The sequence below is a fragment of the Sorangium sp. So ce327 genome (genome assembly GCF_051530205.1).
Classification (GTDB): domain Bacteria; phylum Myxococcota_A; class Polyangia; order Polyangiales; family Polyangiaceae; genus Sorangium; species Sorangium cellulosum_B.
This window is the reverse complement of sequence record NZ_CP150330.1, coordinates 8080639-8311324: the sequence shown is the minus strand read 5'-3', so window position 1 is coordinate 8311324 and position 230686 is coordinate 8080639. Positions and strand designations below refer to the sequence as shown.

At 70.7% G+C, this 230686-nt stretch carries 147 protein-coding genes and 1 pseudogene (1 of these 148 cut by a window edge); 82 read left to right on the top strand and 66 right to left on the bottom strand.

The annotated features are described in order from the left end of the window. Window positions 1-672, top strand: the end of a protein-coding gene (locus WME95_RS30845; protein WP_437902919.1) for a hypothetical protein. The gene continues 1086 nt to the left of window position 1, outside the view; the window shows 672 of its 1758 coding nt (coding positions 1087-1758); the start codon falls outside the window, past its left edge; its stop codon occupies window positions 670-672. A gap of 239 nt (window positions 673-911) precedes the next feature. On the opposite strand, the gene WME95_RS30840 is transcribed toward WME95_RS30845, so the two are convergent. Further along, entirely contained in the window at window positions 912-1478 is a 567-nt protein-coding gene (locus WME95_RS30840) for a hypothetical protein (protein ID WP_437902918.1), read from the bottom strand. A 281-nt stretch (window positions 1479-1759) separates the two neighbouring features. Here WME95_RS30840 and WME95_RS30835 point away from each other — a divergent pair, with 281 nt between their 5' ends. Further along, window positions 1760-2377, top strand: coding sequence for a hypothetical protein (locus WME95_RS30835; RefSeq protein ID WP_437902917.1), 618 nt, complete (start codon window positions 1760-1762; stop codon window positions 2375-2377). 158 nt (window positions 2378-2535) lie between these two features. Here WME95_RS30835 and WME95_RS30830 read toward each other — a convergent pair whose 3' ends face one another. From WME95_RS30830 to WME95_RS30815, 4 genes are all read right to left on the bottom strand, one after another. Further along, window positions 2536-3966, bottom strand: coding sequence for a B12-binding domain-containing radical SAM protein (locus WME95_RS30830; RefSeq protein ID WP_437902916.1), 1431 nt, complete (start codon window positions 3964-3966; stop codon window positions 2536-2538). A 234-nt stretch (window positions 3967-4200) separates the two neighbouring features. Beyond that, the gene (locus tag WME95_RS30825; RefSeq protein ID WP_437902915.1) at window positions 4201-6225 is read right to left on the bottom strand and encodes a CocE/NonD family hydrolase; all 2025 of its coding nucleotides are present in this window, start codon (window positions 6223-6225) and stop codon (window positions 4201-4203) included. 126 nt (window positions 6226-6351) lie between these two features. Then, on the bottom strand, window positions 6352-7674 hold the full coding sequence (locus WME95_RS30820) for a restriction endonuclease subunit S (RefSeq protein WP_437902913.1): 1323 nt from the start codon (window positions 7672-7674) through the stop codon (window positions 6352-6354). Beyond that, window positions 7671-9134 carry an N-6 DNA methylase gene (locus WME95_RS30815; RefSeq protein WP_437902912.1) on the bottom strand — a complete coding sequence of 488 codons (1464 nt, stop codon included), beginning with the start codon at window positions 9132-9134 and terminating at the stop codon, window positions 7671-7673. The genes WME95_RS30820 and WME95_RS30815 overlap by 4 nt, the downstream gene beginning before the upstream one ends. A 143-nt stretch (window positions 9135-9277) precedes the next feature. Here WME95_RS30815 and WME95_RS30810 point away from each other — a divergent pair, with 143 nt between their 5' ends. The 3 genes from WME95_RS30810 to WME95_RS30800 are packed head-to-tail and all read left to right on the top strand — an operon-like array spanning window position 9278 to window position 11322. Next, window positions 9278-9982, top strand: a complete 705-nt coding sequence (locus WME95_RS30810) for a hypothetical protein (protein ID WP_437542432.1) — start codon at window positions 9278-9280, stop codon at window positions 9980-9982. After that, a complete protein-coding gene (locus tag WME95_RS30805) occupies window positions 9979-10893 on the top strand; it encodes a DUF4159 domain-containing protein (protein ID WP_437902911.1) in 915 nt (304 codons plus the stop codon). Before WME95_RS30810 ends, WME95_RS30805 begins: the two co-directional genes overlap by 4 nt. Before the next feature lie 6 nt (window positions 10894-10899). Next, window positions 10900-11322 (top strand): hypothetical protein, encoded by a 423-nt coding sequence (locus WME95_RS30800; protein WP_437902910.1) that lies wholly within the window; start codon window positions 10900-10902, stop codon window positions 11320-11322. 34 nt (window positions 11323-11356) lie between these two features. Here the strand turns inward: WME95_RS30800 and WME95_RS30795 are convergent, their stop codons facing one another. Continuing rightward, window positions 11357-12670, bottom strand: a complete 1314-nt coding sequence (locus WME95_RS30795; RefSeq protein ID WP_437911045.1) for a PAS domain-containing protein — start codon at window positions 12668-12670, stop codon at window positions 11357-11359. Between the two features lie 247 nt (window positions 12671-12917). On the opposite strand from WME95_RS30795, the gene WME95_RS30790 reads away from it, so the two are divergent. Next, complete coding sequence (locus tag WME95_RS30790; RefSeq protein WP_437902909.1) at window positions 12918-15302, top strand: glutamine amidotransferase; 2385 nt, start codon at window positions 12918-12920, stop codon at window positions 15300-15302. 33 nt (window positions 15303-15335) lie between these two features. Here WME95_RS30790 and WME95_RS30785 read toward each other — a convergent pair whose 3' ends face one another. From WME95_RS30785 to WME95_RS30765, 5 genes are all read right to left on the bottom strand, one after another. Further along, window positions 15336-16421: an SMP-30/gluconolactonase/LRE family protein gene (locus WME95_RS30785; RefSeq protein WP_437902908.1), complete on the bottom strand. Its 1086-nt coding sequence runs from the start codon at window positions 16419-16421 to the stop codon at window positions 15336-15338. 562 nt (window positions 16422-16983) lie between these two features. Then, a complete protein-coding gene (locus WME95_RS30780) occupies window positions 16984-18534 on the bottom strand; it encodes a hypothetical protein (protein WP_437902907.1) in 1551 nt (516 codons plus the stop codon). 123 nt (window positions 18535-18657) lie between these two features. Further along, window positions 18658-19740, bottom strand: a complete 1083-nt coding sequence (locus WME95_RS30775; RefSeq protein WP_437902906.1) for an ABC transporter substrate-binding protein — start codon at window positions 19738-19740, stop codon at window positions 18658-18660. After that, a complete protein-coding gene (locus tag WME95_RS30770) occupies window positions 19740-20522 on the bottom strand; it encodes an ABC transporter permease (RefSeq protein ID WP_437542425.1) in 783 nt (260 codons plus the stop codon). The genes WME95_RS30775 and WME95_RS30770 overlap by 1 nt, the downstream gene beginning before the upstream one ends. 173 nt (window positions 20523-20695) lie before the next feature. After that, entirely contained in the window at window positions 20696-20827 is a 132-nt protein-coding gene (locus WME95_RS30765) for a hypothetical protein (RefSeq protein WP_269454198.1), read from the bottom strand. 454 nt (window positions 20828-21281) lie between these two features. Between WME95_RS30765 and WME95_RS30760 the strand changes: the two genes are divergently transcribed. The 6 genes from WME95_RS30760 (at window position 21282) to WME95_RS30735 (ending at window position 27455) form a co-directional block, all read left to right on the top strand. Continuing rightward, complete coding sequence (locus WME95_RS30760; RefSeq protein WP_437542424.1) at window positions 21282-21923, top strand: HAD family hydrolase; 642 nt, start codon at window positions 21282-21284, stop codon at window positions 21921-21923. Window positions 21924-22051: 128 nt separating this feature from the next. Continuing rightward, on the top strand, window positions 22052-23050 hold the full coding sequence (locus WME95_RS30755; RefSeq protein ID WP_437902905.1) for a hypothetical protein: 999 nt from the start codon (window positions 22052-22054) through the stop codon (window positions 23048-23050). 258 nt (window positions 23051-23308) lie between these two features. Further along, a complete protein-coding gene (locus WME95_RS30750; RefSeq protein WP_437708658.1) occupies window positions 23309-23836 on the top strand; it encodes an RNA polymerase sigma factor in 528 nt (175 codons plus the stop codon). After that, window positions 23833-24606, top strand: coding sequence for a hypothetical protein (locus tag WME95_RS30745; RefSeq protein WP_437902904.1), 774 nt, complete (start codon window positions 23833-23835; stop codon window positions 24604-24606). Before WME95_RS30750 ends, WME95_RS30745 begins: the two co-directional genes overlap by 4 nt. A 97-nt stretch (window positions 24607-24703) precedes the next feature. Then, window positions 24704-25888: a glycosyl hydrolase family 8 gene (locus WME95_RS30740; protein ID WP_437902903.1), complete on the top strand. Its 1185-nt coding sequence runs from the start codon at window positions 24704-24706 to the stop codon at window positions 25886-25888. A gap of 424 nt (window positions 25889-26312) precedes the next feature. Next, the gene (locus WME95_RS30735; RefSeq protein ID WP_437902902.1) at window positions 26313-27455 is read left to right on the top strand and encodes a purple acid phosphatase family protein; all 1143 of its coding nucleotides are present in this window, start codon (window positions 26313-26315) and stop codon (window positions 27453-27455) included. 39 nt (window positions 27456-27494) lie between these two features. Here the strand turns inward: WME95_RS30735 and plsY are convergent, their stop codons facing one another. After that, window positions 27495-28142: a glycerol-3-phosphate 1-O-acyltransferase PlsY gene (gene plsY / locus WME95_RS30730; RefSeq protein ID WP_437902901.1), complete on the bottom strand. Its 648-nt coding sequence runs from the start codon at window positions 28140-28142 to the stop codon at window positions 27495-27497. A gap of 146 nt (window positions 28143-28288) precedes the next feature. Here plsY and WME95_RS30725 point away from each other — a divergent pair, with 146 nt between their 5' ends. The 5 genes from WME95_RS30725 to WME95_RS30705 all read left to right on the top strand — a co-directional run bounded on the left by WME95_RS30725 (window position 28289) and on the right by WME95_RS30705 (window position 35093). Beyond that, the gene (locus WME95_RS30725) at window positions 28289-29566 is read left to right on the top strand and encodes a patatin-like phospholipase family protein (RefSeq protein ID WP_437542416.1); all 1278 of its coding nucleotides are present in this window, start codon (window positions 28289-28291) and stop codon (window positions 29564-29566) included. Between the two features lie 141 nt (window positions 29567-29707). Then, window positions 29708-31849: an SUMF1/EgtB/PvdO family nonheme iron enzyme gene (locus tag WME95_RS30720; protein ID WP_437902900.1), complete on the top strand. Its 2142-nt coding sequence runs from the start codon at window positions 29708-29710 to the stop codon at window positions 31847-31849. 283 nt (window positions 31850-32132) lie between these two features. Then, entirely contained in the window at window positions 32133-32798 is a 666-nt protein-coding gene (locus WME95_RS30715; RefSeq protein WP_437542414.1) for an STAS domain-containing protein, read from the top strand. Between the two features lie 77 nt (window positions 32799-32875). Then, window positions 32876-34072, top strand: a complete 1197-nt coding sequence (locus tag WME95_RS30710; protein WP_437902898.1) for an oxygenase MpaB family protein — start codon at window positions 32876-32878, stop codon at window positions 34070-34072. 118 nt (window positions 34073-34190) lie between these two features. After that, window positions 34191-35093 (top strand): hypothetical protein, encoded by a 903-nt coding sequence (locus WME95_RS30705; RefSeq protein ID WP_437902897.1) that lies wholly within the window; start codon window positions 34191-34193, stop codon window positions 35091-35093. Between the two features lie 113 nt (window positions 35094-35206). Here WME95_RS30705 and WME95_RS30700 read toward each other — a convergent pair whose 3' ends face one another. Then, entirely contained in the window at window positions 35207-35332 is a 126-nt protein-coding gene (locus tag WME95_RS30700) for a hypothetical protein (RefSeq protein ID WP_437902896.1), read from the bottom strand. Between the two features lie 90 nt (window positions 35333-35422). On the opposite strand from WME95_RS30700, the gene pgm reads away from it, so the two are divergent. Then, window positions 35423-37069 (top strand): phosphoglucomutase (alpha-D-glucose-1,6-bisphosphate-dependent), encoded by a 1647-nt coding sequence (pgm, locus tag WME95_RS30695; RefSeq protein ID WP_437902895.1) that lies wholly within the window; start codon window positions 35423-35425, stop codon window positions 37067-37069. Window positions 37070-37177: 108 nt separating this feature from the next. Here the strand turns inward: pgm and WME95_RS30690 are convergent, their stop codons facing one another. Beyond that, window positions 37178-39514 carry a DNA polymerase II gene (locus WME95_RS30690; protein WP_437902894.1) on the bottom strand — a complete coding sequence of 779 codons (2337 nt, stop codon included), beginning with the start codon at window positions 39512-39514 and terminating at the stop codon, window positions 37178-37180. Window positions 39515-39985: 471 nt separating this feature from the next. On the opposite strand from WME95_RS30690, the gene WME95_RS30685 reads away from it, so the two are divergent. Next, window positions 39986-40621 carry a DUF4142 domain-containing protein gene (locus WME95_RS30685; RefSeq protein WP_437902893.1) on the top strand — a complete coding sequence of 212 codons (636 nt, stop codon included), beginning with the start codon at window positions 39986-39988 and terminating at the stop codon, window positions 40619-40621. 33 nt (window positions 40622-40654) lie between these two features. On the opposite strand, the gene WME95_RS30680 is transcribed toward WME95_RS30685, so the two are convergent. Both WME95_RS30680 and WME95_RS30675 read right to left on the bottom strand, forming a co-directional pair. Continuing rightward, a complete protein-coding gene (locus WME95_RS30680) occupies window positions 40655-41824 on the bottom strand; it encodes a zinc-dependent alcohol dehydrogenase (RefSeq protein ID WP_437902891.1) in 1170 nt (389 codons plus the stop codon). Between the two features lie 2 nt (window positions 41825-41826). Next, complete coding sequence (locus WME95_RS30675; protein ID WP_437902890.1) at window positions 41827-42564, bottom strand: hypothetical protein; 738 nt, start codon at window positions 42562-42564, stop codon at window positions 41827-41829. 342 nt (window positions 42565-42906) lie between these two features. Between WME95_RS30675 and WME95_RS30670 the strand changes: the two genes are divergently transcribed. The 3 genes from WME95_RS30670 to WME95_RS30660 all read left to right on the top strand — a co-directional run bounded on the left by WME95_RS30670 (window position 42907) and on the right by WME95_RS30660 (window position 46621). Continuing rightward, window positions 42907-43785, top strand: coding sequence for a CIA30 family protein (locus WME95_RS30670; protein WP_437902888.1), 879 nt, complete (start codon window positions 42907-42909; stop codon window positions 43783-43785). A gap of 215 nt (window positions 43786-44000) precedes the next feature. Further along, complete coding sequence (locus WME95_RS30665) at window positions 44001-45524, top strand: sugar ABC transporter ATP-binding protein (protein WP_437902887.1); 1524 nt, start codon at window positions 44001-44003, stop codon at window positions 45522-45524. Beyond that, the gene (locus WME95_RS30660; protein ID WP_437542402.1) at window positions 45521-46621 is read left to right on the top strand and encodes a sugar ABC transporter permease; all 1101 of its coding nucleotides are present in this window, start codon (window positions 45521-45523) and stop codon (window positions 46619-46621) included. Before WME95_RS30665 ends, WME95_RS30660 begins: the two co-directional genes overlap by 4 nt. A gap of 60 nt (window positions 46622-46681) precedes the next feature. On the opposite strand, the gene WME95_RS30655 is transcribed toward WME95_RS30660, so the two are convergent. The 4 genes from WME95_RS30655 to WME95_RS30640 form a co-directional block, all read right to left on the bottom strand. Continuing rightward, window positions 46682-48613 (bottom strand): ABC-F family ATP-binding cassette domain-containing protein, encoded by a 1932-nt coding sequence (locus WME95_RS30655; RefSeq protein ID WP_437902886.1) that lies wholly within the window; start codon window positions 48611-48613, stop codon window positions 46682-46684. Between the two features lie 266 nt (window positions 48614-48879). Further along, window positions 48880-52161 carry a CARDB domain-containing protein gene (locus tag WME95_RS30650; RefSeq protein WP_437902885.1) on the bottom strand — a complete coding sequence of 1094 codons (3282 nt, stop codon included), beginning with the start codon at window positions 52159-52161 and terminating at the stop codon, window positions 48880-48882. 300 nt (window positions 52162-52461) lie between these two features. After that, window positions 52462-53313, bottom strand: coding sequence for an ABC transporter ATP-binding protein (locus WME95_RS30645; protein WP_437902884.1), 852 nt, complete (start codon window positions 53311-53313; stop codon window positions 52462-52464). A 144-nt stretch (window positions 53314-53457) separates the two neighbouring features. After that, on the bottom strand, window positions 53458-55242 hold the full coding sequence (locus tag WME95_RS30640) for an SUMF1/EgtB/PvdO family nonheme iron enzyme (protein ID WP_437902883.1): 1785 nt from the start codon (window positions 55240-55242) through the stop codon (window positions 53458-53460). Window positions 55243-55344: 102 nt separating this feature from the next. Between WME95_RS30640 and WME95_RS30635 the strand changes: the two genes are divergently transcribed. From WME95_RS30635 to WME95_RS30620, 4 genes are all read left to right on the top strand, one after another. Next, on the top strand, window positions 55345-56133 hold the full coding sequence (locus WME95_RS30635) for an aldo/keto reductase (protein WP_437542395.1): 789 nt from the start codon (window positions 55345-55347) through the stop codon (window positions 56131-56133). 14 nt (window positions 56134-56147) lie between these two features. Continuing rightward, window positions 56148-57122 carry an NAD(P)-dependent oxidoreductase gene (locus WME95_RS30630; protein WP_437902882.1) on the top strand — a complete coding sequence of 325 codons (975 nt, stop codon included), beginning with the start codon at window positions 56148-56150 and terminating at the stop codon, window positions 57120-57122. Window positions 57123-57245: 123 nt separating this feature from the next. After that, window positions 57246-59348: a sensor histidine kinase gene (locus WME95_RS30625; protein WP_437902881.1), complete on the top strand. Its 2103-nt coding sequence runs from the start codon at window positions 57246-57248 to the stop codon at window positions 59346-59348. Beyond that, entirely contained in the window at window positions 59345-60316 is a 972-nt protein-coding gene (locus WME95_RS30620; protein WP_437902880.1) for a Shedu anti-phage system protein SduA domain-containing protein, read from the top strand. Before WME95_RS30625 ends, WME95_RS30620 begins: the two co-directional genes overlap by 4 nt. A gap of 357 nt (window positions 60317-60673) precedes the next feature. On the opposite strand, the gene WME95_RS30615 is transcribed toward WME95_RS30620, so the two are convergent. Together WME95_RS30615 and WME95_RS30610 are read right to left on the bottom strand one after the other, a co-directional pair. Continuing rightward, window positions 60674-61417: a hypothetical protein gene (locus WME95_RS30615; RefSeq protein ID WP_437902879.1), complete on the bottom strand. Its 744-nt coding sequence runs from the start codon at window positions 61415-61417 to the stop codon at window positions 60674-60676. Between the two features lie 138 nt (window positions 61418-61555). After that, window positions 61556-62776: an RNA polymerase sigma factor gene (locus WME95_RS30610; protein WP_437902878.1), complete on the bottom strand. Its 1221-nt coding sequence runs from the start codon at window positions 62774-62776 to the stop codon at window positions 61556-61558. Window positions 62777-63107: 331 nt separating this feature from the next. On the opposite strand from WME95_RS30610, the gene WME95_RS30605 reads away from it, so the two are divergent. The 3 genes from WME95_RS30605 (at window position 63108) to WME95_RS30595 (ending at window position 66442) form a co-directional block, all read left to right on the top strand. After that, window positions 63108-64058 (top strand): hypothetical protein, encoded by a 951-nt coding sequence (locus tag WME95_RS30605; RefSeq protein WP_437902877.1) that lies wholly within the window; start codon window positions 63108-63110, stop codon window positions 64056-64058. A 31-nt stretch (window positions 64059-64089) separates the two neighbouring features. Then, window positions 64090-65211 (top strand): hypothetical protein, encoded by a 1122-nt coding sequence (locus tag WME95_RS30600; protein WP_437902876.1) that lies wholly within the window; start codon window positions 64090-64092, stop codon window positions 65209-65211. 115 nt (window positions 65212-65326) lie between these two features. Next, window positions 65327-66442: a hypothetical protein gene (locus WME95_RS30595; protein WP_437902875.1), complete on the top strand. Its 1116-nt coding sequence runs from the start codon at window positions 65327-65329 to the stop codon at window positions 66440-66442. 236 nt (window positions 66443-66678) lie between these two features. Here WME95_RS30595 and WME95_RS30590 read toward each other — a convergent pair whose 3' ends face one another. Continuing rightward, window positions 66679-66975 (bottom strand): hypothetical protein, encoded by a 297-nt coding sequence (locus tag WME95_RS30590; RefSeq protein WP_437902874.1) that lies wholly within the window; start codon window positions 66973-66975, stop codon window positions 66679-66681. 533 nt (window positions 66976-67508) lie between these two features. On the opposite strand from WME95_RS30590, the gene WME95_RS30585 reads away from it, so the two are divergent. The 12 genes from WME95_RS30585 (at window position 67509) to WME95_RS30530 (ending at window position 81491) form a co-directional block, all read left to right on the top strand. Next, window positions 67509-67916 carry a hypothetical protein gene (locus WME95_RS30585; RefSeq protein WP_437902873.1) on the top strand — a complete coding sequence of 136 codons (408 nt, stop codon included), beginning with the start codon at window positions 67509-67511 and terminating at the stop codon, window positions 67914-67916. Window positions 67917-67990: 74 nt separating this feature from the next. Continuing rightward, complete coding sequence (locus WME95_RS30580) at window positions 67991-69001, top strand: hypothetical protein (RefSeq protein ID WP_437902872.1); 1011 nt, start codon at window positions 67991-67993, stop codon at window positions 68999-69001. Between the two features lie 9 nt (window positions 69002-69010). Further along, window positions 69011-70993 carry a tetratricopeptide repeat protein gene (locus tag WME95_RS30575; protein WP_437902871.1) on the top strand — a complete coding sequence of 661 codons (1983 nt, stop codon included), beginning with the start codon at window positions 69011-69013 and terminating at the stop codon, window positions 70991-70993. Next, window positions 70990-72030, top strand: coding sequence for a sialate O-acetylesterase (locus WME95_RS30570; protein WP_437902870.1), 1041 nt, complete (start codon window positions 70990-70992; stop codon window positions 72028-72030). Before WME95_RS30575 ends, WME95_RS30570 begins: the two co-directional genes overlap by 4 nt. A gap of 9 nt (window positions 72031-72039) precedes the next feature. Next, entirely contained in the window at window positions 72040-73497 is a 1458-nt protein-coding gene (locus WME95_RS30565; protein ID WP_437902869.1) for an MBOAT family O-acyltransferase, read from the top strand. Window positions 73498-73518: 21 nt separating this feature from the next. Then, complete coding sequence (locus tag WME95_RS30560) at window positions 73519-74814, top strand: alginate O-acetyltransferase AlgX-related protein (protein WP_437902868.1); 1296 nt, start codon at window positions 73519-73521, stop codon at window positions 74812-74814. Between the two features lies 1 nt (window position 74815). Continuing rightward, a complete protein-coding gene (locus tag WME95_RS30555; protein WP_437902867.1) occupies window positions 74816-75775 on the top strand; it encodes an NAD-dependent epimerase/dehydratase family protein in 960 nt (319 codons plus the stop codon). Next, the gene (locus WME95_RS30550) at window positions 75776-76819 is read left to right on the top strand and encodes a TolB family protein (RefSeq protein ID WP_437902866.1); all 1044 of its coding nucleotides are present in this window, start codon (window positions 75776-75778) and stop codon (window positions 76817-76819) included. After that, window positions 76816-77895 (top strand): NAD-dependent epimerase/dehydratase family protein, encoded by a 1080-nt coding sequence (locus WME95_RS30545; RefSeq protein WP_437902865.1) that lies wholly within the window; start codon window positions 76816-76818, stop codon window positions 77893-77895. Before WME95_RS30550 ends, WME95_RS30545 begins: the two co-directional genes overlap by 4 nt. Further along, window positions 77892-78611: a glycosyltransferase family 2 protein gene (locus tag WME95_RS30540; protein WP_437902864.1), complete on the top strand. Its 720-nt coding sequence runs from the start codon at window positions 77892-77894 to the stop codon at window positions 78609-78611. Before WME95_RS30545 ends, WME95_RS30540 begins: the two co-directional genes overlap by 4 nt. Beyond that, window positions 78598-80640: an alginate O-acetyltransferase AlgX-related protein gene (locus WME95_RS30535; protein WP_437902863.1), complete on the top strand. Its 2043-nt coding sequence runs from the start codon at window positions 78598-78600 to the stop codon at window positions 80638-80640. The genes WME95_RS30540 and WME95_RS30535 overlap by 14 nt, the downstream gene beginning before the upstream one ends. A gap of 20 nt (window positions 80641-80660) precedes the next feature. Then, on the top strand, window positions 80661-81491 hold the full coding sequence (locus WME95_RS30530; RefSeq protein ID WP_437542380.1) for a transglutaminase family protein: 831 nt from the start codon (window positions 80661-80663) through the stop codon (window positions 81489-81491). A gap of 234 nt (window positions 81492-81725) precedes the next feature. On the opposite strand, the gene WME95_RS30525 is transcribed toward WME95_RS30530, so the two are convergent. Further along, a complete protein-coding gene (locus tag WME95_RS30525) occupies window positions 81726-82271 on the bottom strand; it encodes a hypothetical protein (RefSeq protein ID WP_437902862.1) in 546 nt (181 codons plus the stop codon). Between the two features lie 905 nt (window positions 82272-83176). Between WME95_RS30525 and WME95_RS30520 the strand changes: the two genes are divergently transcribed. Next, entirely contained in the window at window positions 83177-85357 is a 2181-nt protein-coding gene (locus WME95_RS30520; protein ID WP_437902861.1) for an FG-GAP-like repeat-containing protein, read from the top strand. Between the two features lie 328 nt (window positions 85358-85685). Continuing rightward, window positions 85686-87776 carry an FG-GAP-like repeat-containing protein gene (locus tag WME95_RS30515; protein ID WP_437902860.1) on the top strand — a complete coding sequence of 697 codons (2091 nt, stop codon included), beginning with the start codon at window positions 85686-85688 and terminating at the stop codon, window positions 87774-87776. 239 nt (window positions 87777-88015) lie between these two features. Here the strand turns inward: WME95_RS30515 and WME95_RS30510 are convergent, their stop codons facing one another. After that, the gene (locus WME95_RS30510; protein ID WP_437902859.1) at window positions 88016-89233 is read right to left on the bottom strand and encodes an RNA polymerase sigma factor; all 1218 of its coding nucleotides are present in this window, start codon (window positions 89231-89233) and stop codon (window positions 88016-88018) included. A gap of 250 nt (window positions 89234-89483) precedes the next feature. Here WME95_RS30510 and WME95_RS30505 point away from each other — a divergent pair, with 250 nt between their 5' ends. From WME95_RS30505 to WME95_RS30460, 10 genes are all read left to right on the top strand, one after another. Then, window positions 89484-90536 (top strand): hypothetical protein, encoded by a 1053-nt coding sequence (locus tag WME95_RS30505; RefSeq protein ID WP_437902858.1) that lies wholly within the window; start codon window positions 89484-89486, stop codon window positions 90534-90536. Window positions 90537-90567: 31 nt separating this feature from the next. After that, window positions 90568-91680 carry a hypothetical protein gene (locus WME95_RS30500; RefSeq protein WP_437902857.1) on the top strand — a complete coding sequence of 371 codons (1113 nt, stop codon included), beginning with the start codon at window positions 90568-90570 and terminating at the stop codon, window positions 91678-91680. 142 nt (window positions 91681-91822) lie between these two features. Further along, window positions 91823-92911 (top strand): hypothetical protein, encoded by a 1089-nt coding sequence (locus WME95_RS30495; RefSeq protein WP_437902856.1) that lies wholly within the window; start codon window positions 91823-91825, stop codon window positions 92909-92911. 642 nt (window positions 92912-93553) lie between these two features. Further along, entirely contained in the window at window positions 93554-93937 is a 384-nt protein-coding gene (locus tag WME95_RS30490) for a hypothetical protein (RefSeq protein ID WP_437902855.1), read from the top strand. A gap of 123 nt (window positions 93938-94060) precedes the next feature. Next, a complete protein-coding gene (locus WME95_RS30485) occupies window positions 94061-94891 on the top strand; it encodes a PP2C family protein-serine/threonine phosphatase (protein ID WP_437902854.1) in 831 nt (276 codons plus the stop codon). Between the two features lie 66 nt (window positions 94892-94957). After that, window positions 94958-95821 carry a helix-turn-helix transcriptional regulator gene (locus WME95_RS30480; protein WP_437902853.1) on the top strand — a complete coding sequence of 288 codons (864 nt, stop codon included), beginning with the start codon at window positions 94958-94960 and terminating at the stop codon, window positions 95819-95821. A 301-nt stretch (window positions 95822-96122) separates the two neighbouring features. After that, window positions 96123-96245, top strand: coding sequence for a hypothetical protein (locus WME95_RS30475; RefSeq protein ID WP_437902852.1), 123 nt, complete (start codon window positions 96123-96125; stop codon window positions 96243-96245). A gap of 356 nt (window positions 96246-96601) precedes the next feature. Next, window positions 96602-97792, top strand: a complete 1191-nt coding sequence (locus WME95_RS30470) for a DUF6544 family protein (RefSeq protein ID WP_437902851.1) — start codon at window positions 96602-96604, stop codon at window positions 97790-97792. 157 nt (window positions 97793-97949) lie between these two features. After that, the gene (locus tag WME95_RS30465; protein WP_437902850.1) at window positions 97950-98741 is read left to right on the top strand and encodes an RNA polymerase sigma factor; all 792 of its coding nucleotides are present in this window, start codon (window positions 97950-97952) and stop codon (window positions 98739-98741) included. A gap of 11 nt (window positions 98742-98752) precedes the next feature. Beyond that, entirely contained in the window at window positions 98753-100870 is a 2118-nt protein-coding gene (locus WME95_RS30460) for a serine/threonine protein kinase (RefSeq protein WP_437902849.1), read from the top strand. Between the two features lie 35 nt (window positions 100871-100905). Here WME95_RS30460 and WME95_RS30455 read toward each other — a convergent pair whose 3' ends face one another. The 7 genes from WME95_RS30455 to WME95_RS30425 form a co-directional block, all read right to left on the bottom strand. Then, window positions 100906-101751, bottom strand: a complete 846-nt coding sequence (locus WME95_RS30455; RefSeq protein WP_437902848.1) for a hypothetical protein — start codon at window positions 101749-101751, stop codon at window positions 100906-100908. A 291-nt stretch (window positions 101752-102042) separates the two neighbouring features. After that, window positions 102043-102933 carry an SDR family NAD(P)-dependent oxidoreductase gene (locus WME95_RS30450; protein ID WP_437902847.1) on the bottom strand — a complete coding sequence of 297 codons (891 nt, stop codon included), beginning with the start codon at window positions 102931-102933 and terminating at the stop codon, window positions 102043-102045. Between the two features lie 49 nt (window positions 102934-102982). Next, window positions 102983-103885, bottom strand: a complete 903-nt coding sequence (locus tag WME95_RS30445) for a helix-turn-helix domain-containing protein (RefSeq protein ID WP_437902846.1) — start codon at window positions 103883-103885, stop codon at window positions 102983-102985. Window positions 103886-103994: 109 nt separating this feature from the next. After that, window positions 103995-105953: a sugar-binding protein gene (locus WME95_RS30440; protein WP_437902845.1), complete on the bottom strand. Its 1959-nt coding sequence runs from the start codon at window positions 105951-105953 to the stop codon at window positions 103995-103997. A gap of 168 nt (window positions 105954-106121) precedes the next feature. Next, the gene (locus WME95_RS30435) at window positions 106122-108944 is read right to left on the bottom strand and encodes a cation-translocating P-type ATPase (protein WP_437902844.1); all 2823 of its coding nucleotides are present in this window, start codon (window positions 108942-108944) and stop codon (window positions 106122-106124) included. A gap of 13 nt (window positions 108945-108957) precedes the next feature. Then, window positions 108958-109794: a PspA/IM30 family protein gene (locus tag WME95_RS30430; protein WP_437542370.1), complete on the bottom strand. Its 837-nt coding sequence runs from the start codon at window positions 109792-109794 to the stop codon at window positions 108958-108960. 53 nt (window positions 109795-109847) lie between these two features. Further along, entirely contained in the window at window positions 109848-110237 is a 390-nt protein-coding gene (locus WME95_RS30425; protein WP_437542369.1) for a hypothetical protein, read from the bottom strand. Between the two features lie 411 nt (window positions 110238-110648). Between WME95_RS30425 and WME95_RS30420 the strand changes: the two genes are divergently transcribed. Together WME95_RS30420 and WME95_RS30415 are read left to right on the top strand one after the other, a co-directional pair. Next, complete coding sequence (locus WME95_RS30420) at window positions 110649-112241, top strand: serine/threonine-protein kinase (protein ID WP_437902843.1); 1593 nt, start codon at window positions 110649-110651, stop codon at window positions 112239-112241. Window position 112242: 1 nt separating this feature from the next. Beyond that, window positions 112243-113634 (top strand): sigma 54-interacting transcriptional regulator, encoded by a 1392-nt coding sequence (locus WME95_RS30415; RefSeq protein ID WP_437542367.1) that lies wholly within the window; start codon window positions 112243-112245, stop codon window positions 113632-113634. Window positions 113635-113672: 38 nt separating this feature from the next. Here WME95_RS30415 and WME95_RS30410 read toward each other — a convergent pair whose 3' ends face one another. Next, a complete protein-coding gene (locus tag WME95_RS30410; RefSeq protein ID WP_437902842.1) occupies window positions 113673-115475 on the bottom strand; it encodes a monovalent cation:proton antiporter-2 (CPA2) family protein in 1803 nt (600 codons plus the stop codon). A gap of 44 nt (window positions 115476-115519) precedes the next feature. On the opposite strand from WME95_RS30410, the gene WME95_RS30405 reads away from it, so the two are divergent. From WME95_RS30405 to WME95_RS30395, 3 genes are all read left to right on the top strand, one after another. After that, window positions 115520-116923 carry a B12-binding domain-containing radical SAM protein gene (locus tag WME95_RS30405; RefSeq protein ID WP_437902841.1) on the top strand — a complete coding sequence of 468 codons (1404 nt, stop codon included), beginning with the start codon at window positions 115520-115522 and terminating at the stop codon, window positions 116921-116923. Window positions 116924-117352: 429 nt separating this feature from the next. Continuing rightward, complete coding sequence (locus WME95_RS30400; RefSeq protein ID WP_437902840.1) at window positions 117353-118858, top strand: hypothetical protein; 1506 nt, start codon at window positions 117353-117355, stop codon at window positions 118856-118858. A gap of 544 nt (window positions 118859-119402) precedes the next feature. Beyond that, window positions 119403-120965, top strand: coding sequence for a hypothetical protein (locus WME95_RS30395; RefSeq protein ID WP_437902839.1), 1563 nt, complete (start codon window positions 119403-119405; stop codon window positions 120963-120965). 33 nt (window positions 120966-120998) lie between these two features. Here the strand turns inward: WME95_RS30395 and WME95_RS30390 are convergent, their stop codons facing one another. Next, window positions 120999-121520 (bottom strand): hypothetical protein, encoded by a 522-nt coding sequence (locus WME95_RS30390; RefSeq protein WP_437902838.1) that lies wholly within the window; start codon window positions 121518-121520, stop codon window positions 120999-121001. A gap of 573 nt (window positions 121521-122093) precedes the next feature. Between WME95_RS30390 and WME95_RS30385 the strand changes: the two genes are divergently transcribed. Continuing rightward, the gene (locus WME95_RS30385) at window positions 122094-126959 is read left to right on the top strand and encodes a hypothetical protein (protein WP_437902837.1); all 4866 of its coding nucleotides are present in this window, start codon (window positions 122094-122096) and stop codon (window positions 126957-126959) included. Between the two features lie 492 nt (window positions 126960-127451). Next, on the top strand, window positions 127452-128582 hold the full coding sequence (locus WME95_RS30380; RefSeq protein ID WP_437902836.1) for a protein kinase domain-containing protein: 1131 nt from the start codon (window positions 127452-127454) through the stop codon (window positions 128580-128582). A gap of 150 nt (window positions 128583-128732) precedes the next feature. Here WME95_RS30380 and WME95_RS30375 read toward each other — a convergent pair whose 3' ends face one another. Next, window positions 128733-129974 carry a glycosyltransferase gene (locus WME95_RS30375; RefSeq protein WP_437902835.1) on the bottom strand — a complete coding sequence of 414 codons (1242 nt, stop codon included), beginning with the start codon at window positions 129972-129974 and terminating at the stop codon, window positions 128733-128735. Between the two features lie 833 nt (window positions 129975-130807). Next, window positions 130808-133204, bottom strand: coding sequence for a collagen-like triple helix repeat-containing protein (locus WME95_RS30370; RefSeq protein ID WP_437902834.1), 2397 nt, complete (start codon window positions 133202-133204; stop codon window positions 130808-130810). Between the two features lie 585 nt (window positions 133205-133789). On the opposite strand from WME95_RS30370, the gene WME95_RS30365 reads away from it, so the two are divergent. The 5 genes from WME95_RS30365 (at window position 133790) to WME95_RS30345 (ending at window position 142073) form a co-directional block, all read left to right on the top strand. Continuing rightward, window positions 133790-134362, top strand: a complete 573-nt coding sequence (locus WME95_RS30365; protein WP_437902833.1) for a GNAT family N-acetyltransferase — start codon at window positions 133790-133792, stop codon at window positions 134360-134362. Window positions 134363-135278: 916 nt separating this feature from the next. Next, window positions 135279-136868, top strand: a complete 1590-nt coding sequence (locus tag WME95_RS30360) for a hypothetical protein (protein WP_437902832.1) — start codon at window positions 135279-135281, stop codon at window positions 136866-136868. A gap of 130 nt (window positions 136869-136998) precedes the next feature. Then, entirely contained in the window at window positions 136999-139257 is a 2259-nt protein-coding gene (locus tag WME95_RS30355) for a hypothetical protein (protein WP_437902831.1), read from the top strand. Window positions 139258-139352: 95 nt separating this feature from the next. Next, on the top strand, window positions 139353-141263 hold the full coding sequence (locus WME95_RS30350; protein WP_437902830.1) for a HEAT repeat domain-containing protein: 1911 nt from the start codon (window positions 139353-139355) through the stop codon (window positions 141261-141263). 375 nt (window positions 141264-141638) lie between these two features. Further along, window positions 141639-142073 carry a hypothetical protein gene (locus tag WME95_RS30345; RefSeq protein WP_437902829.1) on the top strand — a complete coding sequence of 145 codons (435 nt, stop codon included), beginning with the start codon at window positions 141639-141641 and terminating at the stop codon, window positions 142071-142073. Between the two features lie 80 nt (window positions 142074-142153). On the opposite strand, the gene WME95_RS30340 is transcribed toward WME95_RS30345, so the two are convergent. The 6 genes from WME95_RS30340 to WME95_RS30315 form a co-directional block, all read right to left on the bottom strand. Further along, on the bottom strand, window positions 142154-142888 hold the full coding sequence (locus WME95_RS30340; protein WP_437542347.1) for a DUF7873 family protein: 735 nt from the start codon (window positions 142886-142888) through the stop codon (window positions 142154-142156). Window positions 142889-142995: 107 nt separating this feature from the next. Continuing rightward, the gene (locus tag WME95_RS30335; RefSeq protein ID WP_437902828.1) at window positions 142996-149028 is read right to left on the bottom strand and encodes an AAA family ATPase; all 6033 of its coding nucleotides are present in this window, start codon (window positions 149026-149028) and stop codon (window positions 142996-142998) included. Between the two features lie 239 nt (window positions 149029-149267). Then, on the bottom strand, window positions 149268-149855 hold the full coding sequence (locus tag WME95_RS30330) for a hypothetical protein (protein ID WP_437902827.1): 588 nt from the start codon (window positions 149853-149855) through the stop codon (window positions 149268-149270). Between the two features lie 70 nt (window positions 149856-149925). Next, window positions 149926-151002 carry a hypothetical protein gene (locus tag WME95_RS30325; RefSeq protein WP_437902826.1) on the bottom strand — a complete coding sequence of 359 codons (1077 nt, stop codon included), beginning with the start codon at window positions 151000-151002 and terminating at the stop codon, window positions 149926-149928. Then, window positions 150999-152570 carry a FecR domain-containing protein gene (locus WME95_RS30320; RefSeq protein ID WP_437902825.1) on the bottom strand — a complete coding sequence of 524 codons (1572 nt, stop codon included), beginning with the start codon at window positions 152568-152570 and terminating at the stop codon, window positions 150999-151001. The genes WME95_RS30325 and WME95_RS30320 overlap by 4 nt, the downstream gene beginning before the upstream one ends. Then, window positions 152546-153193, bottom strand: a complete 648-nt coding sequence (locus WME95_RS30315) for an RNA polymerase sigma factor (RefSeq protein WP_437902824.1) — start codon at window positions 153191-153193, stop codon at window positions 152546-152548. The genes WME95_RS30320 and WME95_RS30315 overlap by 25 nt, the downstream gene beginning before the upstream one ends. A 172-nt stretch (window positions 153194-153365) precedes the next feature. Between WME95_RS30315 and WME95_RS30310 the strand changes: the two genes are divergently transcribed. Then, window positions 153366-155609, top strand: coding sequence for a DUF3160 domain-containing protein (locus WME95_RS30310; RefSeq protein WP_437902823.1), 2244 nt, complete (start codon window positions 153366-153368; stop codon window positions 155607-155609). Window positions 155610-155799: 190 nt separating this feature from the next. On the opposite strand, the gene WME95_RS30305 is transcribed toward WME95_RS30310, so the two are convergent. The 16 genes and pseudogenes from WME95_RS30305 to WME95_RS30230 form a co-directional block, all read right to left on the bottom strand. Next, window positions 155800-156156, bottom strand: coding sequence for a hypothetical protein (locus WME95_RS30305; RefSeq protein ID WP_437902822.1), 357 nt, complete (start codon window positions 156154-156156; stop codon window positions 155800-155802). A 179-nt stretch (window positions 156157-156335) separates the two neighbouring features. Further along, window positions 156336-157262, bottom strand: a complete 927-nt coding sequence (locus WME95_RS30300) for a hypothetical protein (protein WP_437902821.1) — start codon at window positions 157260-157262, stop codon at window positions 156336-156338. 150 nt (window positions 157263-157412) lie between these two features. Beyond that, complete coding sequence (locus WME95_RS30295; protein ID WP_437902820.1) at window positions 157413-158267, bottom strand: hypothetical protein; 855 nt, start codon at window positions 158265-158267, stop codon at window positions 157413-157415. Continuing rightward, entirely contained in the window at window positions 158264-158896 is a 633-nt protein-coding gene (locus WME95_RS30290; protein ID WP_437902819.1) for an RNA polymerase sigma factor, read from the bottom strand. Before WME95_RS30290 ends, WME95_RS30295 begins: the two co-directional genes overlap by 4 nt. A gap of 40 nt (window positions 158897-158936) precedes the next feature. Then, on the bottom strand, window positions 158937-160001 hold the full coding sequence (locus tag WME95_RS30285) for a hypothetical protein (protein ID WP_437902818.1): 1065 nt from the start codon (window positions 159999-160001) through the stop codon (window positions 158937-158939). A 93-nt stretch (window positions 160002-160094) separates the two neighbouring features. Further along, window positions 160095-166139, bottom strand: a complete 6045-nt coding sequence (locus tag WME95_RS30280) for an AAA family ATPase (RefSeq protein ID WP_437902817.1) — start codon at window positions 166137-166139, stop codon at window positions 160095-160097. 147 nt (window positions 166140-166286) lie between these two features. After that, a complete protein-coding gene (locus WME95_RS30275) occupies window positions 166287-172334 on the bottom strand; it encodes an AAA family ATPase (RefSeq protein WP_437902816.1) in 6048 nt (2015 codons plus the stop codon). A 214-nt stretch (window positions 172335-172548) separates the two neighbouring features. Further along, window positions 172549-178599, bottom strand: a complete 6051-nt coding sequence (locus WME95_RS30270) for an AAA family ATPase (RefSeq protein ID WP_437902815.1) — start codon at window positions 178597-178599, stop codon at window positions 172549-172551. Between the two features lie 155 nt (window positions 178600-178754). Beyond that, window positions 178755-184796 carry an AAA family ATPase gene (locus WME95_RS30265; protein WP_437902814.1) on the bottom strand — a complete coding sequence of 2014 codons (6042 nt, stop codon included), beginning with the start codon at window positions 184794-184796 and terminating at the stop codon, window positions 178755-178757. Between the two features lie 136 nt (window positions 184797-184932). After that, window positions 184933-190986 carry an AAA family ATPase gene (locus WME95_RS30260; RefSeq protein ID WP_437902813.1) on the bottom strand — a complete coding sequence of 2018 codons (6054 nt, stop codon included), beginning with the start codon at window positions 190984-190986 and terminating at the stop codon, window positions 184933-184935. Between the two features lie 134 nt (window positions 190987-191120). After that, entirely contained in the window at window positions 191121-192206 is a 1086-nt protein-coding gene (locus WME95_RS30255) for a P1 family peptidase (RefSeq protein WP_437911044.1), read from the bottom strand. A gap of 398 nt (window positions 192207-192604) precedes the next feature. Further along, complete coding sequence (locus tag WME95_RS30250; RefSeq protein ID WP_437902812.1) at window positions 192605-193591, bottom strand: HTTM domain-containing protein; 987 nt, start codon at window positions 193589-193591, stop codon at window positions 192605-192607. Between the two features lie 4 nt (window positions 193592-193595). After that, on the bottom strand, window positions 193596-194384 hold the full coding sequence (locus WME95_RS30245) for a DUF5819 family protein (RefSeq protein WP_437902811.1): 789 nt from the start codon (window positions 194382-194384) through the stop codon (window positions 193596-193598). Window positions 194385-194619: 235 nt separating this feature from the next. Further along, complete coding sequence (locus WME95_RS30240; protein ID WP_437902810.1) at window positions 194620-195027, bottom strand: hypothetical protein; 408 nt, start codon at window positions 195025-195027, stop codon at window positions 194620-194622. Window positions 195028-196064: 1037 nt separating this feature from the next. Then, window positions 196065-196544, bottom strand: coding sequence for a YbhB/YbcL family Raf kinase inhibitor-like protein (locus WME95_RS30235; RefSeq protein ID WP_437902809.1), 480 nt, complete (start codon window positions 196542-196544; stop codon window positions 196065-196067). 2 nt (window positions 196545-196546) lie between these two features. Next, a pseudogene (locus WME95_RS30230) lies at window positions 196547-196900 on the bottom strand (erythromycin esterase family protein); the annotation flags it as partial. Window positions 196901-198237: 1337 nt separating this feature from the next. Here WME95_RS30230 and WME95_RS30225 point away from each other — a divergent pair. Beyond that, window positions 198238-199326: a glucuronyl esterase domain-containing protein gene (locus tag WME95_RS30225; protein ID WP_437902808.1), complete on the top strand. Its 1089-nt coding sequence runs from the start codon at window positions 198238-198240 to the stop codon at window positions 199324-199326. Window positions 199327-199668: 342 nt separating this feature from the next. Continuing rightward, window positions 199669-201150 carry a glucuronyl esterase domain-containing protein gene (locus tag WME95_RS30220; RefSeq protein WP_437902807.1) on the top strand — a complete coding sequence of 494 codons (1482 nt, stop codon included), beginning with the start codon at window positions 199669-199671 and terminating at the stop codon, window positions 201148-201150. A 90-nt stretch (window positions 201151-201240) separates the two neighbouring features. Here the strand turns inward: WME95_RS30220 and WME95_RS30215 are convergent, their stop codons facing one another. Then, entirely contained in the window at window positions 201241-202293 is a 1053-nt protein-coding gene (locus WME95_RS30215) for a hypothetical protein (RefSeq protein WP_437902806.1), read from the bottom strand. A 267-nt stretch (window positions 202294-202560) separates the two neighbouring features. Here WME95_RS30215 and WME95_RS30210 point away from each other — a divergent pair, with 267 nt between their 5' ends. The 5 genes from WME95_RS30210 to WME95_RS30190 all read left to right on the top strand — a co-directional run bounded on the left by WME95_RS30210 (window position 202561) and on the right by WME95_RS30190 (window position 206902). Beyond that, window positions 202561-202992 (top strand): hypothetical protein, encoded by a 432-nt coding sequence (locus WME95_RS30210; protein WP_437911043.1) that lies wholly within the window; start codon window positions 202561-202563, stop codon window positions 202990-202992. Between the two features lie 183 nt (window positions 202993-203175). After that, window positions 203176-204006, top strand: a complete 831-nt coding sequence (locus WME95_RS30205) for a hypothetical protein (protein WP_437902805.1) — start codon at window positions 203176-203178, stop codon at window positions 204004-204006. Window positions 204007-204229: 223 nt separating this feature from the next. Further along, entirely contained in the window at window positions 204230-205387 is a 1158-nt protein-coding gene (locus tag WME95_RS30200) for a sensor histidine kinase (protein WP_437902804.1), read from the top strand. Beyond that, window positions 205384-206040 (top strand): response regulator, encoded by a 657-nt coding sequence (locus WME95_RS30195; RefSeq protein WP_437902803.1) that lies wholly within the window; start codon window positions 205384-205386, stop codon window positions 206038-206040. Before WME95_RS30200 ends, WME95_RS30195 begins: the two co-directional genes overlap by 4 nt. Before the next feature lie 130 nt (window positions 206041-206170). After that, window positions 206171-206902: a DUF2306 domain-containing protein gene (locus tag WME95_RS30190; RefSeq protein ID WP_437902802.1), complete on the top strand. Its 732-nt coding sequence runs from the start codon at window positions 206171-206173 to the stop codon at window positions 206900-206902. Here the strand turns inward: WME95_RS30190 and xylA are convergent. Then, a complete protein-coding gene (xylA, locus tag WME95_RS30185; protein WP_437902801.1) occupies window positions 206883-208214 on the bottom strand; it encodes a xylose isomerase in 1332 nt (443 codons plus the stop codon). The genes WME95_RS30190 and xylA overlap by 20 nt on opposite strands. A gap of 941 nt (window positions 208215-209155) precedes the next feature. Continuing rightward, a complete protein-coding gene (locus tag WME95_RS30180; protein WP_437902800.1) occupies window positions 209156-209569 on the bottom strand; it encodes a hypothetical protein in 414 nt (137 codons plus the stop codon). 25 nt (window positions 209570-209594) lie between these two features. Between WME95_RS30180 and WME95_RS30175 the strand changes: the two genes are divergently transcribed. Continuing rightward, on the top strand, window positions 209595-210785 hold the full coding sequence (locus WME95_RS30175; protein ID WP_437902799.1) for a hypothetical protein: 1191 nt from the start codon (window positions 209595-209597) through the stop codon (window positions 210783-210785). A gap of 188 nt (window positions 210786-210973) precedes the next feature. After that, complete coding sequence (locus WME95_RS30170; protein ID WP_437902798.1) at window positions 210974-213394, top strand: substrate-binding domain-containing protein; 2421 nt, start codon at window positions 210974-210976, stop codon at window positions 213392-213394. Window positions 213395-213433: 39 nt separating this feature from the next. Here the strand turns inward: WME95_RS30170 and WME95_RS30165 are convergent, their stop codons facing one another. Next, window positions 213434-213877, bottom strand: a complete 444-nt coding sequence (locus WME95_RS30165) for a DoxX family protein (protein WP_437542307.1) — start codon at window positions 213875-213877, stop codon at window positions 213434-213436. A 172-nt stretch (window positions 213878-214049) separates the two neighbouring features. On the opposite strand from WME95_RS30165, the gene WME95_RS30160 reads away from it, so the two are divergent. Next, a complete protein-coding gene (locus WME95_RS30160) occupies window positions 214050-214985 on the top strand; it encodes a LysR substrate-binding domain-containing protein (protein WP_437902797.1) in 936 nt (311 codons plus the stop codon). 55 nt (window positions 214986-215040) lie between these two features. Beyond that, window positions 215041-215466, top strand: a complete 426-nt coding sequence (locus WME95_RS30155; RefSeq protein ID WP_437902796.1) for a hypothetical protein — start codon at window positions 215041-215043, stop codon at window positions 215464-215466. 43 nt (window positions 215467-215509) lie between these two features. Here WME95_RS30155 and WME95_RS30150 read toward each other — a convergent pair whose 3' ends face one another. After that, window positions 215510-217384 (bottom strand): vWA domain-containing protein, encoded by a 1875-nt coding sequence (locus WME95_RS30150; protein WP_437902795.1) that lies wholly within the window; start codon window positions 217382-217384, stop codon window positions 215510-215512. Window positions 217385-217704: 320 nt separating this feature from the next. Here WME95_RS30150 and WME95_RS30145 point away from each other — a divergent pair, with 320 nt between their 5' ends. The 5 genes from WME95_RS30145 (at window position 217705) to WME95_RS30125 (ending at window position 225461) form a co-directional block, all read left to right on the top strand. Continuing rightward, a complete protein-coding gene (locus tag WME95_RS30145; protein ID WP_437902794.1) occupies window positions 217705-218895 on the top strand; it encodes a hypothetical protein in 1191 nt (396 codons plus the stop codon). Between the two features lie 95 nt (window positions 218896-218990). Then, window positions 218991-220688, top strand: a complete 1698-nt coding sequence (locus tag WME95_RS30140; RefSeq protein WP_437902793.1) for a DUF1592 domain-containing protein — start codon at window positions 218991-218993, stop codon at window positions 220686-220688. 170 nt (window positions 220689-220858) lie between these two features. Further along, window positions 220859-222571 carry a DUF1592 domain-containing protein gene (locus tag WME95_RS30135; RefSeq protein ID WP_437902792.1) on the top strand — a complete coding sequence of 571 codons (1713 nt, stop codon included), beginning with the start codon at window positions 220859-220861 and terminating at the stop codon, window positions 222569-222571. 148 nt (window positions 222572-222719) lie between these two features. Then, entirely contained in the window at window positions 222720-224192 is a 1473-nt protein-coding gene (locus WME95_RS30130) for a protein adenylyltransferase SelO (protein WP_437902791.1), read from the top strand. 339 nt (window positions 224193-224531) lie between these two features. After that, window positions 224532-225461, top strand: a complete 930-nt coding sequence (locus WME95_RS30125) for a YkgJ family cysteine cluster protein (protein WP_437902790.1) — start codon at window positions 224532-224534, stop codon at window positions 225459-225461. A gap of 163 nt (window positions 225462-225624) precedes the next feature. Here WME95_RS30125 and WME95_RS30120 read toward each other — a convergent pair whose 3' ends face one another. From WME95_RS30120 to WME95_RS30110, 3 genes are all read right to left on the bottom strand, one after another. Then, window positions 225625-227133, bottom strand: coding sequence for a DUF1552 domain-containing protein (locus WME95_RS30120; RefSeq protein WP_437902789.1), 1509 nt, complete (start codon window positions 227131-227133; stop codon window positions 225625-225627). A 4-nt stretch (window positions 227134-227137) separates the two neighbouring features. Further along, a complete protein-coding gene (locus WME95_RS30115) occupies window positions 227138-228832 on the bottom strand; it encodes a DUF1592 domain-containing protein (protein ID WP_437902788.1) in 1695 nt (564 codons plus the stop codon). Between the two features lie 596 nt (window positions 228833-229428). Continuing rightward, complete coding sequence (locus tag WME95_RS30110) at window positions 229429-230661, bottom strand: hypothetical protein (protein WP_437902787.1); 1233 nt, start codon at window positions 230659-230661, stop codon at window positions 229429-229431. Between the last annotated feature and the right edge of the window lie 25 nt (window positions 230662-230686).

The following is a 230686-nucleotide window of genomic DNA, read 5'->3' as shown; positions in this document are numbered from 1 at the left end:
GAGGATCTCTGGGGGTCGCCGGCCTTGCCGGAGCTCGTGGCGGTCGATGCGACGAGCGTGTACTGGGTCGACCGAGCTCAACGCGCGGCGCTGAAGCTCCCGAAGCGAGGCGGTCCCATCGAAGTGCTCGTGAGGGGCCTGGAGAACCCGGAGAAGCTCGCCATCGACGATCTGTACGTCTACCTGTCCGACGACGGTCGCAGCGGCAGGCGGCTGCTGCGGATCGACAAGCCAGGAGGGCGCCCCGAGGTGCTGGCGCGCGTGCGGGTGCCAGCGTTCCACTTCAGCGCGAGCGGCGAGGCGCTGTTCTGGGCAGCGGACGACGACCTCTTCAGCCTCTCTCGAGAGGATGGTTTCCGCGCCCTGCCTCGCCTGGGGAGCTTGCTCGATAGCTCCCTGTCCCACAACGTCAACTGCAGCTTCGCCGCGCGTGGAGGGGACCTGTTCTATGCGCGGTGCGAGGACGACTGGAGCTCGTCGCTCGTCGTCAGCCGGAGCGGGGAGAAGCGCGCGCTGCGCATCCTCGGCGCCCAGCACAGGCACCCCGCCAGGCTCGCCGTGGACGCGGACGCCGTGTACATCCTCGAGGTGGGCACGAAAGCGGGGCCCAGATCGCGCGTCTCGGGCCGGGAGCGTTTCCATTGCTGCAGCATCTGGGCGGCGCCGCGGTGACGAGCGCGCGCGCCGGGGTCCTTCCTGGCAGGCGCTTGTCCTCTGCCAGGCGACAGTCCCGCCGCCCCGTCCAGGTTTGCAAGGTCTCGTACTGGACCGGCGTCGGCTCGGATACCCAGGTGAACGTGCAGTGCTACGACCATCTCGGCAACCCGGTCGACAGCCAGTTCTCGAGTACGTATCTCGGCGCGGAGATGTTCACGCCCTGCTGAACGAGCTCTGATACAGGGAGGCCGAGATCACTCGCCCGTGTCGAACTCGCACGCGGCGACCTCCGGCGCACACTCGCCCTCCACCTCGGCGGCCGCAGAGGCGAGGCAGTCGTTGCACTCGGCGCTCCGCGCCTCGCCGGCGCCGCACGCGCCGTAACAGGGCAATTCCTCCACCAGGCCGCAGGCAAAGCAGAGACAGCCCATGAGCATCTCGTAAATTTCGGCCGAGGTCTCGCACATGTCCGCCGGATCGTCGGTGTCGTACGGGGGCAACGAGCAGGTCGCGCACTCGGCGCCGCCACCGGCGCCGACCTCGCCGCCCGCGCCAGCGCCCGGCTCGCCTCCCGTCGAGCTGCTGGCCGCGCTGCCGCCGGCCTCGCCACCCGCCGAGCTGCTGGCCGCGCCGCCGCCGGTCCCGCCTCCCGTCGAGCTGCTGGCCGCGCTGCCGCCGGTCCCGCCTCCCGTCGAGCCGCCGCCTCCGCCCACCAGATGGTAGCTTTCGTCCAGCCCCGCCAGCGCGGTACACCCGCCGGCCGCCGCAAGCCCGAACAGCGCCATCGCCAGGGACGCATTCACACGCTTCGAGCCCGCCATGGCGCCGGAGCATCACTCGCTTACGCCTCCGGCGTCAAGTGACCGTACGGCTGGTTCGACCTGGGGCCGTGGTTCGATGCACGCACGACACACGTGCTCTTCAAGTCTGTTACAATCGTAGTAATCGCATGTTCATGGACGCCGGCACGAAGGACCGCCGCGCCCGAACTCGGCCTGATCGCCCTGCCGCGCGCTGCCACGTCGTGGCTCGCCATGGCACAGAAAACCAGCGTGTTTCTCTCGTGCCGGAGCGGGCATGTCCCGTGCTCGACGCGGCGGCCATGACACCCAAGTGCTTTCTCTGGTTGGCTCGTGGTTCCTTCCTCGCGTGGGCGACGCTGGGCGGCGCGGCGTGCGGCGAAGAGGACCATGGACCTGCGAGCGCGGAATCCACCAGCACCAGCGGAGCGGGCGCGAGCGGCAGCGCCGGCGCTGGCGGCTCCGGGGGTGGGGGCGGCAGCGCCGCGAGCGCCGGCGGCTCCGGGGGCGGCGGCGGCAGCGCCGCGAGCGGCGGAGCCGGCGGCTCCGGGGGTGGCGGCGGCAGCGCCGCCAGCGGCGGGGCCGGCGGCTCCGGGGGCGGGAGCAGCCATGGCCTGGCGTGCCGCGAGTCGAGCTTTCCGGCGTTCAGCAAGGCCTGCGAACAGGCGAGCGACTGCGTCGTGCTGCCGCACGTCACGACCTGCTGCGGAGATATCCTGTTCGTGGGCGTGGACGCGGACGACAAGGAAGCGTTCGAGGCCGCCGAGGCGGTGTGCCTCGCAGGCTGGCCGCTGTGCGATTGCGCGCCGCGTCCGCCGCTCGCGGAGGACGGCCGGCGGCTCGAGAGAGAGAGCGAGCAGGCGGTTGCGGCGCGCTGCGACGAGGGCGCCTGCACGTCGGAGATCAGAGATCTGCCCTAACTCGACCTTCGTTTGCGGGGACACGAGGTGGTGGCGTCACTCCAGATCCCGGGTGTCGTGCGGTACATCGCGAACGGCGCGACCGCCGCGGCGTGCCCCTACCTCGCGATGGAGTGGCTCGACGGCGAGACGCTTGGTGAGCGTTCGCCCCCGCGCCGCTACGCCGTGCGTTCCACCGAGCTGTCAGCCGCGCTCGCGGACCGCTTCAGGCCGAGGCGCGAGAGCCGGGCCGGGGCGTCGCCGGGCGCGGGGTGCCGGATCGTCCCCTTCGGCTCGAGCGGCGGCGCGGCCGGCTCGTTGCCGGTGATCTGCTTGAGGCCGTAAAAGCCGTTCATCGCCGCCGACAGCATCATGGCGCCGCGGCTCAGCGACCGCGCGCCGCGCGCGAGGCGCTCGAGCACCGCCGCGGGGCCGAAGGCGCGATTCCACATCTGGCGGTGGGCGGCGAGGAGCTGCTCGGGGGACATGCGCGCCGGCCGGAAGGCGACGCCGTAGCCGCTGTAATGGGGCCAGTCACGCTCTTCCAGGATGCGCCCGTCTCGCCGGTGCTCGTCGTACAGCGGCGTGCCCCGGAACGGCGTGAGGATGCTCAGGAACGGGACGTCGACGCCGATCTCGTTCAGCCGATCGGCCGTGGAGGCGATGACCTCCGGCGTCTGATCGTCGAAGCCCGAGATGAAGCCCGCCATCACGCAGATCCCGCGATCGTGCAGCTTGCGGATGGCCTCGCGGTACTCGCGCGCGCGGTTCTGGCGCTTGTCGACGCTCTTGAGATCGGCCTCGTCGAGGCTCTCGATGCCGAGGAAGATGCCGATACAGCCGGACCGCTCCATCGCGTCGAGGAGCTCCCGGTCCTTGACGATATCGATGGATGCCTGCGTGAGCCACCAGCGATCGAGCCCGGCGAGCTCGCGCAGGAGCTCCTTGGCCCAGCGGCGCTGGACGAGCAGGTTGTCGTCCCAGAACCACGCGACCTTCTCCTGCCAGAAGCGGGGGAAATGCGTGGTGGCGATGTCGCGGATCACCTCGTCGACGGGGCGCACGCGGAAGCCGGGGTTGAGGTCGGGCACCGTGCAGAAGCTGCACGTGAACGGGCAGCCGCGCGTCGCCTGGAGCACGCGGGGGACGAGGAAGCGCTCTTCCAGCAGATCGTAGCGAGGGGTCGGCAGCCCGGCGAGCGACGCCGTTTCGCCGTGATAGACGCGGCGCTGCGTGCCTCGCGCGAGATCCCGCAGGACCGAGGGCCAGACCGCCTCGGCCTCCCCGGTGACCACCACGTCCACGTGCTGGAGCGCCTCCTCGATCCAGTACGAGACATGCGGACCGCCGGCGACGACGCGCACGCCGAGGGCGCGGTAGCGATCGGCGAGCGCGTAGGCGCGGCGCGCGAAGCCCGAGAAGAACGAGAGCGCGACGACGTCCGGCGAGGCGTCGACGGGGACGGGGCGCACCTGCTCGTGGAAGAGCTCGACCTCGTGCTCCGGCGGGGTGATCGCCGCGAGGTGGATCCCGGTGACCGGCGGGACGAAATGGAAGCGGTGGCCCCGGCGATAGCGGGGGACGTAACTCACGACGATCCTCACCTTCATCAGCGCCTCCTCGGGATCATGGGTCTCATCGGATCGGATCCGCGATGACGGCGTGGATCCGAGGGCGGAAGGCGATCCGATGAGAGACGCCGAGAATAACGGAAGGCGGCCGGTGTCGATTCCAGAAGGGAGAGGAGCTACCGTGGAGGGACGGTGGTGGATGCGTGCGGGGGCGGAGGAAGCGAGAGCCTCATGGGGCCCGCTGCCGGCCGCGCCTCCGCTCCCGGTTGAGCCTCAGATCAGATCCCGCTTGATCTTCTCCCTCCATTCACGGCTGGCGAAGCGGATGTCGTCCTCGAAGGCGTCGAGCTCGCCGCTGATATAGAAATGGTCGCGGTCGGCGTGGAGCCTGGTCGTCACCTCGATGCGGATGTCCCAGCCCGGGCGCGACTGCACATACGTCTGCCGGCAGGTGAAGGAAGCGTGGAGCGGATCGTCCGGCGCGATGCGGAGCTCGCGGCGGAGTTGGTGCAGCACCTCGGTGCCGATCTCGTCGAGGCGCTGACGCCCTTCTCCGAAGACGCCCACTGTATCCGTCACGGTCGTGACCGCACCCGAGGTGAGGTCGAAGGTCACCGAGCGCGTGACGCTGCCCGCGTTCACCTGGGTGATCGACGTCGCTCGCGCCGCTTCCGGCTTCAGGAACGGTTCGCCGCCGTCGGCCGCCTGCGGCCTTCGGTGCGGCAGCACGAGGCGGCTGGCGCCGGTGACGATGCCGAGCGTCGCCCGCTCGGGAGCCGGCCAGATCAGAGGCCAGTAGGCGCTGGAGAGCGATATCCGCAGGCGATGACCGGCTGCAAAGCGATGCGCGCAGGCATTCAATACCAGCTTCAGCCTGTAGCGCTTGCCGGGCTCGAGCGGGGTCGGCTCCGCGTGGCTGTCGCGGTGGGTGAGGTTGATGACCTGGAAGCTGACCCGCAGCGCCTCGCCATCGGGCGCCACGTCGCACAGCCTGGCACAGAGCTGCGCCACCGGCTTATCGCTGGTGAACGCCAGCTCGAGCTCCGGGGCACCGACGACCTGCATCGCCTCCTCGAGCGGCGCGGTGTCGAAGGTGAGCGAGCCGAAATCGTCGATCCGCTGGTCGCCCGGCAGCTCCCCGACGCAGCCAACCGCCATCCACTCCCCGCCCTGAAGGCCGACATGCTGGGGCGAGCGCAGCGCCAGGACCTCCTCGGCGCCGCTCACCGGGGCGAGGCCGTCCTTGTTGAGATAGAGAGCACAGGGTTGGATGTCCGGCGACGGCCAGCTCTGCTCGGCCACCCAGCGTCCCGGATGGTGACTTCGTGTCGTCTCCGGCGCCGTGTAGTCCTGCAGCCAGGCGCGCAGCATCGGCTCCTCGTCGGCGCCGTTCTCGATGCCCTTCAGCCAGCGATCCCACCAGGCGATGGCATCCTGCAGAAAGCCGATCGCCGGGCCCGGCGTTCCGTCGTGCGGGTAGACGTGCGCCCACGGCCCGATGATGCCCTTCCGCGGCACCTTGAGGTGCTCCAGCATCCTCGGCACCGTGTTGGTATAGGCATCGACCCAGCCGCCGATCAGGCAGACGGGCACCTGGATAGCGTTCCAATCCTCGCAGATCGACCCGTGCCGCCAGTAGTCGTCGCGCCGCTGATGGGCCATCGCGAGCGCCGGCCAGAACGGCATCCGCTCCAGCCGTTCCCGCCAGTTGTCGCGCCAGCTTTCGCCGAAGAGCTCCGGGTCGGCAGGGCGGGCCTGATAGACCAGCATGATGGTGCCCCACCACAGGTTGTCGTTGAGCAGGCAGCCGCCCATGTAATGGATGTCGTCGACGTAGCGGTCGTCGGTCGAGCAAACCGAGAGCACCGCCTTCAAGGCCGGCGGTCTGAGCGCCGCCACCTGCAGGCAGTTGAACCCGCCCCAGGACTTGCCCATCATGCCGACATGGCCGTTGCACCAGGGTTGTGCCGCCATCCAGGCGATCACCTCGAGGGCGTCGTCCTGCTCCTGCTTCAGGTACTCGTCCCACATCAGCCCGTCGCTCTCGCCGGATCCGCGCATGTCGACCCGCAGCACGGCATAACCGTGGCCGGCGAAATAACCATGCATCGGCTCGTCACGGGCGCGGGTTCCGTCCCGCTTGCGATAGGGGATGTATTCCAGGATGGCCGGCGCCGGCTTTCTTTGCGCTCCTTCTGGCAGCCATAGGCGCGCCGCGAGACGGCAGCCATCCTTCAGGGTGATCCAGAGATGCTCGGTCGTCTCGACCTTCAGGGGCGTTTCAACCGCGGCCGCCATGTGACACTCACTGGTTCGCGACCTTCCTCTTGGCAAGGAGGTTCGTCCGCCAGTCGGGATCCAACGCCGGGACCGACAACAACAGGAGTTCAGTGGAGGCGGGGGTTGGGGGGCGCAGCTAGCCGCTCACCCCATCCCCCGGACGCGGCGCAGCAGCGCCTCCGCCGGCTCGTAGCCCCGCCCCTCCGCGCGAGCCAGCGCCGCCTCGGTGGGGACGAGCTCTCCGGAGAACGCCCTGGCGAGGATCGTGTGCGGGAGCCTGTCGGCCCGGGCCGCGGCGCGGGCCACGCGCTCCTCGACCTCGCTGGCGAGCGCGAAGAGCGCCTGTGCGCGGCGGACGATCTCCGCCTGCTCCTCCGCCGGCGGCACCGGCACGGGGATGCCGTTGAGCGCCGCCTGCGTGAGCTTCGGCTGGGCCGAGCCGGTCACGTGGTGCTGCAGGTCGAGCGAGTTCAGGAGCAGCTCGAGGTACCCGAGGACCACGCCGGCCTTCGGCTGGACCACATGAGCATGGTTGTTCACCCAGAACCTCCCGCTCGCGGCGAACGCCACCCGGGTGTTCCTCGACAGGAGGTTCGCGCCGTCCTCGGCGATCAGCAGGTAATCCCCGTCGAACAGGTAGCCATCGATCGCGTCGATGACCCCCGACGCGCCGTAATACGGATACGGCCCCCGGCGCCTCGCCCGAACCGCGGAGCTCACGGGGACGCGCCGGCCATCGTGGTTGTCCACCAGGGCGCCGAACGGGCAGCGGACCCAGGACGGCGGCAGGGAACGCTCCGGACCGTCGCTGCTCGCCCCGGGCGCGGCCGGCGCCGACGTAGAGCAGCGCGGCGGGGGCTCCGCCGGTCCCGCGGCCGGCGCGGCGGCGCCCGGCGCGCGCAGGTCCTCGGTGAGCCTCCCCGAGCACGCCGCCCCCAGCACGGCCTGCCGGAGCCGCCGGAGGAGCAGCGACGACCTCGCCAGCCGGGCCTTCGCCGCGTCCACCTCGCCGAGCAGGGCCTCGGCCTTCGCGACGATGCGGCGCTGCTCGGGGAGGGGAGGCAGAGCAAAGGGCCGCTCGAGCGTCTCGCGCACCTTCACGAACGGCTGCGCGGAGCCGCCCTTCGCCCAGAATCCCTCGTCGTTGAGGTGGAGGAACAGGTAGCCGACGTCGATGGCCCGCTCATCCGGCCAGACCACATGGGTGTTCGCGATCGCCGACCACCGCCCGCGCGCCTTGAACGCCTTCCCGCACCGCGTCCCCACGGCGGAGACGACGATCGCCTCGCCCTCGTGCTCCCAGCCGTCGCACCACACGTCGGGGCCGGCGGCGCTGAACCCCTGGTAACGCCCTGGCCGCTGCTCGGCGTGGAGCTTCCCCTTGATGAGCTTCGAGCTCCCGCTCCGGTGCGAGCAGATCGACGCGAGCGTCGTCTCGGCCCACCCCTCGGGCAGGGGCCTGCTCACCCCTCCGCCGCCTTCGCCCCGCCCTCGAGCAGCGCGAGCACGCGGTTCAGCGCGGCGACCGCCTCCGTCAGCTCCTGGAGGGCGTCGGTCGCCAGCTCCTCCGGCTCGGGCATCTCGCCGGCCTCGTCGAGCGACTCCTCCCTGAGCCACCTCAGCCCGTCGAGCTTGAACTCTCGCTCCTTCACCTCGCGGAGCTCGAAGCTGCGGAATCGACCCTCGCTGGAGCTCGCCGCCTCGCGCGCGCCGCGCCCGTCGGGGTCGCCGCCGTAGCACCGCTCGAACTCCGCGAAGTGCGCCGGGGAGAGCGGCCGCCCCTTCTTGGTGATCGACGGGACGCCCGTCCGGGCGTCGTAGATCCAGACCCTCTCCGTCGCGCGGCCCTTCGTGAAGAAGACGACGTTGGCCTTCACCCCGGCGCTGTACGGCGTGAAGGTCCCGTGCGGCAGGCGGAGCACCGTGTGCAGGTCGCAGCCCCTGGCGAGGATCTCGAGCACCGCGCCCGCCTGGTCGGCGAACAGGCAATGGTCGGGCAGGACCATCGCCGCCCGGCCGCCCGGCCTCAGGATCGTCAGCACGTGCTGGATGAAGTTGAGCTGCTTGTTCGCGGTCGCGATCGCGAAATCCTCGCGGCGCGGCGTCTCGTAGGCCCCCTTCGTGCCGAACGGCGGGTTCGTCAGGATCACGTCGAACCGATCGTCCGGCGGCGGGGCGTCGAGCGAGTCGCCGAGGGTGATCCTCGGCTCGATCCCGTGGAGGTACAGGTTCATCAGGGCGAGCCGGCGGGGGCGCGCGACGAGCTCCTGGCCGAAGAACGCCCCGGCCTTGATCCGGCGCGCCGCCTCCCGGTCGAGCGCTCCCCGCGCCTCGGCGTCGATCCACTCCCAGGCGGCGACAAGGAAGCCCCCGGTGCCGCACGCGGGGTCGCACAGGGCGAAGCCCGGCTTCCCCTGCGGATCGGGCCTGATGCACCGCACGATCGACTGGATCAGGGCGCGGGGCGTGAAGTACTGCCCCGCGCCCTTCTTGCCCTCGGCGGCGGCCTTCTCCAGGAGGCCCTCGTACGCCGCGGCCTGGATGTCCACGCCGAGGCGCGTCCACGCGATCTCGTCGATGAGGTCGACGAGCTTCCCGAGGCTCGCGGGGCTCTTGAAGCGCGGCTGCGAGCCCGCGTAGATCTCCCCGAGGACGCCGGGGGCCCCGTCGAGGGATCGGAGGACGTCGGCGTAGCGGTCGAGCAGCGCTTGCCCGCTGCGCGCGCGCAGCGCGGGCCAGGAGCAGTCGGTCGCGTCGACCTCGCCGCGGGGCGTCCTGTGCTCGACGCGCGAGAGGTCGATGCCTCGCTCGGCGGCCATCTTCAGGAAGAGCAGGTAGGTGATCTGCTCGATGTAGTCCCCGTGATCGATGCCGTCGTGGCGGAGCGTGTGGCAGAACCCCCAGAGCTTTCCAACAACGTCGATCATGCGGCGGCGGCTTCGTTCGGGTCGTGGCGCGGGAAGGCGAGGCGCGGGAGGAGCCGGCTTACCACGGCCGGGCGCCTCACGGCGGCCGCCGCGCTCGTCCATGGCGCTGGGACGCGCCGCCGCCGATGTACTAGGCTCGTCCCGTGCCGCGCGCCCTCACCTCGCTGCTCGCGCTGTTCTTGCCGCGATCGCTCCGATCGTCGCTGCCGTCGCTGCCGCCGCGGCTGCCGCTGCCGCTCCTGTCGCTCTTGCCGCTGTCGGGCCTCGCCTGCGCGTCGTCCTCGCTGCCCGATCCCAAGGAGGCGGTGCAGGTCTACGCCGACGCGGCGGCGCGCGGTGACGCCGACGCCATCTACGGCATGCTGAGCGACAAGAGCCGCACCGCGATGTCGCGCGACGAGGTGCGGCGGCGCGTCGCCGAGGCGCGCGCCGAGCTCGCGGAGCAGGCGCGGAGCGTCACGGCGCCCGGGGTCGTGGTCAAGACCCGCGCCCGCGTCCGCTACCCGGACGGCGAGATCGCGACGCTCGAGCTCGACGAGCGCGAGCGCGCCTTCCGGATCTCGGCCGCCGACGCGCTTCCCGCGGGCGGCCGCACCCCCGAGCAGGCCCTCGAGCAGCTCCGCCGCGTCCTCGCGCGCCGCAGCTATGCCGGCCTGCTGCGCGTCCTCACGCCGGCCACGCGCGCCGCCATCGAGAGCGACCTCCGCTCGCTCGTCGAGGGGCTCGCTCAGCCCGAGGGGCTCGAGGTCCGGATTGCCGGCGACTCCGCGACGGTGCAGATCCCGGGTGGGCACGAGGTGAAGCTCCGGCGCGAGGCGGGCGTATGGCGGGTCGAGGACTTCGATTGAGACGATGGCTCGGCCGGCTCGGCGCTCGCCGGCCGCGCGGCCGGGGCGGTGAGGCGGCGCCGCCGCCCTCGCGCCCCGCCGCTTCGGCAAAGCCGCCGCGCCTCGCCGCGGCGCGGCCGCGGCGCCTCGCGGTCCTGGCGCTGGTGCTCGTCTCCGCGCTGCTCCTCCTCGCGGTGCCGCGCCCCGTGCGCGCCTTCGGCGAGGAGGGGGCGTGGAACCCGCGGCCGCTGCTGACGGGCGACGCGCGATGGGAGGGGGTGCGCGCCACCGCCCCCGCGCGCTGGTCGTTCGAGCTGGAGCGGCGGACGAGCGCGCCGGCGCGCCGCAACCCGACCACGGTCCGCGCCGACGACCCGGCGCTGCTCGCCGAGCCGTTCGCGCTCTGGGGCGGCGAGGGCGACCTCCCGCCGCTCACCGAGCGCGAGGTCTTCGGCCTGCGCCGCTTCCTCGCCCTCGGCGGCGTGCTCCTCGTCGACGACTTCGCCCCGGGCAGCGGCGCGTTCGGCCGCGCCGCGCGGCGCGAGCTCGCCCGCGTCCTGCCGGAGGGCTCTCCGATCCCGATCGGCACGGAGAACGTCGTCTTCCGCTCCTTCTATCTCCTCCCGCGCGCCGTCGGCCGCGTCGAGGGCCCGCCGAAGCTCTCCGCGATCGTGCGCGGCGGCATGCCGCAGGTGATCTTCTCCGACCACGACCTCGCCGGCGCCCTGGCGCGCTCGGAGGGCGGAGGGCCGAGCGTCGAGGTCACGCCCGGGGGCGAGGCGCAGCGGGAGCGCGCGTTCCGCCTGGCCGTGAACATCGCGATGTACGTGCTCTGCTCGAACTACAAGGACGACCAGGTGCACGCGCCGTTCCTGATGCGCCGCCGCGCCGTCGACGACAACCGACCCCGCTCCGCGCCTGCGCGGCCGTGAGGCGCGATGACCTCGGGTCGCCTCGCCGCTGCGCCGAAGCTGGTCTGGCAGGACGACCACTTCACCGTGCTGTTCGACGCGTCCCTGCGCGTCGTCTGGACCGTCCGCAGCTCCAGGCCGTTCGCGTCGCTGGAGGAGATCGAGGCGGTGATGGGAGAGCTCATCCGCGTCCTCGACCGGCTGGGCCGCGCCCATCACGCCCTCTTCGTCGACGTCCGCGCCGTCCCCGGCAGGAACGACCCGTCGTTCGAGGCGACGATGAAGCGCCTGAGGCCGCACTGGCTGCGGGGCTTCCGGCGGGTCGGCGTGCTCGTGCAGAGCGTCGTCGGCGCGCTCCAGATCCAGCGCTTCGCGCGGGAGGACGGCATCGAGCGGCTGATCTCGAGCGATGAGGCCGCGCTCCTCCAGTACCTCACGCAGGAGGGCTGAGCGGCCAGGAGCTCCGGTGTCTGGCCGCGCGCAGCTACCGCCTGGCGTGGCGGAGGGCGTGCGCGATGCCGCTTTGCAGCGTGCTCAGCGTGGTGATCCCGGACAGATCCACGCCGAGCGTGACGAGCGTCTGCGCCACCTCCGGGCGGACGCCGGTGAGCACCACGCGGGTGCCGAGCAGCTGGGCGGCGCGCGCGGTGCGCGTCAGCGCGTCCGCGACGTGCGTGTCGACGGCGCGCACGCCCGTGATGTCCAGGATCGCCGTGTGGGCGCCCTGGCTGCTGATGCCGGAGAGCAACGTCTCCATGATCTGCTCCGCGCGCCCGCTGTCGATCGTCCCGACGAGCGGCATCGCGACCACCCGGTCGGCGAGCGGGATGAGCGGCGTCGACAGCTCGCGGAGGGCGGTCTGCTGCGCGAAGATGATCTCCTCCTGCAGCGCGGCCCGCTCCGCCTCCGCGCGCTTCAGAGAGGTGATCTCGGTCACGATGCCGCCCATGCCTATCGGCGCGCCGCGCTCGTCGTGGATCGGGAATTTGACCGTGAAGAAATGGTGTTGAGCGCCGCCTATCGGCACCACCTCCTCGAACTGCATGACCTGCCCGCCGGTCATCACCTCGCGCTCCTTCGCCACGATCATCGCGGTGGCCGCGGGGTCCACGGCGGCCAGCTCGAACTCATCCCGGCCGATGACCTCGAGGACGTGCCTCTCCATCAGCTGCGCATGCAACCGGTTGGCGAGGACGTAGCGCCCCGCGGTGTCCTTGACGAAGATGGAGCTGCGCGCGTTGTCCACCAGCTGCAGGAGCAGCTGGTATCGCCCCTGCACCGTCTTCTCCCTCCGCTGCCGGTCGCTGATGTCATCGACGAGCGCCGCGATCTCGTGCGCGTCGCCTCGGCCGTCGCGCAGCACGGCGTAGGTCCACCGGCAGAGGAACGCGTGACCTCCTTTCGTCCTGCACTCGCTCGTGGTCGCGGCGAAGCGGCTCTCCTCCCGGGCGAAGTCGAACGCCCGCGCCGCGGCGGTGGACACGGGGACCGCGCCGACGAGGTCGGCCAGCCGGCGGCCGACGGCCTCGCTCGCGCTCCAGCCGAAGAGGCGCTCGGCGCTGTCGTTCCAGTACGTCACCGCGCCGTCCAGGCGCCACTGGATCACCGCCGGCACCGCCGTGGGCAGCCCCTCGAGCGCGTCGAGGGCCTCCACGTCTGCCGTGCCTTCCGGCGCGGCTGCGCTCTGTGCATGACCGTTGGAGCGCTCCGCCAGCGCCTTCTCCAGCGCCTCGACCCGCGCGCGCAGCGCTGCGTTCTCTGCCCTGAGCCGCCCGGCCTCGTCCAGCTCTTCGCGCATCGTCACGAGGCTTCGAGCCTACGCGCGGCGTACCCGGCGTTTCAAGGTGGCTCAGTGTTGTTCGAGGTCGCCCGAGAGGTCGCAGCAACGGCGCCGGGCTGGGACACTCCGCCCCGATGTACTAGGCTCCGCGCGTGCCACGCGCCCTCGACTCGCTGCCCGCGCTGTCGCTCTCCCACGCCGGCGCAGCGAGCGGGGCTCCCTCTTCTCGCGCGCTTCCCGCGCTCCTCTCGCTCCCGGAGCGGCCGTGACCCGGAGCTTCGCGCCCTCGGGCGACCTCTCGTCGCCGATCGTCGCCGTCGCCTGCGTCGTCGCGGCCCTGAGCTTCGGCCTGCTCGTGCTCGAGCTCGTCCGCGCGCGCGGCCGCGCCGCCGGGGCGGTGGGCGCCGCGCCCGCGCGCGCGGCGCTCGGCACGGCGCTCACGGGCGCGCTCGCCGTGCTCGGCCTGCTCGCCGCCATCCTCCGCCCGGTCGCGGTCACGTCGCGCGGGAGCCTCGTCGGCCCCAAGGTCGTGGTGCTTGTCGACGGCTCCCGATCCATGGACCTGCCGGGCGTCTCGGGGACCCGCCGCGAGAGCGCCGAGCGCGCGGTCGAGGAGCTCGGGAAGCGCGCCGACGTCCGGCTCTCCCGCTACGTGTTCGGCGAAGGGGCGCCGCTGCCGGCCGACGGGCAGGCAGGCGAAGGCGGCGGCGCCGCGCCGGCGCCGGGCGGGAGCGCTGGCGCCGCGACGGCGCCCGACAGGGACGCGGGGGCGCCGGCCGCCGCCTCCGGGTCGGCCGCGGCGCCCGCGTCGCCCGCGCGAGGCCGGCCGCAGCGCCGCTCGGATCTCAGCGCCGCGCTCGAGGCGCTCGCCCGCGCCGCCGACGAGCGGCCGTCGGCGTTCGTCGTCGTCTCCGATGGCCGGCTCGACCGCCCGGGCCCCGACGACACCGCCGCGGCGACGCGGGCCGCGCTGGAGGGGCTCGACGTCCCGGTGCACACGGTCGCGGTGGCGACCGAGTCCGTGCGCGACGCCGGCGTCCGCGCGGTCCGGACCTCCGGCGCCGCGGTCGCCCACCAGCCGCTCTCGCTCCGCATCGACATCGGCTGCAGCGGCGGCCTCGCGTGCGACGCCGTCCCTGTCGTGGCCCGCGAGCTGCGCGAGCAGGGCGCGCCCACGACGCTCGCCACGGGCACGGCGCACGTCGAGGGCGGCGTCGGCACGGTCGAGCTCGGCGTGACGCTCGACCGCGCCGGCACCCGCATCCTGGAGGTGTCGATCAAGGCGCCGGACGGCGACGAGCTCCCCGAGAACGACGTCCGGTACATCACGCTCGACGTCGCGCGCGACCGCATCCGGGTGCTCCACGTCGCGGGCCGGCCGACGTACGACGTGCGCGCGCTCCGGATGTGGCTCAAGGCCGACGCCTCGGTCGACGTCGTGGCCTTCTTCATCCTGCGCACGCCCGGCGACGAGGTGAACGCGTCGTCGGACGAGCTCGCGCTGATCCCGTTCCCGGTCGACGAGCTCTTCAGCGTCCACCTCTCGAGCTTCGATGCGGTCGTCCTGCAGGACTTCGACGCCGCGCCGTACGGCCTGACCAAGCACCTCCCGGCCCTGGCGCAGTATGTCGACAAGGGCGGCGGGCTCATCATGGTGGGCGGCCCGAACGCCTTCGTGTCGGGCAACTATGCGCGCACGCGGCTCGCCCGCGTCCTGCCGGTGGATCTCGACATCGGCCGCGCGCCCAAGGTGGATCTCGGCGCCTTCGTGCCGCGCATCACCGCCGCCGGCCGCGCGGCGCCGGTGCTCGCGCCGCTGCTCGCGCTGATCGGCGACGAGATGCCGGAGATGCCGGGGACCAACGTCGTCGGCGATCCGCTCCCCGGGGCGACGGTGCTGATGACGCACCCGACCCGCACGACGGCCTCGGGCGCGCCGATGCCGGTGCTCTCGCTGGGCGAGCACGAGAGCGGCCGGACGATCGCGCTGACGCTCGACGGCAGCCACCGCCTGCTCTTCAGCGCGTTCGCCTCGAGCTCCGCGGGCCGCGCGCACGGCGCGTTCTGGGACGCCCTGCTCGGCTGGCTCATGCGCGATCCGCGCTTCGAGCCTGCCGCGATCGAGCCGCGCGGCGGATGCCTCGCGGGCGAGGAGACGGCGCTCGTGCTGCGCCCCCTCGCCGGGCAGCGCGGCGAGGCCAGGGTGACCATCGCGCGCCTCGGCAGCGGCGCGGTCGTGAAGACGTTGACCGCGCCGATCGGCGAGGGCGGCGAGCCGGTCGAGCTCGCCGCCGGTCGCCTCGAGCCCGGGGGTTATTCGGCCACGGTGGAGATCGTCCCGGAAGGCGCCGTCGGCGACGGAGGCGACCAGAAGCGGGCGACGACGCGGCGCGACTTCGCGTGCGAGCGCGGCGGCGACGAGTGGGCCGATCCCCGCCCCGACGTCGCCCGCCTGGAGGAGATCGCCCGCGCGACGGGCGGCGCGTCGGTGCTCCCGTCGGGCGCCGGCTCGCTGTCGCTGCCTGCCGCGACGCAGGTGGCGGCCGAGCGCCACGTCGCGCCGCTCCTGCCCCCCTGGGCCTGGACGCTGGCGGCGGCCGCGGCGCTCGGCGCGCACTGGATCGTGCGCCGGCGCGGGGGCCTCGCCTGAGGCGAGGGCGCCGGCCGGAGCCCTGGTCTCGTCTCAGGGGAGCGACGGCTTCTCGAGCGGATCGGCCTTGTCGCCGACCCAGACCCTCAGCACCCCGAAGTGCGCGGGGTTCCTGGTGAAGCTCGCGTGATTCACGATGAGCAGCGTCTGCGCCGGGTCGTTGAAGGCCACGTTGGCGGGGGCGTCGAGGGGGATCTCGTCCCCTGGTGCGCTCTCGATGCGCGATTCCTCGACCCCGTCCTCGTCCAGCACCGAGATCGCGTTGGCCGCCGCGAGCGTGACATAGAGCTTCCCCGACTTGCCGAAGGCGAACCCGTCGGGCGCCTCGCCAGCATCGTAGTCGTGGACGAGCTCCAGATCGGCCTCTTCGGGGGCCTCGACGAGGGGGAGCCGGTAGATGGACCCCAGGCTCGTGTCCGAAGGGGAGAACGACACCGAGAAATAGACGTGCTCCCGCTCCGGATCGAGCCGGATCCCGTTCACGCCGATCGGCACGTCGCCGCTGCCGACGAGGGCGGCGCTCTGGAACCAGATCTCCGGCGCGCCCCCCCCGGGCGGGTAGCGGAAGATCGTCGCCTGCAGCGAGTCGGTCACATACGCGTAACCCTCCTCGTCGAAGGCGATATCGTTCGGCAGCGGCGGCGTCGGGAAGAGCGCCGGCGAGCACGCCTCTCCCGGCGCGGCCATCACGCACGGCGGCAGATCCGGCAGCGGATCGCCGTAGCTCTCCTGGACATATCCGTGTCCAGTCTTCGTGAAGCGCAGAAGGCCGAGCTGCGTGCTGAGCGCGTAGACCCGGCCGTCGTCGTCGACGGCGATGCAGCTCAGCGCATGCTCGTCGGCGAGCGTCTCGCCCGCCAAGACGATCGTGTTTTTCTGGATTTTGGTGTCCCTGTCGAATACGACGATCTTCGACGGGCCTTGACCTGCGGTGCCGAACATCGCTGGGCCGGAGACGTAGACCCGATTCCCATGGACCGCGATGCCTTCGGGGAACCCCGGAGCCGCCGGGACCGTCGCGAACGTCTTGATCTCGCCGTAGCACCCCCCCTGCGCCAGCGCCGGACCCGGGATCAGCGGCGACACCGCGGCGAGGAGCGACAGCGCGCCGCAAGCCAACCATTTTCCGTTGGAGTGCGATGATTTTGACGTGACGGAATGCGGCATGTTCCCTCCATGGGTCCGTGGTTGCGGGACCGGAGTTGTCGGAATAGGCCGCGTCGAGAAGACAAAGTGCAAAGTGCCTGGCTTCGTCAGGCTGACGATGCGGCCATGATAGCTGGAGTATATGCGGTTGAGCTGATTGGCTGTCGAGTCGAAATTCTTCGGTTCATGAAATATCAGGGAGGTCGCTGCCCGGCTGACCTGTGTCGCACCGCTCGCGTCGCCCGCGTCGCCCGCGTCGCCCGCGTCATGTTTCATATGTGTGTCCGCGTAGTTGCGCGCTTGCGCCCTGACTGCACAGCGCGGTCACGTCGGTCCACGTCAGTCCACGTCAATCCACGTCAGTCCACGTCAATCCACGTCAGTCCACGTTAGTCGACGTTAATTACGTGGTGCACGTGGCGACGAATGTATGCAACGGGCGGAGAGCGCGTCCTGGTGGCGTGTTGGTGAGTGCTGCCGAATGCTCCCGAAGGCATCCTGTGGCGCGCGGGGGGCCCGCGCTCGAGGCGTCGCGCTAAGGCTGCGTCGGCCAGGCGACGCGCGTCGGCACCAGCCGGGGCTCGACGGTCCCGTCGCCCAGCTCCCCGTTCCTGTTGTCACCCCAGCAGAGCATCTCGCCCGTGCGCTTGAGCGCGCAGCTGTGGTCATCTCCGAGGGCCAGCTCGACCACGTCGGTCAGCCCGATCGTCTCCGGAAGGAGCCCCGGATCCTGCGTGCCGTTGCCGAGCTGCCCCTTCGCGTTGTCGCCCCACAGGAGCACCTCGCCGCCCGCCAGCACCGCGCCGGAGTGCCTCGCGCCGAGCGAGATCCGGGTCACGTCCACGAGGTCCGGGATCTTCCGCGGAATCGCCTCAGGGTTCACAAGGCCAGTCCCGAGGCGGAACTGCTCTCCCTTGCCCCAGCAGGAGGCCACGCCGCCCGCCGGCGCGGCGCACGTGTGCAAGGCGCCCGCGGCCGTGAGCGCGACGCTGGTGAGGCCCGCCACGGGCTGCGGGGTGTTCTGCTGGTTGAAGTTGCCGAGGCCGAGCTGGCCGCTCTCGTTGTGGCCCCAGCAGTTCATCCTGCGCTCGCCCATCTGCTCGGTCATGCCGGCGCAGGTGTGCGAGAGGCCGGCGCTCACCGAGTCCACGCCGTCCAGCATCACGGTGGGCTCGACCCGATCGACCTCGTCGCCGTAGCCCAGCTGGCCGGAGCTGCCCTCGCCCCAGCAATAGAGCTCGTGCGACGCCGTCACCGCGCAGGTATGGGTCCCGCCGACGGCGACCTGGGTCGCGCCCGCGAGCTCCTTGGCGCGCACGGGGGAAGGGGAGTTCGTCGCCTCGCCGTCGCCGAGCTGACCGCTGTTGCCCGCGCCCCAGCACGCCACAGCGCCGTCGGTCAGCACCGCGCAGGTGTGCGCGCGCCCCGACGAGATGCTCGCCGCGACCCTGGCGGCGCCGCTGAGGCCCGTGACCGGCCTCGGGATCGGTCGATCCTGCTGCAGCGTCCCGTCGCCGAGGTTGCCCCAGGTGTTCCTGCCCCAGCACCAGACCGAGCCGTCGCTGAGCACCGCGCACGTGTAATCCGTGCCGGCCGCGATGTGCGTGGGCACGACGCAGGCGCCCCGCACGCACTGGCCGCCGCAGGGCTTGTCGCACCTGCCGCAGTGCTCGGTGCTCGTGAGCAGGTCCACCTCGCAGGCGTTCTCGGGGTCCTTGTCGCAGTTGCCGCGGTTCTCCTCGCACGCCGGCGACTGGCAGACCCCGTCCTGGCAGGTCGGCTCGCCGCCGATGGTCGGGCAGGCGACGTCGCAGGCGCCGCAGTGCCGCGTGTCCGTCATCGGGTCGACGCATGCGTCGCCGCAGACCATGCCGCCTCCAGGACACCCGCCGCCGCCCCCGCCGCTCCCGCCGCTCCCGCCGCCGGTGCTCGAGCTCGTCGACGCGTCGGGCGGGCGCACCGTGAACTCGTCGCCGCACGCGGCAAAGGCGATGGCGACGGCGACGGCGGCAGGCACGTACGCCGCCGCGAGGGGCAGCGAGGCGAACGGGAGCCGGCTGGCCCGAGGTCGATGCGTGGAAGCCATGGAGGGCGTTCTTCCCTTGCGTTGAGGCGCGGCTGCGCCACGAGGCGCGGCGTGCGACATTCTAGACGAAGTCGCGGGCCGAGATCTCTCGCCGCGCGTCGCGCCGCGCGCCTGTCGCGCCGCTCAGCGCGTCGCGACGAGCACCTCGTCGATCGGCGGCGCCTTCTCGAGCACGCCGAGGTCCACGAGCTGCTTCGCGAGCGTCTCCCAGCGCTCGCTGGTCATCACGCCGAGGCCCTTCTCCTTGGTCTCGGTGGTCTCGATCAGCGGCCGCTGCGCCTCGGCCGCGGCGACGAAGGTCTCCGCGTCCATCGAGGTGTTGAGCTTGGCCATGATCTCGTTGGACCGCGTCGGATCCTGGAGGTATGTGCGCCAGCCCTCGCGCGTCGCGCGGACGAACGCGCGGACGCGCTCCGGGTTCTCCTTCCAGAGGGCTGCGCGCGTGATCACGACCACGACGTACGGGTTGAACCCCTCGCTGGCCACCAGGAACGCGGCGGGATCGCTCCCCTTGCGCTTGGCCGCGATCGGCTCGGCGGTGATGAAGCACTGCTGGGAGAAGTCCTTGTCGGCGACGAAGCGGGCGACGCCGCCGTCGTACGGCACGACCTTCACCTTGTTGAACCCGTACTTCTTCTTGAGGTACGCGGCGTAAGGCAGCCCCGGCTCGATCGCGAGCGTGCCCGACTTGAGGATGTCGGCGATGCTCTTCGCGCCGCGGCTCTCGTGGGTCATGATGGCCTGCGGCGAGGTCTGGAACACGGCGAAGAGGGGGAGCACGTCCGCGCCGCGGGCGCGGGCGGTGAGCACCTCGTCGGCGCCGGAGATGCCGAAATCCACCTGCCCGCCGGCCACCATCTGGACGACCGGCACGCCGGCGCCGCCGCCGAGGATCTCGACATCGAGCCCCTCCTTGGCGAACGCGCCCGACTCGCGCGCGGCGTAGAACCCCCCGAACTCGGGCTCCGGGACCCAGTTGAGGGCGAGCTTCACCTTCGCGGCCGGCGCGTTCTGGGCGGGCGCGGCCGGCGCGCTCTGCGAAGGCGCGGCCGGCGCGCTGCCTTGCGGGGACGCGGACGAGGCGCGCCCGTCGCCCTCCGGCGCCTGCGAGCGCGAGCAGGCGGGGGCGAGGAGGGGGACGGCGGCGAGGGAGGCGAGGCGTGCGAGCTGTCGGAGGAACAACCGGCGGCTGTCGGGGAAGTGCATCAGCGATTGATCTCCGAAGGATGCCAGCGCCGCAAGAGCCGCCTGCCGGCGAGGTCGACGGCGCCGAACAGCGCGAGGCCGAGCCCCGAGGCGAGCAGCACGGCGGCGAAGAGCAGATCCGTGCGCAGCTGGCGGTAGGCGGAGAGGACCAGGATGCCCAGGCCGGCGGCGTCCTCCGAGAAGCCGGCGACGAACTCCCCGACGATCGCGCCGATGACGGCGAGGCCCGCCGCGATCCGGAGCCCCGTCACGAGGTGGGGGAGCGCCGAGGGCAGCTCGAGCTTGCGGAGCGTGGCGAAGCGGCCCGCCCCGTAGAGCCGGAAGAGATCCCGCAGCGCGGGCTCGACGGAGCGCAGGCCCGCGAGCGTGTTCGCGATGACAGGGAACACGGAGACGATGAACGCCGAGACCGCGACCGCGCGCAGGCCGGGGCCGCACCAGAGCACGAGCAGCGGGGCGATGGCGACGATCGGGACGGTCTGCAGGAAGACGGTATAGGGATAGAGCGCCCTCTCGAGCGGGCGCGACGAGGCGAGCGCGATGGCGGCGAGCACGCCGACCGCGGCGCTGAGGAAGAAGCCCGCGAGCGCGGCCTTCGCCGTCGTGACGGCGCCGGCGAGCAGGGTGGCGGCGTTCACCGCGCCCGCCCGCGCCACGTCCGAAGGGGGCGGCAGGAGATACGCAGGGACGCTGAGCGCTCGGGCGAGCGCCTCCCAGAGCGCCAGCAGGATCACGAGCGCGGCGAGCGGCGGCGCGACGGCTTGGAGCGGGGTGGGTCGCACGGCTCGGCCCTCTCTAGCGCGAGGCCGCCGCGCCAGGAAGATGCTGCGGTGGAAGAAATCAGGCTCGTCCGTGGCCCGGCGCCGAGCGACGCGCGCGCCGAGCCACGGGAGAGGTGAGGAGCTCTGTCGAAGCGGGGTGTGAGCCGCGCCGAGCGCGGCCCCGCTCGGTCCGGCTACTTGCCCTTCTTGGCGGGCGCGGCCGGAGCAGGCGACGCCTTGGCGGTCGCGGCTGCCTTCTTCTGGTTCTTCTCCGCCGTGTCCTGCTTCTTCTGTCGCTCTTTGGCCTTCGGAGATTTGTCACCCATGGGAGCACCGCCTCGGTGGATGCGTTGGTGTTATCCGCCTTGACCGAGGCTAGCACCATCCCTGGTGGCGCAGTCACGAACTTTGTCCCTCGCGAGCGCTTATGTCTCCGCTTCTCCGCGTCTGGTCTGGTCTCGCCTCGCCTCGCCTCGCCTCGCCTCGCCTCGCCTCGTCTCGTCTCGCCTCGCCTCGCCTCGTCTCGCCGCCTCGTCGGTTTGTCTCCGGGTTGCCTCTCCCACCGACAGGCAGGGCGGCAGGGAAACCGTCGATGCGCTCGGCTGGGACCCTTGCTGGTTCCGGCGGATGGGTGGCCGTCGCGGGCGTCCACGACGTGAATCGCGCCGGCGTGGCGCTCGCGTGCGCGCGTCCTTCCGATCGGTGAGAGGCCGACGCGTGGCGCCCGCTGCCGCCGGGCTCGCTTGCCGGCATCGAGGGGCGGCGCTACGAAGGCCCGGCGTGTTCAAGGCCATCCTCTGGGACAACGATGGAGTCCTCGTCGACACCGAAGGGCTTTACTTCCAGGCAACGCGCGAGACGATTGCGTCGGTCGGCGTCGATCTCACCATCGACGACTATCGCCAGCTGTTCCTCGTCGAGGCGCGCGGCGCCTGGCACCTCGCCAGCGCTCGCGGGGTCGACGAGGCGGGCGTGCGGCGGCTGGCCGACGAGCGGGATCGCCGGTACCTCGAGCTCGTGGCGGGCGGAGACACGCTGTTGCCGGGCGTGCGAGAGGTCGTCACGGAGCTCGCCGCGCGCTTTCGCATGGCGATCGTCACGAGCAGCAAGCCCGAGCCGTTCCACCGAGCGCACGCGGCGACGGGCCTCCTGCGGTGGTTCGAGTTCGCGCTCACGCGCGATCAGTACGCGCGCGCCAAGCCGGATCCCGAGCCGTACCGGATCGCCTGCGAGCGGCTGGGGCTCGCGGCGCGCGATGTCCTCGTGATCGAGGACTCCGAGCGCGGGCTCCGGTCGGCCAAGGCCGCGGGCCTGACGTGCTGGGTCGTCCCGTCGCCGCTGACGGCGCCGTCGGACTTCACCGGCGCGGACGCGGAGCTCGGATCGCTGCGCGCGGTGCTCGCGCGCCTCCGAGGAGCGTGAGCGCGACCTCGCGTTCGCGCGATGAGGCAGCTCACAGCGCCTGTGTGTGTGCGCGCCGCCACCCCGCCGCGTCGCCCCCTGGATTTTTGCACGCAGCACATCTGCTGGGTGCATGACCATCTGGCGGTTTGCGAACAGTTCGTGGCACCTTCGGGCCCGTGGCTTCCGGTGACGGCATCTCGCTCATCGAGCTCGTCGTCCTCGGTTGGTCCTCGGCCACCGCGGCGCCGGCGCCGATCCCTATTCGCATCGACTTCGATGCCCCGGCGGACTGCTCGACCGCCGACCAGTTCTACGAGGGCCTCCGTGCGCGGTCGGACCGCGTGCGCCTCGCGGCGGACGGAGAGGACGGCTGGGGTGTCCGCGTCCGGCTGAGCCGCGGCGGGGCTGGGGTCCACGGCGAGCTGCGCGTCGTTCACGCGGGCGGCGAGACCGACACGCGCACCGTCGATGCCACGTCGTGCGACGTCGTGGTCCAGGCGCTCTCGCTCACCGCGGCGCTCTCGCTCGACGAGGTGGTCGAGGTGACCGCGCCCCTCGCTCCCCCTGCGCCGCCGCCGCCCGCTGCCCCCCCTGCGCCGCCGGTCGCCCCGCGAGAGGCGCCGCCGCTCAAGTTCGCGCTCGGCGCGCACGCCGTGGTGACCCACGTCGTCGCACCTCATGTGAGCCTGGGCGGCGCCCTCGGCGCCCGGGTGACCCCGCACGTCGAGGGCCCGTTGAGCCCTTCGTTCGGCCTCTCGCTGATGTACGCCCGGAACGACCTGCTGTCGGGCGGCGACAGCGTCCTCATCCAGTGGGCGGCTGCGGCCCTCTCCGCGTGCCCGGTGCGCTGGCAGCTCGGCCCTGTCGTCAGCGCAGAGCCGTGCGTCGTCGCCGCCGGCGGCTGGCTCGCGGCGGCGGGACGAGGTATCTCGAACCCGGAGTCCGTCGTGCGATCGTGGTGGAGCGTGGGAGGCTTCGCGCGCGCCGCTGCGCTCCTCGGCGGGGGGACCGCCCTCGAGCTCGAGGCCGGCGTCCTCGTGCCGCTCGTTCACCGGCGGTTCACGATGGGGTGGTCTGCAGAAACGGTCGGTGAGACGCCGGTGATCTCGCCGCTCGTTGGCGTTGGAATCGTGCACAACTTCTAAGCCAGGATTCTGTGATCACTCCGACTCGCGCTGGGAATTATGACCCATGCACGGCATCCGGAAGCTGGGCCGCAGGCGCGCTGCCCCCCCCGACCCGAGGACAATGTTCCGCTCTGGCTGTCGCCCATTGCTTCCGGGTAGAGTCCGTTCTTCACTGGTCTCATGCCTCGCCTCGCGGTGAGCATGGTTGCCGACGTCATGACATCGCCTGCTTTGCCTGACAGCGAGCCGGCGAGCGTTGCTCCATCGGCGGCAAACGTGAAGCAGCGGGACGCGCGCCTGCGACGGATGGTGGACGCTCATCTTGACTTCATCGGGCGGGTGCTCCGCAACGCGGGGACCCCTGCTGCCGAGATCGACGATGCGGTGCAGCGCACCTTCATCGCCGCCGCGCAGCGGCTGGACGACGTCCGGCCGGGCGCCGAGAAGAGTTTTCTTCTCCAGACCGCGCTTCACGTAGCCGCCCACGCGCGCCGCAGCGCCGCGCGCCGGCGAGAGTTCCCCGCGGCCGAGCCGCCGGAGGTTGTGGACGCTGCGACACCCGAGCAGCTCACCAGCCAGAAACACGCGCGACAGATGCTCGATCAGGTCCTCGACCAGATGGAGTCCGATCTGCGGACCGTGTTCGTGCTGTACGAGTTCGAGGAGATGAGCATGGTGGAGATCGCCGGCGTGCTGGGGATCCCGCAGGGCACCGTGGCCTCTCGGCTGCGAAGGGCCAGGGCCGATTTTCGTGAGCGCGTCCGCGCGCTGGAGCTCGTTTCGACGAGCGAGGTGAGACGATGATGGAACCACGTCGCCTACTGGAGGAGAGCGACAACCCGCTCGAACGCGCGCTGCTGAGCGCAGGCGCGTCGTATCCCACGTCACCGGAGACGCGCGCGAAGACGCTGGCCGCGCTGGGGCTCGCCGGCGCTGCAGCCCTGTCGGCCAGCGTGGCGGCGCCTGCGGCGCTCTCTGCGGCAGGGGTGTCCGCGACGTCCTCGTCGCTCGCCATGAAGCTCGGCTGGACCAAGATCCTCGTCGCGCTCTCGACGGTGGGCATGCTCGCCGGCATCCCGGCGGGCTACCTCGCCTGGCGCGGGCAAGACGCGCCGGACGTCACCGCGGCGCACCGCTTCGGCCCCGCGCTCGCCGACCCGGTCGCGCAGACGGCGGCGCAGCCTGTGCAGGCGCCTGCCTCGGCGCCAGCGCCGGAGGAGGCTCTCGCGGAGGAGACGATGGCCCCGGCGCTCGCGGGTGGCAGCAGCGCTGCGGCCACGAAGCTCGATCCGAAGCCGTCCGGTCCCCGCGCCCTGGAGGCGGAGCTCGGCGCGCTGGACGCGGCGCGCACGATGCTCGCGAGCGGGAACGCGCGAGGCGCGCTCTCGCTCCTGGACGCCTACTCCAGGGCGCATCCGCGCGGGCGGCTGAGCCTCGAGGCCGAGGTCCTGCGGATCGACGCGCTCGCGAAGAGCGGCCGCGCCGATGCTGCCTCGCAGCGCGCCGCGGCATTTCTTCGCCGGCATCCGAACAGCGTGCTTGCTTCCCGGGTACGGCGCTATGTAAACAACTAAACTCTGGGTCATGCGTCGCCCTGCCCTCCTCCGTTCGTTCCGCGCAGCTTCCGGCGTCGCCGGTGCCTGGATGGCGGTGTGTGTGCTGCCTGGGTGTGTGACCACGGTGGATTCGCTCGGCTACGACCGGATGAGCAGCGATGAGCTCGGCCCGCTGACGGGCCCCTCCGAGTACCCCAACGCGTTCCGTGACGTGCTCGGCAAGACGGACGAGGAGATCGCGGCCAAGATCGCGGACAGCTTCGATCAGCTCTTCTACGGCGATCGCGACGAAGAGACCGTCTACTACCAGGTGCCCGGCACCGAACAGGCCTACATCTGGGACGACTACCACAATAACGTGCGCTCCGAGGGCATCGGCCTCGGGATGATCATCACCGTCGAGCTCGACAAGCGAGACGAGTTCGACCGGATCTGGAGATACGCCAAGTCCACACTCCAGCTCAAGTCCGGTCCCGGCCAGGGATATCTCGTGTCATGGTGCGACGTCCCGGGGGGCATGCCGATGGCGTGCTTCGATCCCTTTGGCCTCCAGCAGGTCGCGATGGCGCTGTTCTTCGCCCACGGCCGCTGGGGGAGCGACACCGGGACCATCGACTACGGGCGGGACGCGATCGCCCTGCTCGAGGTGATGCGCCACAAGGAGGCCCTGAACGGGGGGGTCGTCTCGGGGTTTACCAACACGTTCGATTCGACGACGAAGCTCGTCTACGACTACCCGCACGTCTCGGTGGCGGACGTCACCCGTCCCTCCATCGAGATGCCCGCCTATTACGAGCTCTGGGCGCAGGCCATGCGCGACCCCTTCTGGTCCGAGGCCGCCGCCAGCGCGCGCATCCACTGGCAGGGGGCCGCGCACCCGAGCACCGGGCTCATCCCGGTGCGCGCCCACTTCGACGGCACGCCGGTGCTCAACTGGGACTACTTCGGCTCCGAGGCCTACCGCACGCAGCTGAGCCTCGCGCTCGACCACGTCTGGTTCGGCGTCGACCCGTGGCAAGTGGAGGAGGCGGACCGGCTGCTCGGGTTCTTCTCGAAGCTGGGCATCGACAAGTACGGCGCGGTCTTCAAGATCAACGGCGCGATGCTCAGCGCCACGCCCGAGTCGGCGCTCATCTTCATGAACGGGGTCACCGGGCTGATCGCGACGAACGACGATCGCGCCGACTACATCGAGGCGGTGTGGACGACGCCGCCGGCGACCGGGGAGACCCGCTACTTCTCGAGGTTGCTCCACATGCTCTCGCTGCTGGTGCTGAGCGGGCAGTTTCGCGTGTACTGAGCCGGCGCGCGGGATCCCCTCTCGATGGAGCGGGCGGACGACAGCGAGCGGCGTGCGAGAGCTCACGAGGCTTCTCCCTGGCGAACGTCGAACCAGAGGAAAGCGGCGAGCGCTGCGCATCGGTACAGGCTCGGGGCAGGAGGCGTCGCTCGGATCAGGTTGGCTCCGTTGTCAACATTGAAAGTGATATTCAAATTCGGTAGGTGGTCTGTCGGAAGGGGAGGGGGATCCGGGGGGCGGATCGGGGATCAGCGCGCGCGTCGCGGCGATGGCTCCGGCCGGTCCGCGGCGCGGATACCGTGTTGACGCCTGTGTCCGGTCTGGGTGGAAGAGCTGGTGTGCTCTGGGCTGCCGGCGCGCCGGGGCGAACAAAGCTTTGGGCGGGTGATCATCGGAGACCGGCGTTGGTTACAATGAGCGCCAGATGAAGCCTCTCCGCGCAGCTCGTCCTCTCGCGATCTCCACGAAGTCCGTTGTTGCCCTCGTCCTCTCCGCGTCGCCGGCCGTCGCGTTCGGCGCGGGCTGCGGCGTGGCGGACAGCGTGCCGATCCCGATCGCGGGAGCGCACGATGGGACAGGCGATGAGCTGACCAGCACGGGCGCGGCGAGCATCGGCGCCGGGCCGAGCGGCGGGAGCGCCGCGGGCCCCGGAGCGGGCTCGGGCGCGGGCCGCGAAGAGGCCATCGGGGCCGTCGTCTCTCGCCATGATGTCGTCAGGATCCTCGCCATCGGCGACACCGGCGAGGGAAACCTCGCGCAGAACCAGGTCGCCGATCGGATGAGCGAGAAGTGCATCGAGGTCGGGGGCTGTCACGCCGTCATGATGAACGGCGACAATTTCTACGACCACGGCGTGGTCGACACGATCGATACGCAGTGGGGCCCCAAGTTCGAGCAGCCCTACGACAGGCCGGGGCTGAACGGCCTCCCGTTCTACGCGGTGCTGGGGAACCACGACTACGGCCCCAGCAGCAGCGGCGTGCGGCAAGCGCAGATCGACTATTCGCAGCTGCCCGTGGGCGACGGGCCCGGCATGCGGCTGAGCGGTAAGTGGCACATGCCTGCCTCGTATTACGACGTTCGCGTCGGCGATGTCCATCTCTTCGGGATCGATACCGTCGACTTCACCTCCGATGACCAGGCGCGCGACATGAGCGCGCGGGTCGCCGCCTCGGACGCCACGTGGAAGATCGTCTTTGGCCATCACCCCCGCTACACGTCCGGAGTTCACGCCTCGGACAACCCGTCGCTCGGGATGAGCGGGATGTTCGCCCTGCAGCAGGCCATCTACTGCAAGGCCGACATGTACATGGCCGGCCACGACCACAACCTCGAGTTCATCGACAAGGGGCGAGACGAGGGCTGCCCGAACACCTATTTCCCCATCAGCGGCGCCGGCTCGAAGACCCGACCGGTGGTCTCCCCGGTCCCGACCGAGCGGGGGCAGCTCTTCTTCACGGACAAGACCGAGGGCTTCGCCTACCTGCGGTTCGAGGGGAGGAACCTGCTGTTCGAGTTCATCGACAAACAAGGCGCGGTGATCTTCACGAAGACCATGACCAAGTGAGCGAGCGCCGCCCTCGGCGGCCGAGCGACGCCGCGGCCGTCAGCGGCGCTCGCCGTCGCGCGGCGGGCCGTCGCGCTCGTCGTCGCGCCGCCTCCCGAACGAGATCGTGCTCTCGGTGCCCGCGAGCATCCGCCGGATGTTCGGGATGTGCTTGAGCCAGACGAGCGCTGCGAGGAGCAGCGAGAGGCAGAGGGCCGGGGCGCCCCGCTCGCCGAGGAGCCAGAGGAAGAGGGGCAGGGCGAGGGCGCCGGCGAGGGAGCCCGCCGAGACCATGCGGGTCGCCCGCACGACGACCGCGAAGACGGCCAGCGTGGCGAGCGTGGACCGCGGCGCCAGCACGAGCAGGACACCGCAGGACGTCGCGACGCCCTTGCCGCCCCGCATCCCGAGGAAGACCGTGTAGTCGTGGCCCAGCACCGCGGTGAGGCCGCCCGCCGCGGCGACCCACCCGCCCGGCGCGACGGAGAGCCACGACGCGAGGGGCCCGGCCACGAGCGCGCCCTTCGCCACATCCGCGGCGAGGACGGCCAGGCCAGGCCCCCAGCCGAAGGCGCGCAGGACGTTCGTCGCGCCGATGTTCCCCGAGCCGACCTCGCGGAGGTCGACCCCTTTGACGAACCGGCCGAAGAGGTAGCCTGTCGGGATCGCTCCGAGGAGGTAGGCAAGGGCCAGGTAGATTGCCGTCATTCGCCGTCGATGCGCGCCTCCATGCCCGCGCTCACGGCGGGTGTAGCACGCGCGGCGGGTTGAGCGCGCGCCGGGTCGAGCGCGCGCCGCGTGAAGCGCGCGCCAAAGGGCCCATGTCACGATGGCGATCATGGTATTCTGCGAACATGGCTGACCTGGCGCCCGTCTCGACCCGGAGTGGCCGCGCCCCCAAGATCGCGCTCGTCCTGGCCGGCGGCGCCGCCCGCGGCGCTTACGAGGTCGGCGTGGTGCAGCACATCCTCGAGGACGTCTCTCGCGATCTCGGCCGCGAGGCGCCGCTCGATATCCTGTGCGGCACCTCGGTCGGCGCCATCAACGTCTGCGGGCTCGCCGCGTTCGCGGACGAGGCGCGGAGCCGCGCGCGGCGGCTCGCCGGGGTGTGGACGCGCCTGCGCATCGACGATCTCGTGCGCCTCGACGTGCGCGGCGTGCTCGCGGTCGGGCACGACCTGCTCCGCGGGGGCGCCGCGAGCGCGCCCGCGAGCGGCGGCCGCGCCGCGCTCCTCGACACGTCGGGCCTCGAGCGGCAGATCGCGGAGGCCGTGCCCTTCGAGCGGATCGACGGCCACCTCGAGAGGGGGCTCCTGTCGGCGCTGACCGTGTCGACGACGCTGGTCAAGAGCGGCCGCACCGTCGTCTTCGTCCACCGCCGCGAGCCCGGCCTGCCGCCCTGGAGCCACGACCCGACGATCTCCCCGCGCGCCACCGCGATCCGCGCGCAGCACGCGCTCGCCTCGTCCGCGCTCCCCATCCTGTTCCGCCCGGTAAACATCGACGGAGAGCTCTACTGCGACGGCGGGCTGCGCCAGAACGTCCCGCTGTCGCCCGCGCGGCGCCTCGGGGCCGACGGCGTGATCGTGGTCAATCCGCGGTACATCGAGCCCGCGTCGAGCGCGGCCGAGCGCGACGCGCCGGGCTTCCCCGGGCCCCTCTTCCTGCTCGGCAAGACGCTGAACGCGCTGATGCTCGACCGGATCGACAACGACCTGGCGCGGCTCGAGAGCATCAACGGGATCCTGGAGGCGGGGCGGCGGCGCTATGGCGAGGGCTTCATCGGCGAGCTCAACGACGAGCTCGGGCTGCCGCCGGGGCGCGCGCTCCGGCCGATGCGGTCGCTGCTCATCCGCGCCTCCAAGGACATCGGCAGCCTGGCGGCGGAGTTCGTGCGATCCCCGGCGTTCCGCGCGCGGGCCACGAGCGTGCTCGGCCGCGTGATGCGGCGCCTCGCCGAGGGAGACGAGCAGCGCGAGGCCGACTTCCTGTCCTACCTGCTGTTCGACGGGGAGTTCGCGGGGCGGCTCATCGAGATAGGCCGCGCGGACGCGCGTGCGCGGCACGAGGAGCTGTGCGCGTTCTTCGAGCGGGCGCTGAGGCCGGGCGGGTTCGAGGAGCGGGCGCCCTGAGGGGGCCTGGAGACACAGGCACGCACTGGATCCGTCCGGATCCTCTCGGGCGCTGGGGCTCAGACGGCATGGGGCGCTGGGCGCCACTCTGGGCGCGAGCTCCGCGCGGCCGGGGCGCCCGGTGTAGACTCGCGCCGCGAGATGGCACCTTCGGATCCCTTCGGCTGGGTGGGCGCGACGATCGGCGGCAAGTACCGGCTCGACGCCGTGGTCGGCGAGGGCGGGTTCGGCGTCGTCTACCGCGGCCAGCACCTCGGGTTCGACGAGCCGGTCGCGGTCAAGTGCCTGAAGCTGCTCGGATCGCTGGCCCCGGCGGAGCGCACGTCGTTCCAGCGGATGCTCCTCGACGAGGGGCGGCTCCTCCACCGCCTCTCCCGGGCGAGCGCCGGCATCGTGCAGGCCCTCGACACCGGCGCCGCGGTCTCGCCGTCGGGCGAGTGGACGCCCTATCTCGTGCTCGAGTGGCTCCATGGCGTGCCGCTCGACCGCGAGATCGCCGAGCGGCGCGCCCGCGGCGAGGCGGCGCGCCCGCTCGCCGAGGCGGTCGCCCTCCTCGCGCCCGCGGCGTACGCGCTCGATGTCGCGCACGCGCAGGGCGTCGCCCACCGCGACGTCAAGCCGGCCAACCTGTTCCTCGCGGAGATCGGCGGCCGGCGCACGATGAAGGTGCTGGACTTCGGCATCGCCAAGGTGCTCGGCGAGCTCTCGAGCATGACGCAGGCGATGGCCGAGACGGGGAGCGCGCTCCGGGCCTTCACCGTCCATTACGGCGCGCCGGAGCAGTTTCACCACCGCTTCGGCGCGACCGGGCCGTGGACCGACGTCTTCGCGCTCGCCCTGGTGCTCATCGAGGTCGCCTCGGGCAACCGCGCCCTCCTCGGGAGCGACGTCACGCAGCTCTACATCGCCGCGACCGATCCGGCGTTCCGCCCGAGCCTGGGCGGCGCGGGCGTGAGCGCGCCCGACGCCGTCGAGGCGGTGGTGCGCCGGGCGCTCGCGATCGACCCGCGGGAGCGCTACCGCACGGCAGGCGAGCTCTGGGGAGCGCTCGAGGCCGCGATGGCGACGGCCCCGCCCGCGGGCGCGGCGCCCGGCGCTGCGGCGCTGGGCGTGTCGGGGACAGAGCGCGTGGCTGCCGGCCCTGCCGCGCTGGGCCTGGCGGACACGGCGCAACCGCCGGCCGCGCTGCCTGCGCATGAAGGCGGCGCGCTCGCGTCCACGTCCATGGACGGCGCGCCTGCGCCCGCTGGGACCGCGCTCGCCGGCGCGCCGCCCGCGCCATCCCTCACGACGATGCGTGGCCTGGCGACGAGCGCGCCGCCGCAGGCAGCCCCGCAACCGGCGTCGCCCCCTCCCACGCCCCAGGCCGCCAGGGCCGCCCCGCGGCGGCGCCTGTTGCCCGCGCTCGTCTCGGCGGCCGCGCTGGCCGCGGCCGGCGCAGGCGCCGTCGCGTTCGTCCGCCACCGCGCCCCCGACGATGCGCCGCCGGCGCGCGCGCTCGGCGGCCTGACCGCGCCCCCGGTGAAGGCGCCATCCCCGCCCGACATGGTCCGGATGCCGGCGGGCCGCTTCACGATGGGCAGCGCGAAGGGCGGCAAATCCGAGCGCCCGCCCCACGAGGTGACGCTCACCCGCGCGTTCGACGTCGATCGCACCGAGGTGACGGTGGCCGCCTACCAGCGCTGCGTCGACGCGGGCCGGTGCACGCCGAGCGGCCTGCACGGCCCCCGCGCGACCGACGCCGACGTCGAGCAGCGCGGCGCGCTCTGCACCGCGGCGGATCCCGCGAAGTCGCAACACCCGATCTCGTGCGTCGACCAGGCGCAGGCGGCCGCGTACTGCGCCTTCGCCGGCAAGCGGCTCCCGACCGAGGCCGAGTGGGAATACGCCGCGCGCGGCGCCGACGGCCGCGAGTACCCGTGGGGCAACGAGCCGCCAGGGTGCGCGCACGCGGTCGTGTCCCGGTCTCCTGGGCAGGGCTGCGGCGGGCGCGGTAGGGGCACCCAGGAGGTCGGCTCGGCCAAGGCCGGAGCTAGCCCGTCGGGCGCGCTCGACATGGCGGGCAACGTCTGGGAGTGGGTGGCCGACGGCTGGGACCCAGGCGTGTATGCCAGAGGCGCCCAGACAGATCCCCAGGTGCCGGCGACCGGCAGCAAGGGCGTGCTCCGGGGGGGATCGTGGGACTTCTCCGCCAGCACGGCGAAAGCGACGTTCCGCCTGGCGTATGATCGTGAGGCAGGTGACGTCTCGACCGGGTTTCGCTGCGTTCGCTCGGTCGATTGAACACGAGGTCCCGAGAGCGGGCAGCGGGGAAGCGCGCATCAGCCGGCCAGGCTCATTTCAGTGGCGCCGGGGATAGGCTATCCATCCCATCTTGGTCGAACGTCGATTCACACGCCCGAGCGCGAGGTAGGATGTTGGGACACGTAGAGCCGTGCGATCGGGCGCACAAGACCAGGTCATCGCGAGCACGTCCTCCCCTGCGGGCCGGCGAGGTCCACCTCGCGCAGGAGCGCGGTGACTCCGCTTCCTCACCGGTCAACCCCTGCTGCGCCCACAGGAGCCCATGCAAGAATCCGAGAACATGATCTCCATCGAGGAAGGCCGGATGCAACGCGTCATCGACGCGGTTGCGCTCGCGTCCACGGGAGAGGTCGAGCTCGCGCTGAAGCAGCTGGCGGCGGTCGAACACGACGCCTTCGGGGTGATCGAGGAGGCTCTGCGCGTCTTTCTCTCCGAGCTCTCCGCGACCACGCAGCAGAAGAGCCAGGCGCTCGCCGCGCTCGCCGCCTCGAAGCGCGAGCTCGAGCATCAGCTGGACACCATCCAGCGCCAGGAGTGCGCGATCCGGGAGCTCTCGGTGCCGATCATCGACATATGGCACGGCATCCTCACGCTCCCGCTCGTCGGGCTGTTCGACTCGGTGCGCGCCGTCGAGGTGACCGAGCGGCTCCTCGTGCGCGTGGCGGAAGACAGCGACGTCGAGTGGGTGATCCTCGATCTGACCGGCGTCACGCTCATCGACTCCATGACCGCCCAGCACCTCATCAAGCTGGCTCAGGCGGTGCAGCTCCTCGGCGCGCGCTGCGTCCTCACCGGCCTGGGCGGTCATGTCGCGGAGACGCTCGTCGCGATCGGCGTCGCGTTCGATGAGCTGAACCCGATGCGCAGCCTGCGGGAGGGGCTCAGGTTCTGCCTTGCGCAGCGGGGGCGCGCGATCTCACCGCGGTGATCCGCGGAGCTCCGCTTCGTGCGGCGTCGCCTTTGCGGAGCGCGGCCGGTGTGCCAAGGGATATCCTGTTGCAGCCCATGGAGAACGCGACGATCCCCGCTCGCTTCCAGGACACCGCAGACGCCCGACGTCGCTTCGGCGACCAGCTCGATCGCCTGGGGCCCTTCCTGCTCCGCGTCGATCCGGTCGCCGACGCCGTCGTGGACGCGTTCGCGTCGATGCCGCCGGGCCAGGGCTTCCGCCTCCTGGAGGCTGCCCTCGCGCGCGGCATGCGCGGCATGAACGATGACCGCACGGTGAAAGAGGCCCCGGCCGAGCTGCGGGCGCTCTTCGCGTCGGTCGATCACGTGCCCCTCTGGGTGGACTGGGAGGCGGTGAACCGCGGCGGGGCGGCGTTCCTGCGCACGGGCGTGCTCGGCGGGATCCTGCTCGCCATGCAGTCGCTCATCCTCGGGTACGCGTCGCCCGGCGGGAACAAGCCGCTCGTCTTCTCGGGGAGGCTCCGCGAGCAGGCCGACCGCCGCCTCGCCGAGACGAGCCGGTTCGTCTATGCCGTGAGCCAGGCGAACGGAATGCGCCGCTCCGGCGAGGGCTTCGCGATCACCGTCAAGGTGCGCGTCATGCACGCGCAGGTGCGGCGCCTCATCCGCGCGAGCGGCCGGTGGCAGGCGGCCCTCTGGGGCGAGCCGATCAACCAGCACGACATGGTGGCGACGGCGCTGCTCTTCTCGGTCGCGGTCATCGACGGCCTCGACAAGCTCGCCTACCGCTTCGCGCCCGCCCAGAGGGAGGACCTCGTCCACCTCTGGCGCTACGTGGCCCACGTCATCGGCGTCGAGCCGGAGCTCATCCCCGGGTCCTACGCCGAGGCGCGACGGCTGGCCGATATGATCTTCGCGACGCAGGGCGCGCCGGATCACGACTCGCGCATGCTCGTGGACGCGCTGCTCAGCCGCAGGGTGCGCAGCGCGCGGACCGACGGCGAGCGCCGGAGCGCCGAGCGGTTCATGGCCGTCTCCTGCGGCCTCTCCCGGGCCGTGCTGGGCGACGAGCTCGCCGAGCAGCTCGGCGTGCCCCGGCAGCGCTCGCCCCTCGTCGTGCCGCTGCTCCGCGCGATCGCCGCCGCGTCGAGCCGCGCGCACGCGCTGCCGCACCTGCAGGATCTCGCGCTCGACCTCGGCGACCTCCGCTGGCGGCGCGTCATCTCGATGGGCCTCGGCGGCCGCCCGGCCGACTTCGCGCCCCCGGAGCGCCTCGCCGGCAGCGGCACCTGAGCGGCCGCGCGGCGGGGCGAGGCGGCTCCGGCGCCGGATGTCCAGGGCGATGGCGTGGGAGCGGGCGCGGCCGTCGGGGTTGAACCGCCCTCCGGTTCTGCGGTACGAGACCTCCGGCATGGAGATCATCCCTTACGGTGGTTGGAAGCGCGCCGCGCGCCTCGTCTGCGGTGACACGGAGCTCGTCGTCACGCTCGACATCGGCCCGCGCATCATCCGGTACGGCGTCATCGGCGGTCCGAACGAGTTCTCCGAGATCCCCGAGGACATGGGCGCGACAGGCGGGACCCACTACAGGTTCTACGGCGGTCACCGGCTCTGGATCGGCCCCGAGGACGAGCAGCGGACGTTGCAGCCCGACAACGATCCGGTCGACCACCGGGAGGAGAACGGCGCGCTCGTGCTCCGGACCGCGCCGGACAGGTACGGAATGCAGAAGGAGGTCCGCATCGCGGCGGACGCCGCGGCGGGCAGGTTCGTCATCGATCATGCGATCGAGAACCACAGCGCCTATGCCGTCGAGTTCGCCCCGTGGTCGCTCTCCGTGATGGCGGGCGGCGGCGAGTGCCTGTTCCCGCAGGCGCCGTTCGTCCCGCACCCCGATCGCGTCCTGCCGGCGCGGCCGCTCGTGCTGTGGTCGTACACCGACATGGCCGAGCCCCGGTGGACCTGGGGCAAGCGCGTGATCCGCCTGCGGCAGGTCGCGGGCAAGGGGCCGCAGAAGGTGGGTGCGCTCGTGACCCAGGGCTACGCGGCGTACGCGAACCACGGGAACGTGTTCCTGAAGCGGTTCCCGTTCATCGAGGGCGCCACGTACCCGGACATGGGGTGCAACTTCGAGACGTTCACGAACGCGGACATGCTCGAGATCGAGTCGCTCGGCCCGCTGCAGCGCGTTTCGCCCGGCGCCCGCGCGGAGCACCGGGAGGCGTGGTATCTCCTCAAGGGCGTTCAGCCGCCCGCCGAGGACGGCGCGTGCGCGGACTGGCTCGAGGCGGCGGCGAACGACAGGCCGCTGTGAACCGCCGATCCTGAGCGCGTGGGGGGGCGGGCCCTCCGCGCCACCGCCACGGCCTCCCGCGGGGGGCGGCGAGGCGAGCGGCGCTCAGGCCTCCACCTTGCCGGCCGCGCGCCTCAGGAAGGCCTCGATCGCGCGCGCCGACGCCTTGGCTCGAAGAGCGCGCCGGTGCCGTCGAGGCCGGGGAGGAGCAGCAGCCGGAGCGGCGCGGTCACGGGCGAGAGGATCGCCGGGAATCGCACGCGCGGCAATCTAGCCGCGCCCCTGCGCGGCGCCCGGGGCGCCCCGTGGAAGGGTTGGCTCGTCCCGCGCGCTCGGCTATGCGGGGGCTCATGCCGCTCCACCCCCTCGCGGGCCGCAAGGCCCCTCCCGATGTGCTGATCGATCCCGACACGCTGCGCGCGCAGTACTACAGCGAGCGCCCCGACATGAGCGATCCGCAGCAGCGCGTCGCCTTCGGCACCTCCGGCCACCGCGGCTCGGCCGCGCGGCGCAGCTTCAACGAGGCGCACGTCCTCGCGGTCGCGCAGGCCATCTGCGACTACCGCGCGAAGGAGGGCACGACGGGCTCGCTCTACCTCGGCATGGACACGCACGCGCTCTCGGAGCCGGCGCAGCGCAGCGTGATCGAGGTCTTCGCGGCCAACGGCGTCGACGTCCTCATCGCCGAGCGGAACGGCGTCACGCCGACGCCGGCCATCTCGCACGCGATCCTCACGGCCAACCGCGGGCGCACCTCGGGGCTCGCGGACGGCGTGGTGATCACGCCGTCGCACAACCCGCCCGACGACGGCGGCATCAAGTACAACCCACCGAACGGCGGGCCGGCCGACACCGCCGTCACCGGCTGGATCGAGGCGCGCGCCAACGAGCTGCTCCGCGGCGACAACGCGGGCGTGAAGCGCACGCCCTACGAGGCCGCGCTGCGCGCGCCGACGACCCACCCGTACGATTTCATCGGCCCCTACGTCGCCGATCTCGGCAACGTCGTCGATCTCGAGGCCGTCCGCGGCGCGAAGCTGCGCATCGGCGTCGATCCGCTCGGCGGCTCGAACATCGCGTACTGGGCGCCGATCGCCGAGAAATTCGGGCTGGATATCACGGTGGTGAACCAGGCCGTCGACCCCACCTTCAGCTTCATGCCCCTCGATCACGACGGCAAGATCCGCATGGACTGCTCGTCGCCGCACGCGATGGCGAACCTCATCGCGCTCAAGGACGACTACGATCTCGCGTTCGGCAACGACGCCGACTCGGATCGCCACGGCATCGTCACCCGCAGCGCCGGGCTGATGAACCCGAACCATTACCTCGCCGTGGCGGTGTCCTACCTCTTCCGGAACCGCCCGCTCTGGCGGTCCGACGCGGCCGTGGGCAAGACGCTCGTCTCGAGCAGCATGATCGATCGGGTGGCGAAGGACCTCGGCCGCCCGCTCCGCGAGGTGCCGGTCGGCTTCAAGTGGTTCGTCGACGGGCTGCTCGACGGCTCGCTCGGCTTCGGCGGCGAGGAGAGCGCGGGCGCCTCGTTCCTGCGGAAGAACGGGCAGGTGTGGTCGACGGACAAGGACGGTATCCTCCTCGACCTGCTCGCCGCCGAGATCCTCGCCCGCACCGGGCGCGACCCGGCCGAGCACTACCGCGACCTCACGGCGCGGTTCGGCGCGCCGATCTACACGCGCATCGACGCGCCGGCCACGCCGAGCCAGAAGAGCGTGCTCAAGAAGCTCTCCCCCGACGCGGTGCGCGCCGAGACCCTCGCGGGCGAGCCGATCACCGCGAAGCTCACGCGCGCGCCCGGCAACGGCGGCGAGATCGGCGGGCTCAAGGTCGTCGCGGAGAACGGCTGGTTCGCCGCGCGGCCCTCGGGGACCGAGGACGTCTACAAGATCTACGCGGAGAGCTTCAAGGACCAGGCGCACCTCGATCGCGTGCTCGACGAGGCGCGCGCGATGGTCTCCGACGCGCTGTCGGCCACGTGAGCTCCCCGGGCGCGCCCGTGAGCTCTCGATCTCCCGGCGCGCCTCCGGAGACTCCGCCACGCGCCCGCCCGCCCGCCCCCGGGTTCGCCTCGCGCGACCAGCGCCGGGTCAGAACAGCGAGAGCTGCCGCCGCGCGCCCGTCATCTCATCGAAATCGACCCCGCCCAGCCACCGCAGCACCGAGTCCGCGATCGGCTTGAGCTGCTGCGACACGTAATGATCGTAGTCCGGCGGCGCCGTCGTCTGGCCCGCCGGCTCGGGGCCAGCGCGCGTGATCACATAGGCCACGATCCGCCCCGCGTCGCCGCCCAGCTTGCGGGCCGCCTTCACGTGCGGCGGCGTCGTCTTCGTGTAAGCGCCGAGCGGCTTCCTCAGCGCCTTCTTGTAGACGAGCTCCGCGTCGAACCGCCCCGCGCGGAGCTCCGTCACGAAGCTCCGCACGAAGCCCTCCACCGGGCGATCGTGGAAGACCAGGTCGAGCAGCTCCCGCTGGAAGCGCCGCGCGACCGCGCTCGCGTCCCGCCGGACCGCCTCGAGCCCGACGATCTCGAGCTTGTCGCCGCCCTCCCCGGCGACGAGGCCCGCATAGCGCTTCTTGCTGCCCTGCGCGGCGCCGCGCAGCTCGGGCAGGAGGAAGCGCGCATAGACCTTCTCGAACTCGAGCTCCAGCCGGCTCTCGCAGCCGAACGTCCTCGCGATCTCGGCGGCGACCGACCCGGAGAGGGCGTCGCGGAGCTCCTCGGCCCGGGCGACGGCGCGCGCCGCGTCCGGCTCGCCTATATCGACGAAGAGAGAGTCGGTGTCCCCGTAAAGCACCCGGTGCCCGGCCCTCCGCACCGCCTCGGCCGTGAGCCTGATGACGTGCTGCCCGGCGCGCGTGATGGCGTTCGCGACCTCGGGGGAGAACAGGCGCGACGCGGGGGAGCCGAGCACGCCGAAGAGCGAGTTCATGAGGATCTTGATGGCCATCGCGCCCCGCTCGTCGCCCGCCCGCCGCGCCTCGGCCCGCTCGTCCCAGAGGCGCGCGACGAGCTCGGGCAAGATGCCCGGCTCGCCGCGCCGGAAGGCCGCGCCGCCCGGCGTCACGATGAGCGCCTCCGGCGGCCCCGCGCCCCCGGCGACGAACGTCAGCGGGTCGATGTTGAACGTGCGAATGAGGCTCGGATAGAGGCTCTTGTAATCGTACACAACGATGTTGCGGTAGAGCCCCGGCAGCGAATCGAGCACCAGGCCGCCGGCGATCTCCGCCCCTCCCTCCGGCCCCTCCCTCGACACCGAGGGCGCGACCTTGCCGCGGGCGCGGAGCGCGGGCAGGTAGAGCGAGTCGATCGCGGCGATCTGCGCCCCCACGCGGTCGAGCTGCATGCCGTTGAGAAGGCTCCTCCGCGCCGAGAGCTCGATGAGCCCTGTCTTCTCGAGCAGATCCCGGACGAGGCGCGCGTCCTCGAGGTTGTACTCCGCGAGCCGCGCCGGGTCGTCGCGGTACGACGCCTCGATCTGCTCGCCCCGGTCGTCTGGCCCGAACAGCTTGCCGCGCCCGAGGATCGTCCGAGCGGCGGTCTCGAGGCGGTAATCGTCCAGCCGCAGGAAGGCGCCGCGGAGGAGCGCGAGGCCGTCGAGCACCACCCGCCCCGGCAGGACGGCGCGCGCCTCGCGCGAGAAGCCCGGATCGCGCAGGATCGCGATCTCGTCATCGCCCCTCCCGAGCGCGCACAGGAGCCCGGCGCGCCGGCAATAACGCTGGAGCGCGGGCAGATCGAAATCCGGGATGTTCCAGCCGGTGAGGACGTCGGGGTCCGCCTGCGCGACGAGCTCGAGGAAGCGCTCGAGGAGCGTCCGCTCGTCAGGGAAGCGCTCGACGAAGGCGGGGAGCCCGCCCGGCGCCGGCTCGTCGCGGACGAGGAGGCAGCGCTCGCCGCCCGCCCCCGCGAGGCCAATGGCATAGAGGTGCTCGCCGTCGAGGCTCGTCTCGATATCGAGCGAGAGCACGCGGAGGCGGGGGACGAAGCTCGCGGGGACGAGCGTGGGATTGCGGTACACGCGCCCGACGCCCGGGTGGAGCTCGAAGGGCCCGGAGACCGCGAACGCCCCGCGGATGCCGCGATCGATGAGAAAGCGGTAGGGAAAGCGCACGTCCGCCTCGAGGGCGTCGGCGCCGGCCTCGGCCAGCCTGTCGCGCAGCGCCGCGACGTCCCGCGGGAGCGCGGCCTCGACGCGCAGGACCGGCTCTCCGTCGAGCGTCTCGAGCGCCTGCGGAGAGACGCGGCGATCCGCGAGCCGCCGCGCGACGTCCTCGTCGCGGGCGCGCACGAAGAAGTAGGGCCTGAACCTGTCCTCGATGACGAGCGCCGGCGCGCCGTCCTCCATCACCGCGTGGAGGTGGATCTCCGGGCACCCGGCGACGACCCGGGTCGTGGGCGTGAGGATGAAGCCGCGGTCAGGCATGTGCGAATTCGCGGAGGCCCCCCGGGCGAGCTCTTCGCCAGCGCGCGAGGCGGCCCGGGGCCGCTCCACGCTTCACTTGACCACCGGGACCCGCGCCCCGCAAGCCCCTCCCACCTCGGGGGGCAGGGGATTTCCCGGAGGAGCGCGATTGCCGAGGGAGCCGGGCCTCCGCCGGAGAGCGCGCCTTTCGTGGAGGCGAGCGCCTTTGTCGGGTTGCACGCTCGATTCAACGGGGGATGGCCAGCTTGATGGGTTTGACGTGGAATCCCGAGATGCGGCGGGGACGACTCCCCGGGTGTGCGGCGATCGCCCCGCGAGCGCGCCCGCGCGCAGCGCCATGAGCAGGGCAGTCCCTCGGATTACGTCGAGAGCGGGTCCGCCGCTTGCTTGACGTTCGAGACGTCGTGAGCCGCGGGCATCCACGGATCGGCCGGTGAAGCGCGCCGCGGAAATCCAGGAAGGGAATCCACCATGATGCGCCATCATTTCAAGCATCGCGTCGCGGTGATCGCCGCGCTCGCCGCGAGCGTCATCGGCAGCTCCGCGCACGCGGGTGGGCGTGGAGGTCACGTCCATCAGGGCGCGCAGATCTCCCAGCTGCAGCAGCGGCTGGAGGAGGCGAGCCCGCGGTCCGAGGAGACACAGGTGTCGGACGGCGCCCTCGCCAAGGTGATCTCCGTGGCCAACAAGGTCGAGATCTCTCTTGCGATGATCGCCCGCAAACAGGCGCGGTCGCGCGAGGTGAAGGATTTCGCCAGGGAGATGCTCGAGGCCCACACCCAGGGGAACATCCGCCTGAGCGCGCTCCTCCAGCGCCTCCGGATCAAGGCGGAGCCGACGCGGGCGAGCGCGATGATCGCCGGGCACTCGGCCATCATCGCGGCGTACCTCCAGCAGCAGCCGGCCGAGAAATTCGACCAGACGTACATGGCCATCCAGGTGAGGATGCACGCCCATGCCCTGCGGATGCTGGACGAGCAGGCCATCCCGAGGGTGAAGAACCAGGAGATGAAGCGGGAGCTCCAGCGCATTCGCGACGAGACGGCGAGCCACATGAAGCGGGCGCAGGCCATCCAGGCGACCCTGGCGAAGGGGCAGGAGCGCTAGCGCTCGCGGTCGGGGGCGGCGGCCTCGCCAGGGTCAGGGGGCGAACACCGCGCGCACGCACGCCTCCGCGCGCGCCTCGAAGAGGCGGTATCCGCGCGGCCCGTCGTCGAGGCACATCCGGTGCGTCAGGAGGTACGACGGATCGATGTCGCCGCGCTGGATGTGATCGAGCAGCCGCGGGATGTACCGCTGTCCGTGCTGCTGGCCGGTCCTGACGATGAGCGCCTTGTTCATGAGCGCGCCGAGCGGGATCTTGTCGGCGAACCCGGAATAGACGCCCACGATGGACACCGTGCCGCCCTTGCGGCAGGCCAGCATCGCCTCGCGCAGCACGAGCGGGCGGTCGCTCTGCATCCGGAACGCCTGCTTCACCCGATCGACCGCGTGCTGCAGGCCCGTCCCGTCGGCTTCCATGCCCACCGCGTCGATGCAGGCGTCGGGGCCGCGCCCGCCCGTCATCTCGCGGAGCGCCTCCTGGACGTCGACGTCGGCGTAGTTCACGGCGTCGGCGCCCCCGTGCGCCCTCGCCATCGCCAGGCGGTCCGCGATCCGGTCGATCGCGATGACGCGCTCGGCGCCGAGGAGATAGGCGCTCTTGATCGCCATCTGACCGACGCCCCCGCACCCCCAGACGGCGACGACCTGGCCCGGACGGATGTCGCAGAGCTCCGCCGCCATGTAGCCCGTCGAGAGCGCGTCGGAGGCGAACAGCGCGCTCTCGTCCCGCACCCCGTCGGGGACCTTGAACGCGCCGTGATCCGCGAACGGCACGCGCACGTACTCGGCGTGGCTGCCCGCGAAGCCCCCGAAAGCATGCGAGTAGCCGAAGATCGCGGCCGTCGTGTCCCCGAACACCCTGTCCGTCACCACGTGATGAGGATTCGAGTTCTCGCAGAGCGACCACAGCTCGCGCTGGCAATACGCGCACCGCCCACACCCGATGATGGACGACACGACGACCCGATCGCCGCGCTGCACCCGCTTCACCTCGGCGCCCGTCTCCACGACCTCGCCGAGGAACTCGTGCCCGAGGATGTCGCCCTGCTTCATCGTCGGGACGTACCCGTGGAGCAGGTGCAGATCCGAGCCGCAGACCGACGACAGCGAGACGCGGACGATGGCGTCGTGCGGGCTGATGAGCTTCGGCTCGGGCACCGACTCCACGACGATGTCATCCACCCCATTCCAGCAGATCGCGCGCATGGTCACTCCCTCTCACGGTCTGCCCGGCCGGACGGCTGCCCCGCCGTCGTCGGGATCTCGCCGATCTCGATCCATTGCCTCAGGCGCCGCAGCTCGCCCCGCAGCTGCCGCCTGGGCAGCTCCGCCAGCAGCTCGCCCGCCGCGCGCGCGAGCCGCCCCCGCGGCCGCGCGCCCGGCAACACCACCTTGATCTCCGTGCCCCCGTCGCCCGGCGCGGTCGCGAGCGAAACGACCCCTGCCGGCGTGCGCTCCGGGCCACCCGCGCGGGCCGCCCGGATCGTCGAGGCTTGCCTCTTCGCGCCGGCCTCCACGCGCCCGATGCTCGGCAGGAGGCGCCGCACGCCCGCCGCGTCCTGCAGCGCGTGCAGGACCGCCGCCCGCGCGCGGCTCACCGTGACGCTGCTCACGACCCGCGGGGCGCGGGCCCCGAGCGCCCGCAGCGCCGACGCCGCGAGCTCGACCCCGAGCGCCGGCCGCTCCTCGGACAGCCCGGCGACCCGCTCGTAGATGCGGTATGCCGCCGTCTCCAGCCGGCTCAGGAGCAGCCCCGCGATTCCCCTCCTCCCCGGCAGCCGCGCGCAGCTCGCGCGCTGCGCCGCGGCGCTCTGCCGCTCTCTCCGCGGGGCTCTCTCCTGCTCCGTCGGGGGCGCGCCTTCACCGCCGCTCTGCTCCCGGTCCGCGCTCTGCGCGCTCCTCTGCGCCGCGGCGCGCGCTCGCCGGCCAGCCTTCGCCCGTGCCATCTTTCCTCCTTCGAGCCTCGCCGAGAGAGCCCGCGAAGGCGCCTTGCAAGCAGGCGGCCACTCGCGCTGATCCAGGCGCTCACGTCTCAACGACGCTCCGAACATGCCACCGCCGTTGCGAGCGGCCCCAACAAGGACATTCGCGCGAGCCTCGCTTCCAGGGCGAACGACGGCGAACGATGGCGAACGATGACAAAGATGGATTGCAGCGAGGAAAGAAGAAGGTTGCAGGGCCTGAGCTTCCAGGCGATACTCGCCGCGCCAGGACGCTCCTCGATTCAATTGACGTCCGGCCCAGAGCGAGCGCTGATTAGAATAACGTAGATACGGAGATGTGAACGTATGACAACTAGAATTTTCCTGCGTGCTTTTAACTTGGTGGTCTGTGGACTGGCTGTCGCGGCGTTCGCCGCGTGCGGCGACGACGACGGTGGCGGGAGCGGGAGCGGGAGCGGGGGCGCGGGCGGCGCCGGCAGCGCCGGCAGCACGACCTCCGCGGGCACCGTGGACCCGACGACCACGACGACGAGCACGGGGAGCACCGACACCTCCACGGCCTCGACGGCCGCGAGCACCTCGGCGTCGACGGGCGCGGGCGCCGGCCCCCAGACGATCGAGATGATCGATGACATGGAGGACAACGACAACGCCATCCTGGCCGACGGCGGGCGTGTTGGTTACTGGTACACCTTCAATGACGCGACGGAGGGGGCCACGCAGACCCCGCCGCCCGATCCGGAGGGGACCGGGGCAGAGCCTTTCACGATGACGGCGCTCGAGCCGGCGCGCGGGCAGAGCACGTACGCGGCGCGCTCGTGGGGGACGGGCTTCACAGAGTGGGGCGCTGGCTTCGGCTTCGATCTGAACAGCCCCGAGGGGGTCAAGGCCACCTATGACGCCTCGGCGTACACCGGAATCACCTTCTGGGCGAAGCTCGGCCCGGGCTCCGGCACGAGCGCGACCGTCATGATCTCCGACCCGGGGACGGATGCTGCCGGCGGTGCCTGTTCAGACAAGTGCGACGCGTGGCAGAAGACCTTCGCCGCCACCGAGGAGTGGCAGCAGTTCACCATTCCCTTCGCGGAGCTGAAGCAGGGCGGCTGGGGCGATCCGGCGGGCACCGAGCAGATCGACGCGGCGAAGCTCTACTCGCTCCAGTTCCAGATCGGCAAGGCACCCGAGTTCGACCTCTACATCGACGACCTCGGCTTCTACAACTGAGCGCCGTCGCCCGGGTCGCTCCGGGATCCCTCGCCGGGGGCTCTCATACATTCTTCGCCCCCCGCACCTCCCAGGAAACACGCGTGACGCGTGACGCGTGACGCGTGACGACCTGCGCGCCTGGATCCTCTGCGCGCTTCCAACAAAGTGCTTGCATCGCAGCCCCCTCCCAGGCGAACGTGGCCGCGCGCTGACGCCCCCTTGCGCCCAGGACAATGCCTCTCCTCGAGCTCGCATCGATCACGAAGCAGTTCCCCGGTGTGAAAGCCCTCGATGGCGTCTCGTTCGACCTCCAGGAGGGCGAGATTCACGCCCTCTGCGGCGAGAACGGCGCGGGTAAGAGCACCCTCATCAAGATCCTGTGCGGCTACTACCCCGCAGGCACGTACGGCGGCGAGATCCGCTTGAACGGCGGCGTCGTGCAGTTCAGCAGCATGCGCAGCGCCGAGGAGCACCGCATCGCGCTGATCGCGCAGGAGCTCGCGCTCGTGCCCGATCTCAGCGTCGCCGAGAACCTCGTGCTCGGGCGGGAGCCCGTCCGCGGTGGGCTCATCGACTGGGACGCGGTGCGGGCCCTGGCGCGGGAGGCGCTCGCGCGCGTCGGGCTCGACATCGATCCCGAGCGCCCGATCAAGGAGCTGGGCATCGGCCAGCAGCAGATGGTCGAGATCGCGAAGGCGCTGCTCAAGGACGCGAAGATCCTCGTCCTCGACGAGCCCACGGCGGCGCTCACCGAGTCCGGCGTGAAGACGTTGCTCGGCCTGCTGCGCGATCTGCGCGCCCGCGGCGTCTCCTGCATCTACATCAGCCACCGGCTCGAGGAGGTCTTCGAGATCGCCGACCGCATCACGGTCCTCCGTGACGGGAAGTCGATCACGACCCAGCCGCGGACCGCGCTCTCGCCCGACAACGTCATCTCGTACATGGTCGGCCGCGAGGTGACGAACCTCTACCCCTGCCCCCCGCCGCCGGAGGGCCCCGTCGCGATGTCGGTCCAGGGCTGGTCGGTCGAGGACGGCGGGCACCCCGGGCGGTTCGTGCTGCGCGACGTGAGCTTCGAGGTGCGCGCCGGCGAGGTGCTGGGCATCGGCGGCCTCATGGGCGCCGGCCGCACCGCGCTCCTCTCGACGATCTTCGGCGCTGCGACGAGCCGCGTCACCGGCGCGATCTCGGTCCGAGGCGGGCCCGCGACGCCGCCGTTCAGGGCGCCCGAGCAGGCGATCGACGCGGGCATCGCGCTCGTCAGCGAGGATCGCAAGCGCTACGGCCTCGTGCTCGAGGCGACCCTCCTCGACAACATCACGCTCGCGACCCTGCGGCGGTTCGTGAAGGGGCTCTTCCTCGATCACGCCGAGCGAGAGGTCACGGCGGTCGAGCAGATGAAGGCGCTCAGGACGAAGGCGTCTGGGCCGCTCGCGCTCGCGAACCAGCTCTCGGGCGGCAACCAGCAGAAGATCGTCATCGGCAAATGGCTGATGACGGGGCCCCGGGTGCTGCTGCTCGACGAGCCGACCCGAGGAATCGACGTCGGGGCGAAGGCGGAGATCTACCAGCTCATCCACAAGCTCGCTTCGGATGGGCTCGCCGTGGTGCTCGTGTCCTCCGATCTGCCGGAGCTGCTTGGCATGAGCCACCGCGTGCTGGTCCTCAACCAGGGCAGACCGACGGCCTGCCTCGACCGGAAGGACGCGACGGCGGAGCGCGTGATGGCTGCTGCAACGAGGAAGGTGACGGAATGAGCGAGGCCAAGCTTCGCGTGCGTATCCCCTGGCGCGCCCTCTCGATGGTGGGCTCGCTCATCGCGATCTGGATTGCCTTCTCCATCACGACCGATGGGACGTTCGTGACGCCGCGCAACCTGACGCTCCTCGCGCGGCAGATGTCGGTGACGTCGATCCTGGCCATCGGCATGGTGATGGTCATCGTCGCGGGGCAGATCGATCTCTCGGTGGGCGCGCTCGCCGGTCTGCTCGGCGCCTCATCGGCGATGATCTACGTGAGCCTCGGCTGGCCGCTGCCGGCCGCCTTCATCCTGCCGCTCCTGCTCGGGGCCGTCCTTGGCTTCGTGCAGGGGACCCTCGTGGCGCGGCTGCGGATTCCCCCCTTCATCGTCACGCTCGGCGGGATGCTCATCTTCCAGGGATCCATCCTGGGCTTGACAGGCGGTGTGTCCATCTCGCCGGCGCGTCCTTACCTGTTCGTGGGTCAGGCGTACGTGCCGCACACCCTCGGCTGGGCGGGCGCTGGCATCCTCTGCGTCGGGCTGCTGTACAAGGCGGCGCGCGCCACCGGCACGGCGCGCTACCCGTGGATCGGGCTCGCCGTGTTCTCCCTCGCGTTCGCCGCCCTGATGAACTCCTACGAGGGTGTCCCGTTCCCCGTGCTGGTCGTGCTCGTGCTCGCGACCGCGTTCACGGTGCTCGCGAAGCACACGACGTTCGGGCGGCACCTCTACGCGATCGGCGGCAACCGCGAGGCGTCCTTCTACTCCGGCATCAACATCGATCGTCACCTCATCGCCGTGTTCACGCTGATGGGCGTGATGGCGGGCATCGCGGGCGTGGTGCTCACCGCCCGCGTCGGCTCCGCGACCTCGGACGCCGGCCGGATGATGGAGCTCGACGCGATCGCGGCCGCCGTCATCGGCGGCACGTCGCTCCTCGGCGGGCAGGGCACCATCTGGGGCGCGCTGCTCGGCGCGCTCGTCATGGCCTCGCTCGACAACGGGATGAGCCTGATGAACACGGAGAGCTTCTGGCAGCCGGTCATCAAGGGCATCATCCTCATCCTGGCCGTCGGCATCGACATGGCCAGCCGCAAGACAAGAGGGCATTAGGCGAGCCCCCGCGCCGCGCGGCGGACCCCCTCTCCCGGGGCCGGGCACCCCGGCAAGACCTCACTGCGCCTGGACCGCCCCGAGCTCCGCGATCTCCTGCTCGATCTGCTCCCACTCCGCCATGAGCGCGTCGATGCGCGGGCCGAGCGCCTCGTCCTCGGCCTGGAGCGCCGCGATCTCGGCCTGTCCGGTGCGCTCGAAGAAGCCGTCGCTGCAGTAGAGGTCGTGGATCGCCTTCTTCCGCGCCTCGGCCGCCTCGATGGACGCGAGCACCTTGTCGCGCCGCGCGGGCAGCTCCTTCTGCCGGTTGCGACGCCGCTTCTGCTCCTCCCAGGAGCCGCCCGCCTCCGCAGGCGCGGCCGCCTTCTGGTGCTCGCGCTTCGCCTTCAGCACCACCGTGTCGGCGTCGAGGTGATCGTCGCCGCAGCCGGCCAGGTACTCCTCGTAGGTGCCGGGGAAATCGCGCGGCCCGCTCGGCGTGACCTCGAGGATGCGCGTCGCCAGCTCGGAGACGAAGTAGCGATCGTGCGAGACGAAGAGCACCGTCCCCTCGAACGCCTTGAGCCCCTCGACGAGCCCCTCGATCGCCTCGAGGTCGAGGTGGTTGGTCGGCTCGTCGAGCACGAGCACGTTCGGCCGCTCGACGATGATCCGGCAGAAGATGAGCCGCGCCGCCTCGCCGCCGGAGAGCGAGCCGACGCTCTTCTCGACGTCGTCGCCCGAGAACAGCGCCCTGCCGAGCTGGCCGCGGACGTAGCTCGGCGACTCGTCGGGGCACGCCGCCCACAGGAAGGAGAGCGGCGTCATCGACCCGTCGACGAGCAGCTCGCGGTGATCCTGGGCGAAGTAGCCGACGCGGGCCTCGTGCCCCCACGACGCGCCGCCCGCGTCGGCCGCGAGCCGGCCCACGAGGATCTTGAGCAGCGTCGATTTGCCTAGCCCGTTCGGCCCGATCACCGCGACCCGCTCGCCCCGCCGCACCGACAGCGACACGTCGCGCAGCACCTGCTTCGCGCCGTACGACTTCGAGATCCCCTTCGCCTCGAGCACGTCGCGCCCGCTCGGCCTCTGGATCGCGAACCGGAACAGCGGCGAACGCCGCGACGTGTCGGCGAGCTCCTCGACCTCGATCTTCTCGATCTGCTTGAGCCGGCTCTGCGCCTGGCGCGCCTTGGTCGCCTTCGCGCCGAACCGCTCCACGAACGCGCGCTTGTCCGCGATGATCTTCTCGGCGCGGGCGATCTCGGCCTGCTTGCGCTCGCGGATCGACCGCTTCTCGACGACGAAGGCGGCGTAGTTGCCCGTGTAGAGCGTGATCGTCTCGTAGTCGACGTCGAGGATGTGCGTGGCGACGTTGTCGAGGAAGCGCTGGTCGTGGGAGATGACGACCGCGCAGCCCTTGTAGCCGGCCAGGAACCTCTCGAGCCAGCGGATGGAGAGGATGTCGAGGTGGTTCGTGGGCTCGTCGAGCAGCAGCACGTCCGCGCCGCCGAGGAGCACCTGCGCGAGCAGCACGCGCAGCTTGAAGCCGCCCGAGAGCGTGGAGAGCGGCCTCCGGTGCGCCTCGACGGGGATGCCGAGCCCCTCGAGCACGGCGCTCGCGCGCGCCTCCAGCGTGTAGCCGTCGTGGGCGCGGATGCGATCTTCGAGGTCCGCCACCCGGCCGGCGTCGCCGCCGTCCTCCGCGAGGCGGCGCGACTCGACGAGCGCCTCCCACACGACGCGATCGCCCATCATCGCGAGATCCAGGATGATCTGGTCGTCGCTGAGGAACCGATCCTGCCGGAGCACACCCACGCGGGCGTCCTTCGGGATGCTGACGCTCCCGTCGCTCGCGGGCTCGTCGCCCGCCACGATCTTCAGGAAGGTGGTCTTCCCCGAGCCGTTCGCGCCCACCAGGCCGTAGCGGGATCCGGGGTTCAGCTTGAGCGAGACGCCCTCGAAGAGGGTCCGATCACCGAATGATTTCGAGAGGTTCGAGGTTCCGAGCATGGCGCTGTGGGGGCTTGGGTCGCGGCGCGTGGGGCGCGGGGTGCAGCGCGCCGGGGCGGCGCGCCTCGCGGGGCGCCGCCAGCGGCGCGGCGGGGCGCACAGGCATAGCACCGCGCCCCGGGCGGGAGCCGGTGAACGTGCGTCAGCGCGCGTCAGCGCGCGTCAGCGCGCGCCAGCGCGCGTCAGCGCGGCGCCGGCGTGGCGCGCGGCGCCGGCGTGGCGCGCGTCCGGCTGGCGGGGAGGCCCGCCGGCCGGACGCCGGCGCGTCAGTTGATCTCCGGGCACAGGAGCTTGTCCGAGGCCGCGTCCTTGTTGTTCCCGTCGTTGCACTCGTCGATCGCCCCGTCCGGATCGACGAGGGCGTAGATCAGGATCGACAGGTTCGACGGGAACTTCTCGATGGTGGCGGTGCGGTTCACGCTCGCCCCGGGCGCGATCGGCCCCGGGATGATCTCCTCGTGGAGCGCCGTCCCGCCCTGGCCGGGATCGCCCGCGTAGTACCGGATCCGCACGTCGCTGGCCGGCGCGGAGCCGGCGTTGGTGACGGTCGTCGGGACGTCGACCTGCTTCACGGCGCACTTGTTGGTGTTCACCCGGCCGATCTCGATCTGGAGGTCCGGGCGCGCGCTGCCGGCGTCGAGGGGCGCGGTGAGCGCGTTGTTGTCCTCGTGGCACTCGCGCTCGACGGCGTCCTCGTCCACGACGGCGCGCACGCGGGCGGGCAGCGTCTGCTGCGCGTTGTGCGCGGCGTTGTAGTGCACCGTGAGGAGCAACGAGCTGTGCGGCTCGATGCTGCTCTGGAGGACGAACTTCAGCGGGGCGAGGTCGTCACCGTAGAGCGGCTCATCAACGTCCGGCGTGTCCCACTCGCCGTAGAAGTTGATGGCGACGCCGGGGCCTACGCGGAGATCGCCGAGGTTCTCGACGCGCACGGTGATGGCGACCTCGTCGGTGAGCTCGCCGCAGGTCGCGTCCGGGGACGAGACCTGGATGCCGCTCAGCGCGAGATCCGGCGCGATGCCGTACGACCGCGGGTTCGAGCGGTAGGTGTTGTAGGCGCGGCCGCCGTACGCCTTCCAGCTCTCGGGCTCCTTCAGGGGGATGCCGCCGCTCTCGAGCACGTTCGTCACGTGGTAGCTGTGCTGGTTCCAGATGCGGCGCGCCGAGACCCAGAGGTCGTTCTGCGCGCCCCAGACCTCGAGGCCGTTGTTGTAGTCGGTGCCTTGCGAGCAATGCGTCGATTCGTTCGAGGTGCCGAACACGATCTCCGCGTTGCCGTCGTTGTCGACGTCGGCGACGATCGGGTACTCGGACCGGGTGCGGCTCGGCGAGGGCACCTTGAACAGGACGTCGGCCGTCACGCCGTCGTAGATGCGGAAGTAGCACTCGTCGTTGTAGATGACCTCGGCGGCGCCGTCGCCGTTGAAGTCGAACACGCTCGACCCGGTGGTGCGGCTCGAGTCGTCCTCGGTCAAGCGCTGCCAGCCGTTGTGGTAGCAGACGCAGGTGCCCCGCTGCTGGTTGCACGTCGCCGCGCCCGGGGCGCCGCACTCCTCGTCCGTTGTGCACGGCTTCCCGTTCGGGGTCCGCTCCGGGTTGCCCTGCAGCCCCGTGCCCGCGTCGGTGAACGCGTTGGGCCACGCCGGGCACTCGGCCGTCGGCGCCTGGAGATCGAACATCATGTAGCGGAGGCCGAACGCCGTGCCGACCTCGGGGAAGCCGTCGCCGTCGAAGTCGTCCACGTTCGGGGCGCCGCCGTCGAACGTGGTGCCCTCGGCCGTCATCACCTGGCGGCGCTTGATGGTGCCGTCCTGCCCGTTGAGCACGAAGAAGTACCCGTTGTTGAACAGGATCACCTCCGGGGCCTTATCGAGCGGGTTGCCGGGCCCGGGCGCGGCGTCCTGGTCCTCTCCGAGGACGTCGGCCACGGCGCAGAGGCCGTCGCGCTGCGCGTTCGGGATCCCGGCCGTGCCGTTGACGGCCTGCCCGTCCCAGAGCTCGAGGAGCTTGCCCTCGCAGAACGCCGTCGCGTCCTTGTCGGTGTACGGCGGCGCGCACCCGGCCCTGCTCGTCACGCCGGGCGGCGGGCGGGGCAGAATATAGGCGGTGCTGCCCGCGACGATCTCCAGCCGGGGGTCGTCGTCGAGGTTCGCGACGCACGCGATGGGCCCGAGCCGGTTCTGCGGGTTCGTCGGAGACCCCTGTATCCCTTGAGCCTTGTCGCCCTTGAAGTGGTCGACGATGGAGAGCTCGCGGGTCGCCTCGTCGACGCGCAACGTGAACACGTTCGGCCCGACCACGATCTCCGGGAGCCCCTGTCCGTCGATGTTGGCGAGCGCGGGCGACGGCTCGTTGTAGCCCGTCCAGATCTCGTTCACGAGGACCCTGGTCTCGCCCGTGTTGCTGAAGATCTGGAGCCCTGTCTTCGTCACCTCCGTGGCCCCAGACCCCGTCACGACGGCGGTGATCGCGACGATCTCGGGGACGCCGTCGCCGTCGAGATCGCCGACGGCCAGCCCGGCGGTCGGCATCAGCGTCGCGTCGGCGCAGGCGTAGGGCGCGTCGATGGGGTCGCCCTCGTGCCAGACCTGCGCGCCGAGCACCGCGAAGTAGTTCTCTCCCTTGCGGGGCCCGCCGCCGTGGATCGCCCGGAGGACGCCCTGCTTGCCGAAATTCGAGCCGCAGAACGTCGTGAAGATGATCTCGGGGAAGTCGAGCTCGTTGATGAGCCCGTCGCCGTTGTCGTCGTCGAGGTTGGCGACGAGCGGCGTCATGACGGTCTGCGCCGAGGTCTTGAACGGGCTGTTGGCGGCGTCGGAGTTGGCGCGGTTCTCCCCTCCCCACTGGATCTCGTTCTGCGGCAGGGCGCCCGCGAACGGCTCCGGCGGCAAGAGGCACGTGGGCGCGGCGCCCGTGCCGGAGCAGGATCCGACCTCGCAGGAGGCATAGGTGGGGCAGTCCCAGTCGTCCTCGCAGGGGCAGCTGGCGGTCCCGGCGCCGTCGTCGGTGCACGTGCTCTCGAAGTAGGCCGATCCGCCGCACGTGAAGAGCTCGCTCGCGGTGCTGCCGTTCGACACGCACAGCTGGAGGCTGTTGCCGTCGCACGTCCGCTCGCCGGCCGTGCAGGCATCGACGACGCAGATGGTGCCGTTGCAGAACTGGTTGAACGCGCACTGGAGGTCGCTCTGGCAGGCGATATCGACGCAGCGCGCGCCTGCGTCCGGGGGCGTCTCGCACACCTCGGTCGCGTCGCAGGTGAGGTCGTCGCACGTGTTGTTGACGCAGGTGCCCTGTCCGTCCTCCTCCTCGCAGTGCTGGTCCGCCCGGCAGCTCACGCCCTCACAGCCACTCTCGCCGCCTGCGCCGCCCGACGCGGCCATCGACCCGACGAACCCGCCGCCATCGCCCGAGCTGCTGCTCGTGCCGCCGTTGCCTCCGCCGCCGTCGCCGGGTGGCAGGGCGACATCCGGATCATCGCCGCAGGCCGCTGCAGCGAGCAAAAACCAAGGAAGAGCGCGGGGAAGCAACCGCCGGGGGCGCGTGGGCATGAGGCGATTGTACGAGCGCGCTGTCGGCATGGAAGCGCGTTCGCGCGCGGGATCGTGCGGCGAGTGGGAGCTCTGCCCACGATGGGCGTTGCGCGCGGCAGCGGTCAGCGGCAAGCGGGGGAGAGGGGGAGCGGGCCACGCGAGCCGTGGGGACGGCCGCGGTGGGGGCCGAGAGCTCCGGCGCACGGACGCTGTTGGAGGTGACCTGGGTGCGAGTGCCGATCGCGCTGCCCACGCTCGATAGCGAGAGTGTCGTGCAGCGCCGGAGTCCGACAGCGCGCTTGTTCTACCCGCGGGGCCTCACGCCCCGCCGCTCTCCAGCGCCTCTTGCAGCGCGCGCACCTCGCGCGCGAACGCGGGCTCGGTGCGCAGCGCGGCCGTCCGCTTGTCCGGCAGCGAAAGCGTGCGGTCGGCGACGACGCGCGCCGGCCGCGGGGACAGGACGACGGCGCGCTCGGCGAGGTAGGCGGCCTCGGTGATCGAGTGGGTCACGAAGAGCACCGTCATGCCGAGCTCGGCCCAGAGCGCGCGGAGCTCGTCGTCGAGCCGGCTCCTCGTGAGCTCGTCGAGCGCGGCGAACGGCTCGTCGAGCAGGAGCAGCCGAGGGCGCGTGACCAGCGCGCGGGCGAGCGATACGCGCATGCGCATGCCGCCGGAGAGCTCGGCCGGGTACCGCGCGCCCGCGTCGGCCAGGCCGACCTGGACGAGCGCCGCCCGCGCCGCCGCGCGGCGCTCGTCGAGCGGCGCGCCGGCGAGCTCGAGCGGCAGGGCGGCGTTTTCGAGGACGCTCCGCCAGGGCAGGAGGTGGGCGTCCTGGAAGACATACGCGAGGGGCGCGCGCGCGCCGCCTGCGCCGCCCGCGCGGCGTTCGCCCCCCGGCGCCTCCTCGGCCTCCACGACGGCCGCGCCGGCGTCGGCGCGGTCCAGCCCGGCGACGAGCCGCAGCAGCGTGGATTTGCCGCACCCGGAGGGCCCGAGGAGCGCGACGAACGCGCCAGGCGCGATGTCGAGATCGATGCCGTCGATCGCGATCACGCCGGGGGCGCCGTCCCCCGGCGCGCGGCCCGCGTCGTCCAGCACCGGGAAGACGCGCCGGACGCCGGTCAGCCGCACGCGGACGCCGCCGCTCGCCCTGGCCCTGTTCGTCTGCATCTGCGCCCGGCGTTCTATCCGCGCCGCCGCCGGTTGACCAGGCGCTCGTGCGCCGCGCGCCCCCGCCGAACAGCCGAGCCTGCGGAGCCGCCGAGCCCGCGCCGAGCCGCCGCACGTGCGCCGAGCAGCCGCCGCCCCGCGCCCTCAGCTCGACGAGGCCGTTCGCACGCAGCGGAAGCCGCCGCCGGCGAAGCGGTAGTGCGCCTCGAAGCTCGTGCGCGCCCAGGTGCGGAGCGACTGCGCGCCGTACATCCACGAGCCGCCGCGCATCACGAGCAGCGGCCGATCCGAGGGCCGCGTGTTGCGCGGGTTGTGGGAGGGGCCGTCCGCATAGAAGTGCGGATCGTCGTAGTCCTCGCACCACTCCCACACGTTGCCGGCGAGGTCGAGGATGCCGTAAGGAGAGGCGCCCCCCGGCAGCGAGCCGACGGGCACCGTCCCGCCCTCGCGGTTGTCGTAGTTCGCGCGCGTGGGCCCGGGCTCGGCGCGCCCCCACGGGTATTTCCGGCCGTCGGTGCCGCGCGCGGCCTTCTCCCACTCGGCCTCGGTCGGCAGGCGCTTGCCGGCCCAGTTGGCGTAGGCCCGCGCGTCGTCCCACGACACGTACACAACGGGGTGGTCCTCGAGGCCCGCGGGGATCTCGCCGCGCCTGAAATGGGTGAGGAGCCGGCTCGCGTCGTCGTCGTCGGGGCGGTACCCGGTCACGTCGAGGAACGCCTTGAACTGGCGGTTCGTGACCGGCGTGCGATCCATGTAGAACGCGTCGACGTGGACCTTCCTGCGCTGCTGCCCGCTCAGGAACGGCCCGCCGGGGACGAGGATCATCTGCTCGCCGGTCTTCTCGCGGACCGTCGGCGCGAGCTCGCGCCCGTCGGACGAGGGCCGCGACGGGGCGGGCGAGAACTCCGAGAGCGCCTCGTCGAGCCGCGCCCGGAACTCCGCGCACGACCCCGGCCTCCCCGCCGGATCCTTCGAGAGCGCGTCGAGCACGAGCCGGTCGAGGGCCGGCGGGATGTCGGGGCGCAGCGACGAGGGGGGCGCCGGGGCGTCGGCGACGTGGGCCATCATCACGGCGAAATGGTTGGGGCTGTCGAACGGCACCTGCCCTGTCGTCAGCTTGTAGAGCGTCACGCCGAGAGAGTAGATGTCCGAGCGCCGATCCGCGGCGTGGGGGCTCTTCACCTGCTCGGGCGACATGTAACAGCACGTCCCGAGGAACGCGCCGCTCAGCGTGTACGTCGTCCCCTCCAGGATCTTGGCGATGCCGAAGTCGACGATCTTGGGGGAGAGGCCGTCTTTCCCGGTCGTGACGAGGATGTTGTCGGGCTTGAGGTCGCGGTGGATGATGCCCATGCGGTGCCCCTCGTCCATCGCGTCGAGCACGCCGCCGAACAGCGCGCGGATCTCCTGGAAGGGGATGCGCCCGCGCCACCGCTCGAGGTGCCGCACCAGCGTCGACCCGTCGACGTACTCCATGACGATCGCGAGCAGGTGATCGCGCTCGACGAAATCGTAGACGGCGACCACGTTCTCGTGGCTCCAGGAGCGGAGCACCCGCGCCTCCCGCGCGAACCGCCGCCGGATCTCCGGGTTGCCGCAGAGGTTCGAGTGCAGGCATTTGACGGCCACGACGCGCTCGCGCGCCCGGTCGTGAGCGCGGTAGACGACGCCCATGCCGCCCTCGCCGAGCGTCGACTCGATGCGATAGACGCTGATCTCCGTCCCGGGCAAGAGCCGCACCGGCGGCAGCGGCAGGGAGGTTGGCGGCAGCCCGACGGCGCCGAGCTGCGTCGCGGGGAACGCCGTCGCGGCGAGGGCGGGGCTGGGATCCGGCGCGGTGACGAGCTGGCCGCACGAGGGGCAGAAGCGGGCGTTCTCCGGGAGCGGAGCGCTGCAGCCGGCGCACCGGGGAGGGGAGTCCTGGCCCATCGGTGGCCCGGGAGTCTCGCACAGGTCGGGGCGGCCGTGGGCGGCGAATGTGCGGCGCGCGGGAGCCGGTGACGCCGACGGAGGTGATGTAAGATCCGCCCCATGATGGACGACTGGCTCCACCGCGCCCCGACCGCCCTTCGTGGCAAGCGCATCTTCCGGCTCGGGCTCGCGGCGAGCTACGGCATCGACGAGGACGGCGTGCGCGCGGCGATGGACCGGGGGGTCAATCTCTTCCTCTGGACGATGCGCTCGGGCGGGCTCGGCAACCCGCTGCGCGAGGCGCTGAAGGGGCGCCGCGACAGCGTCGCGGTGGTCGGTTACGCGCAGCTCGGCTGGTTCGGATGGGGCGTGCGCCGGGGCGCCGAGAAGCTGCTCCGGGAGCTCGGGACCGATCACCTCGATGTCTATCTGCTCAGCTGGCTCGGCGTCGGCTCTGCCTGGACGAGCGCGACCGAGCGCGAGCTCGTGCACCTGCGCGAGAGCGGCAAGGTGCGGGCGCTCGGGGTGAGCATCCACGACCGCCCGCGGGCGGGCGGCCTGGCCGAGTCGTCGCCGCTCGACCTGCTCATGATCCGCTACAACGCCGCGCACCCCGGCGCGGAGCGTGACATCTTCCCGCACGTGCGCGAGTCGAAGCCGAGCATCCTCGCCTACACGGCGACGGCGTGGCGCCGGCTGCTGAAGCAGCCGAAGGGCTGGGATCGCCCGGCGATGACGGCGGGCGACTGCTATCGATTCCAGCTCTCCAGCCCGCACGTGGATCTCGCGCTGACGGGGCCGAAGAGCCGCGCCGAGGTGGAGGCGAACCTCGACGCGCTCGCGAAGGGGCCGCTCACCGCGGACGAGCAGGCCTGGATGCGGGAGTTCGGGCGCGCCGTGCACGGGTGAGGGGGGAAGCGCCGGTGGATCGGCTGATCATCGCGAGCACCGTCGTTCTGCCGGCGGAGGCCGCGCGCTCGCTCTCGGAGGGCGTCGCGCCGCACGCGCTCGACCTGGCCGCGGCGCGCTCCGCGAAGAACCTCGCCGTCGTCGCGCCGGATCCGCTCGTCCTTGGCGCCGAGGTCGTCTTTGGCCAGCCGCACCCGGACGACGTGTGCGCGGCCCCGCGGCTCCGCTGGGTGCACCTCAGCACCGCGGGGTACGCCCGCTACGACGTGGCGGCGGTGCGCGCCGCGCTCGCCGCACGCGGCGCCGCCCTGACGACGAGCAGCGGTGTCTACGCCCATCCCTGCGCGGAGCACGCGCTCGCGTTCCTGCTCTCGGCCTCGCGGCGGCTGCCCGAGTGCCTCGAGAACCAGCTCGGCCCGCGCGGCTGGCCCGACGCGCACGTGCGGTCGAGGAGCGCGCTCCTGCGCGGCCGGCGGGTGCTCCTCCTCGGCTTCGGCGCCATCGGCCGCCGCCTCGCCGAGCTGCTCGCCCCGTTCGAGGTGGATCTGCGCGTCCTGCGCGCCCGCCCCCGCGGCGGGGAGCCCTTCCGCGTGGTGGTGAGGGAGGAGCTGGGTGACGCCTTCGCCTGGGCGGATCACGTGGTCTCGAGCCTGCCCGAGGCCGAGGGCACGCGGTGGCTGGTCTCGGCCGCGCTGCTCGCGCGGATGCGGCCGGACGCGTGGTTCTTCAACGTCGGCCGGGGCGTCACGGTGGACCAGGCCGCGCTGCTCGAGGCGCTCGAGGCGCGCCGGATCGCGGGCGCGTACCTCGACGTGACGGATCCCGAGCCGCTCCCGCCGGAACACCCGCTCTGGCGCGCTCCGGGCTGCACCATCACGCCGCACACGGCCGGCGGGCGGCGCGAGGAGCCGATGGCGCTGGTGGAGCATTTCCTGGCGAACCTGCGGCGGTTCGAGCGGGGGGAGCCGCTCGCGGACAGGGTGATCTGAGGCGGCGCCCGTGCGCGCTCGCGACGGGGCGGTGAGCTCTCCTGCGCATCGCCCGGTCGGTCTTCGGTACGCAGAGGGCGTTGGCACCCAGCTGAGTGCGTGCCATGGAAGAATGCGCAGGCCATGAACGAAGACGAGCACACTCCCATGGTGGCGGGCGAGAAGGCGGTCGCCCGCCTGTTCGAAGCGGCGGATTATGAGGTGTCGCAGGCGGTCGGCCTCGAGCCAGGCAGTGTGAATTGGCTCGCGACGCCTCGGCACGGGTTGGTGCGGCCGAGAACGTACTTCCGCGTGCTGCCGCGCTGCCCCGAGAGCATTGACGCGGCGCTAGCGGAGCTCGCCGAGAAGCGTCGGGTAACGGCAGCCGACCGCGCGCTCGGGGTCGTGATGGAGGGACGCCTGCCGCCTGGATACACAGCAGACTTGAGGGCAGACGTCTGCGCCGCGATCTCGTATCATAGATTGGTTCTGGAGGTATCGGGGATTGCGGACAGCGTGCGCAAGCGCATGAAGGCGTACGAGACAAGGGGCGAACCAGGGAGGTACTTGCCGCGGCGCATCGACGATCGTGAGATGGGGTATCCCGACGCCGTCGCTTGGATCAAGGAGTGGGTGAGCAACAGGCCGACGTCCTCTGCGGTTTTGCTATCAAACGATCTGGTTGATCGCTCGGCGGTTGTTGAGCAGGCCATCTATGAAATCGGCGTGCGGTTCGTGCACGAGCCGGACGACACGGTGCTGCTGGCGAAACAGTCCCCAGCCGGAGCAGCGGACTTGGCTTACGCGCACGGATTCGCCATCCGTGTGCACGAAGATCTCGAATCGGCGCGTGAGCGCCGGCCTTCATTGGCTTGTCTCGAACGCTCGGAAGTCGTGGATTACGAGAAGCGCGCTCGCGGCCACTTGCCAGGAAAGTATGTGAGAGTATGTGCGCCGGCGTCGGCCGATGTCGAGCGTTGGTTCAGTGACAGGCTGGCTTCGCCGGCCTTGGTCGCTCGTTTTCTCTCTGCTCGTGAATGTGAGCCCGAATTCAAAGCTCTGACCGATGCGCCTGCGAATGTGCAACGCATGCTGGAGTCCGTGCTCGCTTGCCGCGATGTGCCGTCGAGCGGCCCTGCGCAATGGATCGCGTATGTGGTCCACGACTACATCGTCAGGATCTTGCGTGACGCTTTTCCGGACGGAGAGGCTCTACGGACGCAGCTCATGCCTCTGGAAGAATCGGCGCTGACCCAATTCTCGCGCGGGTGGAATATTGTTGGGCCTGGATATTTAGATTTCTCGTGGCGAACATGGGGTGAGCCGCAGGTGCAGGTTATCACGTGGTACAGGATAGATAACCAAGGTCGCCTCCGGATGAATTCGCTGGTTCGCGACCATCTCATCGCGCGCAGGGCCGCGCGCGAAGTCGTCGCCGGTAACTTCAGTTTTCTGAGCCGTCACCAGTTTCCCAGGGAATATGTGCTGCTGTTCTTGTCGATCCTCTCCCCGGAGGCCTCGGCTCGATACGCGGAGGGGCGAGGCGCTGATGTTCGCGCCGAGATCGAAGCCGAGGTGGAGCGCCGTCTCCAGCTGACGCTGGCTCATCAGCTCAAGCGCTCCGTCGGCGCGATCTTGATGAACGTGCAACACATCCGGGAGAACCTCGGCGCGGCAGACGTGGCGCGGTTCGAGTACGAATTCTCTCGCATCGACGAAGAGCTCGCGTTCCAATCGGCGCTCGCCGGCCAGACCGGGCGATGGCAGGAAGTCCCGAACGACCCTCTGGAGGGCCTCGCGCTTCACGAGCTCGTGGACGATGCCGCCGCGCCGCTCCGGCAGAGATATCCGGACGTCCTATGCGAGATCGATGTCTCCGTTTCGCTCCTTGTGCGGGCCAGCCGCGCAGGGCTGCGCGAGATACTCCATTGTCTAATGGAGAACGCGTTTCACGCGGTCGCATCCACCCCCGCGCCCCGCGTATGGATCTGCGCGACCCACGAGGGCGACACCGTCCGTCTCGACATCCTCGACAACGGCCCGGGGATTCACGAGGAGGATCGGGAGCGCATCTTCGAGCCCTATGTGACGACCAAGAAGGGCGGCGACCAGCCGCTCGGTACGGGGCTGGGGCTCGCTATCGCGCGGCGCTATGCGACCCGGCTCGGCGCCTTCGTGGGACTCGACCCAGAACGCGAGGGCACCTGCTTCTTCGCACGGCTGATCACGTGGAGGGATGTATCATGAACGACAAGAACGCCCCGAAGGTGCTCCTGGTCGAGGACAACAAGGCTACTGCCGGTGACTTCCTGCGCCAGCTCCAGCTCAACGGGTTCACCGCCGAGCACGCCCTGAACGCCGCGGATGCGCTGGACAAGGCTGCCACCTTTTCCCCCGACGTCGTCCTGCTCGACCTTCAGATCCCCTCGGCCCCGAGCCTCTCCGATGAGAACGTCGAGCACGGCTTCCGCGTGCTCGACGCGCTGCTCGTCGCTGACCCGTTTCGTCCCGTGTGCATCGTGACGGCTCACAACCAGCCCGAGCTCATCCGCCGTGCGATGCGCCGGACGCACGGCGCTCCGTTCGTCTTCAAGGACGACGACCTCCGCCGCGCCCTGCCGAAGGCGGTGAACGTCGCCCTCGCCAGCCCGGCCTTCAAGATGAGCCGCACCGTCCGCGAGTTCCGTGCGCTCGTCGATAGGAACGAATCCGAGGACGCCTATCGCAAGTTCATCCATCAGCACTGGGGTGCGATCCTCGGCCCCGAGTACCAGGACGTCCGTTCGCCGTACCCGATCACGCGCGGCGGGGAGATCGATCTCCTCGCGATCCGCTGGGACGGCTTCCCCGACCTCTGGGAGCTCAAGCGTCCGAGCGATCCCGTGTTCAAGGACTACAACGGTTGGCTCCATCACAGCCTGGAGTGTGCCCGGGCCATAGGCCAGCTCATGTCCTACTACGATGCGGCGGAGAAGGAGCCCCGCGGGCCGCTCGGGTACGACGGGCGCCGGGGCATCACCGTGCACCTCCAGCGCCCCCGCGGCTTCGTCGTGATCGGGCGCTATCAGAGCGACGCCGAGCGCGAGCGCCTTCGCCTCGAGAACGGCTTCCTCGCCGGCCTCGCCATCCTGACGTACGACGATCTCATCGAGCGGGCCGAGCAGTTTCTCACGTTTCTCCAGCAGCACCGGAACGGCGACGATTCCCCCGCATAGCCCACTCTCTGCGTCGGCGACGCCATCCGCGGCTTGAAATCGCCTTCCCCGGCGCACAGTCACCCGCTTCAAGGCTTGAAATGCCCGACTCGGTCGCCGAGTCGGGCATTTCAAGCCTTGAAACGGTTCTCTCGGCCGCCGAGTCGACCGTCTCAAGCCTTGAAACGGCCCGCTGGGCCGCCGAATCGGCCGTCTCAAGCCTTGAAACGGCCAACTCGGCGACCGAGTCGCCCGCTGCAACGCTTGCATCAAGCGTTGCAACGGCCGGGTCGCCCGCTGCAACGCTTGCATCAAGCGTTGCAACGGCCGGGTCGCCCGCTGCAAGACTTGCATCAAGCCTTGCAGCGGGCCGCGGGCTCACGCGTCCGGCGAGGGCCCCAGCTGGCCGGCCGGCGCGGCTGCCGGCGCGTCCGGCGCGGCCGGCTGGCCGGGCGGGAGGGCGTCGCTGACGCCGGTCGTGCGGTGGACCTCGGCGAGATCGTCGAAGATGTGCGGCAGGAGCTCGGGCTTGCCCAGGTGGGCGAGCAGCCCGCGCACGAGGCTCTTGTTGGCGTTGTAGACACCCAGCCAGGCCTCGCGCGCGGTCGACACCTCGGGGCCGAGCTCGACGCGCTCGACGCGCGTGGCGCGCTGCTGCCGCTCGACGATCCCGAGCTTCTCGTGCACCTCCCTGAGCTCGGTCAGCCATGCGTCCGCGCCCCGGACCTTCTCGCGCTGCCTCTCGAGCTCGTCGGCGATGTGCCCGACGGCGGCGGTGAGCTTGGTGATCCGCCGGCGCGCGAGGACGCTCGGCATCTCGCCGCGGAAGAACAGCCTTGGATCGACCGGCCTCCCCTTGAGCGAGTCGAGGTACGAACCGAACCGCACGATGACGTCCCGCGCCTCGTCGAGCACCTCGGCGGTGTCGAGCTCCGGCGCCGGCTTGGGCTGGCGATCGAGGACGTCGGACATCGCCTGATCGGCGAGGAGCTGCTTGCCCATCGCGAACTCGACCATGCCGTCGAGGGCAGCGACCTTGCCCATGAGGACCGCGGCCATCTGCTCGCGCGCGAACTTGCCATAAATGTTCGTCTCGAAAGGATCGATATAGGGGTCTGCCATAGGCGCCTCCTTGGGTTGAGCAAAACGCGCTGATGTTGGCAGAGCCCGAGGGGCCATGGCAACGCCTGACGGGCTCAACGGGACGGAATGGCACGAATCGGACGCTCTGGGGGGCTGACCGGAATGTGGCCCCCCGTATCAGTTGCGGTGCGCCGCCGCCCGCAGCCGTCGCAGGAGCTCTTCGCGGTCTCCTGCGTAGGCGCCTCGCGGGAAGTCGCGCCGGTGCTGCTCGAGCAGGAGCCGCACGGCGTCGTGGCGACCGGCGGCGAGCCCCGCGAATGCCTGTCGGATCAGCCGGACCTCGGAGGAGGGCAGTTGGATGCCTTCGCCCCGATGAGGGCCGGGCGGGTATCGCGGGCTGGCCGGGGCACGGCGCGCGGTGGTGAGGGCGCCGCTCACGTCGCTTTCGGCCCGCTCCTCCGAGGGCACCTCCGGGCCGGAGGGGATGGCGCTGCCGCGCTGAGCGGGCCATGCGGCCTGCGGGGAGCGAAGCGCGACCGCATGGGCGCTCGGCGGCGGGAGCTCGCCGCGCCCGCCGGGGGCCATCAGGACGAGCGCGCCCGCCACGACGCCGGCTGCGGCGCTGGCCGTCGATCGGCGGACGGCACGTGGGGGTGCCAGCGACGCGTTCCACGAGCTCGCCGGCAGGCTGGCCGCGCCGTGAGACGGCGCGCGCCGGAAGGCGCGGCGAGCCAGGCCGAGTAGCCAGCGCAGCCGGCCTCCGTGGAGCGGCCCCGACGAGGCGCGCGCTTCGGTCGCGCCGAACGCGAAGGCGAGCGGCGCAATCAGGGCGCCACGGCCGCGTCTCCGCGCCCGCCAGCGCCGCGCGGCGGCGTCGAGGCTCAGCCGCGCGAGCCGGAGGTCGTTCCACACGGTATTGCGCGGCATCGCGAGCTCCTCGGCGATGTCCTGGACCGCCTCCTCCTCGAGGTCGTGCGCGACCAGGATCACGCGGCGTCGCGGAGGGACCTCCTGGAGCAGATCCGCGAGGATGTCGCTCTGTTGCGCCTCGATGAGCCGTGTCTCGGAATCCGGCGCTGCGCTGGAGAGGCCGTCCAGCGCCTCCTCCGGCCACAGCTCTTCGTGCCGGCGATGGGCGCGCTTGCGCTCGTTGGAGATCAGGTTGAACGCGATCCGGAGGAGCCAGGTGCGCACGGTGGCGATGCGGGGATCGAACCGGGGCAGCGACCGCGAAGCGCCATGGAAGATCTCCTGGACCAGGTCGTCCCGATCCGGGCCGCGGAAGCCCTGGCGCTCCACGTAGCGGCGGAGCGTCTCCAGGTGCTCGGCCATGATCGCCTCGATTGTGAGCGGTGCTTCCTTGGCGGTGCTGTCGGTCGTGCGAGACGATTTCCCCATGCCTGCGTAGTTACCTGGCGAGCTCGTTCGACATTTGAAATTCGGCATGTCGGGCTGAGCCGAGGCAGGCCTGTGGCGCGAGCGCTCGGCGCGCCGCGCAGCAGGGCGAGCATTCTCGCGGCGCGACCCGAATTGCCTGGCAGTCGAGTCGATTCCGTCACTTTCTCCGGGCCAACGCGGCTTGACAGAAAAAAGAGTCGACGCGTAGTATGCCGCGGAGATGGCGTCCACTGGACGGTTGCTCCTCGCCGTGGTCGCCGCAGCTGTCGTGTGGAGTCGCGCGGCGGTGGCCGCAGGGGAGCAGCCTTCTGCTGGACCGTCCGGAGCGGCCATGATGCGCTCCGAGGCCGAGGAGGCATTCGCGCGGGGCGAGAAGGCGCGGCGCGCGGGGCGGTGGGAGGACGCGGAGGCGGCGTATCGCACGGCGTGGAAGGCGGATCCGCGGCCGGAGTTCGCGGGGGAGCTGGGGCTGTCGGAGCTCGCGCTCGGGCGGTCCCGGGACGCGGCGGAGCACCTGCGGGAGTCGCTGCTGGTTCCGGAGACGCTCCAGCCGGCGGTGCAGCGGCGTTTCCGGGCGGGGCTCGAGAAGGCGGAGCGCGAGGTCTCGTCCGCGACCGTCGCGGTGAGCCGGCCCGAGGCCGAGGTGTTCATCGACGGCCGGTCGATCGGCCGCGGACAGGGGATGTACTTCGTCTATCTCGATCCGGGGCGGCACGAGGCGCGCGGCAAGCTCGAGGGGTATGTCGACGACGTCTATCCGTTCGAGGCAGAGCGGGGAAGGGAGTCGATGGTCGGCCTTCACCTGGAGCCCAAGCCCCCGCCGCCGGCTGCGCCTGCGCCGGTTGCGCCTGCGTCGATTGTGGCGCCGGTCGCGCCTGCGCTGGCCGCGGCGCCCGGGGGTCCGTCGGCGGGAACGGTGTTCCGCGTCGGCGGGATCGCGCTCGCGTCGGCCGGGATTGCGCTGGGCACGGGCTTCGTCGTGGCAGCGGCGGTGCGCGACGGGGACGCGGAGGCGCAGGCCGCCCAGATCCGCGAGCGCAACGGGGCGGCGGCGTGCTTGTCCAAGGCATACGCCGAGCCGTGCGGTGTGCTGCGCGAGATGATCGACGCGCGCGACACGCTGAAGGCCGCCGCATGGGGGAGCTTCATCGGCGCCGGCGTCGCCGGCGCGGTCGCGCTCTCGTCGCTCCTGTGGGCGCCGGAGCCGGGAAAGCGCGCCGTGCGCGCGGCGCCGTTCGCGGCTGCGCATGGCGGGGGCGTGATCTTCTCCGGCAGCTGGTGAGGCTGCGCCGGAGCCGGAAGGAGCGGTGCTGATGCGGAGCGTGCCGCAGAGAGGGCTGGCAGGGCTTTGGCTCCTCTGCTTCGGAGGGGTGGCGGTGGTCAGCGGGTGCGGCGGCGCCGGGGCGTACGACTGCGCGGAGGCGGTCGCGTGCGAGATCCGGAACGACGACGGCACCAGCAACGGGTACTGCTGGGGGCAGTGCGTCCACGCGCCGCCGGAGTCCTTCAGCGCGCCGAAGCTCGTCTGGACGGGGCCCCAGGTGCTCGCGCCGGCGTCGTGCGCCGAGCTCGTGCGGATCGTCCCCGGGACCGGCGAGCGGATCCCGCTCACCGACGCCACGCGGACGCTCTTCGCGCGGGCCATGCCGGAGCCGGCGCACGGCTGCCCGGCGTGCGCTTGCACGGCGCCGGCGTGCACGCTCCCGCAGACCGTGACGGCGAGGTCGATCGAGGCGTGCGGCGACGGCAGCGCGGGGACGCAGACGTCGTTCCTTCTGCCGGCAGGCTGGGACGGCTCGTGTGTGTCGCCCGGTACGGTGACGGCGGAGCAGCTCGGCTCGCTCTCGATCGGTCCGGCGATCTGGGAGCCGTGCACGCCGATCGTGGCCGACGAGCCCCCGCAGCCTCTCGCGGGAGGCGTGGCCGAGGTCGTCGTCGGGTGCAGCGGTGTGGTGGAGGACGAGCTGTGTCCGGGGCAGGGGGAGCTCTGCATGCTCGAGCAGCAGCCGGCCCATCTGCCCGACGGCTGGCGCCACTGCATCGTCGGGAACGGTGATCTCGGCTGCCAGCAGCCCGAGGGAGGGGCGGACCCTCGGAAGATCTTCTCGGACAAGCTGGGGGGGTTCTATGAGGATCTGGTGACCGCGCCCGCGTGCTCGCCGTGCACCTGCGAGGCGCCGGCGACGAGCCGGTGCGAGGCGCTCGTGTACGCGTGGGAGGATGGCGCTTGCAGCGACATCCTGCTCGGCGTCGATGTGAACGAGCGTGGGATCTGCCTGGTTCCTGAGCCGACCTCCAGCTTGGCCAGCGTGAGCGCAACATGGCTCTCGAACGAGCCCGGGACGTGCAAGCCGACGCGCGATAAACCCAACGACAAGGTGGACGGCAGGGCCAAGACGGTCTGCTGTCTTCCGAAGGCGCTGGAGGCGCCGTGACGGCCCGGTCGAGAACACCGGCGGGCGGCGGGCGCGCCGCCCGCGGCAGGAGCCAACCGAAGGTTCAGGGGGTAGGGGCTCCTCGGGAGCGCGTGGGGAAGGCGGTGAGGTCGCGATGACTTGGAACGGAAGATGGTGGCTCCTGCGCGCGTCGATCTCGCTGTCGCTGGGGAGCCTGGGCGGCGCGCTGTTCGCGGCCGGCTGCGGGAGCGCGGAGCCGCCGTGCGGCGAGCCGTGGAATCCCTGCCTCATCACCAACGAGGACGGCACGAGCAACGGCATCTGCGGCGGGAAGTGCGTGATACAACCGATGGACAGCTTTTATAACCCGATGCTCCTGTGGATCGGAGACGCTGACGACCCCGAGCCGGCGTGCGAGGACCTCACCGGCTTCGACCTCCAGAGTCACGACACGCAGAAGATCGCCCCGAGGACGTCCTTCCGGTTCCGGACGCTGCTGCCGGGCGACGAGCCCTGTCCCAAGTGCAGTTGCCTCGTTCCGCACTGCTCCATGCCGGAGATCGTTGCGGCGCACTCGGACGCCTCGTGTGAGAACACCCCGGCGGAGACGCTCCGGCCGTTCAATCCACCCTGGAACTGGCAAGGCGAATGCACGTCTCCGGGGACCGTGCCGGCAGAGGCGTTCAGCGCGATCTGGATCGCGCCGGCGCCGGATGGCTCGTGCACGCCGTCCGCCGAGGGCGAGCACTCTCCGCCGAAGAGCCCTGCGAAGATTGCGGTCGCGTGCAGTGGCGTCGTGACGACCAATCGTTGTCCGGAGATCGGCGACGTATGCATGGTCAACCAGCAAGAGACCAACGTGCCCCCCGGGTGGCGGTACTGCATGATCTCGCGGTACGAGGGGCCTCGCGAATGCTATCCGCCCGCCGGTCCCGGGGAGCGGCCCAGGTTCTCGGACAAGCTCACCCTCTATGACCAGGACGTCGAGCGGGGCTGCGCGCCGTGCGTCTGCGTGCCCGGCCGCACGCCGAAGGAGTGCGTCGCGCGGGTGAGCGCCTACTCGGATCGCGCGTGCAGCGAGGGCGCGCTCCTCGGGACGACGACGGTGACAGAGGGCGGGGCGGATCGCTGCCTGCGTCCCGAGGTGGAAGGTGCGGCCCTCGGCAGCATCCGCGCCGAATGGGAGGTCAACCAGCTGGAGACCTGCGAGCCGGCAGGCGGCGAGCCGTACCCGACCACCGTCTGCTGCCTGCCGGAGCCCGCCGGATGACGTGGCCGTGAACGGCGACGGCCACGCGGACGCGGTCCTCTTCAATCCCACCAGGCTGCACGCGGCGGCTTCCCCGGCCGCTTCAGGGGTTCTTGCTGGTGCGTCTTTCCCGAACCTTGAAGAGCTCTTGTCCCATCTGTCGGCATGGGTCGCGATCTCGAGCGTCCAGAGGTGGACGGTGTCACGACGCAGCCTGGCATGGGCGATCGGGTCCGCTTCAGGACCCGACTCGATGATCACCATCTGGGGCGGAAGTCCGGGTCCGGGCTGTGCAGCCACAGCCGGACGCGATGCGGTCGGAGGCTCGCTCCCCGCAGTACGCGCCAGATCTCGGTGCGGCTCAGTTCTACCTTGGTCTCGAGCTTCAGGGCCTTCGCCAGCCGCTCCAGAGTCCAGACCTGTTCGAACGGGACCTTGTGCTCATCGGGGCGACTGCAGGCCGACTTGATAAGGTCGTAGTGCACTGTGGTGGCCACGCGCGGCGGTCGGCCCCTGCGCATCCTGTCCTGCAGCACCGCCTCGTCAGCAAACACGCGCGTGAGACCTGCCGAAGTGGCGGGACCGCGAGCGTCGTGACGCCTCGTTCATGGGTCGAAAGAGCGGGCCCCGGCCGGCGCGGAGTGAGACAAGGGGCGCGTCGGCATGCCGCGGGCACACGTCGCCCTCCGGGCGTTGATCTGGCCCGGGATGTTGCTGCGATGCGCTACGCGGCGTCGCCGAGCGCATTTTGCGCAGGACTGTGCTCTTCCAGTACGGCGGTCCCCGGTCGGGTGAGCGACCAGGAACGTCGGTCGGCTCGCCGAGCGCGGAGAGGAAGCAGGCGGTGCTGCTCAATTCAGTCACCATGGCGGCTCTCGTCTCGCGCACCCCGCCGTAAATTACCAGTGGTAGTGCTGCTCTCACGGTGGCCTCACGGTGGAAAGATGCCGACAGCCTGCAGCGATCTCCGGCGTGGGTTGCTTGATTTCGAGATTAGGTGCTTGCCTTGTTGCAAGATCGACCTTTCTTGCCCTATTCTGCGACGATGATTCAATCAAGCCGACGCCACTTTGGTCGCCAAGTGTTGATGAGCGTGCTGCTGCTCGCGATAGCCGGTGTCGAGCGGAGCGCCCGGGCGGACGCGGTAGAACCCCTGGAAGTGACGGCAAAGCTCGTTGAAATTCCCTCCAAGATGCCCCCCGATGACCTGTACGATTACGCCTACGTGATGCGCTACCAGGTCGAGGGCGGGGCGCTCGACAAGCAGTTCATCCTTGTCGCGCACTACAAGCCGCTCGTGCCGCGCTCCAAGATCAAGGACAAAATGAAGGAGCAGGTCGGCGGAAAGCTGCGCAGCTTCAACCAGGGCGACGTTCATAAGCTTAAATTGAAGGCCGATCTGAAGGCCATCTGGAAAGGTGCGCTCGTGGACGAATATGCCGCTACGGATCGCGGGAGCGTTCGCTACTGGTGCCTCCAGGTCGACCCGGCTTGACCTTGCGCTTGGGAGAGACTCGCTTGAACTTCAGACGACTACGTGCCCCGGGCGCCTGGCTGGTAACATGTAGTTTGGCCGTGGTCGCCAGCTTTCCGTTCATTGCGGCCGAGCGCGCGGCGAGGCAAAACGATGTGCGAGTGGCCCGCCTGGAGGCGACCCTCGGCGAGCGAGGCGACGCGCTCGCCGAGCTTGGACCAGCGCTGTCTTTACGAGTTTCACGGCTGGAAGGCCTGCTCTCGAGCTGGGAGACGATCGGCGGCTGCGGAGCCGGCAGCTCCACGGGCGCGGGGGGCGGAATCAAGTGGATCGGCCACAGCGTGACCGGGGGGCTATTCGAGCTGCAGACGCTCGGCACGTACACGCATCTGGGCGACGGCTACAACCTCAGCTTGAGCCCTCAAGTCTCGCGCAATTTGAACGAGAAGTGGAATGTGGGGCTCGTGGTTCCGCTGCTCTACAAGTACTACCGCGACTACTACGGCCTGCCCGTGGACGTCTCGAACTCCGGCGTGGGTGACGTCGCGGGGTTCGTCACGCGGCGCTTCGGCGAGATCAACTCCACCAGCCTGACGTTGCAGGTCGGTCTCCCGACCGGCGTGCACGACGCCCAGTACAAGAACGACTATCTCACGCAGGAAAAGCAGCTCGGCCTTGGCAAGGTGAGCGGCAGCCTGACGCTCGACCACACGATCGACAAGACGTGGGGGCTGATTGTGCTGGGCGGCTCGTTCGGCTACCGCGGCGGGGAGAACGAGCTGGGCAACTACCGCGCACCGGCGGCCGCGATCTACGGCTACTCGGGCTATTTCTGGGGGCCGCTCGTGCCGTCGCTCGGCCTGTCGCTGTCGCATTTCTTCGGTGCGGATCGTGACCGTGGGCTCGACCAGGAGGTGCAGCTGTGGGCAGTCACCGGCACGCTGGCCGTGGAGTGGTCGAACGCCTGGCTGGCGATCCTGGGGGGCGTGTCGCTGCCGCTCGGCTGGGACAAGCGCGGAGTCGTCGACGGCGCCGAGAGCAGCAGCCCGAGCGTGGGCCTGCAGCCGTGGACGGCAGGCATCGGCTTCACCGTCTCACCGTTCTGAGACGTGGTCATGTTGCCCGCCGCCGCCCTGCTCCGCCATCGCACGCCGCTCGTCGCGGCGTTGCTCGGCCTGGGTGCGGCCTCGACGGGGCTCGCGCCTTCGGCCGACGGTGACATCTGGTGGCACCTCGCGGCAGGTCGGGAGATGGTCGCTCGGCGTGAGCTCCTGTTCACCGATCCCTTCTCGGTCAGCGCGCAAGGGCGTGCCTGGGTCGACGTGCACTGGCTTTTTCAGCTCGCGGTGTACGCGGTGCACCAGGCGGTCGGGCTCGTCGGGCTCGTTCTGGTCAAGTGCGCGCTGATCGGCCTGGGCGCGGGCTTCCTCTACTTCGCGCTCGAAGCGCGGCGCGGCTCGTGGGCGAGGGGGCTCCTCGTGACGTCGCTGGTCGCCGGGCTCCTGGCGGCTCGCTCGCTCTTGCTCGTCCGGCCCGTGATAGGCACGCTCGTCCTGCTCGCGTTCTTCTTGTTCGCGCTCGAGCGCTTTCGGCGCGACGGTCGGGTCCGGCACCTGCTGCTATTGCCCTTGGCGCAGCTGGTCTGGGCGAATTTCCAGGGCCTCTCGGCGCTTGGCCCCGCGGTGATCGCGGCGTACGCGGTGGCGGCGCTCGGCTGGGCGAGCTTTGGCCAGACGCGTGCGTGGCCGTTTGCGCGCGAGCACGCTGGTGCGCTGGCACCGTGGGCGCGGGTACAGCAGCTGTTCGCGACGCTAGGGGGGTGTTTGCTGGCGACGTGTCTCACGCCGTTCGGCTTGCGCGGCGCAGCGTTGCCGGCGCTGCTGCTCGGGCGCTTGTTGCCCGGCGAGCACCAGATCTTCGCCCACGACGTGGCGGAGAACCTGCCGCCCTTCGAGCTCGAACGCCTGTCCGACGGCGAGTTCTGGCACTTCAAATGGTGTTTGGCCCTGCTCGCTCTGTCCGTGCTCCTGGCCGGGCGCCGCTTGAGGCTGAGCCATGCGCTGCTGCTGCTCGGCTTCGCGGGGCTGGCCTTGATGAGCAACCGCAACGTGCTCCTGCTGTACTGGGTCGGGGCGCCGATCTTCGCGGTCAATCTGGCCCCGGCGCTCCGGCGGCTTTGCGTCTCGAGCTTTCGCCGCGCGGGCTTGCGCGTGGCGGTGGGTCTCAACGCGGCGCTCCTGAGCGCGCTGCTGCTCGTCTCGGCGTCGGCGGCGGCGCGCGAGCCGCCGCTGGCGGATCCGAGCCCGTTCCGGGTGCCGGCCGAAAGCGCTGTGCGCCTCGACGCGCTGCCCGGGGGCGACGTCTTTGCGGCCGATCATTACGGAGGCTACCTGATCTGGCGGCTCTATCCGCGGTTTCGGCCCTACATCGACACCCGGCTCGTGCTGCGCACCGCCGACGAATTTGCCGAGTACCTGAGGCTCGCGGACGAGCCAGAGCGTTTCGAAGCGTTTCAGGCGCGTCACTCCTTCGCCTACGTGGTCTTGCCGGTGATGTTCCCCGAGCGCTACCAGCGCTTGATTGGCCACCTCTACGCGAGCGCTGACTGGAAGCTGCTCTACACGGACGGGTCGGAGGTGCTGTTTGCTCGCCGCGACCTCACGCCCGGCGTCGCGGAGCAGCCGCTCCGTGAAGCCAGCGAGACGGACCGCACCTTGGTCCAGCTGGGGCAGCGCTTCGCGGATTCCCCGAAGGTGCACGCCGCGGCACGCCTGAGCCTGGCCACGTTGCACGGCGTGCTCGGTCAGCTCGAGCAAGCGGAGCGTACGCTCGCGAGCCTCGACACGCCGCAAGCCCGAGCCCTCGAAGCGCGTCTTCGCTTTGCGGCGGGTGAGCTCGACGCCGCCGAGCGGCTCGCCCGGCAGAGCCTGGTTTCCCAGCACGACGACGTCGGGAGCCTGAACCTCATGGCGTTGATCGCCCTGCGAAGGGGCGAATCGGCGCAGGGCCTGGGCTTTCTACGGCGTGCCTTGCGCGTCCGGCCTTTCGACCCCGAAGCGACGCGGATCTTGGTTAACTTGGAGGAGAGTCGACGATGAAAACACGTCTCAACGTGAGCCTGTCCAGGTCTCGGTGGGCGCTCGTTTCCTTGTTCGCGCTGGGCGGCGGGCTCGCCTGCGGGGTCGTCGAGCACCCGCACGACACGCAGACCGCCGGGACGGGTGACGACTTCGGGCCGTCGAGCGGCGCTGGAGCGGCGACCACCACGGGTGGAGCTTCGGTTGGCGGTGCCATGACAGCGGCGAGCGGGAGCGGCGGCGGCGGGAGCAGCGGGACCGGCGACGCGGGGTCCGGCGGTGGGCCGGCGCCTTCGGGCGTGACCATCAACCTTGGAGGCGTCGACGTCCCGAAGGAGCGCGCGATCGCCTTCATTCACATCGGTCACTCCAACATGGCCGGTCGCGCCACGAGGCCCCAGAGCTCACGCCCGTACCATTTCACGGAGACCCATCCGCACGCCTTCATGTACCACCCTGGCTCGGCGCCGGAGCTCGCGATCGAGCCGAAGACCGCGGGTGACACCGCCGCCGGCGGGCCGGGTACGGCGCTGGTCAAGGAAGCCGCGATGCTCGCGCCCGACAACTATTTCATCTCGCTCGGGTTCGGGTGGCCCTCGGCCTACTGCTCCCAGTTCATCCCGGGCGGCCTCTACTACGACCAGCTGATCGCCGCGCCGAAGGCCATCAAGGGGCGGGTGACCTTCGGCGGTATCTTCATCTATCTCGGGATCACCGAGCGACACGGCACTGCCGCCGATCGCACCGGTTTTCCCGACTGCATCAATACCCTCGTGACCGCCATTCGCAACGACGTCGGCGAGCCCACGCTGCCTGCGTTGATGAACGACTACGAGGTGGAGAGCTCGGGCGAGTTCGTGGTCGGCGGCGCCGTGGCGAACGCCATCCGTCCCGAGATCGAAAGGTGCCCGAGCGTGGTGTCGAACTTCGCGCTCGTCTCGGCCGAGGGCGTGGGCATGCAAGACGACCATCACTTCAATCTGGACGGCCATCGCACCTGGGTGCAACGAGCGCTCGAGACGATGAAGGACAAGGGCTGGCGCCCGTGGGCCCCGTGAGCCGCTGAGATGGTCTTCTCCAGCCATATCTTCCTGTTCTACTTCTTGCCGCTGGTACTGGCCGCGTACTACGCCCTGCCGGGCCGGGCCCGCACGGCCCTCATCGCCGTGTCGAGCTACGTATTTTACGGCTGGGCGAACCCGAGCTGGGCCGTGATCATGTTCTTCGGCTCGAGCGTCGACTACGTGTGCGGCCTCTTGCTCCTGAAGATGTCACGGCTGCCCGACGTCGACGGCCTACCGCCCGTGATTGGCCCCGAGGTCGTGCGGACCCGCCAGATGAAGCTGGTGCTGGCGATCTCCATCGTCACCAACCTCGGGCTGCTCGCGGCGTTCAAATACACGGGCTTCGTCGCCGAGAACATCAACGCGCTCGGGGCGCTCTTCGGCAGCTCGACGCAGATCGTGCCGGTCTTGCACGTCGTTTTGCCGGTGGGCATCTCCTTTTACACGTTCAAGGCGATGAGCTACGCCATCGACGTGTACCGCGGCGACGCCCGACCGATGCGGCGCTTCACGGACTACATGTGTTTCGAGGCCTTCTTCCCCGACCTGGTGGCGGGCCCCATCATCCGATATGCGGCGATCGAGGAGCAGATGCGCGTGCGCCAGCACACGCTCGAGAAGTTCGCGCGCGGCGTCGCGTTCTTCTCGCTGGGGATGGGCAAGAAGATCCTGCTGGCCAACCCGATGGGGCACATCGCCGATACGGCGTTCGCCGGTGGAGCCAAGCACTTCTACGACGCGTGGTTCGGGCTGGTCGCCTACGCGTTCCAGATTTACTTCGATTTCTCCGGCTACTCGGACATGGCCGTGGGCTTGGCGCTGATGCTCGGCTTCGTGCTGATCCAGAACTTCGACTCCCCCTACAAGTCGCGCAGCATCACGGAGTTCTGGCGGCGCTGGCATATCAGCCTGTCCACGTGGCTGCGCGACTATCTGTACATCCCGCTCGGTGGCAACCGCAAAGGCCCCCTGCGCACGTACGCCAACTTGATGGTTGTCATGTTGCTCGGCGGGCTCTGGCACGGCGCCAGCTGGAACTTCGTGATCTGGGGCGGCATTCACGGTGGCATGCTCGGGGTGGAGCGCAGGCTCGGTAAAGCTCACCCGCTGCGCCGCCTGCCACCCGCTGTCGGCGTCGCCTTCACCTTCTTGATCGTGTGCTTGTCGTGGGTGTTCTTCCGCGCCAAGACGCTCGAGCAGGCGGTGACCTACCTGGGCTCGCTGTTCGGGCTCGCCGCCGTTTCGCCGGCGGCGGACGTCGTGGCGGGCGCATTCCACCAGCGGTACTACGTGGGGCTATTCGCCTTGGCCGCGGTCGTGATCTTCGGCATGCCCAACAGCTGGGAGCTCACGCGGCGCTTGTCCTTGCCCCGTACCGCGTTCGTGACGGCCACGATGGCGCTCGCGACGTTGATGATGTGGACGCAGACCATCAACCCGTTCCTTTACTTTCAGTTCTGAGGCCGCGCGATGCAAAGTACCTTGCCTCCCTCGTCCTCCGCCATCGAACGCAGCGGCGGTCCGACCGACCCCACAGGCGACGAGCAGCTGCGCCGCGGTATCATCGCGACCGACGTGAGCCGCGGCGCGGCCTGGCTGCTCACGCTGCTGTTTCTGGGGGCGATCTACGCTGTTCCGCTCGCGCAGGCCTACCTCGAGAAGCGCGAGGATGAGGAGTCGCCTCTCGTGGATCTGGTGCGCCGCCCACCGACGGCCGAGAACCTGCGTCAGATCGAGAAGGGCATCGAGGATGCCTCGTACGCCAAGTCCTGGGTCCAGCCCCGCGTGCAGCTGCTGCTCACCCGTCTAGCTCGTGTGGGCAACAAGCTCGCGGTCGTCGGACACGGCGGCTGGCTCTATTATACGCCCGGTGTGCAGCACGTCGGCGGGCCCGGATTCCTGGAGCCCGAGGTGCTGCGGGGCCGCGCCAGGGAAGCCCTCGACGCAGGGCAGGAGCCCATCCACCCGGATCCGCGACCCGCCATCTTGGCGTTCCAGCAAGCGCTCGCGCAACGCGGGATCCGCCTCGTGCTCCTGCCGATGCCGGACAAGGCTGGGATCGAGCCGGGTCCACTTCTTGGGCGTGATGGGCGCGTCGAGATGGCGCAGAACGTCGACTACGACCGCTTCCTGAGCGAGCTTCGAGCAGCCGGCGTGGCCGTGCTCGACGCGCGCCGCAGCGTGCCCGAGCCCCGTACCGAGCCGCTCTTCCTGGCTCAAGATACGCATTTTACGCCCGGCTACATGGAGCGCATCGCCGCCGACCTCGGCCAGCTCGTGATCGGGCTTGGGGTATTGCCAGAGCTGGCAGAGAAGCCCGTGCTGCGCGGCGCTCCGCAGCCGGCTTCGCGCGTCGGTGATCTTGTCGACATGCTCAAGCTGCCCGACGATCAGAGCCTGTTTCAAGCGGAGAGCGTGGTCGTGCACCAGGTGCAGGACGCGGCCGGCACGCCCTGGGAGCCTGACGAGAGCGCCGACGTGCTCCTGCTCGGCGACAGCTTCACCAACATCTTCACGCTCGAGGGAATGGGCTGGGGCAACGCGTCCGGCCTGGCCCCGCACCTGGCCCTGGCGCTTGGTCGCCCCATCGACGTGATCGCGCAGAACGACTCCGGCGCCTTCGCTACGCGCCAGGCGCTCGCGCGCGCGCTGAACGCCGGCCAAGATCGCCTGGCGGGCAAGCGCGTGGTGGTCTGGGAGTTCGCTGCGCGCGAGCTGTCGGTCGGAGATTGGATTCCGCTGGATTTCCCGACTCCCAAGCCTGCGGGGGCTCCGTAGGATGCCGACAGCCCTGGTCACTGGCGCCGCCGGCGTGATGGGCGCCCGCTTGACGGCGCGGCTGCGCAGAGCGGGCTGGCAAGTGCGAGCGCTCGTGCTGCCCGGTGATCCGTCGCGGGCGCGCGTGGATGCGCTGGGCTGCGACGTGCGCGAAGGCGATATCAGCGATCCGAGCACATTGGCCGGCGTGTGTCGCGGCGTCGACCTCGTCTACCACCTGGCCGCCATCATCATTACCCACGACCCCACGATGTTTCAGCGCGTCAACCGCGACGGCACGGCGCACCTTGTTGCGGAGGCGCGAAGAGCGGGGGTACCGCACTTCGTGTACGTCTCGTCGGCCTCCGTCGTTTACCCCCGTCGGACGCGCTATGCCGAGTCCAAGCTCGAGGCCGAGCGTCTCGTCCAGGGCTCAGGGCTCGCCTACACGATCGTGCGGCCCACGCTGGTTTACGAGCAGGGCGGCGGTCAGGAGCTCCTGATGTTCCTCGACTACCTGCGGCGGTTTCCGGTCGTGCCGTTCATCGGCGCCGGGGGCGCGCTCAAGAGGCCCGTTTGGGCCGAGGATGTCGTCGACGGCCTCGTGCGGCTGGCCGATGCGCCGATCGCGCACGGCAAGACCTACAACTTCAGCGGCGCGGAGGTGATCTCGATGCGCGAGTTCGCGGAGCTGCTGCTGCTTCATCACGATCGGCCTCGGCCGTTCTTGCACCTGCCGGTGTGGGCGTGCCGGGCGCTGGCGGCCGTGCTCCCCGCGTTCATGAGGCGGCCCCCGCTCACCTCGAGCGCGATAGCCGGCATCGTCAACGACGCCGATCTCGACCCGACCGAAGCCATGAACGACCTCGGCTACGCGCCGCTCGGCGTGCGCGCCGGGTTGCGTCGCTGTTTTCCTTCACCCGCCGTCGAGGCGGCCACCCTCGCACCCCGCGCGAGTGAAGCTCGAGAAAGGACAATTTAGATGAGCCTGCGTTTCCCACTGCAGCAAATTGGTACTCTGTGCTGCTCGGCTGTGCTCGGATGCTCGGCCTTTTCGGGCGAGCCCCCGAAGGGGGCCGACGAAGCCCCGCCCGCGGAGGATGTCGCGCTGATGCGCGAGGTCGGCGGGAAGGCCAGCGGCACCATCGTCTGGTCCAGCTCCCGCGTGGGCAATCACGACCTGTTCACGATGAAGACCGACGGCTCGGACGTCAAACAGATCACCAAGGGCGACGAGGTCGACTGGTTCCCGAGGTTCTCTCCGAGCGGCGAGCAAATCCTGTTTTGCCGCAGCAAACAAGGCTGGGTGAGCGAACGCGACGCCAACGCCAGCGACAAGTGGGACATCTACACGGTCAAGCCGGACGGCGCCGAGCCGAAGAAGGTCGTCGAGGGCGCGAGCTGGGGGAGCTGGATCTCGGAGGATGAGATCCTGTTCGTGCGCGGCACGAAGGTCTTTCGCAGCAAGCTCGGCAGCGGCGAAGAGACGCAGTTGATGGACAGCGAGGGCGTATCCGATCTGGACGGCGCCTTGCTGCAGCAGCCGGAGATTTCGAGCGACGGCAAGTACCTCGCCATCACGCTGCGCGGTTCGAAGCGCGAGACCGGCATCTGGAACATCGCCAAGAAGGCCTGGACCCAGACCGGGCTGGGCTGCCAGGTGAACTGGACGCCGGATCAAACGGCCATCTACTGGGTTCACCCGACCGGGAACGGCGATAGCCGGGTGCTGCGCATGCCGATCGATGACGGCACGCCGCCGAAGGACGTCGACCTGGACAAGCTCCAGTTCATGGACCTGCCGGGTCGCCGCTCGCACGAGTACTTCCCGCAGCTGTCGCGCGACGGAAAATGGATGGTCTGGGGCATCACCCAGCGCGGTCACGACCACGACACCGCCGACTACGAGATTTACCTGTGGGAGGTGGGCACGCCGCCCGAAAAGGCCGCGCGCCTCACCTACAACTCGGCCAATGATCGCTGGCCCGACGTCTTCATTCCGTCCGGCGGGAGCGGCTCACCGTGAGGGAAACGCGCATCGCCGTGGTCGGCGCGGGCGGCTTCATCGGCTCGCACCTGGTGCCGGCTTTGCTTGAACGCTTCGCCTGCCAGGTCGACGCCGTCGACGTGGATCTGACCAAGCTCGAGTGTTGGGACGCGCGCGTACGGCGCATCGAGGCGCGCGTCGAGGCGCCGGGGCTCGTCGAGGACGTGACCGAGCGCTGTCAGGTCGTGATCTCGCTCACGGCGCTTTGCAACCCAGCCCAGTACTCGACCATCCCGCTGGAGGTCATCGACGCCAGCTTCACGCACCTGTTGCCGCTCGTGAAGCGCTGCGCGGAGCGCGCCGTGCGCTTGCTTCATTTCTCGACCGCCGAGGTCTACGGGCGCGCCGCGCTGGACGCGCAGGGGCAGCCGGCCGCGCGTATGCACGAGGATGACTCGTGCTTCTTGCTCGGCCCGGTGGGGCGCGAGCGCTGGACGTATTCGTGCGCCAAGCAGCTGCTCGAGCGGGTGATCTGGGCGCACGGCCAGCACGGCGTGTTGCCGTTCACGATCATCCGGCCCTTCAACACCATCGGCGCGCGCATGGACTTCCTGCCCGGCATCGACGGGGAGGGGACACCCCGCGTACTGGCCAGCTTCATGAGCGCGCTGCTGCGAGGGGAGCCTTTGCCGCTCGTGGGCGGCGGCGCGCAACGGCGGGCGTTCATGGACGTGAGCGACATGGTCGAAGCCGTGTGCCGCGTGCTCGAGCGGCCGAAGCAGAGTAGAGGTCAGATCTTCAACATCGGTAACCCGGACAATGACGTCAGCATCGCGGAGCTCGCTCGGCTGCTGGCCGACGCTTTCGCTGAGCGGTTACCCGAGCGCGCGCCTGCCCAGTTTCGCGCGGTGTCGGCCGCCGAGTTCTATGGCCCCGGCTACGACGACACGCAGGAGCGCGTCCCCGACGTTCAGAAGGCGCAGCGGCTGCTCGGCTGGAAGCCCCAGCGACGCCTGGCCGCCTCCTTGCCGCCGATCGTGCACGACTACGTCGAGCGCTACGGCGGTCGCGTCGCAGCGGCATCCTCGCTCTCGCAGCTCGCGAGCTCCGCATGAAGGTGACGGTCGTCATCCCTGCGTACAACGCTGCCCGGCACATCGAGTCGGTGCTGGAGCGCGTCGGCGGCCTGGCCTCGTCGGGGCTCACCCACGTGGTGGTCGTCGACGACGGCAGCCGCGACGACACGGCCCGTCGGGTCGAGCGCTACAGCTCGCCGGCCTTTCGCCTTAGCTTGCTCCGGCGGCGCAGCAACGGCGGTTACGGCGCGGCGATGAAGGACGGTCTGGCCAAGGCGCGCGCCGATGCGCCGGACCTGGTCGCCTGTATCCACGCCGACGGTCAGTATGCGCCCGAGGCCTTGCCTGGGCTGATCGGGGAGCTCTCGCGTCGAGGGCTCGATCTGCTGCAGGGCTCGCGCATCGCCGCGGGCACGGCCTTGCAGGGGGGTATGCCCCTCTACAAGTACGTCGGCAATGCGCTGCTGAACCGCATCGAGAACCGGACGCTGTCGCTTTCGATGACGGACTACCACAGCGGCTACCTCCTCTACGGGCCGCGCGCGCTGGCGCTGCCGTTTCACAACCTGTCTGACAGCTTCGATTTCGATCTGGAAGTCATCGCCTCGGCGCGGGCACGTGGGCTTTCGGTCGGCGAGGCGCCGGTGCCCACGCACTACGGGGACGAGGTCTCGCACCTGAACCCGCTGACGTACGGGCTCCGGGTGCTTCGCGTGATGTGGAACTACCGTCGAGGTCGCTATGACGCAGCGTAAGCGCGCGCTTGGGGTCTGGGGCTCGCTCGCCGCATCGGCGCTTGGCATTGTCGCTTGTCACGCCGGGTCTGCGAAGTTTCCCTGGGGTGATGCGACATCGGGCACGCGCGTCGAGCACGCTCACGTCCGTACGCTGAACGAAGGCTATGCGCGAACGCGCTCGCAGGTCTGGGTGCGTGAGGTGGCACGCCCGACGCGCGCCGCGCTGGACTACGCCGCCTATCACAGCAACTTCATGATCGCCGACCCAGAGCCAGAGACGCCCATGTCGGCCGCGGGCACGCCCGATACCTCGCGCGCGTTCGCGGGGCAGCTCGACCAGGGCAGCCTGACGAGCGATCTCGCGAAGACGCCGCTCTCGCCGGCCGAGCAGCAGCAAGCGCTGGCTTTCGCGCCGCTTTCGGAGTTCTTGCAAGCGCGCAAGGTAGCGGGGGCCGAAGCGCTGGCCGAGGTTGGCTCAGCCGTGCGCAGCGAGCGGTGGGGCCTGCAGTTGCCGCCCGGCACCTCCGGCCAGCTCCTGAGCGAGGTGTTCGTTCATCAGGCCGCGTCGGGCGCGGTGGAGCTGTGGGCCAAGGTGGAGTTTCAGCCTTGGTTCAAGCCCTTTGCGGGCTCCGCCGATCAGGACGGGGACGGCTTTCCCGAGATCTATGGCCGAGTGGCGCCTGGCGTCGTCACTCCCGTGCTTGTGGCTGCGATTCAGAAGGACTACGTGGCGCCGGTGCTGTCGCCGAGCGAGGTGAAGGCCTGGGCGAACCAGCTCTCGTCGTATTGGTACCCGTCCTTCAACACCGATCTCATGCCGGTGGGACCGAGCTTTCCGGACGCGCAGACCGAGCCCTACATCAAGCAAGAGCTGGGCGGGCGCGCTTTTCCGGCGCCGACCATCGTGCTGCGCGGCAAGCCGCAAGGCAAGGCCACGTACAACGTCTTTCTGGTGCGTGGCGAAGGCGCGGCGCTCGCGGCCGCCGCGCCCGCGAAGCCGGCGCTCCGGCTGAGCAAGACACGTCCGTCGCCGAACCCCGCGCCGGGGCTCGAGGCGGTGCAGCGCGAGCTGGCCGAGGCGGGCGGCTCTTGGCCGACGTGGATGGCCAAGCTCAGGCCGACCCATGACGCCCTGAAGAAGCGGCTCAAGGGCATGCCGCCGAAGGTCAAGGCGCTGGCTGGGCGAGATGGCTTTCTGTTCTACCGCAACGACCTCGAATACGTCAGCGGTGGTGATCTCGAGCAGCAACGCAAGGGAAAGAACCCGCTGCCGGTGATCCTCGAGTTCAAGAAGCTGCTCGACGAGCAGGGGGTCGACTTCTTGTTCGTTCCGGTCCCGACGAAGCTCGAGGTGTATCCGGAGAAGTTGGACCCCGCTTTCACGGCGCTCTCGGGTCAGGTCATCAATCCGGCTTTCCGCAAGCTGATCGAGAGGCTCGGCAAGGAAGGCGTGGAGACCGTGGACCTGCTGCCGGCGTTCCTGCAGGCGAAGGTCACGAGCGCAGCGGAGCCGTTTCTGTTCCAGCGCCAGGACACGCACTGGACCGACCGTGGGCTGCGCTTGGCCGCGGACCTCCTGGCCGCCCGCGTGAAGAAGTACCCCTGGTACGCCGAGCTCGCCAGGCAGAAGCGCGCTTACGACTTGCGCGAAGCCAGCTTCACCCGTTTCGGCGATCTGCATTCGCGACTGCCGGAAGCCGAGCAGAAAAAATACGCGCCTGAGACGCTCGTGGCGCACCAGGTCGTCGCCGACGGCAAGCCGTACGACGACGACCCGGAGAGCCCGGTCGTGCTCTTGGGCGACAGCTTCACCGCCGTCTATCAGCTGACGGACGCCGAGCACGCTGGCGTCTCGGCGCACCTCGCGCGTGGCATCGCGTATCCGCTCGACCTGGTCATGAGCTACGGCGGCGGCCCCAACGTCCGGCAGAAGCTGCTGCGCCGCAGCGTCGAGGCGCTCGGCACGAAGAAGCTGGTCATCTGGATGATGACGGCGCGTGATCTCTACAACTACTGGGAAGACTGGGAGCCGCTGAAGAAGCCATGAAGCGCCGCGCGCTCCTGCTCTTGCTCGCGGGCAGCGGCTGCTTTCGCGCTCCGCGCCGAGAGCTCGCGTTCGGCCGCGCCCTGATCGGCCTGGCCCGTGACACCGCGTTCGTCGACGAGAGCCAGGTGACCTGGAGCCTGACGGAGCTCTCGCGCCTCGTCGACGAGGCGGAGAGCGCGCTCGCTTCGTCTCCCCGGCGCTCACCTGCTACGGTGTTGAGCGAGCTCTTGTTCGGTCGTTGGAGCTTCGTGCGCGAGGTGGCCGACACGAATCTGGCCTTCGTGTGCCTGCCCGGCGTGCTGGAGCGCCGCCGCGGGAGCTGCGTAGGCCTTGGTACCTTGTTTCTCGCGCTGGCTGACGCGCTCGGCCATTCGGCGTCCGGGGTGATGATGCCTGGGCACTTCTACGTGCGGGTGCAGGAGCAGGGCGGCGCGCGCAACGTGGAGCTGCTGCGCGCCGGTGAGGCGATGCCGGACGCGTGGTACGGCCAGCGCTTTCCGGTGCCGGGCGGCTCGGCGCGCGAATACGCGCGTCCACTCAGCCAGTCCGAGGTCCTGGGCGTCGTCGAATACAACGTCGGCAACGAACGGCGCCGGCAGCTGCGGCTGACCGAAGCGCGAGCAGCCTACATCCGAGCCACCGGCTTGTTTCCGGAGCTGTCCGAGGCCCACGCCAGCCTCGGCGCCGTCGAACAGCTGCTCGGTAATCTCGAGAGCGCGGAGGCAAGCTACCTTCGCGCTTGCAACGCCAATCCGCACTTGCCCGGCATCGAGCAGAACCTTGCGCTCTTGGCAGCGGAGCGCACGACCGCGACGACCCCGCGGGCGTGCCCGCTGCCGCCGAGCTACTGATAGGCAGGGGAATCTCGCTAGTACCGCGTCGCCTAGGTTCCTCCCTGGTTCCGTGCGTCTGAAGCTGCGGATCGGCACAGAGGGGGCTGGGCAGCGGACAGGAGGCGCGCGGGCGCGCTCGCGAGGTTGCGGCGCACGGCAAACCGCAGAGAACAAGGTCCTGTCAACCCAAGGCAGGTTCCTCCGTGGGGGCGTGACGTCTCCGACCGGTTCGGGGTTCCTTCCCGCGTGCGATCATTGGGTGAGCACGATGCTGTCGACCAGGCCTGTGGTGTTGCTGATGGGCGTGCCGAGCAGGCATCCAACGACGCTGCCGACATAGCTGACCCCGGAGGTGACCTTGGTGGCAGAGTCTCCGGCGTAGCGCCCGGCGGTGACCGTTCCGGAGAAGAGGGCGGTCTGGCCGACGACGGTGGGGGCTGACCAGGTGATGGTGCTGGTGCCGCCGGTGGCGTCGTTCCAGGTGACCGTCTCGGTCTCCGGCGGACCCGCGGTGACGGGCACGCAGCTGAGGGATACATTGATGGAGGCGGCGCCGGTGGCGCTGGGGCCGATCACGCAGGTGTCGTAGTCGAAGGCTTCGGTCACCGTGACGTTCTGCGGGGTGGCGGTGACGGCCGGGCTGAAGGCTCGGCTGAAGGATCCCACGCATTGAACGTCGATGATCGCTGCGCGCGCGGGCGCAGCGAGGGTGAAGCACACCGGGACTGCGGCGGCCATGAGGGTGGCAACGGTGAGCTGGGCGATTCGAAGCGTGTTGATCTTCGTGTTGCGGAGCATCGGTCATCCTTCCTGTGAGAATCGTGGAGAGCGGCGCGCCAAACGTGCAAGCTCATGGTGCCCTGCGAGCGCAGGCCGGCACACTACGCGTTGTCGCCGCCGCGAGCAAGGCGCCGAGGCCATAGCTCACTGACGCGTTGTACGATCCCCGGTCACGAGCCGCCGCGGAAGGCGAGCCGATGTGGTATCTGCTCACGGAGGTCGCTCCCGTCCCTCGCAGGCCGGCTGGACCAACGCTGTGGCGCCGTTCGGATCGGAATCGCGTTCGGTCACCCGGGTCGGTTCAGCGTTCAGCGATATGTTGAGAGTCGTGTCGCCTATGCACCGACGTCACCGTCGGTGCAACCTACAAATGATGGTGCCTCTCCACGAGTGTGAATCACAGGTGTGAATCACAGGTGTGAATCACAGGTGTGAATCACAGGTGTGAATCACATGGGCTGACGCTTTTTTTTTATTTACGTGACTCGCCCAGTCCGTAGTATGCGGCGGGCACTCTGCCGTCGTTCTCGACAGAGTGGTCGCCGTCGGTCACGACAGTGAGGGGCGCGGTCCGCGGCTGAGGCATTCAGGCAGCAGCAGTAGCAGCAGCGGAGCTTGACTGGGCTCGGGGCTGTTCGTGTCCGGTATCGAGGTGTGTGCGAACCCGTGCAAACGGGCCCGATGTGGCGGTGTTCCCGGCTTTTGGCGCGATTTCAGCGCGGGAGCCGGTGGCTCATGCAGCGGCGCGCGCGAATCGCGAAAGATGCGCAGGGGCATGCCTCGACATCACCTCCGCAAGGCGGCGTACTCACGCTGGCATCGATCTTGAACTGTTGAAGTGCATGACCTGAGGTTTCTTCAGCCAGCGCCGGCTCGGCATCGCGCGGCACCACTCCCGCTTGAACCAAAACAGAGGACAAACCATGCGCTCTCTCAAGAGCTCTCTTCTCGGCTACCTGGCGATCCCGGCTTTCTCCACCCTGCTGCTCGCGAGCTGCACCAGCGCGGGCCCCTCCGCGGACGACGGCGCTGACGACGAGGCCGCCGGCGAAGCCCATGGCGCTCTCACCCCCGACCAGTGCAACTACTTCGACGTCAACGGCACGGTCCAGCTCTGTCACAGGACCGGCTCCGCGAAGAATCCGTACACGATCATTCGCGTCAGCGAGCAGGCGTGCGTCAACGCGCACAGCGCCCACGCCGGCGACTATGTCACCAGCCTCGACCCGAGCTCGCCGACCTACGACCCGACCTGCGGCGGCCAGGGCTGCCTGGCTGTGAACGCGCCGTGCGACCCCACGGTGCCGTGCTGCGACGGCCTCACCTGCGAGAGCGGCACCTGCACCGATATCAACGAGTGTGCCCTCGGCACCGACAACTGCGACGCGAACGCTGCGTGTACCAACACGGCGGGCTCGTTCACCTGCGCCTGCAACGCCGGCTACTCCGGCGACGGCGTGACGTGCACGGACGTCGACGAGTGCGCTCTGGCTACCGACAACTGCGATGCGAACGCAGCGTGCACCAACACGTCGAGCTCGTTCACCTGCGCCTGCAACGCGGGGTACTCCGGCGACGGCGTCACCTGCACGGACGTCGACGAGTGCGCCGCCGCCACGGCCAACTGCGACGTGAACGCGACGTGCACCAACACGGCGGGCTCCTATACCTGCGCCTGCAACCTGGGGTATTCCGGCGACGGCGCCACGTGCACGGAGATCGACGAGTGCGCGCCCAACCCGTGCCAGAACGACGGGACCTGCACCGACGGTCTCAGCAGCTACTCCTGTGAGTGCTTGCCCACCTACGAGGGGACCAGCTGCGAGGCTTGCGAAGGCAGCCTCGCGGACTGCAACGGGCTCACGTCCGACGGCTGCGAGGTGAACCTCCAGAGCGACGCCTCCCACTGCAGCGCCTGCAACAGCGCGTGCGCGGCCGGTGAAATCTGCTCGAACGGTGGCTGCCAGACCCCGCCCTCCGGCCAGGTCCCCGGCACGCCGATCAGCGTCTCCGTGCCCCACAACCCGCTGGCTCCGGCGGTCGCGGATGTGAATGGCGACGGCAAGCTCGACGTCCTGGTGGCCAACGCCGAATCCGGGTCGTTGCTGTTCCCCTCCGGGTCGCTCTCCGTTTTCCATGGCAATGGCGACGCAACCGTCCAGTCGGAGCTCTACACCACGGGCGCCCCGCTCTCCAGCAACGCCGTCGTGGCGGTGGACGTGGACGGCGACGGGTGGCTCGACGCCGTCACCGTCGACGGCCAGACCAACCTGCCCCTCATCAGCGGAAGCATCAGCGTCTACCGAAACCTGGGCCCGAGCGCGCCTGGGACCTTCGGCGCGCCGACGAGCTTCACCACCGGCACCCCGGGCTCCGTCCACCTCTGTGCCGGGGACTTCGACAACGACGGGGTGGCCGACATCGCCACCACCAGCGTGACCCTGAACCAGGTGAGCGTGATCATGGGCACCGGCACGGGCAGCTTCGGCGCGCCCACGCTCACCACCATCGCGGCCACCGGCGGCGTGCAGTCGACCATCGCGTGCCGCGATCTGAACGGCGACGGCTTCTCCGATCTCGTGGTGACGAGCCCCGGCTCCGCGCGCCTGTCGATCCTCCTCAACCAGGGCAATGGCTCGTTCGCCGCGCCGGCCGCCTACACCAACTCCGCCAACGGCCAGACGGCGGGCATCGCCTTCGGCGACGCCGACGGCGACGGCACGCTCGACATTCTCTCGAACGGCGCGGCCGGCCGGTACCTCTTCTTCTTCAGAGGGAACGGCGACGGCACTTTCGCGAGCGGCGTTCAGTCCACCGCGTCGTCCAGCGCGATCGCCAACTCGGCGCTGGGGGTCGTGGCGAGTGATTTCAACGGCGACGGCAAGCTCGACGCCTACATCCTGGTCACCACGTCCTCGGGCGGCGTCCGCCCGATGACCGGCAACGGCAACGGGACCTTCGTCGCGGGCCCCGTCGTCCCGACCGGCACCTCGCCCGGCCCCAACGCCATCGCCGCCGCGGATCTGGATGCCGATGGGTACGACGATCTCGTCCTGACCAACAGGGGATCCGGCACCCTCACTGTGATCCCCAACGGACTCTGACCCGCCTTTTCGCCCTTTTTTGTTTACGTGGCTCGCCTGGTTGGAGCATCCTACGCGAGCTGAAAACTCTCCATCGACGGCGGATCGTACGCAGTCGTTTCGCACGATGAGGGGCGCGCTCTGCAGCTGAGGCATTCAGGCAGCAGCAGTAGCAGCGGAGCGCGCCTAAACCCGGGGGGCTGCTCGTGCTTGAACCCGTGATGTGCGCGGTACCGGGCAAACGGGCCCGATCAGGTGGTGTACGCTGATTTTCGCGCGAGCTCAGCGCGGGATCCGGTGGCTCGCGCGGCACTCCCCCGGGGCTTCAACAAAAAACAGAGGACAAACCATGAGCTATCGCAAGAGCTCTCTTTTCAGCTGTCTGGCGATCCCGGCATTCTCCTGCCTGCTGTTCGCGAGCTGCACCAGCGCCGGCCCCTCCGTGGCCGACGGCGATGACAACGGGGACGCGGGCGGCCAGGGCTGCCTGGCCGTGAACGCGCCGTGCGACGCCACGGTGCCGTGCTGCGACGGCCTCACCTGCCAGAGCGGCATATGCACCGATGTGAACGAGTGCGCCCTGGGCACCGACAACTGCGACGCGAACGCTGCCTGCACCAACACGGCGGACTCCTTCACCTGCGCTTGTAACGCAGGGTACTCCGGCGACGGCGTGACGTGCACCGATGTGAACGACTGTGCCCTGGGCACGGACAACTGCGACCCGAACGCAGCGTGCACCAATACGGCGGGCTCGTTCACCTGCGCCTGCAACGCGGGCTACTCCGGCGACGGCGTGACGTGCACGGACAACGACGAGTGCGCCCTGGCTACCGACAATTGCGATGCGAACGCAGCGTGCACCAACACGGCGGGCTCGTTCACCTGCGCCTGTAACGCGGGGTACTCCGGCGACGGCGTCACCTGCACGGACGTCGATGAGTGCGCCGCCACGGCCAACTGCGACGTGAACGCGACGTGCACCAACACGGCGGGCTCCTATACCTGCGCCTGCAACCTGGGGTATTCCGGCGACGGCGCCACGTGCACGGAGATCGACGAGTGCGCGCCCAACCCGTGCCAGAACGACGGGACCTGCACCGACGGTCTCAGCAGCTACTCCTGTGAGTGCTTGCCCACCTACGAGGGGACCAGCTGCGAGGCTTGCGAAGGCAGCCTCGCGGACTGCAACGGGCGCACGTCCGACGGCTGCGAGGTGAACCTCCAGAGCGACGCCTCCCACTGCAGCGCCTGCGACAGCGCGTGTGCGGCCGGTGAAATCTGCTCGAACGGTGGCTGCCAGGACCCGCCCTCCGGCCAGGTCCCCGGCACGCCGACCAGCGTTTCCGCGCCCCACAACCCGCTGGCTCCCGCGGTCGCCGATGTGAACAAGGACGGTGAGCTCGACATCCTGGTGGCCAACGCCGAATCCGGGTCGTCGACGACCCCCTCCGGGTCGCTCTCCGTGTTTCACGGCAACGGCGACGCGACCGTCCAGCCGGAGCTCTACACCACGGGCGCCCCGCTCTCCAGCAATGCGGTCGTGGCGGTGGACGTGAACGGCGACGGGTGGCTCGACGCCGTCACCGTCGACGGCCAGACCAACCTGCCCACCAGCAACGGGAGCATCAGCGTCTACCGAAACCTGGGCCCGAGCGCGCCCGGGACCTTTGGCGCGCCGACGAGCTTCACCACCGGCACCCCGGGCTCCGTCCACCTCTGCGCCGCGGACTTCGATCTCGACGGGGTGGCCGACATCGCCACCACCAGCGTGACCCTGAATCAGGTGAGCGTGATCATGGGCACCGGCGGCGGCAGCTTCGGCGCACCCACGCTCATCTCCATCGCGGCCACCGGCGGCGTGCAGTCGACCATCGCGTGCCGCGATCTGAACGGCGACGGCTCCTCCGATCTCGTGGTGACGAGCCCCGGCTCCGCGCGCCTGTCGATCCTCCTCAACCAGGGCAATGGCTCGTTCGCCGCGCCGGCCGCCTACACCAACTCCGCCAACGGCCAGACGGCGGGCATCGCCTTCGGCGACGCCGACGGAGACGGCAAGCTCGACATCCTTTCAAACGGCGCGGCCGGCCGGTACCTCTTCTTCTTCAGAGGGAACGGCGACGGCACTTTCGCGAGCGGCGTTCAGTCCACCGCGTCGTCCAGCGCGATCGCCAACTCGGCGCTGGGGGTCGTGGCGAGTGATTTCAACGGCGACGGCAAGCTCGACGCCTACATCCTGGTCACCACGTCCTCGGGCGGCGTCCGCCCGATGACCGGCAACGGCAACGGGACCTTCGTCGCGGGCCCCGTCGTCTCGACCGGCACCTCGCCCGGCCTCAACGCCATCGCCGTCGCGGACCTGGATGCCGATGGGTACGACGATCTCGTCCTGACCAACGGGGGATCCGGCACCCTCACCGTGATCCCCAACGGACTCTGATCCGCCTTTTCGCCCTCACGCTGCGGTTCGTCCTGTAAGTCACCTGACGAGACCGGCCGGACTGGCACGTCACGAAGCAATCCCGGAAGCTCGACGGCGCGACTCACGGTCTCCCCCGCCAGCCGGCACGTTGTAGGATGTCTGTGAGGCGGGGGGAGAAGGGGAGGGGATCGCTTCCTGGACACCCGCCGCGCGGAGGCCGTCAGGGGCTCGCCTTCGCGCGCCGGCCTGCTTCGGCGTCACTCGTAGCGCGCAGCGGCCGATAGACGCCGCAGGAGCTCCTCGCGCTCGCCCCTGTAGATACCCCGGGGGAACTCGCGCCGGTGTCGTTCGAGCAGGAGCCGCGCAGCGTCGTCTCGGCCGGCGGCCAGCATGGATATGGCCCGCCGCATCAGCCGGTGTTCGGACGTCGACAGCGCGCCGCCGCTCTTAGGAGCTCCGGGCATCGAGCGCTGGTTTGTCGGGTCGCGGAGAGCGGGTTCGAGAGCGCCGCCTGCGGGGCCGACCGCCGGCTTCTCCGACGGCAGCTCCGACGCGGAGGGGAGCGTCTGGCCTCCGTGAACCACCCACGTTGCCAGCGGAGCGCGCAGCGCCAGCGCGTGGGCCGGCCGAAGCGGGAGGTCGTCGCGCCCGCCCGGAGCGAGCAGCACGAGCGCGCCCGCCACGGCGCCGGCTGCGGCGCTGGCGGCCGATCGTCCGGCGGCCCGTGTCGCCGCCCGCGATGTGCGCCTCGAGCTCGCCGTCGGGCTGGCCTCGCGGTGGGATGGCGCGCGCCGGAGAGCGCAGCGAGCCCAATCGAGCAGCCGCCGCAGCCGGCCTCCGTGGAGCGGCCCCGCGGCGGCGCGCGCATGGACCGCGCCGAGGGCGAGGGCCAGCGGCGCGAGCAGGGCGCCGCGGCCGCGGCTCCGTGCGCGCCTGCGCTGCTCTGCCGCCTTCAGGGCGAGCCGCGCGAGACGGAGATGGTTCCACACGGTGTTGCGCGGCATCGCGTACTCCGCGGCGATCTGCTGGATCGTCTCCTCTTCGAGATCGTGCGCGACCAGGATGGCCCGTCGCGTCAGTGGCACTTCCTGGAGCAGCTCCGCGAGGACCTCGCTTCGCTGCGCTGCGATGAGCCGTGTCTCGGAGTCCGGCGCATCGCTGGAGAGCCCGTCCAGCGCCTCCTCGGGCCACAACTCTTCATGCCGGCGGCAGGCGCGGTTGCGTTCGTTGGAGATCAGATTGAACGCGATGCGCAGCAGCCAGGTGCGCATGCTGGCGAGGCGGGGATCGAATCGGGGCAGCGACCGCGCGGCCCCGTGGAAGATCTCCTGGACCAGGTCTTCCTGGTCCGCGCCCCGGAAGCCGTGCCTCTCCACGTAGCGGCGGATGGTGTCCTGGTGCTCCGCCATGATCGCCTCCAGGGTGAGCGGCGGTTTCTCGTTGGCAGGCCCGGTCTTGCAAGGAGATTTCCCCATACAATCCAGTTACGCGGCGAGCCCGTTCGACGTTTGAAAATCGTCACCTCCAGGCCGTGTCGCTTCAGGCAGCGCTGCGCTCTCGCCAGCGCGCACACAGCGCTCCGCCAAGGGGGACGGAAGCATTGCGGGAAGGTCGTGTCGATTCCACGGATGGCGGCGCTTTTTCTGCCTCTTCTGGAGATTGGGGTGGCTTGAACCACGTGAGCGCGTCGTGTAGCGTGCGAGCGAAATGTGCAGCGGCCCCCGATTGCTGCTCGCAGTCGCCGTGGCGTCGGTCCTCTGGAGCCGTGCGGCGCGCGCTGACGACGAGGATCCTTATGCTGAAGACCGCGCGTCGGCGGCGCGCTCCGAGGCCGAGGAGGCGTTTGCGCGGGGCGAGAGCGCGCGGCGCGCGGGGCGGTGGGACGAAGCGGCGGTGTCGTACCGATCGGCGTGGGAGGCGGATCCGCGACCGGAGTTCGCGGGGGAGCTCGGCCTCTCCGAGCTCGCGCTCGGGCGGTTCCGGGACGCGGCGGAGCACCTGCGGGCGTCGCTGCTCGATCCGGAGTCGCTCGCGCCGGCGGCGCGGCGGCGCTTCTCCGAGGGGCTGCGCCGGGCGGAGCGCGAGGTGGCGCCCGCGACCATCGCGGTGAGCCGGCCCGAGGCCGAGGTGTTCATCGACGGCCGGCGGATCGGCCGGGGGCAGGCGAACTACTTCGTTTACGTGGAGCCCGGGCGGCACGAGGCGCGCGGCAGGCTCGAGGGCTACGCCGACGGCGTCTCTCCGTTCGAGGCGCGTCGCGGTCTGGAGGCGATGATCGGCCTCCACCTCGAGCCGAAGCCGCCGCCGGCCCTCGCGCCGCGCGCGCCCGTGCCAGCCGCTGCCGCGCCTTCTCCGCCGCAGAGCCCCTCTCCGCGAGACCCTGCGCCGGACAGGGGGCCCGCGGCGGGCACGGTCCTTCGCGTCAGCGGTCTCGCGGTCGCGTCGGCCGGGGTCGCGCTCGGGACGGGCTTCGCGCTCGCGGCCGCGGCGCGCGGCGACAAGGCGGAGGCGCAGGCGAACGCGATCCACCGGCGCGGCGGGCTGGCAGCGTGCGTGTACCCCGAGCACGCGGACGCGTGCGCGGCGCTGGCCGACAGGAAGCGCGCGCGCGATACGCTTGAGACCGCCGCCTGGGCGAGCTTCATGGGCGCGGGCGTCGTTGGTGCGGTCGCGATCTCGTCGTTCTGGTGGGCACCTGCCCCGCGCGCGAGTGCCGTGCACCCGGTGCCGTTCGCGACGGTGGAGGGCGGGGGAGTGCTCCTCGCCGGTGTCTGGTAGGCGGCGGAGGCGACCGGGAGGAGCGGTGACGATGGGGAGCGGGCTGCGGTGGCTGGCGGGGGGAGCGCTGCTCGGTGCGGGCGGCCTGGCGGCGGCCGGCGGGTGCAGCGGCGGCGGGGACTACGACTGCGCGGAGGACCTCGTCTGCGAGATCCTCAACGACGATGGCACGAGCAACGGGCGCTGCTGGGGCCGGTGCGTGCCCCCGCCGCCCGGTAACTTCCATGCGCCGGAGCTCGTGTGGACGGGGCCCGACCTGTTCGCGCCATCGTGCGACGATCTCGTCTGGGCCGTCCCCGGGACGGTGGGCGAGGTGGTGCGGCTGGGCTACGAGCCCGCGAGCTTCCGGGGGAGGACGGTGTCAGAAGAGGACGCGACGTGCCCGACGTGCGCGTGCACGCCCCCGTCCTGCGCGCTGCCGTCCGAGGTGACGGCGAACTCGCTGCCCCTGTGCGGGGAGGGGCCCGAGGAGACGCGGACACCGTTCGGGCCCCCGCCGGACTGGGACGGCGCGTGCGTGTCGCCGGGCCGGGTGGCGCCGGAGCAGCTCGCTTCGCTCGCGATCGGTCCGATCCGCCAGCTGCCGTGCACGCCCGTGGTCGAGGAGGAGCCGGTACCGCGCGATGCGTTCACGTTCGAGGTCGCGGTCGCATGCGAGAGCCGCCTGGTGCCGGGCCTGTGCGCGCTGGGACGCCAGCTCTGCATGCTCTACCAGCAGCAGGACCACCTGCCCGAAGGGTGGCGGCACTGTGTCCGCGCGGAGGGGGAAGATGTCCCGTGCGAGGCGCCTGCGGAGCCGGGGAACCCCTGGCCGACCTACTCGGAGAAGGTGGGGGTGTTTTACACGGCGGTGAACGACACGCGCGAATGCGAGCCATGCTCCTGCAAGCCGCCCGAGAGGAGCCAGTGCGCGGCGTTCGTGTCGGCCTACCAGGATAACGCGTGCAGCGATCCGTTCCTCGTCATCAGCGTCCCTGAGGCAGGGAGCTGCGTGGACCCTGCGCCGGGGTTCACGCTCGGCAGCCTGAGCGCGACGTGGATCGTCAACGAGCCCGGCCCGTGCACGCCGGAGGGGGGCACGCCGGTGGGCGAGAAAAAAGGCGACGGCGCGGAGACGATCTGCTGCCTGCCCCGGGAAAGGTGATGGTTCCGGCGGAGCGTGGGCGCCGGGGCGACGGGTGCGTCGCGCCGGGCGCCGCCTGGATGGCGAAGGACGTGCGCGGGCTCGTAGCGGGCGGCCCGAGGGAGGCGGTGAGGTGGAGATGAGAGCGCGAAGAACGTGGTGGATGCTGCGCTTGCTGAGCGCGCTCGCGCTGGCCGGCCTGGCCGGCGCCCAGGGCGCGGCGGGCTGCGTCGTCCAGGAGGACCTATGCGGCCACCCGTGGGACCCCTGCCCGGTCGTCAACCCCGACGGAACGAGCAACGGCGTCTGCTGGGGCAAATGCGTTCCGCACGTGCCGTCGGACTTCGCCCATCCGATGCTCCTCTGGATGGGGCCCGAGGAGTCCGAGCCGTCGTGTGAAGACCTCGTGGCCGACAACCCTTTCACGGGCGAGCCCGAGCCCATCGCCCCGTCCACGTTCGTGACACTCCGCTCGATCCAGCCCGGCGAGACGGTCTGCGGCGAGTGCAGCTGCGGCGAGGGCGACTGCTCGTTGCCGCAGATGGTCGCGGCGAACTCCCTCTCGTCCTGCGAGCAGATCCCGGAGGCGACGAACACGCCGTTCAATCCGCCTCCCAGCTGGGGCGGGGGCTGCATCTCACCAGGCACCGTGCCGTCTTCGCAAGTCGGATCGATCTGGATCGGGCCTGTGATCGAGTCGTACTGCAAGCCCAGGGTCCGCGAGGTGCCCCCGATCCCGGAGGGGCCTTCCCAGGTCGTGGTCGTGTGTGCCGGTGGCGTGGCCCCTGCCTTCTGCCCGGGGCCCGGTGATCCATGCATGCTGAACCAGCAAGAGGCCCATCTGCCCCCGGGCTGGCGCTACTGCGTCGTCGCGCAAGACCAAGGTGTCCTGGACTGCCACCCGCCTGCCTCCCCGGGCAAGCCTCCGCTGTTCTCGGAGAGGTTCCTCTTCTATCAACGCGATCTGTCCGATTCTAAGAACTGTGAGCCGTGCGGCTGCGCGTCCGATGGCCTGAACCGGTGCGAGGCGCGGGTGAGCGCCTACGCGGACGGCGCGTGCAGCGACAGCGCGCTCATCGGGACCGCGGAGGTGGCCCGCGGCGCGGAGGACACCTGCCTGCACGTCGAGCCCGGGCCGGCGCTCGGCAGCCTGAGCGCGGAATGGGTGGCAAGGGAGGACCCGCAGTGCACCCCGTTCGGCGGGCAACCGCGCCCGCGTACCGTTTGCTGCCTGCCAGAGCCCGAAGAATGACGATGCGGTGTGTGTCCACATCAAGGGAGCGGCACGCCCCCGGAGAGGGTGGTCGTGGGGACAGACCGTGTTTGAGCCCAACAGGAGCAGCGGGTAGTGTCCTCATTTGCTCTGTAAGCATGTGAAATCACTGTGGCGAAATGGCCAATTTAGGACTCCGCCCGCGCGAGCGCCGTGCGCGCGGTGCGGCTCGCGACGGCCGAGGGCGGGGGCGTGCTCCTCGCCGACGTCTGTCACGAAGCTGGGCGGAGAAGACGACGTGGAGACGACGCGCGGTGGCAGGCGCGACGAAGGGCGGACGTGTGCGCGCGGCGCGAGGCCGAGCGCGGGGCGCGAGCGAGGAGCGAGGAGCGAGGAGCGCGCAGGTGGATGGCGGACATTGCGTGGACGAGGGAGCGATCGTGAGGCGAGAGCTGCATGCGGGGTGGTTGGCGATGTCGTTGTTGCTCGCGAGCACGGCGGCGACGACGAGCGTCCACGGAGCCGAGCGCTCGGAGGCGATGCCGAGCGGGGAGGGCGAGCGTGAGCGCGCGGGGCGCGACTTCGAGGACGGGCGGAAGGCGCACGTGGCGGGTCGCTTGGAGGAAGCGGAGCTCGCGTACCTGCGTGCGTGGTCGCGGTTGATCTGTGAAGATGAGCGCGATGAGAACGCCGAAGGACACGAGCGTCTCGCCCAACACCCGGGAAGCCTCCGTCGGCCGGTGGACCGATCCGGTGTGGTGCGCGATGACGCCGGAGGCGGAGAAGAAGCGCATCGCGCAGGTGGAGGCGCGACGGGCGATGGCAGCGCACGGGATCGATGACGCCCGGCTGGAGGCGACGCTCGTGCAGCTGGCGGGTTGGGTGGAGAAGTGGGCCGCCGAGGAGCGCGAGACAACGCAGGCCGACGACGACGTGTGGGTAAGGGCGGTGCCTGTGAAGGGTGAGGTCGACCAGCGCAGGTCGCGCCTGGCGCTCGTCGGCGCGGTGCTGTTCGTGCTGGGGGTCTTGTGCGGGGTGGTGCTGGCAGCGCTGCGACTGCGCTGAGGTAGCGACGTAGCGAAGGCCGCGCGCGGCGCGGCCTGATCATATTCAGGGGAACGCGCGCCGCTGTCTGCGGCGCGCCATGGCTCGGCTCGTCCCGAAGACGAGCGCGCGAGGAGGACGAAGGTGTATCCACAGCTCGCCATCGAGGCAGCAGCGCAGTCGGACGTGGGCCGGCGCCGTAGCCACAACGAGGACAGCTTCGCAGCGCTGCCGTGCCTGGGGCTGTTCATGGTCGCCGACGGTCTTGGCGGCAACGCGGCCGGCGAGGTCGCGTCACGAATGGCCATCGAGGTGGTCAAGAGCTGCTTTGAAGAGGACGAGGATCTCGAGGAGACGTGGCCGTACGGCACGGGGAGTCCGCACGACCGTGACGAGGTGCGGCTGGTGATGAGCGTGCGGCGCGCGAACCGGGCGATCTACGAGGCGAGCCAGAAGAAAGAGGAAGTGCGCGGCATGGCGACGACGTTCGCGGGCGTGCTGCTGGCGCCGGGCATGGCGTACATGGCGCATGTGGGCGACTCGCGGGTGTACCGGATGCGTGGCGGCAAGCTGGAGCGGCTGACGCGGGACCACACGCTGCTGGCCGAGCTGCTCGGGGACGGCGACGGAGCGCGGGAGGCGGTCGAGGCGCTGAGCAAGCGGGCGAGGACGATCACCCGCGCGCTGGGGGCCGACGAGAACGTGGAGATCGAGTCGCGCGTGGCGGCGACGAAGCCGGGCGATCTGTTCCTCGTGTGCTCGGACGGGCTGTGGGGCCCGGTGCCCGAGCGGCGCATCGCCGGGATCCTCGAGGCCCACCGCGACCTGAGCTTCGCCGCAGAGTTGCTGGTCGATCTCGCCAACGAGCACGGCGGCCCGGACAACGTGACGTGTGTGCTGGCGCGGCTGGGAGGCGGGGCGAGACGGCGCGCCGTGGCAGGCGCGACGAACGGCGGATGTGAGGGGATGCCTTAGGTCGGGCAGCACAAGGGCTGGCTCCGCGGTGCATCGGACAAGAAGGCTCACGGTTCAGGAGGGAAGATGGAAGACATGGTGGGTGCAATGTGGCTCGTCTCGCCGCTCGGGCTCGCGATGATCGCATGCGTCGCGATCGGCTTCGCGGTCACCGCGCGTGAAGCGCTGGGACGAGAGCGGGGGTTTCGCGAGGCGCGCGAGCACGCGCACGATGAAGAGGAGGCAGCCCTCACCGATGCGAAGGAGCAGGCAGCGGGGGAGCGGGACCGTTACCGGCGCCTCCTGAACTGTCACGTCGATGCGGCGCTCGCCGAGCTGAGAGACGCCCGAGGGCGCCCCGTCCCCTGGCCGGGAAGGGTCCTCGAGTCGTTCTGCGCGACGACGCCTTCGTGGAGGAGGAAGCTGGGCGAGAGCACGGGGCTATCGCCGAGGGAGGTGGAGGCGCTGCTGAGGAGCGACCTGCCCATGACGCCCGGCCTCGCGCGGCAGCTGGAGACCTTCACCGGCACGCCGGCGCGGTACTGGGAGCGCCTGTGGCGGCTGCACGACGACCGCCGAACGGACGCGGAGGATACCGTGGTGGTCCAGGTCGGCGAGCCCATCACCAGGCGTGAGAGCCCGGCGTCGCCGGCTCCGGCGACGGTACCTCCCCGCGCGCTCGACATTCCACCTCCCGTGGTGCCGTCTCCCGAGCTCGCGGCCAGGAGCCCGCAAGCGAAGCTCCCGCCGCCTCCCCTGCCGCAGCTCCGGCCGCCGCGCCCTGTCCGCGCCGTCGCGGGGGAACAGCTCGCCCGTCGCGCTGCCACCCTGACGAGCTTCCCGCTACAGCCCGAGGAAGGGGGGACGAGCGCTGCCAGTGCGTCCGATTGGGAGGAAGTAGAGCGCTCTCCCCTGAACACGACACTCCCGGGCGTGGGGCGCCATGGGTGAAAAGATCTCTGCCTCCGGGCTCCCTGGCCGGACGCCTGGTGGCTGGGAGGTTGGCGGACCAGACAACGTGACGTGCGTGCTGGCGCGCCTCGGAGGCAGGTGACATGACGGGCGACAACACCGGCGTACGCAGGGGCACCCGGTGCACGTAGGGTGCGGCTCGGTCTGCTTCTGCTTTTCAAGACCGCCTGGCTGACGCCACGATCCCGCGGAGGGCACAGCAGCCCCGCCCCTCCCAGAACCTGGGGGAGCCGACGGTTCGCGACGGTTCGCCACGGCAAACTCGTCCTATGAGGACCTGGTGACCGCGTTCGCCAGCAATATCCGCGCCGAATGGGAGGTCAACGAGCTGGGGCTTTGCGAGCCGGCCGGCGGCGAGCCGTACCCGACCACCGTCTGCTGCCTGCCGGAGGCCGAAGGATGATGCGGCCGTGAACGGCCACGGCCACGCGGACGCGGTTCTCGTCAATCCCACCGGGCTGCACGCCTAACGCCTCGATTGAGAGCTTCGTCAGCAGCGTCCGCAACACCTCGTCGAAGTCGAGCCCAACAGGTGCAGCAGCGACGGCGAACGGGGCGCGCAAGATCTGCGTGCACGACGGCCGGGCTGCGCTTCTCGGCGCTCGGTTCCGCGCGAATCGACCGCGCCCTCTGCGTCGCTCCCGGTTTGGTACGTGGGCTGCAAATGCAAATGAAAAAGAGCTCGTGAGAGACGGAGTCGGCTGCAGACGACCCGGCGACGGCTGGGCGCAGCAGGCGATTCCGAGAAAGAGACACGTCATGCGGCTCGGATTGGCCCTCCTGATCGCGCTCCACGGCGCGATTCACCTCGTCGGATACCGCGAGTGGTCGAAGCTCGCCGCCGCCGGTCAGCCGAGCGATCGCACGCTCTTGCCCCTCTCGCCCGCCGGCAGTCGGGCCTTCGCCCTGCTCTGGCTCGCGGCGGTGATCGCGCTGCTCGCGGCGGCCGCGCTCCAGGTCCTACGGCGCGACGCGTGGTGGGCGCCGGCGCTCTTCGGCGTGCTCCTGTCCCAGGGCCTCATCGTCCTCGCGTGGCCCCAGGCGAAGTTCGGCACGCTCGTCAACGTGCTCCTCCTCTTGCCGATCGTGGCTGCTGCCGCACACGCACGCTTCCGCCATGAGGTCGATTCGGAGGTCCGAGCGCTGCTCGCGCGCCCCGCGGAGCCGCGCGCTTCCAGCGTCGACCCCTCCGAGCTCGAGCGCCTGCCCGCGCCGGTGCGCACCTGGCTGGAGGCCTCGGGCGTCGTCGGCCGGGAAAGGGCTCAGACGGTCCGCCTGAAGCAGCGCGGCGAGCTCCGGACCAGCCCCGACGCCGCCTGGATGCCCGCGGAGGCCGAGCAGTACTTCTCCGTCGACGAGCCCGCTTTCGTCTGGAACGTCACGACGAAGATGATGGGCATCCTCCCGATCGTGGGCCGCGACAAGTACGCCTCCGGCAAGGGCCAGATGCTCATCAAGGCGGCGTCGCTCGTCAACCTCGTCGACGCGGCCGACGAGAAGATCGACCAGGGCGCCATGCTGCGCTTTCTGGGCGAGATCGTCTGGTTCCCGTCAGCGGCGCTGAGCCCCTACATCGCGTGGGAGTCGATCGACGCGACGAGCGCGAAGGCGACGATGCGCCACGCAGGGAAGGTGGCATCGGCGGTGTTCACGTTCGATCCTCGGGGGCGCATGGTCGGGCTGCAGGCGGAGCGTTATCTCGGCGGCGGCGCGGACGCGAAGCTCACGCCCTGGTCCGTGTCGTGCTCGGACTGGCGCACGTTCCGGGGTATCGGGGTTCCGAGCCGAGGGGAGGTCCTGTGGAAGCTCGAGAGCGGGAGTTTCAGCTACTACCGCTGGGAGATCCTCGACGTGGAGCACGACCCCGCGGGGCCATACCGCCGGGAGAGCGGCGCTCGCACTCTCTCCGATCCAGGGCCTTCCGGGCCAGGGTCGAAGAAAGCCCGATGACCCCTCTGTCCGGCCCGCGCGGACGGCGCCGCGAGCTGCCTCGCCCGAGCACGCCGGATGTCATTGCGGTAGAATGACAATGACGATGTAGGCGCGGTCCTCTCCTGAAAGGATCTCCCCGCGCCCCGCAAGCTCGCGTTATTCTGGGCACCCCACAATGCCTTCGTCGGATCCACCTTCGTCCGATCCACGGCGCCGCTTCCCCGAGACATCCTGGGGCCTGGTCGGGAGGGCCGGCCTGCCGCTCACCCCGGAGGGGAGGCAAGCGCTGGCCGCGCTCTGCGAGCTGTACTGGTATCCCGTCTACTTCTTCGTGCGCCGCTATGGCGCTACGGCCGACGAGGCGCAGGACCTGACCCAGGGCTTGTTCGCCCGCCTCCTCGAGAGGAACGACCTCGCCACGGCTGACCAGGAGCGCGGCCGGTTCCGGTCGTGGCTCATCGCGTGCGTCAAGCATTACGTCGCGAACGAGCGCGCGCGCGCCCGCGCCCAGAAGCGTGGCGGCATCAGCAATGGCGGCGGCGCGCTCCGCGGATTCGACGCGGAGCGCGCGGAGCGTTGCTATCAGGCAGAGCCGGCGCACAGGCTCACGCCGGAGAGGCTCTACGAGCGACGCTTCGCCCTGCAGCTGCTCGAGCGCACGCTCGCCACGCTGAAAGCCCAGTATGAGGAGGCCGGACAGGGGCCGCTCTTCGAGGCCCTGAAGGGGCGCCTGACCGGGGAAGGGGACGAGCGGCGGCACAAGGAGGTCGCAGCAGCGCTGGGGATGAACGTGGAGGCAGTGAAGACAGCGACCTCCCGCCTTTACGACCGCTACGAGCGGATTCTTCGCGAGGAGGTGGCGCGCACGGTCGCGCGCGTGGAGGACGTGGACGACGAGCTGCGCGCCCTGCTCCGGTCGCTCAGGGGAGATCCGTCGGAGGACGGTAACCTTTCTGGCCGGATTTAGAATGATGGGTGATGGCTAGTGAAGATCACACACCCACTGCCCTGGCCCCGTCGCTCCTCGTCTGTCCGACATGCCGGTCGGAGATCACGAGAGACGCGCCGCACGGCCTCTGTCCATCGTGCCTGATCGCCCGCGTGGCCCTCCGCGGCGCACCGCCGGCCGAGTCCGACCCGCCCGGCCAGCAGGACAGCTCCCTCCCGTCGCCGCGCCACGGCGGCTACGAGATCCTCGGCCGCATCGACGCCGGCGGCATGGGCGTCGTCTACCGGGCCCGGCAGGTCCGCGCCAATCGGATCGTCGCCCTCAAGATGCTCCCGGGCGGCCCCTTCGCGACCGACACCGCGGCACGGCTGTTCCAGCGTGAGATAGCGCTCGCGTCCCGGCTGGATCATCCCAGCATCGTGCCGATCTACGATGTCGGCGAGCACGAGGGCCAGGCGTTCTTCACGATGAAGCTCATGGAGGGCGGCACGCTCACCGCCCGCCTCGAGCACTACCGCGACCCGCGCCGCGCCGCCGGGCTCGTCGCGAAGCTCGCCCGCGCCGTCCACGAGGGCCACCGCCGCCACGTCCTGCACCGCGACCTGAAGCCCGCGAACATCCTCTTCGACAACGACGGGGCGCCCTATGTCGCGGACTTCGGGGTGGCCAAGCAGCTCGGCCAGGAGGGCGGCACCATGACGGGCGATCGCCTGGGGACCCCGGGCTACATGGCGCCGGAGCAGGCGATGGGCCACGCGAAGCGGGTCACGGCGGCGGCCGACATCTTCAGCCTCGGCGTCATCCTCTACGAGCTGCTGACCGGGCGACGCCCCTTCGACGGCTCGACACCCATGCAGTCGTTGCGCCGCACCATCGAGGAGGAGCCGGCCGCGCCGCGCTCCCTCCGCCGCGACCTGTCCCGCGATCTGGAGGCCATCTGCCTCACCTGCCTCCGCAAGAAGCCCGAGCGCCGCTATGGCTCCGCCGAGGCGCTCGCCGACGACCTGGAGCGCTGGCTGCGCGGCGAGCCCGTCGTGGCCCGCGCCCGGGGTCCGGTCGGGCGCGCGCTCCTCTGGTTCGCCCGCCACCCGGCCGCGGTGGCGCTGATCCTGGCCGCGACGCTCGCACTGGCCGGCGCGGTGGCCACGGCGCATGCCCAGCAGGAAGCGCGCCGGCAGGAGGTGCTCGATGGCAATGTCTACGCAGCCCGGGCCGTCGCCGGCGCGGTGCTCGCGCAGCTCTGGCACTACGGTGTGCTCGTGTCCCGCGCCGCCGCCGATCCAAGGGCTGCGGCGCTCGTCAAGCAGCCGCACCTCCCGGCGCTCGAGGAGCTCCGCAAGGCGTACGTCGGCCGGAATGGAGGCCCGTCGCTGGTCAGCTGGTTCGTGGTCGATCGGGAGGGCGTGCTCCTCTTGCACTGGCCGCGGGCGCCGGCGCCTCAGGGGAAATACGACTTCCGCGACTACTTCCAGGGGGCACGGCGCCTCGCCGAGGGGCCGGACGCCGGCGTGGTGTATGTCTCCCGCGCCTTCCGGTCGGAGACCGACCACCAGCACAAGTTCGCCCTGGCGGCCCCGATCCGCGGCGCTTCCGGCGAGTTCGCCGGGGCGCTCATCGCCACCATCGCGACGGACTCCCGGCTCGGTGCGCTCCAGCTCAGCGACGGCCGTCGGTTCGCCGTGCTTGCAGCGCGCCGCGATCGCGAGCGCGGCGGTCCGGCTCCGGCGAGCGACGAGTTCACGGTGCTCGTCCACGACGGCGTCGGTCATGGCGAGAAGGCGGCGCTGCGCAGCGCGATCCTGAGCGACCTCCTGCCAGCGGCTCCGGCCTCCGGCGCGCCTGCGCTGGTTCAGCTTCAGCTCCCGCCGCCCGACCGGGTGGCCTCGGTGGACGACTGGCGCGATCCGCTCGCCGAGCGCGATCCCGCGAAATACGGAGGCGCGTTTCTCGCCGGGATGGCGCCGGTCGGCCACACCGATCTCGTGGTCATCGTCCAGAGCCGCGCCGACGAGGCCACCGCGCTCGACGCGGACCCACGCCTCCGGGTCGTCGCCTGGAGCGGCGTCGCCTTGGCCCTGCTCGGCCTCGCCTTCGCGGCTGTGTCGGCGACCCGACGCCGTCGCCGCCGTCTTGCCTACGAGCGGTAAGCCCTTGGCGGGCCGCGCGCAGGCCCCGTTCCCTGCTAGAGCGAGCGGCCGATCCGGGCGCGGATCTGCGCCCGGACATCCTCTGGAAGCGCGCGCAGGTAGTCGTCGGGCAGCAGCCGCAATGCCTCGTCGGGCATCAGGAGGAGCCGCTGCTCGGGTGTCAGCCCCGCGGCCCGCTGCTCGGGTGTCAGCCCCGCGGCCCGCTGCTCAGGGGTCAGCCCCGCGGCCCGCTGCTCGGGTGTCAGCCCCGCGGCCCGCTGCTCGGGCGGCAGCGCCGCCAGCAGCTCGTCCACCGGCAGCGCCGGCAGCAGCGTCTCGATCGGCAGCTTCTTCAGAAGCGTCCGTAGCACCTCGTCGAAGCCTTCCAGCTCGCGCATCGCCATCGCGATCTCCTCCGCACCGACCTGCTCGGCCAGCCAACGGCGCGCCTCGACCGTCCGCGCCGCGCCGTGACCGAGCAAGTGTAGCAGATCGTCGCCCTCGGCCTCGGCCACCGTGGCGAGCTCGACCACGTACAGCGCGAACGCTGCTCCCTGGAGCTGCCAGTAGCCGCCGGCGAGGTCGCGCCAGACCAGCCCGAGCGCCGCGGCATCGGCGTCGAGCGAGCGGGTGCGCGACGGCACCAGCAACACGCCGGCCAGGTCGCGGCGCTGTCCGAGCCGCTTCCCAGCGCCCGCGTAGTGCAGCGACAGGTAGCCCCAGAGCCGATCGAGGTCGCGGCTGCGGTAGGTGCGCCGGACGCTCTTGAACTCGACGATCGTCTCCCTGGGTAAGAGCGACCAGAGCCTCCGCAACGTGCCCGCCGGCTCGCGGACCTCGCCCGGCGCGTCGTTGCGCAGCAAGAGGTAATCGGCCCGGGGCGGCTCCGTCGACAAGGGCACCTCGCTTTGGATCTGAAAATGACGCGGGCGGCGCTGGCGCAGCAGCGCGGCGAGAAGCACGTGCCACGCGGTCCGGGTCGAGCCCATAGCGCCCTGTACTGGCAACTCCGGTGCAGGACAAGAGAACATGAGCACGATGCGTCTCAAGGTCCTTGTCTCATCGCTTTACGAGGACAGGTACTCTTTCATCATGCTTTCTTCAGGAGCAGGCGAATCATGGCGACACCCGGGCACCATGCAGCCCCGCGGCAGCGGGCTCGGCGCGTGCCCCACCCCCCTCCAAGTAAGGAGTCATTCCCGAATGACCACCTCCAGCAGGTGCCCCAGCCCCTGCGCGCGGAGCGTCTCGGCCTGGAGCCGCTCCGCGACCGCGTTGAGCTCGCCGAGCGCCTGCCCGGAGCCGCCGCCCACGATCGTGCGCAGCGGTCGCTTGCCCGCCGGCGCCTCGACGAGCGCCACGACCGTGTCGGCGACCTCGCGCGGGTCGGGCGCGCCCGCCGCCTCGAACATGGCGGCGAGGCCGGCGTTCATGCGCGCGGGCAGCTCGGCGAGCGCGCCGTAGCCGACGAGGCGCGCCGGCTCCGCGGGCGCCAGCATGTTCTTGCCGAGCGCGGTCGGGTACGGCCCCGGCTCCACGATCGCCGACTCGATGCCGAGGGGCGCGAGCTCGAACCGGTACGCCTCCGCGAGCATCTCCAGCGCCGCCTTGCTGGCCGCGTACAGGCCGAAGCACGGCATGACCATGCGGGCGAGCCCGGTGGAAATATGCACGAGCAACCCGCTCCGCCGCTCCCTCATGAGCGGCAGTACGGCGCGGTTCACGCGGTGCGCGCCGAGCACGTTCACCTGGAACAGCCGCAGCGCCTGGTCGGTCGTGAACCCCTCGCTGAGCCCCATCGCCGACAGACCGGCGTTGTTGACCACCACGTCGATGCCGGCGCCGCCCGCGGCGATCGCGCCGATCGCGGCCTCCACGGACGCGTCGTTCTCTACGTCCATCGCGACGGTGGTGATCCGCCCCGCCCCCTGGGCCGCGAGCTCCGCGGCGGCGTCCGCGGCCCGCCCCGCGCGGTCGCGCACCGTCGCGAACACGCGGTGCCCGCGGGCCGCGAGCGACAGCGCGATCAGCCTGCCGAAGCCGCTCGAGCACCCGGTGACGAGCACATCCTTGCTCTCTGCCATCTTCACGCTCCTTCGAGCGAGAGCCGTAGCAGGACCGCGCTTTTCGCCTCTACCGCGTTCGGGGCGCGGAGGACGCGTTCGTGACGCCTCGCGCGCCGGTGCCGGTGCCAGTCGAAGCGCGCCGGTAGGCCCCCGGGGTCATCCCTGTCGCCTTCCGGAAGAACGCCGCGAAGTGGCTCGCGTTGGCGAAGCCGACCTCCATCGCGACATCGACGATCCGGCGGTCGGGGTCGGCGAGCAGCGCCTTCGCGCGATCGACGCGGATCTGGCCGAGGTAGCGGTGCGGCGAGAGGCCGGTCGAGCGCTTGAACATGCGCGAGAAGTGGTGGACGTTCATGCCCGCCCCGTCGGCGAGCTCGAGCACGCCGACGTTGCGCTCCATGCCCTCGTGGAGCTGCTCCTTCGCGCGGCGGAGCACCGCGGGCGGCAGCCCCGAGCGCGGGGGCGGGCGCAGCGAGAGGCCCGAGGCCCGGAGCATGCGCGCAGCGAGCACCACGGCCGACGCCTCGACATACCCGGCCGCGGCGTCGCCCCCCGTCTCGGCCTCGTGCAGCATCGACAGGGCGAGCTCGCGGCCGACGGGGTCGTCGAAGCGGAACAGGCACGCGACCTCCCGGCCGCCAGGCGAGGCGATGCCCTCGGCCACCCGCGCGACCAGCGCGTCCGGCACGTGCACGTGGAGGAAGCCGGATCGATCCCGCGTCCAGCACGTGCTCTGCCACCGGGCAGGGATCACCGTGAGATCCCCGCGCCCGAACACGCCCTCGTGGACGTGCCCCTCCCGGCGCTGGCGCACACGCGCGGGCGCCCCGAGGTGCACGCCGAGCACGTGGGCGTCGAAGGCGCCGCTCACGCCGTCGCACGGCGGCTGGTCGCGGCGCGCCACGAGCGCGATGGTTGCCCCCCGCTCTCCGGAGGGCCCAGACGCGGTCGTGAAGCGAAAATCCACCACCTGCACCCCTCGGCCCCGCGACACCCCTCGTCTCACCGCGCGCCGCTCGCGGTGAGACCCAGCGTCTCCTGGGCGACGCGCGTCGCGCATCGCGGCGCCCTCTTCCCGCCTACCTGGCGAAGATCGACCCGTTCCAGACGTACCGCGCCGGCTGCGCGCCCCCCCACGGCAGAAGCAGCGGCTCGAAGCCGCCGACGGGCGCCTTGTCCTGGTTGAAGGGGTACGTCTGCTCCGTCCACTCGACGGCCTTCCCCGGGGCGAGCTCGATCCCCATCTTGTCGCCCACGCGCACGAACTTGAGCTCGCCGGCGATCTTCTTGTCGCCGATGCTGCGCGCGACCTCGGCCGCGAAGATCCGCTGGATGCTCTCGCCCTCGACCCGGAAGATCTGCACGACGTCGCGGTCCACGGTCCCGCCGCCCGCCTCCTTCGGCGCGGCCGCGCGGACGGTGCCGTGGACGATGATCTCCGCCTTGCCGTCGCCGGTGAGATCGAGCGCGCGCACCGAGCGGATGTCGGCCGGGGACGCGAACTGCGCGAGCGTCATGAACGCGTAGCCCGCGCCGCCCCGGAACCCCTTGCCGAACACGACGATGTCGCGGTCGTGCAGGAGCACCCGCTCGGGCTCCTTGCCGCCGGCCACGTCGGCGCCGAGATCGAACCGCGGCTTGCTCGACGAGGCGCTCCGGTCGCGCCGGTAGAGGGCGTACACCTTGTCGAGCATCTCGGCCGGCGAGAGGCCGGCCGGCTTCGGCGCGACCCGCGCCTCCTCGGCCTTGGCCGGCGCCGGGCGCGGCCCCGCGGCGCCCGCCTGCCGCTGCTCGCTCGCCTTGGTGAACACGCCGCCGTTCAGCTTGTAGAGCTGCGACTTGATCGACCCCCACGGCAAGAGCAGCGGGTCGTACGTCGTCTCGACCCCCTCCGCGTAGTTGCTCGCGTCGTACTTGGTCGCCTTGCCCGGCTCCACGCGGATCGCCACCTTGTCGCCGTCCGCGACGAAGTCGACGTCGTTGACGACCGAGCCCTTGTCCGTCGCGATCGCGATCTCGTGCTGGAAGATCGGCTTTGGCGTGTCGCCGGCGCCGAACTGGAGCACGTGGATCACCTCGCGGTACTTCGTGCTGCTGCCGGAGCGCTTCCGCAGGATGAGCTCGGCCTGGCCGTCGCCCGTCAGGTCGCGCGCCGTGAGCGACGGCACCATCCCGTCCTTGGCGTCGACCCCGAGGTCCTCGAAGTAGTACTGCGCGCCCTTCCGGAACCCGGGGCCGAGGACGACAAGGAACCGCTCGTGGACGAGCACCCGCTCCCGCATCGCGTCGCCGGCCACGTCGGCGACGAGGTCGTAGCTCGCGCGGCCCTGGATGCCCTTGCTCCGGAGGAGGCCGTCGATGAGCGCGAGCTCCGGCTCGGTCGCGAGCGGCGACAGCGACCCGTACGCCTCCGAGGCGGCGCTGCCGACGACGGCGTCGACCCCTCCGCCGTCGTCGTCGTGGACGAAGAGCCCCGCCCGCAGCCCGACCCGCGTCGTCGCGGCCTCGGGGAACGCCTTCCAGGGGACGCTCGCCTCCAGGGTGTACCCGCCGCTCCGGGGGGCCTCGATGACCCTCGCCCCGGGCACCGCCTTGCCGCCCGGGACCTTGACGCTGCCCGCGGTCTTGCCCGGCTGTCCCGGGTAGAGAGCGACCTCCTGGACCTTTCCGCCCGGGAACCCGATCACGACCTTCACGTGATCGGCGCCGCCTCGCAGCGTGTCGTCGGTCACGTCGGCCGCCACGTAGATCTGCGCGTCGTCGTAGGCGATGGCCACCTGCGCGGCCAGATCGGGCTTGCCGGGCTTGCCCTTGACCTTGAGGCCGAGGGAGGTGAACGCCACCGGCCACTCCTTCGGGATCCCGTCGAGCTTGAGCCATTTCGACTCGACGAGCGGCGCCGCGATCGGCGCGCCGGCGGCGAGGGCAGGGGACGGGGCGGCGGTCAGCGCCGCCAGCGCGACCGGCGCGAGCGCGGCGAGGCGGGAGCCGGAGGCATGAGCCCCCGGCGCACGGAGGTGGTGTGATTTACGTCTCATAAGCTCGGGTTTGGACGCCTCTCCGCGCCCGCTTGTTCTTACCACGAGCACTTTCTTTCCGGATCGGTCCGCGTCGCCCACCCGGGGCGGCATCGTGGACGCCGCGAGGCGGCCGTCTCGACGTGGCAGGCGAGGGGGCTCGGCGGTGCCGAGGCCCTCACCCGGCGGTCATCCGTGGGGCTTGGAGGCGGGCGTGAGGCGGGCGGGGCCGGCGCCCTCGGGGCGGATCCGGCGGTACACGAGCTTTGCGATCTCGACGGCCGGCACGATGAGCGCCGAGAGGATCAGCAGGAGCATCCACTCGTCCGACGACATCGCGTACGTGCGGAAGACCGGGCGCAGCGCGGGCACGAGCAGCGCGATCAGGTGGATCGCCGCGCTCGCCATGACCGCCAGGAGGAGCGGGAGGCTGATGAGCGGCTTCGACGCGAAGAGCGAGATGATCGGGCTCCGGCAGCTCCAGGCGTGGAAGAGCGGCGACAGCGCCAGCAGCGAGAAGGCGACGGCGCGCGTGCGCAGCAGCGCGTCCTCGGTCTGGTCCGACGTCGCGTAGAGCGCGACGGCGGCGAGCCCCATGAACGCGCCGACGTACAGGATCCCGAGGTAGTCGCGCTTGATGAGCAGGCCCTCGTCGCGCGGCCGGGGCGCCTCCGACATGAGCTGCGGATCCGGCGGATCGATGCCGAGCGCGAGCGCGGGCAGGCCGTTCGTGACGAGGTTGATCCAGAGGATCATGAGCGGCGTCAGCGGCGGCCACTTGCCGAAGAACGAGACGACGAACACGGCCACGAGGAGGCCCATGTTCGACGAGAGGAGGAAGAAGATGAACTTCTGGATGTTGCGGTAGATGGCGCGCCCCTCGCGCACCGCCTCGACGATGGTCGCGAAGTTGTCGTCCGCCAGCACGAGGTCCGCCGCCTGCCGCGCCACGTCGGTGCCCCCGCGCCCCATCGCCACGCCGATGTGCGCCTCCCGGAGCGCGGGCGCGTCGTTCACGCCGTCGCCCGTCATCGCCACGATGTGGCCGTGCGCCTTGAACGCCCGCACGAGCCGGAGCTTCTGCTCCGCCGTCGTCCGGGCGAAGACGCGCAGGTGCATGATCCGCCGCGCCAGCTCCTCGTCGCTCATCACCGCGAGCTCCGCGCCGCTGAGCGCCTCGTCCCCCTCGTCCCAGAGCCCGATCTCCTTGGCGATCGCCGTCGCGGTGAGCCGGTGGTCGCCGGTGATCATGACGGCGCGGATGCCGGCGCGGCGGCACTCGGCCACCGCCTCCTTCACCCCCTGCCGCGGCGGGTCCATCATCCCGACCAGGCCGAGGAACGTGAGCTCGCGCTCGACGTCGTCCTCGTCGCGGCTGACCCGCACCCGGCGGCAGATCGCGAGCACGCGCAGCGCGGCCGCGCTCATGCGATCGGCCTCGGCGACGATCGCGACGCGGTCGTCCTCGGACAGCGCGCGCACGCCCTTGTCGTCGGCGAACTTCACGCAGAGCGGCAGGAGCACGTCGACGCTCCCCTTCACGTGGGCGATCTCGCGGCCGCGCTCGTCCCGCGTGATCACCGTCATCCGCTTGCGGTCGCTGTCGAACGGCAGCTCGTGCACGAACGCGTGCGACGGCGCCACCGACTCGCGCGAGTAGCTGCCCTTCGCGGCCAGCGTCAGCAGCGCCCCCTCGGTCGGATCGCCGACGATGTTCCAGCGGCCCGTCGCGCGATCCTCGTCGAGCGACGCGTTGTTGCAGAGCGCGACCGTCGCGAACAGGTACGTGAGGGGCGCCGAGTGCTCCACGACCTCCGCGCCGCCCTCGTCCCGCAGCGCGCCCGCCGGGTTGTACCCCTCGCCGGTCACCGTGTAGCGGCGGCCGCCCGCGTACACGTTGCGCACGGTCATCTCGTTCTGGGTGAGCGTGCCCGTCTTGTCCGACGCGATGATCGTCGCGGCGCCGAGCGTCTCGACCGCGGGCAGCTTGCGCACGATCGCCCCGCGCCGCGCCATGCGCTGCATCCCCAGCGCCAGCGTGATCGTCGTGATCGCGGGCAGCCCCTCGGGGATGGCGGCCACGGCGAGGCTCACGCCCTCGAGCAGGAGCTCGTGCCACGGCCGTCCGCCCCGGATGAACCCCCAGCCGAGCAGCACCGCGGAGAGCGCCAGGCACACCCGCAGGATCACCGAGCCGAAGCGATCGAGCCGCTCCTCGAGGGGCGTCTTCTGCTCGCCGACGGAGCGGATCATCTCGCCGATCCGGCCGAGCTCGGTGCTCACGCCGGTCGCGGTCACCACCGCGCGCCCCTTGCCGCGCACGACGCTCGTGCCCGTGAAGACCATCGTGACCCGGTCGCCGAGCGGCGCGTCGCGCGCGACCGGGGCGAGCGCGTCCTTGACCGCGGCCGCGCTCTCGCCCGTCAGCGCCGCCTCCTCGGTCGCGAAGCTGATCGTCTGCACGAGCCGCGCGTCGGCCGGGATCGAGTCGCCCGCCTCGAGCTCGAGGATGTCGCCGGGCGCGACGTCCTCGGCCGCGATGATCACGGTCTTGCCGCCGCGGCGCACGCGCGCGTTCGGCGCGCTGAGCTTCTGGAGGGCCTCCAGGGCCGCCTCCGCGCGGCGCTCCTGGTAGTAACCGAGGAAGGCGTTCAGGATCACGATGAGCAGGATCGCGATCGCGTCGCCGAACCGGTGGAGGAAGCTCTCGTGCTGGTCGGCCGTGAAGCCGACGACCACGGCGATGGTCGCCGCGGCGAGGAGCGTGAGCACGAGCGGGTTCGCGAACTGCTCGAGGATGCGGACGAGCGCGCTCTTCTTCTTCGTCTCGGGCAGGCGGTTCTTGCCGTGCTCCTCGAGGCGCTGCTGCGCCTCGGCGTCGGAGAGCCCGCCGGACGAGCTGACCCCGACGCGCTCGAGGAAGGCGCCGACCTCTTCGGCGTGGACAGGGATGGGGGCGGCGGGAGGGGCGTTCGGTCCGGCCGTGCGGAGCGCCGTGGCGGCTTGGCTCATGGGCAGGCGTGCTCTAGCGCTTCATCCTGGCTTGTTCACGTTGTTCTTCGGCCTCGAGCTCCGCGATCGCCGCCGCGAGCTCGTCCTGCTCGGCCTGGGGCGCGGCGGCCGGCGCGCCGCCCGCGCCGGCCACGCGCACCTGCGGCGGCGGCGCCGCGGCGGGCGGCGGCTCGGGCGGGAGCACGCCCATCTTCCGCTTGAGCGCGAGCAGCTCGTCGTCGGCGCCCGCCGTCGCCTCGAGCTGCCCGAACTTGTGCGCCAGCGTGTCGCCCGTGTACTGCTCGGCGATCTCCCCGGCGGCCTCGGCCTCGGCCTCGATCTGATCGATCTTGTTCGACATCCGGTCGAACGTCTCGAAGGCGGAGGCGTTGTTCAGGCCGCTCATCGTCTCCTGGATGGCCTTCTGCGCCTCGGCCCGCTTCTTCCGGGCGATGAGCACGTTCTTCTTGCGCTTCGCCTCCTCGATCTTGTTGTTCAGGAGGCGCAGCGCCGTCTTCAGCTGGTCGACGGCCTGCTTCTGCTTCTGCCACTGGTCCTTGTAGGAGGTGGCGAGCTGGTCGTGCTCCTTCTTGCGGTTCAGCGCCTCCTTGGCCAGCGCGTCGTCGCCCGCCTTGATCGCGAGCATCGCCCTGCGCTCCCACTCCGCGGCGTTGGCGGCCTCCTGCTCGGCCTGCTTGGCCAGCCGCTTCTCGTCGGCGATCGAGACGGCGACCTGCTTCTTCGCCTCGATCAGCTGGTTTGCCATGTCGATGACGACCTGGTTCAGCATCTTCTCGGGGTCCTCCGAGCGGCTGATGAGGTCGTTCAGGTTCGACTTGATGAGGGTCGCAAGGCGCGCGAAAATTCCCATAGATCAGCTCCAACTCTCGGGGTGCGCAGGGTCGAAAGGCGCGGCGGGTCTGCTCAGCTGAGCGCGAGATCGTGCAGCACGGGGACGTGGCGGGCGAGCGCGAGATCGATGTCGCTCAGGATCGCCTCGAGCTCGTTCATGTCGAGGTTCTCGAGCTCCAGCGCCGCCGACAGGACGACGGTGCCCGCCTCGATCCCATACGAAGCATGCATCAGATCCGTGGCGTTGTACTCGAGCAGGCGGCGGAAGAGCCTGGTCTGGTGTGCGTCGTCCCCGGGGACGGGGCCGATCGAGACCCGCACCGCCACGATCGGCGGGTCGATGCGGATCGCGATCGGCGGCGCGTCCGGGCCCCCCGAGACGAGGTAGGTACCGGCGTCGTTCTCGAACCGGCGATCGAGCTGCAGGAGGTAGGTTTCGACATCCTCGGCTGTACGCGGCATGGCGCGGCGAGCCTACAGAATCATGTCGCATCGGGCTAGTGCCGCGTCCCTCGGATTCTTTCCGGGATTCCGCGCGCCCCGGGCTGCGGCTTACGGCCCCCACCCTCGGGGGCGCGCGGCTCGCCGTCGTCCTCCGCGTGGTCTTCCGCGTGGTCTTCCGAGTGGTCTTCCGAGTGGTCTTCCGAGTGGTCTTCCGAACTATTGCGTCCCCTTCGTTGGGTTCGTGCTCCGATCGCACCGGCGCGCTGTCACGTCGTGAGCCCGCAACACGCGCCGCGAGCCGCAAAGCGCGCCGCGCGCTGCGATCCGCAATCGGTTCCGCTCGCTCCCGGAATCACCGCGTTTCCCCGGACGCTCGCTTTTTTCTCGCCCGTTCGAGAGTCGCGGTGGTACGGTCCCGATCCAGGTTACGTGGCGATCCACCCGGGCGACGTCGTTGCTGGCTACCGTGTCTCCCGCCTGCTCGGGCGGGGCGGCATGGGCGAAGTCTGGGCAGCAACACGGGAATCGGACAATCAGCAGGTCGCCATCAAGGTCCTGCTCGCGCGCGCCGCGATGAAGCCGGATCTCGTGCGGCGCTTCGACCGCGAGGCGAAGATCGCCTCGGCCATCCAGAGCCCGTACGTCTGCCAGCTGCTCGAGGTCGGCCAGACGGACGAGGGCGAGCACCTGCTCGTGTTCGAGCAGCTCGACGGCGAGTCGCTGGCGGATCGGCTGAAGCGCGAGCAGTACCTGCCGTTCAGCGAGGTCGGCCCGATCATCGATGACGTGCTCCAGGGGCTCGTGGCGGCGCACGCCGCGGGCGTCATCCACCGCGATCTGAAGCCGGGCAACATCTACCTCGAGCACCTCGGCCTGCCGGACCGGCGCGAGCGCGCGAAGATCCTCGATTTCGGCATCTCGAAGCTCACGCGGCGCGAGAAGGAAGAGCCGACGCTCACCGCCTTCGACGCGACGCTGGGGTCGTTCGCGTACATGGCGCCGGAGCAGGTGCGGGGCGCCGCGCGGGCCGACGAGCGGGCCGACATCTACGCGGTCGGCGCGGTGGCCTTCCGGGCCCTGTCCGGGCGGCTGCCGTTCGAGGGGGCGAACGCCGCGGTGCTCGTCGCGATGAAGCTGGACCGCCCGGCGCCGTCGCTCGCCGAGGCGACCGGCGAGAAATGGCCGGTGGGCATCGAGCGCTTCCTCGAGCGGGCGCTCGATCGCCGGCGCGAAGGGCGCTTCGGCTCCGCGGCAGATGCGCTGTCGAGCTGGCGCGCCATCCAGCCGGCGAACATCACGCGCGCGACGCGCCGCACGCAGCGGAGCAGGTATCCCTCCGAGCTGCCCGACGCGTTCCTGGAAGACAACCCCACGGTCGTCGACGGCCCCCCGACGATGACGGAGAACGGCGGCTTCAGCGACGCCGGCCACAGCTCTCCGCCCCCTGCTTCGCTCGCCCCTCCCAGGGCCAGCACCGTGCCCCCGCCGCCGCCGAGCCGGGCCGGGAGCACCGTGCCCCCGCCGCCGCCGAGCCGGGCCGCCGCGCCGCCGGCGTCGCCGAGCAGGACCGGCGTGGGGGCGCCGCCGGCGCCGCCGAGCAGGACCGGCGTGGGGGCGCCGCCTGCGCCGCCGAGCAGGACCGGCGCGGGCGCACCGCCGGCGCCGCCGAGCAGGACCGGCGTGGGGGCGCCGCCTGCGCCGCCGAGCCGGGCGGGCGCGAACGCACCGCCGCCACCGCCGAGCAGGGCGGGCGCGGGCGCGCCGCCGGCGCCGCCGAGCAGGGCGGGAGCAAACGCGCCGCCGCCACCGCCGAGCAGGGCGGGCGCGCCGCCGCCACCGCCGAGCAGGGCGGGCGCAGGCGCGCCGCCGCCACCGCCGAGCAGGGCGGGCGCAAACGCGCCGCCGCCACCGCCGAGCAGGGCGGGCGCAGGCGCGCCGCCGCCACCGCCGAGCAGGGACGGCGGCCCAGAGATTCCCCGGCCGGAGGGTCCGCCTTCGCGCCGCAAGACAGAGAGGCACTGAGTTGCTCGACGCGACGGTAGGCACGAAGAACCGGGTCGAGGTGCGCGGCGGGCGCATCCGCCTCACGAAATCGTCGGCCGCGCGCGGCGGCGGATGGATCGAGATCGGCACCGATCCCGTCATCGTGGGCCGCAACGCGGCATGCCAGCTGGTCCTCGACGACGCCAAGGTCAGCGCTGTGCACGCCGAGTTCGTCGCCACGGAGCAGGGCGTCCGCGTGCGCGACCTCGACAGCAGGAACGGGACCTTCGTCGGCGGCGTGCGGGTCGGCGACATCTACCTGCTCACGAGCACGAAACTTCGGCTCGGCGAGACCGAGATCCAGTTCGAGCCCCTGCGGCCCGAGCGCATCACGGTCTCGGCGATCCCGTCGTTCGGCCCGCTCGTGGCGAGCAGCCCCGGGATGCGGGCCATCTTCGAGCGCCTCTCCAAGATGGCGCCGACCGACCTCACGGTGCTCATCACGGGCGAGACCGGCACGGGCAAGGAGCTCGTCGCGCAGGCGCTGCACCTGGCGAGCGCCCGCTCGAAGAAGCCGTTCGTGGTCGTGGACTGCGGCTCGATCCCGCCGACCCTGGCCGAGGCGACGCTGTTCGGCCACGAGCGCGGCGCGTTCACGGGCGCGGTCGACAAGCGCCTCTCGCCGTTCATCGAGGCGGACGGCGGCACGATCTTCCTCGACGAGCTCGGCGAGCTGCCGCTCGAGGTGCAGCCGAAGCTCCTCCGCGCGCTCGCCGAGCGCCGCATCAAGAGCGTCGGCGGGTCGAGCTACCGCGAGGTCGACGTGCGCGTGCTCGCGGCGACGCGCCGCGACCTCGTGCGGGCCGTGAACGGCGGCAACTTCCGGAGCGACCTCTACTTCCGCGTCGCGCAGATCAAGATCGAGCTGCCGGCGCTCCGCCAGCGCGTGGAGGACATCCCCGTGCTCGTCCGCCGGATGCTGAAGGATCTCGGCGACGAGAGCGCCTACGAGCGCGTCTCGAACATGACGCTCGAGCGGCTGATGCGGCACGACTGGCCGGGCAACGTCCGCGAGCTGCGGAACGCGGTCGCCGTCGCCTTCGCGCTCGCCGCCGAGGGCGAGGAGATCGACATCGCGGCGCACCTCGGCGCCCTCACCGAGACCCCGATGCACCCGAGCTCCTCGCCGTCGATCCCCCCGGGGGCCGGCGGCGGCGCGGCCAGCAGCTCGTTCGCGTCGATGAAGGGCCGCCAGTTCCAGGAGGCGAAGCGCGACGTGCTGGCGCGGTTCGAGCGCGACTACTTCGCCGCCCTGTCCGAGGACGCGAAGGGCAACGTGAGCGAGATGGCGCGGCGCGCGGGCATGGAGCGGGCGCACGTGCGGGCTTACCTCCGCCGCCACGGCATCGGCGCGAAGCAGGAACAGGAGTGAAGGCGTGAGCGGGCCGGCGGCGGCCCGCTCGCTCCGCGTCACACCGCCGCGGCCTTGTCGTCCCTGCCGGACGGCGCGATCTCGTCGGACTCGAACAGGCCTTCGAGCTCCTGCGCCGCCTGCTTCGCCGCCGCGATGAGCTTGACCTCGTCGTTGTGCACCGCGTGCCCGCGGAGGAGCACGTTCTCGTCGTGGGCCCTGAACCGCTCGATGGTCGCGCGGGCGTCACGCTGCCGCATCCCGAGGCCCTCGAGCACGCGCCCCGCCACCTCGAGCGACGACAGGAACGTCTCCCGCTCCAGCACCGTCACGCCGATATCCATCAGCTGATACGCGTGCTGGCGGTTCCTGGCGCGCGCGTAGATCAGGAGGTCCGGGAAGTGCCGCTTCACCACCTCCGCCGTCTTCACCGACGACGCGACGTCGTCGATCGCCAGCACGAAGATCTTCGCCTTGTCGGCGCGCGCCGCGCGGAGCAGGTCGAGCCGGGAGGCGTCCCCGTAGTAGATCTTGTTGCCGTACTTGCGGACGAAGTCGACCTGCGTCGGGCTCGCGTCGAGCGCGGTGAAGGGGATCTTCCTCGTGCGGAGGACGCGAGAGACGATCTGGCCGAAGCGGCCGTATCCGGCGATGATGACCCTCGGGTCGTCGTCGTCGATGGCGTCGAACTCGCGCTCTGGCCCGCCCCCCTGCCATCGCTTGACGAGCGCGTCGCCGAGCGCGATGACGAGCGGCGTGACCGCCATGGACAGGGTGACCACGACGACGAGGAGGTCGGCGAGGAGCCTGTCCATGAGGCCCTGTCCCGCGGCCATCCCGAAGAGGACGAAGGCGAACTCGCCCCCTTGCGGGAGCGCGAGCGCGAGGTCGCGCGCGGAGCCCTTCGCGTGCCCGGCCGCCCTGCCCAGGACGAAGAGGACGGCGGCCTTGAGCGCCATCACGCCAAGGACGAGCCCGAGGACGAGCAGCGGCCGCTCGATGACGAGGCCGATGTTCGCCGACATCCCGACGGCGATGAAGAAGAGCCCCATGAGCAGGCCCTTGAAGGGCTCGATGTCCGCCTCGAGCTCGTGGCGGTACTCCGAGTCGGCGAGCAGCACGCCCGCCATGAAGGCGCCGAGCGACATGGAGAGGCCCACCTGCATCATGAGGAGCGCCGTGCCGAGCACGACGAGCAGGGCCGCCGCGGTGAAGATCTCGTGGGCGTGGGTGGCGGCGATGGCCCGGAAGACGGGGCGCACGAGGTAGCGGCCGCCGGCGACGACCGCGAGCAGCACGGCCACGGCCTTGAGCGACGAGGCGACGGCGCTCCCCTCGGCGGGGGCCGCGCCCGCGGCGCCGAGCAGGGGGAGCACCGCGATCAGCGGGATCACGGCGAGGTCCTGGAAGAGCAGGATGGCGAACGCGGAGCGGCCGTGCTGCGACTGCATCTGGCCCTTCTCGGCCAGGATCTGCAGGACGAACGCCGTCGACGAGAGCGAGAGCCCGACGCCCGCGATGGCCGCCGTGTCGGCGCGCAGGCCGAGCGCGGCGCCGATGAGCGCGATGAGCGCGCCCGTGACGGCGACCTGCGCGCCGCCGAGGCCGAACACGGCGCGGCGGAGCACCCAGAGCCGCGACGGCTGGAGCTCGAGGCCGATGAGGAAGAGGAGCAGCACGACGCCGAGCTCCGAGAAGTGGAGGGTGTCTTCGACGTTGGCGATGATCCGCAGCCCCCACGGGCCGAGCAGCGCGCCCGCGACGAGGTAGCCGAGCACCGCGCCGAGGCCGATCCGCTTGAACAGCGGCACGGCGACGACGGCGGCGCCGAGAAAGACTGCGGCGTCAGAGAGCAAGCTCATTCGTCGTGGGTCTCCTTGGGGCTCCGTGATAAGCACGATCCGCCATGCAGATCGAGCTCATCGCCACGGCAAGCGAAGATTCCGCGTACCTGCCCCGTGTGGGGCTCGGCACCCTCGCGGCGCTCACGCCCCCCGAGGATGAGATCATCTACACGGATGACGTCGTGCAGCCGTTCGATCTCGAGCGCGACGTCAAGGACGTCGACCTCGTCGGGATCAGCGTCGACAGCAAGACCGCCCGCCGCAGCTACGATATCGCCGCCGCTTACCGCAGGCGCGGCGTGAAGGTGGTGCTCGGCGGCATCCACCCGACGGCCTGCCCCGACGAGGCCCTGCAGCACGCGGACGCCGTCGTGGTCGGCGAGGCGGAGGACGCCTGGCCGGCCCTGCTCGCGGACGTGAAGCGCGGCGAGCTCAAGCCGTTCTACCGCCCGGAGCTGCCGGACCTCGCGGGCAGGCCTGCGCCGCGGCGCGACCTGTTCACCTCCAAGAAGTACATCCCGTTCCAGGTCGTGCAGACGATGCGCGGCTGCCCGTATCCGTGCGAGTTCTGCAGCGTGTCGACGGCGAACGGCACCACGATGCGGTTCCGCCCGACCGACGAGGTGCTGAGCGAGCTCCGGTCGCTCGGCAAGCTCATCATGTTCGCGGACGACAACGTGATGATCCACCGAGCTTACTCGAAAGAGCTCTTCACCCGGATGATCCCGCTGAAGAAGCACTGGATAGGCCAGTGCTCGCTCGCCGCGGTCAAGCGCCTCGAGAACGTGAAGCTCATGGCCGAGAGCGGGTGCAAGGCGCTCTTCATCGGCTTCGAGAGCATCGACGAGGAGACGGTGAAGTTCACCGGAAAGCGGCAGAACCGTCCCTCCCAGTACAAGGACACGATGGCGATGCTCCACGATCACGGCATCTCCGTCTGGGGGAGCTTCGTCTTCGGCTTCGATACGGACGATCCCGAGGTGTTCGATCGCACCGTGGAGTTCGGCATCGACATGAAGCTGACGATGGCGCTGTATGCCATCCTCACCCCGTACCCCGCGACGCAGCTGTACCGCCGCCTCAAGGCGGAGGGGCGCCTCACCGACGAGCGCTGGTGGCTGCGCCGCGACCATGACGCCGGCTCGCCCTATTTCGTCCCCAAGCAGATGTCGCGGGAGCGGCTCCGGGAGGGGTGGGTGTCCGCGTGGACGAAGTTCTACTCGCCGTCCTCGATCTGGCGCAGGTTCACCCTCACACGGCAGTCGAGCTGGATCCAGCTGGCGGGCTTCTTTCCGCTGAATTTCATGCAGCACACGCTGGCGCACCGCAAGATCGCGGGCGGCGAGCAGCGCTTCCGCTCCGGCGTGCACATCGAGGAGACGGCCGCTTCGTCCGTGGCGCAGCCGCAGCCGGAGCCGCAGCCCGCGAGGGCCAAGGGCCCTCGGCAGCTCCCGATCATCGGATAGGCGATCCCTGGCGCCAGCTTCGCGCCCTGTGCGTGCGTGGGCGCTGTCCTGCACGCTGCGGGGCAATGGTACGCCGCGGCGCAATGGCGCCGCGCTCCGCTCGCCGGCAATGAGGCGGCGCCCTGGCGCGGCGCGCGTCGTCTGGGCGCGCCGCAGGACGCCGCGCCTCGGCCGCTCGGGCGCCCGCGGCAGGCCAGGCGCGCCGCGGCTCGCGGAGCGCCCGCGGCGCATCGGTGGATGTGGGCAGTCGACCGCTCGCGGATTGACAGCGGCGCACGGTGAGCGAGCGACATTCTCCTGTTGCTCTTGCAGTGCGATTGTCGCTTGCTGATTTTGCTACACTCGCGTGAGCTCCTGGAATGCCGGGGTGTCGAGCGGGGTGTGAGCCCGCTTTGTCGCGGCATAGAGCGTCCCTCAATCGGAGGTGTCATGGGTCGACGTCGGTTCTCCTTCTCGCTCCTCATCGTGGTTGGCGCCGCCGTGTCCAGCGCTGGCTTCGCGGCCAGCTGCAGCGCGACGGGTCCGTCCAACGTGCTCGACTCGAGCGGAGGTGGCGAACCAGGCGTGGGAGCGGGCGGCACGACCGGCGGAGTCGACGGGCAGGGTGGGTTTCTCGACATCGATGGAGGGCGGGAGCCGCACAGCGATGTGACGGTGAACTCTTGTGGGAGCGCGTGCGGCGACAGGGAGCTATGTACCGGCGCGACCCTCGGCCTGGACGACGACTGCGATGGTTCGATCGACGAGACGTGCGCCTGCATCCCCGGTCAGGCGCACTCCTGCTTCCGCGGCGATCCGTCGTTCCGGAACAGCGAGGGCTGCTTTCCTGGCACCCAGCTCTGCGACGAGACCGGCACCTGGGGCCCGTGCGTCGGCGGCGTGCACGCCGACGAGAACTGCCATATGGATAGCGGCGCTCCGTGCCGCCCGATGCAGGCGTCGCCCTTCGCGAACCTCGACCTCAAGGCGGGCACTGGCGCGTTCCGCGCGGACGCGGTGGCGGGATCCGAGGTGTGGACGGTGGACTGCCCCGATGGCGTCGACCCCTGCCCCGGCGTCAGCGGCACCGATCCAGCGGACGATTTCAAGCCTCTGCAGTCGGGCGAGTACACTGTCACGTACACGAAGCGCGTCGCGGGCGGCGCTACCCAGAGCTGCCAGTACCCGCTCTTCGTCAGCGCGGGCGGCCTGCGCGTCGAGCTCGAGTGGGAGCACGACGTCGGTATCGTCGATCTCGATCTGCACCTCCACAAGCCGAACGACACGCAACCCTGGAGTATGTCGGGCTCGGCGGCGGACTGCGGCTATTACAACTGCACCATCGACCACTTCTCGTCAAAATCCTCGGATATCCGCTGGTTCTTGAACAGCGCGAGGCTACCGGATCCCGTGAACTGGTATCTCGACCCGGTGCCGGGCAACAATGGCTGCTTCAACGCCCCTCGGGGCGTGGGGAAAAAATGGGAGGCCCACGGTCTTGGCTGCCACAACCCGCGGCTCGACCTCGACAACTATAAATGCAGCCCCGAGGTGAAGGACCCCGACCACGAATTATTCTGCGCGCCGGAGAACATCAACCTCGACTATCCGCCGAAGCGCCAGTGGATGCGCATCGGCGTATATTACTATGGTCATGGCGGGGTGACCCAGGATATCCACCCCCGGATCAAGATCTTCTGCAACAGCGCCCTCGGGGCCGATCTCGGGCCAGCAGGGTTCTATAGCCCGGAGCGGCCCGTCGCGTTCGCGCCCGCGGACCAACGCAAGCGGTTCTGGCTCGTCGCCGACGTGCTCTTCCCCGAGCCAGACGAGTGCGGCCAGGCGGCCTGCATCGTGCAGCCACTCTACGAGAACGCCAGCGCGAAGACGCCGCTGCTCACCACGCGGGACGACGCCGAGGCGAGCTTCGGTCCCGCCTACCCCTCGCAGCCGTGAAGGGCGCGCGCCGCGCGCCCTGATCCGTATCCCGTCCAGCTCACCAGCCAGGCCTCGCGACGTCAGCGCGCACGAGCGCGCCGGCGCGAGCGCACGAGCTCTGCCGGCGCCACCTCGCCCCGCGCGCGGAGGCCGTGAGGCGCAACGCCACACCGGCCAGCAAGGCAAGCTCCGTGGTGATCTGTCTGAGGATGATTTGTCTGACTCCTTGGCTGAGCTGGTGATTCGCCTGACTCCGCGTCTGGCGAGAGCGCGCCTCGCCGGCTGAAGGCGGCTCATTGTGGCCATCGCCGGCCGGAGTCCGTGCTAGGGAGTCCTCCTCCAGCGACTCACCCTGCTGAGTTGCATGGCAGTAGTCCTTGTTACTCGATGAGGGTCGGGGCTTCGTGATCTGGCGTCCCGAGCCGCGCGTCCGCGCGCGCTGGGGACACCGGTATCCGCTTTGCTTCACGCCGTAGTGCCTGGTGCACGGCGCGCTTCGCCGTCGCGCGGAGCGGGCGCAGGCCGCCGCGACACCGCGTCTAGGTCTCCAAGTGGAGGTATCATGTCTCGTCTTCGTGTCTCCTCCGTGCTCCCCGTCGTGATCGCGATCGCGGCGTCGGGCGCCGGTTTCGCGGCCGGCTGCAGCGCGGAAGGCAAGCGGCTCACGTTCGATCTGACGACGGGCGGCAGCTCGCACGCCGGCGGGGCGGGCAGCGCCGGCGGGGCCGGGGGCGCCGACGTGGCGACCCCCCAGCCTGGCGACTCGGAAGGCTACGGCGGCTTCCTGGGCGATATCGATGGAGGGGCGCACGAGGGCCTGCCGGTGACGATCAACCCGTGCGGGAGCGCCTGCGGTCCGACGGAGCTGTGCGGCGTGGATGAGCTCGGCGTGGATCACGCCGGGCTGGACGACGACTGCAACGGGATGATCGACGAGAGCTGCGGGTGCATCGCCGGGCAGGCGCACTCCTGCTTTCGCGGCGATCCGTCGTACCGGCGCAGCCCGGGGTGCTTCCCCGGAACCCAGATCTGCGACGAGACGGGCACGTGGGGCCCCTGCGTCGGCGGCGTGCACGCGGACCAGGACTGCCACCGGAACGACGAGGCGGGCTGCCACCCGCTCCAGGCGGCGCCGTTCGCCACCGTCGATCTGAAGGAGGGCACCGGCTCGTTCAGCGAGGACGCGCGTCCGGACTCCGAGGTGTGGACGGTGACGTGCCCGCCGGGCGTGAACCCGTGCCCCTCGGTGGCCGGGCAGGGGCCGGCGGACGATTTCAAGCCGCTCCAGTCGGGCGAGTACACGGTCACGTACACGAAGACCCTGGAGAGCGGTGAGACCGCGAGCTGCGTTTACCCGCTGTTCGTCGGCGCCCGCGGCCTCCGCGTCGAGCTCGAGTGGGAGCACGAGCCGAGCAGCGTGGATATGGACCTCTACCTCCACAAGCCGGACAACATGCAGCCCTGGACGGTCGGCGGCTCCAGCGCCGCGTGCGGGTACGGGAACTGCACGCTCGACAGCCTCTCGGGCGGCTCGGCCATCACGTGGTTCAGCGACACGGCGACGCCCCCCGAGCCGGTGAACTGGTACCTGGATCCGGAGGAGACCAACAACAGCTGCTTCTACGCGCCTCGCGGGGTGGGGGACGACTGGCGCGACCACGGCAAGGGGTGCCACAGCCCGCGGCTCGATCTCGACAACATCTCCTGCGCCCACCGCACCACGGACCCGGACGACCCGACCTTCTGCGCGCCCGAGAACATCAACGTCGATTTCCCGCCCAAGGCCAGCTGGATGCGCATCGCCGTGCACTACTTCGGCGGCAGCGTGTCGTTCGACGTGCACCCGCGGATCAAGATCTACTGCAACGGCGAGCTCGGGGCCGACCTCGGGCCCACCGGTTTCTACGACCCCGAGGTGCCCGTCGCCTTCGTTCCGGAGGACTCGGGCGACAGGTTCTGGCTCGTCGCCGACGTGATCTTCCCCGAAGCGGGGGAGTGCGGGGGCGATACGTGCGTCGTCAGGCCGATCTACCGGGACGAGACCGTGAAGACGCCGTACCTCTCGACGGTCCGCGACGTCCGCAACGACTTCGGTCCGGCCTACCCCAGCCTGTCGCGGCCCTGACGGCGCGGCGCCGGCCGGCGGCGGGCGCGCCGCTCACGCCTCGACGCCGGCCCGCCTGAGGAAGGCGAGCGCGGGTCCGAGCGCGTACGCGGGCGCCCTGCCCAGGCGCAGCTGCTCCCCGGTCGACAGGTGGAGGAGCAGCCAGCGCGGCGCGAGGCCGGGCTCGTCGACGTCCGTGTCCGAGGCGGGCGGGGTCGAGACGCCGACGATCGCCTGGATCGGCAGGATCCGCCGGAAGCCACGGCCGTCCTGGATGAGCTCGTCGCGCTCGAAGTCGAGGCGGAACAGCCCGTGGAGCCGGCGGCGCCGGCGGACGGCGAGCAGCGCGGCGGCGGCTCCGGCGGTCCACGTCCCCGCGATGAAGAGGATGGGGAAGGGGGCCGCGCGCGCCGCCACGATGCCCGCCACGACGAGCGAGGCGACGAGCGCGAACGCGGCGACGCGACGGACGGCGAGGTCGAGGTCGTCGCCAGGGCACTCGCAGACGAGCACGGTGGGGCCTTGCGCCAGGATGGTGCCGTCGGTGTTCGAGAGCAGGACGTCTCCGTTAGGCACTGCGGTCCTTCCGATCGGGTGAGGTGGTCGAATACCGCAGTCTCGGGAGCGAGGCGAGGGGGCGACGGGAAGAGGTCGTGCCGAACCTCCGGGGTCATCCTGGACGTTAACCAAGCTTCGCGCTGCGTTCTCCTACCTCCGAACGTTCACGTCCACGACCACGTAAACGACCACGACCACGTAAACGTCCACGACCACGTAAACGTTCACGTTCACTTTGGTGATCGATGGTGGGGTGGAGCGGGCGGGCTTCGTGCCCTGAACGTGACCGAATCCGTCCCCGCCCGGAGACGCTCGGCGAAAAGGCGACAGCGGCCGTCAATCGCCTAACGCCCGGCGGCGCGGCGCGGCCGCGCGGGGAGCGGGGAGCGAGGCGAAAAGGCATCGAATGCCCCTGGATTGGCCAGGAATGGCGAGGGTGTGATGCGCGTGGTACGTGGTATGCCGCGGTGCCGGCGAGGGCGAGCAGGCCCGCCCCTCGCGCGACCGGGGCGGTCGTCGCGGGCGACTCGGGTCGAGGTTCTCATGGGGGCATGCGCGCTCGGGACCGAGCTGCCAGAGGAGGACTCTGCGATGAGGTGGATTGTGAGACAGGCATTGCTCGCGGCGGCGGTGTGCTCGATCGCGGGCTGCGCCGAGGAGCGGCCGGCCATCAGCCAGGTTCAAGCGAACGCGCTGGCGAAATCGTTCTTCGTCGGCGCCGACCTGCAGAGCAGGGAGGACGATCCCGAGTTCTGGGCGCGGACCACGGTGGTCGACGTGGGCTACGGCGCCTCGCAGGACGGGCTCTTCTCCTCCTCGTACGCTCAGGCCGATGTCGCGCGCATCAAGTGGATCATCCAGGAAGACCTCCTGCTCGGGCGCCTCACCTACGAGCGCGTGAACGACAGCGACGGCAAGGGCGCCGGCGCCGCCACGGACGATGGCGTCGTGGTCGTCGCCTACAAGATCCTCTCCCACTTCGACGTCCAGCGCGATTACAACCGAGCGACGGGGGAAGAGAGCAACGTCGTCGTCGAAAATACGACCGACCGTCCATGGTACGAGCGCGAGTACATGCGGGTCGACTGGTCGAAGAACCTGAACGTCGACTCCTACGACTTCGACACGCTGTCGCTCATCGGCGTCTACGGCGGCGTGCAGTACGAGCCGCTCTCGTACTACGTCAGCGACCCGAGCCACCCCGACGCGCCCCATTTCGACGCCGAGGAGGGGTATTTCGACGTCACCAACAAGGCCTTCGCGGTGCCCCAGCTCGTCGATCTCAGCCACCTCGGGTGGGGCATCGACAGCTTCCCGGCCTGCATGCTCGACACGGACTTCGCGGGCGGCACCGCGCCGGTCGGATCGTGCAACCCCGTCGAGATCACCCTCCGGCAGTCGTTCCGGCGCGTCGTCGATCGGGACTACGAGCCGGCCGAGTGGGACGGCTACCGGTTCCGGGCGTTCGGCGCCTTCGTGCGAGAGCGCTTCGGCTACGCCCGCAACTACGGCATGAGCGACGCCAAGTGGCACCGCATGATCTCCCGTTACAACCTCTGGGAACGCAGCCACTACTACGACGATCCGGAGAGCATGACGGGCGAGATCCCGTGCTTCACCCCCGAGACCACCCCCGCCGGCGCAGATCCGCACCGCGACCAGGACCGGAACGGGACCGAGGACGAGTGCGAGGCCGTCACAGGGGCCTCGATGGCCCGGGATGGCGGGATGGAGGCGGTGGGGCCCGGCTCGCGGTGCGACACCTTCAAGCAACGGTGCACCCTGCCTTACCAGCGGCGCGAGGCCGTGCCGCAGGCGTGGTACGTGACCTCGGACAGCAACCCCGACTATTTCGTCGCCACGGACATGGCAGCCCACGAGTGGGACGTCGCCCTGCGCAGCGCCGTCGTCACCGCCAAGTACGCCGAGTGCGTCCGGACACAAGGGGACGCCGCGCGCTGCGGCGAGGCGTTCCCTGTCTACGACGGGCAGATGGACGATGACGCCGACGCCATCGCACTCTCGCGCGAGGTCGACGCGTGCCGGCGCGGCGCGGCGCGCGAGGGGCAGCCCTGCGAAGCCGTCGCCGACGAGATCGGCGCGCGGCGCGGGTACTCGAGGGGCGTCATCGCGCTCGCGAAGATGCCCGAGATGATCGTGCTCTGTCACAGCCCCGTCGAGGCGGCCGACCCCGAGGCGTGCGGCGGTCCGCGGCTCCCGGCGGGCGTGACCGCCAGGATGTGCAGCGACGAGCGCCGCAAGGAAGCAGGGCGGGACCCCGCGCTGATGAAGGCGTGCCGCGAGGCGCTGAACGCCCGGATCGGCGACCTGCGCTATCACCAGATCAACAACTTCGAGGCGCCGCAATCGCCGTCCGCCTGGGGCATCTACAGCGACTCGGAGGACCCGCTCACCGGCGAGAAGGTCGCGGCGAGCATCAATGTCTGGACGCACGTCAGCGACATCTGGAGCCAGGGCGTCGTGGACACGGCCCGCTACATCAAGGGAGAGCTGAAGACCGAAGACGTGACCGACGGCGATTACGTCCGGGACTGGGCGCAGGCGAGCGAGAGCGCGTCGAGGGGCGGCGCGCTGCCGCGGCTGACGCGGGAGGAGCTGGCGCGGCGGATCGCCCGGTCCGCCGGGGTGGACGAGGCGGCCGTGTCCGAGGGCACCGGCCAGATGGCGCAGAACCCGGCGCTGCGCGAGAGCCTCCGGCGGCTCTCGAAGGAGGTGCGCGGCATCGCGGCCGACGCCACGGCGCCCGACAGCATGCGCGGGGTCTACGAGGCGCGCCGCAGGGCCGCGGCGGGCACCGAGCTCGAGGCCGAGCTCACGACGAAGGCGATCCAGCAGCTCACCGGCGTCGAGGGGCTGCCGCTCACGGACGAGGTGATGCGCTTCGCGTCGCCGCTCCGAGGGGCGAACCCGAGCGTGCGGCGCGAGCTCGGGAACCTGAAGGAGATCGCGCTCGCCGAGCGCGGCGCGTGCGTGATGCACGAGGCGCCGGCGCCGCTCGCGACCGCCGACCTGGCGGACCTCCTCGAGGAGAAATTCGCGAGCAAGCACGGGCGCTTCGGCGAGGGGGACGCCGCGCAGAAGGCGCGGCGCGCCGAGGCCATGCGGCGCTACCTCGCGCAGCGGGCGCACACCTCGGTGATCCTCCACGAGATGGGCCACTCCGTCGGGCTGCGGCACAATTTCGTGAGCTCCTCCGACGCCTGGGGCTACCGGCCGCAGTACTGGCAGCTCCGCACGAGCAATGGACGGGTGAGGACGCCGTGCGAGACGCTCTCGGAGGACGGCGAGGCCTGCGTCGGGCCGAGGTATTACGACCCCATCACCGAGAACGAGCGCAAGAACCTGATCTGGATGTTCATGCAGTCGTCGACGATGGATTATGCCGGCGAGCCCACGCAGGACCTCATCGGGCTCGGCGCCTATGATTTCGCCGCGGCCCGCCTGTTCTACGGCGATGCCGTCGCCGTGCACGCCGACCCGAGCTACAAGGCGACCACCCCGCGCGGCAAGGGCGTGCTCGCGAAGATCGACGACTTCGGCGGCGTCCTCGGCATCCAGCCCGAGTACGACGACGAGGACATCCATTACTCCGAGCTGCAGAGCAAGTACGAGCTGATCGCGCCGCGCAGCTGCGTCGAGGTCGACCCGAGCGCGTTCGTGCCCTCGGACTGGGACGAGGAGCTGGACGGCGTCTGGCACCCCTTGCTCGACGGCCAGCTCGTGTCGATCGGCGGCAAGACCACGCGGTGCCGGCAGCAGAAGGTCGATTATGTCACCTGGCGCGCGCTGGAGACGCCGAAGGACGTGAAGGGGCCCTCGGTGGACCCGGCGGGGCGGACCCGCCTGCCCTACGGCTTCGCGACGGACCGGTGGGCCGATCTCGGCAACCTGAGCGTGTACCGGCACGACAACGGCGCGGACGCCTACGAGCTCTTCAATTTCTTCGTCACGCAGCAGGAGGTCAACCACATCTTCGACAACTACCGCCGCGGCCGGCAGGCCTTCAGCGTGCGCGCGGCGTCGGAGCGGACCCTGAACCGGTACAACGCGAAAATGCGCGACGGCGCGAAGGGCCTCGGGCTCATCATGAACATCTACCGCGAGTTCGCGCTGGACCGCGGCTACGATTTCGACACGTTCTGGGTCCAGGCCGCGAACAGCCTCTTCAAGGAGAACACGCTCGCGGCCGGGATCGCGTTCGATCACTTCTCGCTCCAGATGGCGCGCCCGCAGCCGGGGGAGCACTTCCTGCCGGACGGGGACGCCGTCCTCCGGTCATCGAACGATGTCTTCGGCGATCCAGGGGAACCGCTGGTGGTCGTCCCGAACGGCGCGACAGGCTATTTCGGTGACATCGCCGTCGGGGGCAAGCCGCTCGAGAACGCGCTCGCGGCGGACAAGGGCGAGTACGACTCGTCGTACACGATGAACGCCGGGGCCTATTACGACAAGGCGTGGGTGTCGATGCTGATGACCGAGTCGGTCGACAACTTCATCAGCGACTCGCGGCACGACTTCCTCGACGCGCGCTACCGGGCGGTCTCGCTCGCCGACGTCTTCCCGGAAGGGTACCGCCGCTGGCTCGCCAACAACCTCACGGGCGACGACGCCCTCAAGGGCGTGCGCGTCGAGGCGGACCAGCGCGGCCGGCCGGTCCGGGACGCGAGCGGGTATCCGGCCGGCGCGCTCGGCTGGACCTCGTGGTGGGCCGAGAGCGGGCCGGAGAGCTGCTTCCCCGCGGCCGGGAGCATCGTCTGCAGCTCCTATGGCGCGCCCGACAGCGCGCCGTGGAACCCGCGGGCCCCTTCCAAGGTCGCCATCCTCGACCCGCAGATCGGCTGGGAGCAGCAGAAGTTCCTCATCGCATGGACCCTGCTCTACCTGCCCGAGAACGAGAAGCAGAAGTGGCTGGACATGATGCACGTCTGGGAGGCCGGGGCGGACACCGATCCCGGCTTCCCGGACCGGATCGAGCTCCACCACCCGTCCGGGAAGGTGTTCGTGGCGAAGGCCTACGGGACCGAGACCGTCTTTGGCAAGGTCGTGCAGAAGGGCATCGGCGCGCGCGTCCTGGAGTACGGCAATGAGCTCCTGGCGAAGGCGTATGTCACCGAGCCGGGGCCCGACCTCGACGGCGACGGCAAGGCGGACTGGCACAAGGTGAAGCCGAACCCGGAGACCGGGCGGCCGATCGTGCGGTGGGATCCGACGATCGCCGCCATCGCGGACGACGGCGAGGTCCTGCGGGAAGGCGTGGACGGCTGCAAGGCGGACGCCGACGCGGATGACGACGATGTCAGCGATTTCTACAAGTGCACGTGCTCCTCGAACCGCGCTTGCGTCGCGCTCGAGAGCTACCTCTCGGTGCCCGCCTTCATCCGGCAAGCGCTGGCGGCGTTCAAGCTGGGTGACCCCACGATGAAGGGCCTCCACTGAGCCCGCGCCGTCGCGAGCGGGCCCGGCGCGGAGGACAGGAGGCCACGTCCGAGCACATCCGTTCCTGTCCGATTGCGGCCCCATGATTCCGAGCACATCCGAGCACATTCGAGGGGGGTCTCACGAGGATGAGGCGGAGGCCGGGGGAGGCCACAATGGTCGGGGCATCTTGCCGCATGGGGCGATTCGCCCCACGCGGCCGCGCGTTCACCGCGGCGCTCCAGGTGTGCCGGCGTGGCTCGGGTTTTGCTGAACTTTTCCATGAAATGACGTGCTGCTGGATATCGCCCAGCCCATGCGGTTCCTGTCTCGATGACGCAGGACGGCCGGGCGGGTCGCGGAGCCGACGAGCTGCAACCCGGGCCTGCCGTCGTGGAGCGCGGATTCGATCGTAGCGCCGCCGCCAGGACACGGGAAACGCAGAGCAGAGTGGCTCTCCTGCGCCGCGAGCGCCGGGAGGGCCGCTGGCTCGAGGTACGGAGAGGACCAGCGATGGAGTTCGAGAATGTCACGCACGTCCAGAGAGCGCAGGCGCGGGTGGGAACGTCGCTCAACGGCGCGTGGCGGCTGGACGCGCTGATCGGCCTCGGCGGGATGGCGGCCGTCTATGCCGCGACGCACCGGAGGGGCCAGCGGGTCGCGATCAAGCTGCTGCACCCCGAGCGGGCGAGGGATCGGGGCGATCGCGCGCGGTTCCTCCGCGAGAAGGCCATCGCGCAGACCGTCGATCACCCGGGGGTCGCCGCGGTGATCGCGGACGACGTGACCGAGGATGGATGGCCGTTCCTCGTGATGGAGCTCCTCGAGGGAGAGAGCCTCCTCCAGCGATGGAAGGCGCAGAGGGGCCCGCTCCCGCCGGCCGAGGTCCTCTCCGTGAGCGAGCAGATCCTGGACGTGCTCGCGGCCGCGCACGCGAGGGGCGTCGTTCACCGGGATCTGAAGCCTGACAACATCTTCCTCACGCGAGAGCGCGAGGTGAAGATCCTCGATTTCGGCATCGCGCGCCTGCGGGCCCCCTCGGGGCAAACCTCCCTCGTGGGGCTCCGCGCGATGGGCACGCCGGCGTACATGCCGCCCGAGCAGGCCCGCGCGCGCTGGGATCTCGTCGATGCGCGGACGGACCTCTGGGCGCTGGGCGCGACGATGTTCTCGCTGCTGACGGACCGGTACGTCCAGGAGGCGCCGACCGTCAACGAGCTCTTCTTCCTGAGGATGACCTGCCCGATTCCGTCGCTCGCGCGGATCGCGCCGTCGATGCTTCCGGCCGTGGTGCGGGTGGTGGACCGCGCGCTCGAGTTCGCGCAGGCGGATCGCTGGCCGGATGCGCGGTCGATGCTGGCCGCTGTGCGCGAGGCGCACGCCGCGCTCGCGCTCGCGCCACCCCGGAGCACGCTGGTGCCGCCGCCCCGGAGCACGCTGGTGCCGCCACCCCGGAGCACGCTGGCGCCGCCGCCCCGGAGCACGCTGGCGCCGGCGACGGACCTGCGCGACCTCGGCGCGCTGGACGAACGGCCGCCTTCGGGTCGTCCCCAGGCGCGGCTTTCCCGGGCAGCGGCGCTCTCGTCGCCGCCGTCGCTCGCGACGAACGCGCGCGCGCGCTCGACGCTCCCTCGCGCGCCGTGAAGCGGGCCGGAGGCAGCGACGGCCTGCCCCCGGCGGCGGGCGACGCGCTCGCCGCGCCGTTTGCGTTTCGCCCTGGGTGTGTGGAGCGTGGAGCGAGCCTGCGAGCAGCTCGCCGGGGATGGGGGGCGAGCCTGCGAGCGGCTTGCTGGGTTATGCGCTCAGGCCTGCGAGCAGCTCGCTCGGCCGCAGCACGGCTCGCCGCTCCGACTCGCGCCGGGCGAGCAGGGTCTCGTAGATATCCATGTAGCTCGCCATCATGCGTTCGGCCGAGTAGCGCCGCAGCGCGAGCTTCCTTCCGCGCTTGCCCATCGCCGCGGACTGCACGGGATCCCCCTTGAGCGCGGCGAGCTTGGCGGCGAGCGCGCCCTCGTCGTCCGACGGCACGAGGAAGCCCGTCTCCCCGTCGGCGATCAGGGCGGGGATGCCACCCACGGCGGTCGAGACCACCGGCAACCCCGTGGCCATGGCCTCCACCATGGAGAGCGGCAGGCCCTCGGACTTCGACGACAGGACGAAGACGTCGCTCGCGGCGAGCAGCCCCGGCACGTCGTGCCGTTCGCCTGCGAAGACGACGCGGTCGCTGATGCCGAGCTCTTCGGCGAGGGCGCGCAGCGGGGCGGCTTCCGGACCGTCTCCGACCAGGAGGAGGCGCGCGTTGTCCGCGTCGCCCGACAGGATCCCCGCGGCCGCGGCCGCGCGGAGCAGGAGCGCGTGGTTCTTGACCTGCGACAGGCGCCCGACGGCCCCGGCGACCCACGCGTCCTGGGGGATCCCGAGCTCGGCCCGGACGCGGTGCCGGGCCGCGGCGTCCGGCCTGAAACGGGAGAGGTCGATTCCATTCAAGATCACATGAAGCTTCGAGCTCGGTACCTCTTTGTGCGTCAGCATGAAGTCGGCCGTGGACTGCGACACGGCCACGTGCGCGTCGGCGAGCCTGGCGGCCATGTGCCGCAGCCACGCCCTGCGCCCCTGATCGAACATGGCGCCGTGCAGCGTGTGGCACACAGGCACACGGTGCAGCCGGCCTGCGGCCGTGGCGTAGATGAGCGGCAGCTGATTGTGCGAGTGCACGATCGAGACACCGTGCTTGGCGAAGAACGCCGCGAGCTTCCCGGGGAGCTTGAGGTCGAAGCCGGAGCGCTTCGGCAGCATGTGCACCGCGACGTCGCGCTCCCGGAGCTGCGCCGCGCGCGGCCCGTCGGGGTTCGTCTCGATGCCCACGACCATCACCTCATGTCCCGCGGCGCGCTGCAGCCCGGCCAGATCCACCACGACCTGCTCGGCGCCGCCCACCTGGAAGGAGTTCAGTACGTGCGCGATCACGAGGCGGTTGTGGCGTGCTCCGGTCATCGTCGCATGCTCGGTGGTCTTCATATCGTAATCTATGCTCATGGTTCCCCTCTGGGGTGCGCTTCGGGCGAATGTGGTCCGACCTGAGAGAAACCCCTCCTTCGTGTCCGCGTCCCGAGGGGGGCAAATTACCACAGCATCCACGAAGCGAGGAGATTTCTCGGTGTGTCTCCTCGATAGGCTGGGTACCGCTGGATTGACGTGAGGGGATGTCTTCATCGGCCCGTCCGCTGACTACGTGCAATCGCGCCTGTGGCAGATGGCAACAGCTGTGACAAACAGCGTCGCGGCGGCTTCACGCGCGTGCCAGGGCGGCTCTCCCTGATCCAGGACAGCAGCGATGCCACGCCGAGATTCCGGCAGAAATGCCGGAAGCCGCGCATTTTTTTCGGAGCGTGGAAGAGTGCGACGTTCACACAGGCCACCGGTCAGGAATTCATGCGAAAAGCGTGCAAGCTGCCTCACGCGTGCCGGCGGGACATCTGCACCTCCGATGCCGCGACGGTGATGGGTGTCGTCTGTTGTGGGTGAATGTGCGTGCGATGGTGTCCCTGGTGAACGCGGGCTGCTGATCCGGCGGTGTACCGGCGGTGTAAGGGATTCAGGGGAGGGCTGCGACTGGGCCCGGCGGCGTCGCTGGCCGTGCTCCTGGGGAGCACGGGCGGACCGCGGTGGTCTGTGCAGCCGGGGCGGCAGATGGGGGACTGTGCGGTGATGGCACGGCGTGCTGCGGTGCGGCGTGCGGCGTGCGGAGAGCACCATGAGGTGCGGAGCCAGCTGTCCCCCGCCCTCGCGGTCACGGTGGACGGGCGGGGGACAGCTGCTCGAGAGATGGGCTCGTGCTCACGCGAGCATGGCCCGCCGGTCTTTCGGGATCAGCGCTCGGACAGCTCGGCGCACACGGCGAAGGTGGTCAGCGACACCGTCTGCGCCTTCTTGCCGAAGCCGCTCTCGAACACGGCGGTCGATGTCCAGCCTGCGCGGCCTTCGGTGGGGTCGAACGGCGAGTTCTCGACCACCCTGCTCGTCGCCTGGGCGCCGCCGGAGATCGAGAATCCGCCGCTGATCACGACTTCACCCGCGTCGCAGAGCGCCTTGACGTTGACGAACGCGCTCGTGGGCGACGCCTCGCGCGTCACGGAGACCACGTGGATCTTCACGAGCCCAGGCGTTCCGGCCGGCCCCTGGGGGCCACGCTCGCCCTTGGGTCCAGCGAGGCCCTGAGGACCGCGCATGCCGTCGATGCCCTTGAGGCCCTGGAGACCCTGGAGACCGACGGTCCCCGCGGGGCCCGCGGGGCCCGCGGGGCCGCGCTCGCCGCGCTCGCCCTTGGGTCCAGCGGGACCCTGCGGACCGCGCGCGCCGTCGGCGCCCTTGAGGCCCGGAGCGCCGTCAGCGCCCTTGAGGCCGTGAGCACCGTCGACGCCCTTGAGGCCCTGGAGGCCCTGGAGGCCCTGAGGACCGACGATGCCCGCGGGGCCGCGCTCGCCGCGCTCGCCCTTGGGTCCGGCCGGCCCCTGGGGACCCGCCTCGCCCTTGGGTCCCTGCGGACCGCGCGCGCCGTCAGCGCCCTTGAGGCCCGGAGCGCCGTCAGCGCCCTTGAGGCCGTGAGCGCCGTCGGCGCCCTTGAGGCCCTGGAGGCCCTGAGGACCGACGATCCCCGCGGGGCCCTGGAGGCCGCGCTCGCCGCGCTCGCCCTTGGGTCCCTGGGGACCGACCTCGCCCTTGGGTCCAGCGAGGCCCTGAGGACCGCGCGCGCCGTCAGCGCCCTTGAGGCCGTGAGCGCCGTCGGCGCCCTTGAGGCCCTGGAGGCCCTGAGGACCGACGAGCCCTGCGGGGCCCTGGAGGCCGCGCTCGCCGCGCTCGCCCTTGGGTCCCATGGGCCCCTGGGGACCGACCTCGCCCTTGGGTCCAGCGAGACCCTGAGGACCGCGCGCGCCGTCAGCGCCCTTGAGGCCGTGAGCGCCGTCGGCGCCCTTGAGGCCCTGGACGCCCTGAGGACCGACGTGCCCCGCGAGGCCCTGGGGGCCCGGCTCGCCACGCTCGCCCTTGGGCCCCGCCGGCCCCTGCGGACCGCGCGCGCCGTCAGCGCCCTTGAGGCCCTGCGGACCCATCTCGCCCTTGGGCCCCGCCGGCCCCTGCGGACCGCGCGCGCCGTCAGCGCCCTTGAGGCCCTGGGGACCCATCTCGCCCTTCGGTCCTACCGGTCCCTGGGGACCCATCTCGCCCTTGGGTCCTACCGGCCCCTGCAGACCACGCGCGCCGTCAGCGCCCTTGAGGCCCTGAGGACCGATGAGCCCCGCCGGCCCCTGAGGACCCATCTCGCCCTTGAGCCCTTGCGGACCCTGCGGACCACGCGCGCCGTCAGCGCCCTTGAGGCCCTGCGGACCGATGAGCCCCGCCGGCCCCTGAGGACCCATCTCGCCCTTGGGCCCCATGGATCCCGCGGGTCCCTGCGGACCGCGCGCGCCATCGACGCCCTTGAAGCCCTGGAGGCCCTGAGGACCGATGTGCCCCGCCGGCCCCTGAGGACCCATCTCGCCCTTGGGCCCTTGCGGACCGCGCGCGCCGTCGACGCCCTTGAAGCCCTGGAGGCCCTGAGGACCGATGAGCCCCGCGGCGCCTGCCGGCCCCTGAGGACCCATCTCGCCCTTGGGCCCTTGCGGACCGCGCGCGCCGTCGACGCCCTTGAAGCCCTGGAGGCCCTGGGGACCGATGAGCCCCGCGGCGCCTGCCGGCCCCTGAGGACCCATCTCGCCCTTGGGCCCTTGCGGACCCTGCGGACCGCGCGCGCCGTCGACGCCCTTGAAGCCCTGGAGGCCCTGGGGACCGATGAGCCCCGCGGTGCCTGCCGGCCCCTGCGGGCCCCGCTCGCCGCGCTCGCCCTTGGGCCCTTGCGGACCCCGCGCGCCGTCGACGCCCTTGAAGCCCTGGGGACCGATGAGCCCCGCGGTGCCTGCGGCGCCCGCCGGCCCCTGCGGGCCGGGCTCGCCGCGCTCACCCTTGGGCCCCTGCGGACCGCGCTCGCCCTGCGGCCCAGCGGGCCCCCGCTGCCCCATGGGCCCCTGGGGACCACGCTCCCCCTTCTGATACTGCTGTCCCACGAACCCCTTGCCCTTGCCGGGCACGTGGTGCCCGACCTCGTCGGACGCGCCGGCCTCCGCCTTGACGTCTCGCGAATCGCCGGCCCAGCTCGCGCCTGCGCTGGCCATCACCCCGGCAAACCCGGCGAGGATTCCAGCAGAAACCGCACTCGCTCGATACTTTCGCATGTGACTCCGCCTTTCTATCGATTCCGAGCGTCAATGCGCTCGATCCCGCAGACAGCCGCGTTCAGATGAGGTGGAGCCCAGCAGGCGAGTGATTCGGGCGAAGGCCGACTCCGGGACGGATCTCCGCCCGTGCCCCGCACCGACTTCTCGATGAGAGTCCCACCAATTGCCGGCACGAAAAGTCAGGGCGATTCGTCGATGCGGCACCCGACAGGCCACGCCACGACGCGGGCGTGGCCAGGTGCAGCCAGCGCTCGAAGGCTCCAGTCGCCAACCCGCTGTGTCTGGAGCGATCCTAAGTTAATGGGGGCGGTTCACCAAGCCCCTGAAGAGGGGTTGACAGCCGCGACCCCTGTCGAGCAATCGGCGTTCATTCGCGCTCGCGCCGGGGGAGGGCCGCGCCCGCATGCGAAGCCGGGGTATTTGTGGGCATCGAGCGCAGAGCAGGGCGAACGCGTGGAAAGACAGCAGCTCGCGCATGGGAGCACGCAATGGCGCGAAGGGAGCACCAACGCGAGAATCAGGAGACGGCCGCGCTCGGGACAGGAAATGGCGAACACGTGGCGGACCGGGTAAAGTCGCCGGGTGCCCGGCCTCGACACCGACGACGACGCCCTCCTCTCGACGGAGCGCCTGCGCCTCCGCCCCCACCGGCTGTCCGACGCCCCGTTCATGATGGAGCTGAACTCGGATCCCGAAGTGGTCCGCTACACAGGCGATACCGCGTTCGCGTGCGAGGACGAAGCGCGCGCGGTCGTCGCGCGGCTCGTGCGCCAGTTCGAGGACTTCCGCATGGGCCGGTTCATCGTCTCGGACCGGAAGACGGCGGAAAAGCTGGGCTGGTGCGGGCTCCGGTGGCACGACGACCTCGAGGTCGCGGACCTCGGGTACCGCTTCTTCCGCACGCACTGGGGCAAGGGCTACGCCACGGAGGCGGCCGCCGCGTGCATCCGGTACGCAGTCGAGCAGCTCCGGCTCCCACGCCTCGTCGCGCACGCGATGCTCGAGAACGTCGCGTCGGTCAGGGTCCTGGAGAAGCTAGGATTTCGCCGGACGGGACCGACCGTGTTCAAGGGGCTCGTGGCCGAAGGGTTCGAGCTCCCCCTCCACCCGCCCGCGTCCCCGGAGGGATCCGACGGAGAGCAGACACCGCGATGACGCCGGCACAGGCGACCAGCCCGGCGGCCGTCAATCACGGAAAACGCGGCGTCATCGATCGAGCCCGCCGACCCGAACGCCCCTGAAATAGGTGAGACCCGGGACTGTGGCCTAGTCCCGGGCCTCGGTTTGCCGCCATCTGCGCACACCCACACGTTTAAGGTCGAAGGTCAGTCCTTACACCGCCGTGTTCTGCCATTGAACTACCGGCCATCATGGACCGCGCGCCGGGGCGGGAGCGCCCCGGCGCCGCGCGAGGAGAGGCGACGCCTCACCACGGCGCGGGCTGGCCAGGCTGGAATTGAACCAGCATCCGACGATTCAAGCCTCCTCCCGTTCGATTGGGTGATCGGCGGCGAATGCTCGAGCCTGGAGTGAGAGCTTGAGACCATTGAACGGGCCAGCGCTGCCTCTTCCAAGTTGGGCTACCCCGCCGCGAGAGAAAATGAGGTGGCGGGGGCAGGATTCGAACCTGCGCTTGGGCGCCGAGCCCATCAAGCTGAGCTTGAGCTTCAACTTGCACTCCGCGGCCACGATATCGCTCCGCCGGCCGCGGCGCAAGCGCGGCCGGCCCTGGCCCGGCGGCGGCGCGCGTCAGGCGCGCGCCACCCCTGCACGCCTGGCTCCCGCGCATGCCGACCGCAGCCGCGCAACCGGACACGTCGGAGGAGCCCCGCCGCCTGCGAGGGCGGCGCCGCGCTCGCGCGCCTGAAGGCGCTTCGCCCCGGGCGCCTGCAGCGGCCTGGGCCCGATGCGGCCGGCGCCTGCACGGCGGCGTGGGCGCGCGCGACGGTGAGGCCTCGCGAGACCTCGTCAGAAACGCACGAGCGCCTGCGTATCTGTGGGGCGAGGGGAGACGACGCCTCGGCGACGCGCCGAGCGGCGTGGATCTCCGTTCCCGAACCAGGAGCCCGTCATGCCTACGCATCGGTTGATCTCGCTGTCCGCGTTGTTGACGTCACTCGCCGTGGCCCCCGGCTGCGCGTTCTCACCCGAAGAAACGGACGCCGAATCCACCGACGAGGACGCGGCGCCGCTCACGTTCACGGCCACCCCGGCGCTTGGATCGCCCATCCTCGTGCGTGATCCAGCGGTCGCGTCCACCGTCACGATCCAGGGCAAGCTCACGCGCCTCTCGATCGGGCGCGCATCGACCACCGGGCAGAACGGCGGAAACCGCTACTTCGTCACGGGCAGCGATCACAAGCTGCAAGAGGTCGAGATCAGCGCGACGGTCGCCGCGCAAGCCGGTGGCTTCGACGCGATCCTCGGCCGGGCGGTCGCCGTGACGGGCAGCACGTATTCTGCGCGCGGCGGCCTCGTCGCGACGCAGCTCACCGCCCCGGCGTCGGCGGTCGCCAGCCTCGCGAGCCTCGTGTCCGGGAGCACCACGGGCGACAAGCGCTGGCTCTTGATCCCGTGCTCCTTCACCGATCTGGCGAATCCGACGCCGCACACGCGCGCCTACTTCGAGGGGTTGATGGGGAATACGCGGCCGGGTCTCGGTGACTACTGGTCCACGGCGTCGCACGGCCGCCTCTCGATCGAGACCACGGTGCTCGACTGGCAGTCGATGCCGAACCCGGCGAGCTTCTACAACCTCCAGACCTCCAGCGAGAAGCTCGATGATCTCGTGAACGACTGCCTGAGCGCGGCGTTCGTCGGCGGCGCCAACGTCTTCGACTTCGACGGCTTCGCGCTCGCGTTCAGCCACAACCTGGAGAACCAGGTCGTCGCCGGCACGTTGCAGACGCCGGAGCGGACACACGGCTTCTCCGTGCTCTCGCCGGTCGAGTTCAGCCACCAGGCGAGCGTCGCGCGCGCGATGGGGGCGGGCATCGATCTCACGTATTCGGGGACGGCCGCGCTGAGGTTCGACTCCCCATGGGACGTGATGAGCCAGGGCTTCGCGCTCTCGCCGAGCGGCCTGTCGTGCAGCTCGCTCACGGCCTCGTTCGGCTGCGGCGCGGTGTTTCCGGCCGCCGAACACACGGCGCTCGCGGGCTGGCTCACGCCCTCGCAGATCCTGAGCGTCCCCACCAACTCGAGCGCCACCGCGGATCTCGATTTCGTCGGCACGCCGCCGCTGCCGGGCCACCACGGCGTGATCCGCGTGCCCATCGACGCCACGCACTACTACACCATCGAAGCGCGCAAGCAGTCTGCCTCGACGTACGACGCCGGTGTGCCGCGGAGCAGCCTCGTCATCCATCGGATGGACGTCTCGCCGCTCCCGGACGAACCGACGGCGCAGCAAATCACCGAGTCGGCGACGCGCCTGCGTCTGGTGGAGGCTCCCGCGCCGGGCGTCACGACCTGGAACGGGGGATCCCGCTTGACGGTCAGCTTCACGCCTCAAGCGACCGGCTACCGCGTGATCGTCGACCGCTTGCCGCCGCCGCCTCCTCCGCCGCCCGAGCCCGAGCCCGAGCCGGAACCTCTGGACTGCTGGGACCGTTGCCGCGGTCCCGCTTACAAGTGCGCTCAGATCTGCGGCGATACCTGAGCCGTCGCCCCTGACTCCCTCGCTCGCGGACGCCGATTCCATGCGCCGGGGTCCGCGTCCCCCCTTCTTTGCCCGGAGCAGCTCGCTCTGGTCGCGCCTCTTCACGCTCGTTCCACGAAAGGTCATCCCCATGAGAACCCGAACCCGCGTATCGATTTCATCCTTCGTCCTGGCGGCGCTCGCGACCACCAGCGGCGCGATGGCGCAGCCGTCGTGCCCGACGCCGACGGTCGTCCAGTGTCGAGATCCCGCCTACCTGGCGACGGCGTGCGGCCAGGCTTCCGTCGCGAGCGAGGCGAGCGCGTGCTCCGTGCTCATCCGCACGGCGTACGACGCGGAGATGCAGCGCCCCGACGTCAGCGTCGAGGAGGTCGCGTCGCCCGACGACCCCGAGACCACCGTCGCGGCAGGCGTGAGGCCCTACAGCTTCTTCAAGCACATGACGCAGCATTTCGAGGGGCAGTTCCTCGGCGTCGAACAGAAGAGCCAGCTCTACAACGCCGGCGGCGGATCCATCAACCTGTTCGCCGACGGCATCACCCGCACCGGGCTCGATTCGCTCCGCGCGCAACGCGAGCGCTGGCAGGCGAACGGCAACGTCGTGCAGTCGTGCACGGAGTACGTCCAGGAGCGGTTCCACGACTACACCCGCTTCCGCGATCTCGCCGACGTGTCGTTGCTGAGCGATGAAGTCCTGTTCGAACAGGCGTTCGACACGACCACGGGCATCGCGAACCGGACCTTGTACAGCAAGTCCGGAAAGAGCGCGCTCCCCGCGGTCGTGTGGCCGTCGAACGGCCAGATCGGAACGATCCTCGTCGGCGGCGTACCCAAGCCGCTCATGGATCCGAAAGCGCCGAAGAACGGCTACTTCAAGGCGTACAAGTCGCTCGCGCGCGGCAGCTTCTTCGGCCCCGCCGACGCGGCGATCCGGAGCAAGCTCCAGGCCGGGACGTCCCACCACGTGGTGAGCTGGAGCTGGCACGCGCAGATGCAAGACGCGCTGTCGGATGAACACCCGGAGACCCTTCGCTACCACGAAGATCAGCAGCAGGACTTTCTGAAGCTCACCGCCGAACGCGACAAGCTGCTCGACCTCATCGCGAAGCACGGACCGACCTTCACGTCGACGGATCACTGCGCGGGGCAGCCCGGCTGCGCGCCCGTGACGCGCGATCTGCAAGCCGAGCTCACCGCGCTCGAGGCCGCGCTCAAGGCGCAGCTTTACCAGGCGGACGCGGACGGCTGCATCGACGCCGTGAACGTCACGAAGTGCGACTGGTCCTACCGACAGCTCCGCGATCAGGTGGCGGCGTTCTATTCGAAGCACATGGAGGCCGCGTACCAGACGTGCGTCGCCAACACGGGCGCGAATTTCGCGCCGGGCTCCCCGGTTCGCAACGCCGTGAGCGTCTTCGGCGCGCCGAAGAACGACTACACGACGACGGCGGAAGACATCGAGGGCTTCGGGGCCGTCGTCAACAACTGGGTCGCGAGTCAGCCTTTCCCCAAGACGCCGGACGGAAGACCGTACATCGGCGACAGGAAGAGCGATCACGGCACGCTGGGCTCGAGCGACCTGTCGCTCGATTGGTCGTACGACACGGGCTGGGAGGTGACGGGCCTGTCGCCGCAGGCGCAGGCGTGCAGCGCCAACCTGAGCGTCGACGGCGCGTTCACGGCGGTCGGCCACGCCTACGGCACGACCGTGGAGGTGATCGACGCTGCCGCCAAGATCTACACCGAGCAACCGGCGGGCAAGGCGAAGGTCCGCCTCGAGGTCCTCGACGTCAAGATCTGGAACCGCTGGGACAACCCGTACAGCGCGGAGCTCCAGACCGGCCTCGTCAAGGAGATGAAGAGCGGGACGAAGAAGGAGTTCACGACCACGGTCTACCCGTTCGGCGTCCCGGTCACGCTCGGCGCAGGGGTCGGAATGTCCGTCGGTATGAAGATCGACGCGAAGGCGCGGATCGGCGGCGCCTGCTCGTCGACGCCGAGCGGATCCGGCATCGATCTCGCCACGATCACCGGCACTGTCACGCCCTTCGCCCAGGCCGATGCGTTCGCGTCGGCGGCGGTCGGCGTACCCGGCTTCCGCGCGGGCGTGAAATGCAACCTGGTCCTCGTGCGCGGCGAGATGCCGATCAGCGCGGGCGCCAGGATCACGATGAGCCCGAGCAGGGCCGTCACGGCGTCGCTCTCGTTCGCGGGGAAGCAGAAGTTTCGCATGCTCGACGGCAACGTGAAGGCGTTCGTCGACGGCCCGCTCTCCTTCCTCGACTCGGAGTGGACCTTGTTCTCGTGGCAAGGCCCGTCGATCGACGAGGAGATCTTCAAGTTCGAGAAGAGCAACATCCCGCTCGATCTCATCAAGAACTATCTCTGACGTTGGTCCGGGTGGGTCGGGGCTCGGCGCCGTCACGCCGGGCCTCGGCCCGAGCTTCGTCTCTCGGAGTTTGCATTCGTCGTTCAGGAGGTTGTATGTCCTCGCCCTTCGCCCAAAGGTTCCTGCGCCGTCGCCGCTCGATCGCCGTCGCCGCCGCGCTGCTCGCGCTCGGCGTCCCCGCCGCTCGCCACGCCATGCGCGCGGCGGAGCCGGTCTCCGTGACGCCGCGGGTCCATGCGCTCTCCCTGCGGTTCGAGCCGGGGTCGGTCCTCCATTATCACGTCGCCTGGTCGGGTGAGCAGCGCGGACGCCTCTTCGCCGCGGGCGTCGGCGCGACCGCGACGCATACCTCGAGCGCGACGGACATGGCGCTCGACATGGCGCTGTTCGTCGAGTCCGTGGAGGAGGACGGGGCGACGCTCGTGCTCTCGTTCACGGACGTGCTTCGCCACCGGCTCGACGTGCTCGGCACCGAAGCGTTCCCGGCGCGAGAGCACGCGACGACTGCGCTCATGGGACGGCACGCGCGGGTGCGCGTCGGCACGGACGGCGTGAGCCGGGACGTCGCCTTCGAGGCCGGCGCTCCGGACGTGTTCATGAACCTCGTCCAGTGGGTCGTCGCGCAGTCGAGCGTGTCACTCGGCCCGAGCGCCACGGGCACGTCCTGGGAGGCGAACGAGCGGGGGCCGTTCGGCGCGTCCGTCGTTCGTTACGCCCAGGACGAGCAAGATCTCACGCGGGAGCGCGTGCGTTATTCGAGCTTCGACGCCTTCTCGAACCCCGGCCCGGCGAGCCTGCGCGTGCGCGAGCTCCGGGGTGGGTCGTCGATCCGCGTGCACGGCGGCGCGATCGAGCGCGTGGAGAGCGAGGAGCGCGTCCGCGTGGACGGCCCCGACGGCGCGAGCGAGCTCGACGGGCGGGCGCGATTCGAGCTGCGGCTCGTTCGCGTGGATCGCGGTGAGGCCGCTCCGGCCGGTATCGCGTTCGACGCGCCGCACCCCGCGGGTGAGCCGATCGTCGGCGCGGATACCTTACGAGAGCTCCTCGCGCAGCGCGTCGACGGGCTCACGCGCGAACGGCTGCTCGCCGATCTCGCCCAGTTCGGCAATGGCGGCGTGATGCCGGCCCACACCCGCTGGCTCTGGCGAGCGACCGGGCTCCTCGAACGAGAGCCGACGATCGCCAGGGATCTGGCGAAGCTCGCGCTCGAGCCCGGAGCGACCGACAAGGCGCGCGTCCTCATCATGGATCTGCTCGCGTCCGCGGGCCACGAGGAGGCGCAGGCCGCGATGCGCGCGGTCCTCGCCTCACCCGCGCTCGCGCGCTCGCCGCTCCGAGCGCCGCTCGTCCAGCGCGTTTCGTTTCTCGAGGCGCCGACGAGCGAGACGGCCGATGCGGTCTGGGACGCCTTCCAGGACGGCCAGCGGCAGGGGTACGCCGACCTGGCCTATGCCAGCGCGCATGCGCTCGCCGCGGCCTCCGGCGCCGCCTCGGCGAACGGCGACGCCGCGACGGCGAACGCCCTCGTCGCGCGGCTGGGCCGCGAGATCGCGTCCGCAGAGACGCCCGAGGCGCGGGCGGCGCTGCTCGGTTCCCTCACGAACGCGCGCAGCCCCGAGGTGCTCGCGATCGCGGAGCCGTACACCGCGAGCGAGGACGCCGCCTTGCGCGAAGCCTCCGCCGAGGCGCTGCGCAGGGTCGATACGCCCGAGGCCAAGGACCTGCTCATCACCCTGGCGCGCGACACGGCCGTCGAAGTGCAGAGCACCGCCCTCGCGGCCCTGCGCGATCGAACCCTCACCGCCACGGACTGGCGTGATCTCGCGGCGGCGATGAGCGAGGGCCGATTCGGCAGCGCGCTCGACGGCACGCTGCTCACGCTGGCGACCTCTCAGGCTCAGGCCCTGCCCGAAGCCCTGGAGCTCGTCGCTCAGCTCGCGGCGCGCCCAGGGACGAGCGCGGCCATCCGGGCGCGGGCGCAGGCGATCCTGGCGGCCGCGGGATGAGCCCGGGCTGTCCCACGGTCGCGCGGGCCGCCCGCGGGCGCGCCCACGGCCCGCCTGCGTCCGATGGGGCGCCGCACGTCGAGAAATTCGGGTGAGACCCGCTGGCGCCCTTCTTGCTGAACCCCTCGCACCCGCATTCGAGAGGCGGGCCCGCAGCGCCTGGCGCTGCGCGTCCAAGCGAGGAAGGTGCTTATGGTCATCGGTCGTGATTCCGACATCGAGCGTGCGACGAACGGCGACGGCAGGGCGGCGGCGGAGCTCGTCACCGCGCTCTTACCGGTCATACGCCGGCGTGTCGCGAGCGCCCTGCTCAAGGAGGAGGCGAGCTGGGGACGGCCGGTCACCGTCGACGTCGAGGATCTCACCCAGGAGGTGTTGCTCGCGTTGTTCGCCGACGGCGGCCGCATCCTCAAGGCCTGGGCTCCCGAGCGCGGCCTCGGGTTCGACCAGTTCGTGGGCTTCGTGGCGCGTCGACATGCGCTCTCGATCCTGCGCAGCGGGCGCAAGGGCCCGCTCAACGCGCATCCGACCGACCCGGTCGATCTCGAGAACCTGCCGCCCGAGAGCCGGTGCCGCGACGCGCTTCGCTCCACCGAGACGCGCCAATCGCTCGAGCGTCTGACGCTCGAGCTGCATCGACGTCTGTCTCCCGCGGGGGTCGACATGTTCCGCCGGCTCTTCGTCGAAGAAGAGTCGGTGAGCGACATCGCCCGCACTACCGGGCGCAGCGCGGAATCGGTCTATCAATGGCGTGCCCGGATTCGAAAGGCCGCGCTCGAGGTCCGCACGTCGCTCCCGCTCGAATCGTGAAAGGCGCCATGGAGGCGAGATGGACGACTGGCCACCATGGGCTGCGCGCCGGGGCGGGAGCGGCGCGCGTCAGGCGCGCGTCAGGCGCTGAAGAGGAACCCGAGGACGGCGGCGCCGACCTTCTGCTCCTCGACCGTCTGGTTGTTCGCCTCCTCGCGGGCGAACTTGACCGCCTTTTGCAGCTTCTCGACGCGATCGAGCAGCTCGTTGATGCGCCGCGCCGGCAGCGCGCCCGAGAACTTGACCGTCTTCCAGTAACCGACGACCACGTCCTCGTGATAGACCTCCACCTGCGCCGGGTGTTTGTCCGTCGCCTCGGCCTTGACGTGGTTGCGCGGGATCTTCTTGGTCCGCGCCGTCTGCACCGGTTCCGTCGCCCAGGAGTCCGCGGAGGGATCGAACGTCCAGCTCTCCGACGCGTCGAGCACCGGCAGCTTCCTGATGAAGGTGTTCATGTCGACGAGCTGCTTCTCCAGGAAGAGCAGGTAAGTCACGGGCGCCCCCGCGAGGAGCACCTTGCCGTCGACGACCACGTCCGCGCGGGCCTTGCAGTTCGCATAGTCCTTGGTGGCCGTGACGTCGAAGAGCTCACCCAGGATGTCGGCGGTGCTCCGGATGATGTCCTCGGCCTTCGCCTGCACCCTCGTCGCCTCGGGCGGGAGCTGCTCGCCCTCCTCGTCCTTCGACCGGTAGGTGCGCGAGATCCCGGAGAGCAACGCCGGCTTCTGCAGCGCGTGGTGCGCCTCGGTGAGGCGCTGGTGGGAGCGGGCCTTGACGCCCTTCTCGATGGCGATGATCTGGTTCAAGCGAGGCATGGCGGTCTCCTAGGAGGACCACCCTATCAGAGGAGCAAAGCAGCTGTCAGCGCCGTCGCGTGAGCCTGCAATGGGCCCGGGAAGCGCTGTCGTGATCCGGTGAGCGCCTAGGCCGATGGGAGCAGCGCCCCTTCTCCTTGGCCTGCGCCCTCGGCCGCCGTCTCCGCCTCGGCCGGGCGCAAGGGGAGCTCGACGATGAACGTGGCGCCCGCGCCCGGCTTGCTCTCGACGCGGATGGTGCCGCCGTGGGAGGTGACGATCCACCGCACGATGTAGAGGCCGAGGCCGAGGCCGCCGAAGTTGCGGACGGAGACGGCGCGCTCGAAGCGCTCGAAGATCCTGGCCTGGTCGGCCTGCGCGATGCCGATGCCGTGGTCGCGGACGACGAGCAGCGCGCGGCCTTCCAGGCCGCGCACGACGACGTGAATGGGGGACCCCGCGCCGTACTTGATCGCGTTGGACAGGAGGTTGATGAGGACCTGCTCCATCCGAGAAGCATCCCAGTCCCCGATCACGGGCCCTTCCAGCTCGAGCTGGGTGCGGCAGCGGGCGTCGGTGAGCTGCTGGTGCATCCGCTCGACGACCTCGCGCGCCAGGGCCGCCAGGTCGAGGGGGGCGCGCGCGAGGGTGAGCCGGCCGGCGTTGAGGCGGGTGACGTCGAGCAGCTCGTTGACCAGGTGGGCGAGGCGCGCGATCTGGCGGCTCAGGACCTGGATCGCGGCGTCGATGCGCTCGGGGGCGATCTCGGCGCGCTGGAAGCGGGGCAGGAGCCGGGCGAGGAGGTGGGCCTGCATCTTGAGCGAGGTGAGCGGGGTCTTGAGCTCGTGCGAGGCGACGAGGAGGAACTCGTCGCGGCGCTCGATGGCCTCCTGGGCCTCGGTGAACAGGCGGCTGTTGTCGAGGGTGAGGGCGGCGCGGCTCGCCAGCTCCTGGGCCAGCCACAGGTCGGCGGGGCCGTAGGGGCGCCGTGGCGCGGTCGCCAGCAGGGTCATGACGCCGAAGCACCGGTCGCGCGCGAGGAGCGGAGCCCGGAGCAAGGAGTGAACGCCGAGCGGCTCGAGGAGGGGCGCGGCGCGGACGTCGCCCACCTCGGGGCGGCTCAGCGATGCGGCCGAGAGCGGCTGCAGCGCGTCGATCACCGCCCCTGCGAGCTCGGCAGGCACGCCCGCGGTGGCCGTGCGCTCCGGAGCGTCCGGATCGAGGCGCACGTCGACCACGCACTGGTCGGCCAGCTCGGGCACGGCGAGCTGCGCGACGCTCTCGAGGGTGGCGTCGTAGCCGAGGGCCATGAGCTTGCGGCTCGCCTCGGCGAGGAAGCGCTCGGCGAGCTCGGCGCGCTTGCGCTGGGTGATGTCGGTGGAGACGCCGCAGATCACGCCGGGCATCACGTCCTCGCCGAGCGGGAACTTGACCGACAGGTAGGTGTGCGGCCCGTCCTCCATGATCAGCTCTTCCTCGAACTCGAGCGGCTCGCCCCTGTCGAGCACCTGCCGGTCGTGCGCGTCCAGCGCCACGGCGCGCTCGGCAGGCAGGAGCTCGGCGCTTGTCTTTCCGACGATCTGATCGAGCGGCCTGCCGAGGGCGCGGCTCACCCCGCGGTTGGCGAGCAGGTGCCGGCCGTCGCGATCCTTGAGGAAGATGCACGCGGAGGAGTTGTCGATGATGGCCTGCAGCGTGGCCTGGCTCTCGCGGAGCTCGCGCTCCGCCCGGCGCCGCTCGGCGTTCTCCTGCTCGATATCGGCGTAGAGCATGGCGTTCTCGAGCGAAATGGCCGACTGCGACGCGAGCAGCTCGAGCACGGTGAGCCGCCCCGGGGTGAACGCCCCGGCCACGAGCCGGTTCTCCAGGTAGAGCACGCCGAGCAGCCGCGTCTGGCGCACGATGGGCAGGCACAGCACCGATCTCGGCTTCTTCCGCGTGAAATACTCCTCTTCGAGGAAAGGGTGCCTCCCGGCGGCGTCGTCGAGCAGCACGCGCTCATGGCTGCGGCGAACGTAGTTGAGGATGGATTGCGGCAGCGCGGCCGCCGCGGCCTCGCCCGCGTCGAGCAGCCGCGCGGCGCCCCCGGACGCGGCGATCGCCGCCGCGGTCGACAGGCGATCTTCCCGGGCCAGGAGCACGTAGCCTTCCTCGGCGCCCGCGTGCTCGATCACCGTGCGCAGGAGCATCTCGAGCAGGCGCGGGAGCTTGAGCTCACCGGAGATGCCCTGAGAGGCCTTGACGACGGAGAGGACGTCGAACTGCTCGGCGCGCACGGCGAAGGTGACGGTGGGGGCTATTGGCTTTCGCTCGACGAGGAAGGGATACCGCTGGTCGAGCTGCTCGACCTTGGCGTGGGCGCCCCAGCGGAAGTAGGCGGCGCGCGCCTTCTGGAGGTGGGCGTCGGCGGCGGTGGTGAGGCCGCGCGCGCGGTAAAACGCCGCGGCGAGCTCGCAGGCGATGGCCTCGTGCTGGACGAAGCCGTTCTCGCGCGCCGCCGAGGCGGCCTGCTCGTAGAGCCGGGCCGCCTCCGTTTCCTGCCCGCGGAGCCGGGCGATCTCGGCGCGGACCAGGGCGTGCTTGTGGAGGTAGTTGTCGGGGCCGTTCCTGGCCCACTCGCCGAGCTGCCGCTCGCAGTCGAGCAGCCCGTCCGGCAGCTCCCGCTCCGGCGACGGCGGCGCGTCGTGCGGGCTGCGCGCGTCGTGCGCATCGCCGTCGTCGACGAGCGCCGCGAGCGCGAGCGCGCGATAATAGAAGTCCTCCGCCACGAGCGCCTGCGGTTCGCTCCTCCAGGGCCTGTCGACGATCACCCGGCGCGTCGCCTCGCACGCCTCCCCGGGGGAGCCGAGCAAGAACAGCCCCTGGGCCTTCAGGCTCCAGTAGAAGCCGAGCACGCCGCCCATGTCCCCGGGAGGCAGCCGCGCCTCGAACGCGCCGGGATCCAGCTCGGATCCATCCATCATCGGGAGCCGGGCCGGCCTGCCTCGCAGCGCCTGGACCAGCGCGTAGGCGCTCAGGAGGATGTTGTAGACGAACTCGTATCCGGTCTTGCGCACGAAGCGGAGGTGCTCCTCGACCTCGCGGAGGACGTCCTCCAGCGGCTCGCCGGCGAGCAGCGGGAACAGCGGGGCCCAGATGCAGAGGAAGCACGCGTCGTTCAGGTTGCCGGTCTCGATCGCGGCGTTGAAGCCGGCGCGCGTGTAGGGATACGTCTCTCGGTAATGGCGCTTCCAGAAGATGATCAGATTGCCGAACAAGGAAGAGACCATGGCCTTCATGGCGAGGAGGTTGTCCCTCTCCACCAGGTCATGACCGAGCTTGCCGAACAGATATCCCTCCTGGTATCGCCCGTATTTCGGGCCGATCACCTTCGCGAACGCCGCGTACGCGTGCGGCGAGCTCGCGGCGTTGCCGTGCTGCAGGCTGAGCTTCACCATGCGCGCGACGACGAGGTAGTTCAGGTCCGGGTGCACGAAGTACGCGGGGACAGACACGCTCGCCAGGACGTTCATCGCGATCTTGCACGTCGGGTGCGTCATGGGAGGCAGGTGGATCAGGCCCTCGATCGCCCGGTCGCCCAGGGCCTGCCAGACGCCCTCGGTCTCCTCGGCGAGCCGCGCTCCGGTGAGCGGGATCGACAGGTCGATGTCGCAGGAGCGGAGGAACGAGAGCCCGATCTCCACCGCGCGGGCGGACTGCCCGCGGGTCACGCTGAGGGCGATGGCGAGCTCGACGGCCGCGGCTCGCTCGGCCTCGGTCCTGGCGTGGTCCGTCAGCGCTCGCAGCAGCCGCTCGGCCTCGTCGAAGCCGCCTGTGATGTACGCGGCGTGCGCGCGCTCGAAGGTCAGATCGTAGGTCAGCTCGTGCCGCGCCTCCCAGCAGCCCGGCGCGAGCAGGGAGAGGCCCGCGGCGAAGAGCGCGGCGGCGGACTGGAAGGCCGCTGCGGCCTTGGCCCTCCTGCCGGCGCGGAGGTTCAGCGCGGCGAGATCGTCGCGCTCGGCCTGGGAACGGATGAGCGCGGCGCCGCGGTTGAGGTGCCCCACGACGTCGAAGAGCGCCTCCTCGCGCTGACCCTTCAGGAGCAGCCGGCCGATGCAGAGGTGCACCTCGGCGAGCTGTCCGGCGGGGATGAGCGCGTGGGCGGCCTGCTGCACCCGGTCATGGAGGAAGCGGTAACCAGCGCCCCGGCGGAGCAGCAGCCCCTCGCGCACGGCCTCGGCGAGGGCCTCGGCGAGCTCGGCTGCAGGGCGGCGCGCGACCAGGGCGAGGATGTCGAGGTCCAGGCTGGCGCCGAGGCACGCGGCGAGCTTGAGCGCGTCCTGCGTCGGGACGGGGAGCCGCTTCAGCTTGCCCACCATCAGCTCGACGACGTTGTCGGTGAACCCCTTGCCGCGGATCGCGGCGATGTCCCAGCGAAAGGCGCCGGCCTTCGCGTCGAAGGTGATGAGGCCTTCCTGGTGCAGCTCGAAGAGGAACTGGATCGCGAAGAAGGGGTTGCCGCCGGTCTTCTCGTGGACGAGCCGCGCGAGCGGCTCGGAGCGCTCGGCCGCGGCGTGGACCGTCCCCGCGACGAGCGCCCCGACGTCGGAGGCGGAGAGCGGCGCGAGGACGAGGTCGCTGAACGTCGCGCCGCGCTTCCGCGCGTCGGCCAGCATGAGCGGCAGCGGGTGCGCCGGGCCGACCTCGTTGTCGCGGTAAGCGCCGATGAGCAGGAGGTGCTCGGTCTCGGTGTAGGTGATGAGCTGCTCGAGCAGCTGGAGGCTGCCGGCGTCGGCCCACTGGAGATCGTCGAGGAAGAGCACCATGGGGTGCTCCTTCTGGACGCACGCCGCCACGAAGCGCTGGAGCGTCGCGTGGAAGCGGTGCCGGGCCTCGACGCCTGGGAGCTCCGGCACGGGCGGCTGCGGGCCGAGGAGCAGCGCGAGCTCGGGGAGCACGTCGGCGAGCAGCGCGCCGGTCGCGCCGACGGCCTCCCGGAGGCGCTCTCGCCAGCGCTCGAGCTCCTCGTCGCTCAGGCACAGGATCTCCCGCAGGAGCGCCCGGAACGCCTGGAGGAAGGCGTGGTAAGGGACGTCGCGCCTCAGCTGCTCGAACTTGCCGGAGAGGAAGAAGCCTCGCTCGCGCACCACCGGCCCGCGCAGCTCGGCGACGAGCGACGACTTGCCGACACCCGAGTAGCCCGACACGAGGACGAGCTCGGGGCGGCCATTCGCGACCACGCGCTCGAACGCGGCGAGCAGGGCCCCTAGCTCGCGCTCGCGGCCGTAGAGCCGCTGCGGGATCTGGAACCGATCGGAGAGATCGCGCTCACCGAGCGGGAAGGGCGGAATCGCCCCGCTCGCTCGCCACCTGGCGAAGCACTCGTCGAGGTCGCGCTGCAGGCCGAGCGCGCTCTGGTAGCGATCTTCGGCGGACTTGGAGAGCAGCTTGAGGACGACCGCCGACAGCTGCGGGGGAATCGAGGGGACGAGCGCGTGGGGCGGGGATGGGTGGAGGGCGACATGGCAATACACCCATTCCACGGGATCGCTCGCCTGGAAGGGCAAGGCGCCGGTCAGCAGCTCGTAAAAGGTGACGCCGAGGGAGTACAGGTCGGTCCGCTCATCGGTGGAGCGGTTCATCCGGCCCGTCTGCTCGGGCGCCATGTACGCCAGCGTCCCCGCGATGAGCCCGTCATGGGAGACGTCGTGGCATTCGCGGGGCGAGAGGCAGGCGATCCCGAGATCGGTGATCTTCACCTCCCCGGTGTCGGGGTTGTAGAGCAGGTTCTGGGGCTTGATGTCCCTGTGGATGACGCGGTGTCGATGCAGCTCGGCGAGCGCGCCGGAGAGGCGGAGAGCGAGGGGGAAGAAGCGCTCGAGCGGCGTCGGCCCCTGGATGAGCCGGTCGAGCGAGCGGCCGCCGAAGTCCTCTAGGACCAGCGTCATCTGATCCCGGAACGCCTCGATCCCGTGGGCCTTGACGATGGCCGTCGAGTCGAGCTTCCTGGCGACGTCGTGCTCGTGGCGCAGCCGCCCGAGGGCGCGCGGGCTCGCGTGGTCGCGCCGCAGGACCTTGAGCACCACCGGCCGGCCGTCCTCCTCGCGCCGGGCTCGGTAGAGGATCGTCTCGGGCCCGTCGTGCAGGACCTCGATCACGAGGTAGCGTGGACTATCGGCCATAGGAGGGTCTTCGAAGGCCGATGCGGCGGCCTCCGAGGCGTCGAGCGTCGGTGCATGTTGCCAAAACCGCCGCGCTCCGCCATGGAAAATGGCGGAGCGCCCTCGCGTCCGCTCGCCTGCGGTGACGAGGGGGAAGAGCGGGAATTCGCCGAGGATCCTCCGACGCCTGCCGCGCGGGCACGCTGCGCTGTTTCCGTTTCCACCGGCGCCCGGCGGCCAGCCGTCGTGCGACCGCGGCGCTATGTCCCGCAGCGCTGGACCGTGTAATCGCCGTCGACCGGCCAGTTCTCGTCGCCCGCGCCGCGCACCTTCACGAACAGCGAGGTCTCGTCGCTGCTGACGATCTCGAGCGTGCCCTGATGGCCGGGGCCCGAGCCGCCCGCGCCACCGCAACCGGAGAAGACCACAGTTTTGGAGAAGGGGATGTGCATGGCGGAGAGATCGATGAGACCTGGCTCGTTGAGCTCGGGCGGAATCATCAGGATGAATTGCCAGGTACCTGCCTTGTCACAGTCGACGCCGGCCTCGAGATCGAGCACGGGCTGGGCGCACTGCTCGACAGCGTTGCTGAAGTACAGGACGAGCGCGTCCGGGGCCTCCCAGGGCGGTGGACTGCTCGTGAAGTAGACGGAGCCGGGGACCACATCGCTGCCTCGCAGCGCGATGGCGTGGACGGCCGAGGTGCCGTCGTCCTCGTCGTCCACATCCTCATCGGCGTCGGGCACGCCGGGGTCCGAGGGGCCATCCCAACCCCCATTTTGAATGGGATTGAAGACGATCTCCTCACATCCGCTGTTCATCACCGCCATCGCTCCGAGGACCATCATCCATCGTTTCATTCGAACGACCTCCAGGCCAGGCTCCAGAGGTGAAGTCCTTCCGGCGCGTGAGGGCGGCTCATAAAAACAGATCGATCTCGATGCCGGCTGAAGAGAGGATGAACGGTTTGCCCCAGGTGGCTGTCTCTCGCTCGACGAACCGGACGGAGACACCCTCGACGAGCACGCTGGCGACGGCGTCGGCGCGCAGCCGGAACGTGGGGGTCAGGGTGAAGGAGAGGCCGGCGCCCGCGAAGGGGCTGGCGGTCACCGCGGCGGATGCGCTCGAGCGGAAGCCTTTGCTGGCCACCCCCGTGCTCCAGAGCAGCACGGCAGAGAAGCCGAGATCCGCCGAGGCCGCCCACGGGCTGTCGCGCGGGGCCAGCTGGAAGCGAGCGCCTCCACCGGCGAGCAGGACGGAGAGCTCGGCGGTGCCTTGCGATCGCTCGATCTGGTGGGAGCTCACCGGAATCGCGGCGAACGCGATCGCGCCTACGTTCTCGCTCGGCAGCCAGGAGAGGCCGACGTCGATGCTGACCGCCGCGCCGAAGCCGCCTGGGCTCAGCAGCACACCGGGAGCGAGCGAGAGGCGGAGCGCCGGCGACGGACTCTGGGCCGGCGCGGGCAGCGTGTCCGGCGCGCGGACCCGCAGCTTCTCGCGGATCTCGGGCGTCGCGGGCACCTCTCCGGGCGGGGGCGCGGGCAGGCCGGCCTCGAGGAGGCTGGCGCGCAGGAGCTCGACGGCGCGGAGCGCGAGCGCCGCGTCGCGGTCGGGCGTGCCGTCGTCGTCCGCCATCTCGCGGAGGACGGTCTTGCCGGTCACCCGATCGGCGATCCAGATCTCGACGCCGCGCTCGGAGGGGACGGCGCGGATCGCGGCGATGGCGCCCACCTCCCGCGCCGAGGCCTCGAGGGACGCGCGCGACGCCGGCTCGGCCGCGGGGTCGAGGCGCTCCGCCCGGAGGCCCAGCGACTCGATCTCGGCCACGATCCGCAGGCCGAAGCGATCGCCCGGGGCGCAGAGGACAGCGATGGTCGAGGCGGCCTCGGTCCGGGTCTCGCCGGCGCGCGCGCCCTCCGCGAGCGCGGCCCCTGCCGCCAGAGTGGCCCCGGCGAGGAAGGCGAGGAAGAGGGGCGTCGCGGCGCGGCGTCTCACGGCGAGGGAGGCTCGGCGGCAGGGCCCGGCGCGCCGGGCGAGCCTCCGGGGGGGACGGGCGTGGCAGGAGAGCCTCCGGGGGGGACCGCCTTCGATCCGCGCGCGAGCACGTGCTTCGCGTACCCCGCGTGCGAGCCGCTCGGATGAGCGGCGAGGTACTGCTCGGCCGCCCTTCGGGCGCCCGCCTCGTCGCCCCGCCTGTCCTCCGCCTCGACGAGGCGCCCCGCGGCATCGGCGGCGAACGCGCCCGCCGGCTGCTCGCGCAGGTACCGGGCGAACCAGCGCGCGGCGGCCGCGTGGTCCTTGCTCTGGTCCTGGGCGATCCTCCCCAGCATGAACGCCGCCGACGCGGCCTCGGGCGAGCTGGGGAACCGGGCGCGGAGAGACGCGAAGGCCTGGGCGGCGCGCGCCGGGCTCCCGCCGAGCCGGGCCGCGTCGCCGAGCGCGTGCAGATCGCTCGCGCCCGCGGCGTCGCAGAGCGCGTCGAAGCCCGCGCCCTCCGCGGCGGCCAGGGCGTCCCTGTACCTGGCCTCGAGGGCCAGGGCGCGCCACGACGGCGTCTCTCGGCGCGCGGGCAGGGGAGAGACCGAGCCCTCGCCGCCTGCTTGCCCTTGCAGCGCGGCCGCCCCGGCGCCCGGTGCGCGGGCGGTCGCCGGCGGCCCGCTCGTCGAGGTCGCAGCCGCGCCCGGAGCGGCTTCGCTCGGGGCAGGCGCGCCCGGAGCGGCTTCGCTCGGGGCAGGCGCGCCTGGAGCGGCTTCGCTCGGGGCAGGCGCGCCTGGATGGGCCGCGCTCGTGGCAGCCGCGCCGGGCGGGGTCGCCGTCGATGGGGGGCCGGCGGCAGCGTCGATCGCGCCGACCTCGAGGGTGTTCGTCGCGGGCGAGATGGTGAGCCGCTCGCCGGCGCGGACGGCGCGCGAATCGCCCACGACCGGCCCGGAGACCGTGATCGCCCCCTCGTGCAGCGCGACAACGAGCTGCTCGGTCACCGGGTCCCACCGGATCTCGAAGCGCGTCCCGATCACGTGGACCTGGAACGGCCCGACCCGCACCGTCCAGCGCGCGCCCTCGCGGTGGACGACCGAGAGATCGAGCGCGCCTCGCTCGAGGGAGAGCTCCGCGCCGTCTGCGCCCACCGAGGCGACGCGGGCGCGCCCCCCAGGCGCGAGGCGCAGCAGCGAGCCGTCGGAGAACCGGATCGGCAGCTCCGCCGTGGCCGGCGCGGCGATCCACGCGCCGACGACCCCTGGCTCGGCCGCCCCGAGCGCGAAGCGCATCGGAGCGCGGGGGCGCGCCACGAGCGCGATCACGAGCGCGGCGGCGAGCAGGGCCACCGCCGCCAGCGAGGCGGCGAGCCGCACCGCGAACGGCCTTCCAGGCCTCGTCCGCCGCCAGGAAGACTCACGGCGGGGCCGCTCTCCGCGCCCGGCCGGCTCCGCATCGGGCACCGGCGCCGCCGCGAGCAGCCGCGCCCGCCCGCGCTCGCGATCGAGCCGCGCCGCGGGCATCCGGTCCTGAAGCTCGGCCACGCGCCGCCCCAGGGTGGTCAGCGGGCGCTCGGATTGCCCCACCGGGTACCTCCATCGAGCCACGCCTCGAGCGCGGGCTGCTTGCGCGCTTCGGCCTCGAAGCGGGCGCCGGCGCGGGCGAGCCGCCGCTTGATCGTCGCGAGCGAGGTGTCGCACGCCGCGGCGACCTCGGTGAGCTCCATGCCGTCGATGAACCGGAGCGCGAAGGCGATCCGCTCGTCCACCGGGAGCGCGTCGAGGACCGCGTAGGTCGCGCGCAACGCGTCCAGCACGTCGCCCGACGCCGCGCCGGACTCGACCTCGGGCAGCTCCTCGCTGGGCAGGAACCAGAGCCAGCTGCGCCGCTTCCTGCGGGTGATCGACGTGCGCGCCACGTGCACCGCGATCATCGTGAGCCAGCCCTTGAGGGCGCTCGGGTCCTCCAGGCCCGGCAGCGAGCCGAGCGCGCGGACGAAGACGTCGTGGTGCAGGTCGGCCAGGTCGTGGCTGAAGCCGAGGAGCCGGTAGAGCACCCGGTGGACGTGATCCGCGAACCGGTCGTAGAGGGCGGCGCGCGCCCCGGGGTCGCCCCGCCGGAACGCGTGCACGAGGGTCGCGTCGTCGCCAGCGAAGGCCCGCTTCGGGGCGGGCGGCGGCGGTCGGACGAGCTTCAAGGGGCGGGTCAAACGGGGCTCCTCTGCTGAAGTCCCGCGAGGGGAGGCTCACGGCTCAGCCGGTCGCACGATCGTCCCCGGAGGCAGGACGACCCCCGCATCGCGCGCCATCGGCACCACCTTTGCTTGTGGAGTGGAGCCGTCGCGCCCCGGGCTCAGGGGCACGCTTTGAAAGGGGAGCACGATGCGCAACCTGCTTCTTCGCCTTCACGTCGTCCCGATCCTCGTCGCCCTCGCCGCCGGCTGTTCTGGCGAGGGGAGCCAGCCCCCGCCCGGCGCCGGCGGCACCCAGCTGCCGTCCACGGAGCCAGGGCCCGAGCAGCAGGCGGAGCTCACCGCGCTGCTCGCCGAGCGGGACGCCTCGGCGAGCATGAGCGCCGAGGATTTCGCCTCGCGGTACCCCGTCCCCTTCGCGTCGGGCCTGTCCTATGCGCCGGCGGACGCCGCGGGCCTCTCGCTCCTCCAGGGCACCGCGCTCGCCCTCGACGAGGACGAGCTCGCGAAGCTCTCCGCGAACGGCTTCGTCATCTCGAGCAAGAAGTCCTTCCCGACCTTCGTCTACGGCTACGAGAGCATCTACTCGCTCGACCTGCCGCTCTACGTGTCCGCGGACTCGGTCCTGTTCGCGGTCCACCGCTCGTACGACGCGATCCTGAAGGCGGTGGAGCTGGCCTCGCTCGCGCCCGAGCTCGGGACGATGCTGAAGCAGATGCGCGCGCGGCTCGCCTCGGGCGCCGGAGCGGAGCTCGGCGCCGAGGCGCGCGCGGACGCGGATCTCTTCACGGCCGTCGCGCTCGCGCTGCTCGACGGCGCGCCCGTCGCCCCCGTCGCGGGCGCCAGCGCGGCGGCGATCGACGCGCTCGTCGCGGGCGCGGAGGCCCACGACGGCATGGGGGAGGTCCGCCTCTTCGGCACGGACCGGCTCATGGACTTCTCGCAGTTCGAGCCCCGCGGCCACTACCTCGACGAGGAGCGCCCCGAGCTCGCGCGCTACTTCCGCAGCATGATGTGGCTCGGCCGCGTGGATTTCCGCTTCCTCGAGGCCCAGCAGGACGGCACCCAGCGCTTCCAGCGGCGCCACCTCGAGGGCGCGTACGTGCTGCGCGCCCTGGCCGACGCGGAGACGGTCGCCCGCTACAAGCGCATCGACGACGCGATCCAGGCCTTCGTCGGCGAGAGCGACTACATGACCCTGCCGGAGCTCGACGACCTGCTCGCCGACCTCGGCCTCAGCGACGCCGCCGGCCTCGCCGGCGTCCCGGACGCGCGGATCGCCGAGGTCATCGTGAAGGAGGGCCACGGCACGCAGCGGATCTCGAGCCACATCATGATCAACGGGCTCGGCAAGGGCACATTGCCCCTCTCGTCGAGCTTCGCGCTGCTCGGCCAGCGGTACGTCGTCGACTCGCACGTCTTCTCGAACGTGGTCTTCGACCGGGTGAAGGGCGGCGCCGTCAAGCGCATGATGCCGGACCCGCTCGACGTGGGCTTCGCCGCGCTCGGGAACGATCAGGCGGGCCAGCTGCTCGCGCCCGAGCTCGGGCGGTTCGACTACGCGCCCGACCTGCACATGATGCGCGTGCTGGTCGACGCGCACCCGGGGGACTTCTGGGGCAAGAACCTTTACAATCGCTGGCTCGGCGCGCTGCGGGAGCTGTCGCCGGCGCGGGCGATCGGCGACGGCGAGGGGCTGCCCGGCGTGGCGAAGACCGAGGCGTGGGGCCGGCGCCTGCTGAGCACCCAGCTCGCCTCGTGGGCCGAGCTCCGCCACGACACCCTGCTCTACGCCAAGCAGTCGTACACGGGCGGGGACACGTGCGAGTTCCCGGACGCGTACGTCGACCCGTACCCGGCGTTCTTCGCGCGCATCGCCGAGCTGGCCGAGCACGGCGCCGGGATCGTCGGCACGCTCGATCTATCGAGCGATCCGTGGCTCGAGAAGACGGTGCCGGCGTACTTCTCGCAGCTCCACGACGTCGCGCGGACGCTCGGCGAGATGGCCGCGAACGAGCGCGCCGGCCTGCCCCTCACCCAGGCGCACCTCGATTTCATCAACCAGGCCGTGCAGCTCGAGTATGAGGGTTGCGGCGGGCCCACGGGCGTCGAGGGGTGGTACAGGCAGCTCTTCTTCGACCAGATGAAGAGCCTGGAGCAGGATCCGACGATCGCCGACGTGCACACCCAGCCGACCGACGAGGGCGGCGCGCCGGTCGGCCGCGTGCTGCACGTGGGCACCGGCCTGCCGCGGCTCATGGTCGTGACGGCCGACCCCTGCGGCGGCGCGCCCCGCGCGTTCGTGGGGCTCGCCTCGTCGTACTTCGAGGCCGTCACCGAGGGCTTCGAGCGGATGGACGACCGGCAGTGGGCCGGCACGGTCCTGAGAACGACCCCCGACGTGCCCTGGATGACGGACCTCGTCTCCCGCTGATCCGCTGATCCGGCGGCGCAGCGCTCGGCGCTGGCCGTCCCGTGAACTCGTGCCGAATTGTGTCGACTTGCGCCGGACCGACGCTGCTGCGCGCCAGCGGGATCATGGTGACCGATCGATCCCGTCAGCCGCCGGAACACACCGCTGTCGAGGCGCTCGGGACCGCGGTGACACGCACCGGGGCAGCGCGTCAGCGCGGCTTCCAGGTGCCATTCGTCGCTTCGCAGAGCGGCTTGACGATATCGGCCGTGAGGAGCTCTGTTGCATAATGGTACGTCGTCATGGTCTCGCCGTCGCCGGTGAGGACGCAGGTGCCGAGCACGTCGTCGGTAGAGCATCGATCGACGAGCTCGGCCTCGAGGTTTGACCTGTCCGTGCACTCGCTTTCGTGCTTGTCCGGGTCGTCGGTCTCGAGCTCGGCGCAGCTACGGACCGTCACGCCGCCCGGGGTGCTACCGGTGAACTCGCAGGCCACCCAGCGCGCGGCCGGAGCCTCCCCGCCACATCCCACGATGAGCACGAACACGACGATGAGAACGTTGCGCATGGCCAATCCTCCTTGATGAGCGCTCGAAGGAGCGCGAAACGATGACAATCACTGCTGTGTCCCCGAGCTCCTCCAGAGGTCGACCCAGGAGACACGAGCGCGATGGCGGGGCGGGCAACGACAGGCCCTGCCGGTTCGACTCCTCGCTGTTCGCGTGTGGCTTCAGCCCGTCTGTGGCTCTAGAACTTGCCCGAGACCGTGAGACCCATGTTGCCGCCGGGTCCTGAAGGCGCGACCTGCAGGCCGGCCCTGCGCAGGTCCCGCTGGTAAGACTGCGCCGGATGTTCGGGATCGAACATGGCGGCGAGCGACCACACGGAGGCGAGGAGACCGGACGTCAAGCTCAACATCCGCCTCTCTGCTGGCAGATCGCCGTCCCACGCGGGCGCGGTAGCGGCGACCCCGCCGAGCGCGACCGGGAGGTAGATGGCCCAGCTCGGGATCGCAGGCGCGGTGGCCAGGAGATCCCGCTCGATGCTCGCGATCTGCGCGGCTGACAGCCGCGCGCGCCATTCGGGCGTCGCCACCAGCGCGTGGTCGGCGCGGAGGCGGGAAGCAGGAGTGTAGTGGGACAGCGCCAGGTTCAGCCCGGAGAGCAAGCCGGACACGTAATATCCCGACGACAGCGCGATCGGCGTCGCCCTCGCGAGGCCGCTGTCCGTGAAGAACGCGAGCCCGAGCCAGAAGCTGCCTTGTGAGAGCTGCGCGGCGGCCCCCAGCGTGTCGCGCCGGTACGCCTCCGGCGCGGCGAGCGCGGCGATGCCTCCCGCGAGCAACGTCGCGGAGCCGGCGGTCCAGGCGAGGAAGCGAGGCTCGGCCGGGGCCACGGTCAGGCTCAAGGCGAGGCTCGCCCCGCCGATACCGCTGAAGAGGACGGGCACCGCTTTCCCGGCGGAGTGCAGCCTGATCACGTCATGGAGGTGCGTCGCAAGGAGCGCGGCGCGCTCGCGCCGCTGGACGATGTCTTCCCGACGCTCGGTCTCGTCCCACGCCGGGGCGACCGCCTCCTGCGCCGCGGCGCTCCCCGGCAGCGAGAGGCGCGCCATCGCCGCTCCCACCAGGACCGCCTTCCGCGCGCGGCGCTTGCTCCATGACGACCAGACCATACGAGACCTCTCTGTTGAACACTCTTGCGCTGACAGCGCTCGAACCCTTCGACGAACCGGACACGACAGGCACGCTCTCCGGCGCCCTCGAAAGCACGTTTGCGCGGGCGGGCGAGCAGGCCGCGCGAGGCGCGCGTGCGCGCCGCTCGATCAAGGCTCCTTCGTCGCGCCGAGGAGTGCGCGCACGCCCGAGGCATGCGCGCTCGTCGGGCGCGAGGCGAGGAAGCGCTGGCCCAGCTCGGCCGCACGGGCCCGATCGCCGAGCCGGATCAGCGCCTCGATGCGGAGCACGGTGGCCTCCTCTCCCATCGCGCTCCGAGGAAACTTGCTGTCGTGGGCGTCGAGCGCCGCGAGGCACCCCGCCGCGTCGCCGGCGGCGAGCGCGTCGCGCGCGCGATCGATCATGGCGACCTGCTCGCCGAGCGCGTCGATGGCGGCCTGCTCGCCGAGCGCGTCGCTCGGCGCGCCGCGAGCGGATCCCGCGCGCGGCGCGGCGCTCTTCGGGCGCGGCGGGCTCGCGGCGGCGGCGGGCGCTTGGAGCGGCGGGGCGCTCGCCTGGAGCGGCGTTTGCGTCACGGGCCCGGAGGGAGGCGGCGCGGGCGCGACCGGCGCCGCGCTCGCCGCCGGCGGCTCGACGGCGGTGGGCGGCGTGAGCGTGGCCTGCGGCTCGCTCGACGGTGCCGCCGCGGAGGGAGGCGCCGACGGCCGGAGGAGCGCGACGCCCGCGCCGAGGAGGCCGACGCCGATCACCGCCCCGAGGCCCCACTTCGCGAGCGCCAGCAGCTTGCCGGCGCCCGCCTTCGGCGCGGGCGCGGCGGACGGAGCGGGCGCGGCGGTTGTCTCCCCTGTGGCCCCGCCCCCTGCGGCCCCGTCCGCGGCGAGCCCGGCGATGGCGAGCGCGCGCGCGCGCGCCGACGAGGACGGAGACTCCTGCTTCCACGAGCGGAGCAGCGCGCGCTCGAACTCGGTCGCCTCCTCGTCTCGAAGCGGCTTCGGATCGGTCATCGCTCGCCTCCCCGGTGCAGCGCCCTCGCCTGGACGCGCCTCGCGATCGCGCGAAAGTCCTCTCGCGCGCGGCGGAGGCGGGAAGCGACGGTGCCCTTCGCGAGGCCGAGCATCGCGGCGATCTCCTCGGTCGGGACGCCCTCGAGCTCGAAGAGGACGAAGACGACGCGGAGGTCCTCCTCCATCGCGTCGAGCACGTCGTCGAGCAGCGCCCGCGCCTGCTTCATCTCGATGAGCTGCTCCGGGTTCGGCGCGTCGTCGGCCGCGGCTGCCATCGCGCCGTCGTCGCAGAGCTCGCGCCGCCGCGCGCCGGCGCGGCGCGCGTTCGCCGCGACCCCCAGCGCCGTCCCGAAGAGGAAGGAGCGCTCGCGATCGGGCGCGATCTCGGCGAGCTTCTGGTAGGCGATCAGGAAGACGTGCTGCGCGGCGTCGTCGGCCGAGCCGGCGGGCACGCCGAGCCCGCGCAACGAGCGCCAGATGAAGTCGAAATGCGCCTCGACCAGCGCGCGGTAGCGCTCCGCGGAGGGCGACGGCGCGCGCTGCACGGCGCGCTCCGCGGGCGCCGTCCTGGCCGCGTCGCGCACCACCTCCGCGCGGGCAGGATGTCGGGATCGAGTCGCGCTGATCATCGTCTCCTGCCGCTGCTATGTTCGGAGGCGAGCCCCGGGATCACGGAATCGTCAACCCGAGCCCGAGCGCCGCGACGCTCTCGATCGGCGGCGGGCGGGCGCCGGCGTCGGCGCCGTCGGGGAAGAAGCCGTCGCGCAGCAGCGGCACGCGTACCCCGGCGTCGGCGTCGAGCACGAACGGGCCCCAGAGCGGCAGCCGCGCGCGCACCGGCAGGCCGAGCGCCAGCCATCCGCGCGTCACGCTGCGCGCGGGGGCGACGCCTCGGCGGCTCGCCGAGACGAGGCCGCCCTCGACGCGCGCGCAGGGGGAAAGGCGCAGGACGCCGAGCGACGCGCCGAGCGGGCACGCGTCGACGGCGAGGGCCGCCCGCAGAAACGATGCAGACCCACCCGCCACGGGGACGTCGGAGGACACCTCGAGGTCCGCGTCGAAGCGCGCCGGGCCGACGCCGCGGGTCGTGATAGCGAGGGGAGGCTCCGCGGAGATGCGCGCGCCGAAGGAGGGGAGGCCGATCATCTGGCCGACGAGGAGCTGCGCGCCGAGCACCAGGTGCGTCGTGGCGTCGGGCTCCGGCGCCGGCGGCCGCGCCCGCGCGTTACCGGCCGGCGGGGCGCCAGCGGGCGGGGCGCTGGCAGGCGGGGCGCCAGCGGGCGGCGCACCGACCGGCGGAGGCGGCGCGGCGACGGCGCTCGGGGACGCGGAAACCGCGGGTGTGGCGGCCGTCACGGGGGCGTCCCCGGCCTGGGTATCGACGGCGAGCGCGGTCACGACCGCGAGCGCGGCGACGACATCGTCGCAGGTATCCCCCGCGACATCGCGCTCGGACGCCGTCCCGTCGGCCGCGCGGACGCCGAGGCGCCCGATGAAGCGGCGATCGCGCTGCTCGATGATCACGACGTACGCGCTCGCTGCGTCCGTCTCCGCGATGTTCCGCCGGAGGCGCGCGCCGACGCGCGCACGAAACTCCGCCTCTGCCGGGCATCCAGCCTCCGCGCGGTACTCGATACGCAAGGGCGCCGCGGTCGGATGGGCGTGCGCGACCGCGCTGCCGCCGAGCGCCGCGGAGATCACGAAGAGCGGCGCTGCCGAGGAGCGTGACCTCACCGTGGGGCCACTGTGGCGTCCGGGAGCCCGGAGCGCCACTCCTGGCGTCCCAACTTCTCGCTGTTTGCGTGCGGCTTCAACCCGCTTGTCGCTCTAGGCCTGCGGGAGCAGGTCCCCTCGGCCGTCCGCCGCCGTCTCCGACTCCGCCTCGGCCGGGTGCAAAGGGAGCTCGATGATGAACGTGGCGCCCGCGCCCGGCTTGCTCTCGACGCGGATGGTGCCGCCGTGGGAGGTGACGATCCACCGCACGATGTAGAGGCCGAGTCCTAAACCACCGAAGTTGCGTACGGAGACGGCGCGCTCGAAGCGCTCGAAGATCCTGGCCTGATCGGCCTCGGCGATGCCCATGCCGTGATCGCGGACCATGAGCAGCGCGCGGCCTTCCATGCCGCGCACGACGACGTGAATGGGGGCCCCCGCGCCGTACTTGATCGCGTTCGACAGCAGGTTGATGAGGACCTGCTCCACGCGCGTCGCATCCCAGCTGCCCACCACGGGGCCGTCCAGATCGAGCTCGGTGCGGCAGCGGGCGTCGGTGAGCTGCTGGTGCATCCGCTCGACGACCTCGCGCGCCAGGGCCGCCAGGTCGAAGGGGGCGCGCGCGAGGGTGAGCCGGCCGGCGTTCAGGCGGGTGACGTCGAGCAGCTCATTGATCAGGTGGGCAAGGCGCCCGATCTGGCGGCTCAGGACCTGGATCGCGGCGTCGATGCGCTCCGGGGCGACCTCGGCGCGCTGCAAGCGAGGCAGGAGCCGGGCGAGGAGGTGAGCCTGCATCTTGAGCGAGGTGAGCGGGGTCTTGAGCTCGTGCGAGGCGACGAGGAGGAACTCGTCGCGGCGCTCGATCGCCACCTGGGCCTCGGCGAACAGGCGGCTGTTGTCGAGGGCGAGCGCGGCGCGGCTCGCCAGCTCCTGGGCCAGCCAGAGGTCGGCGGGGCCGTAGCGGCGCCGTGGCGCGGTCGCCAGCAGGGTCATGACGCCGAAGCGCCGGTCGCGCGCGAGGAGCGGGACGCGGAGGAAGGAGTGAACGCCGAGCCGCTCGAGAAGCGGCGCAGCGCGGACGTCACCCACCTCGGGGCGCTCCGGCGAGGTCGCCGCGAGGGGCCGCAGCGCGTCCATCACAGCGTCTGCCAGCTCGGCCGGTACGCCCGCGGTGACCGTCCGCCTCGGGGCGTTCTGGGCGAGGTCGATTTCGATGACGCACCGGTCGGCCAGCTCGGGCACGGCGAGCTGCGCGACGCTCTCGAGGGTGGCGCCGTAGCCGAGGGCCATGAGCTTGCGGCTCGCCTCGGCGAGGAAACGCTCGGCGAGCTCGGCGCGCTTGCGCTCGGTGATGTCGGTGGAGATGCCGCACAGCACGCCGGGCATGACGTCCTCCCCGAGAGGGAACTTGAGCGAGAGGAAGGTGTGCGGCCCGTCCTCCATCATCACCTCCTCCTCGAACTCGAGCGGCTCGCCCGAGTCGAGCACCCGCCGGTCGTTGTCCGCGATGATCTCGAGGTTCGTGGAAGGGAAGAGCTCGGCGCTCGTCTTCCCGACGATCTGCTCGGTCGGCATGCCCAGGAGGCGGCCCACCTCGCGGTTGACGAGCAGGTGCCGGCCGTCGCGATCCTTGAGATAGATGGTCGCAGCGGAGTTGTCGACGATGGCCTGAAGCGTGGCCTGGCTTCCGCGGAGCTCGCGCTCGGCCCGGCGCCGCTCGGCGTTCTCCTGCTCGATATCGGTGTAGAGCATGGCGTTCTCGAGCGAGATGGCCGACTGCGAGGCGAGCAGCTCGAGCACGGTGAGCCGCCCCGGGGTGAACGCGCCGGCCACCAGCTTGTTCTCCAGATAGAGCACGCCGAGCAGCCGCGCCTGGCGCACGATCGGGAGGCACAGCACCGATCTCGGCCGCTTCCGGGTGAAATACGCGTCCTCCGAGAACGGGTGTCTGGCGGCGGCGTCGTCGAGCAGCACGCGCTCGTGGCTGCGGCGAACATAGTTGAGGATGGACTGCGGCAGCGCGTCCGCCGCCGCCTCGCCCGCGTCGAGCAGCCGCGCGGCGCCTCCGGACGCGGCGATCGCCGCCGCCGTCGACAGGCGATCTTCCCGGAGCAGGAGCACGTACCCCTCCCCGGCGCCCGCGTGCTCGACCACGATGCGCAGGAGCATCTCGAGCAGGCGCGGGAGCTTGAGCTCACCGGAGATGCTCTGAGAGGCCTTGACGACGGAGAGGACGTCGAACTGCTCGGCGCGGACGGCGAAGGTGACGGTGGGGGCGATTGGCTTTCGCTCGACGAGGAAGGGATACCGCTGGTCGAGCTGCTCGACCTTGGCGTGGGCGCCCCAGCGGAAGTAGGCGGCGCGGGCCTTCTGCAGGTAAGCGTCGGCGGGCGTGGACAGGCCGCGATCGCGGTACAGCCGGGCGGCGAGCTCGCAGGCGATGGCCTCGTGCTGGACGAAGCCGCCCTCGCGCGCTGCCGAGATGGCCTGCTCGTAGAGCCCGATGGCCTCCAGGTGCTGCCCGCGGAGCCGGGCGATCTCCGCGCGGACCAGAGCGTGTTTGTGGAGGAAGTTGTCGGGGCCGCTCGCGGCCCACTCGCCGAGCTGCCGCTCGCAGTCGAGCAGCCCGTCCGGGAGCTCCGGCCGGGGTGACGGCGCCGCGGCGCGGTCCTGGTCGTCGTCGACGAGCGCGGCCAGCGCGAGCGCGCGATAATAGAAGCACTCGGCATACAGCGCACACGCATCGAGCTTCCAGTCGTAGTCGACGACCACACGGGTCGTCGCCGCGAGCGTCTCCCGGGGAGAGCCGAGGAGGAACGTCGCCTGCGCCTTCATGCTGAAGTGGAAGCAGCCGGGGACGACCCCGCCCTCCCGGCCGAGCCGCGCCTCGAAGGCCGCCTGATCCAGCTGGGCGCCATCCAGCATCGCGTAATGGACCGGCCGCCCGCGCAGCGTCTGGATGAGGTGCCGGGCGCCGAGGAGGATGTCATAGACGAACGCGTAGCCGGCCTTGCGCACGAAGGCGAGGCGGTCCTCGGTCAGGTGGAGGGCGTCCTCCAGCGGCTCGCCGGAGAGCAGCGGGAACATCGCCGCCCAGATGCAATTGTAACATGCGTTGTTCCAGTCGCCGCCCTCCACCGCGGCGTTGAAGCCGCGGCGAGCATAGTGACCGCTCTCCCGGTAGTGGCGTGTCCAGAAGACGATCTGCTGCCCGAACAGGGTGAACACCGCGCCCTTCGTGGCGAGGGCGTGGCCCCTGTCCGCGAGGTCGTAGCCGAGCTTTCCGAACTTGTAGGCTTCGCGGTATCGCCCGAACCGCGGGCCGAACATCCGCGCGAAGGCGGTGTACGCCTGGGCGGAGCTCTCGGCGTTGCCGTGGCGCAGGCTGAGCTTGACCATGCGCACGAGGAGCAGATAGTGCAGCTTCACGTCCACGAAATAGGCAGGGATGTTCACGCCCATCAGGACGCGCATCGCCACCTTGATCTCGGGGTGGTCCATGGGGGGCAGGTTGACCAGATCCTCGATCGCCCGGCCGCCCAGAGCCTGCCGGACGCTCTCGGTCTCTTCTTCGACCTGCGCGTCGGTAACGGGGAGCGACAGCTCGATGTCCCAGGCGCGAAGGCACGAGAGCCCGAGCTCCACGGCGCGGGCGCACTGCCCGCGGGTCACGTGCAAGGCGATGGCGAGCTCGACGACCGCGGCGCGCTCGATCTTGGTCCTCGCGCGCTCCATGAGCTCGTCGAGGAGCCGCTCGGCCTCCTCGAAGCTGCCGGTGGCGTAGGCGGCGTGCGCGCGCTCGAGGCTCAGGGGATAGGCCAGATCGTACCGAGTCTCCCAGCGCTCGCGGGGATCTTGCGCGAGGAGGCCCATGCCCGCCGCGAAGAGCGCGGCGGCGGACTGGTAGGCGGCAGCGGCCTTGGCCTTCCTGCCGGCGCGGAGGTTGAGGGCGGCGAGCTCGTCGCGCTCGGCCTGGGAACGGAGGAGCGCGGCGCCGCGGTTGAGGTGGCCGACGACATCGAAGAGCGTCTCATCGGGCTCCTCCGCGCGCCGTGCCTTCAAGAGCAGCCGGCCGATCCCGAGGTGCATCTCGGCGAGCTGTCCAGGCGGGATGAGCGAAGTTGCGGCCTGCTGCACCCGGTCGTGGAGGAAGCGATAGGCGCTGTCCCGGCGGAGCAGCAGCCCCTCCCGCACGGCCTCCTCGAGCGCCTCGCGGAGCGCGTCCGCCGGCCTTCGCGCGACCACCGCGAGGGTGTCGAGGTCCACGCTGCCGCCGAGGCAGGCGGCGAGCTTGAGCGCGTCGCGCGTCGGGACCGAGAGCCGCTCCAGCTTGCCGGCCATCAGCTCGACGACGTTGTCGGTGAAGCCCTTGTCGCGGATGGCGGCGATGTCCCACCGCCATGCGCCCTCATCCGCGTCAAAGGTGATGAGCCCCTCTTCGTGCAGGGCGATGAGGAACTGGAGCACGAAGAAGGGGTTGCCGCCGGTCTTCTCGTAAACCAGCCGTGAGAGCGGCTCGACGTGCGCTTCGGGCGCATGGACCGCCTCGGCGACGAGCGCCCCGGCGTGGGCGGCGGAGAGCGGCTCGAGGACGATGTCACCGACGGTTGCGCCGCGCTTTGGGACCTCGGCGAGCGTGAGGCGGAGCGGGTGCGCGGGGCCGACCTCGTTGTCGCGATAGGCGCCGATCAGCAGCAGGTGCGCGTCGCCGGCGAGGGTAGCGAGCTGCTCGAGCAAGAGGAGGCTACCGGGGTCGGCCCATTGCAGGTCGTCGAGGAAGAGGGCGACGGGGTGCTCCTTCCGTGCGCAGGCGGCGACGAAGCGCTGGAGCGTGGCGAGCAACCGGCTCTGGGCCTCGGCGGGCGGGAGCTCGGGCACGGGCGGCTGCGGGCCGAGGAGCCGCTCGATCTCCGGGAGCATGTCGGTGAGCAGCCTGCCGTTCTGGCCGAGGGCCTCGCGGAGGCGCTCTCGCCAGCGCTCGACCTGCTGCTCGCTCGCGCCAAGGATCTCCTGCACGAGGCCCCGGAAGGCCTGAAGGAAGGCGCGGTAGGGGACGTCGCGCTTGAGCTGATCGAACTTGCCGGAGAGGAAGGAGCCGCGCTCGCGCACGACGGGCCGGTGCAGCTCGGCGACGAGCGAGGACTTGCCGATCCCCGAATAGCCCGAGACGAGAAGGAGCTCTGGCCGGCCGTTCGCGACCACGCGCTCGAACGCGGCGCGCAGCGCCTCGATCTCGCGCTCGCGGCCATAGAGCCGCTGCGGGACCTGGAATCGGTCGGAGACGTCGCGTAGTCCGAGCGGGAAGGGGTCGATGGCGCCGCGCTGGCGCAGCTGGGAAAAGCACGTGTCGAGGTCGTGGCGCAGGCCGAGGGCGCTCTGGTAGCGCTCCTCGGCGGCCTTGGAGAGCAGCTTGAGGACGACGGCGGAGAGCTGGGGTGGGATCGAGGGGACGAGCGCGTGAGGCGGCCGCGGCGCCTGGGCGATGTGGCAATAGACCCACTCGACGGGATCGCTGGCCTGGAAGGGGAGGGTGCCAGTCAGCATCTCGTAGAAGGTGACGCCGAGGGAGTACAGGTCGGTCCGCTCGTCGACCCAGCGGTTCATGCGGCCGGTCTGCTCCGGCGCCATGTAGGCGAGCGTGCCCTCGATGAGCCCGTCGTGCGTGAGCTCCTGGGCCTCGCGTGGCGAGAGGGAGGCAATGCCGAGATCGGTGATCTTCACCTCGCCGGTGTCGGGGTTGTAGAGCAGGTTCTGAGGCTTGATGTCCTTGTGGATGACGTGCCGCCGGTGCATCTCGGCGAGCGCGGCGGCGAGGCGGAGGGCGAGGGGGAAGAAGCGCTCGATCGACATCGGGAGCATCGGCCCGTCGCCATCGAGCAACCGGTCGAGCGACCGGCCGCCGAAGTCCTCGAGGACCAGGGTCATCTGGTCGCGGAACGGCTCGATGCCGTAGGCCTGGACGACGACGGGCGACTTCAGTGCCCTGGCGACCTCGAGCTCGTGCTGGAGCCTGCCGAGGGCGCGGGGGCTGGCGTGGTCACGCCGCAGGACCTTGAGCACCACCGGTCGGCCGTCCTCCTCGCGCCGCGCGCGGTAGAGGATCGTGTCCGCACCTTGGTGCAGCACCTCCAGCACGCGGTAACGTGGACTATCGAGCATAGGAGGATCTTTGAAAGCCGGGGCGCCGGCGGCGTGTTGCCGTTCAACCCGGTACACTGCCAAAAGCGCCGCGCCTCGTCACGAGCAAACGGCGGCGCGTCAGTCCCGGCTGAGGCAGCAGTCGGGGTGTGAGCACACAGCGCGCTCCTACGCTTCCGGGAGCAGGGCGCCCTGGCTGTCCGTCTCTGCCTCTGCCGTATTCAAAGGCAGCTCGACGATGAAGGCAGCGCCCGCGCCTGGCGCGCTCTCGACGCGGATGGTGCCGCCGTGGGAGGTGACGATCCATCGAACGATGTAGAGGCCGAGGCCGAGGCCGCCGAAGTTGCGGACGGAGACGGCGCGCTCGAAGCGCTCGAAGATCCTGGCCTGATCGGCCTCCGTGATGCCGATGCCGTGATCGCGGACGACGAGCAGCGCGCGGCGTTCCAGGCCGCGCACGACGACGTGAATGGGGGCGCCCGCGCCGTACTTCATCGCGTTGGACAGGAGGTTGATGACGACTTGCTCCACGCGAGAAGCATCCCAGTTGCCCACCACGGGCTCGTCCAGATCGAGCTGGATGCGGCAGCGGGCGTCCGCGAACTGCTGCCTCATTCGCTCGACAGCCTCACGCGTCAGGGCGGCCAGATCGACGGGCGCGCGCGCGAGGGTGAGCCGGCCGGCGTTGAGGCGGGTGACGTCGAGCAGCTCGTTGACCAGGTGGGCGAGGCGCGTGATCTGGCGGCTCAGGACCTGGAGCGCGGCGTCGATGCGCTCGGGAGCGACCTCGGCGCGCGCGAAGCGGGGCAGGAGCCGGGCGAGGAGGTGGGCCTGCATCGTGAGCGAGGTGAGCGGGGTCTTGAGCTCGTGCGATGCGACGAGGAGGAACTCGTTGCGCCGCTCGATCGCCTCCTGGGCCTCGGCGAACAGGCGGCTGTTGTCGAGGGCGAGCGCCGCACGGAGCCCGAGCTCCTCGGCGACCCACAGGTCGGCGGGGCCGTAGCGGCGCCGTGGCGCGGCTGCCAGCAGGGTCATGACGCCGAAGCGCCGGTCGCGCGCGAGGAGCGGGACGCGGAGGAAGGAGTGAACGCCGAGCGGCTCGAGGAGGGGCGCGGCGCGGACGTCGCCCACCTCGGGGCGGTCCGGCGAGGTCGCTGCCAGCGCCCGCAGCGCGTCCACCATGGCGCCCGCGAGCTCGGCCGGCACGCCCGCGGTGACCGCCCGCCCCGGGGCGTCCTGGGCGAGGTCCACGTCGATGACGCACCGGTCGGCCAGCTCGGGCACGGCGAGCTGCGCGACGCTCTCGAGGGTGGCGCCGTAGCCGAGGGCCATGAGCTTGCGGCTCGCCTCGGCGAGGAAGCGCTCGGCGAGCTCGGCGCGCTTGCGCTCGGTGATGTCGGTGCAGATGCCGCAGAGCACGCCGGGCATGACGTCATCCCCGAGAGGGAACTTGAGCGACAGGAAGGTGTGCGGCCCGTCCTCCATCATCACCTCTTCCTCGAACTCGAGCGGCTCGCCCGAGTCGAGCACTCGCCGATCGTGATCGCCGATGATCTCGGCGAGCGCAGCAGGCAAGATCTCGGCGTCGGTCTTTCCGAGGAGCCGATGGCTCGGCCGGCCGGCGACGTTGCTGCCCTGGCGGTTGACGAGCAGATACCGACCCTCGTGATCCTTGAGGAAGATGGCCGCGGCGGAGTTGTCGACGATGGCCTGCAGCGTGGCCTGGCTCTCGCGGAGCTCGCGCTCCGCCCGGCGCCGCTCGGCGTTCTCCTGCTCGATGTCGGTGTAGAGCATGGCGTTCTCGAGCGAGATGGCCGACTGCGAGGCGAGCAGCTCGAGCACGGTGAGCCGCCCTGAGGTGAACGCGCCGGTGACGAGGTTGTTCTCGAGGTAGAGCAGGCCGAGCAGCCGCGTTTGCCGCACGATCGGGAGGCACAGCACCGATCGCGGCCGCTTCCGGGTGAAATACGCGTCTTCCGAGAACGGGTGTCTGGCGGAGGCGTCGTCGAGCAGCACGCGCTCATGGCTGCGGCGCACGTAGTTGAGGATGGATTGCGGCAGGGCGGCCGAAGGCGCCTCGCCCGCGTCGCGCATCCGGACCGCGCCCCCCGGCGCTTCGATCGCCGCGCTGGAGAGGCGCTCACCCCGGACCAGGAGGACGCACCCCTGCTCGGCGCCTGCGTGCTCGACCATCGTGCGCAGGAGCATCTCGAGCAGGCGGGGGAGCTGGAGCTCACCGGAGATGCTCTGAGAGGCCTTGACGACGGAGAGGACGTCGAACTGCTCGGCGCGGACGGCGAAGGTGACGGTGGGGGCGATTGGCTTTCGCTCGACGAGGAAGGGATACCGCTGGTCGAGCTGCTCGACCTTGGCGTGGGCGCCCCAGCGGAAGTAGGCGGCGCGGGCCTTCTGCAGGTAAGCGTCGGCGGGCGTGGACAGGCCGCGATCGCGGTACAGCCGGGCGGCGAGCTCGCAGGCGATGGCCTCGTGCTGGACGAAGCCGCCCTCGCGCGCCGAGGAGATGGCCTGCTCGTAGAGCCCCATGGCCTCCACGTCCTGCCCGCGGAGCCGGGCGATCTCGGCGCGGACCAGGGCGTGTTTGTGGAGGAAGTTGTCGGGGCCGCTCCTGGCCCACGCGCCGAGCTGCCGCTCGCACTCGAGCAGCTGCTCGGGGAGCTCCCGCCCCGGGGAACCCCGCTCCGCGTGCGGCGCGTGCGGTACGTGCGGTGCGTCGACGTCGACGAGCGCCGCGAGCGAGAGCGCGAGGACATAGAAGCTCTCGGCCATGAGCGCGTGCGGCTGGTTCCAGAAGGGTTGCTCGGCGACGACGCGGGTCGCCGCCTCGAGCGCCTCCCTTGGCGCGCCGAGCACGAAGAGCGCTTGCGCCTTCAAGCTATAATAGAACTCGCGCGTGGTCTCCAGCGCTCCCTCCCGCAGCCGCGCCTCGAAGGCCGGACGATCCAGCTCGGAGCCGTCGAGCATCGCGAAGCGGACCGGCCGCCCGCGCAGCGCCTGGATCGTGGCGCGGGCGCTGAGGAGGGCGCCGTGCGCGAACGCGAAGCCCGCGCTGCGCACGAAGCCGAGGCGCTCGTCGACCTCGCGGAGCACGTCCTCGAGCGCCTCGCCGGAGAGCAGGTGGAACAGCGCGTCCCATACGCAGTTGAAGCACGCCATGCTCATCGCGCCGGACTCGACCGCGGCGCCGAAGCCGGCGCGCCCGTACGGAGTCGTCTCTCGGTAGTGGCGTGTCCAGAAGACGACATGGTGTCCGAAGGTGGTGAACACCATCGATTTCGTGGTGAGGCGGCCGCTCCGCTGCGCCAGGTCGTGGCCGAGCTTGCCGAACCGATAGGCCTCCTGGTATCGCCCGAACCTCGGGCCGAACATCCTCGCGAACGACGTGTACGCGACAGCGGAGCTCTCGGCGTTGCCGTGGCGCAGGCTGAGCTGGACCATGCGCAGGAAGATGAGAAAGTACAGGTTCGGGGTCATGAAGGACGCCGCGATGCCCGCGCCCTCCAGCACACCCATCGTCAGCTTGACCTCCCGGTCGGTCATGGGGGGCAGATGGATCAGGTCCTCGATCGCCCGGTCGCCCAGGGCCTGCCAGACGCTCTTCGTCTCCTCTTCGATCTGCGCGTCGGTGGGGAGGCGAGGAAGATCGATGTCGCAGGTGCGGAGCCACGAGAGCCCGATCTCCACGGCGCGGGCGGATTGTCCGCGGATCATGCGGAGCGTGACGATGAGCTCGACGGCGGCGGCCGTCTCGGTCCTGGTCCTCGCGCGCTCCAGGAGCTCTTGCAGGAGCCGCTCGGCCTCGTCGAAGCCGCCGGTGATGTACGCGGCGTGCGCGCGCTCGAGCGTCAGATCGTAGGTCAGCGCGTGCTGCGTTTCCCAGGAGGCCAGCGCGAGCACGGAGAGGCCCGCGGAGAAGAGCGCGGCGGCGGACTGGAAAGCCGCGGCGGCCTTGGCCTTCCTGCCGGCGCGGAGGTTCAGCGCGGCGAGCTCGTCGCGCTCGGCCTGAGAACGGAGGAGCGCTGCGCCGCGGTTGAGGTGGCCCACGACGTCGAAGAGCGCGTCCTCGCGCTCTCCGGCGTGCTGCTCCTTCAAGAGCAGCTGGCCGATCCGGAGGTGCACCTCGGCGAGCTGCTCTGCCGGGATGAGCGAATACGCGGCCTGCTGCACGCGGTCGTGGAGGAAGCGATAACCAGAGCCCCGGCGGAGCAGCAGCCCCTCCCGCGCGGCCTCCTCGAGCGCCTCGCGGAGCTGCTCCGCCGGACGGCCCGCGACCACCGCGAGGGGTGCGAGGTCGAGGATGCTGCCGACGCACGCGGCGAGCTTGAGCGCGTCGTGCGCAGGGGCCGAGAGCCGGTTCAGCTTGCCGGCCATCAGCTCGACGACATTGTCGGTGAAGCCCTTGTCGTGGATGGCGGCGATATCCCAGCGCCATACGCGCTGCTCGGCGTCGAAGATGATGAGCCTCTCGTCGTGCAGGGCGATGAGGAACTGGAGGGCGAAGAAGGGGTTGCCGCCGGTCTTCTCGTGGACGAGCTGCGAGAGCGGCTCGACCTCTGCTTCGGGCGCATGGACCGCCTCGGCGACGAGCGCCCCGACGTGGGCGGCGGAGAGCGGCGTGAGGACGAGCTCGGACACGGCGGCGCCGCGCTGCTGCACCTCGGCCAGCGTGAGCCGGAGCGGGTGCGCGGGGCCGACCTCGTTGTCGCGATAGGCGCCGATCAGCAGCAGGTGCTCGGAGCCGGAATAGGTGGCGAGCTGCTCGAGCAAGAGGAGGCTGGCCGCGTCGGCCCATTGCAGGTCGTCGAGGAAGAGGGCGACGGGGTGCTCCTTCCGGGCGCACGCGGCGACGAAGCGCTGGAGCGCGGCGAGCAGCCGGCTCTGGGCCTCGGCGGGCGGGAGCTCGGGCACGGGCGGCTGCGGGCCGAGGAGGAGCGTGAGCTCGGGGAGCACGTCGGTCAGCAGACCGCCGTCCTGGCCGAGGGCCTCACGGAGGCGCTCTCGCCAGCGCTCGAGCTGCTCCTCGCTCGCGCCAAGGAGCTCCCGCAAGAGCGCCCGGAACGCCTGGAGAAAGGCGTGGTAGGGGACGTCGCGCTTGAATTGCTCGAACTTGCCGGAGAGGAAGGAGCCGCGCTCGCGCACGACGGGCCTGTGCAGCTCGGCGACGAGCGAGGACTTGCCGATCCCCGAATAGCCCGAGACGAGAACGACCTCTGGCCGGCCGTTCGCGACCACGCGCTCGAACACGGCGAGCAGCGCCTCGATCTCGCGCTCGCGGCCATAGAGCCGCTGCGGGACCTGGAACCGGTCGGAGAGATCGCGCTGTCCGAGCGGGAAGTGCTGAATGGATCCGCCCGCCTGCCACCGTGAGAAGCACGCGTCGAGGTCGTGGCGCAGGCCGAGGGCGCTCTGGTAACGCTCCTCGGCGGCCTTGGAGAGCAGCTTGAGGACGACGGCGGAGAGCTGGGGTGGGATCGAGGGGACGAGCGCGTGAGGCGGCCGCGGGGTCTGGGCGATGTGGCAATAGACCCACTCGACGGGATCGCTGGCCTGGAAGGGCAGGGCGCCAGTCAGCATCTCGTAGAAGGTGACGCCGAGGGAGTACAGGTCGGTCCGCTCGTCGACGCGGCGGTTCATGCGGCCGGTCTGCTCCGGCGCCATGTAGGCGAGCGTGCCCTCGATGAGCCCGTCGTGCGCGAGCTCCTGGGCCTCGCGTGGCGAGAGGGAGGCGATGCCGAGATCGGTGATCTTCACCTCGCCGGTGTCGGGGTTGTAGAGCAGGTTCTGGGGCTTGATGTCCTTGTGGATGACGTGATGTCGGTGGAGTTCGGCGAGCGCGGCGGCGAGTCGGAGGGCGAGAGGGAAGAAGCGCTCGATCGACATCGGGCACATCGGGCGCATCGGCCCGTCGCCATCGAGCAACCGGTCGAGCGAGCGGCCGCCGAAGTCCTCGAGGACCAGGGTCATCTGGTCGCGGAACGGCTCGATGCCGTGGGCCTTGATGACGACGGGTGAATCGAGCGTCTTGGCGACCTCGAGCTCGTGCTGGAGCCTGCCGGAGGCGCGGGGGCTCGCGTGGTCGCGCCGCAGGGCCTTGAGCACCACCGGCCGGCCGTCCTCCTCGCGCCGCGCGCGGTAAAGGACGGTATCTGCACCTTGGTGCAGCACCTCCAGCACGCGGTAGCGCGGACTATCGGGCATAGGAAGAGCTTTGAAAACCGAGGCGCCAGCGGCGCGTTGCGGCTCAACTCGCTACACTGCCAAAAGCGGTGCGCCTCGTCACGAGCAAACGGAGCCGCGTTCTCGCGCCGGTTCGCCTGCGGCGACGCCGTCGTCCATGCACGGCGATAGCGGGGACGGAAAAGGAGCTGCTGAGGCGCAGTCGGGTAGCGAGCACGCAGCGCGGAGCGCGCGCCTACGCCTGCGGGAGCAGGGTATCCTGGCCGAGCGTCTCTGTCTGCGCCGCATGCAAAGGCAGCTCGACGACGAACGTGGCGCCCGCGCCCGGCTTGCTCTCGACGCGGATGGCGCCGCCATGGGAGGTGACGATCCACCGCACGATGTAGAGGCCGAGTCCGAGACCGCCGAAGTTGCGGACGGAGACGGCGCGCTCGAAGCGCTCGAAGATCCTGGCCTGATCGGCCTCCGCGATGCCCATGCCGTGATCGCGGACGACGAGCCGCGCGCGGTCGCCCTCGCCGCGCACGACGACGTGAACGGGGGCGCCTGCGCCGTACTTGATCGCGTTGGAGAGCAGGTTGATGAGGACCTGCTCCATCCGAGAAGCATCCCAGTCCCCGACCACGGGCCCTTCCAGATCGAGCTCGGCGCGGCAGCGCGCGCTCGCGAGCTGCTGTCTCATCCGCTCGACGACCTCGCGCGTCAGGGCCGCCAGATCGAACGGCGCGCGCGAGAGGGTCAGCTGGCCGGCGTTCAGTCGAGTGACGTCGAGCAGCTCATTGACCAGGTGGGCGAGGCGCGCGATCTGTCGGCTCAGGACCTGGAGCGCGGCGTCGATGCGCTCCGGCGAGATCTCCGCGCGCCGGTAGCGGGGCAACAGCCGCTCGAGCAGGTGCGCCTGCATCTTGAGCGAGGTGAGCGGGGTCTTGAGCTCGTGCGAGGCGACGAGGAGGAACTCGTTCCGGCGCTCGATCGCCTGCTGGGCCTCGGCGAACAGGCGGCTGTTGTCGAGGGCGAGCGCCGCACGGAACCCGAGCTCCCCGGCGAGCCGCAGGTCGGAAGCGCCATAGCGGGGTCGGGGCGCGGTCCCCAGCAACGTCATGACCCCGAAGCGCCGGTCGCGCGCGAGGAGCGGGACGCGGAGGAAGGAGTGAACGCCGAGCCGCTCGAGCAGAGGCGCGGCGCGGACATCGCCCACCTCGGGGTGGTCCGGCGAGGCGGCTGCCAGGGGCCGCAGCGCGTCCATCACCGCGCCTGCGACGTCGTCCGGCACGCCCGCGGTGACCGCCGTGACCGCGTGTCCCGGGTCGCCGCCAGCGACGCCCACGTCGATGACGCACTGATCGGCCAGCTCGGGCACGGCGAGCCGCGCGACGCTGTCGAGCGTGGCGCCGTAGCCGAGGGCCATGAGCTTGCGGCTCGCGTCGGCGAGGAAGCGCTCGGCCACCTCGGCGCGCTTGCGCTCGGTGATGTCGGTGGAGATGCCGCAGAGCGCGCCGGGCATGACCTCATCCCCGAGAGGGAACTTGAGCGAGAGGAAGGTGTGCAGCCCGTCCTCCAGCGGCAGCTCCTCCTCCCACTCCATCGGCGCGCCCGCCTCGCGCACCTTCCTGTCGTGGTCGTTCAGGGGCTCCGCGACCGGAGAGCGCAAGAGCTCGGCGAGCGTCTTTCCGACGATCGCCTCGATCGGCATGCGCATGATGGCGCCCACGTGCCGGTTGGCGAGCAGGAGCCGGCCTTCGTGATCCTTGACGTAAATGGCCGTGGCCGAGTTGTCGACGATGGCCCGCAGGGTCGCCTGGTTGGTCTTCAGCGCCTGTTCTGCCCGCCGCCGCTCGGTGTTCTCCCGCTCGACCTCGGCATACAGCATGGCGTTCTCGAGCGAGATGGCCGATTGCGACGCGAGCAGCTCGAGCACGCTGAGCCGCCCGGGGGTGAACGCCCCGGTGATGAGCCTGTTCTCCAGGTAGAGCAGGCCGAGCAGCCGGGCCCGATGCACGATCGGGAGGCACAGCACCGATCGCGGCCGCTTGCGCGCGAAATACGCGTCCTCCGAGAACGGGTGTCTGGCGGAGGCGTCGGCGAGCAGCACGCGCTCGTGGCTCCGCCAAACGTAATTGAGGATGGACTGCGGCAGCTCGGTGCTCGCCGCCTCGCCCGCGTCGAGCAGCCGAGCCGCGCCGCCGGCCGCGGCGATCGCCGCCGCGGCCGACACGCGATCTTGCCGGACCAGGAGCACATAGCCCTCCTCGGCGCCCGCGTGTTCGACCACGATGCGCAAGAGCGTCTCGAGGAGGCGCGGGAGCTTGAGCTCTCCGGAGATGCTCTGAGAGGCCTTGACGACGGAGAGGACGTCGAACTGCTCGGCCCGGACGGCGAACGTGACGGTGGGCGCGATCGGCTTGCGCGGGGCGAGGTGGGGATAGCGCTGGTCGAGCTGATCCACCTTGGCGTGGGCCCCCCAGCGAAAATAGGCGGCGCGCGCCTTCTCCAGGTAAGCGCCTTCGGGCGTGGCGAGGCCGCGCGCGTGGTAGAACTGGGCTGCGAGCTCGCAGGCGATGGCCTCGTGCTGGACGAAGCCGCCCTCTTGCGCCGACGCGATGGCCTGCTCGTACAGCCGGATGGCCTCCGGCTCGTGCCCCCGGAGCCGGGCGATCTCGGCGCGGACCAGCGTGTGTTTGTGGAGGAAGTTGTCGGGGCCGTTCCTGGCCCACTCGCCGAGCCGCCGCTCGCAGTCGAGCAGCTGCTCGGGGACCTCACGCGGGGAATCCCGCTCCGCGTGCGGTGCGTGCGGTACGTGCGGCACGTCGACCAGCGCCGCGATCGCGAGCCCGGAATAATAGAAGTTCTCGACGACGAGGGCGGTCGGCACGACCCCGTGTCCGTGCTCGATCATCGCGCGGGCCGCCGTCTCGATCGCCTCTCCGGGAGAGCCCAGCACGAAGAGCGCCTGGGCCTTCATCTGATGATAGAAGCTTTGGACGTTCTGCAGCTCCCCCTCGCCGAGCCGCGCCTCGAAGGCCGGCGGATCCAGCTCGGATCCATCGAGCATCGAGAAGCGGACCGGCCTCCCTCGCAGCGTCTGGACGATGCCGTGCGCGCCGAGGAGGACGCCATGGGCGAACGGGTGACCGGCGCTGCGCACGAAGGCGAGGCGCTCCTCGACCTCGTGAAGCACGTCCTCCAGCGGATCGCCGGAGAGCAGCCGGAACAGCGCGTCCCACATGCGGTTGAAGCACGCGTGGTTCAGATCGCCTGACTCGACCGCGGCGCTGAAGCCGGCGCGCGAGTACGGGGTCGTCTCCCGGTAGTGGCGTGTCCAGAAGACGACATGCTGTCCGAAGATCGTGAACGCCATCGATTTCGTCGTGAGGAGGCCGCTCCTCTCCGCGAGGTCGCAGCCGAGCTTGCCGAAGCGATAGGCCTCCTGGTATCGCCCAAGCTTCGGGCCGAGCACCCTCGCGAAGGAGGTGTAGGCGTGAGAGGAGCTCTCGGCGTTGCCGTGGCGCAGGCTGAGCTGGACCATGCGCAGGACGATGAGAAAGGGGAGGCTCGGGTTCACGAAGGCCGCGGGGATGCCAGCGCCCAGCAGCACGCTCATCGTGGCCTTGATCTCCGGGTGCGTCATGGGGGGCAGGTGGATCAGGTCCTCGATCGCCCGGTCGCCCAGGGCCTGCCAGACGCTCTTCGTCTCCTCTTCGAGCTGTGCCTCGGTGGGGAGGAAGGGAAGATCGATGTCGTGGGTGCGGAGCCACGCGAGCCCGATCTCCGCCGCGCGCGCGTAGTGCCCGCGGGTGACCTTCAGCGTGATGACGAGCTCGACGACGGCGGCCGTCTCGCCCCTGGTCCTCGCGCGATCCTCGAGCTCTTCGAGCATCCGCTCGGCGTCGTCGATGGCGCCGGTGATGTAGGCGACGTGCGCGCGCTCGAAGGTGAGGCCATAGGTCAGCTCGTGCTGCGTCTCCCAGGAGTCCGGCGAGAGCAAGGAGAGGCCCGCGGCGAAGAGCGCGGCGGCGGACAGGAAGGCCGCCGCGGCCTTGGCCTTCCTGCCGGCGCGGAGGTTCAGCGCGGCCACCTCGTCCCGCTCGGCCCGGGAACGGAGGAGCGCGGCGCCGCGGTTGAGGTGGCCGACGGCGTCGAAGAGCGCCTCGTCGCCCTCCTCCGGGCGCCCCTCCCGGCAGAGGAGCTGGCCAATCCGGAGATGCACCTCGGCCAGCTGCTCTGGCGGGATGAGCGAGGTTGCGGCTTGCTGCACCCGGTCGTGGAGAAATCGATAGCCGTTTCCCTGGCGGAGGATCAGCCCCTCCCGGACGGCCTCCTCGAGCGCGTCGCGGAGCTCCGCCGGGCTGCGGTGCGCTAGCCGCGCCAGGGTGTCGAGGTCGAGGGTGCTGCCGAGGCACGCGGCGAGCTTGAGCGCGTCGCGCGTCGGGACCGAGAGCCGGTTCAGCTTGCCCGCCATCAGCTCGACGACGTTGTCGGTGAACCCTTTGTCTCGGATCGCGGCGATATCCCACCGCCACATGCGCCGCTCTGCGTCGACGGCGATGAGCCCCTCTTCGTGCAGGGCCATGAGGAACTGGAGAACGAAGAACGGGTTGCCGCCGGTCTTCTGGTGGACGAGCTGCGAGAGCGGCTCGACCTCTGCTTCGGGCGCGTGGACCGCCTCGGCGACGAGCGCCCCGACGTGGGCGGCGGAGAGCGGCTCGAGGACGATGTCGCCGACGGCGGCGCCGCGCTTTCGGACCTCGGCCAGCGTGAGCCGGAGCGGGTGCGCTGGGCCTACTTCATTGTCCCGGTAGGCGCCGATCAGCAGGAGGTGCGCGCCACCGGCATGGGTGGCGAGGTGCTCGAGCAGGAGGAGGCTGGCCGCGTCGGCCCACTGGAGATCATCGAGGAAGAGCGCCATGGGGTGCTCCTTCCGGGCGCACGCGGCGACGAAGCGCTGGAGCGCCGCGTGCAGCCGGCTCTGGGCCTCGGTGGGCGGGAGCTCGGGCACGGGGGGCTGCGGGCCGAGGAGCCGCTCGATCTCGGGGAGCACGTCGGCGAGCAGCCTGCCGTCCTGGTCGAGGGCCTCCCGGAGGCGCTCTCTCCAGCGCTCGACCTGCTCCTCGCTCGCGCCGAGGATCTCCTGAAACAGCGCCCGGAACGCCTGAAGGAAAGCACGGTAGGGGACATCCCTCGCGGTCTGATCGAACTTGCCGCAGAGGAAGAAGCCGCGCTCGCGAACGACGGGCCTGTGCAGCTCGGCGACGAGCGACGACTTGCCGATACCCGAGTACCCGCACACGAGCACGAGCTCGGGCCGACCCTGCGCCACCACCCGCTCGAACGCGGCGAGCAGCGCCAGGGCCTCGCGCTCGCGGCCGTAGAGCCGCTGCGGGACGCGGAACCGGTCCGAGAGATCGCGCTCACCGAGCGCGAAGGGCTGAATGTCCCCGCTCGCCCGCCACCTCGCGAGGCACGCGTCGAGGTCGTGGCGCAGGCCGAGGGCGCTCTGGTAGCGCTCCTCGGCGGCCTTGGAGAGCAGCTTGAGCACGACCTCGGAAAGGACCGGTGGAATCGAGGGGACGAGCGCGTGGGGCGGGACCGGGCTCTGCGCGATATGGCAATAGACCCACGCGACGGGATCGCTGGCCTGGAAGGGCAGGGTGCCAGTCAGCATCTCGTAGAAGGTGACGCCGAGGGAGTACAGGTCGGTCCGCTCGTCGATCCAGCGGTTCATCCGGCCCGTTTGCTCCGGCGCCATGTAGGCCAGCGTCCCCTCGATGAGGCTGTTGTGGACGGGGTCCTGGGATTCGCGGGGGGAGAGGGAGGCGATGCCGAGATCGGTGATCTTCACCTCGCCGGTGTCGGGGTTGTAGAGCAGGTTCTGGGGCTTGATGTCCTTGTGGATGACGTGCCGCCTGTGGAGCTCGGCGAGCGCGGCGGTGAGGCGGAGGGCGAGGGGGAGGAAGCGCTCGATCGACATCGGGCGCATCGGGCGCGTCGGCCCGTCGCCATCGAGCAGCCGATCGAGCGAGCGGCCGCCGAAATCCTCCAGGACCAGCGCGGCCTGGTCGCCGAGCGATTCCATCGCGTAGGGCCTGACGATGACCGCCGTATCGAGCGCTCTGGCGACCTCGTGCTCGTGCTGGAGCCTGCCGAGGGCGTGAGGGCTCGCGTGGTCGCGCCGCAGCACCTTGAGCACCACCGGTCGGCCGTCCTCCTCGCGCCGCGCGCGGTAGAGGATGGTATCCGCACCTTGGTGCAGCACCTCCAGCACGCGGTAACGTGGACTATGGGGCATAGGAGGATCTTTGAACGCCGGACGTCACGGACGGATGCGGCGTGCTGCGGTTCAATTCGGTACACTGCCAAAAGCACTGCGACCCGTCACGAGCAAACGGCGGTGCGTCAGCGCCCGCTGAGGCAGCTGTCGGGGTGTGAGCGCGCAGCGCGTGCCTACGCCTGCGGGAGGAAGGCGCCCTGGACGTCCGTCTCCGTGTCCGGCGCGCGCAAAGGCAGCTCGACGATGAAGGCAGCGCCCGCGCCCGGCTTGCTCTCGACGCGGATGGCGCCGCCGTGGGAGGTGACGATCCACCGCACGATGTAGAGGCCGAGGCCGAGGCCGCCGAAGTTGCGGACGGAGACGGCGCGCTCGAAGCGCTCGAAGATCCTGGCCTGGTCGGCCTCGGCGATGCCCATGCCATGATCGCGGACGATGAGCACCGCGCGGCTGGCCAGGCTGCGCACGACGACGTGAATCGGGCCTCCCGCGCCATATTTGAGCGCGTTGGACAGGAGGTTGATGAGGATCTGCTCCATGCGGAAAGCGTCCCAGTTGCCCACCACGGGCCCTTCCAGCTCGAGCTGGGTGCGGCAGCGGGCGTCGGTGAGCTGCTCGTGCATCCGCTCGACGACATCGCGCGCCAGGGCGGCCAGATCGACGGGCGCGCGCGCGAGGGTCAGCTGGCCGGCGTTGAGGCGGGTGACGTCGAGCAGCTCATTGACCAGGTGGCCGAGGCGCGCGATCTGGCGGTTGAGGAGCTGGATCGCGGCGTCGATGCGCTCCGGAGCGACCTCGGCGCGCTGGAGGCGGGGCAGGAGCCGGGCGAGGAGGTGAGCCTGCATCGTGAGCGACGTGAGCGGGGTCTTGAGCTCGTGGGAAGCGACGAGGAGGAACTCGTCGCGGCGCTCGATCGCCTGCTGGGCCTCTGCGAATAGACGGCTGTTGTCGAGGGCGAGCGCCGCGCGGCTCGCCAGCTCCTGGGCCAGCCACAGGTCGGCGGGGCCGTAACGGCGCCGCGGCGCGGTCGCCAGCAGGGTCATGACGCCGAAGCGCCGGTCGCGCGCGAGGAGCGGGACGCGGAGGAAGGAGTGAACGCCGAGCGGATCGAGGAGGGGCGCGGCGCGGAGGTCGCCCTCCTCGGCGTGATCCAGAGAGCTCTCCGAAAGGGGCCGCAGGGCGTCCATCACCGCGCCCGCGAGCTCGGCCGGCAGGCCGGCGGTGACCGCGTGTCCCGGGGCGCCCGCGGGGCCGCGAGCGAGGTCCATGTCGATGACACACCGGTCGGCGAGCTCGGGCACGACGAGCTGCGCGACGCTCTCGAGGGTGGCGCTGTAACCGAGGGCCATCAGCCTGCGGCTCGCCTCGGCGAGGAAGCGCTCGGCCAGCTCGGCGCGCTTGCGCTCTGTGATATCGGTGGAGATGCCGCAGAGCACGCCGGGCATGACGCGCTCGCCGAGCGGGAACTTGAGCGACAGGTAGGTGCGCAGCTCGCCCTCCAACAGCACCTCCTCCTCGAACTCCATCGGCTCGCCGGCGTCGAGCACCCGCCGGTCGTGTTCGTCGATGGTCACGGTGGCGGTGGCAGGCAAGAGCTCGGCGCTCGTCTTTCCGAGGATCTGCTCTGTCGGGATGCCGAGGCCGCGGCTCACCTGACGGTTGACGAGCAGGAACCGGCCTTCGCGATCCTTGAGGTAGATGGCGGCAGCGGAGTTGTCGACGATGGCCTGCAGGGTGGCCTGGCTCTCACGGAGCTCGCGCTCCGCCCGGCGCCGCTCGGCGTTCTCCTGCTCGATGTCGGTGTAGAGCATGGCGTTCTCGAGCGAGATGGCCGACTGCGAGGCGAGCAGCTCGAGCACGGTGAGCCGCCCGTGGGTGAACGCGCCGGTGACGAGGTTGTTCTCCAGGTAGAGCAGGCCGAGCAGCCGCGTTTGCCGCACGATCGGGAGGCACAGCACCGACCTCGGCCTCTTGCGGCCGAAATACGCGTCTTCCGAGAACGGGTGTCTGGCGGAGGCGTCGTCGAGCAGCACGCGCTCGTGGCTGCGGAGGACATAGTTGAGAATGGATTGGGGCAGCGCCGCCAGGGCCTCGCCCGCCTCGAGCAGCCGCGCGGCGCTCCCCGACGCGGTGATCGCCGCCGCGGTCGACACGCGATCTTCCCGGACCAGGAGCGCGACCCCCTCTCCGGCGCCCGCGTGCTCGACCACGATGCGCAGCAGCGTCTCGAGCAGGCGGGGGAGCTTGAGCTCTCGGGAGATGCTCTGAGAGGCCTTGACGACGGACAGGACGTCGAACTGCTCGGCGCGGACGGCGAAGGTGACGGTGGGGGCGATCGGCTTTCGCTCGACGAGGAAGGGATACCGCTGGTCGAGCTGCTCCACCTTGGCATGCGCGCCCCAGCGGAAATACGCGGCGCGCGCCCGCTGCAGGTGGGCGACGGCGGGCGTGGACAGGCCGCGGTCGAGGTAGAAGCGGGCGGCGAGCTCGCAGGCGATGGCCTCGTGCTGGACGAAGCCGCCCTCTTGCGCCGACGAGATGGCTTGCTCGTAGAGCCGGATGGCCTCGGGCTCGCGCCCGAGGAGCCGGGCGATCTCGGCGCGGACCAGCGTGTGTTTGTGGAGGAAGTTGTCGGGGCAGCTCGCGGCCCACACGCCGAGCTGCCGCTCGCACGCGAGGAGCCCTTCGGGGAGCTCCCGCGCTGGCGAGGTCGCCGCGTCGCGCGCCTCGTGCGCGTCGTCGGCCGCCGCGGCGAGCGCGAGCGCGTGAACATAGAAGGTCTCGGGGATCTCGGCGCCCGCGTCCATCCTCCAGTCGTAATCGACGACGACACGGGTCGACGCCGCGAGCGCCTCCCTGGGAGAGCCGAGGAGGAACAGCGCCTGCGCCTTCAGGCTGTAGTACAAGCTATGAGCCCCGTACGCGGATCCCGGCGGAAGCCGCGCCTCGAAGGCCTCCTGATCCAGCTCGGAGCCGTCCAGCATCGCGTAATGGACAGGCCTCCCGCGCAGCGTCTGGATGAGGTACCGGACGCTGAGGAGGATGCCATGGATGAACGCGTAGCCGGCCTTGCGCACGAAGCCGAGGCGCTCCTCGGTCAGGCGGAGGACGTCCTCCAGCGGCTCCCCGCAGAGCAGGGGGAACACCGACGCCCAGACGCAATGGTAACACGCGTTGTTCAGATCGCCGCATTCCACGGCGGCGTTGAAGCCGAGGCGATTGTAGGGGTAGGTCTCCCTGTAATGGCGCGTCCAGAAGACGGTCAGCTGCCCGAACAGGAAGAACACGGTCGGCTTCGCGGCGAGATCCTCGCTCTTCTCCGCGAGGTCGTAGCCGAGCTTGCCGAACAGGTAAGCCTCCTTGTATCTCCCGAACCGCGGGCCGAGCACCCGCGCGAAGGCGGTGTACGCATGGGCGGAGCTCTCGGCGTTGCCATGGAGGAGGCTGAGCGTGACCATGCGCTCGAGGACCAGGTGATGCAGGTTCTGGTCCACGAAATACGCAGCGACGGACACGCTCTTCAAGATGCTCATCGCGATCTTGATCTCCGGGTGCGTCATGGGGGGCAGGTGGATGAGGCCCTCGATCGCCCGGTCGCCCAGGGCCTTCCATACGCTCTCGGTCTCTTCGTCGATGCGCGCGTCGGTGAGGTGGGTTGGCAGATGGATGTCGTAAGAGCGCAGGAAGGAGAGGCCGATCTCCACAGCGCGGGCGCTCTGCCCGCGGGTCACGTGCAAGGCGACGGCGAGCTCGACGACGGCGGCCCTCTCGATCTTGGTCATCGAGCGATCCGTGAGCTCCTCGAGCAGCCGCTCGGCTTCATCGAAGTTGCCGAGGATGTACGCGCAGCGCGCTCGCTCGAAGCTCAGGGCGTGGGTCAGCGCGTACTGCGTCTCCCAGCGTTCCTGCGGCTCGCCCGCGAGCAGGGCCATGCCGGCAACGAAGAGGGCGGCGGCAGATTCATACGCCGCGGCGGCCTTGGCCTTCCTGCCGGCGCGGAGGTTCAGCGCTGCGAGCTCGTCGCGCTCGGCCTGGGAACAGAGGAGCGCGGCGCCGCGGTTGAGGTGGCTCACGACGTCGAAGAGCGCGTCCTCGCGCTCTCCGGCGCGCTGCGCCTTCAAGAGCAGCTGACCGATCCGGAGGTGCACCTCGGCGAGCTGTCCGGGCGGGATGAGCGAAGTTGCGGCCTGCTGCACCCGGTCATGGAGGAAGCGATAGGCGCTGTCCCTGCGGAGCAGCAGCCCCTCCCGCACGGCCTCCTCGAGCGCCTCGCGGAGCTCCTCCGCCGGACGGCGCGCGACCACCGCGAGGGTGTCGAGGGTCAGGCTGCCGCCGAGGCAGGCGGCGAGCTTGAGCGCGTCGCGCGTCGGGACCGGGAGCCGATTGAGCTTGCCGGCCATCAGCTCGACGACGTTGTCGGTGAAGCCCTTGTCGCGGATGGCGGCGATGTCCCACCGCCATGCGCCCTCGTCCGCATCAAAGGTGATGAGCCCCTCGTCGTGCAGGGTGATGAGGAACTGGAGCAGGAAGAAGGGGTTGCCGCCGGTCTTCTGGTGGACGAGCTGCGAGAGCGGCTCGACCTCTGCTTCGGGCGCGTGGACCGTCTCGGCGACGAGCGCCCCGACGTGGGCGGCGGAGAGCGGCTCGAGGACGATGTCGCCGACGGCGGCGCTGCGCTTTCGGACCTCGGCGAGCGTGAGCCGGAGCGGGTGTGCGGGGCCGACCTCGTTGTCGCGATAAGCGCCGATCAGCAGCAGGTGCGCGTCGCCGGCGAGGGTGGCGAGCTGCTCGAGGAGCAGGAGGCTACCGGGGTCGGCCCATTGCAGGTCGTCGAGGAAGAGGGCGACGGGGTGCTCCTTCCGTGCGCAGGCGGCGACGAAGCGCTGGAGCGTGGCGAGCAGCCGGCTCTGGGCCTCGGCGGGCGGGAGCTCGGGCACGGGGGGCTGCGGGCCGAGGAGGCGCTCGATCTCCGGGAGCATGTCGGTGAGCAGCCCGCCGCTCGGGCCGAGGGCCTCACGGAGGCGCTCTCGCCAGCGCTCGAGCTGCTGCTCGCTCGCGCCGAGGATCTCCTGCACGAGGCCCCGGAAGGCGTGAAGGAAGGCGCGGTAGGGGACGTCGCGCTTGAGCTGATCGAACTTGCCGGAGAGGAAGGAGCCGCGCTCGCGCACGACGGGCCGGTGCAGCTCGGCGACGAGCGAGGACTTGCCGATGCCCGAGTAGCCCGAGACGAGCACGAGCTCTGGCCGGCCGTTCGCGACCACCCGCTCGAACGCGGCGCGCAGCGCCTCGATCTCGCGCTCGCGGCCGTAGAGCCGCTGCGGGATCTGGAACCGATCGGAGACGTCGCGCAGCCCGAGCGGGAAGGGGTCGATGGCGCCGCGCTGGCGCAGCTGGGAAAAGCACGTGTCGAGGTCGTGGCGCAGGCCGAGGGCGCTCTGGTAACGCTCCTCGGCGGCCTTGGAGAGCAGCTTGAGGACGACGGCGGAGAGCTGGGGTGGAATCGAGGGGACGAGCGCGTGCGGCGGCCGCGGCGCCTGGGCGATATGGCAGTAGACCCACGTGACGGGGTCGCTGGCCTGGAAGGGCAGGGTGCCAGTCAGCATCTCGTAGAAGGTGACGCCGAGGGAGTACAGGTCGGTCCGCTCGTCGACGCGGCGATTCATGCGGCCGGTCTGCTCCGGCGCCATGTAGGCGAGCGTGCCCTCGATGAGCCCGTCGTGCGCGAGCTCCTGTGCCCCGCGGGTGGAGAGGGAGGCGATGCCGAGATCGGTGAGCTTCACCTCGCCGGTGTCGGGGTTGTAGAGCAGGTTCTGAGGCTTGATGTCCTTGTGGATGACGTGATGTCGGTGGAGCTCGGCGAGCGCGGCGGCGAGTCGGAGGGCGAGGGGGAAGAAGCGCTCGAGCGACATCGGGCGCATCGGCCCGTCGTCATCGAGCAACCGGTCGAGCGAGCGGCCGCCGAAGTCCTCGAGGACCAGCGTCATCTGGTCGCGGAACGGCTCGATCCCGTAGGCCCGGACGACGACCGGCGAAGCGAGCGCCGTCGCGACCTCGAGCTCGTGCTGGAGCCTGCCGAGGGCGCGGGGGCTGGCGTGGTCGCGCCGCAGGACCTTGAGCACCACCGGTCGGCCGTCCTCGTCGCGCCGCGCGCGGTAGAGGATCGTGTCCGCACCCTGGTGCAGCACCTCCAGCACGCGGTAACGTGGACTATGGGGCATAGGAGAATCTTTGAACGCCGGACGTCACGGACGTCGGCGCCGCGCTGCGGTTCAACTTGGTACATTGCCAAAAGCGCTGCGACCCGTCACGAGCAAACGGCGCGGAGCCGCGCCGGCCTCGGCCCCCGGTGAACGCTCACGCTGGCGCGAGAAAGGTGCCCTGGCCCTCCGTCTCCGCCTCCGGCGGGCGCAAAGGCAGCTCGACGATGAACGTGGCGCCCGCGCCCGGCCTGCTCTCGACGCGGATGGTGCCGCCGTGAGAGGTGACGATCCATCGAACGATGTAGAGGCCGAGGCCGAGACCGCCGAAGTTGCGGACGGAGACGGCGCGCTCGAAGCGCTCGAAGATCCTCGCCTGATCGGCCTCGGCGATGCCCATGCCGTGATCGCGGACGACGAGCACGCCGCGAGCGCCCTCGCGGCGCACGATGACGTGGATGAGGCCTCCCGCGCCGTACTTGATCGCGTTGGACAGGAGGTTGATGAGGACCTGCTCCATGCGAGACGGATCCCAGTGTCCCATCACGGGCTCGTCCAGCTCGAGCTGGGTGCGGCAGCGGGCGTCGGTGAGCTGCTGGTGCATCCGCTCGACGACCTCGCGCGCCAGCGCCGCGAGATCGACCGGCGCGCGCGAGAGGGTCAGCTGGCCGGCGTTCAGGCGGGTGACGTCGAGCAGCTCGTTGACCAGGTGGGCGAGGCGCGCGATCTGGCGGTTGAGGAGCTGGATCGCGGCGTCGATGCGCTCGGGGGCGACCTCCCCGCGCTGGAGGCGGGGCAGGAGCCGGGCGAGCAGGTGGGCTTGCATCGTGAGCGAGGTGAGCGGTGTCTTGAGCTCGTGGGAGGCGACGAGGAGGAACTCGTCGCGGCGCTCGATCGCCTGCTGGGCCTCGGCGAACAGGCGGCTGTTGTCGAGGGCGAGCGCGGCGCGGCTCGCCAGCTCCTCGGCCAGCCACAGGTCGGCGGGGCCGAAACGGTGCCGCGGCGCGGCCGCCAGCAGGGTCATGACCCCGAAGCGCCGGTCGCGCGCGAGGAGCGGGACGCGGAGGAAGGAGTGAACGCCGAGCGGATCGAGGAGAGGTGCGGCGCGGACGTCGCCTATCTCGGGCCGGTCCGGCGGCGTCGCCGAAAGGGGCCGCAGCGCGTCCGTCACCGCGCCCGCGAGCTCGGCCGGCATCCCCGCGGTGACCGCCCGCCCCGGGGCGTCCTGGGCGAGGTCCACGTCGATGACGCATCGGTCGGCCAGCGCCGGCAACGCGAGCTGCGCCACGCTCTCGAGGGTGGCGCCGTAGCCGAGGGCCATGAGCTTGCGGCTCGCGTCGGCGAGGAAGCGCTCGGCGAGCTCGGCGCGCTTGCGCTCGGTGATGTCGGTGCAGATGCCGCAGACCACGCCGGGCATGACGCTCTCGCCGAGCGGGAACTTGAGGGACAGATAGACGCGCGGCTCGCCCTCTTTCATCATGATCTCCTCCTCAAACTCCAGCGGCTCGCCCGCGTCGAGCACTCGCCGGTCGTTGTCTCGGAGGACCTCGACGTTCGCACCATGAGAGAGCTCGGCGTCGGTCTTTCCGAGGAGCTCATGGCTCGGCACGCCGGCGACGTCGCCTGCGTGGCGGTTGGCGAGCAGATACCGGCCTTCGCGATCCTTGAGGAAGATGGTCGCGGCGGAGTTGTCGACGATGGCCTGCAGCGTCGCCTGGTTGGCCTTCAGCGCCTGCTCCGCCCGCCGCCGCTCGGCGTTCTCCTGCTCGATATCGGCATAGAGCATGGCGTTCTCGAGCGAGATGGCCGACTGCGAGGTGAGCAGCTCGAGCACGGTGAGCCGCCCGGGGGTGAACGCCCCGGCCACGAGCCCGTTCTCCAGGTAGAGCACGCCGAGCAGCCGCGTTTGCCGCATGATCGGGAGGCACAGCACCGATCTCGGCCTCTTGCGGCTGAAATACGCGTCCTCCGAGAACGGGTGCCTGGCCGCCGCGTCGTCGAGCAGCACGCGCTCGTGGCTGCGGAGGACATAGTTGAGAATGGATTGCGGCAGCACCGCCGACGCCTCGCCCGCGTCGAGCAGCCGCGCGGCGCTCCCCGACGCGGTGATCGCCGCCGCCGTCGACAGGCGCTCCTCCCGGACCAAGAGCACGACCCCCTCTCCGGCGCCCGCGTGCTCGACCACGATGCGCAGCAGCATCTCCAGGAGGCGCGGGAGCATGAGCTCGCCCGAGATGCTCTGAGAGGCCTTGACGATGGACAGGACGTCGAACTGCTCGGCGCGGACGGCGAAGGTGACGGTGGGGGCGATCGGCTTTCGCTCGACGAGGAAGGGATACCGCTGGTCGAGCTGCTCGACCTTGGCGTGGGCGCCCCAGCGGAAGTAGGCGGCGCGGGCGTCCCGCAGGTAGGCGCCTTCGGGCGTGGACAGGCCGCGATCGCGGTAGAACCGGGCGGCGAGCTCGCTGGCGATGGCCTCGTGCTGGACGAAGCCGTTCTCCCGCGCCGAGGAGATGGCCTGCTCGTAGCGCCGGATGGCCTCGGGCTCGCGGCCGAGGAGACGGGCGATCTCGGCGCGGACCAGGGCGTGTTTGTGGAGGAAGTTGTCGGGGCAGCTCGCGGCCCACTCGCCGAGCCGCCGCTCGCTGTCGAGGAGGCCCTCGGGGAGCTCCTGCGCCGGCGACCGCCGCGCCTCGTGCGGCTTGGGCGGCTCGGGCGCGCCACCGTCGGCGTCGACGAGCGCCGCGAGCGAGAGCGCGTGAACATAGAAGTTCTCGGCGATGAGCGCGTAGGGCTCTCTCCTGAAGGGGTGATCGACGATCACGCGCGTCGCCGCGGCGAGCGCCTCTCCGTAAGAGCCGAGCACGAAGAGCGCCCGGGCCTTCATGCTGAAATGGAGGCCGCGGGCGCCCCGCATATCCCCCTCGTCGAGCCGCGCCTCGAAGGCCGGCGGATCCAGCTCGGAGCCGTCGAGCGTGGAGAAGCGGACCGGCCTGCCGCGCAGCGTCTGGATGACGGCGTGGGCGCTGGCCAGGACGCCGTAGGCGAACGCGTAACCGGCCTTGCGGACGAAGCGGCTGCGCTCCTCGACCTCGTGGAGGACGTCCTCGAGCGGCTCGCCGGCGAGCAGCGGGAACAGCGGAGCCCAGACGCAGTTGAAGCACGCCATGCGCATATCGCCCGACTCGACCGCGGCGCTGAACCCGGCGCGCGTGTAGGGGTACGTCTCCCGGTAGTGGCGTGTCCAGAAGACGACTTGCTGTCCGAAGAGGGTGAATACCAGCGACTTCACGGTGAGGAGCTCGCTCCTGTCCGCGAGGTCGTAGCCGAGCTTTCCGAACTTGTAGGCCTCGCGGTATCGCCCGAACCGCGGGCCGAACATCCGCGCGAAGGCCGCGTACGCGTGGGCGGAGCTCTCCGCGTTGCCGTAGCGCAGGCTGAGCTTCACCTGGCGCAGGACGATGAGGTAGTGCAGGTCGTGGTCCACGAAGATCGCGGGGCCGGCCACGGCTTGCAGCACCGCCATCACGACCTTGCACTCCGGGTGCTCCATGGGGGGCAGGCGGAGCAGGTCCTCGATCGCCCGGTCGCCCAGCGCTCGCCAGAGGCTCTCGGTCTCTTCTTTGACCTGTGCGTCGGTGGGGTGGAGCGGAAGATCGATATCCGAGGCGCGGAGCCACGCGAGCGCGAGGTCGACGGCGTGGTCGGACCGCCCTCGGGTCTGGTAGAAGCTCACGGCAAGCTCGACGACCGCGGCGCGATCGAGCTCGTTCCTCGCGCGCCCCAGGAGCTCCTCGAGCAGCCGCTCGGCCTCGTCGGAGCTGCCGGTGGCGTAGGCGGCGTGCGCGCGCTCGAGGCTCAGGGGATAGGCCAGATCGTACCGAGTCTCCCAGCGCTCGCGGGGATCTTGCGCGAGGAGGGCCATGCCGGCGGCGAAGAGGGCGTCGGCAGACTGGTAGGCGGCGGCGGCCTTGGCCTTCCTGCCGGCGCGGAGGTTGAGGGCGGCGAGCTCGTCGCGCTCGGCCTGGGAACAGAGGAGCGCTGCGCCGCGGTTGAGGTGGCTCACGACGTCGAAGAGCGCGTCCTCGCGCTCTTCGGCGCGCTGCGCCTTCAAGAGCAGCTGGCCGATGCAGAGGTGCACCTCGGCGAGCTGTCCGGGCGGGATGAGCGAAGTTGCGGCCTGCTGCACCCGGTCATGGAGGAAGCGATAGGCGCTGTCCCTGCGGAGCAGCAGCCCCTCCCGCACGGCCTCCTCGAGCGCCGTGCGCAGGGCCTCCGCCGGCCTTCGCGCGACGATCGCGAGGGTGTCGAGGGTCAGGCTGCCGCCGAGGCAGGCGGCGAGCTTGAGCGCGTCGCGCGTCGGGACCGAGAGCCGCTCCAGCTTGCCGGCCATCAGCTCGACGACGTTGTCGGTGAAGCCCTTGTCGCGGATGGCGGCGATGTCCCACCGCCATGCGCCCTCGTCCGCATCAAAGGTGATGAGCCCCTCGTCGTGCAGGGCGATGAGGAACTGGAGCACGAAGAAGGGGTTGCCGCCGGTCTTCTCGTACACCAGCCGTGAGAGCGGCTCGACCCGCGCTTCGGGCGCATGGACCGCCTCGGCGACGAGCGCCCCGACGTGGGCGGCAGAGAGCGGCGTGAGGACGAGCTCGGAGACGGTGGCGCCGCGCTGCTGCACCTCGGTCAGCGTGAGCCGGAGCGGGTGCGCGGGGCCGACCTCGTTGTCGCGATAGGCGCCGATCAGCAGCAGGTGCGGGTCGCCGGCGAGGGTGGCGAGCTGCTCGAGGAGCAGGAGGCTACCGGGGTCGGCCCATTGCAGGTCGTCGAGGAAGAGGGCGACGGGGTGCTCCTTCCGTGCGCAGGCGGCGACGAAGCGCTGGAGCGTGGCGAGCAGCCGGCTCTGGGCCTCGGCGGGCGGGAGCTCGGGCACGGGCGGTTGCGGGCCGAGGAGCAGGGCGAGCTCGGGGAGCATGTCGGTGAGCAGCCCGCCGCTCGGGCCGAGGGCCTCACGGAGGCGCTCTCGCCAGCGCTCGAGCTGCTCCTCGCTCGCGCCAAGGATCTCCTGCACGAGGCCCCGGAAGGCCTGAAGGAGGGGGCGGTAGGGGACGTCGCGCTTGAATTGCTCGAACTTGCCGGAGAGGAAGGAGCCGCGCTCGCGCACGACGGGCCGGTGCAGCTCGGCGACGAGCGAGGACTTGCCGATGCCCGAGTAGCCCGAGACGAGCACGAGCTCTGGCCGGCCGTCCGCGATCACCCGCTCGAACGCGGCGCGCAGCACCTCGATCTCGCGCTCGCGGCCGTAGAGCCGCTGCGGGATCTGGAACCGATCGGAGACGTCGCGCAGCCCGAGCGGGAAGGGGTCGATGGCGCCGCGCTGGCGCAGCTGGGAAAAGCACGTGTCGAGATCGTGGCGCAGGCCGAGGGCGCTCTGGTAGCGCTCCTCGGCGGCCTTGGAGAGCAGCTTGAGGACGACGGCGGAGAGCTGGGGTGGAATCGAGGGGACGAGCGCGTGAGGCGGCCGCGGCGCCTGGGCGATGTGGCAGTAGACCCACGCGACGGGGTCGCTGGCCTGGAAGGGGAGGGTGCCAGTCAGAAGCTCGTAGAAGGTGACGCCGAGGGAGTACAGGTCGGTCCGCTCGTCGACGCGGCGGTTCATGCGGCCGGTCTGCTCCGGCGCCATGTAGGCGAGCGTGCCCTCGATGAGCCCGTCGTGCGCGAGCTCCTGTGCCCCGCGGGTGGAGAGGGAGGCGATGCCGAGATCGGTGATCTTCACCTCGCCGGTGTCGGGGTTGTAGAGCAGGTTCTGGGGCTTGATGTCCTTGTGGATGACGTGGTGTCGGTGGAGCTCGGCGAGCGCGGCGGCGAGTCGGAGGGCGAGGGGGAAGAAGCGCTCGATCGACATCGGGCGCATCGGCCCGCCGTCATCGAGCAACCGGTCGAGCGACCGGCCGCCGAAGTCCTCGAGGACCAGGGTCATCTGGTCGCGAAACGGCTCGATCCCGCAGGCCTTGACGACCGCGGGCGACGTCAGTGCCCTGGCGACCTCGAGCTCGTGCTGGAGCCTGCCGAGGGCGCGGGGGCTCGCGTGGTCGCGCCGCAGGACCTTGAGCACCACCGGCCGGCCGTCCTCCTCGCGCCGCGCGCGGTAGAGGATCGTGTCCGCACCTTGGTGCAGCACCCCCAGCACGCGGTAACGTGGACTGTCGGTCATAGAGGGAGGGTGTCCAAAGCCGGATCGGCCCCCGAGGCGCCCCGTCGACTCGTGATGTTGCCAAAAGCGCCTCGCTGCGCCACGGGAAACGGCTGCGAGCTCTCGCGCCGGCCCGCCCGCGGCGGCCTCTTGCGTCATGCAGGGCGGGAGCGGCCGGGCGGCCGCTGGACGCCGTGCCTCGACAGCACCTCACGGACGCGATCCAGCGGAATGGCCTCCACGGTGCGGCCGCTCCCCGAGGTGGTCTCGGCCGTGAAGAGCGAGCTGTAGATGGCCTCCTCCGTCGCCTCGATCACGGCCTGAAAGAGGGCGGACGTCTCCTGGTTCGAGAGCTCCGTGATCGCGAGCCGCTTCGCGCCGGAGCGGCGCCGCACCGAGGCGCTCGTCGAGAAGGCGATCGCGTAGTCGCCGGAGCCGTTCGCGCCGGAGGATCCGGTGCGCGCGAGCCCCAGGATCGCGCGGGCAGCGAGCCGCCCGAGGTTGCGATCCGACAGCGGCGCGTCCGTCGCGACGAGGATGAGGATGGAGCCGTCCCCCGCCGCCGCCTCGACCTGCGACCGGAAAGCGTACCGGCCGAGCTCCTCGCCGACGGGCGCGCCCATCACCTGCAGCACGCCGCCGAAGTTCGACTGGACGAGCACGCCGACGCAGGCCCCGCCGAGCGACGCCGGCAGCACCCGCGAGGCGGTGCCGATCCCCCCCTTCCATCCGAACGCGACGGTGCCCGTGCCCGCGCCGACGCACCCCTCCGGCGTGGGCCCCTCCCGCGCCGAGCCCAGCGCCGCGCGCACGTGCTCGGCGGTGACGGGACGGAGCCGGACCGCGTTGAGCACGCCATCGTTGGTCTCGCCGACGACCGGGTTGAGCGAGCGCACCTCCTCCATGCCCGGCTGCGCCAGCATCCATTCGACGAGCGCGTCGGCGGCCCGGAACGCGCAAAGCGTGGTCGTGAGGAGAATGGGAGTCTCCAGCTCACCCAGCTCGCGGACCTGGGTCGCGCCGACGAGCTTGCCAAACCCGTTGCCCACGTGGATCGCCGCGGGGACGCGATCGAGGTAGAGGTTCCCCCCGTGGGGAAATACGGCGGTGACGCCGGTGCGGATCGCGTCTCCCTCGATCACCGTCGCGTGCCCGACGCGCACGCCGCCCACGTCCGTGATCGCGTCGAGCGGGCCCGGATCGAAGATGCCAGGCGCGACGCCGAGATCACGCGCGCGCACGGCGTCTCCCGCGGGCTCCGGGGATCCGGGCGCGAAGGGCGCGCTGCCCGCCTCGTCCGGGCAGCGAGCGATCGGGCAGCGGCAGGGCGAGGCGGCCAGGCGCGACGTGCGGCCCGGTGGCGGGACGCGGCCGAGAGAGGGTTTCGGCATCCACGGCGAGCGGCGGTATCAACCTCCGTGCCAGGCGCGTCGTCGAGCCGCGGCGCGAGCGGCGCTGATCTCGCACCCCGGCTCGCCCGGTGCCCGGTGCGCGAGCTCTCGCAGGCGCACCGCGCCATCGAGTCGGGCCGCACGATCGGGAAGATCGCGATCCGCGTGGCGGAAGGCTGGTGAGGCTGGGCGGGGATCGCCGGGAGGCCGGGGAGATAAGGCGGGCGCTCGAGCGCGCCCGCGCCGCGCTACTTCGTCTGGATCCGGCGCGCGGGCAGGAGGCGCCGGAGCGACGGCGCCTCGAAGGACACGAGCCGCCTGGCGAACGCGCCGATCGCCCGGTATTCCGCGTCCGCGATGAGCGCCAGCTCGACGCTGATCATGAATACCGCGAACGTGCCGAGCCCCATCATGACGGCGATCCCGGCGTGGAACAGGAACGCCGCGGCGAGCGAGAGCCTGCGTGTGTGCCGGTTCAGCGCGAACAGGAACGGGAAGCTGAGCTGGAACCCGACCGTCGCGTAGGTCAGCGCCGTCACCACGGCCACGCTGCGGGAGAGGCTGTCGCTGTGGCCGGGCCACGTGAACTCGCCGACGCGGGTGATGTAATAAAGGGCCGTCCCGTTCTGCCAGAGCTCCCCCTGCACCTTGTAGAGCCCCGCGACCCCGTAGACCAGGCACACCTGGACGGCGCAGGCGAGGATCGCCGCGTTGTGCAGCATCCCCTTGATCCGCTGGAGCTCTCCGCCGCGCTCCCGCTGCGCGCGGAGCCGGTCGGCGTCGAGCGAGAAGTACGCGCCGAGCTCGGCGAAGATGCCGTACAGCAGCGCGAGCCGGACGAGGTTGTCACCGCCGTCGAGCAGGACGGGGTTCCGCTGATGCAACGACCAGAGCCCGACATACGTGAGCAGCGACATGAGCCGCGTGCGGAAGCCGATCACCCACAGCGCCGCGAACAGCATGGCGAGGTGGAAGACGACCTCGAAGTAGAGCGGCGACCTGCTGAGCAGGTAAATCGAGAACGCGCCGGTGCGGTGGGCCTCCTCGAGCGACCGCGCGAATGGCCACACCCCCTCGGGGCCGTAGAGATAATGGCGCTGGAAGTAGTTGGCCAGGTAGAGGTGGAGGATGGTCAGCCCGGCGACGATCCGGAAGAGGCTGGCCCCGATCAGGCAGCGCTCTCGGCTCGCAAACTCCACGATGCGGTGCCAGCGTGCGTTCAGCTTGCTCAGCATGGCGTCACCTCTCCTCCGCGGCCGCCGCCCGGAGGGCCACGGGCGTCTGGTGTCTGTCCTCGGTCGTCGCGTCCAGCGGCGCCACCGGTCGATACGGAGCCCAGTCGAAATCGAAGTACGTCAATTCACCCTTCGAGTCGGGCAGGTCGCGCCGGGAGAAGCGCGGGAATTTCAGCACCGCCAGGCGGAGCCGCACCGCGGCGGTGCGGCTCGGGCCGTACAGGCTGTCACAGTGCGCGGAGCCGGCCCGCTCCAGGACGCTCTTGCCGAGCTGAACGCCGGCGTCCTGCTCCTTCTTCACCTCGTCCCTGAGCATGTCGACCACCTGAGCATCGGGCGCCTCGGCGCCGCCTCCGCCCGCCTGCGCGCGCGTGCGCTGCTGATCGAGCTTCTTCGCCATCTGCAGCGACGTCGGATCGACGGTGTAGATCATGCGCGCCGCGCCCGTCACCGATCGTCCGATGCGCGTCGCGGGGCCGAGCCGGTTCTCCAGGTGGGATTCCCAGTAGGGGGTCGTGATATCGGTCCACCCGGTCTCGGTCGTGCTCCCGTCCGGCTCGTGCAGGCGGCAGGCGACCATCACGAGGCGCGTGTCGGTGATGGGATCGGGGGCGAAGAGGTGCCAGTTCTGCTCGAAGAACGGGTTCATGTACCCGCTGATGAGCCGCGCGAAGCGGAGCTGGAGCGGGTTCTGCGGCGTCAGGTAGGCCAGCGTCATCGCGAAATGAAAGCAGAGCGCCGCGGCGAGCAGCGCGGGCGCGGACGTCGAGAGCACACGGAGTAAACGGCGCATGGTTTCGTCCATCCCGGGTTCGGGGTCGTCGGAGTGGAGGCCGCGCGCGGCCGGAGCGCCGCGCGCGGTCCGTGGAGGCTCCGGCCCCAGCGGGCCGGCCGGGGCCGCTTGCGGCCGCCGGGGTGCGGAGCGGGGCGGAGCCCCGAGGAAACCAGCCAGGTCTGCCCGCGCGAGGCCGCGGCGGAGCGGCGCAGAGGTCCGGCCATCTCTGGCCGGACCTCTGGCGGGCGGAACGCTAGTTGTCGAAGAGGATGTCGGCTTGACCGGACGCCGGCGCGTCGTTCAGCGCGATCCTCCTCCAGCCTCCGTGGCCACGGCCGTGGCCGCGGCCGTGGAAGCCCCCTGCGTTGGCCGTCGCGACACCGACGTTGCCGTACCCGCCGGCCTGGGCGACCGACGACTGGGCGACGGACCCCGAGGTCCCGATCGCGATGCCCGCGATGCCGATGTTCGTCGAGGTGGCCACGTTGGCCCCAGGGTACCCGGAGTAGTACGCCACCTTCTCGGGGATCCCTGCGCTCGCGCTGGCGTCGAGGACTGAGCGACCCTTCAGGCCCGAGGTGGCGGGCGTCGCCGCCTGCGCCATCGCCACACCGACGAACAACGACAACCCAGCGACCGCGGTCATGATCTTTCGTGTCATGTTCTTCCTCTTTCGTTCGATCTCGTGATGGTTGATGGTCAGAGAGGCCAGACATGCCAGCTGCGTTTGACGACCGAGCGGAGCCCCTGCGTTCGAGCAGCTCCACAGGACTCGGAGCATCAAGCCAGCTCGCGGGTCATCTGCCCCTGTATGCTGCCTGCGGTCTGACGTCAGAGCACTCGTCGTGCCAGCCGCGTCCTCCGCTGGCCCAGCGCGCGCCGCGCCCTCTCGCCGCGCCAACGTGAGGCCGCGGCCGCTCGGCGGCGCGCTCCGCCCGCGGCCGGCTTGCGTGTTCGAGCAAACCATCGCGCGCAACCCTTTGCTCGGATTGTCGCGTTCGAAACGACGATCTCGCCGCGCGTGGTGATGATACGGCAGGACAGGCGAGCTCAACCCGCGCAGCCGGGCTGGCTGCGCCGCCCGAACATCGCGGACACACGCGGGGCAGCGCCCCCGTACCTGCCGCGGCCCCGCGAGCTCGGCCGACGGCCGCGCCATCCGGCACGCCGCGTGCCTCGGCCCCTGCCCATCACTGATGCCCAGTCATGGAAGCATCGCTGACCAGGAGGAGTGAAGATGCGCGGTACGCTGTTATCGGTGTTCGTGTTGTCGATGCTGCCCGCTTCCACGGCGCTCTGGAGGGGCGCGGCCGCGGAGGCGGTGGACGGCAGAGCGGGGGCGTTGGTCGAGGCCAATGAGCCTGATCCTTCGCTGGCCAGCGACGCCGAGGTCGCGGCGGGCGACGAGGGGGACTCGGTCGCCTCGTGCGTCGCCACCTGCCCGAAGGGCGATAAGGTCGTCACGTGTCCAGATGGAGTGTGTCAGTGCCACTGTGACGATGACGGTCGCCCTGTCTGTAAATGCGAGTGAGCGCGCGCCGAAGGCGCGCTCATGGCGAGGTGTAGATTCGTGATACGGGCTCATCCGCCAGGCAGGCGAGCGTGGCGTACGGAGGTACGCCGCGGCGGGTCGAACGACGCGGATGAGCCCGCAGCGCGCGAAGGCGAGAGCGAGCCGGGGCCGGCGGTGCTCGGCTCCTACGAGCCGCCCCTCTTCTGGTACGTCCCGACGAGCTCGACACGCGCGAGCACGTGTCCCTCCATCTCCTTCTCGAGCTCCACCTTGGTGAGCCCGCCCCGCGGGGGCAGCACCGTGTCGAGCGCATACAGCTTGAAGAAATAACGGTGCTTGCCGATCGGCGGGCACGGGCCGCCGTAACCGGCGCGCTTCCAGTCGTTCCTTCCCTCGAGCGCGCCCGTCGGCAGATCGGCCTTGCGCGCGCCCTCGGGCAGCCCGCCGGCGTCGGGCGGGATGTTGTAGAGCACCCAGTGGACCCACGTCGTCTTGGGGGCCCGTGGATCGGGCGCGTCCGGGTCGTCGACGATGAGCGCGAGGCTCCTCGTGCCGCCGGGGATACCCGACCAGGAGAGCGCGGGCGGCACGTCCTTCCCCTCGCAGGTATGCACGATCGGGATCACGTCACCATGGTGGAAATCGGGAGATTGTAACGAGAGCATCGGTTCACCTCGCCCCGCTCCGCCATGTCGGTGAAGCGCGCGTCGCCGACGTGCGTGTTGTGCGCCCAGACGATCGCGCGGCCGCGCGGGCCGTGCTGCTCGAGCAGCCGATCGAGCGTATCGGCCATGCGCCCATCGCGGACGTTCCACGACGCCGCGTCGCTGCGCACCATCGCCCGGTAGTAGGCCTCGGCGTTCTTGACCACGAGGGCGTTCTGCTCGGCGACGAAGTGCCCGTCGCGCCCGTCGGCGCCGAACTCCGGCGCTCTCTCGCGCACCTCGGCGAGCAGCTTGACGGCCTCCGCCTGGCACGACTCGGGCACGAGCACCGTCGCCCGGGCGTACTCGTGAGCGCGCAGCGCGCGCCGCCGATGCGCTCGATCAAGGGGTCGAGATCGGCCGTGGAGCGCAGCGGCCGAGCCAGCGCGCGCAGCGCGGCCAGGAGGTCGGGCGTCGCGCGCGTCCCCGGCTCGATGAGGCGTCGCGGTCGAGCCATGATGGGATCCTCCTGGGGCGCGGCGCCGGAACGGCAAGCCGCGCGGGGTAAGGGCGGGGGTGCAGGCCGCCCGGCGGCGGAAGAAGGTCCGCCCGGTGCCGCCGAGCCCGTGCCTCCGCGGGCACCTCGCCGCCGGAGCCCGGTTCGTCCTCCGACGACGAACAGACGACCAGACTCTGCGTCGACGCGACGCGACGAGAAAAGTCTCGCTGACGGGTGTCGCCTCCTCGGATGTCCTGCAGGTGCAAGCGTTCGCGAGGTGCTCCCGGAGACGATCCGGATCACATCGACTACAAGTCTGTCGAACATTTGCATCCTGACCAGATGCTGCCCGCTTCGGTCGTACGATTCCCAGCGATAAGCGTGATCGAATTGCCCTCCGCTGGGAATGGGTATCTGGTGATGTCGTCCCGGCCAGCCTTCTCCAGACCTCTCGCTCCAACGGCCCTCCTCCCCCTGTTCGTCGCGTGCGGCTCCAGCGACAGCTCCGAGACCACCGGCGCCGAGGCTCTTCGCTCCGGACCCGGCTGGACCGGAGGCGTCGCCCGGGAAGAAATCTCATAGCTCGGTTTACGGGTCCTCGGCTTGACGGCGAACGAATCGCACCGCGCCCTGAAATCTCTCGTTCACGTGCCATTGGCATACCCACAGCACATGGTCGCACACGTCACGAAAGCAGCGTCGCCAACGCGTAAAACGCACTGACTTCCCTGTCGTCCGCTCAAAGTACGGCGGTTTGCCCGCGTGTCACGTACCACGTGTCATGTACCGCGTGCCGCATCCCGCCACTGCACTCGAAACATGGAGGCCTTCATGTCTGTCCGTTCTCGTGCCTCGCGCAAAATAACCGCTCTCGCGATCCCCGTCCTCGCCCTCTTGAACTTCCCAGGCTGCGCTACAGAAGTAGGAACCGGCGGTGCCGGGGGAGATGCTTCGGGCTCGGGCGGCGGGACACCGAGCGGGAGCGGGGGAGTCACCTCGGGTGCGGGCCCCGCGACCAGCGGTGCTTCCTCGACCAGCGGAGGTGCCGGTACGGGCGGCGGTGCTGCGACGAGCGGAGCCGGCGCGGGCGGCTCCCCGACTGGCGGCGCTGGCACGACCAGCGGGACTGGCGAGGCAAGCGCGACCACCGGGACTGGCGGCGGCCAATTCACGTGTGTCCTACCCACGTTGCCTGAGCCGAGCGGCCTGACCGAGGTGAACGAGAAGCTCCCGGATCCGTTCACGTTCTTCAACGGAACGAAGGTCACGACCAAGGAGCAGTGGGAGTGCCGCCGCAAGGAAATCCTGGCCATGGCGGCCAAGTACCTCTACGGTCCGGTCCCCGCCGAGCCGGATGAGGTGACCGGAACCGTGTCCGGAAGTAACGTTTCAATCACCGCCAAGGTGGGTGGAAAATCAGAGACCTTCTCGGCGAGCATCAGCGGATCCGGCAGCGTGATCGCCCTCAAGCTGTCAGGGGGGATCTTCCCGTCAGGCCATAAGACGCTGTCGTTCGGAAGCGGCTTTCAAGACAAGATAAAAAATCTCTTCGGCCTGTCCGAGGTCAACACCAACGTCGCCAACGGGTGGATGATCGACCGGGTGATGGACGTGCTGGAGAAGAACCCGAGCAGCGGACACGATCCCACGAAGGTGATGGTGTCGGGGTGCTCCGGGTGTGGAAAAGGCGCTTACCTGGCGGGTGTCTTCAGTCGTGCGCCGGTGGTCGTCATCGTGGAGTCGGGCGGCGGCGGTGTGGCCAACTTGCGCCAGGCAGAGTGGTTCAGGCACGGTGACGGTGGTTCTGTCTGGCAGTGCTCGGATGCCAAGCCTCAGAGCATCGACAACCTCGAGGACAGCGGTATCTGCGGACCCTGGGTGACCGGCGCGGCCCGCTGGCTCCGGAACGACCCCTCGAAGGTGTACAACCTCCCCTTCGATACGCACATGCTCCTGGCGACCATCGCTCCGCGGCACCTGGTGCACTTCACGAACGCCAACGGCAGGAACTCGTGGTGTCACCTGGGTGGGACCTGTGAAGCGCTCTCCGCGTGGGCGGCGAAGCCCGTGTGGAAGGCGCTCGGCGTCCCGGAGCGCATGGGTTTTACGATGTACAGCGCGAACCACTGCGGCGCCTCGGGCACTCAGACCGCCCTTGCAGGCGAGATGTTCAAGCGAGCGTTCGAGGGCAATACCAGCGCAAACACGGACGTCATGAACATCCTGGACAATGGCGTTCAGCAGCCGGTCAGCGAATGGAAGACCATGTGGGTTGACTGGGATATGGATGTGGTGCTGCAGTAGTGATGCCCTTGGGGGGCATGAGAGCCATGCTGGCCTTGCCCTCCCTCCGGCGTGATCCCCGGGCGTCGGTCGTTCGCCGCCCGGGCCCGGCTCGCTCGCCGGCGAGCAGACGACCAGACGCGACGAGATCCCGGCGAGAAGCCTTGCTCGAAGAATGTCGCCCCATCGGATGGCTCCACAGGAGCTACCTGGTGCGATGCGCCCCCAGAACCAATCAGGAGGGATGACATCGGTTGCATGTAGGGTGGATGTTTACGGCTGGGTTGAAGACTTTTCACGCCAGCGATGCGATTCCCAGCGAACAGCGTGATCGAACCGCCGTCCGCTGGGAATGGGCGTCCCATGATGTCGTTCCGACCCAGCTTCTCCAAACTTCTCCCCCTGACCGCCCTCCTCCCTTTGTTCGTCGCGTGCGGCCCCAGCGATGGCGGCGTCACAGTTGATGAGGATGACACCACCACCGCCAGCTCCGGCGGCCCGACGAGCGGCTCGTCGTCGGCTGGCAACACGTCGTCCGTGTCCGGCACCGGCGGCGGCACCAGCGGCGTGACCTCGGGAACGGGCGGTCCGTCGACGAGCGTCTCGGGGGTCGGCGGCTCGGACCCGACGGGCGCCGGCGGCTCGGACCCGACGGGCGCCGGCGGCTCGAACCCGACGGGCGGCGGGGCCACGACGCTGGTCGGGGTCGAGACCCCGGGCGAGGACTGTCCCGTGCCCAACATGCCCGCTTTCAGCGAGCTGAAGGCGTACGACAAGCTGCACGATCCCTTCACCATGGCGGATGGTACCAAGGTGACGACCCGGGCGCAGTGGGTGTGCCGGCATCGGGAAATCTCGGAGATGATCCAGCACTACGAGACTGGCCCGAAGGAGGTCAAGAAGGCCACCGTCAAGGGCAGCCTGGCTGGCGGTAAACTGACGGTCAACGTGAGCGGTGGAGCGCAGGATGTCTCCTTCGCCCCGACCGTCGAGCTGCCCAGCACCGGTACAGCGCCCTACCCTGCGATGATCATGCTCGGCGGCTCTCTCGACAAGGCCCGGCTGAAGCAGCTGGGCGTTGCGATCATCAACTACGATCACAACGGGGTACAGCCGGAGGGCAACCGGAGCGGCGGCATCTTCTCCAAGTTCCATGGGAGCGCAGAGAGCGGCGCGCTGATCGCCTGGGCCTGGGGCGTGAGTCGCATCATCGATGCCCTCGAGTCCATGCCAGACGCACAGATCAATCCGAAGCGGATCGCTGTCACGGGCTGCTCGCGAAACGGCAAGGGGGCGATGATGGTCGGCGCCATGGATTCGCGCATCGCGCTGACCATCCCGCAGGAGTCCGGCTCGGGCGGTGTTGCGGCGTGGCGCGTCTCGGAGGTCGACAACATGGGCAGGACCGGCAGCTCCGGCGTCCAGAACCTCTCGAGGACTTACGGCGAGCAGCAGTGGTTCAGCAAGACGATCGAGCAGTTCGGCAACGCGGTGACCAAGCTCCCGATCGACCACCATCAGCTGGTCAGCATGGTGGCGCCTCGCGGCCTCCTGATCCTCGGCAACCTCAACTACGAGTGGCTGAGCACCAACAACGCAGATCAGGCGGGCGGAGCCGCCAGGTTGGTCTACGAGGCCCTCGGCGTGAAGCAGAACATCGGGTACATCGACAGCGGGCACAATCACTGCGGAACGGACTACGCGGGCGGCGAGCAGGAAGCGGTCAACGCCTTCGTCAAAAAGTTCTTGCTCGATGATGCCAGCGCGAACACCGACATCTGGAAGCCGAAGAACCAGCTCGACAAGGCGAAGTGGGTGGAGTGGACGGCCCCGACGATCCCGTGACGGCAGTTCGTGGGTGAACGACGGGCCCCGAGCACCGAGGTGCGGGGCCCGTCCGTCGGCCCGGCGCGACAGCGCGGAGACGAAGCTCGCTCACTCCCAGCCGGAGCTGCTGGCCGCGCCCAGGATCGCGCTCACGCCGTAGACCTGGCCGTCGCGCATCTTGAACATATGCATATCGGTGTTCCCCATGAACATGGTGAACCCGACCCCGATTCCCCTCTCGACGTCGGCGAAGATGAGACGAGGGGGAAGCGCGGGTGACCCCGAGCCCGGCTGGCCAGGATTGCAGCTCGCGCCGGCGCTGCAGGTGAACGACCCGCCGCCGTTCTCGATGCGCTTGCAGTTGCTGACCGTGTTGCAGACGCCGCCCGGGAACATCCAGAAGTACTTCTCCATCCAGCCCTCGAGCTCGTCCCGCGAGTTGCGCTCGTCCTCCGGAACGGGCTCCTCCCACTTGACGGCATCCCCGCTCGCGATGATCGCGCCGGTGTTCGAGGCAAAATTCTGCCCGGAGACCTTGTAGTCCCCTGGCCGCACGGCGATGGTCTCGATCTCGATGATCTCCTGACCCTGGAGCTTGAGGCGAAGGGCGAGCGGGATGTCCATGCTGCCGTCCGGCACCACGGCCTGGCTCGCGGAGCTGCAGGTCTCGGTGTCGAGCGCGCTGTGAGCGTATTTGAGCGCTCCGGCGGTCTTCCAGAGCCCGTCTTGACCGAGCGCCAGGGCTTCGCCGTTCTCCGTGAATTTTACGTTGTCGGCGAGGGGCAGTGTCGACGGATCGTGCGCCGCAAGCGCTTCGAAATAGGCGTCGATCGTGCTCTTCAAAAGCTCGCGGGTGCAGGCCGTGGAGTTCCCGCCTCCCCCCGTCCCGCTGGTCGCGCCGGTCGCGCTGTCGCCCCCGCCTCCAGTGGACGTTCCTCCGCCGCCGGTCCCACCGGCCGGCAAATCACCGGATCCACTGCTGCTCGTCGCGCCGACGCTCTCGGCGGTCGACGTCGTGCCCGTGCCGCCGCTGCCGCTCGTTTCCGGCGCAGGCGGCGAGTTGGCGCCGTCTCCGCCGCAGGCGATGAGCGCGAGCAACGGCAGACAGGCAGCGAGGGAGCGACCCACAGAGAGGATGGATATCACGCCATGGTCAGTCATGTCCTCGGCTACATCTCCCACGTCGGCACGTCAAGGCCGTCTTGCTCAGCGGCCGCGCGCATCTCTTTGAATGTTCGAGTGCTCTCCGAGATAGAGAAAAAATATCGTCACAACGTGCCCGTCACACTCTGACCCGGGCTTGCTCGCCGCCGCTGGACTGGTGCTTGCCGCTCCACGGGCGCGCGTGCTCGGCGCGTCCACGAGGCCCGATGCCGGACAGGGCCGCCGGGCGAGGGATGGACGGTCACCTCGGCGACCGATTTCAATATCGATGGGATGTCGGATCTGCTCTGGAACAACGAGCGACAGAACCTGATGACGGTCTGGCTGATCGATGGAGGCCAGCTGCTGGCCCCGGGGCCGGTGCTCCCGGGGCCGCCAGGCGAGGGCTGGACGGCGCCCACCGCGCAGGACGTGAACGCCGACAACATGGGGGACGTCTTCTGGAACAACATCCAGAAGAACCTGATGGCGATCTGGCTGATGGACGGAGCCGAGCTGCTCGCGCCGGGGCCGGTGATCCCGGGGCCGCTCGGCCGTGACTGGGAATTGCGCCCCGGCACCGACGTGAACTACGACAGCATGGCGGACGTCCTCTGGTACGCCGTCGGAACGAACCAGGCGGCGGTCGGGCTGATGGACGGCACGCAGCTGCTCGCTCCCGGGCCGGTGATCCTGGGGCCTCACGACGGCGGGTGACGCGGCGCCGTCGCGCGCCCAGGCACGCGACGTCTCGCGCGGTCAATGGCGCCTCTCGCTCTGGACGCGCGACGGCGGCATTTCGGCGCGGACGGAGGCAATAGAGGTCGTTGCAGGTCGCCGTCGCCTCGAGCGCCGTTGTGGGCTTGACGCTCCGGGAACGTTTCGATTTCCTCCTCTCTCATGAAGAGTGTGAATTCAGCTGCCGGAACTTCCGGAGAATGCGCAAGAATCCGACGGTCGGCTCGATCGTGGCTCGACCGGCTGACGTGGATGACCGCGGTGTCGTTGCTCATCGCGTGCGGTTCGGGCGATGGGAACAGCGCCGGTACGGGCGACACGGGCACGGGGGGCTCGGGCGGCGCAACGAGCAGGACCTCTCACGGTGCGTCGGGAGGTCCGGGCGGTGGCAGCGACGGCGGCGGGGCGGGGGAGGGCGGCGCAGCAGATTGTGAGAGCGGCCCGGAGGCGCTTGAAGGCAGCGTCCATCAAGGCGATCTGCTCATCGCGTCGGACGCGGACGTCCTTGCGGCGCGCGCTTACTCCACGATCAACGGCACGATCTCGGTCAGCTCCGATTTCGCCGGAACGCTCGACTTGCCCAGCTTGCTCGAGGTCGGCGGTATCCGCGCCGAGGGCAGTGCCTCGAGCGGGGAGCTGGTCACGGCGCAGATCAAGGCGATCCGCATGCCGAACCTGGCGCGAGTTCGAGGTACGTTGTGGATCTACCTGGCGTTCGAGCTGCTGGAAGCCGATTTTCGCAAGCTCGAGGCCGTCGACGCGCGGCTCTGGATCCATCGAAACACGGAGCTCGCGACGCTGCGGCTCGATGCCCTGCGCAGCGTGGGCGAGGACGTACAGATCACCGACAACTTCAAGGTCCCGGCATGCGCTCTCGAAAGGATCGAAGCCAACCTGAGGGCGGCCGGCAACACAAGCATTGGCATTTCCGGAGGCTCGCAGGAGACCGGCTGTGAATGCAGGCTCGTCTGCGGACAGGGGCTCTGCTTGTAACGAGCGCCGGTCCGTGGCCAAGTCGAGAAGGTGAGCCATCGGACAGGGGGCTCCCTGCCGGCAGCTTCGGGGCGTCGATCGGCGCGGCGCGGCCGGCCATCGCGAGAGCGCCCCCATCGAGGCCTCGTGCGCGGCGTCCATCCGGTCTATGCTGCGACCAGCACGCCAGGTCGTCGTGCTGGTTCGCTCGAACGATGGGTATGGAGTCAAGCCGGCTCTTCTCATGAGGCAGGTGCGCGAGTTCTTTCGATCCGTGGCGTCCGAGCCGCGAGCGCCGCACCCCCCTCGGCGCGTCCGGATGGATTGGGTGCTCCTGGCCGTGTTCGCCGCGCTCGGGTCGATCGAGGTCGCGATCCGGCGCGACCTGCCGTGGCGGATCGCTTCGCTGGTCCTCTGCATCGGGCTCTTGCCGACGCTGCTCTGGCGGAGGACCAGGCCGCTGCAGATGGTCGTGATCGCGTTCGGCCTCCTCATCGCGAACCAGCTCGCCGTGATGGCGACCGGCAGCGCGTCGCCGGGGCTCTACGCGATGGTCTACATGGTGCTGCTGCCTTATTCGTTGTTCCGGTGGGGTACGGGGCGTGAAGCGATGATCGGGCTGCCGATCATGGTGACCTCGGCGGCGGTCGACATGATCCGTTCTCATGCCAGGACGGGCGATGTCATCGGGGGCTACGCCGTCCTTCTCTCGACGATGGCGCTCGGCGCGGCGGTGCGCTACCGGGATCGCGTGCGCCTGCGAGAGCTCGATGAAGCCAAGCTGGCCGAGCGAGAGCGGATCGCCCGCGACCTGCACGACACCGTGGCCCACCATGTATCGGCCATCGCGATCCGCGCGCAGGCGGGCCTGGTCGCCGCGTCGGCTCGCCCCGAGGCGCCTGTCGACGCGCTCCGCGTGATCGCGGACGAGGCGTCTCGCGCCCTCGGCGAGATGCGCACGATGGTCCGGCTCCTGCGTCGAGGCGAGTCGGCCGAGCTCGCGCCGAGCCCGCGGGTCGCCGACCTCGGACAGCTCGCGGGCCCATCCGCCACAGGGGCTCCTGTCGAGGTGAAGTTGACCGGGAGCTTCGATGACCTGCCATCGTCGGTCTCCGCCGCGGTCTTTCGCCTCGCGCAGGAGTCGATCACCAACGCTCGCCGGCACGCTCGCCACGCGACCCGGATCGACGTGGAGGTCACGGCCGACGACACGTCCGTGCGTCTGCGGGTCACCGACGACGGCCAGGGGGCCCACCCCGGCCATTCCACGTCGGCGGGATACGGTTTGGTCGGCATGATCGAACGAGCGACGTTGCTCGGCGGTACGTGCCATGCGGGCCCGGGCCCACGGCGCGGCTGGACGGTGACGGCCGTGCTGCCTCGGAAAGGACAGTCCAGTTGAGCATTCGCGTCCTCGTCGCCGACGATCAAGAGATCGTCCGCACCGGGCTCAGCATCCTCCTCGACGCCCAGCCCGACATCGAGGTCGTGGGCGTCGCCGGCGACGGACACAAGGCCGTGGAGCTGGCGCTCGCCCTCCGCCCCGACGTGTGCCTGTTCGACATCCGCATGCCCGGGATCGACGGCATCGAAGCTACCCGACGGCTCGCCGGCCCGACCGTCGACCGTCCCCTGGCGGTCGTGGTGATCACCACCTTCGATCACGACGACTACGTGGTTGGCGCGCTCAAGGCCGGCGCCCGCGGCTTCTTGCTGAAAGACGCCGGTCCCGACCTGCTCGCGCAGGCCATCCGCGCCGCCGCGAGCGGCGACGCCCTGATCGCGCCACGTGTCACCGCCCGCCTCCTCTCCACATTCGCCGCCTCTCGGCCTCAGCTGCCACGAGCACAGCCCGGGGAGGCCCTTACCGCCCGCGAGGAGGAGGTCCTCCTCATCGTGGCCCGCGGTCGAACCAACGCCGAGATCGCCGACGATCTCCACATCAGCCTGAGCACCGTCAAGGCGCACATCGCCAGCCTCATGACCAAGCTCGGCGCGCGCAACCGGGTCGAGATCGCCATCTGGGCCTACGAGACCGGCCGCGTCCGCGACTGACCGGTCAGCCCGGGGCCAGGTGGCGGTGCACCTGGCCGAAAGTACGATCACCCCATCGGGCAATCGGCCGACCCGGATCCGCCATTTGCGCCAATTGCGACGCATCCAGCGCCGTCCCTAGCTTGACGGCATGACGAACGAGAGCACCTCGACCCCCTCGGCGAAGCGAGACTGGCTCGTACCCGCGCTCCTGCTCGGCCTCAGCGCGGTCCCCGTGGTGGCCGGCGCCTTCCGCCTGGCCGAGCTGAGCGTCGGCGCCAAGGTCACCCCGGACAACGCCCGCTTCTTCGCTGCGCCCGTGCCCATCGTGCTGCACATTCTCAGCGTGAGCGTGTTCTCGGTCCTGGGCGCGTTCCAGTTCTCCCCGGGCTTTCGCCGCCGGCAGCCTCGCTGGCACCGCGCTGCGGGGTGGGCCGTGGCCCCGTCAGGGCTCGTCGCTGCCGCTTCGGGTCTGTGGATGCAGGCGTCTTACGAGCTCCCCGAGGGAGACGGCGACGCCCTCGCCGTTCTCCGGGTGCTGTTCGGCTCTGCCATGTTCATGTCGCTCGTGCTCGGCCTCGTCGCCATCTCGCGGCGCGACTTCGTCCGTCACGGCGCCTTCATGCTGCGCGGCTACGCGATCGGCCTGGGCGCGGGGACTCAGGTGCTGACCCACATGCCGTGGGTGCTGCTCTTCGGCGCGCCGGGCGAGGGCGTCAGAGCGGTCCTGATGGGTGCCGGCTGGGTGATCAACGTCGCCGTCGCGGAGTGGATCATCCGCAGGAGAGCGACATCGTCTCGGAAAGAAAAACAGCCGGGCGCGCAGCTGCGTCGCCCGGCTGTCGTTCCCTCGATCGCTCGGCTTATCGGATCCAGCGATTGACGATGTTTTCGTACAGCTCTTGCTGACCGCTCGTGAGCTTGACCTCACCGCCAGCGTTGCCGATCTCGGCCAGCTGCTCCAGCGTCAGCTTGCCCTGCTCGAACTCGGCGCCCTTGCCGCCGTCGAAGGACGCGTAGCGCGCCTTGCGCATCGCCTCGAGCGGCGACTTGCGGATCAGGTCATCGGCGATGAGGAGCGAGCGGGCGAACACGTCCATGCCGCCGATGTGCCCGTGGAAGGTGTCGACGAGATCGCTCGAGTTGCGGCGGCGCTTGGCGTCGAAGTTGACGCCGCCGCCCTGGAACCCACCGCTGCGGAGCAGGATGAGCATCATCTCGACCGTCTCGTTGATGTTGTAGGGGAACTGATCGGTGTCCCACGCGTTCTGGTAGTCGCCGCGGTTGGCGTCGATGCTGCCGAGCATGCCGTTGTCCGCGGCCACCTGCATCTCGTGATCCATCGTGTGGCCGGCGAGCGTCGCGTGGTTCGTCTCGAGGTTGAGCTTGAAGTCCTTGTCCAGGCCGTGCTCGCGCAGGAACCCGATCACGGTCTCGGCGTCGAAGTCGTACTGGTGCTTCGAGGGCTCCATGGGCTTGGGCTCGATGAAGAAGACGCCCTTGAAGCCGCGCGAGCGCGCGTAGTCGCGGGCCATGGTCAGGAAGCGAGCGAAGTGCGCCTTCTCGCGCTTCATGTCCGTGTTCAGCAGGCTCATGTACCCTTCGCGGCCGCCCCAGAACACGTAGTTCTCACCGTTCAACGCGATGGTCGCGTCGAGGGCGTCCTTGAGCTGGGCGCCGGCGTAGGCCAGCACGGAGAAATCCGGGTTCGTGGAGGCGCCGTTCATGTAACGCGGGTTGGAGAAGAGGTTCGCCGTGCCCCACAGCAGCTTGACGCCCGACTGGCCCTGCTTCTGCTTGGCGTACTCGACGATGCTCTGGAGGCGACGCGACGTCTCGGCGCGGTTCTCGCCCTCCTCCACGAGGTCGATGTCGTGGAAACAGTAGTGCGTCGCGCCCAGCTTGGTGATGAACTCGAAGTTCGCGTCCATCTTCATGCGGGCGCGGGCCAGCGCGTCCTTGCCCTCGTCCCAGGGGAAGTTGATCGTCCCCGGACCGAACGGATCGTGGCCACGGCCGCAGAACGTGTGCCAGTAACACACGGCAAACTTGAAGTGATCCTTCATGGCCTTGCCGGCGACGACGCGGTTGGCGTCGTACCACTTGAAGGCGAGGGGGTTGTCGGACTCAGGCCCCTCGTAGGGGATCTTGCCAACACCCGGGAAGTACTCTCTGTCGCCAGTGACAACGGTCATAAACGGATCTCCAGCTCGTGGTTTGCGTGTGCCTTAGTTCAGAGGGCGCTTTCGACAACGGCGTCCGCGGGGGTTGCCCCGGGGCTCTGGTCTCCGGGCCAGGGTGGAGGCGGCATCTCCACGCCCGCGCTGGGCTTCCAGGCATGTTGCGTTTGTTGTGGCTCCGGCGCTCCTCAAGTCAGGTGAACCACCGGCGCGCATCAATTGCGCGCGTGGCGGAATCGGCGGGCTAGCAATAACATGGTGCCGGGTCGGAGGCTAGGGTGGGCCTCCGGCGCCTCGTGCCGCTGACTCTGGCTAGCTGTGCCGCGTCAACCCCCCCGCACGGACGAGCCGCGAGACCTTACCCAGGTTGCCTGCGCTGCCCTCGCCGGATCCGCCAAGGCGCTCGTGCTGCCGCCCCCTGCGACGCCGGCCGTGTTGAGCGAGCCGGTCCACGGCGGCGGTGTCTTACAGCGACATGGCATTTAAGCGCCTGGCGGCGGAACTTCGACGTGGGTGGCGCCCGAGAGGGGCCAAGCCCTGCGCGTCCGTGGCTCCGCGAGGCAAGGACTCACCCGCGTCGTTCGCCGCCAGCCGCGCTCGCGCGGACGCTTCGCTCACCTACCAGGCCAGCGTGTGCATGTCAACGCTCGTCAGGGCCCGCGTGACGGGGGGCGGTCGGTCGTCTGGAGCGGGCGAGACTGCGGCCATCGCGGCGGATCGCGAGCGACGGTTCGGCACCGCAAGCTCGTTGCTCAGGGGCGCCACGGGGGGCGCTGGAGGCCTTGCCGAGCCGCCGGGCCCCCTCACCGGGGACCTGCGGGAGGAGCCTGGGACTCCTCGCGCGGCTGTGGGTGAGGGGGTGTCCGCCCTCGATGGCTGTTCTGGTCCAGGGTGCTGGCGTGGTGTCCTCGCCGGCGAGATCTCCGCACAGCACGCTGAGCGCCACGGCGCCTTCCTCAACGCGCCGAGCGGAGATTCTGCCCCATGAGAGGCCGGCTCGCGCGGTAGCGTGACGAGATGTCGAGACGAACCATGCGAGTCATCTGGTCTTTGGTTCTTATCACCTTGCCCCCGGGCTGCGCTGGCGAGTCGGGCGGTGAGGTGTCGAGTAGCGGCGGAGGCGCATCGAGCGCGAGCGGGGGAGGGGCGTCGAGCGCGAGCGGCGGCGGAGGCGCATCGAGCGCGAGCGGCGGCGGTGCGTCGAGCGCGAGCGGCGGAGGCGCATCGAGCGCGAGCGGCGGAGGTGCGTCGAGCGCGAGCGGCGGAGCGTCGAGCGCGAGCGGCGGCGGAGCGTCGAGCGCGAGCGGCGGAGGTGCGGGCGGGGATCCGGGCCCAGGCGCGTGCGGCGTCACCCGCGACCGCATTCGCATCACCCAGGTCGACGTCGGGAGCCGCGTGATCAACAACGAGGATGAGGCCGCGCTGAAGCCGCTCGTCATCTCGCCGATACCGTCCGGCGGGTCGCGCCTGGCATGGATGAGCGACGACGGACAGGTCCACGTCCTCCAGCTCGACGCCGATGACAGGGCCGTGGGGCGCTCGTTCGGCTTGCCGGCGAACGACTTCGCCGACCTCCACGCCGACGACGACGGCGGCGTGCTGCTGCTCACCCGCGATGCCGAGGGCGGCGGGACGCTGAATTGCGGCACGCCCTCGAACCTGTGCGGTACGCCGCCGTCCCCTCCGATCGCCTGTCACGACATGTACATGGCCCGCTTCGACGGCGAGCGCGCGACCTGGGCGACGAAGCTCACGAGCTCGAGCGCCGCGCTGCCGCCCTACTCGACAGGCCCCACCGGGCCCGATGTGACCATGATCTGGTGGTACGCGCATCACGGCCGCATCGCCTTCGACGGCTCGCGCTATGCGGGCTATTTCGGCGCCGCGATCAGCGTCTCGCAAGGCGGATGCATCAACATCCACCAGGGCGATCGCATGAAGGTCGTCGACGCGAACGGCGCGCTGCAGAGGGACGGCTTCGACTGGGGATGCAGCCACAGCGGTTACGAGCGCATCCTCTGGGACGACAGCGCCCGGAAGTTCGTGACGGTGTGCAAGACCGACAACAACAACCGCATCGCGTTCGCGCCGAATTACAAGACCATCTATCCGGTCGATCTCGCCTACTCGAACCTTGGAAACCTCGTCACGGCGGCCGGCGGCGGCTACTGGCTCACGACGAGCAATATCCGCTCGGGCCAGCCGGCGGGCGCGAACGGGCTCGCGGAGGTCCGGCTGCTCCACTTCACCGACGGCGCCGCGGACAAGGACCTCACGATCGCCAGCGACGCGGGCATGAACCACCGCGCTCCGCACCTGGCCGCCTACGGCCGCTCCCGCATGCTCGCGGCCTGGGAGACAACGACGAGGGCCGGCGAGCTCGCCCGCAACGACGCGGCGCGCGCGCTGTACGTACAGACACGCGATCGCGCCACCGGCGAGGCCGAGGGCGATCCGCTCGAGGTCGACGTGCTCGGCAATCGTTACCAGGACTTCGTCGCGTTTCCCGACGGGAGCGTGGCCTTCGCCGCGCCCGGCAGCTCGAACACCACGATCCAGGTGCTGCGCATCCTGCCCTGCGAGTAGCGCGTGCCGCGCCGTCGACTCGTCCTCTCCCCGGCGACCTCGGCCGTTGACGGCGGGCCGCGAGCCGGCCCACACACCTGGGGAGATGGGCAAATCGACCTTGACAGAACTGTGGTTCATCGCGCCTTCTGGGCCCTCGCGTCGCGCGTCGTGACGGCGGATCGAGCGGGACCCGTATGCGGCATGGAGTGGATCTCTTCGCGACATTGCAGCAGATCGTGCGACGGGCCATGGCGATCGCGCCGCGGGCGCCGCGCGGCAGCCTGCTCCTCTGCGAAGGGAACCGCCTCGTCTACAGGGTGCTCGAAGGGTTCGACGCGTTCGCTCGGCAGGGGGTGAACCTCCCGACCGACGCGGGCCTCGCCACCGAGAGCGGCCCGCGTGCCCCGCGCGCGGCGCCCGAGGCGGCGAGCGGGATGTGCGTTGTCAGTGCACATGCGTGGTATGAAGCGCACCTGCCTCTCGCGATCGCGGCAGAGGGCGCGGTGCCCGGCGGCGCGGGGGTGCTTGTCGCGCCCGTCGTCGTCCGGGGAGCGCCGGCGGGCTATCTCGCGCTGGAGCAGGCGACCCTCGAGGCTCCGCAGGGCGAGCGCCGCGCGATGCTCGAGGTGCTCCTGGACGCCACCGGGGCCGCGCTGGAGCGGCACAGGCTCTATGACGAGAAGGCGAGGTTGGCGCAGGAGATTCGCCTGCTCGAGCAGGTGCTGAACGCGGTGGGCACCACGGTGGAGCCGGACCACCTGCTGGACACGCTCGCTCACGGCATCAAGAGCGTGCAGATCGACCAGCAATGGGCCTCGGTGGAGCTGTGGCTCGTCGAGGACGCCGGCGGCGGAGAGGGCGCCGCCGCCGCTTCGGGCGAGCTGGACGCCCGCGTGTTCCGGGCCGGGCGGTCGGCCCCCATGACGTACTTTCACACCCTGCGCGACGGCGCGGTCGACGCCGCGCGGGGCCTCGGCATCTCCGTGGATTTCCGCCTCGGGCCCCCCGCCGGCCCGGGGGGCCAGCGCGAGATCCTCGAGGACGGCATCCGGCGGGGTGTGGACGGCATCATCATCGCTCCGGGCGCCCCCGAGGAGGCGGAGGAGGGGTTCCGGCGCGCGGCGGAGGCGGGGATCCCGGTGATCGTCGTCGACACGCCGCCGGTCCCGGGCAGCCGGGCCCCTCTTTATATCGGCACGGACAACGTGGCGGCGGGCAGGCTGGCGGGCGAGATGATGCGGCGGCTGCTGCCGAGCGGCGGGGTCGTGGCGTCGCAGCGGCCCACGAAGGACGCGATCAACACGCGCGAGCGCATCGCGGGGTTTTGCGCGGCGATGGAAGGGGCCGAGTTCACCGTGCTGCCCCCGCACGAGGACAGCGACCACGACCTGGAGCTCGGGACGGAGCTCGCGCGGGCGGCCCTCCAGCGGCGGCCGGACATCGCCGGCGCCTTCGGGGTGGCGGCCGGCGGCGGGCCGGCATGGGGCCGCGCCGCGAGGGAGATCGGCAGGGGCGGAGAGCTCAAGATCGTCGCGTTCGATCTGTTCTCCGCGACGGTCGCGCTGCTCCGCCGGGGCGCGATCCACGCGACGATCGTGCAGCGCGAGTACGACATGGGGTATCGCGCCGCGGAGATCGTCCACCGGATGATCACCCAGGGCGTCGAGCCGACGCTCGCGGAGCTGCCGGCCTCGCGCATCATCCATACCGGCGTCGATTGCGTCACCCTCGAGCACACGCCGTGGTCCACGACGCTCAGCGATCACCTCGCGCTCGACGCGGCCCACCGCGTGGCGAGCCGGCGCGTCGAGGGCAACGCCGCAGGCCGGCCGATCGAGGTGCTGCTGATCGGCGTGGCGGCGCGCAGGGAGCCCGTCATCGAGGAGCGCGTGTCCTTCTCGCCGCGCTCGCTGGTCGGCCGGGTGCTCGACGCAGGCCGCCCGCTCGTGGTCGATCCGGCCGGGCACGGCGGGCGCGAGGACGCCTCGCTCCTCCGCGGGCACGCCGGCGCGCGGACGCTCGTCGGGGTGCCGCTGCGGGCGCGGGGCAGCGTGGTCGGCGTCCTCGTCCTGAGCAGCGAGCGCGAGGACGCCTGCGGCAGCGACGACGTGCCGTTCCTCGAGCGCGTGGCCGGCACCGCGGCCGTGGCCATCGAGAACGCCCGGCTGTTCAGCCGGATCTCCGAGCGGACCACCGAGCTGGAGCAGGCCAACGAGCTCCAGGAGTCGATGCTCCGGACGATCCATGAGCTGTCGAGCCCCGTTGTGCCGATCGCCGATGGAATCCTGGTCATGCCCGTGGTGGGCACGATGGATGCCCAGCGATCGAGCCATTTCATCGCGTCGCTGCTGAAGGAGATCCACGAGCACGACGCGCAGGTGGTGCTGATCGACGTGACGGGGATGGCGGTGGTCGACGCCACGGCGGCGAACCAGCTCGTCCGGGCGGCGCAGGCGGCGGCGCTGCTCGGCGCGGAGGCGGTGCTCGTCGGCGTGACCGCGGGGGCGGCGCAGATGATGGTCGCTCAGGGCCTGGACGTCGGCGCGATGGTCACGCACGTCGACCTGGCGCGCGGCTTCCGGTACGCCCTGGCGAAGACCGGCGGCCGCATCCTGTATCGGCGCTGACGGCGACGGCCGCCGATCGGGCCGGCGCGGACGTGCCGCTCAAGCCGCGCTCTCGACAGGCCGGAGCTTGCTCTGCTCCGCGCCGGCGCTCGCGTCGACGCGCGCGGCGAGCATCGGGCGGAACGCGGCGCGGTACGCGAAGGCGAGGTAGAGCTGGAGGGCGAGGACGAGCCCTGTGACCGGGTTCGCCGGCGCGAGGAACGTGTGGAAGGCGACGATGTTCACGACGACGGGCGCGAGGAGCGCGAGCGCGAGGGGCACGTAGCGGTTCGAGAGCAACAGCGCGCCTGCGACGACCTCGGTCCCCTTGATGAGCGGGAACATGTACCCCGTCGCCGCGAGCGCGCCGGCGAAGCTGGCCGCGGCCTCGGGGGCCGGGGGCTGCGGCAGGAACTGCAGGAAGCCGTTGAGCCCGAACACGAAGAACACGAGCCCTTGCAGGATGCGGGCGGCGGTGGGGGCGAAACGCTTGACGTTGTTCATGGTGAGCCTCGCTGAGGTGTGGCGGGCTCTCCCGATCGGAGCGCCCGTGCCTTTCCTAATGCGCCCTCGCGGCGCCCGGTGCTATCGTGCAACGGCTCAACTCAACGTTGCGCTGGCGCAACCTGGCGAGAGCCCCCCGACCGGCGCCGTTTCCCCCTCGTGAGGTCCTACCATGCCCAGCCCCCGCGCGGCAGCGCGGGCGCGCCCTGCCCGGGCGCCCCAGCTCGATGAGATCGCCGCGTTCGCCCGGGTGGCGGAGCTGGGCTCGTTCACCGCCGCGGCGGAGCAGCTCGGGGTCCCGAAGTCGACGGTGAGCCGGGCGGTGACGCGGCTCGAGGACGGCCTCCAGGTGCGTCTCCTCCAGCGGTCGCCGCGCGCCGTGGCGCTGACCGAGGCGGGCCGTCGCTTCTTCGCCGACGTGGCGCCGCACATCGCCGGTCTCCGCGACGCGGCGCAGGCGCTGGACGCCTATCAAGGGCAGCCCCAGGGCACGATACGGCTGAGCGCTCCCCCGGATGGTGGGGAGTCTTTCCTCGGAGAGATGCTCGTCGAGTTCGGGGCGCGTTATCCGCTCTTGTCGCTCGAGGTCGACATGTCCACGCGGCGGGTGGACCTCTTGCGCGAGGGCTTCGACGTGGCGCTCCGGGCGACGGCCGAGCTCCCGGACTCCTCGCTTGTCGTGCGCAAGCTGCTCGACTCCTACGTGCAGCTCTTCGCTGCGCCGGCGTACCTCGCGCGGCGCGGCCTGCCCCGCGCGTTCGAGGAGCTCGCCGACCACGAGCGGGTGGTGTTCCTCCCCAATGCCCGGCGCGGACAGCAGCCCGTCGACGGCCCCCGCGCGGTGCGCGACGCGATGGCGACCGGGCGCATCGCGACCGACGATTTCCAGCTCATCCGCTCGCTGCTCCGGGCGGGGGGCGGTATCGGGCCGCTCCCGCGCGTCCTCGCCGCGCCCGAGCTGGCGAGCGGCCGCCTCGTCCACGTGCTGCCGGAGTGGTCGCAGCGCGCAGGGACGCTGTACCTCGTCTATCCCAGCGCGCGGCACGTGCCGCGGAACGTGGCGGTGTTCCGCGACTTCGTCCTTTGCTGGGTGAAGCGGCTCACATGATTGGGCACCTCGCGCCGCGCGCTTCCGCTCGGCTCGTCAATGGATCCACGCTATCATGGGCGCGGCGTTCATGAGGGAGGTCCTGCGCAACGCGCACTTCGTCGTTGGCATCGATCACACGGCGAAGCTCGTGAGGATCACGCGGTCCGCGCAGCCATTCGATTCCATCGAGCAGATCGAGCAGAAGTGTCGGGAGGTCACCGCGGCGCTCGCCCCGGTGGATCGGACGGCGATGTCGCTGCTCCTCGACATCCGCGCGGCCCCGGGGCGAAACGATCCGAAGTTCGAAGAGGCGACGCTGCGGCTGCGGACGGCCTCGGTGCGCGGCTTCGAGCGCATTGCCGTCCTGGTGCAGACCCCTGCCGGGGCGCTGCAGGTCCGGCGCCATAACCGCGAGGACGGCGTCGACCGGCTGATCAGCGACGACGAGGGCGAGCTGCTCACCTACCTCGCCGAAGCGCTGCCGTCGCGCCGCCGCTGATCGCGGCCAGGGGGCGCCGCGCGCCCCGCCTCGGCGGGAGCGCTCAGGGGCTCGGTGCCTGGTTGTCGATCATCTTCTGGAGGGTCGCGGCGATCTCGAGGAGATCGGCGTCCGCGCCGGTCGTGTTCGCGGCGAGGACGGTCTCCCGGGCGGCCGAGAGCGCGCTGGCGCGTTCGAAGGGGCCGAGCTCGGCGAGCTGCTTCAGGGCCTCGGCATACGCGATGATCGCCGCCGCCTTCGTGAGGTTGCCGTCGTCGATGCCGAGCCCTCCGAGCGTGGTTTGCTGCACGGCCTCCTTCGCCTCACCGGTCGTCGCGTCGCGCCAGGTGACGCGGACCCGATACGGGTCGCTCGCGCTCGGCAGCGACGGGTCGCACGGGCGGAGGATCTGATACAGCATCATCGAGTCGCTCGGGGCGAGGTGCTGCGTGCGCACCTTGGCCGGATCAGGCGAGTACTCCTCTCCATAGAACTTCTGGATGCCGAAGTACGGGGGCAGCGTGAGCTCGATCCTCACGTCGCGCGCGGCGACGAGGACCGTCTCGGCGAACCGGTCGACGAAGACGCGCCGCGCCTCGTCGGCGCTGTCGAGATAGACATACGCGCCGCGGCCGGCGTCGGTGACCACGTCCATGAGCGTGTCGTTCACGCCGTCGCCGACGCCGACGCCGACGAGGTAGATGCCCTCTCCGTCCGCGTCCTCGGCGTTCGCTCCGATGATCTGCTCCTCGGTCACCCCGGCGTTGGCCTGTCCATCGCTGATCAGCACGACGCGGTTGATGCCGCCCACTGCCCTGTGCGCGTTGGCGAGCGCGTACCCCGCGGCGAGGCCGCTGTTCAGGTCGGTGCCTCCGTCGGCCTCGATCGCGCTCGCGACCTCGAGCAGGACGGGGTCGTCGGGGCCCGAGACGACGTGGCCCTCGAGCACGGGGCTCTGCCCCGTATTCCACGTGACCGCGTTCACGACGTCGCCCTCGATGAGCGTCGACGCGATGGCCCGGACAGCAGCCCGCTCGAGCTCGATCGGCTCTCCCGACATCGATCCCGACGTGTCGAGCACGAGCGTGATCGTCATGGGCTCGCGCGCGGCGGGCGCCCGGCTCGACTGCACAGCGATCTGGAGCGCCAGATCGCCCGTGAGAACGCAGGATCCGAGCTGCGATACGATCGAGAGCTCTCCCGGCTCGGCCGGGGCGAACGAGTACCGGTAGTAATTCAGGAACTCGTGTGTGCGGATGACATAGGGGTCGATCAGCGGCGCGCCGCGCTCGATCTGGCGGCGGACGATGACCGGAGACGCCATCGAGTTGGAGTCGTCGGACGAGAGGTACAGCGTGAGCGGCGTGGAGAGGTTGACCCCCGCGCACGAGCCGCCGCTGGCCTGCGGCGCGAGCCGGGGCCCGGCGTCCCGCGAGCTGCCGGCCCCGCTGCCCGTCGTTGTGCTGCCGCCGCCGCCGGCCGAGCCGCTGCTGCCGCCGGCCGAGCCGCTGCCGCCGCCGGCCGAGCCGCTGCCGCCGCCCTCGTCGCCGCACCCGCCGGTGCCGTCGCCGCCACCGCCGCCGGCCCCGCCTTCGGCGCATCCGCCCCCGGAGCCGCCGCTGCCGTCCCCGGAACCCCCGCTGCCCGCTCCGCCCACGGGCGGCTCACCCGGCGGCTCGGTGTTGGGGTCCGCGGAGCCGCCGCTCGAGCTCGATCCCACGCCCGCGCTCGCGCCCGTGCCCGTGCCCGCGCCCACGCCCGCCACCGGGTCGCGGCCGGAGCCGTCCCCCTCGCGGGTCGCGCCGCCGCCGCAGATCGCCGCCGGCGCCTCGCCTAGCTGGAGCGGCTCGTGCGGCGGCGCGTCGCTCGACGACGAGCAGGCGATCGACAACGAGACGGGGACGATGAGCGCGAGCGCTGTACGCTGAAACTGTGCCATGAACACCTCCACGGGCCGTGCGCTCTCGCACGGGCGGTGCCAGGGAAATCATCAATCATTCCGCCGATAGATGCCTCGTTTGCGCCAGGGTGTTCGGCTCATGTTGGCCTGAATCGATTCGCGGTGTGCCAATGTGCGATGGGACGTGTCCGTGGCGCGCCGGCGATGGGGATGCGCCGAGCGCCCTCGCGGCTCTGGGCCACGCGGAGGGGCGAAATGGCCCGGGATCGAGCCCGAGATGCGCACGGCGATGACCGCAATGCCGCCGCGGACGATGGCTCGGTGTACCCTCCCGCGCCGTGCGTGCGTTCGAGAGTGCCGTGCTCCACCCGCGCTGGCTCGCAGCTGTCGTCGTGCTCGCCGGCGCCCTGACCGGGGGTGACGCCTGGGCGGAGATCCAGCGCCTGCGCATCGCGTACGAGGCGCACGACGGCTGTCCCGACGCCGCGGCGTTCCTGCGCGAGGTGACCGCGCGCACGGACCTCGCCCGCGCCGCCGCGGCGGACGAAGCGGCGCTCGACGTGCGGGTGCGCATCACCTCGAGCGCGGACAGGAGCCGCGGCCGGATCACGCTCGGCAAAGGCGAGGACGCGCGCGTCCGCGAGGTCGACGGCTCGACGTGCGGCGAGGTCGTCGCGGCCCTGGCGCTCATCACGGCCCTCCGGGTCGACCCCACCGCGTCTCTCGATCCGCAACCGCCGGCCGTCGGGCCGCGCTCGTCCGAGGCTCCGGAGGCTGGCGGAGCTCGGGATGCCGGCGTGGCGCCAGCGCCGGCCGTGGATCCCGTCGCGGCCCCGCCGCCCGCCGCGGAGCCCGCCGCAGCGCCGGGCGCGGGGAGCTCGCCGCGGCTGCCCGCGCCGCCGCCCGCCGCCTCGCCGGCCCCACCGGCGCCGGCCGCGCGCCCCGCGACCGCGCCGAGCCGCCCGCCGCCGCCGGTCGCGGGGGCCTCGCACCCTCCGCGGCCGCGACGGCCGCCCGTGGAGCAGCGCCCGTGGACGCTCGGCGTCCAGGGGAGCGCGGCCTCCGGGGTCGCCCCCGAGGCGCTGCTCGGCGGGGGGCCCTTCGTCGAGCTGCGCCCCGATCTGGGCCTCGGCGCGGCGTTCCGCGTCGCCGCCGAGGTGGCCGCCACCGGCGCGGTCGACGCGGGGCCGGGCGGCGCTCGCTTCGTGCGCGGGATCGGTCGGGTCGACGCCTGCGCGGACCTCTTCCGCCCGGCACGCCGGCTCTCGCTCGGGCCCTGCGTGGGCGCGGAGGGCGGCTTCCTTCACGGCACCGGGCTGGTCGGCAAGGCGATCTCCGACGTGGACGAGGGCACCGTCCCCTGGGCCAGCCTCGGGCTCCTCGCGCGCGTGACCGCCTCGCTCGGGGCCCTCGTGCGGATCGACGCGCAAGGTGGACCGGAATTTCCGCTGGTGCGGCGATCGTTCATGTTCGAGCAGCCCGCGCAGCTCATCCACGAGGTGCCCGCGGTCACGTGGACGCTCCGCGTCGGCGCCGGCCTCTCGCTCTGATCACCGGCCTGATCACCGGCCGCAGGGAGCGACGCGCGACGAAATTGTGATCCCGGGGGAGAGCCTCGGAGATTGCTACGGCGGGAGGCTTTGTCATGACACCTTTGAAAGCCGTACCTTCACTCGGCTTCTTCTCGGTGCTCTCGCTCATCGTCGCTGGGTGCGAGATCACGATCGTGGGTGACGACACCGGCGGTAGCGGTGGAGACGGCGGCGGCGGCGTTGGCCACGGCACCACGGTCAGCGTCGGGGAGGGCCCGGGCAGCGGCGGGGGGGATCCCTGTTTCCCCGGCGTGCCGGCGACGTCCCAGATCCCGCGCCTGCTCAACCGGGAGTACGACGCGGCGGTGCGGGATCTGCTTGGCGTGACGGCGCTGGCGAGCGCCGGCAACGGCCCGCCGTCGACGCTGCTCGCCCCCGACTTCGAGGGGGACATGACAGGTGTCGCATGGAACGCCTACCTCGCGGTCGCCGAGCAGATCGCCGCCGAGGTGATCGCCGGGCCGAACAGGTCCAGGTTCGTCAGCTGCGATCCGGCGGTGTCCGGGTGCTTCGAAGAGACGATCATCGACTTCGGTCGCAGGGCCTTCCGTCGTCCTCTGCTCGAAGAAGAGGTGCAGAGCTTCCTGCGGCTCACCGCGGTGGAGCCCCAGGGCACGCCCGACGAGATCGCCGAGGCCATCCTCTTCACCTTCCTCGCCTCGCCCTCGTTCATCCTGCGCCCCGAGCTGGCAGAGGAGCCGGAGGGAAGCGCCCTCAAGCTCTCCAGCTACGAAGTGGCGGCGAGGCTCTCGTTCCTGCTCTGGGACTCCGTTCCAGATGACATCCTGAACGCCGCGGCCGACGCTGGCCAGCTCGCCACCCGGGAGCAGATCCTGGCGCAGGCGCAGCGGATGATCCGGATCCGCGAGAAGACGGCGCCGGTCGTGGTCGCCTTCCATCGTGATTATGCGGAGATTCGTCCGATCTCGCACTGGCGAATCCACGATCACGACACGACCCTGTACCCCGACTATTCCCCGGACGCGGTCGCTCCCATGATGGCGGAGATCGACGCCCTCTTCGAGGAGGTGGCGTTCGAAGGGGGGTCCTTCGAGGACCTCTTCCTGAGCAACGTCGCTTTCGTCAACGAGGACACCGCGGCGCTCTATGGGCTCGATCCAGCGAATTATGGCGCGGAGCTGACGCGGGTGGAGCTCGACCCGGCCGAGCGGCCTGGGTTCTTGACCCGCGTCGGGTTCTTGAGCTCGTACTCGTCTTACGCCGCCACGAGCCCGATCCTCCGGGGCGCGTTCATCTCGAGGCTGCTCGGGATCAGCCTGGTGCCCCCGCCTGTCGCGGAGCCGGTGCCCCCTCCGGGCGAATACACAACGCAACGCCAGCGCGTCGAGGCGCTGACCTCCCCGGCGGTGTGCGCCGGGTGCCACGTCCCTTACATCAATCCGCCAGGCTTCGTGCTCGAGAGATACAACGCCGTCGGCCAGGTGCAGACCACCGATCCGCTCGGCGGCCCCATCGATGGAACCGCCGACGTCCACGTCGGCATGGACATCACCGAGACGATCGAGACACCGCTCGAGCTGATGAACGAGCTCGCCGTCGCCCGGGCGGCCAAGCACCACTATGCCGAGCGGTGGGTCACCTTCGCCACCGGGCGGCAGCCGAACCCGAACGACGTCTGCGACGTCGATGAGCTCGACGCCAAGCTGTCTGCCGACGGTTACACGATTCTCGACCTGCTCGCCGATCTTACCCAGACAGATTCGTTCCGTCTGCGCGTCCGCGGAAACTGAGGAGGGAATACGCCAGGAACCAGGAAGAAGCGCCTGACCCGGCGCTCCTTCGAAGCGCGCCCGAGCAGGCCCCACGCTGGCCGCATCGGCGCGGGCGCCGGGTCGACGTGCGCGACGAAATTGTGATCGCGGGGAAGCCCCCCGGGAATTGTACGCCGGGAGGCTTTGTCATGAGGCTCTGGCGCGCCGTATCCTCGCTCTGCTGCTTCACGGCGCTCTCGCTCGTCGCCTCTGGGTGCGGGATCACGATCCTGGGCAAGGGCACCGACCGCGAGGATCAGAGCGGCGGCGGCAGCGGCACCGCGGCCGGCGTCGGGGGGGGATCCGGCGTAGGAGGGGGATCCGGCGTAGGAGGGGGGGACTCCTGCTTGCCCAGCATCCCGGTGACGTCCCAGATCCCGCGCCTGCTCAACCGGCAGTACGACGCGGTGGTGCGGGATCTGCTCGGCGTGACGGCGCTGGAGGGCGCCGGCAATCTCCCGCCATCTGCGCTCCTCGTCCCCGACTTCGAGGGGGACATGACAGAGCCCGCATGGAGCGGCTATCTCGCGGCCGCCGAACACATCGCCGCCGAGGTGATGGGCGGGCCGAACAAGCCCAGGTTCCTCGCCTGCGATCCGGCGGCGTCCAGGTGCCTGGAAGAGACGATTGTCGCCTTCGGTCGCAAGGCTTTCCGCCGTCCTCTGCTCGAAGAAGAGGTGCAGAGCTTCCTGCGGCTCACCGCCGTGGAGCCCCGGGGCACGCCCGAAGAGATCGCCGAGGCCATCCTCCTCACCTTCCTCGCTTCGCCCTCGTTCATCATGCGCCCTGAGCTGGCGCAGGAGCCCGAAGGAAGCGCGATCAAGCTCTCCAGCCACGAGGTGGCGACGAGGCTCTCGGTCCTGCTGTGGGATTCCATTCCAGATGACATCCTGGACGCCGCGGCCGACGCTGGCCAGCTCGCCACCAGGGAGCAGATCCTGGCGCAGGCGCAGCGGATGATCCTGGACCGCGAAAAGACGGCGCCGGTCGTGACCCGGTTCCATCGTGCTTATGCGGACATTCGCCCGGGTTCGCGCTGGGGAGCGGCCGACCACGACACGACCCGCTTCCCCGACTACTCCCCGGACGCAGTGGCTCCGATGATGGCAGAGATGGACGCCCTCTTCGAGGAGGTGGCGTTCGAGGGCGGGTCGTTCAAGGACCTCTTCCTGAGCAACGTCGGTTACGTCAATCAGGACACCGCTCCGCTCTATGGGCTCGACGCGGCCGATTACGGCGCGGATCTGACGCGGGTGGAGCTCGATCCGAACGAGCGGCCGGGGTTCTTGACCCGCGTCGGGTTCTTGAGCTCCTACGCGCGTTACGACGCCACGAACCCGATCCTTCGGGGCGCGTTCGTCGCCAACAGGCTGCTCGGGATCGACCTGGCGCCCGTGCCCGGCGCGAGCGAGACGCCGCGGCCTCCGGGGCCGTTCTCCACGGAGCGTGAGGCCGTCGAGGCGCTGACCTCCCCCGCGGGGTGCGCCGGATGCCACGGCACGCACATCAACCCGCCGGGCTTCGTGCTCGAGAGGTACGACGCCGTCGGCAAGGTGCAGACCGTCGATCCGCTCGGCGGGGCCATCGACGGGACCGCTGACGTCACCTTTGGCGCCGACAACGTCAAGACGATCACGTCACCCATCGAGCTGATGAACGAGCTCGCCGCTGATCCGGCCGCCATGCGCCGTTATTCCGAGCGGTGGGTCGCCTTTGCCACGGGACGGGAGCCAGACGGGAGCGACAGGTGTGACGTTGACGGGCTCAGCGTCAACCTGCTTGTCGACGGCTATACCCTCCTCGATCTGCTCGCCGATCTCACCCAGACCGACTCTTTCCGCCTGCGCGTCGCCGGGAACTGAGGAGGGAATGCGACAGGACGAGGAGCCTGTTCGCTCGCCCTCGCGCGAACGGCTCGGCGTCGCTCGCTCCCGCGGCGCCGTGGCGCGGCCCGGCGGCGGGCTCTTCCGGCGGCTTGAGCGGCGGCACCTCCGCGCGTAAGGTTCGCCGATGAAGCTCCCGTTCGACAACACCTACGCCCGCCTTCCCGACCGCTTCCACGCGCGCGTCTCCCCCGCGCGGGTCCGCGCGCCGCGCGTCGTGAAGGTGAACCGCGCGCTCGCGGAGGTGCTCGGGCTCGACGCGGAGCAGCTCGCCTCGCCGGAGGGGGCGGAGGTGCTTGCGGGCAACACGGTGGCCGAGGGCGCGGAGCCGATCGCGCTCGCGTACGCGGGGCACCAGTTCGGCAGCTTCGTCAACCAGCTCGGGGACGGGCGGGCCATCCTGCTCGGCGAGGTCGTGGGCAGGGACGGCAAGCGGCGCGATCTCCAGCTCAAGGGCGCGGGGCGGACGCCGTTCTCGCGGGGCGGAGACGGGCGCGCGGCGCTCGGGCCGGTGCTGCGCGAGTACGTCGTGAGCGAGGCCATGGCGGCGCTCGGCGTGCCGACGACGCGCGCGCTCGCCGCGGTGACGACGGGCGAGCCGGTCTATCGCGAGGAGGTGCTCCCCGGCGCGGTGCTCACGCGCGTGGCCGCGAGCCACATCCGCGTGGGCACGTTCCAGTTCTTCGCCGCGCGGGACGACCGCGACGCGCTGGCCACGCTCGCTTCCTATGCGCTCGCCCGGCATTACCCCGAGGCGATGGGCAGCGGCAACGACGCGCTGGCGCTGCTCGAGCGCGTCGTCGACGCGCAGGCGTCCCTTGTCGCGCGCTGGCTCGGCGTCGGCTTCGTGCATGGCGTGATGAACACCGACAACACGTCGATCTCCGGGGAGACCATCGATTATGGGCCGTGCGCGTTCCTCGACGAGTACGATCCCGCGAAGAAGTTCAGCTCGATCGATCGGGGCGGCCGGTACGCCTTCGGGAATCAGCCGCGCATCGCGCAGTGGAACATGGCGCGGCTCGCCGAGGCGCTCCTGCCGCTCCTGGCCGAGGGCGAGGAGGAGGCCGTCCGCGTGGCGACCGAGCGCGTGGAGCGCTTCTCCGCGCTCTTCGTCGCGGCCCACGCGCGCGTCCTGCGGGCCAAGCTGGGGCTCGCGCGCGAGGAGGAGGAAGATCTCGCGCTCGCCGCGGATCTGCTGGAGCGGCTCGCGTCGAACGGCGTCGATTACACGGTCTTCTTTCGCCGGCTGTGCGCTTCAGCGGCCGATTCAGTCGCCGACGCGCAGGTGGCCGCCCTGTTCGCGGAGCCCGGCGCCTTCCGCGACTGGGCCGAGTCGTGGCGCCGGCGGCTCGCCCGGGAGGAGATCACGCCCGAGGCCCGCGCGAGCGCGATGCGGCTCGTCAACCCGGCGTTCATCCCGCGCAATCACCGGATCGAGGCGCTCATCCAGGCGGCCATTCTGCGTGACGACTTCGAGCCGTTCGAGACGCTGGTACGGGTGCTCGAGCGACCGTACGACGATCAGCCGGAGAGCGCGCATCTGAGCGAGCCCCCGCAGCTGGACGAGCGCGTGCAATACACGTTCTGCGGGACTTGACGGCTACCGCGGGTCAGAGATCCTGCCAGGGAACTGCCTCGCGCGCGGGCAACAGGAGAGAGAGTTCAACGCAAAGGCGCAAAGACGCAAGGACGCAAAAATGCATGATAATTATTCTTTTTTTTTGCGCCTTTGCGTCTTTGCGCCTTTGCGTTGAACTCTCTCCAGATCTCTGGCCAGACTTCTGGCGGTCGGTACTACCTCCAAGAGCGAAGCGTCGCAGGGCGTCGATCGTAACGGTCGTAGAGGAGGAGAGGTCTGGCGGACGGTTCGGCAGCGTGATAAACTACGGGTTCTTCGTGCGCTCGGGCGGCAACCACCCTCCAGGAACCGGCCACCATGAGTCAGAGGAAAGGCAAGCCGTTCCTCGCATCAGGAAAGAAGGCCCGTCGAGACGCCCGCAAGGACGGCGCGGGCCGCGTGCATCTCACCGTCCTTCGCGACCCCGCGAGCGGGCATGAGCGCGTCGCGCTCAGGACCCCGGTGTTCCGCGAGGCGTGGCAGAACGACATCGCAGCGGCCGCGGCCAACACGGCGTATTCCGCCCTGCGCGGGGAGCCGAGCGTGGACGGCGCGGTCGAGCTGGCGCGGGACGCGATGGCGGCCACGTCGCGGCTCGCTGCGGGGCTCCTGGCGCGCGCGCCCGATGGCGCGGTGGCGTGCAGGGCGGGCTGCGATCACTGCTGCCATCAATCGGTCGGGGTCACTCCGCCGGAGGCGCTCGCGATCGCCGACCACCTGAAGTCGACCCTGTCCGACGCGGAGCTCGCGCGCGTGGCTCAGCACGTGTCCGGGTGCCACGAGAGGACACGAAGCCTGCCGTCGACAGAGCGGTTCTCGCCGGACCACCCTTGCCCCTTCCTGCGGTCGGGGCGGTGCTCGATCTACGAGGTTCGACCGCTCTCCTGTCGAGGAATGAACTCGCTCGACGCGGGAGAGTGCGCGACCAGGCTGCGGGACCCCGAGGCGCGCGCCGCGTTCCTGGCGCGGGGCGTGGGGGGCCGCTCGTTCATGGAGCCCATTCGCGGCGTCCACGCCATCAGCGCCGGCCTGCAGCTCAGCCTCTCCGAGCTCTTCCGCCTCGACATGCGCCCCCTGGAGCTGACGGCGGCGATGCACCTGCTCCTGAACGGGCCGGACTCGCTCGCCGACGCGTGGATCCGCGGGGAGCGGCCGTTCGAGTCGGCGCGCAGCGCCGACAAATCGACGGAACCCGGCCTGGGCGAGCTCATCGCAGCGGTGGGTCTCGCGCCCGGCCGGGAGCCGTGAGGACTTACAGCGGTTTCCGCCAACCTCTGCACTACGCAGAGCGGCGGTCACCCGCACAGGAGACGGGCCCAGATCGGCGTTTTCGGCGCGCAAGCGCACTCCGGTGCGCTGAGCACCGAAAACGTCGAGGTGGGCCCGTATCCGAAGCGGGTGACCGCCGCTCTCAGGCCTTGAGTGCGGTGAGCTCGCCCGGCTTGGTGATGCCGGCCTGAGCGTCCCTGCTGTCGAGTTTTCCAAACTCCGTGACGGGCCCACCGCCTGCCGCCGTGCACCCGACGGCGTTCATCAGCGTCACGTAGAGCTTGTTGATGGGGACGTTGCCTGTGTTCGAGCCCGTGCCGAAGCCGACGCTCGTGTCGCCGCCCGTGCAGTCCGCCTCGCTGTTGCCGGTGCCGAGCTTCCCGCCGTCGACGTTCACCACGTGGCCCTGCTTGAGGTAACCCCCCGCGCTGCCCGCGATCACGATCGGCAGGTTGTTCGTGTTGTGGGCGTTGCCGTCGGCCAGCTCCGGGAGCCACATCGTGGCGGTGTTGTCGAGCAGCGTGCGATCGCCCTCCGCGATGCTGTCGAGCAGGGTGACGAGCCGCACGTACTTGGCCGCGTACCAGGCGTCGATCTGCGCGATCATGTCGAGCACGCCGTTCTTGCAGGTCCCGCCCACCGCGAACGAGCCGTTGCGATGCGAGAGGCCGTGGTGGTCGGCGTCGTGGCTGATGTTGTCCCAGTCGAAGGTCACGTAACCCGGATAGACGAGGATCATCGACCGGTTCATGTCGCAGATCATGCTCAGCGCCATGAGGTTCATCATCATGTCCCCGCCAGCCGTGAACGAGGTGGCCAGGCCCGCGCCGAACCCGCCGCCCGAGCTCGCGGCGTCGATCTTGGCGGCCGTGACGCCGACCTTGGCCGCGGTCGCCTCGTTGCACGCCGTGGGCGCGACGTTCTGCTCCGTGCTGCGGAGCAGATCGAGCCAGTCGCTGATCCGGCGCTGGTCGGACTTGCTCATGGTGAGCCGCTGGTAGCTCTGAAGGTCGTCCTTGACGAGATCGATGGCGCTCTGCCCGCGCTTGACGCGGTAGTCGGCCTCGGTCTCCTGCCCGCCCCCGAACAGCCCGGTGAGCTGCTGGTACACCGTCTTGGGGTTGACGACGGCCGGGAAGGCGGTGTTCGGCGCCGAGAAGGACAGCACCTCCTTGATGCTGCTGCTCGACGGGCCGACCGAGAGCACGAGCGGGCTCGCCTTGCCGGGGTTGATCTGCTTCGCGATCTCGTGGTCGAGCGAGTGGGACGTCGCGTACCGCGTCTTGTCGTCGCTGATGAGCGCGCAGGTGAGCTTGCCCCCCATCGCCTGATCGTGCGGGTCGATGGACTGGATCTCCGCGTAGGAGTTGAACATCTTCAGGCCGCGCGGGAACAGCAGCTTCGACACGAACGGCGTCAGCCCCGCCAGCGTGGTGCCCTTGATGTGCTCGGCCGTGAGGGAGCCGCTCTCGATGGTCGGGAACCAGCGGTTGGTGAGGCACCCATTGTGCGTGTAGAAGATCACGAGGCGCCGGGGCGGCGACGACTGGGGCGCGGACTGCGCCTTGACCTCCCGCTCGTGGACGGAGCTCAGGAACGGAGCCGCGAGAGCGGCGCCAGCGACACCCTTCAGGAAGACTCTGCGCTTCATTCGCCTACTCCAGTTCTACGGCTCGGGTTCGGAACGACGGAGACTGCGTGAGGTCCGTGACGAGGTTGAGGACCGTGTACCCCCCGGCGGTGATCTTCGTGGACACGTCGCGCACCGTGCACGAGTCGAGCGGGTGGCCGTCGCGCTCGTAGGCGTACGAGACCCACTTCTGCGCGTACTGGCGCTGCGCGTTCGGGGAGACGGCGAGCTTCGCCATCAGATCGGCCGGGCTCGTGACCCTCACGGGCTGCCCGTCGATGCGCACGTCCGCCACCGTGTCGATGAGCGCGCCGGTCAACGCTTCCTGCGTCTGCCACGACCCCATGGCGTCGTACGCCTCCATCACGAAGCCCGGCGGGTTGATGGTGTTGTGGTGGCACGCGGCGCAGGTCGCGCCCGCCGTCTGCGCGTCCACGCGCTTGCGGTTCGTGTCGAGATCGTCCCCTTCTGGCAGCGGCGTCTCGAGCGCGCCGGGAGGTGGGGTGCCCGGGTCGATGCCGAGAACGTCCTTGGTGATGAACACGCCCCGGAGGATCGGCGAGGTGCGGTTGTACGACGAGTACGCGTTGAGGAAGCCCACCCGCGTCAGGAACCCCGGCCGCTGCGTCGGGTCGAGCGACACCTCCTCGAGATCCGCCCCGAACCGGGCGGGATCGAGCCCGTAGAGCGGCGCGGTCGCCGCGTTCACGAAGGCGACCGGGCTGAGGAGGAACTCCTGGAACGTCCCGCCGCGCGTGAAGACCAGATGATCGAAGAAGCGCTCGGTCTCTTCCGCCATGATCGGAATGAGCGCGCGATCGAACATGGGGAACATGGTCGTGTCCCGCTGCGCCGAGTCCCAGCGCGTGTTCGGCCCGAGCTCCAGGTAGTATCGATGGAAGGCGGCCACCATCTGCCGGGCCCTCGGGTCCTCGAGCATCCGCTGGGCCTGCGCCAGGACCTGCTCCGCGGTGGACAGCTGGCCCTGATCGGCGGCCTGGTTCAGCGCCTCGTCGGGGATCGTCCCCCAGAGCATGTAAGAGAGGCGCGACGCGACCTCATGGTTCGAGAGGGTGAACCCCGCGGCGCCGCCGGGCGTCTCCGTGATCTCCGCGCGCTGGATGAACGTGGGGGAGATCAGGAACATGAACAGCAGCGCCTCCGCGACCTCCTCCGGGGCCCCGCTCTGGGTGATCTCCGGCCCTTTGGCCACGATCGCGCCGAACCTCGCCACCTCCGCGTCCGTCAGCGGCCGCCGGAAGGCGCGCCGCCCGAACTCGAGGATCGTGTCATGCAAACACGCGGCGCCGTCACCGCTGGGCGTGCACTTCAGAAAGTTCTTCTTGAGCGCGGGGTCCGCCATCACCTGCGCGGCGATCATCTCGGCCACGGCCCTGTAGGCGCTCCAGCCCAGATCCGTCAGGCTCCCTGCCTGGTCCGTCGCCAGCAGCGTCGAGGGCGCCACGTTGCCGGAGGCCGTCAGCGCCGTGACGCCCAGCAGATCGCGGACCGTCCTGTCGTACTGCGCGTTCGTCAGGCGCCGGATCTGCGATGTCGGCGCGATTCCTGGCTTGCACTCTCCGCTCGCACCTGGGCCGTCCGGGCCCCCGGTGGGGTTTTGTCCGCCCAACTCCGGGTCGACCTCGGCGTCTCCCACGGAGCCAACACAGCCAGCCGCGAACGCGGTGGCGACGAGGATGCCGCTCCTCCACGTATGCATCGCACTCACCTCAGGTGTTATGTTCCAGCTCAAAGAGCCCAGACGGGAGCAGCAAGGGCGTCTTTTGCGACCGACACGCGACGTTCGGTGGCTGCCCTGCTCCCCGCGCACCACATCCTCCCATGTCGAGAGGATGTGGTGCAATGATGTGTCGGTGAGGGCTCTTTTTTTCTGTGATTGATGCTCTAATTTTTCATCAAAGGCATGCGGGAACATTTTGATGTTCACCCATGTGGGCTTTTCGTCAAAGGCATGAGGGAACATTTGGGTGTTCACCCATGTTCCCTTTTCCTCAAAGGCATGAGGGAACCAATGGATGTTCACCCATGCGCGCCGCGCGGCCTCTCGCGCGAGCTCCGCGAGCAGGCTGCCGCCCACCGGCCGTGGCCGCGGTTCGCAGCGGCCAGAACGGAAGGCCGGCGACGAGTCGCCATGTCCAGCTTGATGATGGCGCGGCTGTCGCGCTGTACGTCCGCGCCGCCGCGCTCGATGACGCGGCGTGGGACACATGTTGCTCTATTGCCGCGCTGCTCCTGAACGAAGCCGCCCTGCGTCATTCACCCCGTGCGGGCCCGCGCGGCGGAGGGGCCCTCCGCTCAGAGGAGCTTGAGATAGGCGACCATGTCCGCCTCTTCCTGGGCGGTCAGGGTCGCGCGCCCCCCGAGGATCGGGGCGGCCAGGATCGGGGCGGCCTCGAAGGCCAGCTTGTAGTGGTGGATGACGTCCTCCAGCGTAGGGGCCGAGTTGTCGTGGAAATAGGGCGCCGTCTCGTTGATGCCCCAGAGGGAGGTCGTCTTGCCGTCCCCCAGGACGTCCAGGGTGCCGAAGAAGAGAGCGGCGCCCGGATCGGCGGCCAGCATCGAGAGGACGCCGTTCTCGATCCTCGGCTGGTAGACGGCAATGAGCGGGAGCAGGTCCGGATTGGAGCAGAGGAGGCCGCTCCCGTCCGACGGGCAGGCCATGGCATAGCGACGCATCGGGTTCGGCGTCGGCCGAACCTCCGAGGTGCCGAGGACCTCGCCCGAGAAGCCGGTCAGCACGCCGGTGATCCTGGTGAGCGCCCCGAAGGGGAACTGCTCGCTGCTCGTGTTCAGCATGGGCCCGCTGTGGCACTGGCCGCAGACGCCGTTCGGGAGAAAGTGCTTGCGCCCGCGCTTCTCGGACCGCGTGTGGCCGCGAGGCAGCTCGGGCTCGGGCCCGCCGTGCGCGTAACGGCGCAGCTCTCGCGAGCTGAACAGCGTCCGCTCGTAGTCGGCGATCTTCTCGAGCTGCCGCCGCGTGGGCGTGACCGTCGGCTCGAAATGCGAAAGGATCGCGTTCGCGGCCTGCGTCTCGAGGTCGGGCTCCCGGGCATCGAACGTGATGAGCGGATCGAGCGCTGGCGAGTTCTTGACCGAGGGGACGCCTCGGAAGACGGTCACGCTCGTGGCCGCGGGGTCGTCGTAGATCCAGACGTTCGGGGGCAGCGGGAACTCGAAGCGGATCGTGGCCTCGTTGAGGAGCCGCGTGTAGCTGTCGCCGACGCCATCGTCGCTGTCGATCGGGCGGAAGAGGGGATCGTCCGGGTTGGCCGCGTACCGCGCCTGCACGTCCGCCGGGGAGATCGTGCCGGTCTCCTCGCTGTGGCAGGTCACGCAGCGGCGCCCGTTGCCGCCGAAGGTCGCTCTCTCGAAGAGCTGCTCGCCGCTCTGGACCCGGTGCGCCTGGGCGGCGACCGCGACGAGCTCGTCGGAGCCCCACTCCTCCTCCCCCGCGCAACCCGCGGCCCCCAGCAGCGGGATAAGGAGGAAGAGACAGGCCATGAACACGCCTTGATGGGAATTGAACATGTGATTCATAAACCCTCCCTGATAA

Excerpts from the sequence above, each read along its gene's own strand:
- WME95_RS30795 (WP_437911045.1), bottom strand. The coding sequence starts at position 12,670 with ATGCGCGAAGAGCTGGACGAGGCCGGGCGGCTCAGGGCAGAGAACGCA.
- WME95_RS30245 (WP_437902811.1), bottom strand. The coding sequence starts at position 194,384 with ATGCGCCGTTTACTCCGTGTGCTCTCGACGTCCGCGCCCGCGCTGCTC.
- WME95_RS30360 (WP_437902832.1), top strand. The coding sequence starts at position 135,279 with ATGCCTACGCATCGGTTGATCTCGCTGTCCGCGTTGTTGACGTCACTC.
- xylA (WP_437902801.1), bottom strand. The coding sequence starts at position 208,214 with ATGACCGTTGTCACTGGCGACAGAGAGTACTTCCCGGGTGTTGGCAAG.
- WME95_RS30635 (WP_437542395.1), top strand. The coding sequence starts at position 55,345 with ATGATGGACGACTGGCTCCACCGCGCCCCGACCGCCCTTCGTGGCAAG.
- WME95_RS30155 (WP_437902796.1), top strand. The coding sequence starts at position 215,041 with ATGGGCGCGGCGTTCATGAGGGAGGTCCTGCGCAACGCGCACTTCGTC.
- WME95_RS30710 (WP_437902898.1), top strand. The coding sequence starts at position 32,876 with ATGGAGAACGCGACGATCCCCGCTCGCTTCCAGGACACCGCAGACGCC.
- WME95_RS30205 (WP_437902805.1), top strand. The coding sequence starts at position 203,176 with ATGAAGAGTGTGAATTCAGCTGCCGGAACTTCCGGAGAATGCGCAAGA.
- WME95_RS30265 (WP_437902814.1), bottom strand. The coding sequence starts at position 184,796 with ATGCCCCATAGTCCACGTTACCGCGTGCTGGAGGTGCTGCACCAGGGT.
- WME95_RS30495 (WP_437902856.1), top strand. The coding sequence starts at position 91,823 with ATGCTGCGCTTGCTGAGCGCGCTCGCGCTGGCCGGCCTGGCCGGCGCC.
- WME95_RS30440 (WP_437902845.1), bottom strand. The coding sequence starts at position 105,953 with ATGAGACGTAAATCACACCACCTCCGTGCGCCGGGGGCTCATGCCTCC.
- WME95_RS30705 (WP_437902897.1), top strand. The coding sequence starts at position 34,191 with ATGGAGATCATCCCTTACGGTGGTTGGAAGCGCGCCGCGCGCCTCGTC.
- WME95_RS30555 (WP_437902867.1), top strand. The coding sequence starts at position 74,816 with ATGCCGACAGCCCTGGTCACTGGCGCCGCCGGCGTGATGGGCGCCCGC.
- WME95_RS30585 (WP_437902873.1), top strand. The coding sequence starts at position 67,509 with ATGAGCGTGCTGCTGCTCGCGATAGCCGGTGTCGAGCGGAGCGCCCGG.
- WME95_RS30410 (WP_437902842.1), bottom strand. The coding sequence starts at position 115,475 with ATGAGCTTGCTCTCTGACGCCGCAGTCTTTCTCGGCGCCGCCGTCGTC.
- WME95_RS30665 (WP_437902887.1), top strand. The coding sequence starts at position 44,001 with ATGCCTCTCCTCGAGCTCGCATCGATCACGAAGCAGTTCCCCGGTGTG.
- WME95_RS30290 (WP_437902819.1), bottom strand. The coding sequence starts at position 158,896 with ATGATCAGCGCGACTCGATCCCGACATCCTGCCCGCGCGGAGGTGGTG.
- WME95_RS30300 (WP_437902821.1), bottom strand. The coding sequence starts at position 157,262 with ATGGTCTGGTCGTCATGGAGCAAGCGCCGCGCGCGGAAGGCGGTCCTG.
- WME95_RS30500 (WP_437902857.1), top strand. The coding sequence starts at position 90,568 with ATGGGGAGCGGGCTGCGGTGGCTGGCGGGGGGAGCGCTGCTCGGTGCG.
- WME95_RS30675 (WP_437902890.1), bottom strand. The coding sequence starts at position 42,564 with ATGGCACGGGCGAAGGCTGGCCGGCGAGCGCGCGCCGCGGCGCAGAGG.
- WME95_RS30380 (WP_437902836.1), top strand. The coding sequence starts at position 127,452 with ATGGAGTTCGAGAATGTCACGCACGTCCAGAGAGCGCAGGCGCGGGTG.
- WME95_RS30450 (WP_437902847.1), bottom strand. The coding sequence starts at position 102,933 with ATGGCAGAGAGCAAGGATGTGCTCGTCACCGGGTGCTCGAGCGGCTTC.
- WME95_RS30430 (WP_437542370.1), bottom strand. The coding sequence starts at position 109,794 with ATGGGAATTTTCGCGCGCCTTGCGACCCTCATCAAGTCGAACCTGAAC.
- WME95_RS30465 (WP_437902850.1), top strand. The coding sequence starts at position 97,950 with ATGCCTTCGTCGGATCCACCTTCGTCCGATCCACGGCGCCGCTTCCCC.
- WME95_RS30220 (WP_437902807.1), top strand. The coding sequence starts at position 199,669 with ATGATGTCGTTCCGACCCAGCTTCTCCAAACTTCTCCCCCTGACCGCC.
- WME95_RS30370 (WP_437902834.1), bottom strand. The coding sequence starts at position 133,204 with ATGCGAAAGTATCGAGCGAGTGCGGTTTCTGCTGGAATCCTCGCCGGG.
- WME95_RS30180 (WP_437902800.1), bottom strand. The coding sequence starts at position 209,569 with ATGCGAATGCGGTCGCGGGTGACGCCGCACGCGCCTGGGCCCGGATCC.
- WME95_RS30595 (WP_437902875.1), top strand. The coding sequence starts at position 65,327 with ATGACTTGGAACGGAAGATGGTGGCTCCTGCGCGCGTCGATCTCGCTG.
- WME95_RS30615 (WP_437902879.1), bottom strand. The coding sequence starts at position 61,417 with ATGGCAGACCCCTATATCGATCCTTTCGAGACGAACATTTATGGCAAG.
- WME95_RS30295 (WP_437902820.1), bottom strand. The coding sequence starts at position 158,267 with ATGACCGATCCGAAGCCGCTTCGAGACGAGGAGGCGACCGAGTTCGAG.
- WME95_RS30385 (WP_437902837.1), top strand. The coding sequence starts at position 122,094 with ATGAGGTGGATTGTGAGACAGGCATTGCTCGCGGCGGCGGTGTGCTCG.
- WME95_RS30460 (WP_437902849.1), top strand. The coding sequence starts at position 98,753 with ATGGCTAGTGAAGATCACACACCCACTGCCCTGGCCCCGTCGCTCCTC.
- WME95_RS30735 (WP_437902902.1), top strand. The coding sequence starts at position 26,313 with ATGAAGCCTCTCCGCGCAGCTCGTCCTCTCGCGATCTCCACGAAGTCC.
- WME95_RS30535 (WP_437902863.1), top strand. The coding sequence starts at position 78,598 with ATGACGCAGCGTAAGCGCGCGCTTGGGGTCTGGGGCTCGCTCGCCGCA.
- WME95_RS30550 (WP_437902866.1), top strand. The coding sequence starts at position 75,776 with ATGAGCCTGCGTTTCCCACTGCAGCAAATTGGTACTCTGTGCTGCTCG.
- WME95_RS30270 (WP_437902815.1), bottom strand. The coding sequence starts at position 178,599 with ATGCCCCATAGTCCACGTTACCGCGTGCTGGAGGTGCTGCACCAAGGT.
- WME95_RS30190 (WP_437902802.1), top strand. The coding sequence starts at position 206,171 with ATGACGAACGAGAGCACCTCGACCCCCTCGGCGAAGCGAGACTGGCTC.
- WME95_RS30840 (WP_437902918.1), bottom strand. The coding sequence starts at position 1,478 with ATGGCGGGCTCGAAGCGTGTGAATGCGTCCCTGGCGATGGCGCTGTTC.
- WME95_RS30525 (WP_437902862.1), bottom strand. The coding sequence starts at position 82,271 with ATGCTCCGCAACACGAAGATCAACACGCTTCGAATCGCCCAGCTCACC.
- WME95_RS30835 (WP_437902917.1), top strand. The coding sequence starts at position 1,760 with ATGACACCCAAGTGCTTTCTCTGGTTGGCTCGTGGTTCCTTCCTCGCG.
- WME95_RS30725 (WP_437542416.1), top strand. The coding sequence starts at position 28,289 with ATGGCTGACCTGGCGCCCGTCTCGACCCGGAGTGGCCGCGCCCCCAAG.
- WME95_RS30235 (WP_437902809.1), bottom strand. The coding sequence starts at position 196,544 with ATGCTCTCGTTACAATCTCCCGATTTCCACCATGGTGACGTGATCCCG.
- WME95_RS30165 (WP_437542307.1), bottom strand. The coding sequence starts at position 213,877 with ATGAACAACGTCAAGCGTTTCGCCCCCACCGCCGCCCGCATCCTGCAA.
- WME95_RS30610 (WP_437902878.1), bottom strand. The coding sequence starts at position 62,776 with ATGGGGAAATCGTCTCGCACGACCGACAGCACCGCCAAGGAAGCACCG.
- WME95_RS30605 (WP_437902877.1), top strand. The coding sequence starts at position 63,108 with ATGATGCGCTCCGAGGCCGAGGAGGCATTCGCGCGGGGCGAGAAGGCG.
- WME95_RS30720 (WP_437902900.1), top strand. The coding sequence starts at position 29,708 with ATGGCACCTTCGGATCCCTTCGGCTGGGTGGGCGCGACGATCGGCGGC.
- WME95_RS30350 (WP_437902830.1), top strand. The coding sequence starts at position 139,353 with ATGTCCTCGCCCTTCGCCCAAAGGTTCCTGCGCCGTCGCCGCTCGATC.
- WME95_RS30240 (WP_437902810.1), bottom strand. The coding sequence starts at position 195,027 with ATGACACGAAAGATCATGACCGCGGTCGCTGGGTTGTCGTTGTTCGTC.
- WME95_RS30115 (WP_437902788.1), bottom strand. The coding sequence starts at position 228,832 with ATGCATACGTGGAGGAGCGGCATCCTCGTCGCCACCGCGTTCGCGGCT.
- WME95_RS30540 (WP_437902864.1), top strand. The coding sequence starts at position 77,892 with ATGAAGGTGACGGTCGTCATCCCTGCGTACAACGCTGCCCGGCACATC.
- WME95_RS30825 (WP_437902915.1), bottom strand. The coding sequence starts at position 6,225 with ATGGCGGCCGCGGTTGAAACGCCCCTGAAGGTCGAGACGACCGAGCAT.
- WME95_RS30425 (WP_437542369.1), bottom strand. The coding sequence starts at position 110,237 with ATGCCGCGTACAGCCGAGGATGTCGAAACCTACCTCCTGCAGCTCGAT.
- WME95_RS30375 (WP_437902835.1), bottom strand. The coding sequence starts at position 129,974 with ATGAGCATAGATTACGATATGAAGACCACCGAGCATGCGACGATGACC.
- WME95_RS30570 (WP_437902870.1), top strand. The coding sequence starts at position 70,990 with ATGAAAACACGTCTCAACGTGAGCCTGTCCAGGTCTCGGTGGGCGCTC.
- WME95_RS30690 (WP_437902894.1), bottom strand. The coding sequence starts at position 39,514 with ATGCCTGACCGCGGCTTCATCCTCACGCCCACGACCCGGGTCGTCGCC.
- WME95_RS30330 (WP_437902827.1), bottom strand. The coding sequence starts at position 149,855 with ATGATGGTCCTCGGAGCGATGGCGGTGATGAACAGCGGATGTGAGGAG.
- WME95_RS30520 (WP_437902861.1), top strand. The coding sequence starts at position 83,177 with ATGCGCTCTCTCAAGAGCTCTCTTCTCGGCTACCTGGCGATCCCGGCT.
- WME95_RS30405 (WP_437902841.1), top strand. The coding sequence starts at position 115,520 with ATGCAGATCGAGCTCATCGCCACGGCAAGCGAAGATTCCGCGTACCTG.
- WME95_RS30600 (WP_437902876.1), top strand. The coding sequence starts at position 64,090 with ATGCGGAGCGTGCCGCAGAGAGGGCTGGCAGGGCTTTGGCTCCTCTGC.
- WME95_RS30200 (WP_437902804.1), top strand. The coding sequence starts at position 204,230 with ATGAGGCAGGTGCGCGAGTTCTTTCGATCCGTGGCGTCCGAGCCGCGA.
- WME95_RS30745 (WP_437902904.1), top strand. The coding sequence starts at position 23,833 with ATGATGGAACCACGTCGCCTACTGGAGGAGAGCGACAACCCGCTCGAA.
- WME95_RS30565 (WP_437902869.1), top strand. The coding sequence starts at position 72,040 with ATGGTCTTCTCCAGCCATATCTTCCTGTTCTACTTCTTGCCGCTGGTA.
- WME95_RS30510 (WP_437902859.1), bottom strand. The coding sequence starts at position 89,233 with ATGGGGAAATCTCCTTGCAAGACCGGGCCTGCCAACGAGAAACCGCCG.
- WME95_RS30645 (WP_437902884.1), bottom strand. The coding sequence starts at position 53,313 with ATGCAGACGAACAGGGCCAGGGCGAGCGGCGGCGTCCGCGTGCGGCTG.
- WME95_RS30800 (WP_437902910.1), top strand. The coding sequence starts at position 10,900 with ATGACCTCGGGTCGCCTCGCCGCTGCGCCGAAGCTGGTCTGGCAGGAC.
- WME95_RS30215 (WP_437902806.1), bottom strand. The coding sequence starts at position 202,293 with ATGACTGACCATGGCGTGATATCCATCCTCTCTGTGGGTCGCTCCCTC.
- WME95_RS30515 (WP_437902860.1), top strand. The coding sequence starts at position 85,686 with ATGAGCTATCGCAAGAGCTCTCTTTTCAGCTGTCTGGCGATCCCGGCA.
- pgm (WP_437902895.1), top strand. The coding sequence starts at position 35,423 with ATGCCGCTCCACCCCCTCGCGGGCCGCAAGGCCCCTCCCGATGTGCTG.
- WME95_RS30765 (WP_269454198.1), bottom strand. The coding sequence starts at position 20,827 with ATGGGTGACAAATCTCCGAAGGCCAAAGAGCGACAGAAGAAGCAGGAC.
- WME95_RS30130 (WP_437902791.1), top strand. The coding sequence starts at position 222,720 with ATGAAGCTCCCGTTCGACAACACCTACGCCCGCCTTCCCGACCGCTTC.
- WME95_RS30660 (WP_437542402.1), top strand. The coding sequence starts at position 45,521 with ATGAGCGAGGCCAAGCTTCGCGTGCGTATCCCCTGGCGCGCCCTCTCG.
- WME95_RS30275 (WP_437902816.1), bottom strand. The coding sequence starts at position 172,334 with ATGCCCGATAGTCCGCGCTACCGCGTGCTGGAGGTGCTGCACCAAGGT.
- WME95_RS30260 (WP_437902813.1), bottom strand. The coding sequence starts at position 190,986 with ATGACCGACAGTCCACGTTACCGCGTGCTGGGGGTGCTGCACCAAGGT.
- WME95_RS30620 (WP_437902880.1), top strand. The coding sequence starts at position 59,345 with ATGAACGACAAGAACGCCCCGAAGGTGCTCCTGGTCGAGGACAACAAG.
- WME95_RS30650 (WP_437902885.1), bottom strand. The coding sequence starts at position 52,161 with ATGCCCACGCGCCCCCGGCGGTTGCTTCCCCGCGCTCTTCCTTGGTTT.
- WME95_RS30670 (WP_437902888.1), top strand. The coding sequence starts at position 42,907 with ATGACAACTAGAATTTTCCTGCGTGCTTTTAACTTGGTGGTCTGTGGA.
- WME95_RS30815 (WP_437902912.1), bottom strand. The coding sequence starts at position 9,134 with ATGATCGACGTTGTTGGAAAGCTCTGGGGGTTCTGCCACACGCTCCGC.
- WME95_RS30305 (WP_437902822.1), bottom strand. The coding sequence starts at position 156,156 with ATGCGCAACGTTCTCATCGTCGTGTTCGTGCTCATCGTGGGATGTGGC.
- WME95_RS30625 (WP_437902881.1), top strand. The coding sequence starts at position 57,246 with ATGAACGAAGACGAGCACACTCCCATGGTGGCGGGCGAGAAGGCGGTC.
- WME95_RS30125 (WP_437902790.1), top strand. The coding sequence starts at position 224,532 with ATGAGTCAGAGGAAAGGCAAGCCGTTCCTCGCATCAGGAAAGAAGGCC.
- WME95_RS30280 (WP_437902817.1), bottom strand. The coding sequence starts at position 166,139 with ATGCTCGATAGTCCACGTTACCGCGTGCTGGAGGTGCTGCACCAAGGT.
- WME95_RS30340 (WP_437542347.1), bottom strand. The coding sequence starts at position 142,888 with ATGCCTCGCTTGAACCAGATCATCGCCATCGAGAAGGGCGTCAAGGCC.
- WME95_RS30480 (WP_437902853.1), top strand. The coding sequence starts at position 94,958 with ATGGAAGACATGGTGGGTGCAATGTGGCTCGTCTCGCCGCTCGGGCTC.
- WME95_RS30655 (WP_437902886.1), bottom strand. The coding sequence starts at position 48,613 with ATGCTCGGAACCTCGAACCTCTCGAAATCATTCGGTGATCGGACCCTC.
- WME95_RS30680 (WP_437902891.1), bottom strand. The coding sequence starts at position 41,824 with ATGCGCGCGATCTGCTGGAATGGGGTGGATGACATCGTCGTGGAGTCG.
- WME95_RS30120 (WP_437902789.1), bottom strand. The coding sequence starts at position 227,133 with ATGAAGCGCAGAGTCTTCCTGAAGGGTGTCGCTGGCGCCGCTCTCGCG.
- WME95_RS30135 (WP_437902792.1), top strand. The coding sequence starts at position 220,859 with ATGAGGCTCTGGCGCGCCGTATCCTCGCTCTGCTGCTTCACGGCGCTC.
- WME95_RS30470 (WP_437902851.1), top strand. The coding sequence starts at position 96,602 with ATGCGGCTCGGATTGGCCCTCCTGATCGCGCTCCACGGCGCGATTCAC.
- WME95_RS30780 (WP_437902907.1), bottom strand. The coding sequence starts at position 18,534 with ATGGCTTCCACGCATCGACCTCGGGCCAGCCGGCTCCCGTTCGCCTCG.
- WME95_RS30310 (WP_437902823.1), top strand. The coding sequence starts at position 153,366 with ATGCGCAACCTGCTTCTTCGCCTTCACGTCGTCCCGATCCTCGTCGCC.
- WME95_RS30640 (WP_437902883.1), bottom strand. The coding sequence starts at position 55,242 with ATGGGCCAGGACTCCCCTCCCCGGTGCGCCGGCTGCAGCGCTCCGCTC.
- WME95_RS30335 (WP_437902828.1), bottom strand. The coding sequence starts at position 149,028 with ATGGCCGATAGTCCACGCTACCTCGTGATCGAGGTCCTGCACGACGGG.
- WME95_RS30775 (WP_437902906.1), bottom strand. The coding sequence starts at position 19,740 with ATGCACTTCCCCGACAGCCGCCGGTTGTTCCTCCGACAGCTCGCACGC.
- WME95_RS30110 (WP_437902787.1), bottom strand. The coding sequence starts at position 230,661 with ATGTTCAATTCCCATCAAGGCGTGTTCATGGCCTGTCTCTTCCTCCTT.
- WME95_RS30490 (WP_437902855.1), top strand. The coding sequence starts at position 93,554 with ATGAGAACGCCGAAGGACACGAGCGTCTCGCCCAACACCCGGGAAGCC.
- WME95_RS30160 (WP_437902797.1), top strand. The coding sequence starts at position 214,050 with ATGCCCAGCCCCCGCGCGGCAGCGCGGGCGCGCCCTGCCCGGGCGCCC.
- WME95_RS30435 (WP_437902844.1), bottom strand. The coding sequence starts at position 108,944 with ATGAGCCAAGCCGCCACGGCGCTCCGCACGGCCGGACCGAACGCCCCT.
- WME95_RS30355 (WP_437902831.1), top strand. The coding sequence starts at position 136,999 with ATGAGAACCCGAACCCGCGTATCGATTTCATCCTTCGTCCTGGCGGCG.
- WME95_RS30140 (WP_437902793.1), top strand. The coding sequence starts at position 218,991 with ATGACACCTTTGAAAGCCGTACCTTCACTCGGCTTCTTCTCGGTGCTC.
- WME95_RS30400 (WP_437902840.1), top strand. The coding sequence starts at position 117,353 with ATGGGTCGACGTCGGTTCTCCTTCTCGCTCCTCATCGTGGTTGGCGCC.
- WME95_RS30715 (WP_437542414.1), top strand. The coding sequence starts at position 32,133 with ATGCAAGAATCCGAGAACATGATCTCCATCGAGGAAGGCCGGATGCAA.
- WME95_RS30575 (WP_437902871.1), top strand. The coding sequence starts at position 69,011 with ATGTTGCCCGCCGCCGCCCTGCTCCGCCATCGCACGCCGCTCGTCGCG.
- WME95_RS30685 (WP_437902893.1), top strand. The coding sequence starts at position 39,986 with ATGATGCGCCATCATTTCAAGCATCGCGTCGCGGTGATCGCCGCGCTC.
- WME95_RS30150 (WP_437902795.1), bottom strand. The coding sequence starts at position 217,384 with ATGGCACAGTTTCAGCGTACAGCGCTCGCGCTCATCGTCCCCGTCTCG.
- WME95_RS30395 (WP_437902839.1), top strand. The coding sequence starts at position 119,403 with ATGTCTCGTCTTCGTGTCTCCTCCGTGCTCCCCGTCGTGATCGCGATC.
- WME95_RS30250 (WP_437902812.1), bottom strand. The coding sequence starts at position 193,591 with ATGCTGAGCAAGCTGAACGCACGCTGGCACCGCATCGTGGAGTTTGCG.
- WME95_RS30830 (WP_437902916.1), bottom strand. The coding sequence starts at position 3,966 with ATGAAGGTGAGGATCGTCGTGAGTTACGTCCCCCGCTATCGCCGGGGC.
- plsY (WP_437902901.1), bottom strand. The coding sequence starts at position 28,142 with ATGACGGCAATCTACCTGGCCCTTGCCTACCTCCTCGGAGCGATCCCG.